Below are 228,032 nucleotides of genomic sequence, written 5' to 3'. Positions count from 1 at the left end.
TGACCAACCCCCGACGCCTGAGCGAGCAAATCTCGGTGGCACCGCGTTACGCCCCGCTCCCGTCGGCGCCTACCCGGCCGGTGCCTCGGCATATGGCGCTGAGCAGATGCTGGGCGACGTGTGGGAATGGACCAGTTCGCCGCTGCGTCCCTGGCCGGGTTTCGTGCCGATGATCTACGAGCGCTACTCCCAGCCCTTCTTCGACGGCGACTACCGGGTGCTGCGCGGCGGCTCGTGGGCGGTCGAACAGTCCATCCTGCGTCCCAGCTTCCGCAATTGGGACCATCCCTACCGTCGGCAGATCTTCTCGGGTGTCCGGTTGGCCTGGGACGCCTGATGTGTCGTCATCTGGGCTGGCTCGGTGCACCGGTCAGCGTCTCTTCCCTGGTCCTGGACCCGCCGCAGGGTCTGCGGGTGCAGTCGTACGCGCCGCGCCGGCAGAAACACGGGCTGATGAACGCCGACGGTTGGGGCGTGGGCTTCTTCTCGGATCTCCCGGACCCCACGCCGCGACGCTGGCGCAGTCCGGCGCCGCTGTGGGGGGACGCCTCGTTCGACTCGGTGGCGCCGGTGCTGCGAAGTCACTGCGTGGTAGCGGCGGTGCGCTCGGCGACCGTCGGCATGCCGCTCGAAGCCAGCGCGACCGCGCCGTTCACCGATGGGCAATGGCTGTTGTCGCACAACGGAATTGTCGACCGCGCGGTATTGCCACTCTCGGCGAACGCCGAATCCGTCTGTGACAGTGCGGTTCTGGCCGCGGCCATCTTCGACCGCGGTCTGGACGCGCTGGGGGACACGATCATCGAGGTCGGCTCGACGGACCCGCTGGCCAGGCTGAACATCATGGCGGCCAACGGTTCCCGGCTGCTAGCCACGGCCTGGGGAGACACCTTGTCGATCCTGCGCCGTGCCGACGGCGTGGTGCTGGCCAGCGAACCCTACGATGACGACCCGGACTGGGAAGACATCCCCGACCGGCATCTGGTGGAAGTGACCGGTGACCAAATCGTGTTGACTGCGTTGAACCGCTCGAAAGGATTCTGATGACGCTCACGCTGTCCAACCACCTGGCCGAAGACTCGGCGTTGCACGCGCTGCGGCGCGACGTCTTCGTCGGCCTGCAGCAGCAACCGAAGTCGTTGCCGCCCAAGTGGTTCTACGATGCGACGGGCAGCGACCTGTTCGAACAGATCACCAGGCTGCCGGAGTATTACCCGACGCGCGCCGAGGCCGAGATTCTGCGTGCCCGCTCCGCCGAGATCGCGTCGGCCAGCCAGGCCGACACCCTGGTCGAACTTGGCAGCGGGACATCGGAGAAGACCCGGCTGCTGCTCGACGCGCTGCGCGACCGGGCGTCACTGCGCAGCTTCGTTCCGTTCGACGTCGACGCCAGTGTGCTGTCGGCGGCCGCCAGAGCCATCCAGGGCGAGTACCCGGGCATCGAAATCAGGGCTGTCTGCGGGGATTTCGAGGAACACCTGGCCGAAATTCCGGGGGGTGGGCGCCGACTCTTCGTGTTTCTGGGCTCGACGATCGGGAACCTGACGCCGGAGCCTCGCGCCGACTTCCTCGCGGCACTATCCGCGGTGATGCAGCCGGGGGACAGTCTGCTGCTGGGCACCGATCTGGTGAAGGACACCGGTCGGCTGGTGCGGGCCTACGACGATGCGGCCGGGGTGACGGCGCGATTCAACCTCAATGTGCTCTCCGTGATCAATCGGCAGCTTGACGCGGATTTCGACGTCGACTCCTTTGAACACGTCGCGCGCTGGAACAGCGACGAGGAGCGCATCGAGATGTGGTTGCGCTCCACCAGGCCCCAGCAGGTGCGTGTCGATGCGCTGGACCTGACCGTCGACTTTGGCGCCGGCGAGGAGATGATCACCGAGGTCTCCTGCAAATTCCGGCCGGATGCGGTGAGTGACGAACTGTCCGCGGCCGGCTTGCGCCGGATTCGTTGGTGGACCGACGAGGCGGGTGATTTCGGATTGTCGCTGGCCGCCAAGTGAGCCACCCTCACGCGCTGGCCGAACGGTGGCGCGCGGCCCGGCCGCCGGTTGCCGGCCTGCATCTGGACAGCGCGGCCTGCTCGCGGCAGAGCCTGGCGGCACTGGACGCGGCGGCCCGGCATGCGCTGCACGAATCCGAGGTCGGCGGGTACGTGGCGGCCGAGGCGGCGGGCGCGGTGCTGGACGCGGGACGCGCTGCCGTAGCGAAGCTTTGCGGCCTGACCGATGCCGAGGTCGTCTACACCACCGGCTCGTTGAATGCCCTCGATGTGCTGTTGGGCAGTTGGCCGCGGGATCGTCGCAAGCTGGCCTGCCTGCCTGGTGAATACGGACCCAACCTGGCGGTGATGGAGGCGCACGGATTCGAGGTGCGTCAGCTTCCGGCTCTGGACGACGGCCGGCTGGCGATCGATGACGCGGCCTTCGAGCTGGAAGACAACCCGCCCGACCTGGTGCACCTGACACCGGTGGCCAGCCACCGCGGCATCGTGCAGCCGCTGTCGATGATGGCCGAACTGTGCCGCGAGCTCGGTGTGCCGTTGGTGGTGGACGCCGCACAGGCGCTAGGACAGATTGACTGTGCGGTGGGTGCCGACGTCACGTACTCCTCGTCGCGTAAATGGATGGCGGGGCCGCGCGGTGTCGGCGTGCTGGTGATCCGCCCCGAACTGATGCAACGGCTGACGCCGCGGGCGCCCCTGGGTTTCGGTGAGGCGAATGTTGCTGCCCGAGTGGGATTTTCGGTAGCGGTGGGCGAGCACCTGGCGTGCGGGCCGGAGCTCATCCGGGCCCGGCTGGCCGAATTGGGGGCGATCGCCCGCAGGCTGCTGGCCGATGTCGACGGCTGGGCGGTGGTCGAGGAGGCCGAAGAGCCAAGCGCGATAACCACATTGGCGCCCACCGACGGCGTGGACCCGCAAGGGGTGCGGGATTGGTTGTTTGCCGAGCGCCGGATCCTGACCACCTACGGCGGAGTGCAACGTGCCCCGATGGAGATGACGGGCCCGGTACTGCGGATCTCCCCGCATGTCGACACCTCGACTGAGGATCTCGAGACGTTCGCCGAGGCGCTCATCGAGGCGACAGCTGCTACCGCGCAGACGTAACTCAAACCGGAGACCTTGCTCCGCCTGCGGTACGAAATTTTTCGTACTAACCGCGTGCATATTGGTCACGCGCGGAGTAGCTTTTGCCTTCGAACGCATACGGGTTGTTAAGGGTGGGCACCTGACACTTGTGCGATTCGCCACTTCGGCGATCGATCCAGTGATGAAGGGTGCTCTCTCTATGAGTTTTGCTGTGCTGCCGCCTGAAATTAATTCGCTCAGGCTCTTCACCGGCGCGGGGCCCGGCCCGATGCTCGAGGCGGCCACCGCCTGGGACGGTCTGGCCGCCGAACTGAGCTCGGCCGCACAGTCTTTCACGTCGGTCACGGCCGGTCTGGTCGGTCAGGCCTGGCAGGGTCCGGCGGCTGCGGCGATGTCGACGGCGGCGCTGCCGTATGCCGGGTGGTTGAGTGCGGCGGCTGCGCAGGCTTCGGGTGCAGCGGCCCAGGCCAAGGCAGTGGTCAGTGTGTTCGAGTCGGCTGTGGCGGCGACGGTTCACCCAATAGCCGTATCGGCCAACCGTTCTGGCTTCGTGCGGCTGGTGTTGTCGAACCTGTTCGGACAGAATGCGCCGGCCATCGCCGCGGCTGAGGCCGTTTACGAGGAGATGTGGGCGCAGGACGTGGCCGCGATGGTCGGTTACTACAGCGGCGCATCTGTCGCGGTCTCCGCGCTGGCCCCGTTCACCGAACCGCTGAAGGCGATCGCGGGTCTGCCGGCCCAGCTGGCCGCAGGTTCGGCGACGGCCGCGGCCGCGCCGGCCGCCGCAGTCCGGACACTGCAGCTGTCCCTCGGCTGGGCCAACAACGGTGCCAACAACATCGGCTTCGGGAATCTCGGGTCCGGCAATATCGGCAACGGGAACTTCGGCCTCGCCAATTTCGGGTCCGGAAATCTCGGCGACTGGAACATCGGCTGGGGCAACCTGGGCGGATCCAATATCGGTCTCGGAAACTTCGGTGTCGGCAACCAGGGGCTGTCGAACACCGGCAACTTCAATATCGGCTTGGGCAACACTGGAAACAACAACATCGGCATCGGTCTAACCGGGAACAACCAATTCGGCATCAACCTGAATTCCGGCACCGGAAACTTCGGCTTGTTCAACTCCGGCACCGGAAACATCGGCTTTTTCAACTCAGGCAACGGAAACTACGGTCTGTTCAACTCCGGCAGTTTGAACACGGGTATCGCCAACTCCGGTATCGCCAACACTGGACTCTTCAACCCGGGATCCTTCAACACCGGGGCTTTCAACCCCGGTGTCGCGAACACCGGTACCTACAACGCCGGCAGCTTCAACACCGGCGACTTCAACCCGGGTTCGTACAACACGGGCAGTTTCAACATCGGCAACACCAACACCGGCTACTCCAACTGGGGGAACGTCAACACCGGTGCCTTCAATGCCGGAAACATGAACAACGGCATCGGCTGGACGGGCGATCGACAGGGCGGCGTCTACTTCGCCGTCACCACCCCCGACATCAACCTGCCGCCGGTGGACATCTCCTCGATCCTGGTCGGCGCGTTCAACACACCGCAGATCAGCATCCCGCCCATCACCATCCCGCCGTTCACGACGCCGGCGAACATCAGGATCTTCCCGTTCGACCTGCCGACCATCGACATCCCGCCGATCAACATCGGCCCCTTCACCTCGCCGGCGGATGTCCTGGTCTCGGCGTTCAGCCTGCCCCAGATCACCGTCCCGCCGATCAACGTCGGGGCCTTCTCATCACCCGCAACTGCACTGCTGAGTGCGTTCAACCTGCCGGGCATCACCATTCCGCCGATCACCATTCCGGCCTACACGACACCGTCGACCATCAACATCGGCAGCTTCGGCCTGCCGCAGATCGGTCTTCCGTCGATCACCATTCCGGCGTACACGACGCCGGCGAACGTCAGTATCGGTAACTTCAGCCTGCCGTCGATCGGCCTTCCCGCGATCACCATTCCGGCATACACGACGCCGGCGAACATAAATATCGGAACGTTTGGCCTTCCGTCGATCGGCATTCCGTCGATCACCGTGCCGGCTTACCAAACCCCTGCGCTGAATGTGGGTAGTTTCAGCACTCCGCAATTGACCACGCCGACCATATCGGTCCCGTCGATCCAGACTCCCACCATCACGATTCCCAAGTTCCAGACGCCACTGGTCGAGATCACCCCGTGGAGCCTGCCCACGATCACCGTTCCGCAGATCAACTTCCCCGCCATTCAATTCCCGAATATTTCTGTTCCGGGGGGCGGGCAAACGCTGATTTCCCTCGATACCGGCAATATTCTGGCGCCGAACTACGACATCAAGCTGGGCTCGTTCAACATCAATGCGATCTCGCTGGGCTTCAGCCAAGCGGGCTACATCCAGCAGTTCAACTTCCCCAGCATCCAGATCGGGGCGATGACCCTGCCGACGCTGACCATCAGCAACAACGGTGGACCCTACGTGTTCCCGTCCTTGACGCTCTCCGGCTTCGACGTCCCTCAGGTCACGATTCCGCCGATCGGCATCAACAACTTCACACTTCCCTCGGTCGGCTGGCCGCAGTTCTCCACGCCCGCACTGAACATCCCGTCCGTCAACCTCGGTTCGTTCAACCTGCCGCAGGTCGGCTGGCCGCAGTTCAGCACGCCGGCGCTGACTATTCCCCCGATCAACCTCGGTTCCTTCGACCTGCCGCAGGTCGGCTGGCCGGAGTTCAGCACGCCGGCGTTGACCATCCCCCCGATCGAACTCGGGTCCTTCAACCTGCCCCCGATCAGTTGGCCGCAGTTCCAGACACCGGGCCTGACTATCCCGCCGATCGGCATCGGGCAGTTCCTGCTTCCGCAACTCACCTCGTCGGCGTTCTCGCTGCCGGAGATCGTGATTCCGCCCATCGCGCTCGGTGCGTTCAACCTGCCGCAGGTCATCTCGTCCGCGTTCAACCTGCCGACCATCGGGATTCCGCCGATTCACATCGGCGAGTTCACGCTGCCGCAGATCGATTTCCCGGGCTTCGTCACGCCGCCGCTGGTCATTCCGCCGCTCGGGATCGGCGCCTTCAACCTGCCGGATGTCTACGTCCCGAGCATCTTCCTGCCCAGCCAGAAGCTCTTCGAATTCCAGATTCCGCCGACGCCGGGCTACGCCAACACGACCGACGCGATCATCACGACGTCGGGCTTCTTCAACACCGGCGGCGGCAACAACTCCGGCTTCTTCAACAACGGCAGCGGCGTCTCCGGCCTCTTCAGCGGTAACCCGTTGGGACTCATCGGCGCGTCCGGCTACAACGTGTTCGGCGAAGGTTCCTCGGGGATCTCGATTCTGGGCAGCGGCGTGTCGGGCATCGGGAACATCGGTACCCTGCCGGCCAACGTGAGCAGCTTCGTGTCCGGCCTGCAGAGCATCGGTTCCAACCTCGCCGGGATCTTCCTGCAGAACTACTGATCGGCCTTGTGCGCGCTCAGTAGATAAGCGGGCATCATCACGCGGCCCTTCTCGTCAACCGGGTGCGGCGGCGGCGGCATGTCTGGAATCTGCGGCATGGTTCCATGGATCGCGGCCGGCCGGATCTCGTCGACCTGCCAGTACTTGGAGACAGCGGTGCGAAGTTCCTGCTCGTCGACCTCATTGGGCCGGTAGGGGGCCTCGGCGGGGAAGGCGCCCTTGGCGAACACCAAGGCGTAGTAACCGGCGCCGGGGGCGGCCGCCCGATGAATCGCCTGTAGGTAGGCGTCGCGATCCTCGACCGGTAGGGAGTGGAACAGGGTGCTGTCGATCACCGTGCCGAATCGGCCGTCATACCCCGAGAATTTTGTGATGTCTTCCACCACGAAAGTGGCAGTGGTGAGGCCGCGCTCTCGTGCGGCCTTCGTTGCTTCGGAAATGGCGGTGGGCGAATTGTCCATGCCGACAACGGTGTAACCCGCGGCGGCCAGCGCCAGCGATAACTCGGCGACCCCGCATCCGGCGTCGAGTACCTCACCCTGGACCTTGCCGGCGGCGATCAGTGCGGCCAGATCGGGCTGCGGCTCGCCGATATTCCACGGCGGCGGTGCTTGGAAGACCTTCTCCTGGTACGCGTCGTCCCAGTCCATTACCTGATCCGTCATGGTTTACAACGTACGCGCGTCGCATACTGGGACCTATGCCGCAGCTGCCGCCGGCCCGCTACCTGCTCCGCGCCAAGGACTTCGCCGACGCCCGCTACGCCGAGCCGATCACGGTGGATGACCTGGCCGCGGCCGCGGGCCTGTCCCGTTCGCACTTCAGCCGGATGTTCACCCGCACCTTCGGTGAATCGCCGCGCGCATACCTGCAGACCCGCCGGCTGGAGCGGGCGGCGGCGTTGCTGCGCTACACCGATCGCTCTGTCGCCGATATCGCCGTGATGGTCGGGTTGCGCAGTGTCGGTTCGTTCACAACGACTTTCGCCCGCGTTTACGGACTGCCGCCGGCCGCCTTTCGGGCCAGCCTCCCGCCTGCGTCGGTGCATGCGCGGGTACCCAGCTGCATCCTCGCCCGTGACACCCGCCCACCCGCAGACAGCCGCGTCAAGACAGCACACGGGGAGAAGACGAACGGCTCGGCCGGGTCGTAGCGTTGGGGCCATGCTCAAGATTGCCAGCGCCCACCTCTGGGTGCATGACCAGGAAGTCGCCCTGAAGTACTGGACCGAGAAGGTGGGTATGGAAGTGCGGCAGGATGTTTCACTGCCGGGCCTGGATTTCCGCTGGCTCACCGTCGGCCCTCCCGGCCAGGACGACGTGTCGATCGTGCTGATGGCGATTCCGGGCGAGCCGGTGATGGACGCGGCCACCCACAAGCAGGTCGCCGAAGTGATGGCGAAGGGCTTCGCCGGCACGGTGTTCCTCACCACCGAGGACTGCGCGGCCACCTACGCCGAAATGAAGTCGCGCGGAGTGGAATTCACCGAAGAGCCGCACGAGATGCCCTACGGCATCGACTGCGGGTTCCGCGACCCGTCCGGCAACAGCGTGCGCTTGACCCAATTGGCCGAGATCGGCTAGCCGGGCCTGACTGGCCACGTGTGGACCGGTTCGTTGGCGTGCATGTGTTCGCAGTAGCGGCGCAGCATCTCGGCGAGGGCCCGGGGCCGGGTCATGCCGGCCTCCTCCAGGGCGCCGACGGTGGCTACCTGCCAGCTGGCGCCATTGCGCCCGGTCCTGGCCCGGCCCTCGATGACGCCGAGGAAGCGGTCGCGGACTTCGACATCGACACCCCACCGCCGCAAGCCCTCGTGGGCCATCGGCAAGAGCGTGTCCAACACCAGTTTCCCGGCGCCCACCTCGCCCACACCTGGCCAGTGCAGCCGCGCATCGATTCCTTGTTGAGCGGCATCCAGGAAATTGCGATGTGCCACCGGGAAACTCATCTGCGACCAGACCGGCTCTTCGGCTTCCGACATGGTCCGCAGCATCCCGTAGTAAAAGGCCGAATTCGCCAGCATGTCAACGACACTCGGCCCGGCCGGCAGTACCCGGTTCTCCAGGCGCAGCTGGGGGCGGCCGTTGGAGACGTCGTACACCGGCCGGTTCCACCGGTACACGGTGCCGTTGTGCAGGCGCAGTTCGGCGAGCCGCGGCGTGCGTCCCGCCGTCAGTTCCGCGACGGGATCCTCGTCTGACAGTTCCGGCAGCAACGACGGGAAATACCGGATGTTCTCCTTGAACAGGTCGACGGCCGAGGTGATCCAGCGTTCGCCGAACCAGACCCGGGGCCGCACTCCCTGAGTTTTCAGCTCTTCGGGACGGGTGTCGGTGGACTGGGCGAACAACTCGATGCGGGTTTCCGCCCACAGGTGGTGGCCGAAGAAATACGGCGAGTTCGCGGCCAGCGCCAGTTGCGGGCCGGCCAGCGCCTGCGCGGCGTTCCAGTTGGCGGCGAAGTCGTCGGGAGCCACCTGTAGGTGCAATTGCATGCTGGTGCAAGCTGATTCGGGTGCGATCGAGGCGGCCTGCCAGCTCAGCGGCTCGGGGCCGGCGATGTTGATGGGGATATCCTCGCCGCGGCCCTCCAAGATCGACTCGTTCAGGGCCGCATACCGGTTCGACTCACTCATCCAGCCCTCGGACAGATGCTTGGGCATCAGGGTGGGCAGGATGCCGATCATGACGATGTGGGAACCGCTGGCGTTGGCCTTGAGTTCGGCGTCGTTGAGGCTGGCCCGTACGTCTTTCTCCAGGTCCAGGGTGGTGTGACCGGGTAGCGGGCGGGGCGGCACGTTGAATTCGATGTTGTAAGCGCCTAATTCGGTCTGATATGCGGGATCGCCGATGGCATCCAGCACGTATCGGTTCGACATCGCCGGCTGGTATTCGGCGTCAACCAGGTTGCATTCGATTTCCATGCCGGTGAGCGGGTGCTCCGAATCGAAGCTGGTCCGCGCGAGCATCGTTTCGAAGACGTCGAGACACACCCGCACTTTGCGCCGGTACTCCCGCCGATGTGCGCGGTCATACGTGGTGCGCTTGACCTCTTCGCCCACCTGACCGATGGAACAGGTTTCCCGGGCCGCGCGCAACCCGGCCCGCCACTGCGCGATCATGTACCTGCAGTGTCCAACGTCACCCTAGGAGAGGCCGAGTTGGCCGAGTCGCCGGAATTCATCGCCGCCATCGACCAGGGCACCACCAGTACCCGCTGCATGATCTTCGATCACGACGGCGCCGAGGTGGCCCGTCATCAGCTCGAGCACGACCAGATCCTGCCGCGGGCCGGTTGGGTGGAGCACAACCCGGTCGAGATCTGGGAGCGCACCGCGTCTGTGTTGATGTCCGTGCTGAACGCGAGCAACATATCTCCGAAAGAGATTGCCGCACTTGGGATCACAAACCAGCGCGAGACGACGCTGGTATGGAATCGCAAGACCGGAAGACCCTATTACAACGCGATCGTCTGGCAGGACACCCGCACCGATCGCATCGCGTCGGCGCTGGACCGGGACGGCCGCGGCGACGTGATCCGCCAGAAGGCGGGTCTGCCGCCGGCGACGTACTTCTCGGGCGGCAAGTTGCAGTGGATTCTGGAGAATGTCGACGGGGTTCGCGAGGCCGCGGAAAAGGGTGAGGCACTGTTCGGCACCGCCGATACCTGGGTGTTGTGGAATCTGACCGGGGGGCCGCGCGGCGGCGTGCACGTCACCGACGTGACCAACGCCAGCCGGACCATGCTGATGAACCTGGAAACGCTGGACTGGGACGACGAGTTGCTGTCGTTCTTCGGCATTCCCCGGGAGATGTTGCCCAAGATCGAGTCGTCATCGCCGGTGCAGCCCTATGGTGTCACGTCCGAGACGGGTCCCATCGGCGGCGAGGTGCCGATCACCGGTGTCCTGGGTGACCAGCACGCGGCGATGGTCGGCCAGGTGTGTCTGGACACCGGCGAGGCCAAGAACACCTACGGCACCGGCAACTTCCTGCTGCTGAATACCGGTGAGAAGATCGTGCGGTCGCAGAACGGGCTGCTCACCACGGTGTGTTACCAGTTCGGGGACGCCAAGCCCGTGTACGCGCTGGAGGGCTCGATCGCGGTGACGGGCTCTGCGGTGCAGTGGCTGCGCGATCAGCTGGGCATCATCAGCGGCGCCTCGCAGAGCGAGTCGCTGGCCCGGCAGGTCGCCGACAACGGCGGGGTGTATTTCGTGCCGGCGTTCTCCGGGTTGTTCGCGCCCTACTGGCGATCCGACGCCCGCGGGGCGATCGTCGGGCTGTCCCGGTTCAACACCAACGCTCATCTGGCTCGCGCGACGCTGGAGGCGATCTGCTACCAGAGCCGCGACGTGGTGGACGCCATGGAGGCCGATTCCGGCGTGCGCCTCGAGATCTTGAAGGTCGACGGCGGTATCACCGGCAACGATCTGTGCATGCAGATCCAGGCTGACGTGCTGGGTGTGGACGTGGTCCGGCCGGTGGTGGCCGAGACCACCGCGCTCGGTGCCGCCTATGCGGCCGGGCTGGCGGTGGGTTTCTGGGCCGACCCGTCCGAATTGCGGGCCAACTGGCGCGAGGACAAACGCTGGACGCCGAATTGGGACGACGAACAGCGGGCCGCGGGATACGCGGGCTGGCGCAAGGCGGTGCAGCGGACCCTGGACTGGGTCGACGTGTCCTGATATCCAGCCCGCGAGCGTGCGCAGATGTACATCGACGCGCCGGTGCAGCCGGCATTCTGTGCACGCTCGCGGCCGGAGGCGCCTCAGTCCTCGCCGAGGATGCCGTAGATCTCCCGACGTGCGTTGTTGAGCACGTCAACGATGCGTTGCTGCTGCTCAGCGCTGGCCGCGTGGGCCGACTGCCCGACGGCGCCGAAGAGCTGGCGGGCGGCGGAGCGGAGATTCATGTGCCCCGGATCCACGCCTTCGGCGATCTCGTCCCACGGCGGGGTCTCGACCTTCGACGCCGCGGCGCGACCGTCCTCGGTCAGCTCGAACAGCTTCTTGCTGCCGTCGGTTTCGCTCGCAGTGATCAGGCCCTCGTCGTCCAGCAACTGCAGGGTCGGGTAGACCGAACCGGGGCTTGGCTTCCAGATCCCGTTGCTGCGTTCGGCGATCTGCTGGATCATCTCGTACCCGTGCATCGGCCGCTCGTTGAGCAGCACCAGGATCGCGGCTCGCACGTCACCGCGCCGGCCGCGCCCGCCCCGGCGTCCGCCGCGGCCACCAGGACCGAAACCGAAGCCCGGGCCGAAGCCGGGGCCGAAGCTTGGGCCGAAGCCGGGGCCGAAGCCCATCGGTCCGCCGTGCTCGCCGGCCTGCTCACGCAGGTTCTCGATGAATTCCCGCCGGGCCTGTCGCCGGGCGCCCGGGCCGAAGCCAAAACCGGGCCGTGGGCCGAACGGCCCGCTTGGAGGGGTGAAAAGGGTGTTCATGTGTGTAGTCCTCTTGGTCAGTGGGGGCGCCGACGATCAGCGCTCCGGTGTATCACTACGTATCACGATATATCGCTAACTATCGGATGGCAACCCTGGTGCGCGATGGATCGTTTGCACACCCCGAACGCCGGGTAGCACCTCACGGGTGAACGGCAATAACCGCGACCGGACCCTGACCGGCCCCGGCAGCGCCACCGATCCCACTGACGACGACGGCGACAAGGCTCGGGCGCGGGTCAACTGGGTGTTGGCGCTGCTGACCGTGCCGGGTGCCGCGATCGTGATGCTTTTCGCGCTCGGGGCCGTGATGAGCACCGACTCCTGCACGCAGAATCGCTGCCCGACCCTCGGTGGTGGAATCAGTTTCGACGTCTTCTTCTACGGTCCGCCGCTGGTGGCCATGTTGGTAATCGTCGCCTCGGTCTTCACCGCGAAGCGGCATGGCGGCATCGCCGTTCCCCTGTTCGGGCTGGCGTTGCTGGTGACCGACGTGGCCATCCTGGCCGCCTCCGTCGCGCAGTACTAAGTACTAAGTCGGTAAGGAGAAGCCGCCCGCGTCCGTGTTCTGCTGGGGTTGCGGCGCTGCAGGTTGCGCGGAAGCGGGCTGCCATCCCTGCGGCGGCTGCTGCTGGGGCCAACCCTGCTGCTGTTGGGGCCAGCCCTGCTGCTGGGGCCAGCCCGGCGTCGCTGCCGGGCGCAGCCGAGCCAGTTCCCGGCGGTGTCGCTCGGCGAGTACCGCGGCCAGAATCAACTGCGGCGGAACGCCCGGCGGAGGCGGCGGCGCGATCCGCGACACCACATCACTGGCTATTCGGTAGGCCATCTGATCGCGCAGCGCCGGGTCGAGCTGATGTGCCCGCGAGAGGAATTGGCGGGCCACCTCGGCCTGGCCGGTGGTCAGCCCGGAGAGCTGCAACGATGCCGCCCACCCGGCCAGTGCCGGGGGCATGGCGGGCGGCGGACTGATCCGGGGACCGCGTTCGCTGACCACGACGGTGCCGGCGAACATGTCGCCGACCCGCTTGGCCTTCGGGGAGAGCACGCTGCAGATCACCGCGGGGCTCCCGAGCAGCATCCAGATCTCCACCACGGCGGCCAGGGCGCGGAACAGTGCCTGACGGAATCGTTCCGGGCCGCCGTCGTCGGAGACGACCCGCAGACCCATCACGATCTTGCCCACCGAGCGACCCCGCGTCGCCGTCTCGATGATCACCGGATAGCCGACCATCGCCAGCACCGTGAAAATAATCAGGAAGGCGACGGTCAGTGCCTCGTCGAATTGCGAGAGGGAGGCCGCCCACAGCATCACTCCCAGGATGTAAGCGATGAAGACGACGGTGAGGTCGATGATCGCGCTGATTGCGCGAACCGGTAGCTGAGCTATCTGGACGTCGAGCACCACGGCGTCCCCGGTCACCACCTCCGACATACCTCGAAACGCTACAGGCTGGGTAGGCTGCCCAAGTGGACGTCGACGCGTTCCTGCTCACCCATCGAGGCACCTGGGACCGGCTCGACCAGTTGATCAAGAAGCGCCGTTCGCTGACCGGTGCCGAGATCGATGAACTCGTCGAGCTGTATCAGCGGGTCTCCACCCATCTGTCGATCCTGCGGTCGGCGTCGTCGGATTCGCTGATCACCGGCCGGCTGTCCAGTCTGGTGGCGCGGGCCCGGTCGGCGGTGACCGGCGCCCACGCTCCGCTGACGAGCACCTTCGTCCGCTTCTGGACGGTGTCCTTTCCGGTGGTTGCCTACCGGTCCTGGCGGTGGTGGTCGGCGACGGCGGCGGCGTTCTTCGCGGTGGTCGTGGTCATGGCGTTCTGGGTGGCCGGCAGTCCCGAGGTGCAGTCGGTCGTCGGCACGCCGGCGGACATCGACCAACTCATCAACCACGACGTGGAGTCCTATTACAGCGAGCACCCCGCCGCGGCGTTCGCCCTGCAGGTATGGGTGAACAACTCGTGGGTGGCTGCCAAGTGCATCGCGATGTCAGTGGTACTAGGCGTCCCGATACCGTTCGTGCTGTTCCAGAACGCCGCCAACGTGGGCGTCATCGCCGGCCTGATGTTCCCGGCCGGCAAGGGCGGCTTGCTGCTGGGTTTGCTGCTGCCGCACGGGCTGCTGGAGCTGACGGCGGTGTTCCTGGCCGCCGCGGTCGGCATGCGGCTGGGGTGGTCGGTGATCTCCCCCGGGGATCGACCGCGCGGGCAGGTCCTGGCCGAGGAGGGGCGCGGCGTGGTCTCGGTTGCTGTGGGGCTGGTCGGCGTGCTGCTGGTGTCGGGGCTGATCGAAGCGATGGTGACGCCCTCGCCGTTGCCGACATTCGCCCGTATCGCGATCGGCGTCCTCGCCGAGCTGGCGTTCCTTTCTTACATCGTCTACTTCGGCCGCCGCGGCGTCGCAGCCGGCGAGACCGGCGATATCGAAGACGCGCCGGACTACGTCCCCACCTCCTAGCCACCCAGCCTGCGCCGCTGCGGCGTCGTGAAATTCACACTGGGCGAACAACTTTAGAGCTGCCCGGTCGCCTTCATCGCCAGGTAGCGGTCGGCAAGGCTCGGCGCCAGTTCGGTTGGTGGTGCGTCGACCACTTCCACCCCGCTGCGCCGCAACCGCGACGCGATCGCTCGCCGCTCGTTGCGTGACCGCTCGGCCGCGGCCGCGTCGTACACCGCGGCCGCGTCACTACGTCCAGCGGCGAGTTCGTCGACGCGTGGGTCGGACACGGCGGCAACCAGCACGTGGTGTTTGGCCGATAACTGCGGCAGCATCGGCAGCAACCCTTCGTCGAGGGCGGTCGAGTTCAGGTCGGTGAGCAACACCACCAGCGACCGCCGTCGGGTCCGCCGCAGAATCGCGGCAACCATTGCCCGCCAATCGGATTCGACCAAAGCCGGTTGGAGCGGGGCCATCGCGTCGACCAGTTGGGCAAGCAGTTCGGTGCGCGAGGCACCGAAGACTGCGGCCCGGCTGACCCGGTCGTGGGCGAGGAAGTCGACGTGGTCACCGGCGCGAGATGCCAACGCCGCCAACAGGAGTGCGGCATCCATCGCCCAGTCCAGCCGGGGCCAGCCGGCGGGGTCGGCGGCCGTGGGATCGATACCGACGCGTCCGGCCGCCATCCGTCCGGTGTCCAGCACGATCACCACGCGTCGGTCCCGCTCGGGCCGCCAGGTGCGGACCATGACGTCGCTGCGCCGGGCGCTGGCCCGCCAGTCGATCGAGCGGACGTCATCGCCGACCACATACTCACGCAGCGAATCGAATTCGGTGCCCTGCCCCCGGATCAGCGTCGGCAGGAGTCCGTCGATCTCCCGCAGCTTCGCCAGCCGCGACGGCAGGTGCTTGCGGGACAGGAACGGCGGCAGCACCCGCACGTGGCCGGGTATCGGCTGCGAACTCTGCCGGCCCGCGAAACCCAGCGGCCCGATCGAGCGAGCCGTCACCACCGCGGCGCGCTGGTCGCCGCGCCGGACCGGCCGTAGTTGCGTGTGCACCTGCTGGCTCAGCCCGGACGCGATGACCACCCGGTGCGTCCGAGGCTCGCCCCGGGCACTGGGCGGCCAGGCATCGCGCACCTGACCGCGAAACCGGCGCCGGCCGTCGTTGTGGATCAGCAGACCCGCGTCCACCGGCTGACCCAATCGGGCCGAACCGTTCGGCGACCGGACGAAGCGAAGCCGACGGGTACTGGCAGCCAGCACCACGTCGATGGTGACCACGGCCGCCAACATCGCCAGCAGGATCACGAAAGCCTTTGCCGGCCAGGGTGATACCGCAATCGGCAGGACGCCGATGAGGGCGAGCAGTCCGGTACGGCCGGTGAGGATCACTAGCGTGGCACCGGGACCGAGGCCAGGATGCCGTCCAGGACACCGTCGGGGGTGGCGCCTTCGAGCTCGGCCTCCGGACGCAGCATGATCCGGTGTCGCAGCGTCGGGCGGGCCATGGCCTTGACGTCGTCAGGGGTCACGTAGTTACGTCCTGACAGCCAGGCCCATGACCGGGCGGTGCCGAGCAGCGCGGTGGCCCCGCGCGGTGACACTCCGAGCTGCAGGGCGGGGGACGACCGGGTGGCCCCGACGATGTCGACGATGTAACCCAGTACCTCGTCGGCGATCAGCACCTGGCGTACCGCCTCGCGTCCGGCCGCCAGCTCGGCGGGCCCGGCCACGGGCTTGATCGAGGACAGGTCGCGCGGATCGAAACCGTGCGCGTGCCGGCTGAGGATGGCGATCTCGGCATCCCGCGGCGGCAGTGTGACGTTGAGCTTGAGCAGGAAACGGTCGAGCTGGGCCTCGGGCAGTTGATAGGTGCCCTCGTACTCGATCGGGTTCTGGGTGGCGGCGACGATGAACGGATCGGGCAGCGGTTTCGGCTCGCCGTCCACGCTGACCTGCCGCTCCTCCATCGCTTCGAGCAGCGCCGCCTGTGTCTTGGGTGGCGTGCGGTTGATCTCGTCGGCCAGTAGCAGATTGGTGAACACCGGACCCGGCCGGAAGGCGAACTCGGCGGTGTGGGTGTCGTAGACCAGGGAGCCGGTGACGTCACCGGGCATCAGGTCAGGGGTGAACTGGACCCGCTTGAACTCGAGCTGCAACGCGGCGGCCATGGCTCGGACCATCAGCGTCTTGGCCACGCCGGGAACGCCTTCCAGCAGGACGTGGCCGCGGCACAGCAAGGCGATCACCAGGCCGCTGACGACGCCTTCCTGCCCGACAACGGCTTTGCCGATCTCGGCGCGCAATCCCAGCAATGCCTCACGGGCGGAATCCGGTTCTGTCACGAGTGGGTGACCTGCCTTTCGATGTCGTCGAGCGCACGGGCTAGGTGGAGAAGGTCGGAATCATTGGCCGGTGGGGGACCGAACAAGTGGTACTGGACGAAGTCCGGATCGGCGCCACTGCGCTGTGCCACCGTCAGCACCACCGCCGGTGGTGCCGCGTTGGGCCCCAAGCCAAGTCGGGGGACCAGGCGTTGCAGCGTCGCCGTGCGCAGCGCTTCCGCGGCGCGGTCGCGGGCCCGCCGCGAGCGGTAGAGGCGACCGCGGCCCTCCACTGTCTCAGAAGCGCGAACCACGACGGGCAGTTCCTCGGCGACCAGAGGGCCGATGCGGCGCCCTTTCCACAACGCGACCAGAATCACCACCAGCCAGAGCTGCCAGACCATCCAGGTCACGTTGTCCGGGATCAGATCCATCAGCGATCCGGGCTCTGAGGTGTGCCCCTCGACGCGTTGCGGCGCATACCAGATGAGCCGGGACCGCGTGCCCGCGAGATTCATCGCCAGAGCGGCGTTGCCCTCTTCCAGAAGACCTTCGTTCTGCATGAAGTGGCTGGTGCCGACGACGGTGACGGTGCGGCTTCCGTCGCGGTAGCTGACCAGGGCCCCGCCGTAACAGCTGACCAGGTCCAGATCGCCTTTGGCGCGGTAGGCATCACTCGGTCCGAGATTCACCACACCAGCGCGATTGGCTTCGCGCAGTGGGCAATTCGGCTCGGTATCCAGGTTGCTGGCAGCGCCGACACGTAGCCGCGGCGTGAGAGCCGCGCGGGTGCGCGAGGTGGGATCGACCAGCAACAGATCACCGGGAGCCTCGGACAGCTTGTCCAGCAACGAATTATCGGTCAGGTACTGCGACTGCGCCACCAACAGCAGGGTGTCCGCCCGGGCCGCGCGCTGGACCTCGGCGACGGTGTTGGCGACCACGATCTCGACGCCGGCCTCGCCGAGCAGTGTCACCAGAGCATGCGCGCCGGCCGGGCTGGTGGCCTCGGGGTCCATCGTGCCGCCGGGCCGCGGCGCCGTGAGGTACGTGGTGATCGACGCGACGATGATCAGTGCCGCCAGCGTGAGCAACACCCCGCGCCAGGGGCGTCGTTGCTGCATGGTGCCGGTCGGCGCACCGGGACGGGTGGACGTCACCGGACCTTCGCCCAGGAGTCGGGTGCCGCGGTTTGCGCGGTGACAGCAGAAGTGGCGGACCTTGACCGCAGATGGTCGTCGAGGTCGGCGATCATCTCGTAGGCGGCTTGGGTTCCCGGGCGCTCGCCGTAGGTGACATCGTTGAAAGCCGTTGCGGCTTGCGATAATTCCCCTACCAGATGGGGTAGTGCTTCGCCGGCGTCGTGGGCCAGCTCGTTGGCGGTGCGGCCGGGAACCTGGGTCAGAACGTTCGTCTCCTCCAATTCGCGAGCCACCGCACGCAACCGATGTCGGATCGCAGCAGCCCAATTGCCCTCGGCGGCAAAGGCTTCCGCGGTCGCGCGATGCTGCGCGGCGGTCAGCTGGCCGGCGCCGAACAGTTCGTAGTCGCCGCCGCGCCTGGTGCGCATGGTGCGCCGCGCGATACGGATCGCGACGAAGATCGCGATGGCCACCAGAATCACGAGCACGGTGACCGTGAACCATCCGCCCGATATGTGCGAGGTTTTCAGCACCAGCTTGAACAGGAATTCATTGATCTTGTCGATGATCTCGTCGGTCAATGACGGCCTGGGATAGATCGGCTTGTTCAACTCGCGCTGCGCAGCATCGTGCGCGGCATCGCGGTCGATGTCGATGGCGGGCACTGTGCTCCTCAGTAAGGCCGGGTAAGCCAGAGGTTGTCGGTGGACTCCACGGCGGCCGGCCCACCGGCCGCACCCGTCTGCAGCACCAGGTCGAACGCCTCCGCGCGGATGCGCCGGTCGGTGTACAGCAGGACAACGACGCCGGCGACGAACGGCGTGGTGACGATCTGGCTGATACCTCCTCCGATGGACGACAACGCGGTGCCGACCAGCAGCGTGGTGGTGCTCGACGCGCCCATCAGCAGCACTTGACCGACGATGCTGAAGGGTGCCGAGATCGCCCCCCCGACGATGCCGACCACCATGGCCGCCAGCACACGTATGCCCAGGACCCGCCAAAAGCCGTTGCGCACCAGGCGGAATGATCTCGTGATGGCGTCGAATACCGGGAGCCGCTCCAGCACAATCAGGACCGGCGCGAACAGCAGCACCGTATAGGCGTAGGCCAGCAGCGCGACCACCAACAACAGCAGCGGGAAACCGAGCAGTACCGCTACACCGGCGTTGGCGGCCACACCTACGCCGATCAGGATCACCACCACCAACCCGATGATGACGGCCAATCCGACGGCCTCCAGCAGCGCCAGGCCGAGCAGGGCCAGGAGCCGGCCGCGGACCTTGGCCCATGCTTCGGCGATGGTGATCGGCGAGCCGAAGACCGCGCGCCCGACGATGACGGTGAGCATCCCGCTCAGCAGCATGCTGCCCAGCCAGCTGACCAGGGCGCTGCCGCCCAGCGATGCCGTCCATGCCCCGACGGCTCCGAGGCTGGGCTCGGACTTGTTGCTCTGCAATGAATTTGCCGCCGCGAGTGGACCGACGGTCGCCAGCAGCGAGATGACCTGCATGACGACCACGACCATGGCGGTGATGCCGAGGGTCGGTTTCGGGTTGGCCCGGATGTAGCCGACGGCGCCGTTGAAGATGTCGCTCAGAGTGAGCGGCCGCAGCGGGATGATGCCGGGTTTGTTCGCGCCCGGGATGAGGGGCGGGCCGTAGCCGGGAGGCGTCGGGCCGTAACCCGGGGGCGGGCCGTAACCCGGGGGCGGGCCGTAGCCGGGGGGTTGGCTGTAGCCCGGGGGTTGGCCGTAGCCCGCGGGCTGCCCGTAGCCCGGAGGTGGGCCGTAGCCGGGAGGTGGGCCGTAGCCGGCGGGCTGCCCGTAGCCGGGAGGTTGGCCGTAGCCGGGAGGCGGGCCGTAGCCCGGGGACGGGCCGTACCCGCCGGGCACGGCGTATGCGGGAGGCGGTCCGTATGCCGGGGGCGGCTGGTATGCCGGCGGCGGCTGGTACGCGGGGGGCGGCTCGTATGCCGGGGTCGGCTCTTGGCCGGCGGATCCCGGTGACGTGTCATCCGGGTATTCAGGCGGCAGCGTGCTCACCGTAGGCGGCGGCTGTCGTCGGTTGTCATGGGGTACATCCTGTCGGCGGTTGGTGCATTTCTCAATGTAGGTCCCCGCGGCAACGCGTAGCGTCTCTGGAATGGCGGAACTCAAATCCCGGCTGCGGGCCGACCTGACCGACTCGATGAAGGCGCAGGACAAGCTGCGCACCGCGACGTTGCGCATGCTGTTGGCCGCAATTCAGACCGAAGAGGTTTCGGGCAAGGAGGCTAAGGAGCTCTCCGACGACGAGGTTCTCAAAGTGCTGGCCAAGGAGTCCCGCAAGCGCGGTGAAGCCGCCGAGATCTACACGCAGAACGGTCGTGGCGAGCTCGCCGCCAACGAGCATGCCGAGGCGCGCATCATCGACGAGTACCTGCCGACACCGCTGACCGATGCCGAGGTGGTCGACGTCGTCGAAACCGCGATCGCCCAGGTTGCCGAGACACTCGGCCACGCGCCCTCGATGAAGGAGATGGGCCTGGTGATGAAGGTCGCGACCGGGATCGCCGAGGGGAAGGCCGACGGCTCGCGGCTGTCCGCGGCGGTCAAAGACCGGCTCTGACCTGGGGTCACGTCGCCCTCTTGACACGATCGAGCCCTGTCATCAAGTTGCCTCATGTCAAGATGCGCGCGAAGGGTTGTTGGTTGCCTCACGTGAACGTGCGCGCTTGGTGAGTGGAGTCGGGACGCCGGCTGGGGCTTTGCTGGTGGTCAGGGTGAAGAGTTGGTTGGTCAACGCCTGGATCTGGCGTTGGGTGGCGGCTGGGTTGATCAGTGAGTAGGTCCGCTTGAGCGCCACGATGCGGTCCAGGGTCATACTCGGGTGGTCGGTCGCCCGGTGAAACGGGGTGGTGGCCGTGTCGTGTTTTCTGGATACCTTGGCGCCTTTGCGGACTTTGGATACCAATTTCTGCTGGGGGTGGAAGTAGTTGGTCAGCTGTGACTGCAGTCGCCAGATCTCGTTGAGTAGCAGGAGTTCTGACGCTGTGTCGTAGCGGTAGTAGCCGACCACGGTGCGGACCACCACCCAGTTCTTCTGCTCGACGTGGCAGCCGTCGTTCTTGTTGCCCGGCCGTGACCGGGTGAAGGTGATTCGCCGGTCTTGGCACCATGCCAAGAGGTCGTCGTTGATGAATTCCGATCCGTTATCGCAGTCCACGCCGAGGATCGGGAACGGCATCGCGGCGGCGATCTGATTGAGGGCGGCCAGGATGTGTTTGGCCGTCCTGTCCGGTAGCGAGCGGCTTTCGGTCCAGCCGGTGGCGATATCGGTGACCGTCAACGTGAACGCATGGCCTCCACCCCGATTGCCGCCGTCATGGAAGACCGTGTCGATCTCGACGAAGCCGGGCACAGCGTCATCCCATTGGGCCCAGGTGCGCACCGGGATCTGACTTCGGATCAGCGACCCCGGCTTGGTGCCCACGCGTCCTTTGATCTTGTATCTGGCCCGTTCATCGGCCAGGCGGCGATCGATGGTGGCCGCCGACATCGATACCAGCAGTGCCGCCGTCTCGTCACTGATGACCAGCTCCCGGAAGTGGCGCAGCACGGCTACCAGCTCGGTGAGCATGGGTGCGAGCCGTTTGCCGGCGGGCATGCCCAGCACCGTCCAGCAGATCGTCAGCGCAGCAATCACATCCTCGCCGTATTTCACGGGCCGCGGACTTCGTGCAGACATGATCCTGGGGGCCAGCGCGGCTTTAAGTGCCTTGCGGGCATGGCTGCGATGCCAGCCCGTGTTGGCGCACAACTCGTCAAGAATCCGGGTCTTACCGCGCTTACCGGCCTGCTGATAACGAGTCGCCGCTGATTGGGTCACCGCCCTGCGCTCTGCCAATGTCAACCCCATCAACCGGGCCTACCGAACTCATTGCTGACCCGACCAGGCAGGCGCGCCGTCCACGCGCGCATTCTCGATGAGGCAACGAATCACCCTTTCGCGCGCATTTCTGACGAGTCAACGCGGTCAGGGGTAGAGGCTATAATCGAAAGTATGTTCGATAGACTGCCGTTCCTCGCACCCGGGATGTGTCATCTCCCAGGACATCGGTGACAGTTCTGTGTCAGGACATCGGTGACAGTTCGGGCTGTGTTGGTGGTGACATTTCTGCCTCAGGGTTCGGGTGGTGGCTGTTAATGAACCGATCGATCCTCTGGTCCGGCTTGCTATCTCGCAGTGGCCCGATGACGCGCCCCGCGGGGCGGTTTCGACGTTCTGCGCCGAGTACGGCATCTCCCGCAAGTCGTTCTACGAGTTGCGTAAACGCGCCAGGGCCGACGGGCCGGCCGCAGTACTTGAACCCAGGACGAGACGACCTAAGTCGAGCCCATCGAAGTTGAGCGATGCGATCAAGGAGCAGGCTGTGGCCGTGCGTGCCGCACTGGAGGCCTCCGGCCTGGATCACGGGCCGATCAGTGTGCACGAAAAGATGCGCGCGATGGGCCTACAACCGGTGCCTTCCACGGCATCGCTGGCGCGCATCTTCCGTGAGGCTGGCGTGGCTCGTCTGGAGCCGAAGAAGAAGCCCCGCTCGGCATGGCGGCGGTTCGTCTATCCGGCGCCGAATGCGTGCTGGCAACTCGACGCGACCGAGTACGTGCTGAGCGGCGGACGAAAGTGCGTAATCTTCCAGCTCATCGACGACCACTCCCGCTACGCGGTCGCTTCCCACGTCGCATTCAGCGAGACCGCCACGGACGCGATCGCAGTGGTGGACAAGGCCATCGCCGCCCACGGAGTGCCCCAACGACTGCTGTCGGACAACGGGCTCGCGCTTAACCCCTCGCGGCGTGGATACCTGGGCCAGCTCGTAGAACACCTCGCAAGCCTGGGCGTGGCGGCGATGACCGGCAAGCCCTACAAACCGACCACCCAGGGCAAGAACGAACGCTTCCATCAGACCTTGTTCCGCTACTTGGACAAGCAGCCTCTCGCGAGCACGCTGGCCGAGTTGCAGACCCAAATCGACGCCTTCGACGACATCTACAACAACGAGCGCCCCCACCAAGGGCTGCCTGGCCGCATCACACCCCGCGCGGCCTGGGAGGCCACCGAGAAGGCGCAGGCTCCCCGCCCCAAACCCGACCAGCCCTTCTTCGTCCAAGCTGCACTTAAGCGGCACCGGCCTGCACCCGCACCCAAAGACCTGCCCGCCGGCACCAGCGTCAGGACACTGACCACCGCCGGAACATTCATGCTCGCGGGGGTCCAGTACAAGGTCGATGGACGACGCGGCTTTGACCAGGTCCTGGTCGTCACCAACGGCGACAAGATCATCGTCGCCGACCTGGACGGCGAAGTCCTCATCGAGCACACAAGACCCGCACCCGGGGTGACTTACGTCGGCAACGGACGACCCCGCGGCCCACACCCCAAAAACGACGACAAAACGTCACCGAAGTCCTGACACACCAACTGGCACCGATGTCCTGACACAGAACTGTCACCGATGTCCTGAGACATCACACTCGCACCCGGGATGGAAGGGTATGACGGCTACCTGGAGGTGGTGGCCCACCGCAGGGCACTTCTAGAAAAGACCGAAGACTCGGTGGGCTGGATGACGCGGATCGGTGCGGCGGCGCGGGTGGTCAATCAGGCCCAGGCCGCGGAGTTGGTGGGGATCGGGCAGTTGTTCTCCCACCGCTCGGTGGCGGGCTCTGAGAGGGGTCAGTGGGCGATCGACACGTTCAAGGCGGTGGCCGGGGAGGTGGCCGCGGGGCTGAAGATCAGCCAGGGCCGCGCGGAGACCAAGCTGCATTATGCCCGGGCGATGCGCGAGCGCCTACCGCAGGTCGCGGCGGTGTTGTGTGCCGGGGACATCGACCTGGAGGCGTTCGCCACGATCGTGTTCCGCACCGATCTGATCGAGGACCCCCAGGTGCTGGCGGCGGTGGACGACAAGATCGCCGCGCGGGTGACACGCTGGCCCTCGTTGAGCCGGGGGCGGCTGTCGCAGAAGATCGACCAGATCGTCGCCAACGCCGACGCCGATGCCGTCCGGCGGCGCACAGAGGCCCAGGCTGATCGGGAGGTGTGGATCAGCCAGGAGCTCAACGGGTTGTGCCAGGTGGAGGGACGCCTGCGCAGCACCGATGCCAAAGCCCTCGATGCGCGGATCTCGGCGTTGGCGGCCACGGTCTGCCCCCACGATCCGCGCACGGTGGCTCAGCGCCGCGCTGATGCCATGGGGGCGCTGGCCGCCGATGCCACCCGGCTGGGCTGTGAATGCGGCCGGCCCGATTGCACCGCCGCCGGGCGCAAGCCCGCCTCGCCGGTGGTGATCCATGTGGTCGCCGAACAAGCCACCCTCAATGGCCACAGCGACAGCCCCGGGTGTGTGCTGGGCACCGAAGACCTCATCACCCCCGAACTGTTGGCCGAGTTGGCGTTGACCGCCCGCCAGGTGCCGTTGATCCACCCCGGCTACGCCGCCCCCGAACCCCACTACCACCCCTCACCAGCGCTCGCCGATTTCGTGCGGGCCCGGGACCTGACCTGTCGCTGGCCGGGCTGCGATGTGCCGGCCACGCACTGCGACGTCGACCACACCACCCCCTACGCCTCCGGTGGGCCCACCCACGCCGGCAACCTCAAGTGCTACTGCCGTACGCATCATTTGATGAAAACGTTCTGGGGCTGGACCGAGAAACAACTCGCCGACGGCACCTTGATCCTGACCTCCCCGGCCGGGGACACCCACGTCACCACCCCCGGCAGCGCCTTGCTGTTTCCCAGCCTGTGCCACGCGGTGGGCGGGATGCCCGCCCCCGAAGCCCAAACCCCACCGGCGGATTACTGCGCCGAACGCACCGCGATGATGCCCACCCGCCGGCGCACCCGCACCCAAGCCCGCGCCGCCCGCGTCACCGCCGAACGCCGCGCCAACCACCAAGCCCGCATCACCGCCACCGGCCCACCCGACGACGAACCCCCACCCTTTTAGCTGGGCGGCCGGGCACCGGTTCACGCAGAGGCGACGGCGAATAAACGCCACTCGCCGGGCACACCATTGAGCTGGTGCACGCCGCGGTCGGCGAACTCGAGTCCCGACCCGATCACCAGGTCACGCAGCGTGCTCGACACCACCACCTCATCGGCTCCGGCCAGCGCACTGACCCGCGCGCCGATATGCACCGCGATCCCACCGAGGTCCGCACCGCGCACCTCGCACTCACCGGTATGCAACCCCGCGCGCACCTGGATGCCCAACGCCCGCACCGCATCACGAATGGCCACCGCGCACCGGATCGCCCGCTGCGGACCGTCGAACATCGCGAGGAACCCGTCGCCCGTGCTGTTGACCTCGCGTCCCCGAAACCGACTGAGTTGTGCTCGGACAACCGCGTCGTGCGCGTCGAGCAGTGCATGCCAGTTGCGGTCGCCCATCTCCGCAGCGCGCCGCGTGGAGTCCACGATGTCGGTGAACAACACCGTGGCGAGCACCCGGTCATCGGCCACTTCGGGCTGCTGACCAGTGAGGAACTCAGCGATCTCCTGAAAGGACTCGCGCCATGGCTCGACGAAGTGCAACAGGTTGTGATCTGGCACCTCAACATATTTCGCACCAGGTATGTGCTCGGCGATGAATCTGCCCTTCACAGGCGGGATGGTCACGCCGTCGGCGTGGTGGATGACAATGGTGGGCACGCGGATGGTCGGAAGGACCGCCCGCACGTCCAATTCGGTAACCAGAGGGAACATGAGGGCGACGGTCCTCGGGCTGGCCGCGAGGCGTTCGTGTCGGGCCCAGGTTGCCCGGATCTCCTCGTTCCATGGCATGTCCGGATTATTCAGATGCGGAATGATGCCGCTGCCCCACATGCGGGCTAGCGCGGGGGGGGGGGGGGGGGGGCTTTGTCTCGAGCGAATGCGGTGCCCCTCGCATCCGCATAACCGTCCAGCACGACCAGCGCGGCGGTACGCGACGGATATGTCGCCGCGAACAGCGCAGCCGGTGCGAACGCGAAGTTCGACGCGACCAGGACCGCGTCGCGACACCCCAGGTCGTCCAACACTGCTGCGACGCTGTCGGTCCACTGCTCCAACGTCGGCAGCGCGCCCGGCTCGACCGGATCAGACGCTCCGGTACCCGGCTGATCGAAGAAGATCAGGCGACCGAGCGATGTCATCGCCTCGATCCATCCTCGAAGTGACGGCAGCTCAGGTTGGTGCTCGCAGCAAGTGAACCAGTTCGGAATCATCACCATGTCTCGCGGACCTTCCCGCGACGCGCGATAGGCGACGCGCAGATCCCCGTTCAGCGCGTAGCGCGTCTCCGAGAACATTGCGGAAGTGTAATTCCCGGGACTGCGCGTCGGCCGACGTTAACGCCAGTCAAAGCCATGTCACGCCGTTTGGGCTGCGGTCTGCCGGGTACCCGTCAGGCATGGCACGGTTCGGTTATACCTTGATGACGGAGCAAGCGGGTCCGAAACAGCTTGTGCGCGATGCTGTTTCGGCAGAGCAGCGCGGCTTTGACTTCGAGGTCTGCAGCGACCATTTCTCGCCGTGGCTGACTTCGCAGGGCCATGCGCCCAACGCCTGGGCGGTCCTGGGAGCGGTCGCGCACGCAACCGAACGGGTTGATCTGTACTCCTACGTGACCTGCCCCACGATGCGCTACCACCCCGCGATAGTCGCCCAGCAGGCGGCCACCGTGCAGATCCTGGCCGACGGCAGGTTCACGCTCGGCCTGGGCAGCGGTGAGAACCTGAACGAGCACGTGGTGGGCAAGGGGTGGCCCACGGTGGAACGCCGCCAGGACATGCTGCGCGAAGCCATCAAGATCATCCGCGAGTTGTTCGGCGGCGAGTTGGTGGACTGGCGGGGCGACTATTTCCAGGTCGATTCCGCGCGCCTCTGGGACGTGCCGGATGTGCCGCCCGGCATCGGTGTGGCAATGGCCGGCGACAGGGGAGTGGAAAAGTTCGGCAAACTGGCCGATCACCTGATCGCGGTGGAGCCCGACCAGGAATTGGTCGATGCCTGGCGCACCGCGCGCCAGAGCGGCGGCTGGCCCGGCGCGGGCCGGGTGGTGGGGCAGCTGCCGGTGTGCTGGGATCCCGACCGCGACGCGGCGATCGCCCGTGCGCATGATCAGTTCCGCTGGTTCGCCGGCGGTTGGACGGTCAACGCCGACCTGCCGACGCCCGCGGGATTCGCCGGAGCGACGCAATTCGTGCGGCCCGACGATGTCGCCGACAGCATTCCCTGCGGGCCGGACCTGGACGCGATCGTCGAAGCCGCGAAGTCCTACTGGGAAGCCGGGTTCACCGATATCGCCCTGATTCAGATCGGCGGCGAATCCCAGGAGCAATTCCTGAAGGAAGCCGCCGAACCACTACTGGATGCGCTACGCAGCGCCTCCAGTTGAGTCTCCGTCACATTTGGGGCCACGTTTGGGCGACCCGCGCGGGGGTAGTACCTGAACAGCACCCGACGACCGCCGGAATGATGCGGCGACACAAGGAGTTTGGCTGATGAATGATCCCGCAGCGAGTAAGACCGCGGCGCTGGTGAAAGGCTTGGGAGTCGCCAGCCTAGGCCTCGGTCTATCCGAGATCCTGGCGCCCGGAAAGATAGCCGCGCTGGCCGGCGTGGACGAGACCGCGCGATCGCGCACCGTGATCCGCGCCCTGGGCATGCGCGAATGTGGGCACGGCGCAGCATTACTGGCCGGCCCCGACCAACTGGTGTGGACGCGCGTAGCGGGCGACGTTCTTGACGTCGCCTGTCTTGCAGCGGGTGTCATGCGTCGTGGACCCGGCCGGCGTCGGCGCGGCATCATTACCGCCGCCGCGCTCACGGCGATCGGCGGGGCCGACCTCTACGCCGCGTTGCGGACCTCCCGCGGCGACTCCGCCCGCCATTCGGGTGGTCAGCGGCACCGCACGCTGCGCGCCGCCGTCACCGTAAACCGCAGTCCGGAATACGTTTACGGCTTCTGGCGCAATCTGGAAAACCTGCCCGACTTCATGTATCACTTGCAGTCGGTCACCACCGCCGAAGACGGACAGTCACATTGGATCGCCAACTCGCCGGTCGGGCAGTCCGTGCAGTGGGACGCGCAGATCGTCGAGGACCTGCCCGGTAAGCGGATCGCCTGGCAATCGTTGCCGGGCTCGGGAATTGAGAACAGCGGGTGCGTCGAGTTCACGCCCGACCACCGGAGCAAAGGCACCGAAGTGCGCGTCACGATGGCCTATCAGATGCCCGGCGGTGCGCTGGGCAAGGCGGCGGCCACGCTGCTGGGCGAATCGCCGGAGCAGCAGGTCAACGACGACCTCCGGCGTTTCAAGCAGATCATGGAGACGGGTCAGGTGCTGCGCTCGGACGGATCCCCGGACGGCACAGCCGCCCGTCGACAGCTCCACCAGCAGTCGGCGCAACCCTCAGGCAAGGTGGTGCAACGATGAAGGCTACAGTTTGGGCCGGACGCAATAGCGTTGAGGTGCAATCGGTTCCGGATCCGAAAATCCTCAACGACCGGGACGCCATCGTGCGGGTCACGTCGACCGCGATCTGCGGTTCGGATCTGCACATCTACGACGGCTACATCCCCACCGTCAAACACGGCGACATCCTCGGACACGAATTCATGGGCGAGGTGGTCGAAGTCGGCAAAGGCGTCGACAACCTCGCCGTCGGCGACCGCGTGGTGGTGCCGTTCCCCATCGCATGCGGGGCATGTTCGGCATGTGACCGCGACCTGTACTCGCTCTGCGAAAACTCCAACCCCAACGCGGGAATCGCCGAGAAATTGATGGGCCACTCCCCGGCGGGACTGTTCGGCTACTCCCACATGTTGGGCGGATTCGCCGGTGGGCAAGCAGAATACGCGCGGGTCCCGTTCGCCGACATCGGCCCGCTGAAAGTCGCGGACGACCTGACCGACGACCAGGCACTGTTTCTCTCCGACATCCTGCCGACGGGCTACATGGGTGCCGAGATGTGCGACATCAGACCCGGCGACGTCGTAGCCGTGTGGGGCGCCGGTCCCGTCGGCCTGTTCGCGGCGGTGAGTGCGAACCTGCTCGGTGCGTCGCAGGTGATCGTCATCGACCAGGTGCAGTATCGACTGGACCTGGCCGAGCGACTGGGCGCGACGCCGCTGAACTTCGCGGAAACGTCGGTGCTGGAAGAGTTGCGCGAAATGACGGCCGGACGCGGCCCCGATCACTGTATCGACGCGGTGGGCATGGAAGCCCGCAACGGGTCAACAGTGGTAGACGTCTACGACCGCGTGAAACAAGCCACGAGGCTGGAAACCGAACGGCCACATGCACTTCGGGAAGCGGCGATGAGTTGTCGCAACGGCGGCACCATTTCGATCGTCGGCGTCTACGGCGGCATGATGGACAAGTTCCCGATCGGCGCGGTGATGAACCGCTCGTTGACCATCAAGACCGGACAGTGCCACGTGCAGCGCTACATGCGGCCTCTGCTCGAGCGGATCCGCAACGGCGAGATCGATCCGACGGCGATCATCAGCCACCATATGCCGCTGAACCAGGCGCCACAGGGATACGAGATTTTCAAACACAAGCAGGACAACTGCACAAAAGTCGTTCTGAATCCGTAAGGAGCTGATACCGATGACCATGGAAGGCAAAAGAATTGCCATCTTGGCGGCCGACGGCGTAGAGAAGATTGAACTCGAGCAACCGCGCGATGCACTGCAACAGGCCGGCGCGCAGATTGACATAGTGTCGTTGAAAGACGGCGAAATCCAAGCTCGCAATCACGATCTCGAACCCGCTGGAACGATCAAAGTCGACCGCACGGTGTCGGATGCTTCCCCCGCGGATTATGACGGACTGGTGCTGCCCGGTGGCACCGTCAACCCGGACAAGTTGCGCGCGGACGAGTCCGCTGTCTCATTCGTACGAGACTTCGTGGACTCCGGAAAGCCCGTTGCCGCAATATGTCATGGCCCGTGGACTCTGGTGGAAGCGGGCGTGGTCGCCGGACGCAAACTGACGTCGTATCCGAGCATCCGCACCGATCTTCGCAACGCAGGAGCACGCGTGGTCGACGAGGAAGTAGTGGTCGACGGTAACCTCATCACCAGTCGCTCGCCAAGGGACTTATCAGCCTTTTGTTCAACGATTCTGCAGCAATTCGCACAGGCGTCTGCAGGTTCGTCCAGTTAACGACAAACTCCTGAAATCGGTTTCAAAGCACCATTTCGGGGGCATCAAAACGCCGAGCCGTGATCGCCACGGCATGATCCTCCGACGGGTCGAGAAAGGCTTGCCGTGACGACCACTTACCCAGCGCCAGTCGAATCACCAGTCGCCGAAAGGGTTTATCAGCCCCAATACGACTCCTACCTGCTCGTCGACACGATGCGGCGCACCGGCCTGATTCCGCAGCGGCGGGTGCTCGACTTGTGCACGGGATCGGGATTCATCGCAATCGCGGCGGCCGAAATGGGCTGTGCCAGTGTGACTGCCTATGACATCTGCCCGTCCGCCGTCAGCTATTCCCGCGGCAATGCCGCCGGTGCCGGCGTGGATGTCGATGTGCGACAGGGATCTTGGGTAAAGGCCCTGGACCATGCCCCCTACGACGTCGTGGTCTCCAATCCGCCGTACGTGCCGACTCCGCCACTCGATGATACCGGCGCGATCGCGTCGATCGCGGGCCCGTCCCGGGCATACAACGCCGGCCCGGACGGCCGGCTGGTGCTGGACCCGTTGTGCGGGTCGGCGTCGAAGCTGCTGGCCGACGGCGGGTCGCTGTTGCTGGTGCACTCGGCTCTCGCAGGTGTCGAACAGACGTTGCAGTCCTTGAGGGAGACCGGGCTTACGGCCGATGTCGTTGCATCACAGCTGATCCCGTTCGGACCGGTATTGACGGCGCGCGCACAATGGCTGGAGGAAACCGGTCGCATCGGGCGCGGTTGCCGGAGGGAGCAGATCGTGGTGATTCGGGCAGACAAACCGTGAGTACGACTCGCGTGCAGGTGATACCGAACGGGCCGGTGCTGGTCTCCGGCCCGGCGCGGATCGAGACACCTGGCGGCGACGTGGTGGAATCCGACCGTTTCATGGTGGCGGTGTGCACGTGCCGGCGCAGCCAGGACTACCCGCTGTGCGACACCAGTCACCGCAGATGTCGCGGTCCCAAGGTCGAGCGCCTACTCAACGCGGAACGCTGACTTAACACGGAACGCTGACCCACGCGGAACGCTGACCCAAGGCCGCAGAACTCAGAGCGGCCGCCGCAGCGACGACCTTCCCTGCTGCCAGGACGTCATCAGCACGTCGGCCAGCCGGTCTTCGACCGCCGCGTGTGCGCGAATGCCGAACACCACATCGCTGTCCAGATGAGGCTCACGGGCCAGCAGGTCACCGACCACGTCGATCCGGACCACGTGCTCGTGTACCGCGTCCGCCTCCACGTGCTCGCGGTAGAAGTTCGCGCAGGCCGCCGGCGCCTGCATCCGCTGCAACGCGTCGACCATGCGCCGCGACCCGGGCGGTGAGGTGATCTCGGTGGACGCGAAGTGCCCCACCGCGGCGCCACGCAACCGCCGGTGCAGCCCGAACAGCGACATCAGGTTCACCGCCGCCAGTGCTTCGGCCGGCACCGCGTCCAGATACGCCAGGTAGGTCGAGTCCAGTTCCGCGGCGTGCAACAGGTCGGCGAACAGCTGCTGGTGCATGTGTGGACCCCGCCCGGCGCCGTATTCGTCGAACTCGATCGCGACGAACGCCGCCTTGGCGGTGCCGAGCAGGCGGGGGATCGCGAATGCATGCGGGTCGCCCTCTTTGAGGTGATAGAGCGAACGGTGCACGAAGTATTCGCGCATCTGCTCCCAGGTCCCGCTGTCTCGCAGGTACCAGGACGGCCCGGTGCCTTCGCGCGGTTCGATCGCGAGCGCGTCCATCTCGGCCGCGGCCGTGTGGTCGGCATCGATGGGTCCCACGTCGCGGCGCACCCCGGCCAGGAAGACGCGCTCCAATTCCGCTCGCAGCCGCAGCAGGGCCGGATTCCACTCCCACTCGGGATCCACCGACGCAAAGCCGCGGTAGTGCAGTTCGTAGCACATGTACAGCGCCAGTTGCAGGTCCAGGCCATAGGGATCGGAATCTCGCACCGACGCGCCGATGCCCGATGGCTCCCGCGAGGCCGGAGTCGTCAGGATGCGGCGTACAGCCGTCGAAAGGGGACCGTGTGCCGCCGGCAGGGCCGGTTCAACGGTGATCGACGTTTGAGTCACCACGGTGTTTTACCCCCCTCGCCGTCAGGCAAACGAAAGACGATGTCAATGGTGGTGCCATCAGGGCGGTTCTCGATGTCCATCGTCTCGCTCATCACCCGCATCAGCGGCAGGCCGCGCCCGCCGTTACCGGGGTCGACGGCCGGCGGCTTCCACGATCCGGAGTCGGCGATTTGCGCGTGAATCGCCCCCTCACCCAACTCCATGTCGAGGCGCATGTTGCCGAGTTCGTGGCCCTCGTACGCATGCTCGACGCAGTTGGTGCATGCCTCGCTGATCACCAGCACAATGTCGGCCGCAAGCAACTCCGGGACGTCGGCGGCCTGCAGCCAGGCAGTCAGCGCCCGCCGGATAGGCGCCAGGTTCTCCGCGGTGGCCACGGTGTCGATGTGCAGCGGAGCCAGCGGATGCCGGTACACAACCATCGCGACGTCGTCGTCGTAACCTCCAGCCGGCGCCAACTGGTCCAGTACCGCATCCGCGACGGCGCTGATGGGCAGTCCGACGGTGTCGGTCAGAACGTCGGCGACCCGGGCGAGTCCGTCGTCGATCGACTCGTGCCGCCGCTCCACCAGGCCGTCGGTGAACCACATCAGCATCGAACCCGGCGTCAACAGCTCGGCTGACTGCGGTCGAGTCTCATTGCGCCGCACGGCAAGCGGCACCGAACTGGCATCGGTGAGCAGCAACGTCGCGGTGGGCGTCCCCGCCTCTGTCTTGACCAGTACGGCCGGCATGTGACCGGCGTTGCTGTATTCGAGCACGCCGGATTCGGTGTCGATGATCGCCAGGAACACGGTCGTGCAGTACGCGTCCGGAATCAGCGACGCGGCGGCGTCGAGTTGTTCGAGCAGCACGGCCGGCTTCGCCCCGGTGAGCAGCAGGGCCCGCGCGGAACTGCGCAACTGGCCCATGATCGCCGCCGCCGGCAACCCCCGGCCCACGCAGTCGCCGACTACGACGCCGATCCTGGTCTCGTCGATCGGCAATACGTCGTACCAGTCACCGCCGATCTCCAACGGCGGGACCGCGGGCTCGTACCGCACCGCGAAACCCGGGGGCGGCTGCATCGGCGGCAGCATCGCCCGCTGCAGCGTCAGCGACGTCACCCGAGCGGCCTCGAACTGCCGCACGTGCTGGATGGCCAGACTCAGATGGCCGATCAGCATCGTCACCAGCAGCTTGTCCTCGGCGCTCACCCAGCGTGGCGAAGCGAGTTCCAGCCACAAAGCCACGTCCCCGGCGCCGGACAGCATGGCGACCAGACCCCGGGCCTTGCCGGGCGACTCTGGCCACTCGACGGTCTTGGCGGTCAGGGGCAGCTGGTGGCGGGCGTCCTGGAAGATCCCGCGCAGTTCGGCAGCCATTGTGCGCCAATTTGATTCGGGCGGATCGCCGGCGACCACGACGGTCGGTTCGCCGTCTCCGGACGGCCACATCACCGCGACCACCCGGCGCACGTCGACCGCGGCGCGGCTCTCCTCCAGGGTGATCTCCAGCACCTCGGCCACGCTCTTGGCCACACTCACCGAGGTGGCCAGGCGCATGACCGCGCTTTCCCGGGCGGCGAACGCCCGCCGCGCGGTGACGTCGCGGATCGTGCCGACGTATACGTCCGGACCGCCGTCGGGCCCGCGAACCGCGTTGATGCTGACCGCCACCCAGGCCAGGTGGCCGTCCTGGTGACGGACCGGAATCTCGTATTCGGCACTGCCCTGTTCGCGGACCCGCTGCTGCTCGGCGTAGGTGCCTTCTCGGTCCACCAGCCACGGCTGCGGCCACGTGTACGGCAAGCCGTCTTCGCCGTATCCGAGAATGTCGGCGAAGGCGTTGTTGACCTCGAGCACCGCACCGTGCTCGTCGGCGACGAAGAATCCCTCCTGCAACGAGTTCACCAGCGCCGTGCGGAACCTGTCCCGGTCGGCCAGGTCTTCGGCGCGGGCCCGTTCCTGCGCGTATCGCCTTGTGCCGTCGATGAATCCGCGGGTCGCGACGTCCAGCGGCGCCAAGGTCTGTAGCACGAATTCCAGTGCCGTGCCGCGGTCGACCGGCGCTGTCCTCGAGAGGTCGTCGAGCAGCCAGAATGTGTTCTCGATGATGTCGAGCATGCTGATCTGTTCCTGCAGAGCCCGGCGCCCGAGCTCGTGTCCGACCGTCAGGCTGTCCTCGTTGCGCGTCTCGAGATAGCCGAGCAGCGCGGCCCGGTATTGATCGTGGAACTCATCGGTGTACGTCATGTCGAGATACCCCGGTGACGGGCGGCCAGCACCATGGCGTCGTCGGTTTCCTTGGCGTGCTTGGCCAATACCTGTTCGGCGATGTCGACAGCCGACGCGGCGAAGTCGAGGTGATCCAGGTAGTCCTCGGAGATGCCGTCGCTGGTGATCAGCAGCAGGTCACCGGTGCGCATCGAAACAACCTGCGCCGGACGGGTTTCCGGGATCCGGTAACCGACGATGCCGCCTACCAGCCGGGCGCTGGACCGGACCTGGACGCCGCCGACACTCTTGGCCACCAGGTTGGCCCGGACGTTGCCGATCCCGGTCCAGCTCAGCTTGCTCGTCTCAAAATCGATGCGGGCCAGCGACATTGCGGCACCCCGGGTGCCGGTCAGCACTCGGTGACTGAGCGCAACCAGCACCTCGAGCCGCTCCTTCCGGGCGTTCGCGAGTGCCTCTACGCCCGCGACCGCGGCGCCGGCCGCGGCGGGTCCGTGCCCCAGACCGTCCAGCACACCGAACAATGCGGCCGCGCCGTCGACATCCACCGCGACAGCCTGGTCGCCGCACAGTTGCTCACCCGGACGGGGGCGACTCGCCGTCGCCCACTCGATCGGACCGAACCGACCCGCCGACCGGGCGCGGTCAGGCACGGGCCGGAACCCATTTCCACATCTCGATGACCGTTCCGCGCCCCAGCGAAGACTCGACGATCAAGCGATCCATCAACCGCCGCGCTCCCGGCAGTCCCATGCCCAGGCCGCGCCCGGTGGTGTAGCCGTCTTCCATCGCGCGGTCGATGTCGGCGATGCCGGGACCTTCGTCCTGGGCCCGCACCACCAGCGCCTTGCGTCCCTCCCGATCGGCGACGGCGACGCGGACCTCGCCGTGGCCGGCATAGCTGGTGATGTTGCGGGCGATCTCGGAGATCGCGGTGGCGATCATCGTGACGTCGGTCAGGGAGAACCCTAGATCGAGGGCGAGTTGATGACCGGCTTTGCGGGCGGCGACGATGTCGTCGGAGGTGTTGATGGCGACCACGGTCTCACCCGCCACCGTCGCGCCCGATCGTCGATCTGCCCAGCCCTAGCCCCAGCCCCAATTGCCTGTTGAGCAGCGCTATGCCCTCTTCGAGGTCGAGCGCGGTGCTCATGTCGTCGAAAGCCAGCCCGAGTTGCACCATGGCGAACGCCACTTCCGGCTGCAGACCCACGATCACCGTGGTCGCCCCACGCAACCGGGTCATGTGCGCAATCGTCCGCAGTGACCGGGCCGCGAACGAATCCATCACGTCGATGGCGGTCACGTCGACGACGATGCCCTGCGCGCGGAACCGGCTGACCCGCTCCATCAGGTCTTCGCGCAGCCGCTCGGTGTCGGAGTCGGTCAGGGCGGCCTGGACGGTCGCGATCAAGATCGCGCCCTGCTTGAGGATCGGTACGGGCATGGGCCGGATGCCGACTTACTCGCCGGTGCGGGTGACTTCGTAACCGAGCAGCCGCTCGGCCTCTTCGATGCCACCCTGCAGGTCGCCGACGGCGTTCATCTTCGACAGGTCCAGCCCGATGGTCACCAGGGTCAGCGCGATCTCGGAGGACAGGCCGGTGATGATGACGCTCGCGCCCATCAGTCCCGAGGCGTCGACCGTCTGCACCAGGTGGTTGGCCACCGTGGAGTCGATGGTGGGCACACCGGTGATGTCGATGACGACCACCTTGGCGCGGTTGGCGCGGATGGCGCGCAGCAGTTGCTCGGTGACCTGCCGGGCACGCTGACTGTCCAGCACACCGATGATCGGCAGAATCAGCAGCTGTTCGCGCACCTGCAGCACCGGCGTGGACAGCTCGCGGATGGCCTCCTGCTGCTGGCGGATGATGCGTTCGCGTTCCTGCACGAAGCTGACGCCCACGGTGTTGGCGATGCGGTTGGCCGCCGGCTCGTAAGCGTCCAGCACCCGGTTGAGCATGTCGAATTCGGCCTGGTACTTCTCGAACAGCGAGCGCGCCAGCACGTCGCGCAGCAGCAGCACGATGCCGAGCACCTCGTCGGTCTCCACACCCCGCGGGATGATGCGCTCGGAGAGGTCGCGCGCATAGTCCTGCAGCGCCTCGACGCTGCCGGTCTCGAGCACCTCCACGTAGTTGTCGTAGACGGCGGTCGCCTCGGAGAAGATCTCCTCCGGCGTCATCGCGGTCAACAGTTCCGCCTCGGTGATCCGGCGGGCCCATTCTTCGCGCAGCGCGGTCCGGTTCCGCCGGAGGTGCTGCACCAGCTGCGGCAGCAAACCTTCGGAGGAGACGCTGTTACCGGTGCTGCTGGATTCTGACGGCGAATCTGACATGTGCCCCTCCAACCCCTCCGGGCCCTCCGGGGGCCGCTAAGGGGAGAGTAGCTTGAGCGAAGACGCAGGACGTGTTGAGGTCTTCTACTTCTTACGGTACGCACGGCAGGTTAGGCTTGCAGCACACTTGCCACTCGTGAGGCCCGGACTGAAGGATCGCCAGTTGTCAGCTCCTGATTCGATCACCGCCACGGTCGCAGACCATGACGGAATCGTCGTGCTCAGCATCGGCGGTGAAATTGACCTGGTCACGGCGCCGGCCCTGGAAGAAGCTATCGGTGGCGTGGTGGTGGACCATCCGGAAGCGTTGATCATCGATCTGTCCGGAGTGGAGTTCCTCGGGTCGGTGGGATTGAAAATCCTGGCGGCGACGTACGAGAAGCTCGGCGATTCCGCTCAGTTCGGCGTGGTGGCGCGCGGACCAGCGACCAGACGGCCGATTCACCTGACCGGCCTGGACAAGACATTTCCGTTGTATCCGGCGTTGGACGACGCCCTGACCGGTGTGCGGGAAGGCAAGCTCAGCCGGTAGCCGGGGCCTGCGCGGATCACGTTTCCGTCACAATGCAGGTCACGATCCCTTAAGAAACTCCGGCGTTCTCTAAGAGTTTCGGGTCAGCGCCGCTCCTATTGCGATTGTCTGCCGCTGAATTTGCCACTCGAGTTTCATGCGTCACAACATTTTCGCCATTCGCCCGCGGCATTCGTTTCATGGCCGGAAACAGCGTCGGCTGAACCGTTTTCGATTTCGCTACCTTGGATTTCAGGGGATCGGGACCCCATCGATCGGTTCACTCATTCGGAGGAACAAACATCATGAAATTCAGCAGTATCGTCGCTCGCCGCCGCATTGCCGGTATCAGCGCCGGTTGTCTGCTCGGGGGACTCGCCTTGGGTATCGCCGGCGCGCCGTCGGCCGCTGCGGCCCCCGACTGCAGCCCCGAAGGCGTTAACTCCACCGTCATGTCGGCGCGGGGGGCGGCCGAGCAGTACCTCGCCGGCCACCCGGGCGCCAACCAGGTGGTCACCGCGGCGTACGGGCAGCCGCGCGGGGAAGCCGCCGCCAACCTTCGCGGCTACTTCACCTCGCACCCCAACGAGTACTACGACCTGCGGGGGATCCTGGCGCCGATCGGCGACACCGAACGTCAGTGCAACGTGTCGGCGCTGCCGCAGAACCTGGAGTCGGCCTACCAGGAATTCATGGCCGGCTGATTTTCCGGTCACGACGCAACGACCCGCCACAACGGAGTGGCGGGTCGTTCCGTATCTGCCAGGTGCAATGATCACGAAATGGATGTCGATCATCCGGAACGGGATCAGCAGTGGGATCACCGCGAGCGGGGAGAAACAGAACTCGAACGGCTTGACCGCAACTGGGCAAGCCTGCTGCAGGAATTACGGGTGGTGCAGACCGGTGTCCAGCTGCTCACCGGCTTTCTGCTGACGTTGCCGTTCCAGGCCCGCTTCGAGGTGCTGGGGAAGGACATGCGGATCGTGTACCTGGCGACGGTCGGATGCTCGGTGGCCGCCACCGTCTTCTTGATCGCACCGGTGGGCCTGCACCGCCTGCTGTTCCGCCGGCATCGCATCGCGGTCCTGGTGTCGGCGGCGCACCGCTGTGCCTACGGCGGACTGCTGCTGCTGGGCCTCGCGCTGACCGGCGTAACGGTGCTGATCTTCGACTCGGTGGCCGGCGTTGCGGCCGGGCTCATCGCCGGTGCGTGTGCGCTGGCGCTGTTCGCGGTCTCGTGGCTGTTTGTGCCGCTGCTGCTACGAACCCGCGGCCGGCAGGTGTGAGCCCTCGTTGAGCGGGTTATCCACCGTTCAGCCGACGCGACGTCGGGGACAGCGGAGGACTTCGATGCGGCTGCGCCGCAGTGTTTTAACCAAGCCGGGCGTCACGCGCAAACGCCGTGGCAAGGGTTTCGCGTATTACGGCCCCGACGGGGAGCGATTGACCGATGCCGACGCGTTGCAGCGGATCAAGGACCTGGTCATCCCGCCGGCGTGGAAGAAGGTGTGGATCGCGCCGTACGCCAACGGACATATTCAGGCCGTCGGCACCGACGCGGCGGGCCGTCGCCAGTACCTCTACCACCAGAGATGGCAGGAGGAACGGGCGGAAGAGAAATTCGATCGGGTGCTGGAGCTGTCCAAGGAGCTGCCGGGCTGGCGCGAGCGGATCGCCCGCGACCTGGCGGGGCGGGGCCTGACCCGCGACCGCGTTCTCGCGCTGGGCCTGCACCTGCTTGACCTGGGCTATTTCCGTGCCGGTGGCGAGCAGTACGCCGAAGAGAACGAGTCGTACGGACTGGCCACCCTGCTATGTGAGCATGTGACGCTGCGCCGCGATGCGGTGGCCTTCGACTATCCCGCCAAGAGCGGGGTGCAGCGCCAGTATGAGATCGAGAATGCCGAGGTGGTGCGGGCAGTGCGGGCGCTGTTGCGCCGGACCGACTGCAGCGCCGGCCGATTCTTGGTGTGGCGCAACGGTTCCGAATGGGTCGACGTGCACAGCGACGACCTCAACGCCCGGTTCAAGGAGTTGGTCGGCTCCGACTACAGCGTGAAGGATCTGCGGACGTGGCACGGCACCGTGCTGGCCGCGACGGCCTTCGCCGATGCCGACCCGGCGGTGTCACAGCGGGTCGCCAAGCGAGTCGAGGCGGCGGTGATGCGGGAGGTCTCCGAGGAGTTGGGCAACACACCCGCGGTAGCTCGCAGTTCCTACGTGGATCCTCGGGTGGTCAGCGGTTACCGCGAGGGTGTCACCATCGCTGCGGCGGTGCGGCGCGCGGCGCGCGCTGATCGCCCCGACGTCGCGCAAGGCGTGCTGGAGAAGGCCACCCGGGAGATGATTCGCCGAATTGCCAAGGGCGACAGGAAGACCCGGTCATCGGACCTGGCCAAAACGGCCTAGTCCAACGAATTTCGCTTTCCGGATCTTATCCAGAAAGCGAATCGGGCCGAGACCGAAAGTCAGCCGTGGAGCGCGGGTCGGAATATTATGGTCCCGGTGTGCGCAGATTCGCGGCGAAAGAGGGGTCGCCGGTGGCCACTGGTGGGGAGATTTCGCTACCTGGCCCGTGAGGACCGCTGGGAGTGGTCGGAAGAGGTGGCACGGATGCACGGCTACGAGCCGGGTTCCGTGCAGCCGACATCCCAGTTGCTGATCAAACACAAGCACCCCGACGACAAACCGACAGTTCCTGAGCTCATCGAGCAGGTGCGCCGGCACGGCGCCCCGTTCAGCAGCAGACATCGAATCGTCGACACCCGCGGCGAAACGCATGTGGTTGTTGTGGTGGGGGACCGGTTCGGCGGCCCGGACGGGCGACTGCTGGGCATCGGTGGGTTCTACATCGACATCACCGATCAGTTCGATGCTGACCTGCAGAAGCACCTGAGTGAGGCGTTGCTGGCCGTCGATTCGAGGCGCGCGGTGATCAATCAGGCGATGGGAATCCTCATGCTTCGCTACGGGGTCAACGCCGAGTCGGCGTTCGACCTGCTGGTGAAGCTGTCGCAGGAGTCGAATGTCAAGCTGCGCGACATCGCCGAGCGGGTCGTGGACGAGATCACCGCTCAGGACGTCGTGCACGACAACGCGGCCGACCGGGTCGACCGGCTACTCCGTACCCGCGAGGGTTTGTAGCGCCCTCACTGTTGCAGCGTGGCGTGCGGGCTCTGGCCGTAGGTCTTGCGATACAGGGCCGCGAACCGGCCCGTGTGGGCGAAGCTCCATCGGTGGGCGACTTCGCTGACGGTAGTGGTGGACCGGTCACTGTTGATCAGTTCCTGATGCGCGCGGTGCAGTCGCACCCGGCGCAGGTACTCGGTGGGTGTGGTGTCCAGGTGCTGCCGGAACAGATACTGCACCGCGCGGGAGGTCATCCGCAGCGCGTCGGCGACGTCGTTGACCCCGATGCCGTCTCCGGCGTGCCGGTGAACGAAGGAAATCGCGCCTTTCAAGGTCGGTGGCACCGACGGATTGCGTAGCAGGTCCTGCCCGTCGCTCATGTTGGAGGAAAAACACTCGAGCAACGCGGCGCCGAGCAGGTGAGCTGCCGCGTTGACGACTAGTGGCTGGCGAGCGGTCTCGGCATAGGAATAGCTCGCGATGACGTAATCCAGCGCCTGGGTCCAGGTGTGGGAGACCGCCATCGAGCGGGGGCGGCAACTGGTGAAGCGGATCTGTTGGGGCAGCGGCCCAGTCTTGTCCGCCGCGACCTGGGTAAGGTGCCGCAGATCCATCCGCACGACATGAAACCGCGCCGTATTCGCCTGGATGGCGCACGGCAGACCGTCGGCGGCGATCGCCGGAGTGTCCATCCTGGTGCCTGGGTCGCCGGCCAGCGTCAGCGAGCCGGCGCGGGGATGGACCACCACCACTGCATCGGTGCTGCGGATTTCGCAACCCACCCGGCCCTCGATCAGCACCTCGTCAATGGTGACCGCCTCGGACTCGAAGCGTTGGTGGGTGACCGACGAGCCATTGGTCAGACTGGTAGCCCGCCACCCCGGGTGATAGGCCTCGGCGAAGAAGCGTTTCGCCGCATCGGAGTCGGCGGTGTGGAACTTCGCGTACCGGACCGCCTCCGGCGCGCGACTCTCCGACCGGTCTTCGGTGTCTACCTGATAGGGCGCTGTGGTCATGGTTTCTTTGTCCTAGGCTATGGCGCTGACTTTGGCGTGACTCGCCTGGTGATAGATGCTCAAAGCGTCTTGGGCGATGCGGTCCCAGGTGAAACGTGACATCACCCGGGAGCGACCGGCCGAACCCATGCTCTGACGCTGAAAACGCTGCTGCTGCATCGTTTTCAATGCTCCGGCCAGTTCGTGCGGCTTGGTCGGGGACACCAGCAGGCCGGTGACGTTCCCGACGACAGTGTCCATCAAAGCCCCGACGGCCGTTCCGACGACGACCCGTCCGGCGGCCATGGCCTGCAACGCCGAGGTGGCGCGCGGCGCCAGCCGGGGAGTGCAGGCCACCACGTCGGCGGACCAGAGCAGCGGCGGAATATCCTCGGAGGCAACGCAACCCGCGAAGTGGACGCGGCTGCTCACGCCCAATTCGGTGGCCATGCGCTTGAGCTTGGTCCGCTCGCGCTTGTTGCGGGCATCATTGACGGACGTCTCCGCGATCACGAGTTCACTGTCCGGCACGTGCGGTAGTACTTGGATGGTCTTGTCGAATCCATTGCAGGGCTGCAGGTTCGGCGCAACCTGCACTATCCGGTGGGTACCGTTGTCCAGCCAGGTGGGATCGGTGCAGGCGTAGCGTTCGACGTCGATCCCGGTCGACAGGACAGAGGTACGGGCCCGATTGCGGCGCAATCTTGTGATCACATCGAGTTCCGCGCTGCTGCCGGCCGTCACCCAGGCGGCGCCGCGGATCAGCAGCGGTTCGAGGCGAGCCCGTTCGGAATCTGCGGACCGTCCGTTGCGCGCGCCGGAAATTGTTGCGGCCAGGCCGTAGAAGCTCTGCACGGTGATCAAGTGATTGCGGCGGGCCGCCAGTTGTGCGGCCAGTCCGCCCAGCCATCCGAAGCTGTGCACGACGTCCGGCGGTTCGCTGGACCACTGACGGTACAACGTGGCGGCCCAGTCGCCGACGAACGGCAGCACCTTTGCCGGGGAAACCGGCGCGAGCGCACCGACGCCGTCACGAGGGTGGCTCGTCACGGTGTGGCCATGGGCGGCCAGCGCCGCGCTGAGTCTTCCGAAATCGTTCTCTAATTCATCTCCGACGAGATCCTGGTTGCCAGCGCAGACGTCGTCGCCCCAGACAATGGCGATCCTCACGCATGGTTGGGTTACCGGGTCGCGCACCAGGCAAACGGCTTGGAGCAAGCGATTCGCTTACTGGACAGGGCGTGCGGGGGTCGGATCTGCCGGAAATTAGGCGTTGATTAGCCGTTATCAGGCAGGACCTCCAATAACAGCAGCGATCCGCCGACACCTCCGTCTGGGTCGGGAAACGACGTGCACCGCACCCCAACGCGAGTCGGACGGCCGCGCCTGTTGACTGCCTCCACCACCGTCTGGCCTGCACTGTCGGGATCGACGAACGCATTACCGATCAGCGGCCGCACGTCGTCAATCGGCAGCCGAAATCAAGCGCGGTCAACGCATCAGCGTGTTCGACACCCCAGCAGGTCCACGCGGGAGATGGGCGCGTCCTTCACAAGGTCGTTGCGGCCGAATATGACGGCCCGGCGCAGCTCTTGTGGAACAGGTAGCGACCGTTGACCCGCTCGAGCGGCTCTGGCGGCTAGCGTTGCCGAATAATTCGAACACTACCCGCGGGCTTCGAGCCGATTTTCGGAACCCACCAGCGCCCACACCGTTTTGCCGGATGATGTCGGCGTGCTGCCCCAGGCGCGGCACAAGACCGAGACGATGGCCAGGCCGGAAACGATGTCGGCGCCGCTGCCGGCGTCTTCGTGCCTGCCCGCCGGTCGATGACTACCATCCTCGACGGCGACCGTCACGGTGTCTTGGCAGGTTTCCACTATCAAGACCGGTGCGCTGTCGGTGTGTTCCAGCACGTTCTCGATGAAAACCGTCGCGACGGTGCTGGCCACCGGTATCAGCCGGTCACATGACCAGGCGGTGAGCCATCCGTCGATCATGGCGCGGGCCAGGCGGATGCCGGCCCGGCTGCGCGGCAGCTCAGCACGTCCCCGGCGACGGCTGTGCCAGCTGACGACGTCAGCGGCAAGCAGGGCGGCGTGGCAGGTCGGGTGTACCGGCACGTATCGGGCCACGCCACAGCGGGCGATGGCCCGGCGGTCACGAATGTCACTGGCTACCAACATGATCGCTACATCCGGCCAGATGTTGACGTGCCAGCGCGCGCTGGTGAACACTGACCAGGCCGACGGGGACGGCACGGCCAGCCGGTCCACGTCGACAATCACCGCCTGGGGCTCGTCCAGCGCCGCGTTGATCACGCTGTCACGCAGACTCCGGTAGGTTGAGCTGTCCAGCACGCCGTCGGCACGCAGGACGGCTGAGTCGCCATGGCGATCCGTGGCGATGACGATGGAGCGACCACAGCTAGTCACCGACGGCGCCCGAGTGGGTAGGCACACCGCCGCGTCGCTCGCTCAGTACGGCCAGCGCCTGTTCTGTCTCATCGGCGAACTGCGTGTAGCGCCGATGCATCGGACCGTGACCTGCCGCCATGGCGAAACGGTGTTCCAGGTTGAGCGCCGTGTCGGGGTCCGGGTCGGTCTCGTCGATCTCACGCTGCGGCAACTCGCCGAGTATCGTTCCGACGTCTGCCGCGGTGACCTGATAATCCAGTAGCCCGGCGTTGGCCGCAGTGGCCGGCAGTGTGGGAAACAGGGCATCTGCTGGCTTCGGCAAATGTAGTGCGATGAGGAACGTATATGGCAGATCCGTCGACAGCCCGGCCGCCAACTGGGTCAGCGCTTCGACGCCTCCTGCGGAAGCGCTGATCGCGACCACGCCGGCGAGGTCATTGCCTCCGTTGCTCACATGCATTGCCTCTGTCGTACCCACCTGAAACGAGCAAAAACTCGGCGGAGAGAACCGTTTGGTGAATCACGACAAGGGTATTCGGCTCGCCATGCCCGCGGCTAGTGCTGAAACGTCATTAATCAGGCGACGCCCGACGGCGATGTCGGCGGGCCGGGGCTCTGGGCCCGCTCCGACGCTCCCGCGGTGCACGTCGGACGCAATGCAGTGCTTCCGCGCCGCGCTGGTCCGCAGGGCATCGCGGCCAGGGCAACCGAAGCCATGACGTCGCTGGCGGAACGATTCGTTCCCGACCGCGTCAAAAACCCCGTCCGGCAGATCATTTCGCCGACCGGAAAGGCGGTTTGAGCAGGGATCAACCGGGCACTCTGGCTGCGGAGACATCGTAGGAGGTGGCAGCTGTGCCGAATTCGTCCATCAAGAACGAGAAGCTTTACGAGGACTTGCGCAAGAAGGGCGACTCGAAGGAGAAGGCCGCGCGGATCTCGAATGCGGCCGCTGGACAGGGTAAGTCCAAGGTCGCGCGCAAGGGCGGCAAGTCCGGATCGTATGCGGACTGGACCGTTCCGGAGCTGAAGAAGCGGGCCAAAGAGCTGGGGATGTCCGGGTATTCGAGTCTGACGAAGGACAAACTGGTTCAAAAGCTCCGGAACCACTGATCAGTCCGGAGGTTCGTCCTCCGATCCGTGCACCGGAGCCTCTGCACGCTCGGTCGCGTTGCCGGGCACGTCCTGCTCCCGGCGTTCGTCGGTAACGTTCTGCTGGAGTTCGTCGACCACGTCTTCGAGGTCCTGGTCACGGCGGAGTCCACGACTCGGTTGCGGGTCCATGGTGCTGGGAGATACCCGCATTCGCCGGATTTACTCGGTGAGGCCCAGCCGTCCGGCCAACACCAGGAAAGCCGCCGCGAAATCGTTGTCCGCCGTTTCGGCAGCGATGCGATCCCAGTCCAGTTGCTCCCGGATGGCGCGCGCGGCCGGAATCAGTTTGGCGAAATCGCAGTAGTGCTCGGTGAGGGCGCGGAGTTTCTGGATGAACACCGTGGTGGGCGGCAGCACCGGGATCAGGAGGGCCAGCACCACACGCTGCTCGGCACAGTCCAGCGCATCCGCAGTCACCGTCACGCCGTTGACCCGGTGCAGGACATCGACGACCGTCTCGCCGAAGTGGGCCTTGAACAGCCAGTCCTCCGGCGGACGTTCGATTCGGAATCCGGCTTTGCCGAGGGTGGTGGCCGCCGCCGGCACGTCCGCCTCGGCCACCACGATGTCGACGTCATGGGTCGGTTCGGGGGCGCCGTATGCCCACAGTGCGTAGCTGCCCGCGAGCGCGAACGGGGGGCCGTGCTCTTTGAGCGCCGACACCGCGCCGCGCAGCGCTTCTCGAAGTTCGCGGGGCTCGGGAGGCGAATTCATGGTTGCTACGGCATACCCGGCGGTGGCCGTTGGCAACCTGATGCCGGGTTGTGCTGTCGCTCAACCGTTTAGTCGGTATCCAAACGGGAAATTATATTCATTATGTCAGCCGCAGCGTCGCACACCTACGACCAGGTTGCCGTAGTCATTCCAGCGCACAACGAACGGGAGCGTCTCCCGCACTGTCTGTCCGCGGTAGTGACCGCCGCGCTGTGTGTTTCCATCCCGGTCACCATCGTCGTGGTGCTCGACGCCAGCGAGGACGAGAGCGCCGAACTGGCCGGTCAATACGGAACCGATGTGCATTTTGTTCGCGTCGAATCCCGCAATGTGGGTGCGGCGCGGGCCGCGGGGTTCGATTTCGCCCGCGAGATCTGCGGGCCGGATGCGAATAGTTGGTACGCCACCACCGATGCGGACAGCACGGTGAACCCGGATTGGCTGGTGCGGCAGCTGGACTGCGCAGCGGACATGTTCCTGGGCCTGGTCCGGGTCACTGACTGGCAACAGCATCGCAGCGAAGTAGTAGACCGGTACGAGGACGCTTACGACGCACGCGTCGACGATGACCACGACCATGTTCATGGCGCCAACATGGCTTTCAGCTCACGGGCGTATTGGCGCGTCGGTGGTTTCCGGGCCTTGACCTCCGGTGAAGATGTTGACTTGGTAGCGCGGTTCGAGCATGCTGGCTACCGAATTTGCCGAGACACCGCACGATCGGTTATTACTTCGGCACGAATCCAGGCTCGGGCGCCACGCGGATTTGCTGATCATTTGAGCACGCTTTCTGAAAGCGCGACGGGGGATGTCGCATGACCGCGGGATTAGTTCAACACTGGCTGGAATCGGGGCGATTGGAACTGCCATTGCCGGCGGCGGGATACACCGCGGAACGCCTGCAGCAGCTGACACGATTGGCCCAGGACGACATCGCGGCGGCCCGTATCGCCGAGGCCCACGTCGACGCCGTGGCCATCCTGCACGAATTGGGCGGCAAGCCGCCCGAGCCGACCCAGCTGTGGGGGGTGTGGGCGGCCGAAGCGTCCGATGCGAAATTGATCGCCACCAGCGTGTCCGGTGACGAGTTCCTGCTCAACGGCACCAAGGTGTGGTGTTCGGGCGCCGGCTTCTGCACGAACGCCCTGGTCTCGGCGCAGCTGGAGGACGGCGAGCGGGGGTTGTTCGCCGTCACCCTCACCGACGCCGGCGTGAAGCCGCTGCCCAGCACCTGGTGGAACCCGGGCATGGCGGGCAGCGACACCCGCTCGGTGCAGTTCAACAATGTGCAAGCGATCCTGGTCGGTGAGCCCGGGGACTACCTGAACCGTGCCGGCTTCTGGCACGGCGCGATCGGGGTCGCCGCCTGCTGGCTGGGCGGCGCCCGCCGGGTAGCCGACCCGCTGTACCGCTGCGCCCGCAGCGAATCGGCCGACGCCTACGCCCTCGCCCACCTCGGGGCCGTAGATGCCGCGCTCGCCGCCGGTGACGCGATGCTGGCCGCGGCGGCGGCGCAGATCGACGCGGACCCGTTCGACCGCGCCGGCACCGCTCAGCTGCTGGCCCGACGCGTGCGTGCAGTCGTTGAACACGCGGTCGACGAAGCGATCACCCGCACCGGACGCGCGCTCGGGCCCGGCCCGCTGTGCCAGGATGGCCGGCACGCACAGCGAGTGGCCGACCTGACCATCTACATACGGCAGAGTCACGCCGAGCGCGACCTTGCCGAGCTCGGCCGGCTGGCCGGCCGGCCCAGCCGTTGAGGGCGCCGCCGCCGACCAACGGGCCGCGGTTCGCGGCCAAACCCCTGGACGGCGGCGGGACCCCGGTGCGCCAGTGGTTGGGCGCGCGCCGGCCACCCCCACTGGACCTGACCGGGTGCAGCTCCCTGATCGTCGTTGGGGCACACCCCGACGACGAGACCTTGGGCCTGGGTGCGACTGTCGCCCAACTCGTCGCCGCGGGCGTCGCCGTCCGGGTCGTCTCCGTCAGTGACGGCGGGGCCGCGCACCCAGCGGCGTCGGTGTCCGAGCGAGTTCGGCTCGAAGGAGCCCGCCGAGACGAGTTGCTCAATGCCGCAGCGATTTTGGGTGTCGATGCGCCGCTGACGCTCGGGTTGCCGGACGGGCGGTTGGCCGAACACGAGGATCATCTCACCGGGTTGCTCGGCGAGATTCTGCAGGACTGCGCGCCCGCGTCGTGGTGCGCGGCGACCTGGCGTGGTGACGGTCATCCCGACCACGAGGCAGTGGGACGCGCAGCAGCGACCGCGTGCGAACGCGCCGGCCGCACCCTGCTGGAGTATCCGGTGTGGATGTGGCATTGGGCGGTTCCCGGGGACCCGGACGTGCCCTGGGACCGGGCTTTCTCGGTGCCGGTCGAGCAGTGGGCGGTGGAACGCAAAAGCAAAGCAGCACAATGCTTCCCGAGTCAGTTCGACGGACCGGATCCGGTACTGCCACCGTTCACACTGCAGCGGCTACTTGCGGTGGGGGAGGTGGTTTTCCGGTGACCGCGCGGCTGCCCGACGCCTACTTCGACCGGATCTACGCGGACGCGGACGACCCGTGGGAGTTGTCGACGCGCTGGTACGAAGAGCGCAAGTACGCGATCGCGTTGGCGCTGCTGCCCGGCCGGCGCTATCGGCATGCTTTCGAGCCGGGTTGCTCGATCGGGACGCTGACCGAACGGTTGGTGCAGCGCTGCGATCAGGTAACCGCCGTCGACGTGGCCGACGTCGCCATCCGCGCGGCTGATGCGCGACTCCGGGAGAGCGGGCGCCGCGACCGCGTCACGCTGTCGCAGGGATCCCTGGACGAACCCTGGCCGGCCGGCCCGTTCGACCTGCTGGTGCTGAGCGAGGTCGCCTATTACCTGGCGGCGGACACCCTGGCCGAAGTCCTGCGACGGGAATGTCCCCGACTGCTGCCCGGCGCCATAGTCATCGCCGCCCATTGGCGGCACCCGGTGGCCGACTATCCGCTCACCGGGGACGCTGCCCACGCCGTCATCGCCGATACGCCCGGACTGGCACCGCTGGGCCGGTACCGCGACGACGACGTCGTCATCGACGTTTTCGACACCGGCGACGGCCGCTCGGTGGCGGCGCGGGAGCAGCTGCCCGGCGTGCAGGAGCAGATGTGCGGATAGCGACCTTCAACATCCTGCACGGCCGCACGGTCGGTGACGGGGTCGATCCGCAGCGCCTGCGGGACTGTGTGCGCCGACTCGATCCCGACATCCTGGCGTTGCAGGAGGTCGATTTCGACCAGCCGCGCTCCGGTCGGGCCGATCTGACCGCGGCCGCGGCCGAGGCGATGGGCGCGGTGGAGCACAGGTTTGTGGCCGCCATTTCGGGAACGCCGGGGGCGACCTGGATGGCCGCCACCGGGCGGGAACAACCCGGGACCGCGGCCTACGGCATCGCGTTGCTGTCGCGGTTCCCGGCGACCAGCTGGCAGGTGGTGCGGCTACCCCGCATCCCGATGCGCTTCCCGATGTACCTGCCCGGGCCCAACAAGGTGATGATCGTCGACGAGGAGCCGCGAGCCGCGGTGATCGCCCGGCTGCAGACGCCGCTGGGGCTGATGACGGTGGCCAACACCCACCTGTCTTTCGTGCCGGCGTGGAATGTGCGCCAGCTGCGCCGGCTGGTCCGCGACCTGCGCGGCCTGCCCGGGCCGCGGCTGCTGGTCGGTGACCTCAACCTCACGCCGGCCCCCGTGCACCGCTGGACACGTATGCGTCCGCTGGCTGCCGCGGCGACGTTTCCCGCCGACGCGCCGACTCGTCAGCTCGACCACATCGTCACCGACGACAAGGAGTTGCGCGCCGGCGCGACGGTCGCCGATCTGATGCCGATCTCGGATCACCGGCCACTGGTGGCCGACCTGCACAGGTGAGTCAGTCCTGCTGGCTGCGCGCCTCCGCGCCCGTCATCCCGGCGTCGAAGTCGTCGTCGGCGGCCGTGCGCCCCACGTAGTCGCCGTCGTCCTCGCGCCCTTCGCGGGAATTGGCGACGTGCTCGTCGCCCTCCACATCTTCTTCGCTCTTTTCCTTGCCACCGGTCATCACGGCCTCCTTTAGTCTGCGGGTGTCTGCGTGGTCTTGGTGTGCGTCAAGGCAGGCAGTGCGCCGCCTCCACCAGTTCGGCGCTCATGTTGCGCTCCATCATCTTCAGCGCGGCCGCACCGAGTTCCTCGTCGATGTGGGCGACAGCGTCGGGCGGCACCACCACCTCGTAGTGGCGCAGATAACCGTCCAGTGCGCTGTAGAGGATGCACTGCTCGGTGACCTGGCCGGCCAGCACCAGACGCTGCGTCTTCAAGCGATCGAGCAGATAGTCCAGAGCCGTGGAGTAGAAGACGCTGTGACGGACCTTGGTCAGGACGTAGGTGTCGTCCGGCGGCACCAGCGGCTTGACCAGTTCGGGCCGCTTGCCGTTCAGGGCGCTGGAAATGATCGATTGGCGGTCGGCGGTGAAGTTGCCGTGGTTGTCGTTGACGTAGATCAGGTCGACGCCGTCGTGGTCGCGGGCGTCGTTGATCAGCCCGACCAAAGGATCGATGATGCCTGCGGCGTTGTCGGCCAGCGGTTCGGCGTCGGGATGGTCGTAATCGTTGAACATGTCGATGATCAACACGGCGGTATCACTCACCGTCGCCTTGTACCCGCAATCCAGAAACTCAACAGCGTGGTGCGTCACGCCGGGGACCCGCCGCCCAAAATTGGCCGGTGCGGAAACTGTATCCGTAGGATATAGTATCTCTAACAAGTTTTCCGTCGGGACTGGGAGTGAGCATGGTTTACATCGGGACAGACGCGCTCGTGCACGGGCCGGCCACGACCAGCGAGGCAGGCGAGCGGGCCGTGAGCGTGCCCGGATTGGTGGCCGCCGGGACCTGGGCGGTCGGCCTGGTCATCGGCCTCGCGGCGATGGCTGTGGGTCACGAGCTGCTGGCCGGGGTGTCCTTGGTGGTGGCCATCATGTCGCCCTGGCTGGGGTTGGCCTGGGTGGCGTGCAACCAGCGTGCCGACATGCGTCGGCAGCGTGCGCTGGCGCACCAGGCGGTGCTGTACCCCGGCAGCTGGCCGGCGTTGCAACTCACCGCGCCCTGACGCATAGCACATCTGAGAAATCTTCCTGCGGAAGGGGTGTGGGCCGCTTCGGAATGGGGTACTGCCTGTGCCAACGGGCGACCACGCGGTGGACGGCCCGGCCCTCCGCAGGAAGGAACTGCCATGACGACCGTCAGCGACTACGACGCACGCCGCGTGACCGACACCGACGCCTCGGACCGGTCCACGCTCCGTGAGTTGGGACCCATGCCGAAGCTGGCCACGACGGTCGTCGACGACGACCCGAACGACTCGCTGTTCTTCGAGCTGCCGGGCGCGGACCTGTCCAGCGAGGAACTGTCGGTCGTGGTGATCCCCCAGCGGTCTGACGAGTTCACCTGCTCGAGTTGCTTCCTGGTGCAGCACCGCAACCGGTTGCGCGACACCAGCGGTGGACGGCAGATCTGCGCCGACTGCGTGTGAGGCTTCGCTCTCGTCGCGGCGAGGAGGACAATCGCTGCGCGTGAGCCCGCCACCCGGACTGCCTGCGCCACGCGGGTTCCGCAGCGCTTATGCCGCGGCCTACGCCCTGGCCTACCTGGTCGGCGGCGAGCGTCGCATGATGCGATTGATCCGGCGCTACGGGCCGATCATGACGATGCCGATCCTCAGCCTGGGTGACGTGGCGATCGTCTCGGACCCGGGCCTGGCCAAGGAGGTATTCACCGCGCCGACGGATGTGTTGCTCGGGGGCGAAGGAGTGGGCCCGGCGGCGGCCATCTACGGGTCCGGATCGATGTTCGTGCAGGAGGAACCGGAGCATCTGCGCCGGCGCCGGCTGCTGACGCCCCCCTTGCATGGCGCCGCGCTGAACACTTACGTGCCGGTCATCGAGGCGTCGACCCGGGCCGCGATGCGGGAGTGGCCCGTGGACCGTCCCTTCGAGATGCTGCAGGCTGCCCGGTCGCTGATGCTGGACGTGATCGTGCGGGTCATCTTCGGGGTCGAGGACCCCGCCGAAGTGCGGCGGCTGGGCCGGCCGTTCGAACATCTGCTGAACCTCGGGGTATCCGAGCAGTTGACCGTGCGCTACGCGCTTCGTGGCCTCGGCACGTTGCGGGTGTGGCCGGGCCGGGCGCGGGCCAATCGCGGAATCGACGACGTCGTCCTGCCGCTCATCGCCGAGCGCCGCAACGACCCCGGCTTGGCCGACCGGCGCGACATACTGGCCGTGCTCATGTGCGCCCGCGGCGAAGACGGAAAAGCGTTGTCCGACGACGAGATCCGCGACGATCTCATCACCCTGATGCTGGCCGGGCATGAAACCACCGCGACCACGCTGGCGTGGGTGTTCGATCTGTTGCTGCGCCATCCCGACGCGCTGCGTCGGGTGCGGGACGAGGCGGTGGGTGGCGGCGAGGAGTTCACGACGGCGGTCATCGATGAGACGTTGCGGATACGCCCGCCCGCACCGTTGACCTCCCGGGTGGCGGCGCAGCCATTCCGGTTGGGCGGCCACCTGGTTGCCGCCGGGACCCGGATCGTGGTGCACATCATCGCAATCAACCGCAGTCCGGACGTATACGAGCATCCCCGGAAATTCCGGCCGGAGCGATTTCTCGGCGTCCGGCCGCAGACCTATGCCTGGCTTCCGTTCGGCGGCGGGGTGAAACGCTGCCTCGGCGCCGCTTTCTCAATGCGCGAATTGATCACCGTGCTGCACGTGTTGCTGCGCGAGGGGGAATTCAGCGCCGAGGATTCCCGGCCGGAGCGTGTGGTGCGACGGTCCATCATGCTCGCGCCACGTCGTGGAACGCGGGTGCGCTTCCGGCCGCTCCAAGAATTCGTATAGAACCCGCCAAGGGGCGGCCACCAGGATGCTGGTCATGACCACCAGCCTTGCGAGGGAAGCGGTAGCGGATGCGGCGCCCGAGCCGGCCACCAGCTGCTACGCCTCGGCGGCCCTGGTACTCAGCGTCGTCGGAGCGGTGCTGTTGGGTGTTTTCTGCGCGATCGCCGCGCTGAGGCAGCCGGAAACCCACCCGCGCGGCAGGCGCGAGGCGATCGCTGCACTGGTGATCTCGGCGGCCTGGGTGGTCGTGGCAGTGGCGGTGATGCGCGGATCTTTGATGTAGATCTGTAACAGTGCGTTGTGATTGGGCGCACAAATCCCGGGGTACACGGAAGTTGGATCTGCCAATTAGACAGCGTTCAACAGAAGGGGCGCGACGTGATCATCCTGGGAATTATTTTGCTGCTGATCGGCTATTTCGCCGGTATCCCGATTCTCTACACAATCGGCGGCATTCTCGTGCTCGTCGGTGTAATTCTGTGGATTCTGGGTGCGGTTGGGCGCCCGGTCGGAGGCCGAAGAGTCTGGTTCTAGCGCACTCAGCTGCGCCCTGAACTAGTTGCGTCGGACCGGAACCGTGGAAACGCGGTTTCGGTCCGACGCATTTTGGTCGGTACAGAATTGACAGGTACAGAAATGAGTCGGGGTGGCGGGATTCGAACCCACGGCCTCTTCGTCCCGAACGAAGCGCGCTACCAAGCTGCGCCACACCCCGCTTGAAGCCTCGACAGCGTATCGCACCGGACCAGCCACCTCCCAAACGGCAGGTCGGCGGCTCAGTCCCAGCGGCAGGAGCGTTCGAATTCCACCAGTGCCCGGGCGGCGTGGCCGGGATCGAGTCCTTGAGCGGCGACCCAGTTTTCATCGAAGTAGGTGTCGGCATAGCGATCACCGCTGTCAGCCAGCAGCGTGACCACCGAACCCTGGCGGCCCGCGGCCACCATCTCGGCCAGCAGGCCGAACGCCCCCCAGAGATTGGTGCCCGTCGACGGGCCCACCCGGCGGCCCAGGACGGCGCTGACGTGACGAGCGGCGGCGATCGAAGCCGCGTCGGGCACCGACACCATCCGGTCGACCAGCGACGGCAGGAACGACGGTTCCACCCGGGGCCGGCCGATGCCCTCGATCCGCGACGACGCTCCGGTCACGACGTCGGCCCGGTTCTCGACGTAGGCCGGGAAGAAGGCCGAGTTCTCCGGGTCGACGACGCACAACCGGGTCGCGTGCCGCCGGTATCTGATGTAGCGGCCGATCGTGGCGCTGGTTCCCCCGGTGCCGGCGCCCACCACGATCCAGGTGGGTATGGGGTGCGACTCGAGGGCCATCTGCAGGTAGATCGATTCGGCGATGTTGTTGTTGCCGCGCCAGTCGGTCGCGCTTTCGGCGTTGGTGAACTGGTCCAGATAGTGGCCACCAGTCTCTGCGGCCACGCGCGCCGCCTCGGCGTAGACCTCGCTGGACTTCTGTACGAAATGGCAACGGCCGCCCTGTGATTCGATCAATGCGATCTTTGCCGCGCTGGTGGCGGCCGGCATCACCGCCACGAACGGCAGACCCAGCATCGCCGCGAAGTAGGCCTCCGACACCGCGGTGGAACCCGAGGAGGCCTCGACCACGGTGGTGCCCTCGCCGATCCACCCGTTGCACAGCGCGTAGAGGAACAGGGAGCGGGCGAGCCGGTGCTTGAGGCTTCCGGTGATATGGGTCGTCTCGTCCTTGAGATAGAGCTCCACTCCGGCGTCACCACCCCATTGAGCCGGCAACGGGTAGCGCAGCAGATGTGTGTCGGCGCTGCGACGGGCATCCGCCTCGATCAACCGGATCGCATTGTCGGTCCAGCTCCGGGAGAGACTGCGAACCGCGATGCGGGTCTGGGTCAACGCACGGACACGGTCGGCTGCGAGCGCCCCAGGTTGCTGGTCGAGTCCCGGCCACCCATCGGGGTGGCGATCAGCGTCAGCAAGGTGGCCTCGGGCCGGCAGCAGAACCGCACCGGTGCGAACGGTGAGGTACCGATCCCGGCGGAGACGTGCAGCCGGGTGTTGGAGCCCCATTGGGAGGCGCCCTTGGCCCGGGAGCGGTCCAGGCCGCAGTTGGTGACCAGGGCGCCGTAGAACGGCAGGCACAGCTGGCCGCCGTGGGTGTGGCCGGCCATGATCAGCTGGTATCCATCGGCGGCGAAGCGGTCCAGCACCCGCGGCTCCGGTGAGTGCACCAGGCCCAGCCGCAGGTTGGCGGCCGGGCTGGCCGGCCCCGCGATCGTCTCGTAGCGGTCCCGGTCGATGTGCGGGTCGTCCACGCCCGCCGCGGCGATGTGCAGGCCCGCCACCTCGAACTCGCGCCGGTTGTGGGTGAGGTCCTGCCACCCGCGCTCGGTGAATGCCGCCCGCAGATCCTGCCAGGGCAGCGGCTCGCCCTTGATCCGGTGATCGGGGTTGGTCAGGTAGTTCATCGGGTTCTTCAGGCGCGGCCCGAAGTAGTCGTTGCTGCCGAAGACGAAGACACCTGGCCGGGACAGCAGGTCGCCCAGGGCCTGGACAACCGCGGGCACGGCCTTGGGGTGGGCCAGGTTGTCGCCGGTGTTGACCACCAGGTCGGGCTCCCAGCTGGCCAGCTCGCGCAGCCAGGCCTGCTTGCGCCGCTGATTGGGCGTCATGTGCAGGTCACTGATGTGCAGCACCCGCAGCGGGGTGGAACCCGGGCTCAGCACCGGCATGGTGATCTCGCGGAGCACGAAGGCGTTGCGCTCGACGAACGCGGCGTAGCCGATCCCGGCCACCGCTGAGCCGAGCGCTGCGGCGCCGGTCCTTAACACGACGGGAAGTACCCCGCGATGTACGTCAGCCATGCCAGGCAGTTTACTGCCGGGAGCCGACTCGACGCGCGGTTCTCGGCGTGATCAGCGGCTACGGCGGAGGGGGCGCCGGTGGCGGCGGCGCCAACAGCGGAATGGTGATCGGCGGCAGGCCAGGAATCTCGACAACCTGCGATCCGACGACCTCCGGCGGCAGCCCGCCCTCCGGCGGCGGCGGCGGTGGCGGCGGGATGCCGTTGCTGATCTGAATCGTCACGATCGAGCCGGGAATCGTCTGGCCGGTGGGCGAGGTTCCGACCACCTCGCCGTACTTCGCGCTGCTGTTGACCGAGTTGGGCTGGTCGGCGACCTGGAAGCCGGCGTCCCGCAGGCGCTGACGAGCCTGGTCGACGTCCAGGCCGGCCACGCTGGGCACCCGCCCGGCGGGTGAACCGTCCATGTAGCGGGGGTCGGTGGGCGGCAGATGCACTTCACCGAAGTTGTTGGCGATCGGCTGCAGCGCCGTGAACCAGGTGCGCGCGGGCTCGTTACCGCCATACAGGTCCCCGCTGCCGCAGTGCCGCAGCGGCGCCGAGCACAGGTCGGTGGGCGAGGGCGAGTCGTCGTAGATGTAGTTGGCTGCCGCATACCGGTTGGTGAAGCCGATGAAACCGGAGGATCGGTGAGCCTCGGTGGTGCCGGTCTTGCCGGACATCGGCAGCGTCCAGCCCGCAGCACCGGCGGATCCGGCCGCCGTGCCGCTGCCCACGGCGTCCTTGCTCATCGCGTTGGCGAGGGTGTTGGCCAGCCCTTCCGGAACCACCTGCTCGCAGGTCTCGGTGGTGACCGACACCTCGTTGCCGTTGCGGTCGATCAGCTTGTCGATCGGGTTCGGCGGGCACCACATGCCGCCGGAGGACAGCGTGGCCACGACGTTCGACAGTTCCAGCGCGTTGACCTCAATGGGTCCGAGGGTGAACGAGCCGATGTTCTGGCGCTTGACGAAGTCGGCCAGGCTCTCGTTGCTGTCGGGGTTGTAGTCGCGCGCGGTGCCGGGGTTGGCGTAGGACCGCAGGCCGAGCTTGATGGCCATGTCCACCGTCCGCGACACCCCGACCTGCGAGATCAGCTTGGCGAACGCGGTGTTGGGCGAGGTGGCTAGCGCGTCCGTCACGCTCATGCTGCCGCGGTAGTTACCGGCGTTGACCACGCACCAGGTGTCCTTCGGGCAACCCTTGGCGCCACCGCTGCCCAGGCCCTTGCCCTGGAACCGGGGCGGGACGTCGAGCTGGGCGTTGATGCCCATGCCCATGTCCAGCGCCGCGGCGGTGGTGAAGATCTTGAAGATGGACCCGGCGCCGTCGCCGACCAGGGAGAACGGCTGCGGCCGCATGGTCTCGCCGGCTTCGGTGTCCAGGCCGTACTTCCGGTTGCTGGCCATCGCCACCACTTTGTGCGACGTCTTGCCGGGCAGGATCACGCTCATCACGCTCGAGATGCCGCTGAGCGTCGGCGGGGCGAACCTGTCGATGGCCGTCTTCACCGGAATCTGCACGTCGGGATCCAGCGTGGTGCGGATCAGGTAGCCGCCGCGGGCCACCTGCTCCTTACTGATGCCGGCGCGCGACAGGTACTCCTGCACGTAGTCGCAGAAGAAGGCGCGGTCGCCGGCCGCGATGCAGCCGCGCGGCAGTTCGTTGGGCTGCGGCAGGATCCCGAGCGGCTGGGTCTTGGCCGCGCGCAGTGCCTCGGCCTCCGCGGGGATGTTCTCGATCATCGTGTCCAGCACCAGGTTGCGCCGGGCCAGCGCGCCTTCGGGGTTGGTGTAGGGGTTGAGTGCGCTGGTCGACTGCACCATCCCGGCCAGCAGAGCTGCCTGCTGCCAGTTCAGGTCGATGGCGTTCACACCGAAGTAGGTCTGTGCGGCGTCCTGGATGCCGAACGAGTTGTTGCCGAACGAGACCAGGTTCAGATAGCGGGTGAGGATCTCCGGCTTGGTGAAGGTCTTGTCCAGCGTGAGCGCCATCCGGATCTCACGCAGCTTGCGCGCCGGAGTGGTCTCGACGGCCGCGCGCTTCTCGGCGTCGGTCTGGGCCGTGACCAGCAGCTGATAGTTCTTGATGTACTGCTGCTCGATGGTCGAACCGCCGCGGGTTTCCACATCGCCGGACGCGTAGCCGGCCAGGCCGGTCAACGTGCCTTTCCAGTCCACCCCGTTGTGATCGGCGAACCGCTTGTCCTCGATCGACACGATCGCGAGCTTCATGGTGTTGGCGATCTTGTCCGACGGCACCTCGAAGCGGCGCTGCGAGTACAGCCACGCGATCGTGTTGCCTTTCGCGTCGACCATCGTCGACACCGCGGGCACCTGTCCCTCGAGGAGTTGGGCCGAGCCGTTGGCGACGACCTCGGAAGCCCGGTTGGACATCAGGCCGACGCCACCGGCGAGCGGGAACATCAGCGCGGTGGCCACCACACTGGCAAGCAGACAGAAGCCTGCGAGCTTCAGCAGCGTGAGGGCTACCGGGGGACGCTCGGACATGCGTACTACAGTAGCGACCCCTCGTCACGCCCCCGCGCCGTGCGGCTGGGAAAAAAATTCTTTAGCAGCTGTTGAACAGGTCCGCTACCCCTGGGAACTGTGAATCTGCTGCGACAGTACTGGTCAGAGGCCCAAAACGACAGAGGCGGCGCCTGTTTTGCCCGGCCGGTCGACGGAAGACGGCACGAACGTCCCAGAAAAAGCGTTATCGGACTGTTGCGCAATTGCGGTGTCAACCCCTAACTTAGATACGCAGTGAGATTCAGGTAACACCGATGTGCACGTTGTGGCTGGAATCGCATCTCGGCTGGTACCCGAAGAGGGCGGTCGCAGGCGGCGGCCGGAAGGAAGGGATCAGCTCGTGTCAGGAACACGCCCGGGCGCACGAAGGACCAACCTCACGTCCACAGGTAACCTGCTCCGCAGCGTCGAGGCTGAAGAGCGGATCACCTGGGTGTCGCAGGCGTTGTGCCGGGCCACGGACCCCGACGAGCTGTTCGTCCGCGGAGCAGCCCAGCGCAAAGCGGCAGTCATCTGCCGGCACTGCCCTGTAATGCAGGAATGCGGCGCCGACGCATTGGACAACAAGGTCGAGTTCGGCGTCTGGGGCGGTATGACCGAGCGCCAGCGCCGCGCGCTGCTGAAGCAACACCCCGAGGTCGTGTCCTGGGGTGACTACTTCGACAAGCGCAAGCGCCGCAACATCATCTGACGCGCCGCAGATCCATCTGAGACCCACTGACCCCTGCGTGGCGCGGGGGGCGTACGTCATTACTTTTCTGTTACAGCTTAGCTGGACATCACTTTCGCTTTCGCGCGTTTACGCTGGTCAGCGGGTATTTTTGCGCCCCGGCCCGGGTGCCGTCGGCTGACCCCCGTTGAATCGACGTCAAATAACGGCCGGTTTGGGTGGCATCGCCGCTGGTCGTCGCGCCTTTACAGAGATGCCCACCGGCGTAACCCGGCGGCCACCGACACCCACCCGCTCGCAGCATCCGGAGTGGTCCGGAGCGGCGGTGGGACGGTTGCGCGGAGACGCCTTCTATCATTACTTTTCTATTACAGCTTAGTGCAACAAAGTATCTATAGCGCCGTATCGACGCAGGTCAGAGGGGTTTTTGGGACTGCAGGTACAGATGTTGTTCGAGGTCGCCGTTGAATGGGCGTCAAATAACCGGTTGGCGCGACGGTATCGCCGCAGGTCAACGACCGATCACGCCGACGTGATCTGATCAGCCAGGGCGCGCAGCGCTTCGAGGTCGGAGACGTCGAACGGCAGCGAAGGCACTCCGATCACCGGCACGTGCGGGTGAGCCCCGGTGAACCGGGACAGCAGCCGGATCTCTCGCTTGGCCGTCTGACCGCGATCGGCATGGATGTGCAGCACGGCCGCCGCCAGTGACGTGGCTTCTGAACTTTCGGCCTCGAGCTTCTCGGTGGCGTCGATAGCCCGCTCGACCGGCAGCGAGCACAGCAGCGGGTGGGTGCGGTTCAAGACCAGCCCGGCCAGCGGCATCCCTTCCTGGGACAGCCGGTCGACGAAGAAGGCCGCCTCGCGCAACGCGTCGGGTTCCGCGGCCGAGACGACCACGAACTGGGTGCCGCGCCGCTTCAGCAGCGCGTAGGTGCGGTCGGCCTTCTCCCGGAAACCGCCGAACGTCGCGTCCAGCGATTGAACGAACGCCGCGGCATCACCCAGCATCTGCGAGCCCAGGATCGTCGACATCGCCTTCATGGCCAGGCCCATCGCGCCGGTCACCAGCCTTCCGATGCCGCGGCCGGGGGCCAGCAGCAACCGCCACAGCCGGCTGTCCATGAAGCTGCCCAGGCGTTTGGGTGCGTCCAGGAAGTCCAGTGCGTTGCGGGACGGCGGGGTGTCGACAACGACCAGGTCCCATCGGTCCTGTGCCAGCAGCTGGCCCAGCTTCTCCATGGCCATGTATTCCTGCGTGCCGGCCAAGGAAGTCGCGACCGTCTGATAGAACTGGTTGTCCAAAATCGATTGTGCCCGATCGGATCCCGAGTACTGGACCACCATCTCGTCGAACGTGCGGCGCATGTCGAGCATCATCGCGTGCAGCTCGCCGGGCACCTCCGGCGCCAGTGGGACGCGTTGCGGCGTGTTGCCAAGGTCGTTGACTCCCAATGCTTGTGCGAGTCGCTTGGCCGGATCGATCGTCAAAACCACTACGGTGCGCCCATATTCGGCCGCGCGCAGTGCGATCGCCGCGGCGGTAGTGGTCTTGCCGACACCGCCCGCTCCGCAGCACACCACCACGCGGTTGCTCGTGTCGGCCAGAATCGACGCCATGTCAAGGGTTTCCGGCTTGTGTGGCTGTGTCATGTTCACCGAACTCCCTGTTGCGCAAGTACTTCCGAAAGTTCGTAGAGGCTGCCCAGGTCGACCCCGTCGGAGATCGTCGGCAGTTCGAGTCTCGGCACCTGCAGCGACTCGAGCTGCTGCGCGGTCTCCGAGCGGGCGCTGATCCGGGTGGCGTGCTCGATGGTCTCGGTCAGCAGCCCCGCGAAATCGGTGTCTTCGAGCTCGATCCCGGCCGTCGCCAACCCCGCACGCACGGCGTCCGCGTCGACCACGCCCTCGGCGGCCTTCGCCAGGTCGTCGTTGTCCAGATAGGCCGGGATATTGCGGTTCACGATGACGCTGCCGATCGGCAGTTCCATTTCCGCGAGCTCCTCGATGGCCTCCAGGGTCTCCTGCACCGGCAGCGCTTCCAGCAGCGTCACCAGGTGAATGGCCGTCTGGTCGGAGTGCAGCAGCTTGACCACGCCTTCGGCCTGCGAATGCACCGGTCCGCCCTTGGCCAGATCCGACACCGCCTTGGTGACGTCGAGGAAGCGGGCGATGCGGCCGGTCGGCGGAGCGTCGACGACGATCGCGTCGTAGACGGGCGTCTTGGCGCCCTTGTTCATGCGGATCACCGTCTCCTTGATCTTGCCGGTGAGCAGCACGTCGCGCAGGCCGGGCGCGATGGTGGTGGCGAATTCGATCGCGCCGATTCGGCGCATCGCCCGGCCGGCGATGCCCAGGTTGTAGAACATGTCGAGGTATTCCAGGAAGGCGGCCTCGATGTCGATGGCCAGCGCATTGACCTGGCCGCCGCGTTCTGCGGTCGCGATCTTGAGCTCCTGGTAGGGCAGCGGCGGGACGTCGAACAATTGCGCAATCCCTTGGCGCCCTTCGACTTCCACCAGCAGAACCTTGCGTCCGCCGGCCGCCAGGGTCAGCGCCAGGGCCGCCGCGATGGTCGACTTGCCGGTACCGCCCTTGCCGGTCACGAAATGGAGACGGGCCTTCGACAACCGCGAGGGCCACCCGACGGAGCTACCGCCGCTCGATGTGTTTGCCACCATCGCATGCTAGCCGCTGCTGTTTTGCCCGATAAGCTCGCGACCATGACCCAACCCACCACATGGGAGTACGCGACGATTCCGCTGCTCACCCACGCCACCAAGCAGATCCTCGACCAGTGGGGCGCCGACGGCTGGGAGCTGGTGGCGGTGTTGCCCGGTCCCACCGGAGAGCAGCACGTCGCGTACCTCAAGCGGCCCAAGTGAGCGCGAAGGAGCGGCTCGCGGAACAAGGCATCACGCTTCCGCAGGTGGTCGCTCCGGTGGCGGCCTACGTTCCGGCGGTGCGCACCGGCAACCTGGTCTACACCGCGGGTCAGCTGCCGTTCGTCGACGGCAAGCTACCAGTTACCGGCAAGGTCGGTGCCGACGTCGCTCCTGACGCGGGCAAGGCGCTGGCACGGGTGTGCGCCCTCAACGCCCTGGCTGCCATCGATTCACTGGTGGACCTGAACTCGGTGACCCGGGTGGTCAAGGTGGTGGGGTTCGTCGCCTCCGCGCCGGGCTTCCATGGTCAGCCGGGGGTCATCAACGGGGCCTCGGAACTGCTGGCTGAGGTGTTCGGCGACAACGGAAAGCACGCGCGCTCGGCGGTCGGGGTGGCAGAGCTGCCGCTGGGTGCCCCGGTCGAGGTCGAACTGATCGTGGAGGTCGGGTAACGGCCGTGGCTGGGACAGCGCTCGCCCATCCCGCCTACGCCCAACTGCGGGCGGTCACCGACACTGCCTCGGTGTTGCTGTGCGACAACCCCGGTCTCATGACGCTGGAGGGCACCAATACCTGGGTGCTACGGGGTCCCCGCAGTGACGAGTTGGTGGTCGTGGATCCGGGACCCGACGACGATGAGCACCTCGCGCGGGTCGCCGAGCTGGGCCGTATCGTCCTGGTGCTGATCAGTCACCGGCACGGGGACCACACCGACGGCATCGACAAGCTGGTCGACCGGACCGGGGCGACGGTGCGCTCGGCGGGCAGCGGGTTCCTGCGCGGGCTCGGCGGTGAGCTGGTCGACGGCGAAGTGATCGACGCCGCCGGCCTGAAGATCACCGTGATGTCCACGCCCGGCCACACCGCCGACTCGTTGTCGTTCGTGCTCGAGGACGCGGTGCTGACCGCCGACACCGTGCTGGGGCGCGGCACGACCGTGATGGACAAGGAAGACGGCAACCTGACCGCCTACCTGGAATCGCTGCGGCGGCTGCGCGGGCTGGGACAGCGCGTGGTGCTGCCCGGACATGGACCGGAACTGCCTGATCTGGACGCGGTCGCGCGCGGATATCTGGCGCACCGCAGCGAGCGGCTGGAGCAGGTGCGGTCGGCGCTGCGCGAGCTGGGTGAGGACGCCAGCGCCCGTCAGGTCGTCGAGCACGTCTACACCGACGTCGACGAGAAGCTTTGGGACGCGGCGGAATGGTCGGTGCAGGTGCAGCTGGACTACCTGCGGGCGTAGCAGCGCGCGCGCTTACCTCGCTCGGGGTGGGATGCTCGCTCGGTCGCGCCCGCGCAGCGCGCGGGCTTACCTCGCTCGGGGTGGGATGCTCGCTCGGTCGCGCCCGCGCTGCGCGCGCGCTTACCTCGCTCGGCGCGCGAGCCGCTCGGAGTCCGAGATCAGTACGCTCTTACCCTCCAGCCGAATCCAGCCGCGGTGTGCGAAGTCGGCCAGCGCCTTGTTGACCGTCTCCCGGGAGGCGCCTACCAGCTGGGCGATCTCCTCCTGGGTCAGGTCGTGGGTGACCCGCATGGCGCCACCCTCCTGGGTACCGAAGCGCTGAGCGAGCTGCAGCAGCTGCTTGGCCACCCGGCCGGGCACGTCGGTGAAGATCAGGTCGGCAAGGTTGTTGTTGGTGCGCCGCAGGCGGCGGGCCAGCACGCGCAAGAGCTGCTCGGCGATCTCCGGGCGGTCGGCGATCCACGCCCGCAGCGCGTCGCGGTCCATCGAGACCGCGCGCACCTCGGTGATCGTCGTCGCGCTGGACGTCCGCGGTCCCGGGTCAAAGATCGACAGCTCGCCGAACATGTCCGACGGGCCCATGATCGTGAGCAGGTTCTCCCGCCCATCCGGTGAACGGCGACCGATCTTCACCTTGCCCGCGACGATGATGTAGAGCCGGTCACCCGGTTCACCCTCAGCGAATACGGTGTGTCCACGGGGGAAGTCGACGGGCTGCAACTGCTTGGTCAGTGCCGCGACTGCGCTGGGCTCAACACCTTGGAAGATTCCGGCCCTTGCCAGGATCTCGTCCACGTTGCCTCTTCTTGCCTCTTCAGTTTCTAACGAAGTAGATACGGGCTGGCCAACCTGTGACGGCCGACACGAGTCTAAAGGTAGGCCAAACGGTGCGGCCTGCCAACGCTACACACGATTAACGTGTCGAGTCACCGTAAATTGCGTACTGCTGCGATACCGCCCTTCCCAACCAGCCCCGATGCGGGTGGGCAGGCCCGATTCGATACGTCCGACCATATCGGCAGCAAAGAAAGTCTCGACGTGATGCCGGCCGTTGAGCGCCCGGGGCTGTGGCGCGGCTTCAAGTCCGAGGGCCTGACGGCGGTGCAGCAACTCCAGCGCTTCCGGCATCCCCTCGCGGGCCAGCGTGCGCACGTCAACGGCCTCGGCGTGGTTGAGGAAATCGGCGACGTCGGAGGCGGTCACGGTGTCATCGGCGAGCGACTTTTCCAGCCGCCCGAGACCCAGCGTCGCCAGCATCAGCAACGCGGGTATGCAGGCCACCAGCAACCACAACACAAAACGAGTAAACATGGCCAAGGTCTCAGCGAGATCACGAAATCAGTACTCTGTCGTAGGTGTCAGCGGCTAAGTCGTCCCCGGTCAAGGAAAAGGGGGTGCAGAAAGCGGTCGCCAAGCGCTTCGCCAATGAGACCCGCACCGGATTGGTGCGACGGGCGCGCCGAATGAATCGGACGCTGGCGCAGGCATTTCCGCACGTCTACTGCGAGTTGGACTTCACCACGCCGCTCGAACTCGCCGTCGCGACCATCCTTTCCGCCCAGAGCACCGACAAGCGCGTGAATCTGACGACGCCGCCGCTGTTCGTGAAGTACCGGACGGCACTGGATTATGCGCAGGCCGATCGCGACGAGCTGGAGGCCCTGATCCGCCCGACCGGCTTCTTCCGCAACAAGGCCAACTCGCTGATCGGGCTGGGTCAGGCACTCGTCGAGCGCTTCGACGGTGAGGTGCCGAACACCATGGAAGAGCTGGTGACGCTGCCCGGCGTCGGCCGCAAGACCGCCAACGTCATCCTCGGCAACGCCTTCGACATCCCCGGTATCACCGTCGACACCCATTTTGGCCGGCTGGTGCGCCGGTGGCGGTGGACCGCCGAAGAAGACCCCGTCAAGGTGGAGCACGCCGTCGGCGAGCTGATCGAACGCAAAGAATGGACCCTGCTCAGCCACCGGGTGATCTTCCACGGCCGCCGGGTCTGCCACTCCCGCAAACCGGCCTGCGGGGTGTGCGTGCTGGCCAAGGACTGTCCGTCCTACGGACTGGGGCCGACTGACCCGTTGCTGGCCGCTCCACTTGTCCAGGGCCCGGAGACCGACCACCTGTTGGCCCTGGCCGGGTTGTAATAGCTCCCGGCATGAAGGGGCTCTCCAGTGCTGCCCGCTGGACCATCGCGGTCGTGGCGGTGGTGGCCGCGCTGGTGGTGGCACTGGTCGCGCAACTGCGCGACGACGGGTCCTCGCCGACTACTTCCCCGGGGCCCGTCGGGCGCGGACATCGGGATGCCGACACGGTCGAAGCGCTGGCCGGTCCGCGGCAACGGGCGGACCTGGCGCCTTGTCCGGCGCCGTCGGCGGGGTCGGGCGTCCCCGTCCTGCAGGGTGTGGTGGTCGAGTGCGCCGCCGACGGTGCCGCGGTCGATGTGGCGAAAGCACTGGCCGGACGGCGGGTCGTCCTGAACCTGTGGGCGTACTGGTGTGGGCCTTGCGCTGCCGAACTGCCGGCGATGGCCGAGTATCAACGTCGGGCGGGTTCCGGCGTGATGGTGGTGACGGTGCATCAGGATGAGAACGAGACGGCTGCCCTGCTGCGGTTGGCCGAACTGGGCGTTCATCTGCCGACGCTGCAGGACGGCCGCCGGCAGGTGGCGGCCGCGCTGCGGGTGGCAAACGTGATGCCCGCGACGGTGGTGCTGCGGCCGGACGGTAGCGTTGCGCAGACCCTGCCGCGGGCATTCGGCAGCGCCGACGAGATTGCGGCCGCGGTCGGGGAGTGAGGCGGGGTGAGCGAATCAGATGAGGTGCCGGTGACAGTTGCGGGTACCGCGCGCGAGCGGGGGACGGTCGCGCTCACCCCTGATGCCGGCCCGGCCTGGTTGCGGCCGCTGATCGCCAACGTCGACCAGATTCCCGATGCATACCGGCGCCGGCTGCCGGCCGACGTGCTGGCGATGGTGACGGCGGCCAAGTCGCTCGGCCGGGGCGGGCGGGACGCCGCCGTCCTGGTGCTGTTCTCCGGACCGGAGTCGGCCGACGGAAGCGTCCCCGACGACGCCGACCTGCTGTTGACCGTGCGCGCCTCCACCCTGCGTCACCACGCCGGCCAGGCCGCGTTCCCGGGCGGCGCATCCGACCCCGGCGACGACGGACCGGTCGCCACGGCCTTGCGGGAAGCCCGCGAAGAGACCGGCATCGACGTCGGCAGACTGCACCCGCTGGTCACCATGGAACGCACCTTCATCGCTCCGTCGCGCTTCCACGTCGTCCCGGTACTGGCCTACTCGCCCGACCCCGGCCCGGTGACGGTCGTCAACGACGCCGAAACGGCGATCGTGGCTAGGGTTCCGGTGCGGGCCTTCATCAACCCGGAAAATCGGCTGATGGTCTATCGGGGCACCTTGGGACGCCGCTGGGCGGGACCGGCGTTTCTACTGAACCAGATGCTGGTGTGGGGCTTCACTGGCCAGGTGATCTCTGCGGTCCTCGACGTTGCGGGCTGGGCGCAGCCCTGGGATACCGGCGACATCCGCGAGTTGGACGACGCGATGGTGCTGGTCGGCGACTCGGACGGGTTGAGGGGTGGGTCGCGATGAATTCGATGACGCCCTCGCAATGGCTGGACATCGCCGTCCTGGCGGTCGCGTTCATCGCCGCGATCTCGGGCTGGCGTTCCGGCGCCCTGGGCTCGGTGCTCTCGTTCGCCGGGGTGGTGCTGGGCGCGGTGGCCGGCGTGTTGCTGGCGCCACACATCGTCAGCCACATCACGGCTCCGCGGGCCAAGTTGTTTGCTGCGCTGTTCCTGATCCTGGCGCTGGTGGTGGTCGGCGAGGTGGCCGGCGTGGTGTTGGGGCGGGCGGTGCGCGGCGCCATCCGCAACCGGCCGGTCCGCACCATCGACTCGGTCATCGGCGTCGGTGTGCAGCTGATGGTGGTACTGACCGCGGCCTGGTTGTTGGCGACGCCGTTGACCCAATCGAAGGACCAGCCGGAACTGGCCGCCGCGGTCCGGGGTTCCCGCGTGCTTGCCGAGGTCAACGAGGTCGCTCCGACCTGGCTGAAGACGGTGCCGAAACGGCTTTCGGCGCTGCTGAACACCTCCGGCCTGCCCGCTGTGCTGGAGCCCTTCAGCCGTACCCCGGTGATTCCGGTCGCCTCGCCGGATCCTGCGCTGGCCAACAATCCGGTGGTGGCGGCCGCCGCACCGAGCGTGGTCAAGGTACGCAGCCTGGCGCCGAGCTGTCAGAAGGTCCTCGAAGGCACCGGCTTCGTGATCTCACCCGAGCGGGTGATGACGAACGCGCACGTGGTCGCCGGCTCCAGCAGCGTCTCCTTGCAGGCCAACGGCAAGAATTACGACGCCACCGTGGTGTCCTACGACCCGCAGGTGGACATCGCGATCCTGGCTGTGCCGGGATTGCCGTCGGCGCCGCTGGTGTTCGACGACTCCCCCGCCAAGACCGGCACCGACGTGGTGGTGCTCGGCTATCCGGGCGGCGGCAATTTCACCGCCACGCCGGCGCGGATCCGGGAGGTCATCAAGCTCAGTGGGCCGGATATCTACCGCAGCCCGCAGCAGGTCACCCGCGACGTCTACACCATCCGGGCCAACGTGGAACAGGGAGATTCCGGCGGGCCGCTGATCGACCTCGACGGCCGCGTGCTCGGCGTGGTGTTCGGCGCGGCCGTCGATGACGCGGACACCGGCTTCGTGCTGACGGCCGAGGAGGTGGCCGGTCAGCTCTCCAAGATCGGCGCCACCGCGCCGGTGAGCACCGGATCCTGCGTCAGCTGACCACCTTCTGCAAGAAGCGGGTCAGGTGCCGGTTGATCTCCGCGGGCATCTCTTCGTGGCTGAAGTGCCCTGCCCCGGCGATGGAGACGTAGCGGCCGTGCGGGGCGTAGCGCTGGGTGCGTTCGACCGGGGCGGCCAGTACGTAGGGATCGGCGTCGCCGCGGATGTGCAGCATGGGCACCCCCAGTTGCGCGGTGGTGGACTTGATGAACCGGTGGCCTTCACCGCGTAGCTGGCTGCGCACCGCCCAACGCTGGTACTCCAGCGCGCAGTGCGCGGCGCCGGGGATCTGGATGGCCTGGCGCAGATACCGGATCGTCTGCGAATAATCCTCGGAGGCAACCCATTTGGGGCCGCTGCGGCTGCGGACGAGGCGTTCGATCTCGGCGCCGTTGTGTCTGGTCAGGAGTCGCTCCGGCAACAACGGCGCCTGATACCGCAACAGCGTCGGCAGCAGGGCGCGCCCCTGATCCCGGCGGGTGAGCGTGGATCGCCGCAACGCCGCCGGATGCGGCGAACTGATGACGGCGATGCCGCGCACCAGTCGCGAATGCAGCAGTGCGGTGGCCCAGCAGGCCAGCCCGCCGTCCGCGTGCCCGATCAATGTCGCCGACGAATGTCCAAGTGCGCGAATCAATCCGGCGGTATCGCCGGCCAGTGTCCAACCGTCGTAACCACGGGGCGGTTTGTCGCTACCGCCGTAGCCGCGCAGGTCGACGGCGACCACCCGCGCGCCGGTCAGCGCACGCAACTGGTGGCGCCACGACCACCAGAACGATCCGAACCCGTGCAGCAGCATGACCAGCGGCCGACCGGTGGCTGCGCCGTTGGGGGTGTCGGCGTTCGCTTCGACGACGTGGAACCGGATGCCGTTGGCGTGCACATCCAGATGGCGCCAAGGCCCGTCGATGCGGACGATCGACGGATCTGGAGCCGGCATTTACCAGCCCGAGGGATCGGCGGGAGCGTTGTTCTCCGGCTTCTCGTGTTTGCCGTGGTGTTCGGTCAGTTGTTTAGGGCCGGCCGGCGTCTTGTCGTGGCCTGGGGCGAACGCGGTGCGCGCCTCCTTGACGGATTCGATGGTCTTCTGCGGTCCGCGGATCCGGCGGACCTTGAGGAAGCCGAACAGCGCCAGCGCGACGGTGACGACGACCATGATGGCGAAGACGATGAGGAATGCGGCCCAGCGCCACAGCCAGTTGTCCAGCAGCTCGGCGAGGAAAAAGAAGAAGAAGAACGTCGAGTAGAACAGCACCACCAGCGCGGAGATGAAGAAGACACTGCCCGTCAGGCCCTTCTTGACGTCGCGGGTGATTTCCGCGCGGGCCAACTCGACCTCGGCGCGCACGAGGGTCGACATCTGGGCCGTGACGTCTTTGATCAGGTCGCCGACCGACGGCTCCCCGGCTCTGGCGTGCGGGTCGGTCAACGGGATCGTGGTCAGCGTGCTCGGCACGCCGTTCTTGCGATCGGGTTTGCTCACAGACGGTCCTCTCCGTTTCGCGCTGGTCGGTGTCCCTGTGGGCTGCGCAGCGCGCGTCGTCGCGGTTTATGTTGCCATGCGGCCCGATACCGGACGAGGCCAGTCGAGGCCAGCCGGGGGCCGTCGCAGTGCGGCGGACTGGACGTGTTGATCCTCTACACTGGCCCACTGGTCTGAGATCTCTCACTCCAATCTTTGACAACCGAACGGGGTATCACTTTGCAGAAGGCGCGATGCGGCTTGAAATCCGCCTTGGGGTCGGGTTCCGCCGCGGCCGTCCTGGCCGTTCTCCTGGGCCTTCTGTTCCTGCCGGCTAACACCGCTTCCGCGGACGACAAGATCGCGCTGGGCGGCGGATCGGGCATCGTCGTCAACACCGGCACGCTGTGCACGCTGACCACGATCGGCCACGACAAGTTCGGCGACCTCATCGGATTCACCTCCGCGCACTGTGGTGGCCCCGGTGCGCCCGTCGCCGCCGAGGGCGCCGAGAACCATGGGCAGGTCGGCACGATGGTGGCCGGTAACGACGGGCTGGACTACGCCGTGATCAAATTCGATCCGGCCAAGGTGACCCCGGTGAACAACGTCAACGGCTTCGCCATCAACGGCATCGGCCCCGATCCGGTTTTCGGTCAGGTCGCCTGCAAGCAGGGCCGCACCACCGGCAACTCGTGCGGAGTCACCTGGGGTCCGGGCCAGGACCCGGGCAGCATCCTGATGCAGGTCTGCGGCGGCCCGGGCGACTCCGGGGCTCCGGTGACGGTGGACAACATGCTGGTCGGGATGATCCACGGCGCCTTCAGCGACAGCCTGCCCAGTTGCGTCACCAAATACATCCCGTTGCACACACCGGCGGTGGTGATGTCGATCAACACCGACCTGGACGACATCGTCGCCAAGAACCGCCCGGGCTCCGGGTTCGTCCCGATCGGCTGAGTTACTTCGCTTCGCGTATCGCGTCGAACACGTTGGGGTCCAACAGTGTTGACGTGTCACCGAGGTCGCGGTTCTCGGCGACATCGCGCAGCAACCGGCGCATGATCTTGCCGCTGCGGGTCTTCGGCAACTCCGGCACGATGTGCACTTCGCGCGGCTTGGCGATGGGCGAGATCTCGTGGGCCACCTCGGCGCGCAACTCCTCGACGGTGCCCTCGCTCACCTCGTAGTTGGAGCGCAGCACGACGAACGCGCAGATGGCCTGGCCGGTGGTGTCGTCGGTTACCCCCACCACCGCGGCCTCTGCCACGCCGCGGTGCCCGACGAGTGCCGACTCCACCTCCGCGGTGGAGATGCGGTGCCCGGAAATGTTCATCACGTCGTCGATGCGGCCCAGCACCCAGATCGCGCCGTCCGGATCGAACCGGGCACCGTCGCCGGCGAAGTAATAACCCTTGTCGGCGAACTTGGACCAATAGGTCTTGCGGTAGCGCTCCGGGTCGCCCCAGATGCCGCGCAGCATCGACGGCCACGGCTGGTCGAGCACCAGGTAACCGGTGACGTGGGTTTCCCCCTCCGCGTCCGGCGGCAACGGGTCGCCATGGTCGTCGACGATCTTTGCGGAGATGCCGGGCAGCGGGGTCATGGCCGAACCCGGTTTGACCTCGCTGACACCGGGCAAAGGGGAGATCATCGCCGAGCCGGTTTCGGTCTGCCACCAGGTGTCCACCACCGGCACCCTGCCGCCGCCGATCACGTCGCGGTACCACCGCCACGCTTCGGGGTTGATGATCTCGCCGACCGAACCGAGCAGTCGGATACTGGACAGGTCGTGGGCGTCGGGGATGTCGCGGCCCCACTTCATGAAGGTTCTGATCAGCGTTGGCGCGGTGTAATAGATTGTCACGCCGTACTTTTCGATGATCTCGAAGTGCCGGTGCTCGCTGGGGGTGTTGGGCGTGCCCTCGTACAGCACTTCGGTGATGCCGTTGGACAGCGGACCGTAGACCCCGTAGGTGTGCCCGGTGACCCAGCCGATGTCGGCGGTGCACCAGAACACGTCGCTGTCCGGCTTGACGTCGAAAATGGCGTGCATCGTGTACGCGCACTGGGTCAGGTAACCGCCGCTGGTGTGCACGATGCCCTTGGGCTTGCCGGTGGTGCCCGAGGTGTACAGCAGATACAGCGGCTGCTCGGCGTCGAACGCCTCGGCGGTGTGCTCGGGCGAAGCGTTGTCCACAACGTCGTGCCACCAAAGGTCGCGGTTGTCGTCCCAGGCGACGTCGATTCCGGTGCGGCGCACCACCAGAACATGTTCGACGGGACTGTCGTCGACCGAGACGGCTTCGTCGGCGGCCTCCTTCAACGGTGCCGGCTTGCCCCGGCGGAACTGCCCGTCGGCGGTGATGAGCAACTTGGCCTGTGCGTCGGCGATCCGCGTCCGCAGGGCGTGCGCGGTGAAGCCGCCGAACACGACGCTGTGCATGATGCCCAACCGCGCGCAGGCCAGCATCGCGATCACCGCCTCGGGGATCAGCGGCAGGTAGATGGCGACGCGGTCACCGGCGACCAGGCCCAGTTCGGTGAGCGCGTTGGCCGCTTTGCACACTTCCTGCTGCAGTTGCGCGTAGGTCAGGGTGCGACGGTGGTCCTGCGGTTCGCCTTCCCAGTGGATGGCGACCCGGTCACCGTTGCCGGCCTCCACGTGCCGGTCCACGCAGTTGTAGGCGACGTTGAGCTTGCCGCCGACGAACCACCTGGCGAACGGCGCGTCCGACCAGTCCAGCACCTCGCTGTACGGCGTCGCCCAGGACAGCCGGTCGGCCTGCGCGGCCCAGAACGCCAGCCTGTCTTCTTCGGCCTGTTCGTACAGCTCCGGCCGGGCGTTGGCCTGTTCGGCGAACTGCGTCGGAGGTGGGTAAGCCGTGGGGTGTCCCTCTTCGGTCGCGGTCACGGGTGTGAGCGTAACTCCGCGACGCGGCGGAAACCTGTGGGCTTCGATTCGTCACCGGGCGTCCATCTGCCGGACAATTCGGGGCATGGTACCCGCACTTCGGTTAGTGGCTGTTCTGTCCGCCGCGGCAAGCTTCACCGCCCCGCCCGCCTGGGCTGCTCCGCCCGACCCCGCGCCCTGCCCGGCCGAGCAGGTCACGGTGACCGCCGCCGGGCCCGAAGCGGCGGTCGGCCACCGCGCGGTGACGCTGATCTTCGCGGCGGCTCCCGGTGCCCCGCCCTGCACGCTCACCGGTTACCCCAAGGTCGAATCCGGCAGTGGCGGGCCACCCATCACGGCGCAGCCCACTCTGCGTGGATACATGGGAGGCCTGCCCAGCGGCGTCGATTCGCTGCCCACCGTCACGGTCTCACCGTCGCAGCGCGCGGAGGCGGTGGTGGAGGGCATGTCGGTCAATGCCAGCGGCGACCCGTGCCCCAACTACACCGAGCTGAGCGTCACTCCTCCCGGCGGGACCGAGCCCGTCATCGTGGCGGCGGCGATCGACAGCTGCAAGTTGCAGGTACACCCGGTCACCCAGGTAGTCATCGAGCCGGTGCCGCCGTCGTAGGCCGGCGACACGCCCTAGGGTCGCTGGTGTGCGTCGGATGATGCGGGCGGTGCCGGCGGCCTGCCTGGTGGCCTCCGTGGTGGCCGCGTGTTTGGCCGGGTGTGGCGGTGGAATGCTCACGCCCGATGCGGTGGTGGTCAACGGCGCTGAGCCGCCCAACCCGCTGATCCCGACCGGCACCAACGACAGCAACGGCGGCCGCATCCTCGACCGGTTGTTCGCCGGCCTGGTGTCGTACGACGCGGCAGGGCGGCCCTCGCCGGAAGTCGCGCAATCGATCGACACCGCCGACAACATCAACTACCGGATCGTCCTCAAACCCGGCTGGAAGTTCACCGACGGCTCCGCGGTGACCGCCCACTCGTTCGTCGACGCCTGGAATTACGGGGCTCTGGGCGCCAATGCCCAACTGCAGCAGCAATTCTTCAGCCCGATCGAAGGATTCGACGCGTTGTCGCAGGCCCCGGGCGACGGCAGGCCGACCACCATGTCCGGGCTGCGCGTGGTGAGCGACCTCGAGTTCACCGTGCGATTGCGGGCACCGACCATCGACTTCATGCTGAGCCTGGGGCATAACGCGTTCTATCCGTTGCCTGCCTCGGCGTTTCGCGATATGGCGGCGTTCGGCCGCCATCCGGTGGGCGACGGTCCCTACAAGTTGGATGACCATCCCGACGAACCGGCATGGGAACACAACGTCAAGATCGACCTCGCGACCAACCCCGACTACCACGGCAACCGCATGCCCCGGAACAAGGGCCTGCGATTCGAGTTCTACGCCAACCTGGACACCGCATACGCCGACCTGCTCTCGGGCAATCTCGATGTGCTGGATACGATTCCGTCCAGCGCGCTGACCATCTATCAGCGCGACCTGGGCGGCAATGCCGTGAAGGGCCCGGTGGCCGTCAGTCAATCGCTCGATACTCCGCTGCGGCTCCCGCATTTCGGCGGCGAAGAGGGCAGACTGCGCCGGCTGGCGATATCGGCAGCCATCAACCGTCCGCAGATCTGCCAACAGATTTTCAACGGAACACGCAGTCCGGCACGCGATTTCACTGCGAGCTCATTGCCGGGCTTCGATCCGAATATCCCCGGCAGTGACGCGCTGGACTTCAACCCACAACGGGCGCAACAACTATGGGCGCAAGCAAATGCGATATCGCCATGGAGCGGCAGATACGCCATCGCCTACAATGCCGACAGTGGCCATCAGGAGTGGGTGGACGCGGTGGCCAACAGCATCAAGAACGTGCTGGGTATCGACGCGGTCGGGGCGCCGCAGCCGACCTTCGCAGGGTTCCGCACCCAGATCACCAACCGCACCATCGACTCCGCGTTTCGCGCCGGCTGGATCGGCGACTTTCCCTCGATGATCGAGTTCCTGGCCCCGCTCTACGCCACCGGGGCCGGATCCAACGACGTCGGCTACTCCAGCCGGGAATTCGACGCCGCCCTGCAGGCCGCCGAGGCCGCGCCAGATCTGCACCAGGCGGACGTGCTGGCCAATGTGGCGCAACGAATCCTGTTGCGCGACATGCCCGCCGTCCCATTGTGGTACTACATCAGTGTCATCGGATGGTCGAGCCAGGTCAGTAACGTCAAGCCCACCTGGAACGGGCTGCCCGACTACGAGAACATCGTGAAGGGCTGAGCATGGGCTGGTACGTGCTGCGCCGGATCGCCGTCATGATCCCGGTCTTCCTGGGCGCAACGCTGTTGATCTACGGCATGGTGTTTCTGTTGCCCGGCGACCCGGTGGCCGCGATCGCCGGCGATCGGCCGCTGAGCCCGGAGGTGGCCGCGCAGTTGCGCGCCCGGTACCACCTCGACGATCCGTTCCTGGTGCAGTACCTGCGCTACCTGGGTGGACTGGTGCACGGCGACCTGGGCCGGGCCTATTCCGGCCTGCCGGTCAGTGCCGTTCTGGCGCATGCCTTTCCGGTGACGATTCGGCTGGCGCTGATCGCGCTGGTGGTGGAGGGCGTGTTGGGCATCGGGTTCGGAGTGATCGCCGGACTGCGTCAGGGCGGCATCTTCGACGCCACGGTGCTGGTCACCGGGCTGGTCATCATCGCCATCCCGATCTTCGTGCTGGGCTTCCTGGCGCAGTTCGTGTTCGGCGTCCGACTGGGCTGGGCGCCGGTCACGGTCGGCGGCCGGGCCACCTTCGGGCGGTTGCTGCTACCCGGAATCGTGTTGGGGCTGGTGTCATTCGCATACGTGGTGCGATTGACGCGGTCCGCGGTCGCCGCCAACGCGCATGCCGACTACGTGCGGACCGCCACCGCCAAGGGGCTGTCCCGGCCGCGGGTGGTGACGGTCCACATCCTGCGCAATTCGCTGATCCCCGTCGTCACTTTTCTCGGCGCCGATCTCGGGGCACTGATGGGCGGAGCGATCGTGACCGAGGGGATTTTCAACATTCACGGCGTCGGCGGCGTGCTGTACCAGGCCGTCACCCGTCAGGAGGCGCCCACCGTCGTGTCGATCGTGACCGTGCTGGTGCTGATCTACCTGATCAGCAATCTGCTGGTGGACCTGCTCTACGCGGCGCTGGACCCCCGGATCCGCTATGTATAGACGCCCCAAGTTCTGCATCGCCGCCGCGCTTATCGTGTTGATCCTGCTGGTTGCCGCATTTCCGGCGTTGTTCACCGGCGTCGACCCCAGCTACGCCGATCCGGCCCAGAGTCTGCTGCCCCCGTCGGCGGCGCATTGGTTCGGTACCGACCTGCAGGGCCACGACATCTACGCGCGCACCGTTCACGGTGCACGGGCATCCGTCACCGTCGGGTTGGGCGCGACGCTGATCGTGCTCGTCGTCGGTGGGACGCTGGGCGCGCTGGCCGGCTTCTACGGCGGCTGGGTCGACGCGTTGGTATCCCGGGTCACCGACGTATTCTTCGCATTGCCGTTGCTGCTGGCCGCGATTGTGCTGATGCAGGTCATGCACCACCGCACGGTGTGGACGGTGGTCGCGATACTCGCCCTGTTCGGCTGGCCACAGGTGGCACGCATCGCTCGCAGCTCGGTGCTCGAAGTGCGTGGGAAAGATTACGTGCTTGCGGCTGAAGCGTTGGGCCTGAGTCGTTTTCGAACGCTGCTCCGGCATGTGGTGCCCAATGCGATCGGGCCGGTGATCGCCGTGTCCACGATCGCACTCGGTGTCTTCATCGTCACCGAGGCGACTCTGTCGTATCTCGGCGTCGGGTTGCCGACGTCGGTGGTGTCCTGGGGTGGCGACATCAACGTGGCGCAGATGCGACTGCGAGCCGGCTCGGCCATCCTGTTTTATCCCGCTGGGGCCCTGGCGATCACGGTGCTGGCGTTCATGATGATGGGCGACGCGCTGCGCGATGGACTGGATCCGGCGTCGAGGGCGTGGCGCGCATGACGGAGCAGGTACTGCTGTCGGTCGAGGGCCTGCAGGTCCGGTTCGGTAGCGATGAACCGGTGGTCCGCGGCGTGGACCTCAGGGTCAGTCGCGGTCAGACCGTCGCCGTCGTCGGCGAATCAGGTTCCGGGAAATCCACCACCGCCGCCGCGATCCTGGGACTGTTGTCGCCCGGGGGGCGAATCACCGGCGGCCGCATCACGTTCGACGGCACCGACATCACCAGCGCCGGCCGGCGGCTGATGCGGTCCATCCGGGGACGCGAAATCGGTTACGTGCCACAGGATCCGATGACCAACCTCAATCCGGTGTGGAAGGTCGGCTTCCAGGTACGGGAGGCGTTGCGGGTCAACACCGACGGCCGCGATGCGCGACGGCGCGCGGTGCAGTTGCTCGCCGACGCCGGCATGCCGGACCCGGCCAAGCAGGCCGGGCGATACCCACACCAGCTTTCCGGCGGAATGTGTCAGCGCGCGCTGATCGCCATCGGGCTGGCGGGACGGCCCCGGTTGCTGATCGCCGACGAGCCGACCTCGGCACTGGACGTCACCGTGCAACGGCAGGTCCTCGACCACCTGCAGCGGCTCACCGATGAACTGGATACCGCGTTGCTGCTGATCACCCACGATCTGGCACTGGCCGCCGAGCGGGCCGAGCAGGTCGTCGTCATTCACCGTGGGCAGGTGGTGGAATCCGGTGCCGCCCAGTCAATTCTGCGTGACCCGGCCCACGAGTACACCCAGCGGCTGGTGGCCGCTGCGCCGTCTGTGACCGCGCGCGACAAACGCGCCACCGAAATCCGCGAGCGGGTGGCCGCCGAGGCGGCCGAACAGGCGGGCGCACAGGATGACATCGTGGTGGTGTCGGAGTTGACCAAGACCTATCCGGAGACCGGGGGTCTACCGTGGCGCCGGGCCGAATTCCTTGCGGTTGAGGCGGTTTCGTTTAAGGTCCGGCGCGCCAGCACGCTGGCGATCGTCGGTGAGTCCGGCTCCGGGAAATCGACGGTGGCGCGGATGGTGCTCGGCTTGCTGCAACCGACTTCGGGCAGCGTTGTGTTCGACGGGACCGACGTCGCCGCGGTGCGCAAAACGCTGGCGTTTCGTCGTCGCATCCAGCCGGTGTTCCAGAACCCGTACAGCAGTCTGGATCCGATGTACCCGGTGTTTCGCGCCATCGAGGAACCGCTGCGCATTCATCGGGTGGGTGACCGACGGCAGCGCGAGCAGACGGTACGTGAGCTGCTCGAGCAGGTGGCGTTGCCGTCGTCGGTGTTCGATCGGCTGCCCCGCGAACTCTCCGGGGGTCAGCGGCAGCGGGTCGCGATCGCGCGGGCGCTTGCGCTGCGACCCGATGTCCTGGTCTGCGATGAGGCGGTGTCGGCGCTCGACGTCCTGGTGCAGGCACAGATCCTCGACCTGCTGGGTGAGTTGCAGGCCAACCTGGGGCTCACCTACCTGTTCATCAGCCACGATCTGGCGGTGGTCCGTCAGATCTCCGATGACGTGTTGGTGATGCGGGGCGGCCGGGTGGTGGAACACGCGCCCACCGAAGCGGTGTTCACCAGCCCCTCCCACGAGTACACCCGGCTGCTGCTGGAGGCCATTCCCGGGGCCTCGGCCGGGCCCCGATAGGTTGGCAACCTGTGACTGACCCGCTGGCTCCGCTGATGGATCTGCCCGGCGTCGCCGAGGCGAGCGACCGGGCCCGCGAGGCGCTGGGCCGTGCCCACCGGCATCGCGCCAACCTGCGCGGCTGGCCCGTGACGGCGGCAGAGGCATCTCTGCGGGCAGCGCGGGCATCCTCGGTGCTGGACGGCGGCCCGGTACGGCTGGAGGACGTCGCGGATGCCGAGGGCGTGAGCGACCCGGTGTTCGGTGGTGCGCTCCGGGTGGCCCAGGCCCTGGAAGGCGGTGGCGGAGCCCTTGTCGCGGTGTGGCAGAAGGCCCCGTTGCAGGCGCTGGCCCGGTTGCACATGCTCGCCGCCGCCGACCTGGTCGACGATGAACGGCTGGGCCGGCCGCGCACCGATGCCGACATCGGGCGGCGGCTGGAATTGCTCGCCGAGGTGGTCAGCCGGCCGACTCAGGCGTCGGCTCCGGTGGTTGCTGCGGTGGCGCACGGCGAATTGTTGACATTGCGGCCTTTCGGCAGCGCCGACGGCGTGGTGGCCCGCGGCGTGTCGCGTCTGGTCACCATCGCCACTGGGCTGGACCCGCACGGGCTCGGGGTGCCGGAGGTGAATTGGATGCGCCAGCCGGCCGCGTACCGCGACGCGGCGTCGAAGTTCGCCTCGGGTACTGCCGACGGTGTGGCGAGTTGGCTGGTGCTGTGTTGCCGCGCGATGCGGTCGGGCGCGCAGGAGGCGCTGGAGATTGCGGAGTCGGTGCCCCGGCGGTAGCTGGCGGATCGCCGGAAAAGCGGTGCGGATATGCAAAGCGGGCGGCGATCCGAATTTATCGAATCGCCGCCCGCCAACACGGTTCTCGGTTACCAAGCGTGCATTTCTGGGCTGCGTGGGTGGCCTCGGCGCGTTTGCGACACTTCCTGCTGCGACCCCACCCAAAGGGCCGTCGGGACAGTCCATTCTTCGCAATTACGCAGGCCCGCAACACTTTTGCCATATCAGTGGCTATGACTCCGCGTGGGTACCGGGAATCGTGCTGGGTGCCCGGGTTGGGAGATCGAACCTTCTCTTCCGGATCGACCTTGGCCTCACCAGGCTGCCGTGATTCCTTTGTACTACTAGACCCCAGGCACAGCAAGGGCTAACCGTGTCAAAGTTGTGCAACGCAAATTAATTGCGCGCACTAAGTATTTGCTGGAGAGCTGGCTGCTAGAAAGCGAAGCGGCGCAGTAAGGCATACGTCACCGCGCCCGCCGCCGCCGCGGTGACACCGACCGCAGCGGTCGTCGCGATCGCGGCCCCGGAGGGTGCGGGGATCCGGTCCCGAAGCGATACCGGCCGCGAGAACGACAGCACCGGCCAGCCCCGCTCGATGGCTTCCCTGCGCAGTCCTCGATCGGGATTGACGACTGACGGGTGACCCACGGACTCCAGCATCGGGAGATCGGTGATCGAGTCCGAATACGCGTAGCAGTGTTCGAGCGGGTAACCCTCGCGGGCGGCCAACTCGCGAATCGCCTGCACCTTGCCTTCGCCGTAGCAGTAGAACCCGACCTCGCCGGTGTACTTGCCGTCCTCCACCACCATCCGGGTCGCCATCGCGTGGGTGGCGCCGAGCGCGCGGGCGATGGGCCCGACGATTTCCTCGCCCGACGCGGACACCACGACGACGTCACGCCCGCACAGCTTGTGTGCGGCGATCAGATCGGCGGCCTCGGCGAACACCAGCGGGGTGACGATGTCGTGCAGTGTCTCGGCGACGATCGACTTCACCTGCGCGACGTCCCAGCCCGTGCACATGTTGGCCAAGTGGGTGCGCATCCGATCCATCTGGTCATGATCGGCGCCGGAAAGCAGGAAGATGAACTGGGCGTAGCTCGACTTCAGCACCGCGCGCCGGTTAAGCAGACCCTGCGCGAAGAAGGGTTTGCTGAACGCCAGGGTGCTGGACTTGGCGATGATGGTCTTGTCCAAGTCGAAGAAGGCAGCGGTGCGGGCACTCGGCGGCGCCGGCTCCGATGTTTGCGGCGAGATTTGCTGCGGCGCGGCCTCGTCGGGGGCGGTCACCAGTCCAGCATAGGGCGGCGAACCCGTGCGACCGCGATGCTGGGCCCAAAGTGGACGGCCGAATACGCCTGTTGTCTTTCTGCCCACCGCATTTACACGGCTCAAGCCCTCATTTCCTTGCGCGGAGTACTTGCGTGAATCCCGGCTGGCATGTGTATAGTAAGCATTACTCGGCCTTGAGCCGAGGGTGTATCAGCCCGACCCCCCGGGGCTGATACACGACGACCTCCGCCTCCTCCCCCCCTGGCGGGGGTCGTCCCTTTTCTGGGGTAAAAATCCTCCTCGCCCGGCGCGAAATCCCGCGACGCATGCGTTGCGGGAGTGAACGTTGTTCCAGAACGCATCGGCGCCCAGCGAACGAATTGGTGCACAGACCGGTCTTTCTCCACAGATCCCGCTTTGGCACTGGTGTCCAATACTTGCCGCGCCGCACCGTGGAGTCGTGAAACAAGTTTTTCCCGCCGGCAGCCGCTCCGAGCCCATCGCGTCGGGGGTGCTGGCGATCCTCGAGCAGCAACACCTGCGCGAAGAAATCGACCGCATCGCAGCGGCCGTCGGGGTGCGGGTTGTGCATGCCGGTGGGCGAGGTTCGGTGAGCAGAAAGTCGTGGTCAGCGGCTGCGGCAGTGGTACTCGATCAGAAGGCGGCGCAGCGGTGCGGCCAGGCCGCGCTGCCGCGGCGCGCCCATGTGAGCGTGTTGTCCAATTGCGATGCCGACGCCGCGGCGTGGGCGGCCGCGGTGGCTGTAGGTGCCGAGCGGGTGCTGAAGTTGCCGCAACAGGAGCACGAGCTGGTGGGCGAACTCGCCGAAGCCGCGGAGTCGGCGCGCGACGGCAGCCGTCACGGCGAGGGCGTGGCCGTCATCGGAGGGTGCGGTGGTGCCGGTGCCTCGCTGCTGGCCGCCGCCCTCGCTCAGACCGCGGGCGATGCGCTGCTGCTCGACCTCGACCCGTGGGGTGGTGGCATAGATCTGATGGTGGGAGGGGAGTCCACTCCCGGATTGCGGTGGCCTGACCTGGCGATTGCGGGTGGACGGCTGAGTTGGCCGGCGATCCGCGAGGCACTGCCGCGGCAACACGGAGTAAGCGTGCTGTCGGGTACTCGGCACTGCTACGAGCTGGAACCCGCTCCGGTGGCCGCGATCGTGGAGGCGGGCCGCCGGGGCGGCGTCACTGTGGTCTGCGATCTCCCGCGGCGGCTGACCGAGGCAGCGCAGGCCGCCTTGGACAGTGTCGACCTGGTGGTCCTGGTCAGCCGGTGCGATGTTCGGGCCTGCGCGGCGACAACGGCACTGGTACCGGTGCTGCGCGCGATCAATCCCAACCTCGGACTGGTCGTCCGCGGACCTGCGCCGGGGGGACTGCGGGCGGCCGAGATAGCCGACATCGCGGGCGCGCCCCTGCTGGCGTCGATGCGTGCCGAGCCCGGGTTGTCCGATCAGCTCGAGCGCCGCGGCCTGCGATTGGGGCGCAGATCCGCGCTGGCCGCGGCAGCTCGCTCGGTCCTCACGGTGTTGCCGAGCAGACGAAGGGCTTCCATCGGGAGCGCGGCATGAACGGATCGCTGATCGAACGCGTGAGGGAGCGGCTGGCTGCCGAACCGGGGCCGCTGAGGCCCAGCGTGGTCGCCGCGGCGATCCGCGCCGAATCCGGCGGGATACTCGGCGACACCGAGGTGTTGGCCAATCTTCGGTTATTGCAGACCGAACTGACCGGCGCCGGCATCCTCGAACCGTTGCTGCGCGCGGAGGACACCACCGACGTGCTGGTGACGGCACCGGACAAAATATGGATAGATAATCGAAAGGGTTTGCAGCGCAGCCATATTCGATTTGCCGATGAGGCTGCGGTGCGACGACTGGCGCAACGGCTGGCGTTGGCCGCCGGCCGGCGGCTCGACGATGCCCAGCCGTGGGTGGACGGACAGCTGACCGGGATCGGAGCCGGTGATTTCGCGGTGCGGTTGCATGCCGTCCTGCCGCCGGTGGCGGCCGGGGGAACGTGCGTGTCATTGCGGGTGCTGCGGCCGGCCACCCAGGACCTGGCGGCGCTGACGGCCGCGGGCACCGTCGCTCCCCGGGCCGCGGAACTGCTGTCCGACGTCATCGCCGCGCGGCTGTCATTGCTGGTGTGCGGCGGGACTGGCGCCGGCAAGACGACGTTGCTGGCGGCCATCCTGGGCGCCGTTTCGCCGACCGAGCGAATCGTCTGCGTCGAGGACGCCGCCGAGCTGGCTCCCCAACATCCCCACCTGATCAAGCTCGTCGCGCGGTGCGCCAACGTCGAGGGTGCCGGCGAGGTCACGGTGCGCCAACTGGTCCGTCAGGCGTTGCGGATGCGTCCCGACCGGATCGTCGTCGGAGAAGTCCGCGGAGCCGAGGTGGTCGATCTGTTGGCCGCACTCAACACCGGGCACGAAGGGGGAGCCGGCACGGTGCACGCCAACAGCCCGGGCGAGGTTCCCGCCCGGCTCGAGGCGCTCGGCGCCCTGGGTGGACTCGACCGCGGCGCGTTACACAGCCAGCTCGCGGCCGCGGTCTTATCTGTAGGCGGTTAAGGGGTGTTTCTGGTTGTGTCCCATGATGTCGTTGAGGGTGGTTTCCTTCGTGGGGGACAGTGTTATCTGTGGGTCGTATCTGATGGTGGCGGTGTTGTTGAGATTCGTTGGCGTTGCTGGTGGATGGGGCGATGTGAGTAGTGCGTCCTGGGGTCGGTGGGTGGGGTGTGGGGATGGGGCCGCTCAAGCTTCGGCGGGAAGGCGCGGTGCTTTTATTGGAATCCGGCGAGGGTGATGTGAAGGGCGTGTTGTAGTTGGGTGTGCAGTGGCGGGGTGGTGGTGTTGAGCCAGTGTTGGAGCACGATTTGTGCAGTGCTCAGGGCTGTGTGGATGAGCAGTGTGGGGCGGATGTCGGTGGTGGGGTCGGTGTTCATGCGGGTTGCGACCATGGTGGTGAGTTGGCGGGTTTGGTTGTCGCTGAGCAGTGTTGAGCTGTTGAGTAGGTGTGGTGCGGTCTGCAGGGCTTGTTTCCACTGTTGGGAGTGTCGGTTGGCTGTTTCGCCGAGGTGATCGGCGAGGAGGTGGATGAGGGAGGTGGCCGCTGTTTCGGTGTGTGGGCGGGTGTTGTAGGTGGTGGTGATGTGGGCGATGGCTTGTTGGATCGGTGCGGTGAGTAGGTGTTCTTTGTTGGGGGCGTGGCGGTAGTAGGTGCTGATGGAGATGCCGGCGGTGGCGGCGATGTCGTCGGTGGTGACTGCGGAGTAGCCGTGTTGGGCGAAGAGTTGGTGTGCGGTGGCGTGGATGTGGGTGAGTAGTTCGGTGCGGCGTCGGTCTCTGAGGGTGGGGGGTGTGGGGTTGGCGGTGGTCATGGTCGGTCCCGGTGGGTGTGCCTAGGTTTGGGCGGGAGCGGGTTTGTGGCGCAGTGGGTTTCGTTGTGGCCACCAGCTGATTTCGCGGAGCAGGGTGGCGATGGCGGGCACGGTGAGGGTGCGCACGACGAAGGTGTCCAGGAGTAGGCCGCAGCCGATGATGAGTCCGGCTTGGATCATGATTGCTATCGAGCCGATCATGAGGCCGAACATGCTGGCGGCGAAGATGAGTCCGGCGGAGGTGATGACGGAGCCGGTGTTGGCGATGGTGCGGAGCACGCCGACGCGGATGTTGCGGGTGGATTCTTCGCGGAGTCGTGAGATGAGCAGCATGTTGTAGTCGGCGCCGACGGCGACCAGGATGATGAACGCCAGAAGTGGTACGGGCCAGGCAATTTCATTGCCGAGGCCGTATTGGAATACCAGGGTGCCGATTCCTAGTGATGCCCCGTAGTTGAGGATGACGGTGCCTAGTAGGTAGAGCGGTGCGACCAGGGCGCGGAGTAGGACGATCAGGATGAGGCCGACGACGAGCAGGGTGGCGATGGCCATCAGACGGAAGTCGGCGGAGAGCAGGCGTTGGATGTCTGCGTTGACGGCGGGGAATCCGGCGATGGCGATGGTGGTATTGGCCAGTGAGGTGTTGGGGCGTGCTGCGTCGGCGACTTCGGTGAGTCGGCGGGCCAGGGTCATCGCGTCGCTGCTGTAGGGGTCGTAGCTGGATTCGATGGCGTAGCGGGCGGTTTTGCCGTCGCCGGACAGGAAGTGTTTGGCGACGTCGGCGAATTGTTGGTTGTCGAAGACGTCGTTCGGGAGGTAGAAGCCGCTGGCGGTGTCTGTTCCGGTTGCTGAGCGTGCTGATTGTTGGAGTTGGGCGGCGATTTTTCCCATGCCGGAGAGCGTTTCGAGGTTGCTGTCGACGAGGGTGTGGACGCCGGTGGCCAGGGCGTGGGCACCGGATGCGAGTTGGTGGACGCCGGTTTGGAGCTGTCCGATGTTGGCGGCGAGGTCGCCGGAGCCTGCGGCGCCTAAGGCGTTGTCCAGGGTGGTGATGAGCCGGGTCACTTCGGCGAGGGTGCCGCCGCCGGCGTTGGTGTCCGGCTGATAGAGGTCGGCGAGGGTGGTGAGGTGGTCGAAGAATCCGTTGTCGCGCAACGTGATGAGTAGTTGGGCTTGGTCGTGCAGTTGGGTGCATTCGGTGGCGGCGGCGCAGGCGGGCCAGCTGCTGATCGCGGCGATGAGGGGTTCGAGAGTGGCGATGGCGGTTTGGGCTTGTTCGGCTTGGTGGTGTAGTGCGGGTCCAGAGGCGATCGCGTGCTCGACGGTCGGGGCGGTAGTGGAAAGCTCTTGCAGCAGCGACCGCAAACGCTGGGTTTGGATGCCCGCGGTTTGGGCTTTGCCTAAGAGCCCGATCAGCGGGGTCAGCGCGGTGCCCAGGCTGGTGTCGAGTTGGGTGAGCCCGTCGGCGAGCTGGTCGGCGCCGTTGGCGAGTCGGCCCAGATCGCTGCGGCGGGATTGGCCGTCGTTGACCGCGCCGGCGAGCCGGTCGCCGATTTGGCCGTTCTGCCAGGACAGTTGGGCTTGTTCGAGGCGGTTACCGCCGGGGCGGGTAACTCCGGAGACTTTGGTGACACCGGGTAGTTGTGCGATGCGGGAGGCCATTTCGTCGAGGTCGGCCAGTCCTCGGCTGGTGCGCATGTCGGTGGGTGATTGCACGACCAGGAACTCGGTGATCACGGTGTCTTTGCGGAAGTGGCGATCCAGCAGTCGATACCCTTCGTTGCTGGCTGAGGTGGTGGTTTGGCCGTGGCGGTCGTCGTAGCTGATGCGCATGGTGGTCGCCACCGCGCAGAGCGCTAGGACGAAGATCAGGCTGGCTGCCAGCAGCGGCATGGGGCGTCGTACGACGGCCACCGCGATCTGGTTCCAGTAGCGGCGGGTCCGGTCGGTGTTGGGTTCACCGATCCCGCGGCGGGCGGCCAGCGTGAGTACGGGGGGAAACAGGGTGACCGTGGCCGCGAACCCGATGACCACGGCGATGGCGCAGGCCGGGCCGAGTGCGGCGAAGACACTCAGTTCGGCGAAGGTCATGGACAGAAATGCCAGCGCGACGGTGGCGGCGGAGGCCGCGATGACACGGCCGATGGTGGCGGTGGCGTGGATGACCGCGGCCTGGGCGGGCACGTGTTGGCGGCGCTGTTCGTGGTAGCGGCTGATTAGGAACACCGAGTAGTCGGTACCGGCGCCCAGCAGGATCACCGTCATGAACGCAATGGTGAATTGAGAAACCGGCATGCCGGCTTCACCGAGTCCGGAGAGCACACCGCGCCCGACCGCGAGGCTGACACCGATGACCAGCAGCGGCAGCATCGCGGTGAACACCGACCGATAGATCAGCAGCAAGATCATCGCGATCAGCCCGGCGGTGGCCACCGAGATGAGGATCAGATCTTGTTCAGCGGAGTCGATTTGATCGCTGAAGGTGGCCGGCGGGCCGGTGACACGCACGGTGGTCGGCGAGTGCCCGAAAACCTCGGCGACGATCCCGCGTACCGCCCGCACCGATTCCGCGGCACTGGGATCACCGAGGGTTCCGGCCACCCCCACCGGCACATACCATGCTTTGCCGTCCGCGCTGAGGGCTTGCGCTGCGGTGACCGGGTCGGCCAAGAGGTCTTGGACCTGCTGGACGTGGCTGGTGTCGGCCCGTAACCGCTGGATCAGCGCGTCATAGCGCTGCCGGACCGGCGGGGTCAGCCCGCTGGGATCCTCCATCGCGACGAAGATCGTGGTCTTGGAGCCTTGTTCACCGAACGCCGAGCCCATCCGGTCCACGGTCTGCAGCGACGGCGCACCGGGCGGTATCAGATGCACCGACTGGTGCTTGACGACCGTTTCCAGTTGCGGGAAAAGGATCGCCAGCACCACCGCGGCGACGATCCAGGCTCCGATCACCAACGTTGTATGCCGGATCGCGAAGCCCGACAGCCGCGCCAGGCGCTCACTGTAGGTGTCGCGGCCCCGCGCCGCCGCCGCGGCGTCACGCTGCTCCTCGGGGCGGCTCAACGTCGCCATGCCCGCATCGCCCCAGCCCTTGATTACCATCCCGGCCCCCCGGCGGCATTAAGAAAACTGTCGGTATCGCAACAGTACTCTCGGTATCTTCGTGCGGCATCTGGCGAATCGCAACACCCCCGATTGCCGATCGCCGCCTGCCCGCGCGGTCACGCCACTGCCCCCCGCCAGCGGCAGTCGCGACTGCGCTCAGTCCGACATCTCCCGGTTCATCAATTCGTCGTCGAGATAGGAACACGACCGCGGCGGATAGTGGCGGGGACGCACGCGATCGCCCGTGGTCGCGACCCGGGCGTGCCCGAGCTTGGCCAGGTCGTGGCGGACGTGGCGGACCTCCTCGACGAGCGCCACGCCGGGCAGCAGCCGCTTGGCCGCCCGCGCCACCGCTGCGCCGGTGCGCCCGGTAGCTGTTGCAAGCCGCCGTTTCGGCGACGTCGCCGCCGTCGGGCCCTGGATTTGGCGCCGGATGAGTTCCCGGCGTTGTAAGTGATTCACCATGGCCTTACCCCCTCGGTGTTGGCCTGCGCGGCGATGCCAGTACTAATGGTATCTCTCCGATACTAACAGTATCGTTTCGGAGAGCGCCAGTCCCGTAGCGGTGCGGGTCCGCGGTATCGGCGTCAACGCCCAGCGGTGAGGATTACGGTGAACAGGTGGAGTCGGGTGCAGAGGAACGCGTGGTCGATGACGACGACGAGGTGGATCCACGCCTGGCGCGGTCACGGACCCGGCTGCTCGACGCCGCGGCCAAGCTGCTCAGTGCCGGCGGTGTCGAAGCTGTCACCATCGAGGCAGTGACCAAGGCCTCCAAGGTGGCAAGGACCACCCTGTACCGCCACTTCACCAGCTCCACCCACCTGCTGGCCGCCACCTTCGAGCGGCTGCTGCCCCAGGTCAGCCCGCCGCCGGCGCAAGGCCCGCTGCGCGAACAGCTCATCGAGCTGCTGAACCGGCAAGCGGTCCTGTTTCAGGAGGCACCGTTGCACGCCACCACGCTGGCCTGGGTCGCCCTGGGGCCAACACCGCAGCGCCCCGACGAGGTCCGTGACCGCTACGCCCTGCGCGCCCGCGTCGTGGCCCACTATCGGCAGCCTTTCGCCGAGCTGTTGCAAAGCCCTGCCGCCGCCGAACTCGACGACTTCGATGTTGACCTCGCCATGTGCCAACTCGTCGGCCCGATCGCCTTCGCCCGCCTGACCGGCCTGCGCGCCATCAACCGCGAGGACTGCGAACACCTCATCGACGACTTTCTCAACGCCCACGCCCGCACCCGATAACGCCGGCCGGTTCGACGCCGTCGGCAACCAGGGACTCACCGCTGCACCGCCCACCGTTGTGGTACGAAGGTCGCGTCCTAAAGCCGGTGTAAAAGGGGCCGGGCGTAGGTTCTGCTTCGAGACCGCCAAGTCATCGAAGGAAAGGACCTACGCCCGTGCCTGCACGAGTATCGCCGACCGATCGTGTTCGCGCCAAGATCGACGAGTTGTTCGCCTCGGATCGTGAGTTGCCCGAGATCCTGGAGGAGGTGGCACGGCTGGGTGCGCAGTTGCTGATGCAGGCCGCGTTGGAGGCCGAGATTACCGAGTTCTTGGGCCGTGAGCGCTACCAACGCAGCGCCACCGCAGCAGACGCGCAGCCCGGTGCGCGTAACGGTTATCGGGCTGCGACGGTCAAGACCACTGCCGGTCCGATCACCCTGGAGCGGCCCAAGCTGCGCGGCACGACCGCCGCGTTCGCCTCACGGCTGTTCGGCAAGCACGTCACCAAGACCAACGCGCTGGAATCGCTGGTGATCGCTTCGTTCGTGCGCGGGCTGTCGGTGCGCGATGTCGAAGCCACCCTCGCCGATGCGCTGGGTGATCAGGCCGCGATCTCGAAATCGACTGTCTCCCAGATATGTCAAGCCATCAAGACCGAGTACGACACCTGGGCGCGGCGCCCGCTCGGCGATGTGGTGCTCGATTACCTGTTCCTGGATGCCTCCTTCTTCCGGATGCATCCCGGCTCACCAGCCGAGCCGATCCTGGCCGCGTGGGGCATCACCACCGCCGGCAAGCCCATCTTCGTGGGCCTGGCCCCCGGAGTGGCGGAGTCCACCGACGCCTGGGCGGGTTTCCTGACCGATCTCACCGAGCGGGGGCTGGGGTGTCCGCTGCTGGTCGTCTCCGACGGCGCGGCCGGCCTGATCGCGGCGATCGAGCAGATCTTCCCGACCGCGCTGCGTCAACGCTGCCTGATTCACCGAGTCCGCAACGTGCTGGCCAAGATTCCCGCCGGGATGCAGGCCGAGATCCGCGACGGCTACTGGGCCTGCTTCGACACCGCCGAGGCCACCACCGAGGCCGGCCCCAACCTCGTCGAACTCATCGACGCCCGACTGGACGTGTTCGCGGCCCGCTACGCACCCACCTACCCCGCGGCGATGAAGATCCTGCTCACCGACCGCGCGGGCCTGACCGCTTACCTGCGGTTCCCGCCCGAACATCAGCACCGTATTCGGCATTCGAACTTCATCGAACGCACCTTCGGTGAAACCCGCCGCCGCACAAAGGTTATCGGTCGCTTCCCCGGCGAAACCAGCTGTGTCAGCATCGCCTGGGCCGTACTGGACCGCGCATCTCGCGGCTGGCGCGGACTCGCCATGACCCCGGCCGGGGTACGCCAGCTCCAAGACCTACGCCGCAGCCTGCTGCACCCACCCCGACAACTACGGCCCCAGCACGCCCCAGACTCCGCGAGCAGCACCACCGAAGCCATCAGCGCAACGGCGTAACATCACCCACCGAAGCCAGAAGCTCCGAAGGACCATTTACACCGGATTACGGACGCCACCTGGTACGAACGGTAGCGTAGGGATACTGCTCGTAGCGGGGGGTCGGTATGGGTGACTGTCGGGCCGGTGGAACACGATCACCGTCGAGAGCGGGTTGCCCGGGGCGGGCTCGCGGATCCGGCGCCGAGATGTCATGACCGCGGCGCAGCCTGCCGCTGACGCACCCCACGCGAGTGCGATCCTGGATGCGACCCTGCATGCGGCGACCCGCGGGGGCTATAGCGCGGTACAGATGCGTGCGGTGGCTGATGTCGCCGGCATTGGTGTGGGGACGCTGTACCGGTATTTCCCGTCCAAACCGCACCTGCTGGTCGCGGTGTTGCGTCGCGAATTCGACCGACTGGCCGCCGAGTGCGCGTGGCACCACCACGACATCACGCCTGCCCGGCGGGTCGCCGCCCTGACCTCACGACTGCACGCCGAATGGCAGCTCGACCCGAAACTGACCGAAGCCACCACCCGCGCCCTGGTGGTCGCTGATGCCACCGCAGCGCCCACCGTCACCCAAGCCGCCGACATCCTGCACCAGCTTTTCGCCCGCGCCCTGGGCGGCAACACCGTCACCGAGCGCCACCACGACCTCGCCGGACTGATCACCGATGTGTGGCTGGCCAACCTCACCGCGTTCAGTGGCCACCGGCTCTCGGCCGGCCAAGCACGTGAGCGCATCGACCGGGGCACCGGACTGCTGCTGCGCCACGCCTTCGGGCCAGTCGACCGCTGAGCGGCGCGTCCAATTGCCCGCTTAGGTGGCCGAGTCCCGTCGTTCCAGTTCGCCTTGCAGGACCGCGATGATCTGGTCGCGTTCACGCAGTTGGGTGCGCAGTCGCGCGATGTGGGTGTCTTTGGCGGTCAGTCGGTTGCGCAGTGCGGCGACGATGCTGGACTCGCCCGGCTCCGGTGCGGGCGGCGGGCCCTCGCCGACCGCCCTCAGCGTGCGGTGCGCCTCGATCTGGGCCAGCAGCTCGGGACGGTTGTGGATGCTTTTGCGGGTCACTCCGGCGCGGCGGGCGACGCTGCTGATGGTGATGTCGGCCTTCTCGCGGCGCAGGCTTTGCAGTGCTTTGCGGGCTCGGGTGTCGACGGAGTCCCGTCTTTTCTGGGTGTGGGCGGCCAGAGCGTTCAGCGATGCTTGTGTGGCGGTCACGGGCGTTGCCGCGGGTCGGCTTTGTGCAGGGCCGAGTCGTGGGCGCCGCGGGTGGCGATCGGCGTCAACGGCAGCCGCTTGTGGGTGCCGGCGCCGCTGATCCAGGCCGCGGTGTCGGACTGTTCGGCGGCCAGCCGGTCCAGGATGGCTTCCAGGGAGTGTAGCTCGCGCAGCCGGGCGGCGATCCAGACGTTGTCGTCGGTCAGTTCCCGGCCGGTGCGGGTGCGGTATTGATCACGGCGCAGCTCGATCAGCGCCAAGGTTCTGGCATGCTGATCAGCCAACTCGGCCCGGTGGGTGACATCAGTTGCGAAATGCCCACAACTCAAACACGCGTTCCCCCTGTCGCACGATTTCAACGGCGGCAGGAGACACACTCCGTTGGGCAGCACCCGGTCGGTGCGGGCCGACAGTTGAGTCATATCCAGGATGTCAGCGGGGCTGATCGCGATCTCGACGCCGTGGGCGCCGATCTTCTTGTGCTTGAGAAACTCTGCTTCCGCGGTGGCGGACAGGGTCGCGGCATAGCGCATCGTCATCTCCGGGCTCTTGTGCCCCAGATAGCGCTGCACGACATGGATGGGGACCCCGTCGTTGAGCAGCTCGGTGGCCCGGGTGTGGCGCAGCCGGTGGGTTTGACTGAACCGTAACGGATTTCCCGCCGCATCGGTCAGGCCGTGCAGGTCGTCGAGTTTGACCAGCGACTGGGAATAGGTGGCGTATGGGCGGGGCCGCTGGCCGTTGAGGTTGCTTTTGGTGCCGATGAACAAGTACTTGGGTGTCAGGTGCGGAAACCTCGCCTTCAGCCAGCGGTGTTGTTCGGCAATGACGTTGACCACCGCTTGCTCGACCAGGATGGTCGGCTCCACCCCGTCGACTTTGGTCTGCTGGTAACGCAGCTTGGCGACGAATGCATCAGGGTCAGCGTTGTCGACGTCGGGCGACGTTCCCGGGATGGGTTGCAGCGGCTGGTGGTCGAGCATCAGGATTTCAGAGGCCCGCCGCCCGGTGAGGGCCTGCAGCAGCCAGATCCGGGCGGCCTGGGGATCACCGAGGCCTTTGACCAGCGAGACGCTGCCATCGGGATGGGTCAGCCCGACCAGGGCGGTGCGGTCGGCGGCCAGCACGTCGAGGTAGGCCAGCATGCGTTGCAGTTCGGCGGTGGAGTACCAGGTCAGCTCGCGGGGCCGGTGGGCGCGGCGGGTGCGGAAAGCTGGGCCCCACAACCGTGTGTGTGCCGCACTCAGTTGCGCCCAGCGCGGTTCGCCGGTGGCCGCGGCCGCCTCGGGGCCGTGGTCGACCATGAACGTGTAGAACACCTGGGTCTGAGACTGGGTAGCGTCAATGGCGGCCTGGGACAGGGGTTTGTCCGGCTTGGCCCCTGCGGCAGGTGATTTGAGGTATTCGGTGAATTCGGTGAACATCAGCCGCAGCTGGGCGGGATCCTCGGTGAGTACGGGGTCGGTGGCGCCGCGGGCGGCCAGAAACGGTCCGAGGTGTCGCGCGGTGTCGCGGCAGCGTTCCACCGCTGAAGACCACCGCAGCAGCTCGGCGTCTAGACAGGTCCGTAGCCAGAACCGGACCCCTTCGCGCAGCCAGGCCGGGGTGATCGCGGCAAGGTTCAGGGTCAGGTCGTGTCGGGGCTCGTGTTCGCGTTGCGGAATGCGGGGATCGGCCTGCAGGTCCCAGATGTCGTGCGCCCACCAGGCGGTGTCGGTGCAGCGCACCGACAGATACAGGTGCAGATGCTCCACCAAGTGAGTGATGTTGCGTCGGGCACCGGCAGAGGGCAGCCGGGCGTTGCGTTTCTCGAAGACCAGCATCGCCGCCCGCACGATCGCGGCGGACTCCAGGTCGGTGATGCTGGCCGGTGGGCGGCGGCGTTGGCCGCGGTATTCGGTGGCCGCGGCGCTCAACGCCTGGCCGGCCCAGCGCAGCAGCGACGGTTCGATCTTGCGCAGGCCTTCGTGGTGACAACACCACACCCACCAGGCGATCTCGTCGGCGAACCGTGGCGGCACCGCGGCGGGGGTGAAGTCGTGCTCGGCGCGGCCGCGGTGTTCACGCAGGTAGTACCGGTTACGCAGGAACACGGTATCGGCGGGTGCGGCGTCGATCTGATAGACCGGGCGCCGCCAGGCCTCGGGCACGGCCGACCACTGCGCCTGCCACGACGGACTGGATTGGCGGGCAACAGGTGTGGGGTCGTCACGGCTGGGCATCGGTGAGCCCTTTCCAGCCGGCCACATAGTTGCGCCAGTGCGCCAGGCTGCGCATCTCGGCGTCCTCGGTGACCCACCCGTAGGTCGACAGGGTGGTCTGGACGTCGGCGTGCCCGAGGCGGCGCATCACCACGTGCGCGGGCACCCCGGCCAGCAACAGGGCGGTGGCGTGGGTGTGTCTCATCCAGTGCGGAGTCCACTCCGGCGGCAACTGCGGGTGAGCACCTTTGATGCCGCGGACCTTCTCATAGATCGTCTCCATCCGCATCGGTGAGAACTGCTCTCCCCGAGCAAGATTGACGAACACAAAATGGGTGCTCAGATCGGGGACCGTCACGTCGGCAGCCATCGCGACGAGCTGCCACACATACTCCGAATACAGCGCTTCCAGATCATCACCGATATAGAGCCGCCGCGTCCCGGTCTTGGCCCGCACCCCGTGCGGATGGTCCTGGCGGTCGACGACATCGAGGAACGGGGTCCCGCCGGCGCCGATGTGAAAGTCGTGATGGCGCAGACATAACGCCTCACCGGGACGCATCCCCGTCTCCGCGAGCACCGCGAAATACAAGCGGTTACGCACCGCGGCCGGCCCACCCGACCACCCGCCGTCGCCGGTCTGGACCGAGCAGCCATCCAGAATCGCGTTGACCTGCTCAGGCGTGAGAACCGGGGTGGCGCTGCGGCCGGGGCTGCGCAGGCCATAGATCGGGCGATCCCCCTGACGCTGCGGTCCGACCCCGTCGAGGAACCCCACGTAGCGGCGGTAGCGCCGCGCCGAGCCGCGGGAGGTGAACAACCGCTGGTAGGGCAGATCGGCGCCGTGTGCGTCGGCGTGATATCGATACATCGACAACACCGCCGCCGCCCGCGGCTGCAGTGATGACGCCGCCAGCTTCTGGGCCGGTGGTCCGATCCTGGCTGCGCCGGGCAGATCCCCGGTGCGCAGATACCGCAGGAACTGCCCGAACAGTCTGGTGGGAAAGTCATCCCAGGCATGCCCGGTGTGCTCGAGGACGGTGAACCACTCGGCGATCCCCGCCGCATACGCCCGCACCGTGTTCGGCGAACCGCCGCCATCGCGCAGGAACCGCAGATACTGCGCGGCCGCAGGGATCGGCAGATGGTCGGCACCGACCACGGTGTGGGTGTCGGGCTCGCCGTCGCTGAAACTCACCCGCTGAACTCGCGCCACTAGTCAGTCCCCGACCCAGACAGACCTTCAGCCCCGCCGCCGCCGGCCCACCGGAAACCTCACCACATTGGAGTGCGTGCCGGTCATCGCCACCACCGATGCCGGCTCCTCGACCACCCGCGCAGTGTTGGCCGGCGGCCCGGTGCGCTGACCAACGGCGAAGTCCTCCAACATGTCCTGCGGCCAGATCAGGCCGTACGGGGCCAACATCACCGGCGACGTCGCCGAGAACGCCATCTCCAACCACTTACTGAGCAGCCGCGGACGCTCCACCTCGCGGTCTTTCCAGCCCGGCTCGACCCGGCCCCACGTGGTGTCGGTCTCGGTGTTCGTGCGGGTGTAAAGCTGGCGCCGCAATGCCTCAAACCGCTCGTCGCTCAACAGCTTCGAGGTATGCAGATGCTTGAGCAACGCCCCCAGTGAAATCCCCCAGCGGGCCTTGACCGGCAACAACTCCGCCAACGACGGTGCACGCGAGACCTCATCGGCCAGCACCGCCGCCGGCGCCAAGAACTCCGAAGCGAACGCTGAGGCCTGCTCTTCCCGCTCCTCGTTGACCGATCCCGCGGCATGCAACACCAGATGCCCCACCTCATGCGACAGCGTCCACCGAGTCCGCTCCCACGAACTCGACTGCCGCACCACAATCAACGGCCTGGTGTTGAACTCACCGACCCGCACCGAATACCCCAGATGCTTATCGAGCTTGCCGGTGGAATCCTCATCGCCGAGGATGCGCCGCGACGACGACGTCAACAGCCGGCGCATCACAATCGCCACCCCGTTGCGTTCAATCTCATGCGTCAGATAACCGATCGGCGCATCCGGGTCCAACCCCCACGCCTTGCGGACCTCCGCAGCCGCCTGATCCACCGGTGTCTCACTGTCGAGCACCGGTACCCGCACCGGCGGCAACTTCACCCGAGTGTGCAACTCGTCGAGGAACTCACCTGCCAACGCCGCGAACTGCGCCAGATACTCCCGCTCGGTCGCCGTAATCGACCGCGGCGCCCGGAACAGCAGATCCCGGGGATGCACGCGCGAGGTCGGCACCGTGGTGAAGAACTTCGCCGGGAACCTCAACACCGCCACCAAGCGCTCAAAGTCCTCGGCCGACAATGTGGTCGTCGCCGAACGTTCCACCCGGTTGAGCCGAGAATGCTTCCAGCCCAACGATTCCATCACTGCGGTCACGGTCATCGCCCGGATCACCCGGGCCTGGTTGACCCGTAACCCGTACACATCCACGGTCGTGTTCATCGCAGCCCCGATTCAATAACGACCCCGCGACAAGTTGTGCGTCGCCCCCCACTGCGACGACCCGCTAGGCCGGTTCTGGCTGGTCGGGGTCGTCGGTACCCGAGGCCGCCGATGGTGGAGCCCATTCGCCGAAGTCGTCGGTGGGCACGATCGGAGCCGGGGGTGGGCCCAACAATAGCGGCGACTCGGTGACCGGTGGCAACGGTGTGGACGCCAAAATCTGTACCCGAGAAGCGTTGTCGATATCGATCACCGCCGCCAACTCCGCTTCTGCCAGGCCATACCCGTCCTTGGTCGGCCACCACAACGCGGCGATGTCCGGCTTGCCCATCGGGGTGGATGTCGGCGCCGGGAACAACCGCGTCTGCGCACCCTCGTCGAGGGTCATCTGCTCCCCAGGAGCCGCCGCCGTCGCCGCCATGGGATGCTGACCGCCGCCGGGGGTGATGACCATGCGGACCCGCTCGCCGTGCAGCACCCGCGACGGCCAGCGCCGCAGCCGGAAATCCATCCCGCGTGAATCGGACAGCTGAACCGAGAGCCCACTGCCGCACGAGCTCAGCAGCGTGTCGCCCGGCATCGGGCCGCGCAACTCGCGCTCCCGCAACACCAACAATCGCACGTTCGCGCAGAACGCCAACCCGTGGACATCCCGCGGATCCTCGAACCACGGCTTGTACATCGCGGCGACCTTCGGGATCACCCTCTCCAAGTCGTAGCGCAACGTCGCGCAGGACGGCCGATGATCGGCAACGATCCGATCCAGCCACCTTTGTAGGTTCATGAGGCGAATTTCGCACACTAAAGCAGTCTGCGCAAGTAACACGCCCAACTGTTACTCCGCCCATTAATGTGCAACTTCCCACCACCATAGGATACATGTATCTCACGATAAATAATCAGATCAACGCGCATATATTGCTAGCCATAGACCAGGTAATTACAGATAAGGCGTGCAGGTGCTACTCCACATGACCCGGGATCGGGCCGGACGGCGACGACTCGACGAGATCGCGTTGTTGCGCCGATCCGAAGGCGGGCTGGTCCGGGCGATCACGGCGTGGCATGCGGACCGAGGCGGCACAGAAGCCGCCGCGGAGTTGGACGCGATCGTGCGAACCCGGATGCCTACGTGACGGGCCCGCAGCTTTCGGCGCTGCTGCTGTCGTTGGCGCTGCTGGTGTCACCGGCGTCACCGCGGGTCCGGCTGGTTCCCGCGGCACCGGCTCGGCGACTGGTGGTCGGCGCGCGGGCACTCGGCTGGCTCTGCGCGGGTGCCTGCGCGGTGGCGTCTTTGCTGCTGCCGTGGACGACGGTCGTGTCGGGCGCCCTGGCAGGCACCGTCGTGGCCGTTCGGTACCGCCGGCGCATCCGCGGTCGGCGTGGCGCCGAAGAAGGCCGGGCGCTGGAAGCGGGCCTCGATGTGCTGGTCGGTGAACTGCGGGTGGGTGCCCATCCGGTCCATGCGTTCGACGTGGCCGCCGATGAGACTGCCGGTGCGGTAGCTGCGGGTATGCGAGCGGTCGCGGCGCGGGCCCGGTTGGGTGCCGACGTCGCGGCTGGCCTGCGTACCGCGGCGGGATCATCGGTGCTGCCGCAGCACTGGGAACGGCTGGCGGTGTGCTGGCAGCTGGCCACCGACCACGGCCTGGCGGTCGCCACGCTGATGCGGGCTGCGCAGCGCGATATTGCTGAGCGGCAACGCTTCTCGGCGACGGTCGGGTCAGGTTTGGCGGGTGCCCGTGCGACCGCGGTCATCCTCGCGGGGTTGCCGTTGCTGGGGTTGTTGCTCGGGCAGCTGATCGGCGCGCGGCCGGTGCGCTTCCTGTTCGGTGGCTACGCGGGCGGGTGCTTCCTGATGGCGGGCGTGGCGCTGACCTGCGTCGGACTGTGGTGGTCGGACCGCATCACCGATCGCGCGGCCGCGGCATGAGTGTCGCGGCGGCGTTGCTGGCGGTGGCACTGCTGATCGGCGCAGGCCCGTCGGTGGTCCGCGCTCGTGCCGGACTGCAGGTGCGGTCGTTCCCTCCCCGCCGACAGGGTCAGCGCGGTCCGGACCCCCTGGGGGTGGCATCGAGCCTCGATGTGCTTGCGGTGTGCCTGCGAGCGGGCATGGCCGTCGCGACTGCCGCGTCGGCGACCGCGACGTCGGCGCCGCCGCGGTTGGCGTCGGTGTTGCGGCGCGCCGCCGATTTGCTGGCGCTGGGTGCCGACTCCTCCGTCGCGTGGTCGGCGCCGGTGAACCTGCGCTCCGCCGATGGGCAACTCGATGGGCTGCTGCGGCTGGCACGTCGATCGTCGACATCGGGCGCCGCTCTCGCCGATGGTGTGGCCGAGCTTGCGGCGCAGTCTCGTCACGGTGCCGCGGCGGCGGCCGCGGCGGCCGCTGAACGGGCCGGGGTACTGATCGCGGGTCCGCTGGGGGTGTGTTTTCTGCCGGCTTTCGTGTGCCTCGGCATCGTTCCGGTGGTGGCCGGACTGGCCGGTGATGTTCTGCAGTCGGGGTTGATATGAGGAAGGAATATGTTGATGCGCAGCACTTTTCGAGTAATCCTGGCACGGCTGACGATGCTGGCGAGCGACGAGTCCGGCATGTCGACGGTCGAATACGCTATCGGCACTGTTGCGGCCGCCGCCTTCGGAGCGATCCTGTACACCGTCGTGACCGGAGACTCGGTGGTGTCCGCGCTCAACCACATCATCGGGCGCGCGTTGAGCACCAAGGTCTGACCGGCAGTGCGGGCTCGAGCACCGTCGAGGCGGCCCTGGCGATCGCTGCCGTGGTGGTGGTGCTCGTGCTGTGCCTGGCCGGGGTTACCGCCGTGTCCATGCAGGTGCGCTGCATCGACGCCGCACGTGAAGCGGCCCGGCTGGCGGCGCGCGGCGACCAGCGCAACGCCGTGGCAACGGCGCGACGGATCGCACCACCGGGCGCGCAGGTCCAGCTGGAAGATGACGGCGGCTATCTGGTCGCTACCGTCAGGGCCCGTTCAAAGCTGTTGCCTGCTTTGGACATTGCTGCCAGAGCGGTGTCGGCCGAGGAGCCGGGATGATCGCGGCGCGGCCACGGTGGTCGCCGCTGCCGCGGTCGCTGTATTGCTGTTCGTCACGGCAGCGGGGGTCTACCTCGGCTCGGTGGTGGCGGCACGTCATCGGGCGCAGGCGGCGGCCGATCTCGGTGCCTTGGCCGGAGCCGCCGCACTGCCGCAAGGAGTTTCGGTGGCCTGTGCGCGCGCGACGTCGGTGGTCCGCCAGATGCGGGTCCGTGCCGTCGAGTGCGTGGTGCAGGACCTCGACGTAGTTGTCAGCGTCGAGGTGGCCGTGCCTGCGGTGGGCGTGGCACGGGCTGCTGCGCGGGCAGGGCCGGTCGATGGGCCTCAGCGAAACGGCCCGGGGACTCGCCGAACAGGGCGAGGCTGACCGGGCGGGATCAGCCGGGGTCGTCTGCGGTCGACAGTCCCGCCGCAGCCACTTCGTCCTCGGTGGGCAGCCGCAGTGAGATCAGCCCGGCGAAGGTTTCGGGTTCCAGTTCCACCCGGTTGACGGTGACGTGTACCGGCACCCAGTCGGTGTCATTCCCAGGCAGCCGCAGCACCCGACTGGTCGCGCCGTCGGCGAATTCCTCTGTCATGGAGTGCAATATGGCTTCGTCATCGGGATGGACCCGCTGCTGGCCCTCATTCCCGCGCCAGTCGTAGAAAGAGCACGGCTCATCCAGCCACTTCAGCAGGGTCCAGTTCTTGAGGTCGACGAGCGCACGATGCACACCTGCCTGCGCCAGGCCGTTGAGTATCCGCTGCGCCAGGTCGTCGGCGACGACCGGTGGGCCTTTGCGTTCGGCGCGCCAGTTCATCGCGCGGGCCACCAGGTGGTCACGGCCGTCGGATCCCGGCTCCAGCGCGCTGCGGGCGGTGAAGCCGATCCGGATGGGATTCCCTTCCCAATCAGTGAGATCCCATGTGCTGCAAAGCGTCTGGCCCGGCTCTGCTCTGACCGCCATGGCCAGGACTTTGGTTTCGTTGGGGTTGAGTTCCCGGGACGGCAGGTCCTCGGCGAAGGCTCTCCCGTAGGTCACCTCGGCCTCGGCGTTCTTGCCGCTGTTGGCCAGCGACTCGGGGGTATCGGTGGCCACCCCGCAGGTCAGATCCCACTTCAGCGGGCCCACGATGGGTCGTTCGGGCGGTTCCTCGTCAATCGGTCCGGTCCACACATGCACGCCGTGCATCCGGCCGTCCGACATCATCACCGGTTCGGTGCGGATGACGCGGTCACTTTTCGGGGTGATGCTGGTCAGCGCCTGACCGGTCTGCACCGACTCGGCAATCGCCGTCTTGACGGCCGAGAGATTCGGGCTGCGGCGCAGGAAGTTGGTGATCGGGACGAGGTTCTTGAGTTGCCGTCCCTGCGCTACGACGGCGGGTTCGTCCCCCAGCGTCTCCACGAGCAACCAGTCGTGGCTCATAGGGTGCAGCTTAGGCGATCACCTGTTGCCTCGTTGACAGGGCAGGGTGTGGTGCGCGGCACCTTCGCCACGGGTGCGCGGGCGCGGAATCCGACGGAATGTCCTTGTGACCAAGGCGGATACGGTCCGCGATCCTCGGCTACTGACCATCGGTTCCGATCTGCCCGAGCAACTGACCGCCGGGTCCGCCGAGTCCGCCAGTCCCCGTCGACCCGGGACCGACACCGCCGTTGCCGCCGTTACCGCCGTTGCCGATGAGTTGGGCGCCGCCGCCGTTACCGCCGTGGTAGCCGACAAAACCGATGGTCGGCACGTTGCCGCCGGGACCCCCGTTGCCACCATTGCCGATCAGGCCCGCGTTACCGCCATTGCCCCCCGAGCCGCCGTCGGCCTGGTTGCCGTCACCACTGGCTCCACCTGCTCCACCGTTTCCGTACAGCGTGCCCGCGTTTCCGCCGTCGCCCCCGGCGCCACCGAACAATCCCACTCCTCCGATGCCGCCGGCACCGCCACCGCCGACGTATCGCGCGACGCCGCCCGTTCCCCCCGCGCCGCCGTGTTGGCCCACTCCGCCGGCACCGCCGCTGCCGCCGGGACCAATCAGAATCCCGCCGGTACCACCCGCGCCGCCGTTGCCGCCGAGGGGCCCGCCGGGAGTGCCGCCACCGGCACCACCGCTGCCCCCGGCGCCGAACAGCCCGACGGCATTCCCGCCTGCTCCACCGGCGCCCCCGTTGCCGAATGCTGAACTGGCACCTTGGCCGCCGGCGCCGCCCACCCCGGAAACCCGGCCACCGTCTCCACCAACGCCACCGTTGCCGGCGCTGCCGGTGGTCGCGGCGCCGCCGCCCCCGCCGACGCCGCCGTCGCCGAACAGCCCGGCGTTGCCGCCGGAGCCTCCCGTACCACCGGGGCCGCCGCCGCCGGCGAAGCCGCCCAGGCCGCCCGCGCCGCCGTTGCCGGACAGCAGCCCTCCGATCCCGCCCGTTCCACCATGGCCGCCCGTGGTGCCCTGACCGCCCGAACCGCCGACCCCGCCGTCCCCGAAGAACCCGCCGGCCCCGCCCGCGCCGCCATGGCCGCCACCAGGCGTTCCATTGCCACCGTTGCCGCCGGTACCGCCGTTGGCGAAGAATCCGCCCGGCCCGCCGGCCCCGCCGTCTCCGCCGGCCAACTGGCCGTTGCCGCGGCCGCCGGTACCGCCGGCGCCCCCGGCGCCGAACAGCCCACTGGCACCACCGGTGCCGCCTACTCCGACGGCAACCGAGCCTCCGAAGCCGCTGGTTCCGCCGCCGGTGCCGCCGGCGCCGCCCTGACCGAACAACAGTCCGCCGGCGCCGCCGTTGCCCCCTATCCCCGCGACTCCGGCCAGGGCCGCGCCGCCCGCTCCGCCCGCGCCGCCGGTTCCGAATAGTCCGGCGGCGCCGCCCTTTCCGCCGTTCTGGCTATAACCGCCGGAACCGCCGGCCCCGCCGTTGCCGAACAGCAGCCCGCCGTCCCCGCCGTTGCGGCCGCTTCCCGGCGCGGCGTTGGCTCCGTTACCGATCAGTGGGCGGTTCAGCAACGTCTGAGTTGGCGCGTTGATCACGTCCAGGGCGGCCTGAAGTGGTGAAGCGCCGGCCGCCTCGGCGGCGGAATACGACGTCGCGGCGGACCCTAAAGTCTGCGCAAACCGGTCATGGAGCGCCGACAGGTGGGCGCCTATCGCCTGATACTCCCGGGCATGCGTGCCGAACAGGGCCGCGACGGCTGTCGACACCTCATCCTGGGCCGCCGCCAGAATCGAAGCGGTGTGGGTGGCGGCGACGGTGTTGGCGGCGCCGATCCTGGCTCCGATGTCGCCGAGATCCGCTGCGGCGGTGAGCAGTAGGTCAGAAGTGGCAATGAGATACGACATGTCTGCCTTCCCGGGTGGCGGGGCGGGTGAGCTTGCGGCGAAACGTTGACGGCGGCGTCAAATCCCTTGTCCGAGCGGGGTTTGCGCGTACAGCCGGATGGTGAGCCACCGCCAGTTGAGCGGTGTAGTAGGTATTTCGGGTGTGGGCAGCACATGTATCCACGGCTGCTCGATTTGTCATACCGTCAGACGGATTTCGGCAGAAATTTTTTCGTGAAATGGCCCACTTGCGTGTTGCGTTCCCGACTCGAAGCCGGGTACGTTGCTGCTGCATTCGCGTTTTGGCTGTGCGACCTCGGATGCTGTGCGATCTCGGATTCTGTTGCCGACCGCACGAGGCAAATCCGTGGAGGTCGACCGTCGAGGGGTCGGTCGCCGTCCATCGGATTGCGCAATGTAATCCGTGTTCTGAATCACCCTAATCGTCTTCCATCGCTGATCGGGCAGCGTGGAATGCGTTGTATCGCAAGGTGTCTCGGCACCCCTGCCGCCCAGGCTCGGAGGCCCAGGAGGTGACCGGCCGGAATCGGACGTTTTTGCGGCCGGACTGCCATTGCCGAAGCGGCGTTGGTTCATTGGTTTAGGCCATTCAAAATTGCTGACGTTTGCTTTCTCCGTGCAAATTAGCAAACGCCAACGCCGGCCACGACCGCCGGAAACGGCAATTCAACATTTATTTCACAATCCCTCAAACTTTTTGTCTGCCAAGGGAGTCCACTGCGATACGCAGCGTCTGCCGCGATTGATCACGGCGGTGCGCCCGCGAATTCAATGGCAGGAATGAGTCCGTCCGGCTATTTCGACCCGGGACCGAAAGATTTCGTTTATGAGCCGATGCTGCCGGCGCCGGCTGCCAATCCGTCGCTGCCGCCGGCACCAACGCCGCGCTGCACGACGCCCCTGCCGTTCGCGCCGTTCGCGGCGTTCGCGCCGTTGGCACCGTTCGCGCCGTTCGTCAGACCGGCGCCCCGGATCCCGTCGAGCCAGACGCCGTTGCGCGCACCGGTGCTGGACCGGTCGTTCACGCCTTCGGCGTCGACCAGCCGGCTCAGCAGTCCGCCGGAAGCGCCGGCTTTGGCGGTACTGCCCGACCAGCCGACGGCAGGTTCGCTCAGCGGCGCCGTGCGAAGCAGAATGCCGCCGCTGCCGCAGTTCCCGCTGGGCGTAACACTTTCGGTCGACGAGCCAGTGCCCGGCCCTTTAGGCGCTGCACCGCCCACCGGCCCGGCCGCCGTGCGCGTTCGTGGGCTTGCGGCACCGCCGCGGACTCCGCCGGGTTCGTACGGAACCCCGCTGGGGGCGGCGGGTGGCGCGCTGACCGCCTTGACTGTTTCACCGGTGCCGAGCGCCGGGGCGTCCGGTGCGGCATTGGTCAATTGACGGAGCTGGGAGGCATTGGCGGATTCGGCTGAGGCGTAAGTGTCCGCGTCGGCGTTGAGTGCTTGTACGAAATCGCCGTGGAATCGTGCCACCTCAGCGCTGAGCTTCTGGTAGCCCTGGGCATGTCCCGAAAAGAATGCCGCGACGGCGGCCGATACCTGATCGCTGGCAGCGGCCGAGACGGCCAATGTCGGTGCCGCCGCGGCTGCATTGGAAGCATTGAGTGTCGAACCGATGCCGGCAAGATTGCGAGCCGCTGCCATCAAGCGGTCGGGCGCCGCGTTGACAAACGACATGACACCTCCCAATCGGTCTACGACGACAGACTCGGCCAGTGTCTGTAATCCGTCGCTGTGGAGCGACGGATATGAGCACCGTAGCGCCTTTTCCGGGAAATGAAACCACAAAATTTCCGGGAATTTTCCACCGGCCCCTCGGCGGTGGGTCAGGCCGCTCCGTCCAGGCCATCGTCGCTGGTCAACCGCCCCGTCGCCGCGCGCACCCGTCCCGGCGCCCGACGGTGACCAACGGCACGCGAACTGCCTCGCTCGACTCGATCGGGTGACAGTGCCACCGAGCGGATCAGCAGTCGGCGGGTTAGCTAGGACAACCCGTCCGGTGCATCCCGGCCGATGAGATCGCCGCCGAGGCCGCCACGTCCGGCGGTTCCGTTGACGACGCCGGTGCCGCCATTGCCGCCGTTGCCACCGCCGCCGATCCACCCGGCGTTTCCACCGGCTCCGCCGGTGCCCCCGTTGCCGGTCGGCAGATTGTTGGTACCGCCCGCGCCCCCGGCGCCGCCGAGGCCCAACAGCAGGCCACCGATTCCGCCCTGCCCTCCGGCGCCACCGGTCGCGTAGGAGCCGAATCCGCCGGCGCCGCCGGCGCCCCCGCCACCGATGAAACCGGACGCGCCGCCGAGGCCGCCGGCGCCGCCGGCCCCCTGGCCACTGTTGCCACCGGCCCCGCCGGCGCCGCCACTGCCGAACAGTTGCGCGCCGTGGCCACCGGTTCCACCGGCACCTCCTGGTCTCAGGTCCGCCCCTTGTGTCGAGCCGCCGGCGCCGCCGATCCCGCCGTCGCCGAACAGCAGACCGGCGCTGCCGCCGTGGCCGCCGGCACCACCGTCCAGGCTGTCGCCAAACCCGCCCATTCCGCCGGCGCCACCGGCGCCGCCCAACAGATTCGCGTCACCACCGGGTCCGCCGGCGCCGCCGGTCTGTGCGCCGTAACCGCCGTCGCCGCCGGCTCCGCCGCCGGCCAGCGGGCCGAAGACCCCACCGGTTCCGCCGGACCCACCGGTGCCTCCGGCGGATGTGCCGACTCCGGCGCCGCCGACCCCGCCCCGCCCGCCGGCGCCGAACAGCCCGCCCGCGCCGCCGGCGCCACCGGCCCCGCCGGGCCCGGTGAACCCGCCACCGCCCATTCCGCCGACCCCGCCATCGCCGAAGATCCAGCCGCCGGCACCGCCGGAACCACCTGTCCCGCCGGTGCCGGTCGGCTTGCCGGGGCCGCCCGCGCCCCCGGTGCCCAGCAGCCCCGCATTGCCGCCATTGCCGCCGCTAGGGATGCTGCCGTACTCGGCCGGCGTGCCGGCGCCGCCGTCGCCGAGTAGCCATCCGCCATCGGTGCCGGCGGGATGAACGTCCGGAGCCCCGGGCACTCCATTGCCGATCAGCGGGCGTCCAGTCAGGGCCCTGAATGGCAAGTTGACCACGTTCTGCGCAATCTGCTGGGTGAGGTGCGCCTGGTCGGTGGGGATCGGCGCGTTAGCGCCGTCGAGACCGATCAACGAACCGCCGACCCCGCCTACGCCGAGGTTTCCGCCCGTGCCGCCATTGCCGCCGTTGCCGATCAGGACCGCGTTGCCGCCGGTTCCGCCGATGGCGAAGCCTCCGGCCCCGGCTGCACCGCCAGCACCACCGCTGCCGAACACCTGGCCGCCCGTACCACCATGCCCGCCCGCGCCGCCGTGGCCGCCGGCGCCGAAATGACTGCTGCTGCTGTATCCGCCGGCCCCACCGACGCCGCCGAAGCCAACCGAACCGGCGTTGCCCCCGGCTCCGCCGGTGCCGCCGTTGCCGATCATGCTGAAGCCGCCGTCTCCGCCGGCACCTCCGTTGGAGAACAGCTGGCCCGCGTTGCCACCGGCGCCTCCGTCACCGCCGGAGCCGGATTGGCCGGCGCCGCCCTGTCCGCCGGCGCCACCGTTGCCGAAGACGGGGCCGCCGTTGCCGCCGGCGCCCCCGGCTCCGCCCGAAACGTCGCCGTAGCCGCCCGCGCCGCCGGCCCCGCCGTTGCCGGCGTCGAGGCCTCCGCTACCGCCCGCGCCACCGATTCCACCGGTGCTGCCGGACCCGCCGACACCGCCGCTTCCGCCGCCGCCTGCCATCAGCCCGGAGAGCTGTCCGCCGGCGCCGCCCGCACCGCCTGCACCTCCGGCGCTGCCATAGCCACCCGTCCCGCCGGTGCCCCCGCTGCCGAACAGCCCACCGGCCCCGCCGGCTCCACCGGCGCCGCCGTCCCCGCCCGTCGCCGTACCGCCCGCCCCACCGGCCCCGCCGTTGCCCCACAGGTAACCGCCCGTACCGCCGGCGCCGCCAGCGCCGCCGGCTCCGTTCGAGAGAGCGGCGCCCGCGGCGCCCGCGCCCCCGAACCCGATCAGGCCGGCGGCGCCGCCGTTACCACCTTGCTGTCCAGTGCCGGCCGCACCCGAACCACCGGCCCCGCCGCTGCCCAGCAGCCACCCGCCGTCGCCGCCATTGAGCCCGCTGCCGGGGGCGGCGTTGGCGCCGTTGCCGATCAGGGGCCGCCCGGTGGCTGCATGGACCGGCGCGTTGACGACGTCCAGCACCGACTGCAACGGCGAGACGTTCGCCGCTTCGGCCCTTGCGTAGGTGGTCGCGGTGGAATTGAGGGTCTGCACAAACTGGTCGTGGAAGGCCATCATCCGCGCGCTGAGCCCTTGGTAGGCCTGCCCGTGTCCGGAGAACAGCGCGGCCAGGGCCGCCGAGATCTCATCGGCACCCGCGGCCAGCACCGAAGTTGTTGCGGACGCCGCCGCGGCATTTGCCGAGAGCAGCGACGATCCGATGCGCGACGCGTCGGTTGCTGCTGCTGCCACTGCTTCTGTGCTGGCTGATACGAACGACATCGCTTGGATCCCCTTGCGCCGACGGAGCCGGTACTGCGGCTACCACCGTCGCGCAGCAGGGGTGCTCGCAGCTTCGGTCAGAAGGCGGGTTCGGGGTATGAACTTTTCTCCCCCGATCGGGGGAGGACGACCTATCCGGCGGAACCGAGCGCGTCCAGCACCAGCCGCAGCACCCGCACCGCACCCGCCTTGTCCAACGGATCGTTTCCGTTGCCGCACTTGGGCGACTGCACACACGAGGGGCATCCGTTCGGGCATTCGCAGGCTTGGATCGCCGCGGCGGTGGCGCCCAGCCAGGTGACGGCCCGATGAAAACCGCGTTCGGCGAACCCCGCTCCGCCCGGATGGCCGTCGTAGACGAAGACCGTCGGCAGGCCGTCGGGACCGACTGCGGTGGACAGCCCGCCGATGTCGCCACGGTCGCAGCTGGCCACCAACGGGAGCAGGCCGATGGCCGCGTGCTCGGCGGCATGCAGGGACCCGGGCACCCGCAACAGCTCAATGCCGTTGCCCTCCAATGCATCCGGATCGATGGTGTACATCACTGCCATGGTCGGAAGTGAGTGCTGCGGCATGCTGAGCTCGACGAAGTCGATCACTTCACCGTTGCCCCGCCGGCGCAGGTATCCCACCACCTGGTGGGTGACGGTCACCGGGACCAGGCCCAGCGTGACCGGCCCGAACACCGAACGCTCACCCTGCCCGGTCACCGCGATGTCGGTGATCTCCCGTGCGAAGGTGGCGTAGCCGGGATCCTCGGCATGGACGAACGCGATGCCCTCCTCGAGATCGAGAGAGTCGACGACGTAGCTCTCACCCTGGTGCAGGTACACCGCGCCCGGATGGATGGAGGCCGGTGCCTGCCCGACGCCGGTGCTGCCCAGCAGGCGTCCGGTGTCCGATTCCACGATCATGATCTGGCCCCCGATGGAGCCCCGGATATCAACCGCCCCATGGGGTTCCATCCCCGGTGCCGGAAAGTACCTGCTGCCCCGCCGTTTCAGCAGGCCGTCGTCGACCAGACCCTCGGCGACCTCCACCGCGTCCAGCGACCGCACCTCGGCCTCGTCCAGCGGCAGTTCGGTTGCCGCGCAGAGCAGTTGCGGCCCGAGAATGTATGGGTTGCGCGGGTCGATGACGACGCGCTCGACCGGCTTGTCCAGCAGCGCGGACGGGTGGTGCACGAGGTAGGTGTCCAACGGGTCGTCGCGGGCGATGAGCACGACCAGTGCGCCCTGACCGCGCCGCCCCGATCGCCCGGCCTGCTGCCAGAACGATGCGACCGTTCCGGGAAACCCGGCCAGCACCACCGCGTCCAGGCCCGCGATGTCGACTCCGAGCTCCAGTGCGTTGGTGGTGGCCACCCCACGCAACCGGCCTTCGGCCAGCGCGTTCTCCAGCGCCTTGCGGTCCTCGGCGAGGTATCCGGCGCGATAGGACGCCACCGTCGGAACCAGCTGGGGGGCAGTGTCACTCAGGCGCGCCTGGGCGCCCAGCGCGGTCAGCTCCGCCGCGCGCCGGGACCGCACGAAGGTCAGTGTCTGGGCGCCCTCGACGATCAGGTCGGCCATCACCCGGGACGCCTCTGCGCCCGCCGACCGCCGGACCGGAGCGCCGTTCTCGCCTATCAGGTCGGTCAACAGGGCCGGCTCCCACAACGCGACCGTGCGGGCCCCCTGCGGGGAGCCGTCCTCGGTGACTTCGCTCACCGGCTGGCCGATCAGCTCGGTCGCCGTGGTGCCGGGGGAATCTGTTGTGGCGCTGGCGAAGACCACCGTCGGGTAGGACGAATAGCGCGCGCACAGTCGCAGCAGGCGGCGCAGCACCATCGCTACGTTCGACCCGAAAACCCCTCGGTAGTAATGACATTCGTCGACAACCACAAACCGCAGGCCACGCAGCAACACCGCCCAACGGGCGTGGTTGCGCAGGATCGACAGGTGGATCATGTCGGGGTTGGAGAAGATCCAGCGGGAGCGCTCGCGGGCGAAGCGCCGCACTTCGGTGGGACTGTCGCCGTCATATGCGGTGGGCGCGACGTCGTTCAGGGCGGCGGCGGTGACCAGTACCTGCGCCGCGCGCAATTGATCGTGGCCCAGTGCCTTGGTGGGCGACAGATAGAGCACCCGGGCCCGCGGATCACCGGCCAGCGCGTTGAGCACCGGCAGCTGGTAGGCCAGCGACTTCCCCGACGCCGTGCCGGTGCTGACCACCACGTGACGTCCGGCGTGCGCCAGTTCGGCCGCCTGGACCTGATGCGACCACGGCGCCGCGATTCCCCGGTCGGTGAATGCGCGCACCACCTCGGGCCGGGCCCACGCCGGCCAGCCTTGCGGATTGCCGGGCCGGGGCGGCAGTTCGGCGGTGTGGCGCAGCGGCCGCTCGTCGGTCGCGGTACCGGCAAGCGCGGCGGCTAGCAGCTCACTGCCGAAACTCGCCATCAGCTACCTTTCTGGGCCCCGGCGCGGCCTGGCGCGGCCCCCGGTGATGACGCTGACGTAAATTGACCGGCCATTCGGCGGTCTGTCTGGGCCTAGAGACTGTCGCCGACGCGTTGAACATGGTTGACTGAGTGCGGTCGCAGCTTCTGTGTTCGTGTAAAACTTTCGCAGGATCGACGTTGCGGTCGCGGTTCCTGCGAGGTTATCTGTCGGGTGAAGTTCCGGCGAGTCCGCGAAGGTATGGCGGTCGCGGCTGGCCCGGGGCATCGAAAGGCGGCGCCCCGCACCCAGAAAGAAAAGGAAAGATCGAGAGATGCCACAGGGAACTGTGAAGTGGTTCAACGCGGAGAAGGGCTTTGGCTTCATCGCCCCCGAAGATGGATCCGCGGATGTGTTTGTCCACTACACGGAGATCCAGGGGACGGGCTTCCGCACCCTCGAAGAAAACCAGAAGGTCGAGTTCGAGATCGGCCACAGCCCTAAGGGCCCCCAGGCCACCGGAGTCCGCTCGCTCTGATTCGAGCAGATTCCCAAACGGAACCCCCGGACCCGTCCGGGGGTTTTCGTTTCTGGTGAGCCGGTACCGGCCCGCCGCGCCGACGCGGAGCGGCGGCGGGTCCGCTCGCTGGCCTACTGTCTGTGGCGTGAGCCAGCTTTCCTTCTTCGCCGCGGAGTCAGTCCCGCCCGCGGTCGGGGACTTGTGTGGGCTGCTGGCGGCGCCGGGTCAGATCGTGCTGGTGGGTGCCGGCGCCAGGCTGTCGGTGGTTGTCGACGAATCCTGGCGTGCTTCGGCCCTGGCCGAGATGATCCGGGAGGCCGGCCTGGTCCCGGAGATCGCCCGGACCGATGAAGACCATCCGTTGGTGCGGACAGCGGCGGACCCATCTTTGCGCAGCATCGCCACCGAATGGACGCGGGGCGCGGTTAAGACGGTTCCACCGCGCTGGTTGCCGGGGCCGAGAGAGCTGCGGGCCTGGACCCTGGCGGCAGGCAGCCCCGAGGCCGACCGTTACCTGCTCGGGCTGGACCCGCACGCGCCGGACACCCATTCGCCGCTGGCATCGGCTCTGATGCGGGTCGGGATCGCCCCCACTTTGATCGGTACCCGCGGGGCCCGCCCAGCGCTCCGAATAAGTGGTCGGCGGAGGCTATCGCGGCTGGTAGAGAACGTGGGAGAGGCCCCTGACGGGCCCGGTGCGGCAGCGCAGTGGCCCCGGATTTGAGGGCGCGCCGCGACCCTCACCCCGGCGGGCCGGTTTGCGCGGGCCCGCCCAATGGTGCGAAATTGTCAGTTGCCCGCGGGGCAAGGCACGGCGGCGTACCCATGGATGACCGGAAATCCGGAATATCGGGGAACCGCCCTGTCATTGTTTCTGCGAGACGGTTCCGCCCAGGGACCGACACCGGAGATGGAGTGTAGGCGCAGTTGGTTGACCGGGCCCCCAAGAGGGCTAGCAGCGGCAGAAACGGCAGCACCCGGCGACTCGTGATCGTGGAGTCGCCCACAAAAGCGCGCAAACTCGCTGGTTACCTGGGTTCCAATTACATCGTCGAGTCGTCCCGTGGCCACATCCGCGACCTGCCGCGCGCCGCTGCCGACGTGCCCGCGAAGTTCAAATCCGAGCCGTGGGCGCGGCTCGGTGTGAACGTCGACGCCGACTTCGAACCGCTCTACATCATCAGTCCGGAGAAGAAGAGCACCGTCACCGAGCTCAAAGGCCTGCTCAAGGACGTCGACGAGCTCTATCTGGCGACGGATGGTGACCGCGAGGGCGAGGCGATCGCCTGGCACCTGATGGAGACGCTGAAGCCGCGTGTCCCGGTCAAGCGGATGGTGTTCCACGAGATCACCGAACCGGCCATCCTGGAGGCCGCCGAGAACCCCCGCGACCTGGACATCGACCTGGTCGACGCGCAGGAGACCCGCCGCATCCTGGACCGGCTGTACGGCTACGAGGTCAGCCCGGTGCTCTGGAAGAAGGTCGCGCCCAAGTTGTCGGCGGGCCGGGTCCAATCGGTCGCCACCCGCATCATCGTGCAGCGCGAACGCGACCGGATGGCCTTCCGCAGCGCCTCCTACTGGGACATCCTGGCCAGACTGGACGCGAGCGTGTCCGACCCCCAGGCCCAGCCGCCGACGTTCGCCGCGCGCCTGACCAACGTCGATGGCCTGCGGGTGGCCACCGGTCGTGACTTCGACTCGCTCGGGACGCTGCGCAAGGCCGACGAAGTGGTCGTGCTCGACGAGGCCGGTGCGACCGCCCTGGCCACCAACCTGCAGGGTGCGCAGCTCAGCGTCGCCTCCGCCGACGAGAAGCCCTACACCCGCCGTCCGTACCCGCCGTTCATGACCTCGACGCTGCAGCAGGAGGCCGGCCGCAAGCTGCGGTTCTCCTCCGAACGCACCATGAGCATCGCGCAGCGGCTCTACGAGAACGGCTACATCACTTATATGCGTACCGACTCGACGACGCTGTCGCAGTCGGCCATCAGCGCCGCGCGCAACCAGGCCCGCCAGCTCTACGGCGAGGAGTACGTGTCGCCGTCGCCGCGGCAGTACACCCGCAAGGTGAAGAACGCCCAGGAGGCGCACGAGGCCATCCGGCCGGCCGGCGAGACGTTCGCGACCCCGGACGCGGTGCGCCGCGAGCTGGACGGCGACGAGTTCCGGCTCTACGAGCTGATCTGGCAGCGCACGGTGGCCTCGCAGATGGCCGATGCCCGCGGCACCACGCTGAGTCTGCGCATCGAAGGCCGCGCCGGCGAGCAGCAGGTGGTGTTCTCCGCGTCCGGGCGCACCCTGACCTTCCCGGGCTTCCTCAAGGCGTACGTGGAAACGGTCGACGAACTCGCCGGGGGCGAGGCCGACGACGCCGAGCGCCGGCTGCCCAACCTGTCGCCGGGGCAGCGGCTGGCCGCCATCGAGCTGACTCCGGACGGGCACTCCACCAACCCGCCGGCCCGCTACACCGAGGCCTCGCTGGTCAAGGCGCTCGAGGAGCTGGGCATCGGCCGGCCGTCCACGTACTCCTCGATCATCAAGACCATCCAGGACCGCGGCTACGTGTACAAGAAGGGCAGCGCCCTGGTGCCGTCCTGGGTCGCCTTCGCGGTGATCGGGTTGCTGGAACAGCATTTCGGCCGGCTGGTCGACTACGACTTCACCGCGGCGATGGAGGACGAACTCGACGCCATCGCCTCCGGCAATGAGCGACGCACCAACTGGCTCAACAACTTCTATTTCGGCGGCGACCACGGGGTGCCCGATTCGGTGGCCCGTTCCGGCGGCCTGAAGAAACTGGTCGGCGTCAACCTGGAAGGCATCGACGCCCGAGAAGTCAACTCCATCAAGGTTTTTGACGACGCCGAAGGCCGTCCCGTCTACGTGCGCGTCGGCAAGAACGGGCCGTATCTGGAACGCACGGTGACCGGTGACGACGGTGAACCGACTCCGCAGCGGGCCAACCTCAACGACTCACTCACCCCCGACGAGCTGACTCTCGAAGTGGCAGAAGAGCTTTTCGCCACTCCGCAGGAGGGGCGGGTGCTGGGCGTGGACCCGCAGACCGGCCACGAGATCGTCGCCAAGGACGGCCGCTACGGACCGTACGTGACCGAGGTGCTGCCGAAAACCGACGGCGACGACGGCGGTGCCGGGTCCGCCGCGAAGAAGGGCAAGAAGCCCACCGGGCCCAAGCCCCGCACCGGTTCGCTGTTGCGCACCATGGATCTTCAGACGGTGACCCTCGAGGACGCGCTGAAGCTGCTGTCGCTGCCGCGGGTGGTCGGGGTGGACCCCGCCTCCAACGAAGAGATCACCGCCCAGAACGGGCGCTACGGCCCATACCTCAAGCGAGGCACCGACTCTCGTTCCCTGGCGACCGAGGATCAGATGTTCACCATCACCCTCGACGAAGCACTCAAGATCTACTCCGAGCCCAAACGCTCCGGGCGTCAGGCCGCTTCGGCGCCGCCGCTGCGCGAGTTGGGCAACGACCCGGCGTCCGGCAAACCGATGGTGATCAAGGACGGTCGCTTCGGGCCGTATGTCACCGACGGAGAAACCAACGCGAGCCTGCGAAAGGGCGACGACGTCCTGTCCATCACCGACGAGCGGGCCGCCGAGTTGCTGGCCGACCGCCGCGCCCGCGGCCCGGTGAAGCGGACGGCGAAGAAGACCGCGCGCAAGGCGCCCGCCAAGAAGGCGCCGGCCAAGAAGGCCGCCAAGCGGAGCTAGCGGCGCACTTCGCTGGAGACTTCCGGCGAGTCGCAGGCACTCTCCGGTTCGGCCAGCTTCAACGGACGCGCCAGCTGGGTGGGCGCGGCGCGGCCACGCAGAAACACGACCTCGCCGACGTCCCAGCACAGTGCCTCGGCGTCCAGCGCGCCACTGACCGCGATCGCCGAGGCCAGCACGTGGCCCGCCTCGAGCTTGGCCAGCTCGGTGAGCCGGGCGGCCTCGTTGACCGGGTCGCCGATGACGGTGTACTCGAAGCGCGCCTGCGCCCCGATGTGGCCGGCGATGGCGCGGCCCGCCGAGACACCGATGCCGAACTCCGCGGATCCCAGCACGGGGATCAGCTCGTCGTGCAGCTCGCGGGCGGCGGCCAGCGCGGCACCGGCGCCATCGGGGTGCTCGATCGGGGCGCCGAAGATCGCCAGCGCGGCGTCACCCTGGAACTTGTTGACGAACCCGCCGTGCCGGCCGACGGTGTCGACCACGACGCGGAAGAACTCGTTGAGCAGGTGAACCACCTCGACGGGCGGGCGGGAAGCGGCCAGCTGGGTGGAACCGACCAGGTCCACGAACAGGACCGCGACGTCGCGTTCCTGCCCGCCCAGCTCGGTACCCCGCTCGAGCGCCCGCCGGGCCACGTCCTCGCCCACGTAGCGGCCGAACAGGTCACGCAGCCGCTGCCGTTCGGACAGGTCGCGCACCATGTCGTTGAAGCCGGACTGCAGCAGGCCCAGTTCGCTGGCGTCGTAGATCTGCATGTGCGCGTTGTAATTGCCGCGCTGCACCTCCGAGAGCGCCCAGCGGAGCTGGCGCAGCGGGTCGGCGATGGACATCGACACCAGCAGCGTGCTGGCGGCTCCGATGCCCAGTGCCGCCAGCGCCAGCAGCAGGATCGGGTTGAACAGCTTCTCCGGCGAGGCGTGCAGCAGCGCGATCTTGTCCGAAACCACCGCCAGGACGATCGCCAGCAGCGGGACGGCGGTCGACAACACCCAGGTCAGCATCAGCCGCAGGATGACGCCGGGTGCCCGCACGCTCTCGGGTACGCCGCTGCGCAGCGCGGCCACCGCGACGGGACGCAGCACCCGTTCGGACTGCAGGTAGCCGATGATCGCGGTCGCGGTGGCGCCCAGCGCGGTCGCGACCACCACCACCGGTGCGGCCTGGCGGGCCACCGACCAACTGGCCATGATGAAGACCACGCTGCCGACGGCCCAGGAGGCCGCGCTGGTCAAGGTGCGGTAGAACGGCATGCGCAACGCGCGGGTGCGGGCCAGCTCGGTGGTGGACGGATCCGCCTCGACCAGCAGATTGTCGCGGCGTTGCCACCGGAAAACGGGTACCAGCAGCTTCAAATTCCAAGCGAACCCCGCGAAGAACAGGAAGACCACCGAGCTGATGAAGATGGCGACGTTCAGCCGCGGCAGGTCGCCCAGCTCGATCCGGTCGTGCGGCGGCAGACCGTAGCGCAGGAAGCCCAGGACGAACAAGCCGCCGATGATGTCGGCCTGCAACATGCTGAGGGAGAAAACCGGCCACGGAGTGCGCACCACCCACCTGGCGAATGCGCTGATTCGCCGCGGGAGGGTTGCTGCCATGGTCACGCACCCACCGTATCGGTCAGCGGGGACTCGCCGGAAACTAAAAGTGTCCCCGCCAGGTCGTCCGACGTGGGCGAAAGATGCCGAAAGATCACGGATTTGTCGCAAAACGGATGCTGATCGGTCTCTGTCGGGGGTCCTCACTACTGTTGCCGTTGATGACCGGGGTGTTTACGCGGCTGGTAGGCCAGCAGGCGGTGGAAGCCGAGCTGCTCGCCGCCGCCAGGTCCGCACGTGGTGATAACCCTCACAGCTCCCATCCCGATGGACATATGACACATGCCTGGCTGATCACCGGTCCGCCCGGTTCCGGCCGTTCGGTGGCCGCACTGTGCTTCGCGGCGGCGCTGCAGTGCACGTCAGAAGACGAGCCGGGGTGCGGGAGCTGCCGCGCCTGCACAACGACGATGGCGGGCACCCACGCCGACGTCAGGCGGGTCATTCCCGAAGGCCTGTCCATCGGTGTCGACGAGATGCGCGGCATCGTTCAGGTTGCGTCGCGGCGCCCCACCACCGGGCGCCACCAGATCGTGGTGATCGAGGACGCCGACCGGCTGACCGAGGGCGCCGGCAACGCCCTGCTGAAGGTCGTCGAGGAACCGCCGCCGTCGACGGTCTTCCTGCTGTGCGCGCCGTCGGTGGATCCCGAGGACATCGCGATCACCTTGCGGTCCCGGTGCCGGCACGTGGCACTGGTGACACCACCCACCGAGGCGATTGCCCGGGTGCTGATCGACGGCGACGGACTCGACGCCGAGGCCGCCGGCTGGGCCGCGTCCGTCAGCGGCGGGCACGTCGGGCGGGCGCGCCGGCTGGCCACCGACCCGGAGGCCCGGCAGCGACGTCAGCAGGCGCTGGAGCTGGTCCGTGACGCCGCGCGCCCGGCCCGCGCGTACACCGCCGCCGAGGAGCTGGTGGCGGCGGCCGAAGCCGAGGCGGTGGCGCTCACCGCCGGGCGCGCCGAGGTCGAGACGGAGGAACTGCGCACCGCGCTGGGAGCGGGTGGCACCGGCAAGGGCGCTGCAGGGGCGATGCGCGGCGCCGCCGGTGCGATCAAGGACCTGGAAAAACGGCAGAAATCCCGCCAGACCAGGGCCTCGCGCGACGCCCTGGACCGGGCGCTGATCGACCTGGCCACGTATTTCCGGGACGCGCTGGTGGTCTCGGCGAACGCCGGTCACGTCCGGGCGAACCACCCCGACATGGCCGAGCGGGTGGCGTCGCTGGCCGGGCACGCCGCCCCCGAGCGGCTGCTGCGCTGCATAGAGGCCGTGCTGGAATGCCGTGAAGCCTTGGCGATCAACGTCAAGCCCAAGTTCGCTGTGGACGCCATGGTTGCCACCATCGGTCAGCAACTGCGTTAGACTCGTGCCGCCCGCGAGGGCACGGCCGCCTTAGCTCAGTCGGTAGAGCGATTCACTCGTAATGAATAGGTCAGGAGTTCGATTCTCCTAGGCGGCTCCACGGCTCGACCTCCCACGCCGGATTCCTCAAAATGCCGGATGCACCTGTGGCTCCCGTCCATAATCAGGAGTCGTTCCGACGGGTTAGGGGGAGGAAACCGAATGTCGCAGCTGGTCGTGGCGCCAGGGTTGCTGACGACGGCGACAGCGGGCGTCGCAGGTATCGGTTCGAGCCTCGAGGCAGCGCGGCTCGCCGCCGCTACGCCGACCACAGCGCTCGCTTCGGCGGCCGCTGACGAGATATCTGAGGCGGTGGCCGCACTCTTCTCGGGGTTCGGCCAGCAGTACCAGGCGCTGGGCGCGCAGACGAGCGCACTGCTGCAGCAGTTCGGACAGTCGATACAGGCGGCGGCAGCCTCCTATGCCGCCGCCGAGGCGTCGAACTCGTCGCTGTTGGCCGGCACCGGCATCGACCGGGTAAACAACTTCATCGCTCGCCAATTCGCGATCTACGACTTCAGCGACCCGCGCGGCTGGGCGGCACTGATTCTGGATTACACCTGGGGAGCACCGGGCACGGCGTTGGGGTACGGCGTGCAGATCGTCAACGAGTTCACGCCGAATTCCAATTACGACGCCGCGCTGAGCGCGGTCGCCGGTGCGCACGTTTACCGGGGCGGCATCGGACTCACCGGCTACGCCACCACGTTCGGCAACGTCACCAGCCATCTGGGCTACAGCCCGAAGGCGGTGGACCTCATGCTCAACCATGAGGCACTGCACGTCTGGCAGAACAGGTTGTTCGGCCCCTTCTTCTCGGCCAGCTACTACGCCTGGACGGTCGGTGGAACCGCCGTCGGAACCGGGTACTGGTTGTTGCACCCCGAAGAGGACTTGTCGCGACTGATCATGACGGCGGCCTACTACGACAATCCTTGGGAGACATGGGCTTACCGCAACGACCATGCCTGGCCGCCGCCCGGGGCGACCCCCGCGCTGCTCTGGCCCTCCTAGGCGAACTCGGGTCGGCGTTTGTTGAGGAACGCGTCGATGCCCTCCTGGCCGTCGGCGCTGCCGGCGCATGCCGCGATCATCCGGCCTTCGATCTCCATCTGTTCTTCCAGGCCGTTGCTGAAACTCATCAGCAGCAGCTTTCGCACCGATGAACTGGAAAGCCTTGCCGCAGTGCTCATCTGGACGGTCAGTGCTTCGGCGCGCTCGGCCAGCGTGTCGTCGGGCACGACCTCGGTGACCAGTCCCCACTGCGCCGCATCAGCGGCCGAAAGCCGCCGGTTGGTCAACATCAGCTCCTGCGCGCGCCGCACGCCCACCAGTCGCGGCAGGTAGTACGAGGAACTGCCGTCGGGGCTCAGCCCCGCTTTGGTGTAGGCCATCGTGAAGGATGCCGATTCGGCGGCCACCACGAGATCGCCGATGAGCGCGAGACTGAATCCGGCCCCGGCCGCCGCGCCGTTGACCGCGACGATCAAGACGGCATCCATGCGGGCGAACGTCGAGATCGCCCGGTGCAGGTCGTCGGCGAGGCCCTTCACGAAGCGGCCCGCGCCCAGCGGCGAGCGCGCCATCGCCTGCAAATCGCCGCCGGCGCAGAAGAACCGGCCCTTCCCGGTGAGCAGCACGACCTTCGTCTCGGCGACATCGCACCGGCTCGCCGCATCCATCAACTCGCGGGCCAGCACGTCGTTGATGCTGTTCGCCGCGTCCGGCCGGTTGAGTGCAATTCGGGTCACAGGCCCGTCTTGGGCGAAGTCGAGGGTCTCGTAGCGGGTCATGCCTGGGATGCTAGCCACCCCCGAACTGGTCAGCCGTCCGGTCCGGGCAAGCCGGCCGCGCCGAAGATGACGCCCTTGGCGCCGCCGGGCCCACCGGTCCCGCCGGACGGGACGCCGAACGGTGGGCTGGGCACCCCGCCCGCCCCACCGTTGCCGCCGGTCCCGAGGACCTTGGCCGATCCGCCGGCCCCTCCGTTCCCGCCGTTGCCGCCGTTTCCGCCGACTCCGCCGATTCCCCCCGCGCCGCCACCGCCGGCATTGCCGCCGGTGCCGATCCAGCCGGCGTCACCGCCCTGCCCGCCGGCGCCGCCGTCGCCGCCGACGCCGGCTGCGATACCCGCGGCCTCGCCGCCCTGGCCGCCAAAGCCGCCCACCCCGCCGTTGCCGTACAACAGGCCCGCGGCGCCCCCGGCACCGCCCGCGCCGCCGTTGCCGCCCACCCCGCTCACGCCCGCCGGGCCGCCCAATCCGCCGGCGCCGCCGTTGCCGCCGCCGCCGAACAGGAAGCCGCCCTGACCGCCCGCGCCGCCACCGCCGCCGGTCGCGCTCGCTGCGCCGATCGCCCCGGCGCCGCCGGCGCCGCCGAAGCCGATCACCCGGGCAACCCCGCCGGCGCCGCCGGCACCACCGCCCAGCCCACCGGATCCGCCCAGGCCGCCGTTGCCCAACAGCCATCCGCCGGCACCCCCGGCCCCGCCGCCGCTCCCGCTACCGCCGCTGCCACCCGCACCGCCGTTACCGATCAATCCGGCCTCTCCACCCGCGCCGCCGGCCTGACCCGCCCCGCCGGCCGCGCCGTTGCCGCCGTTGCCGATCAGCAGGCCGCCGGCCCCGCCGGCACCGCCCGGTGTGGTCGCATGGGCGCCGTTTCCGATCAGCGGGCGCCCCAGCAACGCCTCGGTCGGCGCGTTGATGAGGTTCAGCACCGGCTGCAAGGGCCCGGCGTTGGTGGCCTCGGCGGCCGCATAGGCTCCCGCGCCCGAGCTCAGCAGCTGCGCAAACCGCTGCTGAAACGCCTCGGTCTGAGCGCTCAACGCCTGATACTGCCGCGCGTGCGCGGAGAACAGCGCCGCCACCGCCGCCGACACCTCGTCGGCACCGGCGGCCAGCACGCCCGAGGTGGGCAGCGCGGCGGCCGCGTTGGCGGCGCGCAGCGCCGCTTCGATGCCCGCCAGATCCGTTGCCGCCGAAGCCATCAGCTCCGGAACCGCAACAAGGTTCGACAACGCTGCCCTCCCGCTCGGACTGATCGACAATCAGCGTATCGGGATCGCAGGTCAGAACGTTTCATGTGCGGCCTAGAGCGGCGCCAGAAATCCCACCGGTCCAGAGGCAAGGCAGAGCGAGAGTGCGGCGGTCGTGGCCCGGACCGTGATGGCGTCCCCCGCGCCCGGCAGCCGGGCGTAGACGCGGTTGAGTCCCGGGTGCACCGGCACCTTGACGTCGGGGCCTTCGGACAGGGCCAGCACCATCGAGCCGTCGCTGTTTCCCAGATAGTTCAATTCGACGGTCCAGTCGGCGGGCAACAACGGCCCGTCCAGAATCAGCCGGGCCGGCTGATCGGGCTGGGCGAAGTAGCCGCACTGCGGTACGGGTCCCGGTGTGATGGTCCGCACCCAGGTCACCCGCGCGTCGACCAGCTGGCCCTTGCTGTCGAGCATCCGCAATCGTGTTGTGGCCGAAGTGAATTCAGGCCTGTTCGGCAGCAACGCGAACATATGGCTGGCCAGATTCTCCGGCCAGGCGACCCGCTGCAGCACCAGTGGGTCGACTTCCTGGTCCAGCATCGGGGTGTCGGCGGTGCCCAGCCCGGCTTCGGCGTTCTTCAGGTAGGGCTCGGCCGGGTTGTCCCGCCACGACGTCAGGAACGTCGCCGTCGAGTACAGGCTGCTGGCCAGAAACAACAGCGCCACAACACTTGTCACCGCGGTACGCCACCGGGAGGTGTCCAGCCAGCCGGACGATTCCCGGTTGGGCGCCGTGAACGCGATCGCGGCCAATAGCGCCAGCACGAACACCAAGTCGGGGAAATACCGCAGCGTCTGTGCGAGCTCCAGCGCGGTGAATCGCGACGACCGCATCAGATAGATCGGCACCTGGCACGCGACCGCGTAACCGGCCGCGGTGAGCCACACCAATCCGATGCGCCGCTTGCGAACCAGCGAAACAGCAAGCACCGCAACCAGAATCAGCCAGCCGAGCAGCATCACCGCGGGCGGCGGCGTGGCCCAGGGCGAAGCCGGCGCCCAGCGCGCCCAGTCCCACGGGCCGCCGGCCAGGCCCGGCACGATGCCGTGGGTGACCGACCGGCGCAACAGCGCCCACGTCATCGCCAGGTCCGAACTCCAGCGTCGCTGGTTCACCACCGTCAGATACAGCGCCACCCAGCAGGCGGTCAGCGCCAGCGATGTCACCCACAACCGGACGCCGCCGCGCCACGCCGTCCGCAAGGCACCGGCACCGGACACGTGACACATCAGCGCCACCACCGCGAACGCGACGAACGGGATCACCGCCGCCTTCTCGAAGAACAACAGCCCGACGAGATAGGCCAGCACACCGGTCGCCGCATAACGCTGGTTTCCGGTACGGACCAGCAGCACGGCGTCGCCGCACACCCAGGCGAGCGCCGCCAGCATCGGCAGCGAGTTCAGGGCCGCCGACCACCAGGCGAACCCCGGTACCCCCAACGGGGTGAACAGCGCGAACGTCAGCGGGATCAGCAGCACCGGCCGCCACCCCAGGATCACGTACAACGCCCGCAACAGCACCAGCGACGCGAGTAACTGCAGCACCACCAGGCTGACCGCCGGCCACGTCCAGACCAGCGGCGCCAGCCGGATGATCACCCCGGCCACCAGGAAGGCGCCCGGCATCACGTGCCCGTCGTGGTCGTCGAACAGGTACGACGGCGAGAGCAGGCCCTGAGTGCCCGCCCGGCCGATGAGAATCAGATCGTCCCAATAGAAATAGCCACGGAACGCCAACACGGCACGAACGCCCAGCTGCGCGATGATCAGCGCGGCTGCCACCGCGGCGACTCTGTATGGTGGGCCGGTGCGAGCACTGGTCACCGGGGCAGCCGGTTTCATCGGGTCGACGCTAGTCGACCGTCTCCTGGCCGACGGGCACACGGTGGTCGGCCTGGACAACTTCGCCACCGGCCGGGCGACCAACCTCGAGCACCTGGCCGACAACCCCGAACACGCCTTCGTCGAGGCCGACATCGTGACGTCGGACCTGGACGACATCCTCGGCGAGCACAAGCCGGAGGTGGTGTTTCACCTGGCCGCCCAGATCGACGTCCGGCACTCGGTGGCCAACCCGCAGTTCGACGCCTCGGTCAATGTGATCGGCACCATCCGGCTGGCCGAAGCGGCCCAGCGTGCCGGAGTGCGCAAGGTGGTGCACACCTCGTCGGGCGGATCCATCTACGGCGTGCCGCCGCAGTACCCGACGCCCGAAACGGTGCCGACCGACCCGTTCTCGCCGTATGCCGCTGGGAAGGTGTCCGGGGAGATCTACCTGAACACCTTCCGGCACCTCTACGACCTGGACTGCTCGCACATCGCGCCCGCCAACGTCTACGGGCCGCGCCAGGACCCGCACGGTGAGGCCGGGGTGGTCGCGATCTTCGCCCAGGCCCTGTTGGAAGGCAGGCCGACCAAAGTCTTCGGCGACGGCTCCAACACGCGCGACTACGTGTTCGTCGACGATGTCGTGGACGCCTTCGTCAAGGCGTCCGGTGATGCCGGGGGCGGGCAGCGTTTCAACGTCGGCACCGGTATCGAGACTTCGGACCGTCAGCTGCACACCGCCGTCGCGGCCGCGGTCGGTGGCCCCGACGACCCGGAGTTCCACCCGCCGCGGCTGGGCGACCTGAAGCGGTCATGTCTCGACATCGGTTTGGCGGCAGAGGTTTTGGGCTGGCGGCCGCAGGTGCAACTGGACGAGGGTGTGCGCCGTACCGTGGAGTATTTCCGGCACCACAAGCACGCCTAGCTTTCGGGTGCTTGTGCTCCCTCGATCGCGATGGCACGGGCCAGCCGGGCGTAGCGCAACTCCAGGTCCTTGAAGCGCATGTAGGTGCTGAGCGTGGTGAAGCTGAACGCCATGATCAGCCCGTAGAGCATGAGGTCGGTGCCGCGCCGCACGCCGAACCAGTGCGCCACCAGCGTGGTGTCGTCCGGTCGCAGCACCGCGTAGACGCCGAGCAGCACGAACAGAACATAGCCCACCTTCACCCAGGCCCGCGCCCGCGCGCTGCGCCGTGACCGCAGCAGGAACACCAACAGAGCGATGATCGATCCGATCAGCAGCACCTGGATCCAGTTCATTCTCCGGTCCTTTTCATCTGCGCATTCTCCCTCGCAGGAATCCGTCGAAGATGATGTTGACGCCGTTGAGCAACGGCTGTCCCTTCGACTTCGAGTATTCGGTGTAGAGCACCTCGACCGGCACTTCGGCTACCCGCCAATGGTTTTCGGCGATCATCATGACGATCTCGGTGGCGTGACTCATGCCGCTCATGGTGATGTTCATGCCGTCGGCGACGGTCTTATTGAACACCCGCAGGCCGTTGTTGGTGTCGGTCAGACCGAGCCTGCGACCGCGGCGGCTCAGCCGCGCGGCCGTCTGCAGCACCATGCGCTTGAGGAATGGCGGCCGGTTGGCGACCTGCTGGCCGAATCGGGTGCCGATCACGATGTCGACGTCGCCCTGGTTCAGCCGGTCGATCATCCTGGTCACGTCTTTGACGCGGTGCTGGCCGTCGGCGTCGAAGGTGGCGAACACCTTGGCGCCCGGCTGGTTTCGCGCATACTCGACGCCGGTCTGGATCGCCGCCCCCTGGCCCAGGTTGATGGGATGACGTACCAGGAACGCACCGGCCTGACGTGCGATGTCGCCGGTGCCGTCCGCGCTGCCGTCGTCCACGCACACGACATGCTCGAAGACGGTTCGCAGTTCGGCGACGACCTCGCCGATGACGGTGGCTTCGTTGAAGGCGGGGACGATGATCCAGGCGTCGGAGTAATCCATTTTCAGGGCCATTTCATGGCCAAATTACACGCGTTCGCCGCGTCCGAGCGCGACCAGATGGACGGCGATTCCCACCATCGGACCGCAGAGCAGACCGATGACGGTGCGGGTCTCCAACGCGAGCGGCAGCGCCAGCAGCAGCCCGGAGGCCACGGTGGCGCTGACCCACCCCAGCGAGTACGCCCGGTGCAACGCGGCGGCCACCGATGCCGCACCGGTGAGCGTCAGCAGAGCGATGGCCACCGCGGCGGCCGTCAACCAGGCCAGCAACGCGCTGCTGGCCTGATACTGCGAGCCGAACGCGAAGCGCAACAACCAGGGACCGATCAGACCGGCGAGCAGCACCCCTATCCCGCCGATGCCGGCGATGAGCAGGGCGGGCGAGATCAGGGCCCGCAGCCGGTGGCTGCGCTCATCGACGAAATGCGCGATCAGGTTGCCCTGCATGGCGGTCAGCGGGACCAGCAACGGCGCCCGGGTCAGGGTCACCGCGAGGATCACGACACCGCCCTGGGCGCCCAGCTCGGTGGACGTCAGCTTCAGCAGGACCGGAAACCCCATGACGAGGATGGCGCTGGCCCCCGCCGCGGTGATCGAGTGGGCCGCACCACGCAGGAACGTCGCGGTGCTGCCGGGCGTCAGCACACGTGCCGCTGCACGAGTTGCCGGCGAGGTGGCCAGGATGATCAGCCAGGCCACCGACCCCGCGACCGTCGCCCACAGGAACCCGACCAGTCCCCAGCTGAGGACGAAGGTCGCGGTGGCGACCGCCACCCGGATCACGGCGTCGGTCACCATCAGCGCGCCGTACTGGCCCCACCGGTTGACACCGGCCAGGATGCCCAGCAGCGTCGCGTGCAGGCAGAACCCCGCCAGTCCGACGCTGAGCAGCGCGACCGACAGCCAGCGATCCTCGACGAAGACCCGTCCGCTCCACAGCGCCGCGCTGCCCGCGATCAGGACGGCCGAGGCCAGCCCGACCAGGCCGGCGACCCGCAGCGGATGGGTGCGGGCGCCATCCGGGAGCACGTCCAGATACTGCATCGCGCGAACTTCCCGGGTCGTTTCCTGAAGCAGGCCGTTCGCGGCGCCGGTGACCAGGCCGAACGCACCCCAGAAAACGCCGAAGATGCTGAAGCCGCCGGGCGCCAGATTGCGCGCGGCCAGATAGATCACCGCATAGCCGCACAGCGCGGTCACCGCGGTTGCGGTGCCGACCCGGGCGACGCTGCCGCGCGCGATCGGCCCCACCGATGCTCCGGTGGCTCCCGGGGTGCCCGCGCCGTCCGTCACCGTGGCGACACTATCGGACCGGGAGTTCAGTGCCCTTCGGCCTGGAACCGCTCCACCGACCGCTGCACCTCGGCCTCGGCCTCGTCCCGGCCGACCCAGTCGGCGGCCTTGACGAACTTGCCCGGCTCGTTGTCCTTGTAGTGCTCGAAGAAGTGCTTGATGTCGTCCAGCTCGTACTGGGGGACGTCGGTGATGTCCTGGACGTGGTCCCACCGGTGGTCACCGGCCGGCACGCACAGCACCTTGTCGTCGCCGCCCTTCTCGTCGACCATCCGGAACATCGCCACCGGCCGCACCTCGATCAGCACGCCGGGGAACACCGGTTGGGGCAGCAGCACCAGCGCGTCCAGCGGGTCCCCGTCCTCACCGAGCGTGTCCTCGATGAAGCCGTAGTCGGCCGGGTAGGCCATCGGGGTGTGGAGGTAGCGGTCCAGGCGCACGCGACCGGTCTCGTGATCGATCTCGTACTTGTTGCGCTGGCCCTTGGGGATTTCGATGGTCACGTCGAATTGCACGGGTACACAGTAGTCGAGCAGGTGCCGCGGCACCGCCTGGCGGCTGATTCGGCAGAATGGGACACGAAAAGCAGAGCTACGACGCAATCACCGAGGAATTGATGGGCCCCAAACGCTGGCGCAAGTCCACCCACGTGCTGGTTGGGCTGGTGGTGCTCGCGTTCGTCGCGGCCGTCGTGGCGGCCGCCGTGCTCTTCACCACCGGCGGGCACGGTGCCGGCGGGGCGCGGTCTCCGGTTCCGCCGCCGCGGCCGCCGACGGTCAAGGCGGGGGTGAGTCCCGTCGCCGACAATGCTCAAGCACCCAGCGCCGGCGGAGTGACAGCAGCGCTGGCCCCCGCCGTCGCCGATCCCAACCTGGGCAGGCTGGGCGGCCGGATCACCGACGCGATGACCGGCAAGGAACTGTGGCGGCAGCTCGACGACCTCCCGATGGTGCCGGCGTCGACGAATAAGGTGCTGACCGCGGCGGCGGCCCTGCTCACCCTGGACCGGCAGGCCCGGATCAGCACCCGGGTGGTCGCGGCGGGTCAGGCCGCCCAGGGGCCGGTGGTGCTGGTCGGCGCCGGCGACCCGACCCTGTCGGCGGCCCCACCCGGGGTGGAGACCTGGTACCGCGGTGCGGCGCGCATCAGTGACCTGGTCGAACAGGTGCACCGCAGCGGCATGACCCCGACGGCCGTGCAGGTGGACACCTCGGCGTTCAGCGGTCCCGGGTTGGCACCCGGCTGGGACCCGGCCGACATCGACAACGGCGACGTGGCGCCCATCGAGTCCGCGATGATCGACGCCGGACGGATCCAGCCCACCACCGTCAACTCCAGACGTTCCAAGACCCCGGCACTGGACGCCGGACGTCAGCTGGCCATCGCCCTGGGCCTCGACCCTGCGCAGGTGACGATCGGGTCGGCGCCGGCCGGCGCGCGCCAGCTCGCGGTGGTGCAATCGGCGCCGCTGATCCAGCGGCTTTCGCAGATGATGAACGCCTCGGACAACGTGATGGCCGAGTGCATCGGCCGTGAGGTGGCCGCCGCGATCAACCGGCCGCAGAGCTTCACCGGCGCGGTCGACGCCGTCACCAGCCGGCTGAACACCGCCCATGTCGACACCGGCGGCGCCGCCCTGGTTGACTCCAGCGGCTTGTCGGTCAACGACCGCTTGACCGCCCGGACCCTGGACGGGGTGATGCAGGCCGCCGCCGGACCGGATCAACCGTCGTTGCGGGCGCTGCTGGATCTGTTGCCGATCGCCGGCGGCAGCGGCACCCTCGGCGAACGCTTCCTGGACCGCTCCACCACTCAGGGCCCGGCCGGTTGGCTGCGGGCCAAGACCGGCTCTCTGACGGCGGTGAACTCGCTGGTGGGGGTGCTCAACGACGCCAGCGGGCGGGTCCTCACCTTCGCCTTCATCTCCAACGACGCCGGACCCAACGGCCGCAACGCGATGGATGCGCTGGCCACCAAGTTGTGGTTCTGCGGGTGCGCGACGTGACCCCTTCCTCTTCCTCGTCCGGCCTTTCGATGGGCAACGCCGTCGACTGGCGGTTCGCCGCCACGGTTGGGGAGAAGCTGGCCCGCGGGGGTCCGGTCACCTCCGATTACACCCGGCGACAGGCGATGGAGGAGTTGAGCCGGGCGGCCGAGCAGGCCGAGCCGCCGGTTCGCGAGGTCACCGGTCTGATCACCGCCGACGCGGTGCCGCCGGCCCGCATCGTGGACCGGCGGGAATGGATCCGGGCGGCCGCGGAGTCGATGCGTGCCATGACCAACGGTGCCGAGAAACCGCACAGCTTTGTCACCGGCCGTCTCACCGGCGCCCAGACGGGCGCCGTGCTGGCCTTCGTCTCGTCCGGCATTCTCGGGCAGTACGACCCGTTCACCAGCCCCGACTCCGGCACCCTGCTCCTGGTGTATCCCAATGTCATCGGCGTGGAGCGCCAACTGAAGGTCGACCCGTCGGATTTCCGGCTGTGGGTGTGCCTGCACGAAGTGACCCACCGCGTGCAGTTCACCGCCAACCCGTGGATTGCCGGCCACATGTCGAGTTCGCTGAGCCTGTTGACCCAGGAGCCCACCGAAGACATCCGCGAAGTGGCCGGCCGGCTCGCTGAGTTCGTCCGCAATCGGGGACGCGACGAGTCTCACCCGGAAGGGATCCTGGGCCTGGTGCGCGCCGTGCAGTCCGAGCCGCAACGCCAGGCCCTGGATCAACTGCTGGTCCTCGGCACCCTGCTGGAAGGCCACGCCGAACACGTGATGGACGCCGTCGGGCCGGTGGTGGTGCCGTCAGTGGCAGCGATCCGCCGCAAATTCGACGAACGTCGCCTGCGTAAGCAACCGCCGTTGCAGCGGCTGGTGCGGGCACTGCTGGGTTTCGAAGCCAAACTCAGTCAGTACACCCGCGGCAAGGCGTTCGTCGACCACGTGGTGGACCGGGTCGGGATGAAGCGGTTCAACGCAATCTGGACGGGTCCCGAGACGTTGCCCAAGCCCACCGAGATCGAACACCCGCAGCGATGGATCGACCGGGTGCTGTAGCCCAACTGCGCAGGGCGGTAAGCGAATTCGCGCAGAACTATCTCGAGGGCACCGATCCCTGGTGCGTGGCGCTGTCCGGCGGCCCGGATTCGTTGGCGCTGACCGTGATTGCGGCGGGACTGCGGCCCACCACCGCGTTGATCGTCGACCACGGCCTGCAGGCGGATTCCGCGCTGGTTGCCGAAACCGCACGCACACAGGCGATTTCGCTGGGCTGTCAGGATGCCAAGGTGCTGCGCGTACAGGTGGGCGGCCCCGCTCTCAAAGGCGGCCCGGAAGCCGCCGCCCGCGCCGCCCGGTACGCCGCGCTGGAGGACCACCGGGACGGGCCGGTGCTGTTGGCGCACACGCTCGACGACCAGGCCGAGACGGTGTTGCTGGGGCTCGGACGTGGTTCGGGTGCGCGGTCAATGGCCGGCATGCGCCCCTACGATCCGCCGTGGTGTCGGCCGCTGCTGGGGATACGGCGGGCGGTGACTCACGGCGCCTGCGCCGAACTCGGCCTGACCCCCTGGCAGGACCCGCACAACACGGATCGCCGGTTCACCCGGGCCAGGTTGCGCAGCGAAGTGCTGCCGCTGCTGGAGGACGTGCTGGGCGGCGGTGTCGCCAAGGCGCTGGCGCGCACCGCGACGGCGTTGCGCGAGGACACCGACCTGATCGACGCGCTCGCTGCCGACGCGCTGCCTGTCGTCTCGACCGGCGCCGGACTGGACACCGCGGCGCTGGCCGCGCTGCCTGCCCCGGTGCGCCGACGGGTGATCCGCGGCTGGCTGCTGGCCGGCGGCGCGATCGGATTGACCGACAAGCAGATCCGCGGGGTGGACACACTGGTCACCGCGTGGCGCGGCCAGGGCGGGGTCGCGGTGGGGTCCAGGCTGCGCGGTCAGCGCCTGTTCGCGGGCCGGTGCGACGGCGTACTTACGTTGCGCCAGCAGGCAATTTGACGCCTACGTTGGTTCTTCTCAGGTAAGCGTGGCACGCTGTGCACGTGACGGCGGAGCTGTACCCGGGGGACATCAAGTCGGTACTGCTCACCCAGGAGCAGATTCAGGGCCGCATCACCGAGCTCGGTCACCAGATCGGTGAGGACTACCGGGATCTGGCCGCCACGACCGGCCAGGACCTGTTGTTGATCACCGTCCTCAAGGGCGCGGTGCTTTTTGTGACGGATCTGGCCCGCGCAATTCCGCTGCCCACCCAGTTCGAGTTCATGGCCGTGAGCTCCTACGGCTCGTCGACATCCTCTTCGGGTGTGGTTCGCATCCTCAAGGACCTCGACCGGGATATTCACGACCGCGACGTGCTGATCGTGGAAGACGTCGTCGACTCCGGGCTGACCCTGTCCTGGTTGTTGCGCAACCTGACCAGCCGTCACCCGCGGTCGCTGCGGGTGTGCACGCTGTTGCGCAAGCCCGAGGCGGTGGGCGCCAACGTCGACATCACCTACGTGGGCTTCGACATCCCCAACGATTTCGTGGTCGGCTACGGCCTGGACTACGACGAGCGTTACCGCGACCTGTCCTACATCGGGACGCTGGATCCGCGGGTTTATCAGTAACTAGTTCAGCTCCCACACCGCGGTCACCGAGAAGCTGACCGTCTGCTGACCGGGTTCGAGTGGCGCCATCGCCGCGCGCGGCGCCGGTTGTGGGCCCGGAGCCGGCTGGGTCCCGCCCGACTCCGAAATGGACAGCACCTTGCCCAGGCTGAGGCCGGACAGCTGGGCGTACTGCTGGGCCCGGTTCTTCGCGTCGTCGAAGGCCCGCGCCCGCGCGTCCTTGACCAGCTGCGAGTCGTCGGCGATCGAGTAGTTGACGCTGTTTATCCGGGTGGCGTCGCCACCCGTGCTTACGACCACGGCCAGCAGCTTCGACGCGGCATCCGTCGGGTGGATCTTGATCTCGATTCCGTTGTCAGCGCGGTAGCCGGCGATGGTGGCGGTTCCGGCCGGCTCGGGCGTGGCGTACTGCGGCTGCAGACTGACGTTCGTGGTGCGGATGTCCTTGCGGTCCAGGCCGGCTCCGACCAGCGCGTTGATCACCGCTTGCTGGCGCTCATTGGTCTGGTTCATCGCCGTCGTGACGTCTGCCGCGGTGAATTCGATGGCGACGTTCGCGGTCAAGGTGTCCGGGACGCCCTGCACCTGCCCCGATCCGACGACGGTCACTTGACGCGGGTTGGTCGAGGGGGACGGTGCCGCGTTGTGTGAGTCGCAGGCCGACAACACGAGGAGAGCCATGCCGGCGGCGGCTGCGGCCATCAAGCTGCGGGGGCGGATTGCGATCGGCATGCCTGGCACCTTAGCCGCCGGATAGCGACGACAGGGCCAGCAAATCAGCAGGCCGATTAGCTATCGCATGCACATTTCAGGTCTCGGTCAAGGCGATTTTCAACAATTCGGCATACCGGGGGGCGGTGTGCTGCGCATTTCACGCAAGCTCGGATGGCTCACCGTCGTCGTTCGCCTATCGAATGATCCCGCGGGTGCTGACGGCTCCTGATTTACCTGGCGATTCTTTGACGTGACGGCGATCGGGAATCAGCGCGGCACTGCAAATGGGGCCCCTCTTCGCACCATCCGGTCTATGGCTTGAACCCTTGGTGCGCAGTGTTTTTGATCACACTGGTGGCCCCGAAGGCTGTGCTGGCCGGACGGCCTGGTACCGGTGCTGTTACCGCAATTCCTGCACCGCGGCAGCCAAATAATCATCATTCATATGATTCTCTAATCATATTTGAAACAAATATGATTCATAGCAATATCGATTGTCTCCTGCGTTTATCGGAAAGCAAATGAATAATTGCTAACTCGGCAATGAACAGGCCGTAGGAAGCCTGTTGCTGTTTACGCCTCGCTGCTTAACGTGAGCTCAGATCCGCTAACGCGTCCGATGACGACGAAGTCATTGGGCGCGCGTCGCTGTCGAAGTACATCGCAATCAGGGAGGAACCTCATGTCGCTCGTCTACGCAGAGCCCGACACACTGGCCGGTGCAGCGGGGGAGTTGCAGGCCATCAACGCGAGCATGCGCGCCGGCAATTCGGCTGCCGCGGGCCCGACCACTGCCATCGCTCCGGCCGCATCCGACCTGGTTTCGCTGCTGACCGCCACGCAGTTCGCCAATCACGCGAACCTCTACCAGCAGATCAGCGCTCACGCGGTGGCGGTTCAGGAGCAGTTGGCGACCACGCTGGGGTTGTCCGCCGCCTCTTACGGGATCACCGAAGGCGCCAACGCCGCCACCATCGGTTAGGGAAAAAGGTTCATGATTGATTTCGCAGCTCTGCCGCCGGAGATCAATTCGGCGCTGATGTATGCCGGCGCGGGTTCGGGACCGATGTTGGCCGCCGCTGCCGCTTGGGACGCGCTGGCCGGCGAATTGCAGGCCGTTGCGGCCTCGTACGGAGCGGTAGTCGTCAGCCTGACCGACGGGCCCTGGCAGGGGCCGTCCGCCGCGTCCATGGCGGCCGCCGCCACGCCACAGATCGCGTGGCTCAACGGAGCCGCCGAGCAGGCCGCGCAAGCGGGCTCGCAGGCCGCCGCCGCGGCGAGCGCCTATGAGGCTGCCTTCCTGGCAACCGTGCCCCCGCCGGTCGTCGAGGCCAACCGGGCGCTGCAGGCCGTGCTGTTGGCGACCAACTTCTTGGGCCAGAACACCGCGGCCATCGCGGCCACGGAGGCGCAGTACCTGGAAATGTGGGCACAGGACGCAGCTGCGATGTACGGGTATTCGGGTGCATCGGCGGCTGCGACGCAATTGCCGCCGCTGACCCCGCAGTACGTCGCCACCAGCCTGTCCGGCCTGGGCTCCCAGGTCAACGCGCAGTTCAATGCCCTCAACTCGGCCGCCGCGGCAGCGGGATTGCACGAAATCCCGAAGGCTCTCAGCCAGCTGGCCGGCGTGACGAATACCCCACCCTGGCTCGCCAACCCGCAGGCGGCGCTGGGTCTGACCGGGCACACCTGGAACGCCACCGGTGACGGGATCGTCCTCAACGGGATGGTGGGTGACGTGGTGGAGGGCCTCACCGGATCGGCGACGGTAGATGCCAGCACCGCCTTCGACACCTACATCCGAATGGTTTCGCCCTTCCGTCTGACCTCCACCGCGATGAAAGACATCGACGGCCTCTTTCACAGTGCGTTCCCCGCGGCTTCGAAGGCCGCTGAGGGCGCCGCCAAGGCGGCCGAGGGCGCGGCGGCGGCCATTGCGCCCACCTTCGGCAGTGGCCTGGGCAACGCACTGGGCGGAATTGCCGGCGCGGCCGGCAACGCGGCCAAGGTCGGCGCGGTCTCGGTTCCGGCCAGCTGGGTCAGCACGCCTGCCGCCAACCCGATCACGGTGGCGCTCAACGGCGTCGGCGGTGCAGCGGCGGCCGAGCCCGCTACGGCCGCGTTCGGCGGTCTGCCGATGGCGCCGGGCGCCGGCACGGGCCGCAGCGTGGCCAACTTCGCCACCCCGCGTTACGGATTCAAGCCGACCGTGGTGGTGCAGCCTCCATCCGGGGGATAGCGGCCTGGCCCGTGACGGGTGAGTCGGGGCGAGCCGCTACGGCGTGACCAGAATCTTGCAGTGCCGTTCCGGATCTGCGAGATCGTCGAAGGCCGCCCCGACGCCCGCCAGGTCGACCTCGCCGGTGATCATCGGCGCGACATCGATCCGGCCCTCGGCGATCGCGCGCAACGATTCAGCGAACTCCTCGGGGGTGTAGGCGTTGACGAACTGCAGGTTGATCTCCTTGGCGATGCCGAAGAACGGATGCACGGTGTCGGGTTGCATGCACACGCCCGCGATGACCAGTCGGGTGCCGTTGCGCGCCCGCTGCATGATGTCGTCGATGATGCCGGGCACGCCGACCGCCTCGAAGACCACTCGCGCCTTGACGGTGTCGAACGGTGACGCCTGCGCCGGGTCCATCGTCTGGTGAGCGCCCATTTTCGCTGCCAGCTCACGGCGCTTCGGTGAGAAGTCCGATGCCACAATCGTTTCGACGCCGCGTACCCGCAGTGCCGCGATGATGGCGATGCCGATCGGCCCACAGCCGATCACCAGTGCCGTCTCGCCCGCCTCGATCTTGGACTTGTTCACGGCATGCAGCCCCACCGCCATCGGTTCGGCCAGAGCGGCGTGCCTGGGGTCGAGGCCGTTAGGGATGGGGAGTAACAGCGGAGCCGAGAGCAGCATCCGCTCGGCATAGCCGCCGAGGGTGGTGTTGCTGAAGACGATCGGTTCAACACCCTTGTCGGACAACACCACTGGGAGGGACGTGACCAGTGTGCCGGGCGGGTGGGTCTCGGTATCGGGTCCGGCCTCGAGCACCTCGGCGCTGAACTCGTGGCCCATGAACACGTCTTGGTTGAGGTCGATGTCCATGCCGCCGCGGCCCCTGGCCAGCTGATTGCTCAGCGACACGACGTCGGCGCCGTGTGCGGCGAAATGCAGGTCTGAGCCGCAGATTCCGCAACACCGCACCGCGACCAGCACCTGTCCCGGTCCCGGCACCGGGTCCGGCACGTCGTCCCGGTACACCATCCGTCCGTTGCGCAACACCGACGCCCGCATCAATTGGCCGCCTTGTCGTGTTCGGCCACGTGCTGGGTGATCGCCTGCACGACGGCCTGACCGGCCCGCCCGATCAACTCCTCGCGCTTGTCCTTGGCCCATTCGTGCGAGGCGCGGGGCGCTTCGAGCTGGCTCTTGAAGTGCGGAATCACCTTGCGGGCGAAAAGATCATACGAGTGGAAGGTCGCCTGTGGCGACGCCCAGTCATGACCGAGCAACAGCAGGGTGCCGAAGCCGCCCGAGCGATCCAACAGGTCTTCGATGTGAGCGATCGCATCCTCGGGGGTTCCGATACAGCAATTGCCCTTGGCCGCATAGTCTTCGACGAACTCGCGTGGGGACTGCGCGCCCTCGACGGTGTTGGACAGTGGCACGAAGCCCGCGGCCCCGAAGTACTTCGCGAAGTCCATCAACCCGTAAGTGCAGTCTTCGATCGCCTGATCGCGCGTGTCGGCGATGTGCATGATGCTCAGGACGCGCCAGTCAGTGCGGTCCGGCTCTGCTCGGCCTGCCTTCGCGGCCTGCTCGCACACCACATCCCAGGTGTTCTCCAAAGCCGCAAATCCGCCGGGCACCGACATCGACAGCGACAGCAGCGAGGTGCCCAGCGCGCCGGCCAGTCGCGGGCCGGACGGCGAGATCATTGCGGCGGTGGATATCTCGGGATACGGCCAGGTGTAGGGGCGGATGTGTAACTGGGCATCGCGCAGCGTGAACCATTCGGTGTGACGGTCGATGCGTTCCTCGGGTGCGGCGCGGAACAGCGCCAGAATCGCCTCCAGGGATTCCTGCATCATGCGGCGCTGGTCGACCGGGTCGATGCCCATCATGTAGGCGTCGGACGGCAGCGCGCCCGGTCCGGTGCCGAACATGACACGGCCCCGGGTCAGGTGATCCAACAGCACCCAGCGGTCGGCCACCATCAGCGGATGGTGGTACGGCAGCGAGACCACCCCGGTGCCCAAGCGGATGTGTTTGGTGCGTTCGGCGGCGGCTGCGATGAAAACCTCCGGGCAGGAGATCAATTCGTAGCCGCCGGAATGGTGTTCGCCGAACCACGCCTCGTCGTAGCCCAGGCGGTCCAGCGCCACGACCCGTTCCATGTCGTACTCCAGCGCCACTGTCGGCGATTGCCCGGTCGGATGAAACGGCGTGATGAAGACGCCGAATCGCATTGGTGCACTTACCATTCCACTCCTTTGAGGAATTCCAGCAGGGCAGAGTTAACTTCACCGGGCCGTTCCTGTTGCAGCCAGTGCCCGGCACCGTCGATCATGAGTTCGCGGTAGGGTCCGCTGACGACTTCCCCGGCACGGTCGCTGCGAGTGAATGCCAGCACGGGATCGGCGGTGCCGCCGATGAACAGGCACGGCACCGTGATCTTGGCGCCGTCGAGCTCCGGCGTCGTCTCCCAGTTGCGATCCATGTTGCGGTACCAGTTGAGGCCGCCGGTGAAGCCGGTGCGGGTGAATTCCCGTACGTAGTTGTCGATTTCGTCCTGGCTGATCCAGTCGGGCAGCCCGTCGGGTTCCGGGAGCCGGTCGATGAAACCTTCCGGTCCCGGTGCCACCATCCGCAACGCCGCGTCCTGGTCACCGGTCAACTGCAGACTGCCCATCATCCGGCGCATCACCCGGGCGGGATCGCCGTTGAGCTCGGCGTCGGCGACGCCGGGTTCCTGGAAATACAAGATGTAGAAGAAGTTTTCGCCGAAGGTACGCCGCAGGGCAACGGTGACGGGTCGCTTCGCCCGGGGTACCGGGGGAACGCTCAACGCCGCCACCGCGGCCACGCGATCGGGATGCAGCAGACCCGCGTTCCACACCACCATGGCGCCCCAGTCGTGACCGACCCAGGCCGCGCGCTCGGCGCCGACGTCGTCAAGCAGGCCCACGATGTCAGCCGTCAACTGATGAATGTCGTAGGCCTCGATCGCCTCCGGACACGACGAACCGCCGTAACCGCGCTGATCCGGTGCGATCACGTGGTAGCCCGCATCGGCGAGCACCGGGATCTGGTGTCGCCAGGAGTAGGCCAGTTCCGGGAAGCCGTGGCACAGCACCACGACCGGCGCCCCGCGGTCGCCGGCTTCGACCACTCGCAACCGCACGCCGTTGGTGTCAACTAACCGTTCGGTTGATGCGCCCATCGTCACACCAAATCACAACACCACCGGCGTGAGAAGGGGCCGTCGGTGGTTATCGGCGCCGTGGCCGCGCATCATGGCCTCATGCGGCTGGACCACGTAGTGCTCTGGACAAAGAATCCCGCCACGGCGATGGATTTCTACACCAGGGTGGTCGGCCTGGCGCCGGTCCGGTTCGACGAATTCCGGGCCGGCGAAGCGCCTTTCCCCAGCGTGCGGGTGTGCGGCGACTCCATCATCGACCTGCTGCCGGCCGAGGGGGCCGCCGGCACCGAGGCCATGACAAAGGTCGAGGGCAGTGCGGGTCACCCGGTCAACCACGTCTGCCTGGCAATGACCAAGGATGAGTACGACGCGCTGGACCGACGCCTGCAGGCCGAGGGTGTGGACACCAGCGCGCGGCTGAACCACAGCTTCGGAGCGCTGGGCTGGGCGCCGCAGGGCTATTACTTCCCCGACCCGGACGGCAACGTGGTCGAGGCCCGCTACTATGAGTAGCCGCCCCGCGACTGGTGACCCCGCCCGGCGAACGTGAAGCTGGCCGCACGCTCGGCCCTCATTGTCAAGTGGTCAGTGCAACATGGCCTAGGCGGCTTGGTGGAGTAGGACGTAAAGGCGCTGGGCGGGGGTGTCGAGGTTGAGGGTGGGGCGGGGTCGGCGATTGAGGGTGTCTTGGATGTGTTTGAGGTCAGCTTTGGTGTAGCCGCTGAGGTCGCTGCCTTTTTGGAACCAAAACCGTAGGAGGCGGTTGGTGTTTTCGTTGCTGCCGCGCTGCCAGGGTGAGTGGGGGTTACAGAAATAGACCGGGGTCCCCAGCTGTAGCTGAATGTCGCGCCAGTTGGCCATTTCGCTGCCTCGGTCCCAGGTGATCGAGCGCCGCAGATGCTCGGGCAATTCTTTCATCGCCTCGATCATTGCGGTGGCGACGGTTTCGGCGCTGCGATCGCCAAGCAGGTGCAGCAAGATAGTGAATCGGGTGCTGCGCTCGACGAGGGTTCCGATAGCGCTGTTGTTGGGCCCCACAATCAGGTCGCCTTCCCAATGACCAGGCACCGCACGGTCGGCGACCTCGGCAGGGCGGTCGCTGATGGTGAATTCCTCACCGCTGCTGTAGACCCCACGGCTGGTGTTGCGACCGCGCGGTTTGCGGCTGGCTCGTTTGGTGGACAGGCATTTGTTGAGGTCAGCGCGCAAACTGCCACGGGTCTGCACATACAAGCATTGGTAGATGGTCTCGTGGCTCACCCTGGCCAGCTTGTCACCAGGATGATCACGAGCCAACACCTCAGCGATGAGCTTGGGGCTCCAACCTTGCTCCATCCAAGCCTCGATGGCCGCGCACAGTGGATGATCAACCAGTTTGAATCCCTTGGGCCGGCGCGCTCGTTCAGCAGCTCGAGCATGCGCCATCAACGCGTGATAATCCCCATCAGGCAAGCTGTTCCGCTCGAACTCACGACCGATCGTAGAGCGATGGCGCCCCAGACGCTGTCCGATCTGAGCAGCGCAGAGCCCTGCATCACGCAACCGCATGATCTCGATGCGTTCCTCGCCGCAGATCCTGCGACCCGGACCTCCCGGCCGCCTTGACCAATCACCTGGGTTTGCTAAACCGCAAGCATTCCTACCGCCATTGACGAGCTGCATCGCCCCAGCATCACGCCACCAAATCCACGCACGCGTTGTCGACACGCCCATCGCCTTGGCGGCACGGTGCACCGGCACACCGCCGCACACCCGATCAAAGAACTCCCGACGCACCCACTTCGAATGCGGATATCCACTCGGCATCGCAACCCCTAAATCCACGGATGTTGCACTGACCGTATGAATCCACCGCCACGAACGTGTAGCTGGTCGCACGTTCGGCGATGGTCGGGAACTCGCGATCGTTGACCAAATCGTTGACCATGAGGCATCGGCGACCCGCTCTGCCGGAGCTACCACTCGCCACTGGCAACACGGTGACGACCCGCTGCGCTCCGGCTCTGCCGGAGCTTGCGATCGCCACTGGCGGTAACCTGGACATTTCCAGCTGCGTTTATCGGAAGGACCTGGCCCCCTCGGCCGATGATTGATGAACCGTAGAAACGTGATACGCACCGTTACGGCCGTCGCCGTGCTGGTGCTGCTCGGCTGGTCGTTTTTTTACTTCAGCGATGACACCCGCGGTTACAAACCCGTCGACACCTCGGTGGCGATGACCCAGATCAACAGCGACAACGTCAAGAGCGCGCAGATCGACGACCGCGAACAGCAGCTGCGGTTGACCCTGAAGAAGGGCAACAACGACACCGAGAACTCCGACAAGGTCATCACCAAGTACCCAACGGGTTACGGTGTCGACCTCTTCAACGCGCTGACCGCGAAGAACGCCAAGGTCAGCACCGTCGTCAACGAAGGCAGCCTGATCGGCGAACTGCTGGTCTACGTGCTGCCGTTGTTGCTGCTGGTCGGCCTCTTCGTGATGTTCTCCCGGATGCAGGGCGGCGCCCGGATGGGCTTCGGCTTCGGCAAATCGCGCGCCAAACAGTTGTCCAAGGACATGCCCAAGACCACCTTCGCCGACGTCGCCGGCGTCGACGAAGCGGTCGAGGAGCTCTACGAGATCAAGGACTTCCTGCAGAACCCGTCCCGGTACCAGGCCCTCGGCGCCAAGATCCCCAAGGGCGTGCTGCTCTACGGCCCGCCCGGGACCGGCAAGACGCTGCTGGCCCGCGCCGTGGCCGGGGAAGCCGGTGTGCCCTTCTTCACCATCTCCGGCTCCGACTTCGTCGAGATGTTCGTCGGCGTCGGCGCATCGCGCGTCCGGGACCTTTTCGAGCAGGCAAAACAAAACAGCCCGTGCATCATCTTCGTCGACGAGATCGACGCGGTCGGCCGCCAGCGGGGCGCTGGCCTGGGCGGTGGTCACGATGAGCGCGAACAGACCCTCAACCAGCTGCTGGTCGAGATGGACGGCTTCGGTGACCGCGCCGGCGTCATCCTGATCGCGGCCACCAACCGGCCCGACATCCTGGACCCGGCGCTGCTTCGGCCGGGCCGCTTCGACCGCCAGATCCCGGTGACGAACCCGGACCTGGCCGGCCGTCGCGCCGTCCTGCGGGTGCACTCCAAAGGCAAGCCGATCGGACCGGACGCCGACCTGGACGGCCTGGCCAAGCGGACCGTCGGCATGACCGGCGCCGACCTGGCCAACGTCATCAACGAGGCGGCGCTGCTGACCGCCCGGGAAAACGGCACCGTCATCACCGGCCCGGCGCTGGAAGAGGCGGTGGACCGGGTCATCGGCGGTCCCCGCCGCAAGGGCCGCATCATCAGCGAGCACGAGAAGAAGATCACCGCCTACCACGAGGGCGGACACACCCTGGCGGCCTGGGCGATGCCGGACATCGACCCGGTCTACAAGGTGACGATCCTGGCCCGGGGCCGCACCGGCGGACACGCCGTCGCGGTGCCGGAAGAGGACAAGGGTCTGCGGACCCGGTCGGAGATGATCGCCCAGCTGGTCTTCGCGATGGGTGGGCGCGCGGCCGAGGAACTGGTGTTCCGCGAGCCGACCACCGGCGCGGTCTCCGACATCGAGCAGGCCACCAAGGTCGCCCGGGCGATGGTTACCGAATACGGCATGAGCGCTCGCCTCGGCGCGGTGAAGTACGGCACCGAACACGGCGACCCGTTCCTGGGCCGCACCATGGGCACCCAGCCGGACTACTCGCACGAGGTCGCCCGCGAGATCGACGAAGAGGTGCGCAAGCTCATCGAGGCCGCGCACACCGAAGCGTGGGAGATCCTCACCGAATACCGCGACGTGCTGGACACCTTGGCCGGCGAGTTGCTGGAAAAGGAAACGCTGCACCGGCCCGAGCTGGAGGCGATTTTCGGCGACGTCGAGAAGCGCCCGCGGCTGACCATGTTCGACGACTTCGGTGGCCGCATCCCCTCGGACAAGCCGCCGATCAAGACGCCCGGCGAGCTGGCGATCGAGCGCGGGGAGCCGTGGCCGCAACCGGTGCCGGAGCCGGCGTTCAAGGTGGCTATCGCGCGCGCCAGCAAGGCGGCCGAGGAGGCCCAGGCGGACAAGGCCAACGGCGACGGTAACGGAGCCAACGGTTCGCACGTCACCACCCAGCCCGACTACGGGGCCCCGGCCGGTTGGCATGCACCCGGATGGCCGCCACCGTCGTCCAGCCGGCCACAACCCGCGCCCGGTTACCCCAGCCCGGAAGAGTCTGACGCCGAGGAGCCTTCCGGTCAGCTGGACAAGGATGTGACTCGGTCCAATCCACCGGCCCATGGCTGAGTATCGGAGGATTCGATGACCCAGCTGGAATCCAGGGAGACCGGAGCCAGGCCGTTCGATCAGGCCCGCGCCGAGGCGGCGGTCCGCGAATTGCTGATTGCGCTCGGCGAAGATCCGGACCGCCACGGTCTGCGCGACACCCCGGCTCGCGTGGTGCGTGCCTACAAAGAGATCTTCGCCGGGCTCTACACCGAGCCCACCTCGGTGCTCAACGCGATGTTCGACGAGAACCACGATGAGTTGGTGCTCGTCAAAGGAATACCGATGTACTCCACCTGCGAGCATCATCTCGTCGCCTTCCACGGGGTGGCCCACGTCGGTTACATCCCCGGTGTGGACGGCAGGGTGACCGGCCTGTCGAAAATCGCTCGGCTGGTCGACCTCTACGCCAAGCGTCCGCAGGTGCAGGAGCGGCTCACCAGCCAGATCGCGGATGCCCTGGTGCAGAAGCTGGATCCGCGCGGGGTCATCGTGGTGATCGAGGCCGAGCACCTGTGCATGGCGATGCGCGGTGTCCGCAAGCCCGGCGCCACCACGACGACGTCGGCGGTGCGCGGTCAGTTCAAGTCCGACGCCGCCTCCCGGGCGGAAGCGCTCGATCTCATTCTGCGTAAGTGAGTTCGGCACCCGTGCAGGTGATAGGGGTGCTCAACGTCACTGACGACTCGTTCTCCGACGGCGGGCGCTACCTCGATCCCGACGGTGCCGTCGAACATGGTTTGGCCTTGGCCGCCGAAGGTGCCGACATCATCGACGTCGGGGGAGAGTCGACGCGGCCCGGCGCGACACGGGTGGACCCCGACGTGGAAACCGCACGCATCGTCCCCGTTGTGAAAAACCTTGCGGCACAAGGAATAACCGTCAGTATCGACACCATGCACGCGCGGGTGGCGCAGGCGGCGCTGGCGAACGGTGCGCAAATCGTCAACGACGTGTCCGGCGGGCGCGCCGATCCGGCCATGGCCCCACTGCTGGCCGAGGCCGGGGTGCCATGGGTGTTGATGCACTGGCGGCCGGTATCGGCCGACCATCCACACCGGGTTCCGGACTACCGGGACGTGGTGGCCGACGTCCGTGCCGACCTGCTGGCCAGTGTGGACGACGCCGTGGCGGCGGGCGTCGATCCGGCCAACCTCGTGATCGACCCCGGCCTGGGTTTCGCCAAGACGGGACAACACAATTGGGCCCTGTTGCACGGCCTGCCGAAGTTAATGGCGACCGGGCTTCCGGTGTTGTTGGGTGCCTCCCGCAAGCGCTTCCTCGGCGCTTTGCTGGCCGGGCCCGACGGCACGCCGCGACCGGCCGACGGCCGCGAAACGGCGACGGCGGTGATCTCCGCACTGGCGGTGTTGCACGGTGTCTGGGGTGTGCGGGTGCACGACGTGCGCGCGTCGGTAGACGCCCGCAAAGTCGTCGAAGCGTGGCAGGGCGCGGAAGGGGCGGTAACCGGTGGCTGACCGAATCGAGTTGCGCGGCCTGAAGATTCGCGGCCGCCACGGCGTATTCGAACACGAGCGGCGCGACGGTCAGGACTTCGTCGTCGACATCACGGTCTGGATAGACCTGGCCCGTGCTGCGGCCAGCGACGAGCTGGCCGACACCTACGATTACGGCGCGCTGGCGCAGTTGGCCGCCGACATCGTCGGCGGAACGGCGCGGAATCTGATCGAAACGGTCGGGGCCGACATCGCCGACCGGGTGATCGCCGACGAGCGGGTCCACGCGGTTGAAGTGACGGTGCACAAGCCGCAGGCGCCCATCTCCCAGACTTTCGACGACGTGGCCGTGGTGACCAGGCGGTCCCGCCGTGGTGGTCGCGGATCGGTGATCCCGGCGGGCTCGGTGATATGACCCGCGTGGTGCTGTCCATCGGCTCCAACCTGGGTGATCGCCTGGCCAACCTGCAATCGGCCGTCGACGGGCTCGGTGCTGCGGTCCGCGCGGTGTCATCGGTCTACGAGACGGACCCCTGGGGCGGCGTGGAGCAGGAACCGTTCCTCAATGCCGTGTTGATCGCCGAGGACCCCGACCGCGATGCGCATGCCTGGTTGCGCCGGGCTCACGAGATCGAGCAGGCCGCCGGGCGGGTGCGTGAGTTGCGCTGGGGTCCGCGCACCTTGGACGTCGACCTGGTCGCCTGTTACGGAACGCGGGGTCAGATCACCGTCGATGACCCAGAGCTGACGCTGCCGCACCCGAGGGCCCATGTGCGGGCATTCGTGCTGGTGCCGTGGCTGGACGTGGAACCGACCGCGGAGCTCTCCCGGCCGGTGCGCGAGCTGCTCGCCGATCTGGCCGACGACGCCGCAGGCGTGCGCCCGACCTCGCTGGCGCTGGAGACCTGATGGGCCCGACCCGCAAACGTGACCTGACGGGGGTGGTGCTCGGCGCCGCGTTCGTGGGCTACCTGCTGATCACCGTGTTGTACCGGTACTTTCCGCCGATCACCGTGTGGAGTGGGGTTTCGTTGCTGGTGGTCGCCGTCGCGGAGGCGCTGTGGGCGCGCACCGTGCGCGCCAAGATCAACGACGGCGAGATCGGCGATGCACCAGGCTGGCTGCACCCGCTCGCGGTGGCGCGCAGCCTGATGGTCGCCAAGGCGTCGGCCTGGGTAGGCGCGGTGATGCTGGGTTGGTGGGTGGGGGTGCTGGTGTATTTCCTGCCGCGCCGGTCATGGATGCGAGCCGCCGCCGAGGACACCGGCGGCGCCGTCGTGGCGGCGCTCAGCGCGCTGGCTCTGGTCATCGCGGCGATGTGGTTACAGCATTGCTGCAAGTCACCTCCGCAGGATTCCGGTGAACCCGGCGAAGGGGCCGAGACCTGACCACCTGGGCCGCCTGGCAACTCACGCCGAGAATCGCCGGACTGGCGCGACACGCCAAGTGACCTCGCCCGGGTACAGTCAGGGGCCATGACCGTTCTGTCCCGCGGCGCCCGGGTCCGGCGCGGCGGCCGCAGGCCGGGGTGGGTGCTCTTGACGACGTTGCTGGTCCTGGCAATCGCGGCCAGCTCCGCGCTGGTTTTCACCGATCGGGTGGAACTTCTCAAGCTCGCTGTGATCCTGGCGTTGTGGGCCGCCGTGGCCGGCGCCTTCGTGTCGGTGCTGTACCGCCGCCAGGCCGAGGCCGACCAGGCGCGCGCCCGGGACATGAAACTGGTGTACGACCTGCAACTGGACCGCGAAATCTCGGCACGCCGCGAGTACGAGCTGACGGTGGAGTCGCAACTGCGCCGCGAACTGGCCTCGGAGATACGGGCTCAAGCGGCCGACGAGATCGCGGCGCTGCGGGCGGAACTGTCCGCGCTGCGGACCAACCTGGAGATCCTGTTCGATACCGACCTCGAACACCGTCCGGCCCTCGAGACTTTGAACAGGGAAGCGGCGCGGGCGTTGACCGATCGGTCGGCCAGCGCCGCCACGAACGGTGACAGCCCGCCCGCCGACTGGGTGGCCAGCGATCGGGTCACCGCCGTCCGTCAGGAGGAGCCGGAGGAAGAGCCCGCCGGCGAAGAGGAAGCCGCGATCATCGACGTTCCCGAGGAACCGTTGCTGCCACCTAGGCAACCCGCCAGCGTCCGTGAGTACCCCCCGCCGCCGCAGCCCGGGCCCTTCCAGCCACGGCACCGGCCACCGCCACCTCCGCAATTCCAGCCTCAGCCGCAGTACCAGCCGGCGCCGCCACCCCAACCGCAGCCTCAACCCCAACCACAGCCCCAACCCCAACCACAGCCCCAACCGGCGGCCTGGCAACCGGCCCCGGCCGAGGGGCAGTGGTTGCCACCGGGCGCGCCGGGCAGCCACTGGGCACCTGCCCAGGCTCCGGCAGCCCCGCCCCGCGCGGAGTCGGAAGGACGCCGGCGACGCTACCGGGACGACGCCGACGAACCGGACGCCAACGCGGTCGGAGCAACTCCGGACGAGCCCGGGCCCCAATACGGTGGCCGCCGTTCGCGCTCCAGGCATTCGGCGGAGTACCGGGATTTCGGTGTCGGAAATCTCGCCCGGCCCCGCGACTCGCAACCCGAGGAGGCTCCGGAGCCACCGCCGGCACCCGCGCCGCCGCGGCTCGCCCCGGCCCCGCCGGCTCCCCGGCATCGCAGCGCCGAGGAACCGGTCGAGAACGAATCCGACCCACAAAGCGGTGGTCACTCGGCCGCCGACCTGTTGGCGAGGTTCCAGGTGCAGCCGAGCGGAGGCGGCCGGCGACGCCGGCGTGACGGCTGACACGCTGTGCTCGCTGGGACGGATCGACTAGAGTCGTAGTGACCGTCCGGTACCCCAACAGCGGGACTGGAACGTACGAAGGAAATCTGTGAGGTCGTCTGCGATGGAGCAGTTCGACGGACTGCGCCCGGCCAGGCTGAAGGTGGGAATCATCTCGGCCGGCCGCGTCGGCTCCGCGTTGGGGGTCGCACTGGAGCGCGCCGACCACGTGGTGGTGGCGTGCAGCGCCATTTCCCAGGCCTCCCTGCAGCGGGCGCAGCGCCGGCTGCCCGATACGCCGGTCCTGTCTCCGCCGGACGTTGCTGCCGGCGCGGAGCTGTTGTTGCTGGCGGTCACCGACAGCGAACTGCCCGGCCTGGTGGCCGGTTTGGCCGCCACCTCCGCTGTTCGGCCGGGCACCATCGTGGTGCACACCTCCGGCGCCAACGGGATCGGAATCCTGGAGCCACTGACCCGTCAGGGCTGCATTCCGGTGGCGATTCACCCGGCCATGACCTTCACCGGCTCCGACGAAGACATCGCCCGGCTGCCGGACACCTGCTTCGGGGTGACGGCGGCCGACGAAGTCGGGTACGCGATCGGGCAGTCGTTGGTACTGGAGATGGGCGGCGAGCCGTTCTTCGTGCGTGAAGACGCCCGGGTGCTGTACCACGCCGCGCTGGCCCATGCGTCCAACCATCTGGTGACCGTGCTGGCCGATGCGCTGGAGGCGTTGCGGGCCGCCCTGACCGGCGACGAACTGCTGGGACAACAGCGGGTCGACAATCAACCGGGCGGTATCGCCGAACGCATCGTCGGGCCGCTGGCACGCGCGGCGCTGGAGAACACGTTGCAGCGCGGTCAGGCCGCGCTCACCGGCCCGGTCGCCCGCGGCGACGCCGCCGCCGTGGCCGGACACTTGAGCGCACTCGGGGACGCCGACCCGGAGCTCGCCCACGCGTACCGGGTGAACGCGCTGCGGACCGCGCAGCGTGCACACGCCCCCGACGATGTCGTCGAGGTACTGGTCCGGTGATCGGCAACAGGAAGCCGCCTGCCTACAAACCGGGCGAACTCAACGTGTTTTCGGCGCCGGCCGACGTCAGCGACGTCACCCGCGCGCTGCGGCACACCGGCCGGCGAATCATGTTGGTGCCCACCATGGGAGCGCTGCACGAAGGTCACCTGACGCTGGTGCGTGCCGCCAAGCGGGTGCCGGGTTCGGTGGTGGTCGTGTCGATCTTCGTCAACCCGTTGCAGTTCGGTGCGGGTGAGGATCTCGACGCCTACCCGCGCACCCTTGACCAGGATGTGGAACTCCTGCGCGGTGAGGGTGTGGATATCGTTTTCGCACCTTCGGCCGCGGGCATGTATCCCAACGGACTGCGTACCACCGTGCAGCCGGGACCGCTGGCTGCCGAACTCGAAGGTAGCGTGCGCCCAACGCATTTCGCCGGTGTGCTGACGGTGGTTCTCAAGCTGCTGCAGATTGTCCGGCCGGACCGGGCGTTCTTCGGCGAGAAGGACTATCAGCAGCTGGTGCTGATCCGGCAGATGGTCACTGACCTGAACGTCGCCGTGCAGGTGGTGGGCGTGCCGACGGTACGGGAACGTGACGGGCTGGCGATGTCGTCCCGCAACCGCTACCTGGACCCGGCGCAACGCGAAGCGGCCGTGGCACTTTCGGCGGCACTGAGCGCGGGCGCGCACGCCGCTACCTATGGTGTCCAGGCTGCGCTGGACGCGGCCGACGCGGTGCTGCAGTCCACCCCCGAATTGGTGGTCGACTACCTGCAGCTGCGTGACACCGAGCTGGGTCCGGCGCCCACCAACGGATCCGGCCGGCTGTTGATCGCGGCTCGGCTCGGCACCACCAGACTGCTGGACAACGTGGCAATCCAAATCGGCAATCTCGCCGGCACCACCAGTGGGCCGGACGCTCAATCACATTGGAGGAATTGATGTTACGGACAATGTTGAAGTCGAAGATCCACCGCGCCACCGTAACCCAGGCCGACCTGCACTACGTCGGATCGGTGACCATCGACGCCGACCTGATGGACGCCGCCGACCTGCTCGAGGGTGAACAGGTCACCATCGTCGACATCGACAACGGTGCCCGGCTGGTCACTTACGCCATCACGGGCGAGCGCGGTACCGGTGTAATCGGAATCAACGGCGCCGCAGCACATCTCGTTCACCCCGGTGATCTGGTGATCCTGATCGCTTACGGCACCATGGAAAACGCCGAGGCGCGCTCGTACCAGCCGCGGATCGTGTTCGTCGACGCCGACAACAGACAGATCGACCTGGGCAGCGATCCGGCCTACGTGCCCGACGGCGTTGACGAGTTGTTGGACCCGCGGATCGGCGCGCGGTAACCGTGCTGCTGGCGATCGATGTCCGCAACACCCACACGGTCGTCGGTCTGATATCCGGCGCCAAAGACAACGCGAAAGTTGTTCAGCAGTGGCGGATCCGCACCGAGTCCGAAGTCACTGCGGACGAACTGGCACTCACCATCGACGGTCTCATCGGTGAGGATGCCGAGCGGCTCACCGGCGCCGCCGGTTTGTCCACCGTGCCGTCGGTGCTGCACGAGGTGCGGATCATGCTGGACCAGTACTGGCCGTCCGTGCCGCATGTGCTGATCGAGCCCGGCGTGCGCACCGGCATCCCGCTGCTGGTCGACAACCCGAAAGAGGTGGGCGCCGACCGGATCGTCAACTGCCTGGCGGCCTTTCACAAGTTCGGCAGGGCAGCCATCGTGGTCGACTTCGGGTCGTCGATCTGTGTTGATGTGGTGTCGGCCAAGGGAGAGTTTCTCGGTGGCGCGATCGCGCCTGGCGTGCAGGTGTCCTCGGATGCCGCAGCGGCGCGCTCGGCCGCGCTGCGCCGGGTTGAACTGGCCAGGCCCCGATCCGTGGTGGGCAAGAACACCGTGGAGTGCATGCAGGCCGGCGCCGTATTCGGCTTTGCCGGGTTGGTCGACGGCCTGGTGGGCCGCATCCGCGACGACGTCACCGGGTTCTCCGCCGATGACGACGTCGCCGTGGTGGCCACCGGGCACACCGCGCCACTGTTGCTGCCCGAACTCCACACGGTGGAGCACTACGACCAGCATCTGACGCTGCACGGGCTGCAGCTGGTTTTCGAGCGAAACCGCGACGCCCAGCGCGGCCGGCTCAAGACCGCGCGCTGAGCGTCGGCGCGATCTCATTTAAGCTGGCACGTCGTGAGTGCCGCCGATCGAGACCCCGACAGAGATCCCCCAGGGGACCTTCCCGAGCAATTCCGGATCCGTCGGGACAAGCGCGCCCGCCTGTTGGCAGAAGGTCACGACCCGTACCCGGTGGCGATCCAGCGGACGCACACGCTGGCCGAGGTTCGCGCGGCCCATCCCGACCTGCCTACCGACACCGCGACCGATGACGTCGTCGGTGTCGCGGGCCGGGTGGTGTTCGCCCGCAATACCGGGAAACTGTGCTTTGCGACACTGCAGGACGGAGACGGCACCCAGCTGCAGGCGATGATCAGCCTCGACAAGGTGGGTCAGGAATCGCTGGACGCGTGGAAGGCCGACGTCGATCTCGGCGACATCGTCTTCGTGCACGGACAGGTGATCAGTTCACGCCGAGGCGAACTGTCCGTCCTCACCGATTCCTGGCAGATGGCCGCCAAGTCGCTGCGGCCGCTGCCCGTCGCCCATAAGGAAATGAGCGAGGAGGCGCGGGTACGGCAGCGTTATGTCGACCTGATCGTCCGCCCGCAGGCGCGTTCGGTGGCCCGGCAGCGGATCGCTGTAATACGCGCTATCAGAAATGCACTGGAACGCCGCGGGTTCCTGGAGGTGGAAACTCCCATCTTGCAGACGCTGGCCGGCGGGGCCGCCGCACGGCCGTTCATCACCCATTCCAATGCGCTCGACATAGACCTTTACCTGCGGATAGCGCCGGAACTGTTCCTCAAGCGCTGCATCGTCGGTGGTTTCGACAAGGTCTTCGAACTAAATCGGGTCTTCCGAAACGAAGGAACCGATTCGACGCATTCCCCGGAATTCTCCATGTTGGAGACCTACCAGACGTACGGGACCTATGACGATTCGGCAGTCGTCACAAGGCAGCTTATTCAAGAGGTCGCCGATGAGGCGATCGGGACCAGACAACTTCCGATGCCTGACGGCAGTGTCTACGACATCGACGGAGAATGGGCAACTCTGCAGATGTATTCCTCGCTGTCCAAAGCTCTGGGCGAAGAGATCACACCCGAGACGCCGGTGGAACGGTTACGCGAGATCGCGGCTTCACTCGACGTGGAGATTCCCGACAACCGTGGCTTTGGTCACGGCAAACTTGTCGAGGAACTATGGGAGCACACGGTGGGCAACACACTGACCGCGCCCACTTTCGTCAGGGATTTCCCCGTGGAGACAACGCCATTGACCCGCCACCACCGCAGCATCCCCGGCGTGACCGAGAAGTGGGACCTATACGTGCGCGGAATGGAGCTGGCCACCGGGTACTCGGAATTAAACGATCCGGTAGTGCAACGTGAGAGATTTGCCGATCAGGCCCGCGCCGCAGCCGCCGGTGATGACGAGGCCATGCAACTCGACGAAGATTTTCTGGATGCCCTGGAGTTCGGGATGCCGCCCTGCACCGGAACGGGAATGGGTATCGATCGGTTGTTGATGTGTTTGACCGGGCTGTCAATTAGGGAGACTGTTTTGTTCCCGATTGTTCGTCCACACTCCAACTGAACTGCGCAAAGTTGCGTCTAGATTGAGTATTTTCCGTTCTTATGGCAGATTAGGTCAGTGGGGAGTCTATCCAAACTGGATCTGTAACTGCACAGGAAGAAACGCGAGGGTAAGCCAATGGCGAAGAAAGTGACCGTCACCTTGGTCGATGATTTCGACGGTGCCGGCTCCGCCGACGAAACGGTCGAATTCGGGCTTGACGGGGTGACCTATGAGATCGACCTTTCAAGTAAGAATGCAACCAAGCTGCGCAATGACCTGAAGCAGTGGGTTGCGGCCGGCCGTCGAGTGGGCGGTAGGCGGCGCGGGCGTTCCGGTTCGGGCCGCGGCCGCGGCGCGATCGACCGCGAGCAGAGCGCCGCGATCCGCGAATGGGCACGGCGTAACGGGCACAACGTGTCGACCCGTGGACGTATCCCGGCCGACGTCATCGACGCGTTCCACGCCGCCACCTAGGAACACGCTTCCCGGCGCCCAGGCTGACAAGCCTGGGCGCCGGACTCGTCTTTTCGCTAGTGGCGAACTGATCTGCGCCCGACGCGGGAAACGCATTGGGGCTTTTCCTCGTTGAACTCCTTGTTGAACCGGGTTGAACCAGGCACTTATGGGCATCGCTTAGCACTGCGAGGTATGAAGCCTGGCAGGCCGACCATTACAGTGGACGGCAGGTGCGCGGTGCCGGGCCCTGAGTCGACAAAAGGTCGGCGAAGGCCGGCAAACGCCTTTCCGAGACGGAGCACCTAATGGTGAGGGAGAGCAGGTAACCGACGATGTTCGAGAGATTTACCGACCGTGCCCGCAGGGTCGTCGTCCTGGCGCAAGAAGAGGCCCGGATGCTCAACCACAATTACATCGGCACCGAGCACATCCTCCTGGGTCTGATCCACGAGGGCGAAGGTGTCGCGGCCAAGTCGCTGGAGTCACTGGGAATCTCGCTGGAAGGCGTGCGCAGCCAGGTCGAGGAGATCATCGGCCAGGGCCAGCAGGCGCCGTCCGGGCACATCCCGTTCACTCCGCGGGCCAAGAAGGTCCTCGAACTGAGCCTGCGTGAAGCGCTGCAGCTCGGCCACAACTACATCGGCACCGAGCACATCCTGCTGGGCCTGATCCGCGAGGGTGAGGGCGTAGCGGCTCAGGTGCTGGTCAAGTTGGGCGCTGAGCTGACCCGGGTGCGCCAGCAGGTTATCCAGCTGCTGAGCGGCTACCAGGGCAAGGAGGCCGCCGAAGCCGGCACCGGTGGCCGGGGCGGCGAATCCGGCAGCCCGTCCACGTCTCTGGTGCTCGACCAGTTCGGCCGTAACCTGACCGCGGCCGCCATGGAGGGCAAGCTCGACCCGGTCATCGGCCGCGAGAAGGAAATCGAGCGGGTCATGCAGGTGCTGTCCCGGCGCACCAAGAACAACCCGGTGCTGATCGGCGAGCCCGGCGTCGGTAAGACCGCCGTCGTGGAGGGTCTGGCGCAGGCCATCGTGCACGGCGAGGTTCCCGAGACGCTCAAGGACAAGCAGCTCTACACCCTCGACCTGGGATCGCTCGTCGCAGGCTCCCGCTACCGCGGTGACTTCGAGGAACGCCTGAAGAAGGTGCTCAAGGAGATCAACACCCGCGGCGACATCATCCTGTTCATCGACGAGCTGCACACGCTCGTGGGTGCCGGTGCCGCCGAGGGCGCCATCGACGCGGCCAGCATCCTCAAGCCCAAGCTGGCCCGCGGCGAGCTGCAGACCATCGGCGCCACCACTCTCGACGAGTACCGCAAGTACATCGAGAAGGACGCCGCGCTGGAACGCCGCTTCCAGCCGGTGCAGGTCGGCGAGCCGACGGTGGCACACACCATCGAAATCCTCAAGGGCCTGCGTGACCGCTACGAGGCACACCACCGGGTGTCCATCACCGACGGCGCGCTGGTGGCCGCGGCCACCCTGGCCGACCGCTACATCAACGACCGGTTCCTGCCGGACAAGGCGATCGACCTGATCGACGAGGCCGGCGCCCGGATGCGGATCCGCCGGATGACCGCTCCGCCAGACCTGCGCGAGTTCGACGAGAAGATCGCCGATGCGCGCCGGGAGAAGGAATCGGCGATCGACGCCCAGGACTTCGAAAAGGCCGCCAGCCTCCGGGACCGGGAGAAGCAACTGGTCGCCCAACGCGCCGAGCGCGAAAAGCAGTGGCGCTCAGGCGACATGGACGTGGTCGCTGAGGTGGACGACAACGAGATCGCTGAGGTGCTGGGCAACTGGACCGGCATCCCGGTGTTCAAGCTCACCGAGGCCGAGACCACACGTCTGCTGCGCATGGAGGACGAGCTGCACAAGCGGATCATCGGCCAGGTGGATGCGGTCAAGGCCGTGTCCAAGGCGATCCGCCGTACCCGCGCCGGGCTGAAAGACCCGAAGCGCCCCTCGGGCTCGTTCATCTTCGCCGGCCCGTCCGGCGTCGGCAAGACCGAGCTGTCGAAGGCGCTGGCGAACTTCCTGTTCGGCGACGACGACGCGCTCATCCAGATCGACATGGGCGAGTTCCACGACCGCTTCACCGCGTCGCGGCTGTTCGGTGCCCCTCCGGGCTACGTCGGCTACGAAGAGGGCGGTCAGCTCACCGAGAAGGTGCGGCGCAAGCCGTTCTCGGTGGTGTTGTTCGACGAGATCGAGAAGGCGCACCAGGAGATCTACAACAGCCTGTTGCAGGTTCTCGAGGACGGCCGGCTCACCGACGGTCAGGGGCGCACGGTCGACTTCAAGAACACCGTGCTGATCTTCACGTCCAACCTGGGCACGTCCGACATCTCCAAGCCGGTGGGTCTGGGCTTCACCCAGGGCGGCGGTGCGAATGACTACGAGCGGATGAAGCAGAAGGTCAACGACGAGCTGAAGAAGCACTTCCGCCCGGAGTTCCTGAACCGGATCGACGACATCATCGTCTTCCACCAGTTGACCAAGGACGAGATCATCCAGATGGTCGACCTGATGATCGAGCGTGTCGGCAAGCAGCTCAAGACCAAAGACATGGCGATGGAGCTCACCGACAAGGCCAAGGCACTGCTCGCCAAGCGCGGCTTCGACCCGGTGCTGGGTGCCCGTCCGTTGCGACGCACCATCCAGCGCGAGATCGAGGACCAGCTGTCGGAGAAGATCCTCTTCGAGGAAGTCGGTCCGGGACAGGTGGTCACGGTCGACGTCGACAACTGGGACGGTGAGAGCAGCGGTGAGGACGCGGTGTTCACCTTCACCGGTACGCGCAAGCCGCCGGCCGAGCCGGACCTGGCCAAGGCCGGCGCGGGTGGTCCTGGCACCTCGGGCTAAGGCGGGCATAGACTGCCAATGCTGACGGGCACCGGAATCTGGTGAAATTCCAGAACGGTCGCGCCACTGTCGAGAGTCAGACCCGGCGCCCGTCGCAACCCGGAGGCATCCAAGCGGGACGCGAGATCCCAGAAGGAGTTGATCGTGGCGAGTTCTGAGACGACGCGGGTCGGAGCGGTTGACCTGTCGGCAGCCAATGCTGCGCTGTGGTTGGCGGCGACCGCTGTCCTGGCACTGCTGGCAATTTATTTCGTCGGTATCGACCAGGGTGCCGTCTCGTTGTTCGGCAGCGACACCCACGTGCACGAGTTCTTCCACGACGCAAGGCATCTGCTCGGCTTCCCCTGCCACTGACCCGCTTCTGAAACGACACCGTGGAGAAGCGACTGATAGCGCGCGGTGCGCTGGCGGGTGCGGTCGGTGCCGTGCTGGCGTTCGTGTTCGGTCGGCTGTTCGCCGAGCCGGTCATCGGCCGCGCCATCGAGTTCGAAGAAGCCCGCATCGAAGCCGCCCACGCGCAGGGTGTGCACGAGCACGGCGCGGAGCTGTTCTCCCGCAGTGTCCAGGGAAACGCCGGTTTGGGTTTCGGCGTGCTGATCTTCGGGATCGCCATGGGCGCGTTGTTCGCGGTGGTGTTCTGCGTCTACTACCCACGATCGGGACGTGTTGCGCCGCAGTCGCTTTCACTTCGGTTGGCAGCGGCGGCGTTCATCGCGGTGTATTTGGTTCCATTTCTGAAGTACCCGCCCAACCCGCCCGCGGTCGGCCAGGCCGACACGATCGGATCGCGCACCCTGTGGTTTGTGGTGATGGTGCTGGCCTCTATTGGCCTGGCCATCGGCGCGGTCTGGCTGGCCCGGCACCTGGTGGCGCGCTTCGGTGCGTTCAACGCCAGGCTGCTCGCGGCCGGTGCCTACGTGGCCGCGGCGGTGGCCGTCGCGCTGGCGTTGCCGGGCGTGGCCGAGGTGCCACCGGGTTTTCCCGCCGAGGACCTGTACGAATTCAGGCTGGTGTCGCTCGGTACCCAGTTGGTGTTGTGGACGGGCCTGGGACTGGTGTTCGCGGTGCTGGCCGGTCGGCTCCTGGGTGAGGGAACCAGGGCGCAGAGCGTAGGGGTGTGACCCGGCCCGACGCCCGGCTGACGCTGATTTCGCACGCGATGACGGATGCGATGTCGGCGGGGCGCTTCCCAGTCGACGAACCGCTCAGCGAGATCGGTCGCCGTCAGGCCGGTGCCCTGCACACCGACGATCGGGCCCTCGCCGGACCCGAACGGCGGACGCGGGAAACCGCGGAACTGCTGGGCCTGCGAGCCACCGCCGAGCCCCGGTTGGCCGACCTGGATTGCGGGCAGTGGCGCGGCGAAGAGCTGCAGAACATTCCGCAGGCCGGCCTGCGAGACTGGCTCACCGATCCGGCGGCGGCGCCGCACGGTGGTGAGTCGATCGTGGAACTGATCGAGCGGGTCGCCGGCTGGATGAACCAACTGCACGACGTGGTTCGGACGGTGGCCGTGACTCACCCGGCGGTCGTCCGGGCGGCGGTCCTGGTGGCCCTGGACGCACCACCAAAATCGTTCTGGCGCATCGACGTTGCTCCGGTGAGCCACACCGTCCTGCACCGCCGGGGCGGAGCCTGGACGCTGCGGATCTAGCCGGCGCGACTCAGCGGGGCGCCACCAGGGCGAAGACCTGCTGGGCGACCTTGAGCATCCAGCTGGTCACCGTCGGGCCGTGGTCGTGCGGCCAGTTCAACTGGAAGCTGACCACCCACGGCTGCCCGGTCTTGTCGACGGCATACCAGCTGAACGTCAGATCTCCGGGCAGCCCACCGGCTTTCGCGCCGATGTACGGCCACACGTTGGGATCCAAGCGGATGCCGGCTACCGCGGACAGGATCTGCCGCACCGGTGCGGCCGCGCCCACGGCATCGGACTGCAGTGCCACATGAACGCGGCAGATGTCCTCGGCGTTGCCGTACCACTCGGCGCCGTAGGCCGAGGCGGGCGTGTGCGCGCGAAATGGATCAGGTTGGTACTCAGTCGAATTCGCCTGCTCCAGTAAAGCGGCCCGTTCCTGCTGAGACGCGTTCTTCCACCGCTCACGCACGTCGGGTTGTCCCCAGCCGATCGAGAACAACTCGTACATGGTGGGGAAGGGTGTCATGCTGGCCGGATCGTGGTGCCCGGCGGTGGCCAGGGCCTGCTCGATGGCGCGGGTTCCCACCCGCCCGATCAGCATGTCAGTGGCCATGTTGTCGCTGGTGGCGATCATCTTCTCGGCGGCCTTGCGCACCGAAACATGATCGCCGACAGCCAGTTCCAGGCCGGAGGATCCGACGGCCTTGCCCTTGGCGGTCACCGTCAACTGGTCGTCCCAAGAGACCGTGCCGTTCTTGACCGCCGTCGCGACGGCGTGCAGCACGTACAGCTTGAAAATCGATGCCAGCGGCAAGGGTTGGGCGGTGTTGGCGCCGGCCACCCGGTCGCATTGCCCGTTGTCGACCTTGGCCACCTGATAGGAGTAGCGGGCGCCGGTCTTGCTCAGCACGGCATCCACGTCCGACCAGGTGTTGATCGGCGGTGGCGGTTGAGTGTCGACTTCGAACCGGTCGACCTCGCCGGTATCGCCGGTGTGGATCCGGATGTCCTGGCGTGCGCCGTAGGAGGAGATCAATTGCAGCGTCGCCACGTTCGCCCCGAGGAATACGGAGTCCAGGGTGAACGGCCGATCCCACCACAGGCTTTCCATGGTGGCTTCGACGGATTCGACTTTGTCGGCTGTGGCCAGGGTGCGTACTCCGTCCGGGCCGATCGGCCACTCGGAGTTCAGCATGTCCATGGTCTGCTGAGCCCGCAGACCCGGCGGAGTGCTGGTGTCGATCCGGTGCCCCACATTCGCCGCATTCGCCGACGGAGTCGGTGACGAGGAGCACCCGGGAGTGAGCGTCACCACCAAAGCGGCCGCGGCGCTCAGCGCCAGCGCCCGGCGCGCCGGCGGGCGCCGCCTACTCAGCCTCGGTGTTCCCGGCAACGTTGAGCACAACCTCGAACTCCAGCAGGGACGCGCCGCTGGCCACGGGATTGGCGCGCTCACCCGCGTGGGCTTCTTTCGCGGGACCGTTCGCCCAGGCCTGGAACGCTTCATCAGACTCCCAATGTGTCACCACAAAGTAGCGGTCTTCACCTTTGACCGGACGCAGCAGCTGAAAGCCGAGGAAGCCGGGCTGGTTATCCACCGCGTGCGCGCGATGCGCGAAGCGTTTTTCCAGTTCGGGGCCAGCGCCGGCGGGCACCGAGATTGCATTGATCTTCACCACTGGCATGTGGCTAGGCTACCGTGCCGAACATGGCCGCCGATCTGCTGACCCATCGCGGCGGGACAGGCAGGCCGCTGGTTCTGGTGCACGGACTGATGGGACGGGGCACTACCTGGCCACGACAGTTGCCCTGGCTCACCCGTCTGGGCGCGGTCTATACCTACGACGCTCCCTGGCACCGGGGCCGTGACGTCGAGGACCCCTACCCGATCAGCACCGAACGCTTCGTCGCCGACCTCGGCGACGCGGTCGGCGCGCTGAACGGTCCGGTCGTTCTCATCGGGCATTCGATGGGTGGCCTGCATTCCTGGTGTCTGAGCGCCGAACGGCCGGAGCTGGTGAGCGCGCTGGTGGTGGAGGACATGGCGCCGGATTTCGTCGGGCGGACCACCGGTCCGTGGGAGCCGTGGCTGCACGCGCTGCCGGTCGAATTTCATTCCGCCGAAAGGGTATTCGCCGAGTTCGGGCCGGTCGCCGGGCAGTACTTTCTGGAGGCGTTCGACCGCACCGACACCGGCTGGCGGCTGCACGGGCAACCCTCGAGATGGATTGAGATTGCCGCGGAGTGGGGCACCCGGGACTACTGGGCGCAATGGCGCGCCGTGCGCGCGCCGGCACTGCTGATCGAGGCGGGCAACACCGTCACACCGCCCGGACAGATGCGTGAGATGGCGCAAAGAGACGATCCGACAACGTATTTAACGGTCCCCGAAGCCGGTCATCTGGTGCACGACGATGCACCTGAGGTATACCGGCATGCCGTTGAGTCCTTCCTCGCTTCGGCCCCGGGGGCATAGTTGCGGCGCGCCAGTGATTGGCGAATCGGTTTACGTGAATCCGGCATGGGTATCATCGAGCGGTGGCTGTTGCCGGCAAGCGCAGGGGAGTGGTTCCGCTCGCGCTCGAAACGCAGGATCGGAGCTGGACGTTCCTGACCAACCACGCTCATGTCTTGTTGTGCATCTCGACGGGCGAGGAGTTGACCGCGCGCGAACTGGCGCTGCGAGTCGGCATCACCGAGCGGTCGGTGCAGGCCATTCTGACCGACCTCACCGCCGAGGGTTACCTGATCAAGTCGAAGGTCGGTCGCCGCAACGTCTACGAAGTCAATCCGGACGGCAGGCTTCGGCACCCGCTCGAAGCCAATCACACCGTCGGCGAATTAGTCGCCGCGTTGTCCTGACCTCCTGTTAGGGATTGCACTGCGGGCAGTAGCTCGGTTCGGCTGTGCCGGAGCGGATATCCTCGCTGCGGTGCTCACATGCGGGGCACCCCAGGATGTCGGCCGCGACGAGTGTGGTCGGCGAGCCACATACTCGGCACGGTAATCCTTCGCGCACCGCGACCCTCCCGAATCCGGGCGACAGACAGGCCGGACATCGCGTGGCCAGTCGGCCGGCGAGTCGATTCGCCAGGGCCGCCAGGACTTCCCGGCGACCGGGGTTGTGGTGTGCCCGCAGGTCGGGTTCGAGCAGGGCGCGCCGGTCGTCGGCCGCGGCAACCGCGTTGTCGACGATCTCGACGAGAGCGAACGCATCGGTCAGTCCTTTGCGGAACACCCGCGTTTCCCCGTCGACGGTGGCTTTGACCACCGCTCCCTGCTCGGGGAATCCGAAGCGGTGCGCGGCGTCGGCCGCTTCGTGGCCGCTTTCGACCAGTTTCGGCAGGCCCGGAGTCCGGGGGATGTTGACGCCTTCCACGACTCGAATGCCCCGGGAGTCGTCGATGAACACCAGGATTTCCTGGTGCACGGCCAGCATGCCGTACCACGTGTCGTAGCTGGCCTCGCTGGCCACTCCGTAGGGCACTCTGGCCGTGCTCATGGCCAACCGGGCCTTCGCCGACGCCGCTGCCACTGGTGCGAGCGTCCTATTGATTTCGCCGGCAAAGGTGCCGAACTGGTCGGTGTCGATGCCCGGCGGGGCGATCACCCGGGCGCCGATCTCTGCGGCGAATGCCGGCGCCACCTGGCGCTCCTTGCCGTGCATGGTGCCCATGGCGATCACCCTCCCGGCGTAAGAGTTAACGGGTGCGTTCATGAGAGAGCCAGCCGGGCCGCCAGGCCCGGCGGAATCCGCCGGGCCTGGCGGCCCGCGATTCTTAGACGACCCGCAGCAACGGTGTCTCGTTGTCGGAAACCTGTCCGATGGTCCCGCAGACCTGGACCCGGCCGTCCGCACGATCGAGCAGGGCGGCGACGATTGCGCACCGTCCGCTGTCGACGGCCTTGGCGACCAGCGGCGATTTGTGCAGCAGCGACACCCCGACGTGCGCCACGTGAGCTGCCGTCAGATCGTCGGCGGTATTGATGCCGGCGTCTTTGCGGGCCAACGAGGAAACCGCCTGTTCGACGACGGCACGGGTGGCGCCGTCGGGGAAGTTGGCGTTGTTCCAGGCATCGAGGGCCGTCTGCATGGCGCTGGAGTCCGAGTGGCCGAGGATGACGACCAACGGCGTCTTGAGAGTGCCGACGGCGTACTCAAGGGTGGCCAGCACGCCAGTGTCGATGACGTGTCCCCAGTTGCTGATGTCGATGATCGAGCCCCAGCTCTGACCGAACACCACCTGGCTCGGCACGTCGGAGTCCGCGGAGCGGAACACGACCGCGGCGGGCGGCTGTCCGTTGGCGACGCTGTGCTGCTTCCGCAAGGTGTTGTAGAAGTGCTGATTTCCGGCTTGCAGGCTCTGCCAGGCGGAAGTGGGGTTGGACATTATCGTTACCTTTCTGTGGTTGGTTTCAGCTGAAGTACTCGGGCCGGCTGACGTAGGTGTCGGTCACGAACATGACCCCCGGCGAACCCTCGAGCAGCCGTCGCAGTCCAGCGACCAGCGCCTCTGACTTGGTGTCCGGCACGACGGTAATGAGCATTTCGAGTGCCGCTTGCTGGTTGAAGAGCAGCCGGCCCTGGTGATAGCCGTGATGCCCGAGCCCCGAGACGCCCGAGACACTGGTGAACCCGGTGGCGCCTGCGCTGTGGAATTGGTCGCGGACTGCGGACGCGTGGTCGCCGCCCACCACCACTTCGATTTTCGTCATTTTTGTCAGGCCATTCAGTGGCATGGCGATACCTCCTCAGTTGCGTTGTGCTTTTCGACTCCCGATTCCCAGCTCCGCCAGCCATTGCGAGTCCAGCGCTGCCAGTCGTCTCCTGGCTTTTCGCGGGCCGCGAGGGCTACCCAGTCGTTTCCGAACAGATGTTGCAGGACGGGGTTGCGGTCGACGATCGTGTCGATTCGCTCGAGCGGGGCTTGGACGACGGTCAGCAGGCGCATCGGCTCGTGCCCGAACGTCTGACCGTCGGTGACCGATTGGCGAGGTAGTCCCAGCTGCAGGTCACCGCCGTGGCCGGCGAGTACGCCCACTCCGGCCACCACGTTGTGGACCGTCTTGGTTCCCGCTCCGAACAGCTCCGGCGCAACTGTCGAGAAGTAGTACTGACAGCTGATCCATTGGGCCACGACCATGGGCGCGGTCAGGATGGTCTCCAACGCGCTGCCGTCCGGGTCGACGTCGGCTTCGTAGGAGTGCAGGAAGGTCCGTCGCCGCAGGTCGAGTCCGCTGCTCAGGTCGCGGGGCCCCACGATGAAGGCAGCGTTGCCGGCCAGCCCCCACTCGGGAAAGACCTGAGCCCAGTCGGCGGAGCGGTTGGCGACGTGCCGCGTTGCCCGGGCCGGGTCCGGACGGGCCGGACCTCCGGGCAGCACGGCGCAGCGCTCGGCGGCCAACTCGGCACCGGCCACCTCGAGATCGGTGATCAGCCTGCGCATGTCGGCGACATGGCTCGCCGGGACCAGATGCTCGTCCAGGACAGCGACCCGGTCCGTGGCCGTGTCGTGCAGAGCGGCGACGAACCAGGTGTCGTCGGGAATCGAGATCCCCATGTCGTGCAACTCCGCACGGACGTCGGCGTTGTTGAGGATGGCGACCGCGGTTCGCGCGTTGGGCCCACCCGGTTGCCCGCCACACGCCCCGCAGTCCAGCGCCGCCTGGTACGGGTTGTTCTCGGTAGTGCTGCCATGTCCACACATCACCACCAGCCGGGCGAACCCGCTGGTGAGGCCCATGGTGGTGAGCGCCACCTGAGCGTAGAGGGCCCGCTGTGCCAGATCGACGCTCTCGTTGACGGAGAGGACGGTAGGTGCCGGCGGGGCCAGCCGGTCGCGCAGGCGCCGGCGCAGGGTGCCGCTGGCTTTCGGGCTCAGCGTCTTTGCGGCGGCCCAAGGACCGGCGGCCCAGCCAGAGGCCTCGGCCAGCGTGAACGGTGCCAGCAGTGCCTGCTTCGCGGTGTTGAAGGCTGCCTCGGCGCCGGCCATGACTGCGCTGCCGTCCCGTCGCCGCTTGGCCGCACGCACACCTTCAGGTGCCGGGCTTTCGCGGACTTCATGCTGGGGACGAATCAGAACCGGGCACAGCTCGTTGGGCGCCCCGCCGACCAGGTCGGTGAACCGGATGGCGACCGCGAAAAACCCGGCGAAGCCGAGGGTTTCGTATCCGCCCTTGGATTCGATGTGCCGGCGCAGACCTTCCGACCGAGCGTCGATGCAGCACACGAGTTGGGTGTGTGGCCGCCCGTGGGACTCCTGGGCAGTGCTGCCGGTCAGAGACTTCAGCAGCGCGTCCCGGTAGTGCGCCTCGTAGGCCTGTTGCCAAACCACCGGCCGGGCCGTGACCGGAAGAGCCGCCAATATCCTTGCGGCAGAGGCTAAGTCATCATCGCTCAACTGGTCGAGACCCCAGAGCCGCGCGAGATCCGCTGCCCGCTCCCCCGCCGAGGGGATGGCTGGGCGGTTGCCGGCGTCGACATCGCCGGTCGACTCAGTAGCGTTGCCGGGCAGCAACAATGCTTCGTAGGTCAGACGCAGGGCCAGGTAGTCGAGAAGGTCCGCGCCGACCATCCGCTCGGCATACCAACGGACGTACGCTGCCCAGCCGGGAAGCCGGGTCAGATGCGCTTGCAGGTAGGTGATGCGTTCGTCGTCGGTGACGCCCAGCTGCCGCAGGGCTTTCAACGCAGCGTCGTCGGCTCGTTCGGGCACTTCACGCAGGGCGGCGCGTACTTTTCGTCCCAACTTGTGATCCCCTGCGGCCAGAGTCCGCCAGGCGTGGAAGAAGCCCCGTTCGCGCGCGGGCATCGGCCAACCCGCCGCGGGTGACCCGAAGAATGCCGTACTCCATTTGGCGGCTTGTGCGTCCACCTCTTCGGCCACCTGCGGTGCGAGCTGTTCACTGCGCATCTTGTTGCGGCGCAACGGCTTCGCTCCGACGCGGCCGTTGAGCAGGTCGTCGCGCAACAACTCGGCAGGTGTCACCTCCCGGGCGCCCAGCTGGATGGGTTCTCCGTCCAGCAGGTTCGGGTAACGCAGCCGCAGTGTCGATTCAAGGTCGGCGTCGGTGATCCGCCCGCGGTGGTAGAGGTCGCGGTAGGCGGTCTCATCCAGCAGTCCTGCGACGCCGTAGAGGTCCCCGGCGCGCAGCACCGCCTGCTCGAAGGGCATGCCTTCCAGTCCGGCCAGCGGGTTGACGGCGATGAAGGTCTCCAGCGGGTAGTGGGTGGGAACCACCCGCGCGGCCAGATTCACCTCGCTGCGCAGCTGGGCACGCAACGCGTCGATCGAGACGTGTTCAGCGACGGTGGTCATCGGAGCGCTCCTGTCAGTTGTGCAGTCAAGTGGGTCGGAGTGGGGATCTGCTGTGGGCGTACTGCTGAGACATGCCCTGCTACAAGCGCTTTGGTGTAGAGGGCACGCTGCAGACGGCCCATCCAGCCATCCGGGGGAGCTTGGCGCAGCAGGGCCAGTGCGCCGAGCACGACCGCCGCTGCGGCGATGCCCAACGAAGACGCCGATGGCACGGCGACCGGCGGCAGATCGGGCGAAAGGAAACCGGTCACCAGGTTGACCAGGGCCAGGTAGCCGACGCCCGCGCCGAGCAGTGCCACGCCCGCGGCGAAGACCGCTGGCCAGTGGGGAGATCGAGCCAGCCAGCCCATCAGTGCCGCCGCGGCGGTGGCCCAGGTGAAGATCACCAACGCTTCCGCCGAGCCGTGCTCCGCCGTGTGCAACGGCATCACCGCGCCGGCTGCGTAGAGTGCGGCCGCGGGCAGCAGCATCGCGGAGACGAGTACCGCTGCACGTCGGGTGCGGCTCAGCGGCGGCGCAGGCGGGCGAGCGGCCTTCTGGCGCCGCTTGGCGATCGCCGACCCCGAGGACAAGAAGAGCGTGGCCTTGTAGAAGCCGTGCCCGACCAAGTGGAAGACCGCCGCGGCAGACAGGCCCAAGCCGCAGGTCAAGGTCATGAAGCCCATTTGGGCCATCGTCGAATATGCCAACGAGCCCTTGATGTCTGACTTGGTGAGCATCACCAGGGCCCCGTAGACCATGCTCAACATGCCGGCGGCGAACGCAATCCCCATGGCCAGAGCCGATCCGCTGACGATCGGGCTCAATCGCACCAGCAGCACACCCCCGGCGTTGACCACACCGGCGTGCAGTAAGGCCGACACCGGGGTGGGTGCCGCGAGGGTGACAGGCAACCAGCGGTGGAACGGAATCTGCGCGGACCGGGACAGGGCAGCCACCACGATCAGTACCGCGGCGATCAGCATCGTCGGTGACGCGTCTCTGATGACGGTCAACTCGGACAGGCTTCGATTGCCCCACTGCATGGTCACCAGCGCGACCGCTGACCACAGTGCGAGATCGCCCAGCGCGAATGCGGTCGCGGTACGTCGCACACCGTCGCGGGCAGCCGGCAATTCCCAGTAAGTCGCAAGAAGCAGGCACAACGCTGTCCCGGCCATGGTCCAGCAGAGCGCCAAGCCGATCAGAGTGCCCGAAATCATCAGCCCCGCGGACGCCGCGGTGAGCAGTCCGGTCCCGGCGGTGAACCAGCCCGACCGCTTGTCACACGCGAGATAACGCAGGGCGAACAACTGCACAACCGTGCTGACCCCGAAGACCAGCACCAACAGCAGGGCGCTGAGCCGGTCGGCGCCCACCTCGGCGATCGTCGCGCCCTGACCGGTGCGCAGGGTGGCCCGCACCGGACCGTGCAGCAGCACTTCGACGGCTGTCAGGCAGGAGGCGGCGAAGCCGGCACCGGCGGCCGCGACACCCAGGCGGCCCACGAGTACGGGGCGCCGGGAGCCGGCCAGTAGCGCAAGAAGCGAGGCGAGCAGGGGCGTGGACAAGGCGGCGAGAAGGACGGCGCTCGTGTACATGCGATGCAGATTACGCGAGATAAATTACGTCTGTCAAATATCACGAAATAAACTTCATATAACAGTGTGGCGGCTACCCTTCGCCCGCCAACGCGAACCGCCCATCCGCCGTCTGAGTGACCAGGCCGTCGATCAGCAGCGAGTACAGCGCGCGGTCGCGCTGGGCGGTGTCGGTCAGCCACGCCACGTCCAGCTGTGCCCGGGTGACCGGAGAGTTGTTGTCGCGCAATACATCCAGCAATCGGCCGCGAACCTGGCGGTCGGTGCCGGCGTAAGCCTGGGTGCGCCGCGCCGGAGCGTCACCGGCGGGGAAACCCGCGTCGCGCCACGCGCATTTTTCCAGCGGACACAAGCCGCACTTGGGTGCGCGCGCCGTGCACACCGTCGCGCCCAGCTCCATCAGCGCAATCGAAAAAGTGGGCGCGACATCGTCATTCGGGAGCAGGGCGGCGACGTCGGCGTGATCGCGGGTGGCCGACGGGTTGCCCGCGTCGGCCCGCCCGTGGATAGCGCGGGCCACCACGCGCCGAACATTAATGTCCACCACCGGAACTCGTTGCCGGTAGGCGAAGCACGCCACCGCCCGAGCGGTGTAACTGCCGATGCCAGGCAGGGTCAGCAGCGTGTCGACGTCGTCGGGCACGACGTCGCCGTGCTCGCGGGCGATCACGACGGCGCACTCGTGCAGGCGCTTGGCCCGCCGCGGATAACCCAACTTGCCCCAGGCGCGCAGCACATCGGCGGCACTGGCCGCCGCCGTCGCCGACGGTGTCGGCCAGCGGCGCACCCACTCCGTCCAGATCGGCAGCACCCGGGACACCGGCGTCTGCTGCAGCATGAACTCGCTGACCAGGATCTGCCAGGCACTGACTCCGGGCTCGCGCCAGGGCAGGTCCCGGCTCGACCGCTCATACCAGGCGACAAGATTGGTGGCCGGTATGTGTACTGGGCCGATCACGGGCTGTTCCGGCAGAATGGCTGGCATGCCCAACAGCAACCCGATAAGCGCCTGGAAAGCACTCAAAGAGGGTAACGAGCGATTCGTCGCCGGCAAGCCCGCCCACCCCAGCCAGAGCGTCGACCACCGAGCCAGTCTGGCCGGCGGCCAGACGCCGACCGCCGTCATCTTCGGGTGTGCGGACAGCCGGGTCGCCGCCGAGCTGATCTTCGATCAGGGCCTCGGCGACGTGTTCGTGGTGCGTACTGCCGGACAGGCAATCGATTCGGCGGTCCTGGGCTCCATCGAGTACGCCGTCGTGGTGCTCAACGTCCCGCTGATCGTGGTGCTCGGCCACAACAGCTGCGGCGCGGTGAAGGCGACCATCGACGCCCTGGACGACGGCGCGATACCCGGCGGTTTCGTGCGCGACGTCGTGGAACGGGTGGTCCCGTCGGTGCTGGCCGGCCGGCGTGACGGCCTGACCCGCGTCGACGAGTTCGAGGAACGGCATGTCAGCGAGACGCTGAAGCAGCTCGTCGCACGTTCCTCTGCCATCGCGGAGCGGGTGGACGGCGGCACGCTGGCGCTTGCCGGCGTGACCTACCAGCTCGCCGAGGGCAAGGCGGAGCTGGTTGACCACATCGGCGATATCGGCGAGCAGGCGCCGCAGGAACAGGCCGTCTAGCAAGCCCTTTACACTCGGTCCGTCCAGCTAACCCCGCGACACGCCGAGCCGGGTCAGGCAAAGATGCGTGACCTGGCCCTACCGTGGAAATGTGCTGGATCTGGAACCGCGTGGCCCGCTACCTACCGAGATCTACTGGCGGCGCAGGGGACTAGCCCTGGGCATCGCGGTTGTGGTGGTCGGGATTGCTGTCGCCATCGTCATCGCTTTCGTCAGTAGCAACGCCGGGGCCAAACCCGCTGACAAGCCCGCCTCCGCTCAGAGCCATCCGGGCTCCAATGCGCCGCAGGCGCCTGCGACGCAGCAGCCGGCCGGGCAGACCGAGGCTCCCGCGCCGGGCGCGACTCCCGGCGTGGTGAACCCGGAAGCGGCCACACCCACCGCCGCGGTGCAGCCGCCGCCGGTGCTCAAGGACGGCGACGACTGCCCCGACGCCACGCTGGCCGTCAAGGGGCTGACCAACTCACCCCAGTACTACATCGGCGACCAGCCGAAATTCACCATGGTGGTGACCAACATCGGCCTGGTTTCCTGCAAGCGCGACGTCGGCGCCGCGGTGCTGGCGGCCTACGTGTACTCGCTGGACAACAAGCGGCTGTGGTCCAACCTGGACTGCGCGCCGTCCAACGAGACGCTGGTCAAGACCTTCACTCCGGGCGAGCAGGTCACCACCGCGGTGACCTGGACGGGTATGGGTTCGGCGCCGAAGTGCCCGCTGCCACGGCCGGCGATCGGACCGGGCACCTACAACCTGGTCGTCCAGCTGGGCAACCTGCGCTCGCAGCCGCTGCCCTTCGTGCTGAACCAGCCGCCGCAGCCGCCCGGCCCGGCGCCCGCCCCGGGACCGGCCCTCGCGCCGCCGCCGGAGGCGCCGCCCGCGCAGGGTGGCTAGTGGTCGGTAAGCGTCGACTCGGCCAGCTGGGACAGGCCCTCGCGCACATGGCGGGCCCACATGGCGCCGATGCCGTCGACGGATTGCAGGTCGTTGGCGCTGGCCGCCAGTAGCCCCTGCAACGTGCCGAACGCGCGCACCAGCAGGTCGACATGGGCGAACTGCAGCCGGGGAATGCCGGCCATCGCGCGGTAGCCACGCGGGCTCAACGCCGAATCCTGCGCTTCGGCGGTAGTCGGGTACCCGAACACCTTGGCCAGGGAGGTGAAATCGAGCAGCTCGGTGTCGGACAGGCCGTCCAGGTCGTTCAGCGTGTCGACGATCTGCGCCTTGGACGGCGGCTCCGGATTGGCGTGATAATCGCGCACGACCAACTCCCGGGCTATGTCGTTGCCGCCCAGCAGCTCCTCCTGCTGAAGCCGCAGCTGCCGGCCGTCGGTACCCAGTTCGACGGCGTCGTAGTCGATCGCCAGGCCGATGCGGCGGACCAGCTCGAGGCGCTGCACCACCGTCATCACATCCCGCAGCGTGACGAAGTCTTCGATCTCGGCCCGCGACAGCTGGCGGCTGACCTCGTCGAGCCGGGTCTTGTAGCGCTCCAGCGTCGCGATGGCCTGATTCGCGCGCGACAGGATGGTTGCGGAGTCGGTCAGCACATGGCGTTCGCCGCCGACGTAGACGGTCACGATGTTCATCGAGTGACTGACCGAGATCACCGGGTAGCCGGTCTGAATGGCGGCGCGCTCGGCCGAGCGGTGCCGGGTGCCGGATTCGTCGGTAGGTATCGACGGGTCCGGCACCAACTGCACGTTGGCGCGGACGATCCGGCTGCCGTCCGTCGACAGCACCACCGCGCCGTCCATCTTCGACAGCTCGCGCAACCGGGTCGGCGCGTAGCGGACGTCGAGCGGAAAACCGCCGTCGCAGATGGCTTCCACGTTCTCGTCGTGGCCGAGCACGATCAGGGCACCGGTGCGGCCGCGCAGGATGCGTTCCAGGCCGTCGCGCAGCCCGGTGCCCGGAGCCAAACGGGCGACGGCCTCACGCAGGGTCGTACGTGTCACAGCCAGCATTCTGCTATGGCTGCCCGGGCGAGGGGAGCCCTACCGGGGGCTGTCGAGTGGATGCAACCCCACTTCGGCGGCGCTGCGGTGCTCGGCGATGCCGATCAGGTGCTGCAGGGCCTCGACGATGGTGGACGCGCTCAGGGCGCGCAGACCCGCCGGGATGGTCTTGCAACCCGGCGGGACCAGCGCGATGGTGAAGCCCTGGCGCGCGGCTTCGGCCAACCGCCGGTCCATGCCGTGCACCCGGCGCAGATCGCCGGCCAGACCGACCTCGCCGATCATCACGGCGGTGGTGGGCAACGCCAGGTTGGCGTAGGCCGAGGCCAGCGCGGTCGCCACCGCCAGATCCGATGAGGGGTCGGTCAACCGCATACCGCCCACGGTGGACAGGTAGATGTCGTTGACGGAAAGGCGCAGCTGCGCGTGCTTCTCCAGCACCGCGGTGATCATCGCGGCCCGGGAGTGGTCGATGCCGCTCACGGCCCGCCGCGGCGAGCCGCCGTTCGGGGTGGCCAGCAGCGCCTGCACCTCGCCGATCAACGGCCGCTTGCCGTCCAGGGTCACCGTGATCGCGGTCCCCGGGGCCGGATTGGGCCGCTGGTCGAGGAACAGGTTCGACGGATCGGCGACCCCTTCGATGCCGCTGTCGTGCAGGAGGAAACATCCCACCTCGTCAGCGGCGCCGAACCGGTTCTTGATGCCGCGGACCATCCGCAGCGCGCCGTTGCGGTCGCCTTCGAAATGCAACACCACGTCGACCAGGTGCTCGAGAGAGCGCGGGCCGGCGATGGCCCCGTCCTTGGTGACGTGCCCGACGAGGATCATCGCGACACCGTTGGCCTTGGCGGCCGCGGTCAGAGCGGCCGTGACGGCGCGCACCTGGGTGACGCCGCCGGCGACGCCGTCCGCCTCGGTGGTGGACATCGTCTGCACCGAGTCGACGATCACCAGCGCCGGTCGCACGGTGTCGATGTGCCCCAGCACCGTGTGCAGGTCAGATTCGGCGGCCAGATACACCTCGTCGAAGGCGGTGCCGCCGCAGCCGATCCGGTCGGCCCGCAGCCGCACCTGGCCGGCGGACTCTTCGCCGGAGATATACAGCGCGCGCCGTCCCCGCTGCGCCCAGCAGTGGGCGACCTCGAGCAGCAGCGTCGACTTGCCCACGCCGGGATCGCCCGCCAGCAGCGTCACCGAGCCGGGAACCACGCCGCCGCCCAGCACGCGGTCGAGTTCGTCCACCCCGGTGGATCGGTGTCTGCTCTTAGTCGCCTCGACCGCGCTGATCGGGACGGCCGGCGCACCGGACGGCACCGAGCGCTTGCCGTTGCCGACAGCGGCCAGTACGGCCACTTCCTCGACGGTCCCCCAGCTGCCACAGTCCAGGCAGCGCCCGACCCACTTGGCGCTTACGTGGCGGCATTCCGAGCACCGGTACTGCGATCGCGCATTGGCCACCCCGTGAAGGTAACGGGACGGGGTGACAGTTCCCGGGAGGAACGCCGACGGCCCGGTCAGGGGTGGGTTGCGCCCTCGTGCATCTGAGGCATGCCGGCCGAAATCGGCACCTGCACGCTGGCCTCGCCGGCCTTCTCGAACTTGAAGGTGAACTTGTAGGTCAGGCCGTTGGTGATCGGCTTGGACAGGTTGACGGTCGCCTTGGCCGCGCCGTTGCCCTCGGCGGGTCCCGGCGCCACAACCTGTCCCTCCGGCGTGCCGACGATCAGCATCTTGCCGGCCGGCAGCTTGGCGTCACCGGACACCGTCACGTTGCCGATGTCGCTGGTGATGCCGGTCAGCCGGTCGTTGACGTCAGGTGAGTTGTTGATCGCCACCAGCACCAGATCCACCGATTTGCCGGGCTGCAGGAAGTCGCCGGTCGGCTGGGCAGCCTGGATGCGGATGTCGCGCAGTGCGACGTTGTTGATGGTGACCCGGTTGCCGTTGACGGCGGGCTCCTGGGCGGCCGTCTGGGAGATCTGGCCGGTTCCACAACCACTGAGCGCGACCACGGCCAGCGCGACAGCGGCCAACCACGCGGCCAGCTTTGCCGGGCGGAACGGCAGGCGGATGTTCGAGTGGTTCACGCAATGCCTCCTGGGTCGGCCCCGTCGCATTTCAGGCGCAATTCAACTATGCAGAGTAGTAGCACGGTACCGCTGACGGTAGCGGCGGGATGCCCGGTGTCGACCCGCTGACCGTTCGGGTGGCCTCGTCCGGGCCCGTGCGGACGCGCCCGCAGGTGCGCCTCGGGGCGGCCCCACTGCACGTCAAAGGCCGCCTGTCAACCCCTAAATTGCGTGCAGCGTGCCCCTGACCTGCACCGTTGATCTACACACTGTTAGGCGGCGTGTTAGAATGAACTAACGAAAGGGGCTCGAATCATATGATCTTCAAGGTCGGTGACACCGTCGTCTACCCACACCACGGTGCTGCGTTAGTCGAGGCGATCGAAACTCGGACCATCAAAGGGGAACCAAAAGAGTATCTCGTCTTGAAAGTTGCGCAGGGTGACCTGACCGTTCGAGTACCCGCCGACAACGCCGAATACGTCGGCGTCCGCGACGTCGTGGGCCAGGAAGGCCTGGACAAGGTTTTCCAGGTGCTGCGCGCTCCGCACACCGAAGAGCCCACCAACTGGTCGCGTCGTTACAAGGCCAACCTGGAGAAGCTCGCCTCCGGCGACGTGAACAAGGTGGCCGAGGTCGTGCGTGACCTGTGGCGTCGTGACCAGGAGCGCGGCCTGTCCGCCGGCGAAAAGCGGATGCTGGCCAAGGCCCGGCAGATTCTGGTCGGCGAGTTGGCGCTGGCCGAGAGCACCGACGAGGCCAAGGCCGACATCATCCTGGACGAGGTCCTGGCCGCCGCCTCCTGAACGGAAATGTAGTCGCGGTCGTACCGGCCGCGGGGTCTGGGCGCCGGCTGGCTGCGGGCGTACCCAAGGCGTTTTATCAACTCGAAGGACAGTCGCTGGTCGAGCGGGCCGTTGAAGGTCTGCGTGCCTCTGGCGTGGTCGACACCGTCGTGGTTGCGGTCCCTCCGGATCGCACCGACGAGGCCAAACTGATCCTGGGGCATCTCGCCACCATCGTGGCCGGCGGAGCCAGCCGCACCGATTCCGTGCGGCTGGCTTTGGCGGCTCTGATGGACCCAGGGGCCGACTCAAGGGACGCCTCGGGGCCAGAGTTCGTGCTGGTGCACGACGCGGCCCGGGCGCTGACGCCACCGTCGCTGATCGTGCGCGTGGTGGACGCGCTGCGGGACGGCCACGGCGCGGTGGTGCCGGGTTTGCGGCTCTCCGACACCGTCAAGGCCGTCGACGCCAACGGAGTGGTCCTGGGCACGCCCGATCGCGCGGGCCTGCGCGCGGTGCAGACACCGCAGGGATTCGCCACCGACGTGCTGCTGCGTGCCTTCCAGCAAGCATCCGCGGATGCCGGCGATTTCACCGATGACGCATCCCTCGTCGAGCACATGGGTGGGCAGGTGCAGGTGGTCGACGGCGACCCGCTCGCCTTCAAGATCACCACTCAGCTCGACCTGATGCTGGCCAAGGCTATAGTGCGCCAGTGATGCAGATGCCGCGCGTCGGTATGGGCGTGGACGTGCACCCGATCGAACCCGGGCGGCCCTGTTGGCTGGTGGGTCTGCTGTTCCCCAGCGCGGACGGCTGCTCGGGGCACTCCGACGGCGACGTCGGCATCCATGCGCTGTGCGACGCAGTGCTTTCCGCCGCCGGCCTGGGCGACATCGGCGGCGTGTTCGGTGTCGACGACCCGCGCTGGAAGGGCGTCAGCGGTGCCGAGATGCTGCGCCACGCCGTCGAACTGCTCACCGAGAACGGCTTCATGGTCGGCAACGCGGCAGTGCAGGTGATCGGTAACCGGCCGAAGATCAGCTGGCGCCGCTACGAGGCCCAGGCGGTGCTCTCCCGGCTGCTCAACGCACCGGTGTCGGTGGCCGCCACCACCACCGACGGGCTCGGCCTCACCGGCCGCGGCGAAGGCCTGGCCGCGATCGCGACGGCGCTGGTCATTCCGCTCCGATAAACACCGGCCGCCGGGAGGCTGCGGGCGCAGGCAGTAAGCTGGCACGTCGTGACCGATCGTGCCCAATTGCGGCTTCATGACACGGCGACGGGAGCCGTGCGTGATTTCGTGCCGCTGCGCGCCGGGCACGTCTCCATCTACCAGTGCGGCGCCACCCCGCAGGGACTGCCGCACATCGGCCATGTCCGCAGCGGCGTGGCCTTCGACATCCTGCGGCGCTGGCTGACGGCCCGCGGGTACGACGTGGCGTTCATCCGCAACATCACGGACATCGACGACAAGATCCTGAACAAAGCCGCCGCGGCCGGGCGGCCCTGGTGGGAATGGGCCGCCACCCACGAGCGGGCGTTCACCGCGGCGTACGACGCACTCGACGTCCTGCCGCCATCGGCAGAGCCGCGGGCCACCGGGCACATCACCCAGATGGTCGAATTAATGGAACGGCTGATTGAAACGGGTCACGCCTACCCGGCGAAGGGTGACGTGTACTTCGACGTGCTCAGCTACCCGGACTACGGCCAGCTGTCCGGTCACCGGATCGACGATGTGCATCAGGGCGAGGGTGTGGCCACCGGCAAGCGCGACCAGCGCGACTTCACCCTGTGGAAGGGCGAAAAGCCCGGCGAGCCGTCGTGGCCGTCGCCCTGGGGACGCGGGCGACCCGGCTGGCACATCGAATGTTCGGCGATGGCCCGCACCTACCTGGGCCCGGAATTCGACATCCATTGCGGCGGAATGGATCTGATCTTTCCGCACCATGAGAACGAGATCGCCCAGAGCCGGGCGGCCGGGGACGGGTTCGCCCGCTTCTGGCTGCACAACGGCTGGGTGACCATGGGCGGCGAGAAGATGAGCAAGTCGCTGGGCAACGTGGTGTCCATCCCGTCGATGCTGCAGCGGGTGCGGCCCGCCGAGCTGCGTTACTACCTCGGCAGTGCCCACTACCGGTCGATGCTCGAGTACACCGAGACCGCGCTGCAGGATGCGGTCAAAGCGTATGTGGGCGTGGAGGAATTCCTGCACCGCGTGCGCAGCCGGGTGGGTGCCGTCTGTCCCGGTGAGTGGACCCCCCGATTCGCCGCCGCGCTCGACGACGACCTCGCGGTCCCGATGGCGCTGGCCGAGATTCACCACACGCGCGCCGACGGCAACCGCGCCCTGGACGCCGGCGACCACGACGGTGCCTTGCAGAGCGCGTCCGCCATCCGCGCCATGATGGGGATCCTGGGTTGCGACCCGCTCGACGAGCGCTGGGAGACCCGCGACGAGACGTCAGCCGCTCTCGCGGCGGTCGACGTGCTGGTCCAAGCCGAACTGGGGAATCGGAAGAAGGCACGCGAGGAGCGCAACTGGGCGCTGGCCGACGAGATCCGCGACCGGCTCAAACAGGCCGGCATCGAGGTCACCGATACCGCCGACGGGCCACAGTGGACGCTGGGCGGTGACGGCAAGTAGATGGCCGGTAACTCACAGCGCCGGGGCGCGATCCGCAAGGCCGGCTCCAAGAAGGGGCCGACCGTCGGCTCCGGTGGCCAGCGCCGTCGCGGCCTGGAAGGCCGTGGCCCGACACCGCCGGCGCACATGCGCCCCAATCACCCGGCGGCCAGACGGGCTAAACCTCAACAGCAGCGGTCGACCAAGCCGGTGGACGAGGCCGAGACGGTGCTCGGCCGCAACCCGGTGGTGGAATGCCTGCGCGCCGGGGTTCCGGCGACCGCGCTCTACGTCGCGCTCGGTGTCGAGGCTGACGAGCGGGTGACCGAGTCCGTGGCACGCGCCGCCGACAAGGGGATCGCGATTCTCGAGGTGCCCCGCAGCGATCTCGACCGGATGACGGCCAACCACCTGCATCAGGGCATCGCGTTGCAGGTTCCGCCCTATGAGTACGCCCATCCCGACGACCTGGTTGCCAGCGCCCTGGAGAATCCGCCGGCGTTGCTGGTCGCCTTGGACAATATTTCTGACCCGCGCAACCTCGGGGCGATCGTGCGGTCGGTGGCTGCGCTGGGCGGGCACGGCGTGGTGATACCGCAACGGCGATCAGCCTCGGTGACGGCGGTCGCGTGGCGCACCAGCGCCGGGGCAGCTGCCCGGATCCCGGTAGCGAGGGCCACCAATCTGACTCGGACACTGAAGGATTGGGCCGATCGCGGCTTACGGGTGGTCGGACTGGACGCGGGTGGCGGCACAGTGCTGGACGACCTGGACGGCACCGACCCGATGGTCGTCGTCGTGGGCTCGGAAGGCAAAGGCCTGTCCCGCTTGGTGCGGCAGAACTGCGACGAGGTGGTCTCCATCCCGATGGCCGGGCAGGCCGAGTCGCTTAATGCGGCGGTGGCGGCGGGAGTGGTGCTCGCCGAAATCGCGCGGCAGCGCAGGAGCTGAGCGGCGCTACCGCGCGCCTCTGTGTCTGAGACCGGCCGTCCCGGCCGTCAAAACCAGGGACCTGCCTGGTTCGGAATCGGGGGACATTCGTGGCAGTCCGTCGTCCTGGGCCCCGCACAAGTCCCAACCGATGACGCCGATTCTGTGAGAACTCACAGGAATCGTTTCGGCATAGTGAACTCAAAGATTTTCACCGGTAGTCCCGGCACCCCGTCAGACCGCTGTGTCAGCCCTATTTCCGCAGGTCGTGATTTAAATTCCGCCCAGTTGTTTAACGCATGCTGAACAAAAGTTTGCAAGGGGTGAATTGTTGGCGTTATCCGTTTCTGTGTCTTCTCTTTGGATCTACTGTCTTTCGCATGGGGTGGCCCAAAAACGATGGACCAGAGACAGCTAGCGGTGTATTATCGCGCGCTTTCCGGTGTCAACTTGAGCGCTAGCCGGTAGCCGCCGTCACCGTCCGACGGCACTACACGGACAACCCATCTGGGTGTTGAGCCCCAATCCCACACAACCGCCGGAGGAACTCTCATGTCTTTTGTACGCACACTGCCCGAGCACTTGACGGCCGCCGCAAGCACCCTGCAGTCCCTGGGTGCGGCGATGAACGTGGGCAGCGCAGCCGCTGCCGGACCCATCACCGGGGTGATTCCCGCGGCCATCGACGAGGTGTCGATCCTTACTGCCGCCCAGTTCGCCACGCACGGCCAGCGGTTCCAGGAACTGAGCGCGCAGGCGTCCAGGATCCAGGCGATGATCGCGGCCAACCTGGCCACTAACGGGGCAAGCTACGCCGAGACCGAGGCGGCCAACGCCGCGTTGGCCCACTGAGCGGCCTGAGGCGATAGAGGAGTCATAACAATGGTGGACTACGGAATGCTGCCGCCCGAGATCAACTCAGCGCGGATCTACGCCGGGCCCGGGGCGGCTTCGCTGGTGAGCGCGGCGGTCGCGTGGAACAACGTGGCCGCAGACTTTGCGGCCGCGGCCTCGGGGCACCGCTCGGTGATCGAAACCCTGACGAGCGGGCCGTGGCTAGGTCCGGCCTCGGCAAAGCTGGTTTCGGCTGTCTCACCCTTCATCGCCTGGCTGAGCAGCAGCTCGGAACAGGCCACTGAGACCGCGTCGCAGGCGGCCGCCGCAGCGGCTGCCTACGAGAGGGCGTTCGCAGGCAGCGTCCCGCCGCCGCTGATCACGGCCAACCGCGCCATGCTGCAGCAGTTGGTGGCCACGAATCTCCTCGGCCAGAACAGTTCGGCGATCTCGATGCTGGAGGCCCAGTACGGCGAGTTCTGGGCGCAAGATTCGGGAGCCATGTACAACTACGCGGGCAGTGCGGCAGCGGCAACTCAGTTGTCCCCGCTGGCGGCACCGGCCGATGCGGTGGACCCGATGGGGGTCTACGACCAAGCCTGGTCGGCGGTCAAGAACTTGGGTTCGGGCGTGCAGAAGCCGATCAACGACCTGACCGCGTCGATCAACCCGAGGGTCAGCGATGTGGTGAAGACCCTGTCCACGCCGCTCAACGGCCAGGGCCCGGCGATCGACGCCTGGATCGCGGCCAACACCCCGCTCGACGACATCGTGCCGCTCTACAGCAAGTACATCTCGCCCTACATCAACTCAGTCGCGGCTCTAACCCAGTCGACGCAGACGATCGGGCAGAACACCAGCGGTTTCACGGGCCTCGCCGGCATTGCGAACACGCTGAACAAGGATGCCGCGGCTGCCGCGAAGGCGGCCGCCTCGGCGGCTGCGCCTGCGGCGGCAGCGGCTGCGTCCGGGGCTGGGCAGGCCGCGAGCAACCTGGGCGCTGGTCTCGGTGGCGTAGCCGGCAGCCTGGGCAAAGCCCTGCCTATCGGGGGCCTGTCGGTGCCGGCGAACTGGGTGCCATGGCACGCCACCACCAATCCGGGCATCGCCAGCGCAATTCCGGCGGCGGCCGAAACCGGCAACAGCTTTCCGATGGCGCCACCGATGGGGTCTTTCGTCAACGGGGGTTATGGGCGCAACTTGCCGCAATACGGCTTCAAGCCCTCGGTCATGGCAAAGCCGCCGGCCGCCGGCTGACCGGCCCGATCACCGCAACGGGGATAACACGCGATGGTCGACTACGGGGTTTTGCCGCCCGAGATCAACTCTGGGCGTATTTACGCTGGTCCGGGGGCCGGTCCCTTATTGGCTGCGGCAGCGGCATGGAGTGGCCTGGCCGGCGACTTCGAGGCCGCCGCGGCGGGACATCGGTCCGTGATCACCGAGCTCACCAACGGTCCGTGGCTGGGGCCCGCGTCGGAGTCTCTGCTGTCGGCGGTGACGCCGTTCATCGCCTGGTTGGACAGCGGTGCTCAGGAAGCCGGACAGGCCGCCAGCCAGGCGTTCGCGGCCGCGGCGGCCTTCGACACGGCGTTCATGGCGTCGATTCCGCCGCCGGTGATCGCGGCCAACCGCGCGCTGCTGGCAGCGCTGGTCGCGACCAACTTTCTTGGGATCAACACTCCGGCGATCGCGGCCACCGAGGCTCTTTACATGGAGTTCTGGGCTCAGGACGCGGCAGCGATGTACAACTACGCCGGCAGCTCGGCGGCGGCAACTCAGCTGAATGAGTTGCCCCAGCCCGCCGATGCGACGGATCCGCTGAATGTGGTCGACCAGGCCATCGGAGCGTTCAAGGGTGCCGGCCAAGCTGTTCAGGCCCAACTGAACAGCATCGGATCACAGGTGATGCCACGCATCGGCGACGTGCTGCACACGCTCTCTTCTCCGCTGAATGGTCAGTTCAACGCGATCGACCAGTGGATTGTCGCTAACACGCCGTTGGACGACCTGGTACCGCTCTACAGCAAGTACATCTCGCCCTACCTGAACTCGGTGGCGTACGAGCTGCAAAGCACGCTATTCCTTGGCGACGAAATGGCCGGCTTCGCCAAGCTCGGCACTTTTGCCAATGATGTAGCTCCGGTGTTCCCGAAGGTCGAGGCGGCCGCGGAGGGCGCGGCCGCGGCGTTGCCCAAGTTGTCGAGCAGCGTCGGTGGAGTGGCGGGGGGGCTGGGTAACTCGGTTCCGATCGGGAAGTTGTCGGTGCCCGTGAGTTGGACCTCGGCGACCGCCCCGGCCGGCCAGGGAGTGACGGCGATTGGCAACGCCACCTCGATTTCGGCAGCGGCAGAAGGGGCCGTCGGCAGCAATATGCCGGTGGCACCGCCGTTCGGGCAGTTCGTCAATGCCGGCAACGGCCGCCGGACGCCCGCGTACGGGCACCGGCTGACGTTCATGACGAGGCCGCCGGCGGCCGGGTAGTACGGCCAGCAGACGCAAAATCGCATGAGAAGCTGCGCATTCATGCGATTTTGCGTCTGCTCGCGCCCGAAGGCCTAGGCGCCCGAAAGCGGGTCCCGGCTAGACGCCGAAGACCTGGACGCTCGCCCACAGCGCGAGCACCGCCACCACTAGCGCGGCAGGCACGGTGCACAAGCCGAGCCGGGTGTATTCGCCGGCTCCGGCCTGCACCTGGTACTGGCGCAGTACCCGTCGCCACAACAGGTTGGACAGGGAACCGACGTAGGTGAGGTTGGGGCCGATGTTGACCCCGATCAGCACCGCCAGCACGGCCGCGGGTCCGCTGGCCGCGACCAGCGGCACCAGCACCAGCGTGGCGGGCAGGTTGTTGACGACGTTGGCCAGCACGGCGGCCAGCGCCGCGATGCCCAGCAGCGCGGCCAAACCGGATCCCTGCGGCACCAGCGCCGACATCTTGGCGGTCATCCCGTTGAGCATGACGGCTTGCACGACGATGCCCAGCGCGAGGACGAACACCAGGAACGGGATGTTCACGGATGCGACGATCTCGCCGACCGTGGTGCGGCGGTGCCGCAGGCTGCGCACCGCGAGTACCGAAGCACCGGCCAGCGCTGCCCAGGCCGGTGCGATGTCCAACCACTCGGCGACGGCGAATCCCGCGAGCGTCAGCACCACCACGGCAAGGACGAAGACCGGCGGTCGCGGCGGGGGCGTGGAATGTTCGGGATCGGGCTGAGTGCGCAGATCCCGGGCGAAGAAGAGGCGGAAGACCAGGTAGACGGTGGCGATGGCGCTGAGCCAGGGCAGCGCCATCAGCAGGGTGAACTTGGTGAAGGAAATGTTGGCGCCGCGGTAGACGAGCAGGTTCGTCAGGTTCGACACCGGGAGCAACAGCGACGCGGTGTTCGCCAGGTGAGCGGTGGCATACGCGTACGGCGGCGCCGGGGTCCGCAGCTGGCGCACGGTGGCCAGCACCACCGGGGTCAACAGCACCACGGTGGCATCGAGGCTGAGCACCGCGGTGATGGTGGCGGAGATGACGAACACCTGGCGAAGTAATCCGTGGGACCCGGAGCTGGCCCGCGCCATTGCCGCGCCGGCGGCCTCGAACAGGCCCTCGTCGTCACACAGTTTGGCCAGCATCAGCACGGCGCCCAGAAAGGCGACAACCCGGGCCAGTCCGGACACCTCGGCCCAGGCCTGATGCGGCGAGATCGCGCCGACGGCGATCAGCACGGCCGCCGCCGGGACCGCCGCCGCGGCCTCCGGCCAGCCCCTGGGGCGTGCAACCGCGAAGCCGAGGACGACCGCCAGCAACACCAGCGAAAGGATCAGCAGCAACGTCTATGCCCAGGGGTCTTCGCGCCGAAAGACCGTGGGCAGCTGCAGGTCCACCCCGTCCCGCGTGGCCAGCTCGTCCAGCATCTGCATCGAGACGTTCAAGTCGTCGCCCGCAAAAGGCAAGGCCCGCAACGGCTCTGTCAGCGGACGAAAGAAGTCGTCCCAGTGGATGCCGACGACGCGGCGCGCGCCCACGGCCCGCACCGTCTGATCCCAGTATTCGGTGATGTAGGACCGCGGCTGCAGACCGAGTTGCCCGACACTGAGATAAGCGACATCGGCACTCATGCCGTCCAGGGCACCCGGGACATAACCGGCGCTGCCCTGAATGAGCACCCGCCGGCCCGACGGCCGGTGCTGGATCAGCGCCGACCATGACTCGCCGCAGCGGTAGGCCGACGCCTTCACCGGCGGTCGCACCGGAGCGCTGATCACGCCGGGGAACCGGTCGGGCGGGCAATGGTGCGACTCGATCAGCGTTACGTCGTAGGCGCCCAACGTCATTGGCACACCGGACACCGCGACGACGATCCGCTCGGCCGGGAGACCATATCCGCGACCCAGGTTGGCCGCCGATTCACCGCCGACCAGCCTGGCCCCGGTGCGGTCGGCCACCAGGGCGGAGTCCAGCGCGTGGTCGATATGGGTGTGCACGGGAATGACCGCGGCCAGCCGCGATACCTTCGCCCGCGCCAGGCATCCGTCGACGCGGGCCGGTGACGGCGCCACCTTCCCGGCCGCCACCGCCGCCAGACCGGGGCGGGAGAAATAGCCGTCGGTCATCAAGGCCGAGGTGCCGTCGTCGACCAGTAGCGTGGCAACCCCCATCCAGGTCACCCACAGCGGTGAATCTTGTTCTGCCGATGGCACATTGAATCGGTGGGCATGCTGGGCAAGGTCGGGACGCCCGAGTTTGAGTCGCATCAGCAGAATGATCCGATCTCGACCCCGGCGGTGCGGAGCTGCTCGTGCACCGCCGCCGCAATCTGCACGGCGCCGGGCGAATCGCCATGTACGCAAACCGATTCCGCCGCCACCCGCAACACCGTCCCGTCGGTCGCGGTCACCTCGCCCGCATTGACCATGTTCACCACCCGGTGCGCGATGACCGTCGGGTCATCAAGCACCGCACCGGGTTCCCGGCGGGGGACCAGTGTGCCGTTCGGTTGGTAGGCGCGGTCGGCGAACACCTCGGCGACCGTGCGCAAGCCGCGGCGGTCGGCTTCGTCGAAGAACGCCGAACCCGCCATGCCCAGCACCGGCAACGAAGCATCCACCGTCGCAACCGCTTCGGCGACCGCAGCCGCCTGGTCGCGATGCGAGACTATCGAGTTGTACAGCGCCCCATGGGGTTTGACGTAGGCTACCGCCGAGCCGGCGGCCTGCGCGATGGCCTGCAGGGCGCCGATCTGGAAGACCACGTCGGCCAGCAGGTCCTCGGCGGAGACGTCGATGAATCGCCGGCCGAACCCGGCCAGGTCGTGGTAGCTCACCTGTGCGCCGATCCGCACCCCGCGCTCGGCGGCCGACCGGCACACCCGCAGCAGCCCGGCCGGGTCGCCGGCATGAAAACCGCACGCCACATTGGCGCTGCTGACGATCCCGAGCATGGCGTCGTCGTCGCCCAGTTGCCAGACACCGAATCCTTCGCCCAGGTCGGCGTTGAGGTCAATGCGGGCCACCTCGCCAGCTTAGAAGGCCGGACCGCTTACAGCTTGGCGACCTTGGTGGCGATCTGGTTGGCGATGTCGGTCGCGGAGGGACCACTGACGGTGTACGCGCAGGTGACGACGTCGATGGCGAGGTTGTTGCGGACGGTCAGGGCGCGCTGGCAGCTCCAGCCGTCCCCGCCCTCCTGGACCTGCGAGCTGGTCAGCATGCCGTTGTCGCTGGTCACATCACCCACCGACCAGACGGTGGCCGGTTGGTTGGGGCTGGTGTCGTTGAACCGGCGGTTGGCGCACGACTTCCAGCTCTGCACCGAGGAGTTGTAGAAGTTGCTGGCGTCCTGGGCATTCGGGAAGGCGACCACGGCCTGGATCGCGTAGTGCTTACGCTTCTTGGAGTCGTCGATGCTGTCGTCGAGACGCTGCCCCCGCATCGACGTCCACCCGGTGCCCTCGTAGACCTTGCCCTGCGCCGCGCCGTCGACGGCCAGGCAGTTCTTGTCGTCGACGTTCTTGCTCCAGTCCCACATCACCTTGGCCTGGAACCAGACCTTCATCGACGTGGCGCCGAGCGCGCTGTTGATCTGGCTGGCGTCCAGCATCAGGTCGTCAAGCGCGCTCACCGGTATCGGCGTCTGGTTGGCCAAGCCGGCCTTCTCCCCGGCGACAGCGCTGCCGTCGACGACGTCGGTGCAACCGGCCAGCAGCATGCACGCACCGGCCAGCACCGCGATCTGCAAGCGCACTGGTTTCCCCCCAATCCCGCGCCCCTGTTCGCGAGCGTTCGACCAGCTTAAATGCTGTTCAGCGGCGTCGCCCGAGTAACCAGCAAAACAGGTAGATGAGGAAGGAGATGCTGGCTACGAACACCGACACCGGAACACCCGGCGCCAGCGACAACACGATGCCGCCGACGGCGGCGAACTCGGCGAACAACACCGAGGTGGCGATCGCCGCGGCCGGCGCGCTGACCACCCGGGCGGCCGCGGCCGCCGGAGTGATCAGCAACGACATCACCAGTAGCGCGCCGACGATCTGGACGGCCTGCGCGGCGACCACACCTACCAGTGCGGCGAACACGATGCCCAGCACGCGCACCGGCACGCCGCGGGCGGCCGCGACGTCCGGATCGACCGTGGCGAACAGCAGCGGGCGGTAGCAGACGCCCAGCACCACCATGACCAACGCACACACCACCGTCAGCATGAGCAGCCCGGAGTAACCGACCCCGACGATCTGGCCGGTGAGCAGCGCGAAGCTGGTCCCGGTTCGGCCCGGATAGAGGTGGATGAACAGCACCGCCAGACCCAGGCCGAAGGCCAGCACCACGCCGATCACCGAGTCCCGCTCCCGGGCGCGCTGACCCAGGATGCCGAATAAGGCCGCCGCCAGCGCACTGCCCACCAGTGCGCCGACGCCCACGTCGAAACCCGCCAGTAGCGCGAACGCCGCTCCGGTCAAAGACAATTCGGCCGAGCCGTGCACGGCGAACGACATCTGCCGCATCACGATGAACGGTCCGATCAGTCCTGCCACCAGACCGAGCAGGACCCCCGCGAGCAGGGCCTGCTGCACGAAGTCATGCCGGAGCAGGTGCGCGGTCAGGTCGAATGCGAACAGGCGGTCCAGCAACTCGGTCAGGCGCTCGTTCATCAGACCTGCCCGTCCGGTGCGCCTTCCGGAGCGCCTAGGACGAAGTAGCGATCTTTGACCTTGACCACCTCGATGTCAGCCCGGTACAGCGCGGACAGCGTCTGTGCGGTCATGACCTGCTCGACGGTGCCGATGCGGAAGCGTCCGTCGACCAGGTACAGCACCCGGTCCACGTACGGCAGCATCGGATTGAGCTCGTGGGTGACCACGATGACGGCCGTCCCGGCGTCATGCCGACGGCGGTTGATCAGCTCCGCGACCAGTTTCGCGTTGGCCGGGTCCAGGGTGAGCAGGGGTTCGTCGGCCAGCATCAACGCCGGGTCGCTGGCCAGCGCCTGCGCGATGCGCACCCGCTGCAGCTCGCCGCCGGACATCAGCCCGACCCGGATGCCGGCCAGCCGTTCACCGTTGACCTGGTGCAGGGCCAGTCGCACGGCGTCACGTCGGCGGGCCCGGTCCGGGGCGCGGAGCGGCAACGCGCCCCACCGATGCCCGTCCACGCCGAGACCGACTAGGTCGCGTCCGCGCAGCATCACCTCGCGGTCGATCGGATGATGTTGCGGCACATAGCCGACGGGGCCGTTCACCTTGGCCGTGCCGGCGCTCAGCGGCTGTTGCCCGAGCAACACCTTCAGCAGCGAGGTCTTGCCGGTTCCGTTGGGTCCCAGCACCGCGACGAACTCACCGGCCGCCACCGACAGATCGAGGTGGTCCCAGAGCACCCGGTCACCGAAGGCAAGCCGGGCGCCGGTCAGCGCAACAACGGGGCTCACGATCGGTCAGCTGCCCGACTGCAGCGCGGTCGCCAGCTGGGTGACCGTATTGCGCTGCCACGTCAGGTAATCGGATCCGGACGGCAGGGTCTCGGACACCTCGGTCACCGGCACGCCGGCGTGGCGGGCGGCGGCCTGCAGGTCGACGGTCGCGGCGGTGGCGGTCTGCGGATTGACCAACAGCGCCACCACCTGCCGCTGGTTGATCAAGTCCAGGACGGATGCCATGTCGGCCGGAGCGGGATCGGCGTCGTTCTCGTTGGCCACCTCGAACCCGACGGGGGTGCGGTTGATCAGTCCCGCGGCGGTCAGCAGGTAGTGCACGACGGGCTCGGTCGCGATGACACCGGCGGACGGGTGTGCGGTGGCTATCTCGCGCTCGGCGTCGGCGATCGCGTCGGCGCCGCGGCCGAACTGAGCGGCGTTGGCGTGATAGTCCGCTGAATTGGGCGGGTCGATCATCGCCAGCCGCTCCGCGATGGTGATGGCCACCGCCTTGGCGACATTGAGGTTGTAGAACACGTGCTCGTCGGGTGCTTCGTTCACCGGCCCCAGAAATGAGTAGGCGTCGATGGCGTGGATTCCGGGGTGCCCGGCCAGCACCCGGTCGACCCAGGGGTCGTATCCGCCGCCGTTGTAGACCACCAGGTCGGCGTCGGCCAGCGCCGCCGCGTCGGCGGGGGAGGCCTGGTAGGAGTGCGGATCGGTGTCGGCGCCGGTCAGGATGGACTTGACGGCGATGTGACCGCCGGCAACGGCGTGCGCCACGCTGCCCCACACGTCGGTGGAGGACACCACGGCGACCGCTCCCGGGTGCTGTGCGCCGCCGGTCGCGCAACCTGTCAGTGCGGCGCAGCAGGCCAGGCAGACCGCAAGCCACATCCGCACGTCGCATCCTCTCGCTGGGCCGGTTGGCCGACCCATAATACTAATGAAAATCGTTTCCATTAGAAAGTCGGTCGATGCGGCCGCGGGGATCCGCTGTAGCGTCACCGAACGTGAGTCCCACACCGCGCAGGCGGGCGACTCTGGCGTCGTTGGCAGCCGAGCTCAAAGTGTCGCGCACCACGATCTCGAACGCCTTCAACCGGCCGGATCAGCTCTCGCCAGAACTCCGTGACCGGGTGTTCGCGACGGCCAAGCGGCTGGGCTACGCGGGACCCGACCCGGTGGCGCGTTCCCTGCGCACCCGCAAGGCCGGCGCGGTCGGTCTGGTGATGACCGAACCGCTGACCTACTCCTTCAGCGACCCGGCCGCACGCGATTTCGTTGCGGGAGTGGCGCAGTCGTGTGAGGAGCTGGGACAGGGACTGCTGCTGGTGGCGGTGGGTCCCAACCGCAGCATCGAGGACGGCACGTCGGCCGTGCTGGGGGCCGGGGTGGACGGGTTCGTGGTCTATTCGGTGCGCGACGACGACCCGTATCTGCAGGTGGTCCTGCAGCGGCGGTTACCGGTGGTGGTGGTCGATCAACCGGTGGACCTGCCGGGGGTGTCCCGGGTGGGCATCGACGACCGGGCGGCGATGCGCGAGCTGGCCGAGTACGTGCTGGGGTTGGGGCACCGGGAGATCGGGTTGCTGACCATGCGGCTGGGCCGGGACCGGCGGCAGGGCCTGGTGGACCCCGAACGGCTGAACTCGCCGACCTTCGACGTGCAGCGCGAACGCATCATCGGTGTCTGGGAGGCGATGACGGCCGCCGGCGTGAATCCCGACTCGCTGACCGTGGTGGAGAGCTACGAGCACCTGCCGACCTCCGGCGGCGACGCCGCCAAGGTGGCCCTGGAAGCGAATCCCCGCATCACCGCGCTGATGTGCACGGCCGACATCCTGGCCCTGTCGGCTATGGATTACCTTCGCGCACATGGCATTTACGTGCCCGGGCAACTGACGGTCACCGGGTTCGACGGTGTCGAGGACGCGCTGAGCCGCGGCCTGACCACGGTCGCGCAGCCGAGCCTGCAGAAGGGCCGCCGGGCGGGTGAACTGGTGCTCAAGCCGCCGCGGTCCGGGCTGCCCGCGGTCGAACTGCTCCCCACCGAACTGATCCGGGGGCGTACCTCGGGGCCGCCCGCCTAGCCGAACTGTCGCGACCAGTCCCCCCCTCAAGCGGGAGGTGCCCCCGGCGACCGGCCTAGCAGTTCTCGTGGTCGCCGATCAACAGGCGCACGGCCAGGTCCAGCCGCTTGCTCACGTCGGTGGCCGAGGCGCGACGGGTGAGCCAGGCCAGCAGGTTGGACAGCCACACGTCCGAGATCACCCGGGCGATGTGGTACTGGTCCTCGGTCGGCTCGCCGTCGCTCATGGCGCGCGCGAACATGCTGTCGATCAGCTTCTCCACCTGATCCACCTCGCTGGCCGCCGACGCGTCGGCGAAAACGTACGCGCGCGTCATCGCCTCGGTCAGCAGCGGATTGCGCTGCATCGCGCGGTTGAGCTTGCCCACCATGAAGCTCAGTCGCTCGAACGGCGTGCCGCCCGCCATCGCGGAACGGTCGGTCTTGGCGTCGATGCGGCTGAACTCGCGGCCCAGCGCCGACACCAGCAGGTGCACCTTCGACGGGAAGTAGCGGTAGAGCGTCCCGACCGCCACGTCGGCACGGTCCGCCACCGCACGCATCTGCACGGCCTCGTAACCGCCCTTCGATGCAATCGCCATGGTGGCGTCCAGGATTCGCTTGCGGCGCTCGCGTTGTGCTTCCGAGCCCAGCTCGGACTCAGCCAGTACGGCCATGTTCACAACCTCGCGCGGTTGGCCGTCGGGCGACATGTGGCAGGCAGCTCCTCGTGCGGGCGATTCGATCGCAAACGATACGCATTCTTCGCGGAAATCTCCCACCTCCCTAACGCCGGGCCAACGTCGTGTACTGGCCTGATGACCACCGACTTGACGGTCGATCGGTTCCACTATTAGAACACGTTCTAGTGTAGAGAAAAGATATCTTGGTATGTGAATTTGATGACGCGGAGGACTGCTGGTGGTAGCGACCGTCACCGATGAACAGTTCGCGGCACGCGAGCTGGTGCGCGACTGGGCCCGCAGCGCCGTGTCGGGGGAGACAGCGAGCCTGGCCGTCCGCGCTGTGGAGCAGGGTGACCCGCAAGCGTGGCGCCCGGTGTTTGCCGGAATTGCCGACCTCGGGCTTTTCGGAGTCGCGGTCGACGAGGACGCCGGCGGCGCCGGCGGCAGCATCAGCGACCTGTGCGCCATGGTCGAAGAGGCCGCCAAGGCGCTGGTGCCGGGGCCGGTCGCCACGACGGCGCTGGCCACCCTGGTCGTCACCGATCCCGGGGTGCTGGACGCGCTGATGTCCGGTGAACGCTTCGCCGGGCTGGCGCTCGAGGGCGGCGTTTCCCTGGACGGACAGGCGGCGTCCGGTTCAATTCCTTTTGCGCTCGGCGCCGCGGCCGGCGGGATGTTGCTGGCGCCCGCCGGCGATTCGTGGGTGCTCATCGATCTGGACGCCGACGGGGTGGCGCTCGAACCGTTGGAGGCCGCGGACTTCTCCCGGCCGCTGGCACGGGTGGAGCTGACGTCGGTGGCGGCCACGGTGGTGGAGGCTCCCGGCCTGCGCGACCTGGCCGCGACCCTGCTGGCCGCCGAAGCCGCCGGGGTGACCCGGTACGCGCTGGAAACCGCCGTCGCCTACGCGAAGGTGCGCGAGCAGTTCGGCAAGCCGATCGGCAGTTTCCAGGCGATCAAGCACATCTGCGCGGAGATGCTGTGCCGCGCCGAGCAGGCCGAGGTGGCCGCCAGTGATGCGGCCAGGGCGGCCTCCGAATCGGATTCGTCGCAGTTCGCCATCGCCGCGGCGGCTGCCGCGAGCATCGGGATCGCCGCGGCCAAGGCCAACGTCAAAGACTGCATTCAGGTGCTCGGCGGAATCGGCTGCACCTGGGAACACGACGCGCATCTCTACCTGCGCCGCGCCCACAGCATCAGCCGATTCCTGGGCGGACTGGAACACTGGCTGCGCCGGGTCGCCGCGCTGACCCAGGAAGGCGTGCGGCGCAAACTGTCCATCGACCTGACTGAGGTCGAGGGCCAGCGCCCCGAGATCGCCGCGGCCGTCGCCGAGGTGGCCGCGCTGCCGGCGGAGAAGCGACAGGTGGCCCTGGCCGAGGCCGGGCTGCAGGCGCCGCACTGGCCGGCGCCGTACGGGCGTGGGGCGGGGCCGGCCGAGCAGTTGCTGATCGACGAGGAGATGGCGGCAGCCGGAGTCGAGCGGCCGGACCTGGTGATCGGGTGGTGGGCGGCGCCGACCATCCTCGAGCACGGCACGCCCGAACAGATCGAGCGGTTCGTGCCCGCGACGCTGCGTGGTGACTTCCTGTGGTGTCAGCTGTTTTCCGAGCCGGGCGCCGGGTCAGACCTGGCGTCGCTGCGCACCAAAGCCGTGCGCGGAGACGGTGGCTGGCTGCTCACCGGGCAGAAGGTCTGGACGTCGGCCGCGCAGAAGGCCGCCTGGGGGGTGTGCCTGGCCCGGACGGACCCGGAGGTGCCGAAACACAAAGGCATCACCTACTTTCTGGTCGACATGAAGGCGCCGGGGATCGAGATCCGGCCGCTGCGCGAGATCACCGGTGACTCGCTTTTCAACGAGGTCTTCCTGGACAACGTGTTCGTGCCCGACGAGATGGTGGTCGGTTCGGTCAATGACGGCTGGCGGCTGGCCCGCACCACACTGGCGAACGAGCGGATCGCGATGGCCAGCGGAACCGCCTTGGGTAATCCCATGGAAGAGCTGCTACGGGTACTGGCCGGGCTGGATCTCGATGCGGCGCAACAGGATCGGCTGGCCAGGTTGATTCTGCTGGCGCAGGCCGGCGCACTGCTGGACCAGCGCATCGCCATGCTGGCCGTCGGTGGCAAGGACCCCGGTGCGCAGTCCAGCGTGCGGAAGTTGATCGGGGTGCGCTACCGGCAGGAGCTAGCCGAATTCACCATGGACGTGTCAGATGGCGGCGGGCTGGTGCGCAACCGCGCGGTGTTCGACTTCTTGAATACGCGGTGTTTGACGATCGCCGGAGGAACCGAGCAGATCTTGCTCACCGTGGCTGCGGAGCGGTTGTTGGGGTTGCCGCGGTAGATCGGCTTCACCGCGAGATGGCCGCTACGGCCGTAGTTCGGCGTCCAGTCGCAGCCGTGATGGCAATCTCGGCGAATCAAGCGAAGTTCGTCTGCGCGCAGGTACTGGGCGAGGTGAGGTTGACGCCCGAGTAGACCACCTGCATGTGGGTGCACACGAAGACCATCACGTTGGTCATCGGCTGGCCCGTCGACCAGCTCGTCGAGTCGATGACGCCAGTGGTCTGGTACTTGTCCGGCGGTCCCTCGCCGAAGTAGACGGTGGTGATCACGTCGCCCCCGCCGGTCTTCATCACCCGCTCGAACTGGCTGGTCGCGTGGGCATCCAGATAGGCCACCCGGCTGTTGGATCGGATCTCGGTGGTCTGGCGCGCCCACAAGCCAGGCGGGAAACCCGCCGGTCCATCGGGCGTCATCAAGTTTGCCCCCGCGACGAAGTCGCAGCTGCCGTTGCCGTGGCAGTCGACGAAGCTGTGCGTCTGGATCTGGGTTGCGTCATCCACCGGGAAGAGCGTGGTCGCGGTATTGCTGGCGGCCAAAGCCATTGGAGCGGGCGTCAACCCCACCAGCAGCCCACCCAGCGCCAGACCCGGTAACAGCCGCTTCATCCTGCTCCCCTTCCCGCCGATCGCCAAGCAGAACCTATCCCCGCGACTACTCGTCGTAGGTCACTTCTACCGAATCAGATTCCGGGTGAGATTGACAGGCCAGAATTAGCCCGTCGTCGAGGTCCTGCTGTTCGAGCACGTCGTTGACCTCCATGCTCACTTTGCCGCTGCGCAAGGTGCAGGCGCAGGCGCCGCAGTGGCCCTCCCGGCACGAGAACGGCGCGTCCAGGCCCTGGGCCAGCAGGACGTCGAGCAGCTTGGCGCTGCGCGGCCAGGACACGGTGTGGGTTTCGCCATCGAGTTCCACCACCGCGGTCGCCGGTGCCTCGTCGCCGTCGTCCTCGATCTTGACGGCCGCGAACGGATCCGACTCCAGGGACTTGAACACCTCGATGTGCACCTGTTGCGCAGGAACTTTCAGCGCTTCCAGGGCCAGGCGTGCCGCCTCCATGAAGGGGCCGGGCCCGCAGATGAAGGCCGGCCGGCTGGTGAACGGGGCGGCCAGCGACGCGAGCGCGGCCGCGCTCGGCAGTCCCTGCAGCGACTCCAGCCAGTGCACCACCGTGAGCCGGTCGGGGTATTTGGTGGCCAGCTCGCGCAGCGCGTCCCGGAAGATGACCGAGCGGTCGTCGCGGTTGGCGTAGACGAGCGTCACCTGACCGCTGCCCTGCGACAGCGCCGATTTGCAGATGGACATGATCGGGGTGATCCCGCTGCCTGCGGCGAGCAGCAGGAAGTCGTCGTCCAGCGTCTTGGGCACGAAAGTGCCCGAGGGGGCCAGCACGTGGATGCGCATGCCCTTGTGGGCGTGGTCGCACAGCCAGTTGGACGCGTAACCGTCGACGGTCCGCTTGACGGTCACCGTCAGCGCGTCGTCGGTGAACGGCGAACTGCACAGGGAGTAGCAGCGGGCCACCGAGCCGGTGCGGTCGCTGGGCACCCGCAGCGTCAGGAACTGACCGGGCGCGTAACGCAGCCGCTCGGCCGGCACGGGTGCATCGCTGGGTGCCTCGAACACCAACGACCGCGCGTCGTCGGTTTCGGCGACAACCTCGGCGATCTGCAGCTCCAAAACATGGTCGCCCAGGGGCTCGTCGGGCGCTCGGTCCAGATCCGCCTCGGTCAAGGCGCTTCCTCTCTTCGGTATCAACTAGAACATGTTATAGAAAACCCGATTCGCATCTCTACCAGCCGCAGGAATACCCTGCTCGACACAAATCGGAACGTGTTCTAGTCTTTCTGTAAGTCAGCACTCCCAGGAGGCATACGTCAGTGACCACTATTCAACAGCGTGATGCGCAGACGGTCCTAGCTGCCATCGATGATCTGCTGCCGCGGATCCGGGAGCGCGCTCAGGCCACCGAAGACCGCCGTCGCCTGCTCGACGAGACCGTTGCGGAACTGGATGAGGTCGGCTTCTTCACCCTGCTGCAGCCCGAGCAGTGGGGCGGCTTGCAGTGCGACCCGGCCCTGTTCTACGAGGCGGTGCGCCGGCTGGCCAGCGCGTGTGGTTCCACCGGTTGGGTGAGTTCGATCCTCGGTGTGCACAACTGGCACCTCGCGCTGTTCGACCAGCAGGCCCAGGAAGAGGTCTGGGGTGAGGACTCCCGGACCCGGATCTCCTCGTCCTACGCCCCGATGGGCGCCGGCGTCGTGGTCGACGGCGGCTACCTGGTCAACGGGTCGTGGAACTGGTCGTCCGGCTGCGACCACGCCACCTGGGCCTTCCTCGGCGGACCGGTCATCAAGGACGGGCGCCCCGTCGACTTCGGCAGCTTCCTGATCCCGATCAGCGATTACCGCATCGACGACGTGTGGCACGTGGTCGGGCTGAAGGGCACCGGCAGCAACACCGTCGTCGTCAAGGACGTCTTCGTGCCCCGGCACCGGTTCCTGTCCTACAAGGCGATGAACGACGGCACCGCCGGCGGATATCAGACCAACACCGCGCCGGTCTACAAAATGCCTTGGGGCACAATGCATCCCACCACCATCTCGGCACCGATCGTGGGCATGGCCTACGGCGCCTACCAGGCGCACGTGGAGCACCAGGGCAAGCGGGTGCGCGCCGCGTTCGCCGGCGAGAAGGCCAAGGACGACCCGTTCGCCAAGGTCCGCATCGCCGAGGCGGCCAGCGACATCGACGCGGCCTGGCGGCAGCTGAGCGGCAACGTCTCCGACGAGTTCGCGCTGTTGTCGGCCGGCAAGGAGATCCCGTTCGAGCTGCGCGCCCGGGCCCGCCGCGACCAGGTACGCGCCACCGGCCGCGCGATCGCGTCGATCGACCGGCTGTTTGAGGCATCCGGCGCCACCGCACTGGCCAGCGACGCTCCGGTGCAACGCTTTTGGCGTGACGCGCACGCCGGTCGGGTGCACGCCGCAAACGACCCCGAGCGGGCCTACGTCATCTTCGGGAACAACGAGTTCGGGCTGCCGCCCGGCGACACGATGGTATGACCGCCACAGCAGAAGTCACCTTCGAATCCACTTCGCGCACTGCGGAAGTCGACGTCGACGGACCGCTGAAACTGCACTATCACGAGGCGGGCGTCGGTAACGACCAGACGGTGGTGCTGCTGCACGGCGGCGGCCCCGGCGCGTCGAGCTGGTCCAATTTCTCGCGCAACATCGCGGTCCTGGCGCAGCAGTTCCACGTGCTGGCCGTCGACCAGCCGGGCTACGGGCATTCCGACAAGCGCGCCGAGCACGGGCAGTTCAATCGGTACGCGGCCCGGGCGCTCAAGGGTCTGTTCGACCAGTTGGAGCTGGGACGCGTTCCGCTGGTGGGCAATTCACTTGGCGGCGGCACCGCGGTGCGCTTCGCGCTGGACTACCCGGACCGGGCCGGCAAGCTGGTCCTGATGGGGCCGGGCGGTCTGAGTGTCAACCTGTTCGCGCCCGACCCCACCGAGGGTGTCAAGCGGCTGGGCAAGTTCTCCATGGATCCCACCCGCGAGAACCTCGAGGCATTCCTGCGCGTCATGGTGTACGACCAGAAGCTGATCACCCCCGAGTTGATCGACCAGCGCTTCGAGCTGGCCAGCACGCCGGAGTCGCTGCAGGCGACCCGGGCGATGGGAATGTCGTTCTCCGGGGCCGACTTCGAGCTCGGCATGATGTGGCGCGAGGTGTACAAGCTGCGCCAGCCGGTGCTGCTGATCTGGGGCCGCGAAGACCGGGTCAACCCGCTGGACGGCGCCCTGGTGGCGCTGAAAACCATTCCGCGGGCTCAGTTGCACGTGTTCGGGCAGTGCGGGCACTGGGCTCAGGTGGAGAAGTTCGACGAGTTCAACAAACTGACCATCGATTTCTTAGGAGGTGCGAGATGAGCATCCGGTCACTGGGCTATCTGCGCATCGAGGCCACCGACATGGCCGCCTGGCGCGACTACGGCCTGAAGGTGCTCGGCATGGTCGAGGGTAAAGGCACGGTCGAAGGTGCGCTCTACCTTCGAATGGATGACTTTCCGGCCCGGCTGGTGATCGTCCCCGGCGAGCAGGACCGGCTGGCCGAAGCCGGCTGGGAATGCGCCAATGCCGCAGGGCTGCAAGAGATCCGGAACCGGCTCGAGGTGGAGGGCACGCCGTACAAGGAGGCCACCGCCGCCGAACTGGCCGAACGCCGGGTCGACGAGATGATCCTGTTCAACGACCCGTCCGGCAACCCGCTGGCCGTCTTCCACGGCGCCGCGCTGGAACACCGTCGCGTGGTCAGCCCGTACGGGCACAAGTTCGTCACCGAGGAGCAGGGCCTGGGTCACGTCGTGCTGACCACCCGCGACGACGCCGAAGCGCTGCACTTCTACCGGGACGTGCTCGGCTTCAAGCTGCGCGACTCGATGCGGATGCCACCGCAGGTGGTCGGCCGGCCGGCCGACGGGGCGCCGGCCTGGCTGCGCTTCTTCGGCTGCAACCCCCGGCACCATTCGCTGGCCTTCCTGCCGATGCCGACGCCGTCGGGCATCGTGCACCTGATGGTCGAAGTGGAGAACTCCGATGACGTCGGCCTGTGCCTGGACCGGGCGCTGCGTCGCAAGGTGCCGATGTCGGCCACCCTGGGCCGGCACGTCAACGACCTGATGCTGTCCTTCTACATGAAGACGCCGAGCGGCTTCGACGTCGAATTCGGTTGTGAGGGCAGGAAAGTCCAGGACGACGACTGGGTTGCGCGGGAAAGCACCGCGGTGAGCTTGTGGGGTCACGACTTCAGCGTCGGCATGCGTGGCTAGCCTCCAGGAATGATCAGGAATGACTGCTGCGCCGATTGACCCGCGCGCGTTCCGCTCCGTGCTTGGTCAGTTCTGCACCGGGATCACCATCATCACCACCGTGCACGACGATGTGCCGATCGGCTTCGCCTGCCAATCGTTCGCCGCGCTGTCGCTGGACCCACCCCTGGTGTTGTTCTGCCCCACCAAGGTGTCGCGGTCCTGGCAGGCCATCGAGGCCAGCGGACGGTTCTGCGTCAACGTGCTCACCGAGGCGCAAAAGCATGTCTCGGCCCGCTTCGGATCCAGAGAGCCCGACAAGTTCGCCGGAATCGATTGGCACACTTCGGAACTCGGATCGCCGATCATCGACGGGTCGCTGGCCTACATCGACTGCACGGTGGCGTCGGTGCACGACGGCGGTGACCACTTCGTGGTTTTCGGCGCGGTGAATTCGCTGTCCGAGGTGCCTCAGATCAAGCCGCGCCCGCTGCTGTTCTACCGCGGTTCCTATACCGGAATCGAGCCGGACAAGACGACGCCGGCGCAATGGCGAGACGACCTGGAAGCGTTTCTGACCACGACCACGGACGACACCTGGCTTTAGCCGGCGCCTGTCAATCGGCTTTACACGAGGGCCGAATTTTCATTCGTCGGTTGAATTTGTCGATTACAAACGGCTGCGATTCAGTTTGCTGAAGCTGTTCCAATTCCGCTGTGACGGGGTTAACATCTGGGCCATCGCGCTCCGCTTACAGATAAGGGTATGAAATGTCGATTGAAGCAACCGAATCCCGGGTCTCCGACCTCCGAAAGCGGGAGGCGGCGCAGGAGGCCTGGCAATGGATCGTCGACCTCAAAGAACGAGCGAAGTCCGATAGCGCGGGAGCCGAGGCGGAACTCGACGCAATCTTCCGCAAGGGCACCCCGCCGGGAGATCTGGACGGACCGACCGACGGCATCCTGGTCATGACCACCACCAATCAGGTCGTCGACGCCGCGGCCCGCTTCGTCACCAGCCTGTGGATGCCGTGGCAGGGCAAGCGTTTCGATCTGGCCGCCGGCACCGGCGACAACCGGATGACCTCCAACGCCAAGCTGCCGTCAAAGCTGCTGTGGCCGCTGTACAAGATGAAGGACGCCGCCGACGGCAAGCTCGCCTTCGACTTCAAGACCTATCAGGACGCCGGCAAACTGGACCCGGACGTCCAGGTCATGGTCATCGACTACTCCGACGTGAAGGAGAACCCTTACGTCATCATCCGCAGCATCCGCGACGAACTGGTCGAGGTGGTGCCCGGCACGTATCTGGGCAAGATCCTGTTCCGCCTGCCGCGGGACCACTACGAGATGATCGGTTTCTTCGCGCTGCGCACCTGAGTGGCAACAACAAAAGCCGGCCGCGGTGATCACGATCTCCCCGGCCGGCTTTTTGGTGCCCGGGTTACTCAGGCGTGGTCGTCGCCTTCCAGGGACGGGTCATAACCGGGCAGCCCGAGCTCCTCGCGCATCAACTCGGCCGTCCGCTCGGCGAACATCGAGATGGTCAGGAACGGGTTGACGCCGATGGCGCGCGGGATCACCGACGCGTCGCACACGTAGAGCCCGTCGTAGGTGCCGCCGTCCGGCCTGAACACCCGACCGGCATGGTCGACCACGCCCGCGTCGACGTTGTCGGCAGTGGTGCACCCGCCCATCGGGTGCGCGGTGATCAGATGCTTGCCCAGGAACCGCTTGTCCCAGCGTGGGTTCTTGATGTACGTGCCGCCGATGGCCTCGACGGCCGGCCGCATGACCGCGTCCACGTCCTTGTAGACGAGCTCGGTCGGTGCACCGGGCCAGTCGATCCGCACGGTGCCGTTCTTGCGCAGCACCAGCTCGCCGTCGGAGTTGTCGTGCACCATGATCAGGAAGCCGAGCGAGTGGTTCATCGCGCCGTCGGTGTTGAACGTGATGTCGCGGCGCCACCGGTCGAGCTTGACCTTGCGATAGTCGCGGTAGCTGGTCGCGGCCAGGCCCATCAGCCCGAAGCGGAAGCTGTCGATCAGCGCGCGGGGCAACGACAGATCCTGGACCGTGAACCTTTTGCGCAGGTCGGACTGGTCGGCGCCGAAGCGCATCGCGGCGGTGATGCTGGGCCCGCAGGCCAGCAGCGAGCGTGGTGGGCCGTCGGTGGTGGCCCAGGTCTGGGTGTCGGTCTGCATGTCGGTGTTGTAGGCGATGCCGAAGTTGTCGCCGTTGCCGCTGAAGTTCTTGCCAAGCCGGGTGGACAGCTGCAGCCCGGCCTTGCCGGAGCGCAGCATGATCCCGTTGGAGCCGATGGTTCCCGCGGACACCACCACCTGCCGGGCGATGACGGCGGTGTCCTTGCTGTTCTTGCCGTCGGTGCGACGGGTGACGACGCGCCACCGGCCGTCGTCGGTCGGTTCGACGTGCTGTGCCTCGATGCCGGCGAACAGCTCGACACCGAAGTGCGCCGCCATCGGCAGGTAGTTGGTCATCAGGGTGTTCTTCGAGCCGGTGTTGTCGCCGGTTCCGTCACCGCCGTGGTTGGGGCAGCGCCGGCGTTGCACCCCGTATTTGGTGACGCGGTCCTCGGTGCTGACGGTGAGGTTGAGCAGCTGTAGCTGGGCTCCGGCGTTCTTGGCGATCTGGGTGAAGGCGTCGACGCGACGCAGCGGCACGTTCTCCGCGTAGGGCACCGCGCCGAGCATGCGCCGCGCCCGTCCGTAGTACTCCTCGAGGCCGCCGACCCCCTCGCGCTCCTGCTCCACCAGCCGTTGAAACTCTTTGGGCCACGACGCGAGGAACACCTCGCGGTCCGGCACGATCGCCACGTTGAAGTTGATGAGCGAGGTGCCGCCCAGTCCGTTCGCGTGAATGACGTCAATGGTCTTGAAGCGTTCGAGTTCGATCAGTCCCAGCGGGTTGAGCGGTGAACGCAGTTCGGCTGCCGCAGCTTTCTCGGTCTCCGGGAAGGTGCCGGTCGGATGCTCGGAGCCGCGCTCGAAGACGGCGATGCGCAGTTTCCCCCCGGCCCGTGCATTAGCCACCCCGAGGCGCGCGGCGGTGATGGCGCCGCCGTAACCGGAGCCCAGGATCACCACGTCGTACTCGCTGCGCAGCGCGTCCGCGGATGTGGCCAGAGAAGCGGCGGGATTCAGGGCCGTTGGGGAGGGCGATTCCACCATGACGGCAACCTCCAATGTCGGGGACCGGTAAATGTAGCGCAGCCTAAACCCGCGGCGGCAGCTATACCATGGTTCGCCTGAAATTGGCCGAGAATCTTTTCAAAGTTGACGCGACAGGCCTGAACGACGATTTATGGAGAGCGCGTAAAACAACTTTACATTTGAAAATCGACGCGATATGTCAACGCGTTTGACATGGATTTGTATTGCGCAGAAGAAATAACGATTAGGACTCGCTTTAATAACGCGCGGTGTTGTACTGTGCGAACTCACTAACAACGTCAGTTAGACCCAAACCTTCTTTTGATCCCCGGGGAACCGTCATGTCTTTTTGTTCTGCCCACCCGGCTGCGGCCGGCCCGCGGAAGGACGTGGCCTGGTGAATCCGGTGATCGAGGCTCCCCCGCCGACGGTCACGTCGGCCGCGCCTGCCACACCCCGCCGCAGAGCTCCACGGGTTGTCCGCGCCGGTCGTCGCGCCGTGCGCAAGGCGGACGGATCGCTGCAGACGCTCGGCCGGTTCTTCGAGCTGGCGGTGCGCTCGGCCCTGTACCTGATCACCGATCTGTTCCGGCTACGTCACCCGTGGCGGGACACGCTGCACCAGGCGGCTTTCATTGTCAGCGTCACCGCGATTCCCGCGCTGCTGATCTCCATTCCGTTCGGAGTCATCGTTGCGGTGCAGGTGGGCAGCGTAATTCAGCAGGTTGGCGCGACGTCGATATCGGGCGCGGCCGGCGGTCTCGGAGTGATCCGGCAGGCCGCGCCGATCGTTGCCGCGCTGCTGTTGGGAGGGGCGGCCGGTGCGGCGGTCACCACCGACCTGGGCGCGCGCAGCATCCGGGACGAGGTCGATGCGCTGCGGGTGATGGGCATCGACCCGGTGCAGCGCCTGGTCACCCCGCGACTGGCGGCGATGATCCTGGTGGCACCGCTGCTGTGCGTCTTCATCATCTTCATGGGGCTGTCGGCCGGATACGTGATCAATGTCGGCTTCCAGTCCGGCACGCCGGGCAGTTACATCGCCTCGTTCGGATCTTTCGCCACCACAGCCGATCTCGTCGTTGCCCTGCTGAAGACCTGGCTCTTCGGCGTGATCGTGACGCTCATCTCCTGTCAACGGGGGCTGGAGGCCCGGGGTGGCCCGCGCGGCGTGGCTGACGCGGTCAACGCCGCCGTCGTGTTGGGCGTGGTCGCTGTCTTCCTGCTCAATCTGGTGATCACCGAACTCGTCACCACACTCATGCCGACGAAGGTGGGCTGATGGCCGGGTATGTGGCCAGGCCGGCCACTTACCGGCCGGGTGGAATCGCGGCGGCGCTGCGGCTGCCGTTGGGCGCGGCCAACCGGGGCCTCTCGCTGTTCGAACGTCTCGGGCACCAGGCCAGCTTTCTGATCCTGGCGCTCGGCGCGATACCCCGGACCGTCACCCGCTACCGGCGCCACACCGGGGCGATCCTCGTCGACATGATCTGGGGCAACGGATCATTGATCGTCGGCGGCGGGACGGTGGGGGTGCTGGTGTTCATGGGCGCCGCGATCGGCGCGTCGGTCGGCATCGAGGGCTATGCCGCCCTGGACATGGTCGGGATGGGCCCGCTGACCGGATTCATCTCCGCCTACGCCAACACCAGGGAGATGGCTCCGATGATCGCGGCGATCGGGTTCGGCGCGCAGGCGGGCACCCGGATGACCGCCGAGATCGGTTCCATGCGGATCTCCGAGGAGATCGATGCCCTTGAGGTGCAGGGTATTTCGTCGATTCCCTATGTGGTGACGCCGCGGGTGGTCGCCGGTGTCATCACGATCATTCCGCTCTATCTGATGTCACTGGTGCTGAGTTACCTGTTCTGCTCCCTGGTGGTCAATGTGGTGCACCATCAGTCATCAGGTACCTACTACCACTACTTCGACGCGTTCATCCAACCGTCCGACGTGATGCTCTCGGTGGTCAAGGCGGCGATCTTCGTGTTGCTGATCGTGGGAATCCATTGCTACGAGGGTTATTACGCGGCCGGTGGTCCCGAGGGCGTTGGTCAGGCCTCGGGCCGCGCGATCCGGGCCAGCCTGATCTCGGTGGTCGTCGCCGACATGGTGCTGACGCTGGTGTTCTGGGGCAACAATCCGGGCCTGCGGTTGTCGGGGTAGCACATGACGATTAGAGACCTGGTCGCGAGACGGGCGACCGCAACCACCTTGAGGATCCGCGGCCTGGCCGTTGCCGTGGTGCTGGCGCTGATCGGCACCGTGCTCTACCAGACCGCCCAGGGGACCTACGACGACACATTCAAGCTCACCGTGATCGCCAACACCATCGGTGAGGGCCTGGCCCCCGGCGCCGAGGTCAAGTTTCACGGCCTGGCCATCGGCTCGGTGAAGGAACTGGAATCGGTCGGCTACAACAGACAACGGATGACGGTGCTGCTCGACCCGCGGCAGGCCGGGGCGCTTACCACCGATACCAAGGCCAGGTTCACCTCGTCGAATGTATTCGGAACGGCGGCAGTGGAACTCGTCAGCGACGGCAACGGCCCTCCGCTGCGGTCGAATCAAACGCTGGTGATGAGCGCCGACGTGCAGGCGGCGTCGATCACCGGGCTGCTGCGTCAGGGTCAGAAACTGAGCCGCAGCTTCGACAACCCGGAGTTCGAGCACGTCATCGAGGTGCTGCGCCGGCACGCTGACATCGTCGAGCCGTTGGCCAGGGCCGGATCGGACCTGGCGAAGATCATCGCCGACACCAACACCATGCCTGTCGCCCAGTCGCTTTCGGTGCTGGCATCGTTCGTGACCGGTCTGGGCGACGCGCTGCCGGTGGTCGGACTGAGCACCAACCTGGTGGACGGGCTGACCCCACTCGTGGGACCCGGCGGTATCGAGCGAACCAACCTGGTCTTCCAGCAGACCGGGCAGCTGCTGGTCGATGTCGGTCAGCTCGCCGGACAGAACAGCACGTGGATCGTGCAGATGGTCAACGCGATCATGAACGTCGGAGTGCCGGCGTCGTTCGCCGCCGGCAGCCTGGCGCCCGCTTACGACCGGCTGTCCAGCCTGGTCGATCGTGCGGACGGGGCCCTGACGGTGGTCGACGGTCAGGTACGGTTGCGCACCGAAGTGTCTCTGGACGGGGGTCCGCGCCCATGAGAAAGCTGGCCAGGCCGGTGTTTTGGCTGACGGTGTTCACCGCGGTCGCCATCGTGTGCGCGGTCCTGCTTGTTACCGCGTTGCGGAGTCCGGTCGACGGTCCGGTCTCGCACTACTCGGCGACGTTCACCGACGTGTCCGGGCTGGACGTGGGCAACGACGTCCGCATCTCCGGAGTGCAGGTCGGCAAGGTCGAGGGCATCCGGCTCGAAGGCCGCACTGCCAGGGTCGAGTTCAGTGCCCTAAACGAACATCCGTTGTACCGCAACACCATCGCGGCCGTGCGCTACCAGAACCTGCTGGGGCAGCGCTACGTGGAACTGGTGCAGACCTCCTCCGCCAGTGGCCGGGCCGGCCAGCGACTGCCCGGCGGATCGATGATCCCCCTGGGTCAGACGGTGCCGTCATTCGATATCACCAAGCTGTTCAACGGGTTCCGGCCGGTGTTCCAGACGTTGGACGCGGCTCAGCTCAACCAGTTCGGCGAGAACCTGCTGCGGTTGATCCAGGGCGACGACACCGGGATCGGGCCGGTGCTGCGCGATCTCGACACCATCTCCAAGTACGCCGTCAACCGGCAGGCCGTCATCACCCTGTTGCTGCACAACCTCAGTGACCTGTCCCGGGATCTCGGCGGCAAGTCGCAGCAACTGTTCAACCTCATCAACGCGCTCAACGACGCGCTGGCGACTTTCACGTCGAAGGCCGAGGAGTTCCGCACCTCGATCGATATTGAACTGCCGATGATGCGCAGCCTGGTCCGGGTGCTGCAAACCGCCGAACGCGGCTTCGACGCTTCGACATCACCGCTGTACGGAATGGCCACGCGGCTGTTCCCGCAGACACCCACGGTGATCGCCGGATTGTCGCTGACTCCCACCCTGATCCAGGGTTTGCGCGACTCGCTGGTCGATGACGAACGGCCGGCGTTCACCTGCTCCAACGGCGAGTTGCAGCTGCCCGGTGTCGGTGAAGTGTCGTTCGCCCAACAGGGTCTGGTGGTGTGCCGATGATCGGCGTGCGGAACCGCCGCGTGCTCGACGATCGCGGCGAGGCGGTACGCAACCGCCGTCTCGGCATCGTGGGTGTGTTCGCCATCGTGGTCGCATTGGTCACCACCGGGCTGGCTTACGTCAATCCGGCAGACCAGGCCGGCTACACCGCGCACTCGGCCACGTCCGGCGGTGTGCGCGTCGGTGACGAGATCCGCGTCGCCGGAGTGCCGGTGGGCAAGGTGACCGGCGTGCGGTTGAGCCGGACGCTCGTCGAGATGACGTTCGACGTCGACCGCTCGGTCGCCATCGGGTCCGATACGACGCTGGACATCCGGCTGCTGACCCCCCTCGGCGGTCATTACATCGCTCTCGATCCGCAGGGCAGTGTTCCGTTGGGTCACAACGTCATTCCGCCGCAGCGCGTCAAGACGCCGTTCGAGGGCAACGACATCATCCAGTCGGTGACCCCATTCCTGCGAGACGTCAACGGCCAGGTCATTCACGACACCTTCACCGAACTGGCCAACGCGACCAACAAATATCCCAACGCTCTACGCGAGATCCTGCAGTCCGCCAACGAGCTGACCGGCTCGCTGAGCAAGATGAGCGGTGACTTCCACCGCGGCGTCGATTTCGTCAACGACGCCGCCGGCGCGTTCGCGTCCGGACGCGGGCAACTCACTGCCCTGATCGAGCAGTTCGCGTTAGTAGGCCAGCGTTATACCTCGAAGTCCGTCGACATCATCGAGTTCTTCACGCTCCTAGGCGAATTGACCCGCATCATCGACCGGGTCATGGTGTTCTACAACCGTGAGTTGGCCCCTTCGGTCAACGGCATCGATGACATCGTCACCGCACTGGTGGCGCACCCGGAGCGGGTGGGCAAGGCCACCGAGGGATTGACCCAGATCGTCAATGTGTTGCTGCCGATGTTGCAGGGGCACGGTGTCGTCGTAGACCAGAGCAACCGGGTGGTCCGCGCCCCCGCTGTCTGTCTGCCCAACATGGTGAAGCAGTGCTGATATGAGGAAGAGATCCACCTGGATAGGTGTGGGGGTGTTCGCCGCGGTTGCCGGAATCGTCGCCGTCGCGGTCACCGGCGCCAAAGTGATGGCGCCGGAAACCAGGGCACTGTGTGCCGAATTCAGCGACGCGGTAGGGCTTTACCCGGGGAACAAGGTGCAGTTGCTGGGCATCGACGTGGGGTCGGTGACCGCGATCGCGAACAAGCCCGACTACGTGCAGGTGGACTTCACCGTCCCCGGCGACCTCGAGTTGCCGGCCGATGTCGGGGCCCTCACCTACTCGCAGTCGATCGTCGCCGACCGGCACGTCGAGCTCACCAAGCCCTACGCCGGCGGCCCCAAGTTCTCCGGCGCCCAGTGCATCAAGCTGCAATCCACCAAGACGCCGATCAGCGTCAGTCAAACCTTCTCTGCCGTCGACAAACTCGCGGGCGCCATCCTGGGTGACGGTCCGGATCCCGCGAAAGCGCCCGGCGCGCAGGCAATCAACCAGAGCCTGGCCGCGTTGAGCCGCTCCCTGGAGGGCACCGGCCCGGAGACCAACCAGACGTTGCGGGATCTGGTCACCCTGGTGGGCGACCCCAACCATGCCGATACCGAATACCGGCAACTGCTGGCCAACAGTGAGATTCTCACCTCCGACCTGCTCGCGCACTGGGACACCTTCACCACCGTGCTGCAGACCCTGCCCGAGAGCCTGCGCATGATCGAGGGCCTGTCGAACGGGTTCGGTTCCGCGCTGGCCCATCTCGGGCACGCGTTACCCCTGCTGGTCGATGCGCTGAACCGGTTCGGGCCCAGGGCGTACAACAACATCGGCGACAAGCTGGTTCCCTGGCTCAGGGACGTTCTGACCGCCTATACCCCGCAGATCGTCGGCTTCATCAACGCACTGCCGCCGGTCACCAATTGGATTGCGTCGCAGTATCAACCGGCTTGGGGCTCACACCATGTCACGTACCTCCCGCCGCAGGTGTCGATGTCACCGTCGCAGGCCGACACGATCTGCAGCGTGTTGCGGCAGCGCAACGTGCCGGGCGCCGAGGCGGCCTGCGCTCCCGGCGCGAACTCCGACGCGGTCACCCTGGGGCTGACCGACCTCCTGCTCGGGGCGGCGTCATGATGCGGCGTTGGCTGGTCGCGGCATGGGTGGCCTGTGCGTGCCTGGTGTCGGGCTGCTCACTCGACCCGGCCCGGCTGCCGGTGCCGGGCGCCTATGTTCCGATCGGCAAGTACAGCATCAAGATTGAATTCTCCAGCGTGCTGAATCTCCCGGCGAGGGCGAAGGTGGACCTCGGCGGTGTCCAGGTCGGTGTGCTGGACCGGGTCCAGTTGGTGGGCAGCACGGCGGTCGCCTACGTGGACGTCAACGACAGCGTCAAGCTCCCCCAGAACACCCGGGCCGAGCTGCGGCAGGCAACCGTGTTGGGCGACATCTACATTGCGCTGTTGCCGGCGGAGAATCCGGCGCCTTCCCACTTGCACGACGGCGACACGATACCGCTGCGCAACACCGTCCCCGCCGACAATGTCGAGGACATCCTGCGCTCGGTGTCGACCCTGGTGTCCGGCGGGTCACTGAGCACGCTGGAAGAATCGGTCGCCAATTTCAACAACGCCTTTTCCAAGGACCCCGCCGAGCTGGACCGGATGCGCCAGAAGCTGGCCGGAATGCTGCGCGACCTGGCCGCCAACCAGGACAAGATCGACGAAATCCTCACCAGCACAGAGCGGGTCAGCAACGGATTGCTGGCTGAAACCGGGGCGTTCGACCGCCTGATCAACGAGGGGCCGGTGCGGCTGCGGGCGATGTCCGCGGTGTTGCCCAGCATCGTCCAATTGCTGGTGTGTGCACAGGACCTGGGACGCTACGGCGGGGAGCTTCTCGTGCCCAACACACCTGACCTGCTGCAGATGCTCTCCTACATCACACCGACGGTGAAGACCATCGCGTCGGCCGACACCACCCTGCCGGCGATGGCCGACAAGATGATCGCGCTGATCCGCGACAAGCTGATCCCCTTCTACAGCAACGGTGGTCCGCGGCTCAGCGTGTCGGTCAGCCCCGCAACGCGGGCGGACGAGGCGATTGCGGCGATGCGGACAATGGGGATGCTGCCATGAAATTCAATGCCGGGATCACCGTAGTGATTATCGTGGTCGCCACGCTGCTGGGCGCGGGGTATCTGACATTCGGAGTGCTGAAGGTGGAGCCGACCGCTCAGCCCACCCGGCTTACGCTGCTGCTGGACAACTCCGGTGGGTTGATGCCGACTTCGCAGGTGACCATGCGGGGCATCCGGGTGGGCAAGGTGAGCGGGATCCGCACCACCCCGGGCGGATTGAAGGTGTCGATCGACCTCGACCGTGGACATTCGATTCCCGCGGACAGCGCGATAAGCATCCAGAACCTCTCACTGGTGGGCGAACAGTACATCGACTTCACGCCGAAACACATTGCGCCGCCCTATTTCAGCGACGGCACCGTGATTCCGGCCGAGCGGGTGGCACCCGCCGTCACCGTGAGTGATCTGCTCAACAAGGCCAATGCGCTGCTCTCGGTGCTCAACCCGACCTACGTCAACAACATCGTTGGCACGGTGTCGCAGGTGTTCTCGGGCAACGACGCTGCCATCGACTCGCTTGCCGCCACCGCCGGTGGGGCAGCCAGGATCGAACGTGACAACAAGCAGGTACTTGCCGCACTCTTCGGCAACCTCGCGACGCTGACCACCGACATCAGCGATCAGGACGTCGGCGGAGTGCTCAGCAGAAGCGGCGAGCGGCTGCCCAGTTCAATCTTGGCGCTGGCCAGGCTGACTCGCGAGGTCGACGCGTATGCCCACACCGGCGAGGGCGTGTTCGCCCCCGGAGCCCCGGTCCCCACTCTGGTGGCCAATCTCAAGCAGTACCTCGACATGTTGTCGGGGCCGCTGAGCACCTTCGCGGCGGCACTGGAGCCGGCGACCGCGCCACTGCGCGGATTCAAGGTCGACGCAGGGCACTTCGTCGACGTGTGGGAATCAACTTTCAGCGATGCAGGCGGAGTTCGCGTGCAGGTGAACGTCCCGGAAGGACACCGATGAGTGACACGTTGATTGACGAGGCTGAGATGGTCGACGAGGTGGCTGAGGCCCGGGAGGGCTCTGAGAGCACCGAGAGCACCGAGCCGGCCGAGGCGACCGAGCCGGCCGAGACCACCGAGACCGCTGCGGAGACTGCGCCTAATCGCCTGCGCGGCAAGCGATCCTGGGTGGTGGTGCTGGCTCTGCTGGCGGTCGTCGCGGGCGGATGGTTCGGGTTCGACAAGTACCGGACCGTGACCGGTGAACTGGCCGCCGTGCGGCGGGCCGACTCGGATCGCGACGCCGCAGCAAAGCTTGCCAAGGACTACGCACTGAAGTCGCTGACCTACACGTTCGAGGATCCCGACGCGTTCTTCCGCTCGGTCGAAGAGGGCGTGTCGCAGACGCTCAAGGACAAGTACGTCAATGCCACCGAACTGCTCAAGGGCATCATGATGCAGGCGCAGGTCACCTCCTCGGGTGAAGTGCTGGCCACCGATGCGGTCGCCCAGCCCGGGCAGGTGTATCAGGTGGTGGTGTCGGCTGCGCAGACCACCCGAAACCTGCAGAACCCCAAGTCGCGCGTGTCGCTCATCCTGCTGCAGGTCACCGTCAACAAGGTGGGCTCCGGGTGGCAGGTCTCCGACATCGGCCCAAAGACGGGCACACACACCAGCGCCGACCCGATCGGCCCGCTGGACCCGGGGCCGCCGCCGGGCCGATGAGGTTTGGCGGTCGCGTTTGCGGAAATGCTTGCAGGTGTGGCGAGCCAGTCTTCTGCGGCGGTCGCCGACTATCTGAACGCGCAGATCGATCACATAGTCGCCGGCTCCGTCGGGCTGCGCAACGGCGAGGATCCCATTCACGACACTCGGGTGGCGATCCGGCGGCTGCGCAGCACGGTGCGGGTGTTCGCGAAAGTCCTGGACGGTACCGGCGACCTGGATGACGACCTGAAGTGGTTCGCCGGGTTACTCGGCGAGGTCCGCGACTGCCAGGTGCAGCGGCGCCGCTTTACCGCCGCGATCGACGATCTGCCCCGCGAGCTGGTGCTGGGCCCGGTCAAGTCGCGTATTCGCAATGACCTTCGCGCCGTGGAGCTGCCGGCACGCCGGCGGGTCAGCGAGGAGATGGAGTCGGACCGCTACCAGGCTCTGATGGCGGTCTTGCAGGAATGGCGGATACGGCCTCCCGTCGTCCGGGGGTGTCGCGCAAAGCGTTGTGCAAGCAGGCTTCCCGGGCCGCCCGCAAGGCCGATCGGCGGTTGGCCGCGGCGCTTGACGACGGTTCCGCAGCCATGTTGCATCGGGCCCGCAAGGCCTCGAAGCGCGCTCGCTACGCCGCCGAATTGAGAAAGCCTCTAGACCGCGGCGCGAAGCGAACCGTCAAGCAATACAAGCAGATCCAGACTGTCCTGGGCGATCATCAGGACGCGGTGGTGGCCACCGAAGTGCTGCGGCGGATGGCGGTGGCAGCGGGAACGACGCCCGGGGAGAACGGATTCACATTCGGCTTGCTTTATGCGCGCGAGCAGGAGATTGCGGAGTGGTGCCGCGAGGACGTGCGCGAGCGCGGGTGAGGCTCATCCGTCTCTTCTGCATCTGCAGGCCTTGGCATGACATCGTCTGGAACGTGATATCCCCGGCGATATCACTGCGACGGTCGAGTGGTGGCTGCGGCACGCGGCGCACATCGCCGGGGCAGGTGATATCGCCGGCGATATCCACTTCGTGGAGGACTTGTGCCTGGGCTTCCCGGTGCCAGTGTGACTGATGGGACCCGGATGCGTGGCCGTCGAAGTGACTGGTGACGCGGGCGCTATCGTGCTACCAAGTTCGGCGTGAACCGGTACACGTTCCGCGCCGAATGGTGCCCGGACTTCGGCGAGTATCGCGGCAAGTGCCTCGAGTTTCCTTTCATTACCCAACGCGCGCCCAAGGCCCAGCAAGCAGTTGCGTTGGTGGCCAAGGCAGTCGAACGGCACCTCAAGACGCTGCATGAGGAAGGCACGGAAGCGCCACCTGCGCTCACCGAGCGCGACTACAGCGGAACCGTCATCGTGAGAACGTCGCGGGCCTTACACACCCAGCTCGCCATTGAAGCGGTCGAGCAAGGAGTTTCGATGAATCACTGGGTGGTGCAACAGCTTTCAGGCCGCCAGGCGAAGCCTAGTTTCGGCGAACTCTTCTTCGACTGACGGCCCTTTGCTGTGGTCTCAGGTGCGCGCCCCGCGGTAGTGGTCGGTCTCGCCATAGGACTCTTCGCGGTTGACGACCTCGTCCCGGGTCTGGGACTGTTCGGCGTTCTCGAGCCGGGTGTTCGGGTCGATCGTGTCGGCGCGCTTCCACTGCTCGTCCAGCTGCTCGCGCGAGGTGGCGGCCTCGTTCTGGTGCGCCGCCGCGCGATCCTGCAGCCGGGCGGCCTCGGCGGCCTTGGCCTCCGCCTCAGCCTGGGCGGCGCGGGCCCGCGCGGCCGTCTCCTCGGCCAGCGCCTCGCGGCGCTCGACCCGGGCGGTCTCCAGTCTGGCCTGCTCGCGGATCTCCTCGGCCTGCTCAATCTGCCGACGCCGTCTTGCCCTGCTGGACACGACGACCAATGCGACGATCACCGCGATGACGACGAGGGCGGCGATCACGATCAGGACGATATTGCCGGTACTCATGGTGAGCTCCATTGCTAGGGGATGGCCGTCTGGAGCGGATCCCCATATTCGACAAAAATAAAACAAGCCCTGAGCAGTGCTACATAAAGTCGAGTGCCTCGACGGTCGCGGTACCGCCCTCGTGTGACGGCCGGTTCGCGCCACCGATCACGTAGATGGTGTGGCCCACCGTCGCCACCGCCTCACCGTGGCGCGCGGTCGGCATCGGGGGCAGCGTCGACCATTTGCCGTCGGCGATGTCGTAGGCCTCAACCACGGCCAGCACCTGTGTCGGCTCCTCGCCACCGACCGCCACGACCCGCCCGTCGATGAACGTGGCGCCGTAACTTCCGCGCGGGGTCGGCATGTCGACCAGCTTGGTCCAGGCACCCGATTGCGGGTCGAACCGCTCGAACGCCGCGGAATTCTTGTCGGCCGACAGGAACCGGCCGCCGACACTGTAGACGTAGGTGCCGTCGGATACCGCGGCCAGGTGCTCGCGTGGCGTCGGCATGTTGGCGGCGTCTGTCCAGGAATTGCCGTCGAAGACCTCGGTTTGGGGCACGAGTTTCTTGGCATTCTGGCCGCCGACGACGACGAGTTTGTCACCGACCACCGCCGCCGCGGGGGCGGCCCGAGCGTGGGTCAGGGCGGGTAATTCAACCCAGCTGCTGCCACGCAGCGCGAAGACCTTGTTTGAGGCCTCGGCGAGGTTGTCGGTCGTACCTCCGAGCACAACCACCTCGTTGCGGTAGGTGGCCGCCGCCGCGTGATGCAGTGGCACCGGCAATGGCGGCCCGGTCTCCCACACCCCGCTGCGTGGGTCGTAGCTTTCGACCGTGGCGAGAACGGCGCCGTTGTAGAGGCCGCTGATCACCCAGATCTTGTCGCCCTGCACCGTCCACGCCATCATCAACCGCGGGCTCTTCGCGTCGGGCAGCGTGCGCCATTGCGCCGCGGGCTGAGTCTTGCGGGCCGGCAGCGTCAGGGCTTCGGCCGAGGAGATCACCTGCTGATCGGCGGGTCCGGTCGACCCGCCGATCGCGTACACCGTCTTGTCCACGGCGGCGATCGCCATGCCGTGTCGCGCTGTCGCCATGTCGGGCAAGCTGTCCCAGCTTTTCGCCATCAAGTCCAGCACCGACACGCTCTTGAGCACTTCACCGCCCGACAAGCCGCCGGCTACGACCAGGCGGCCGTCGGCGATCGCCACGCCGAGATCGCTGCGCGGCCGCGGCAGCGGCGGCAACGTCGTCCAGGTTTTTGCGTCCGGGTCGTAAGCCTCAACCGCGGCCGAGTCGGTGCTTCCGCTGGCTCCGCCGACCACGTACACCAACTTGCCATTGGTCGCCGCGCCCAGCATCTCTCGCGGCGTCGGCAGCGGAGCGCCGAGGGTCCAGGAATTGCCGTCGAAGACCTCGGTCGTGTTCAGCAACGCACCGTTGGCATCCACACCGCCGGTGACAATGATGCGGTCACCGACCACCGCCGCCGCAGCAGCCGCCCGCGGTTGCAACAGGTGTGGCAACTCCACCCAATGGCTGTTCACCACGCGCCAAACCTGATCGGTCGCAACGGGTTTGGCGCCCGCGGTCTTCCAGCCGCCGAGCACGACGGGGTTGCCTTGCCAGGTCACCGCGCTGGCGCGCTGAACCGGAACGGGTAGGTCGTCGCCGCCTTTCCATTCATCGATGGCGGGGTCATAACCCTCATGCCGTCCGGTGACACTGCCGTCGCTGGCTACGCCGCCGAAGATCCAGATGGTGCCGTCCGCATTCGTGGTCGCGGCCGCGTCTCGTGCGATGCGGGCGTTGGTGATCGGCTTCCACTTCACCGGCGCCTGCGTCGGCGCTTGGCTGCTCGCGCTTGTGCTCTTGTTGTCCTTGGACACCGCGAGGAAGACGCCGCCGGCCACCAACAGCAGCACGACCAGGACCGCCGCCCCGATCAGCAGGAGGTTCCTCTTGTTGGCCACCTTGGCGGGTGTGGGCGGCGGTGCCGCCGGTGCCGGCGGAACGTGCGCTTGCGTATGGGTGCCGTGCGCGTCGCGCAGGATCCGCGCGGCCTCGGCAGGGTTTTCCGCAACGGCGGGCTCCGGTGCCGGCGGTGGAATCGACCGGCTGATCGCGGACGTGGGGCCTTCCCGGATTTCGTCGCGGCGCGGCGGCGGGATCTGCCGCGTCACGCCGGTCGGCGGCGGCGTAGTCACCGAGACGCCCGGCGCCGCAACCGACGTCCGACCGGTGTTGTCGCCCATGGTGGTGATGGCCATCGCGTCCGGCTTCAACCCGCTGGCGCGCTGCGCGGCCTGCAGCTCGCGGCCGAACGCCTCGGCCGATGCCGGCCGCTGCTCCGGGTCCACCGACATCGCATGCTCGATTGCCGAGCACACGGCATCAGGAATCCCGTCCGGACGCATGTCGGGTACCCCGGTCGAGCTGATCCGCAGATATTGGGCGATCAGGTCCTCGCCTTTGCGGCGCTCATGGGCGGCGTTCCCGGCGATCAGCGCAAAGATGGTGGCGCCCAGCGAGTAGATATCGGCGACCACGGTGGCGGGGTTGCCGGTCATCACTTCGGGTGCGGTGTAGTCGATCGTCCCGGAGAAGAACCCGGTCGCCGTCTCGTAACCGCCGTCGATGTGGGCGATGCCGAAGTCGCTCAGTTGCGGCTCGCCGTAATCGTTGATGAGCACGTTGGCCGGCTTGATGTCGCGGTGCAGCGTGCCGTTGCGATGAGCGGTCTCCAGCGCGCCACAAAGTTTCACCCCGATCCGCAATGCTTCGGGCCAGGGGATGGGTCCCTCGTGACGCAGTCGGACCGCAAGGGAATCCGCGGCGTGATACGGCATCACGATGTAAGGCCGGTTGTTGACCGTCATCCCGACACGCAGGATGTGGGTGATGTTCGGGTGCCCGGAGAGCCCGCCCATCGCGTAGCCCTCACGCAGGAATCGCTCCCTGCTCTCCTCGTCGAAGTGCGAAGGCAACACCTTCACCGCGACATTTCGTCCCAGCGCCGTTTCGTAGCAGCGATAGATCACGCCGGCGCCGCCGCGGCCGACCTGTCGCGCGTCCTCGAATCCGGCCGCGCTGAGTTCTTCGGCGATGCCGCTTGAAACTGGGGTGCCGTCGGTTTCCTCAGGCATGTCTTCGATGCTTCCCCTCCGGAGCGATGATTGTTTCGCGAGGTCAACAGTAGCGAACCCGACCCTGTGTAGTCGCTATTCAGGCCAGAATGGCTTCATGGCAGTGGATCTGAACGCTTACTTCGACCGCATCGGTTACGACGGCGCCACCGCGCCGACCCTGGATGTGCTGCAGGCCCTGGTGACCGCGCACACCCGCACCATTCCGTTCGAGAACCTCGACCCCTTCATGGGCGTCCCGGTCGACGATCTGAGCGTGGAGGCGTTGACCGACAAGCTGGTTCGCCGCCGCCGCGGCGGATACTGCTACGAGCAGAACGGCTTGATGGGTTATGTGTTGGCAGAACTCGGTTTTCAGGTTCGCCGGTTCGGGGGCCGCGTGGTCTGGATGAATCCGCCGGGCGCGCCGGTTCCCGCCCAGACGCACACCCTGCTGGCGGTGACCTTCCCCGACTCCGACGGGCCGTATCTGGTCGACGTGGGTTTCGGCGGACAGACGCCCACCTCGCCACTGCGCCTGGCGATCGGGGGCGTGCAGCAGACGACGCATGAGCCGTACCGGCTGGACGATCGCGGCGACGGGTTGGTCTTGCAGGCCCAGGTCCGTGACCAGTGGCAGCCGCTGTATGAGTTCACCACGTTGACCCGCCCGCAGATCGATCTGACGGTGGGAAGTTGGTACGTCTCGACGCACCCGTCGTCGCATTTCGTGACCGGTCTGATGGTGGCCGCGGTCACCGACGACGCCCGGCTGAACCTGGCCGGACGCGTCCTGACGGTTCACCGCGCCGACGGCAGCGAGAAGATAGTGCTGGACGACGCGGCCACCGTGGTGAGCACCCTGCGCGAGCGGTTCGGCATCGATGTGCCGGACCCCGCCGGGCTCGAGGGCCGGGTGGCCGCCCTACTGGCTCGGCAGCCAGGATCCGAGTCGGTCTAAGGCCGCCTCGATATCGCTCGTCGGTCCGGCGAACGACAGCCGAACGTAGGAGCTGCCCCGTGCCGGATCGAAATCGATGCCCGGCGCGATCGCAACGCCGGTCTCGTCCAGCAGCTTTGAGCAGAACGTCAATGAGTCGGTGGTGAAGTCGGAGACGTCGGCGTAGACGTAGAACGCGCCGTCGGTGGGTGCCAGCCGCTCGACACCGATTCGGCGCAATCCGTCCAGCAGCATCGAACGGTTGACGGAGTAGTGCTGCAGGTTGGCGTCGGCCTCGGCGGTCGACTCGGGGCTGAACGCCGACACCGCGGCGATCTGCGACAGCACCGGTGGACAGATCGTGAAATTACCGGTGAGGCAATCCACCGCGCGGCGCAGTTCGGTGGGCACCACCAGCCAGCCGAGCCGCCACCCCGTCATCGCGAAATACTTGGAAAAACTGTTGACGATCACCGCATTTCGCGATGTCTGCCAGGCGCAGCTGGTCTGCGGCGCACCCTGGTAAACCAGGCCGTGGTAGACCTCATCGCTGATCAGCCGCAACCCGGACTCGTCACACCACGAGGCGATCGCGGCCAACTCTTCCGGCGGGATGACGGTGCCGGTGGGATTGGCCGGACTTGCGACGATGACACCCTGGACCGGGGGATCCAGTTCGGCGAGCAGCTGCGCGGTGGGCTGGAACCGGGTTTCCGGCCCACAGGGGATTTCCACCACCTCACATCCCAACGCCGACAGGATGTTTCGGTAACACGGGTAACCGGGACTGGCCATTGCCACCCGGTCGCCGACGTCGAAACAGGCTAGGAACGCGAGTAGGAACCCGCCCGAGGAGCCCGTGGTGACCACCACCGCATCGGGCTCCACGGAGATGCCGTGCTGGCGCTGGTAGTCCGCGGCGATCGCCGCACGCAGCTCCGGGATGCCGAGTGCCACCGTGTAGCCCAACTGGTTGAGGTGCAGTGCGGCCGCGGCGGCGGCGCGCACCGGTTCCGGGGCGCCCACGCTCGGCTGACCGGCGGACAGGTTCACCAGGTCGCCGTGGGTGCGCTGACGCTCGGCCGCCGCCAGCCACACGTCCATGACGTAGAACGGTGGAATGCCGGCACGCCGGGCGACACGCTCGCTCATTGTGTCGAGATTACTTCGGATTCCAGTCTGTTCAGTAGCTGGCGGGGCGAATCAAGCAACTGGGCACTGCCGTGCGCCCGTTTGAAATACAGATGCATGTCGTGCTCCCAGGTGATCGCGATGCCACCGTGCAACTGGATACCCTCGGCCGTAACGAGATTCAGCGCTTCGGTAGCCGCCAGCCGCGCGGTCGCGGCGATGGCGGGACCCGGTGCGGCGCAGGCTTCGTCGACGACGGCGCGGGCCGCTGAGACCACGACGTAGAGGTCGGCCATCCGGTGCTTGAGCGCCTGGAAGCTGCCGATGGGACGGCCGAATTGCACGCGGCTCTTGGCGTACTCGACGGTGAGGTCCAGGCAGCGCTCCGCGGCGCCGATCTGTTCGGCGGCCAACAGGATTGCCGCGATGTCGGCCAGCCCCGGATCCTGGGGGGGCGGGCCCAGCGGCTTGGTGTCTTCGGGCTCGAGTTTGGCCAGCCTGCGGGTGAGATCCATCGTCGTCATGGGTTGAGCGCTGAACCGGGTCCATCGGGTGAGCTGACCGTCGGCGGCGGCGACCACGACGTCGGCGATGTCGCCGTTGACCACGTAATCAGGGTCCAGCACCAGGGCCCCGATGGAACTGCCCTCGGCCAGAGCGGCCAGCGCGTCCGCGTCGGGTTCGGTGCCGGCGAGCAATGCCAGTTCGGCGAGCGTGGTGCCCAGCAGGGGAGAGGGCACCAATGCGCGTCCGAGTTCCTGCAAAACGGTTGCGGCATCGGCCAGTTCACCCCCGGCCCCGCCCAATTCCTCGGGGACCACCAGCGCCGCCGCGCCGACCTGCTCGCACAACAGTTGCCACAGTGACTCGTCGTATCCGCGCTCGGACTCGATCGCGGCGCGCACCGCTGCCGGTCCGGCGTGCTTGGCCACCAGAGCTGCCACGGTTTCGCGCAGCATCTCCCGTTCGTCGGAGGTGGTCATGTCAGCGCCTCCAATACTCGACGTCGGTGCGATTCCGTTGTGCCCCAGGCGGATCGCAGTGCCTGCACCCGCAGCAGCAACAGCGACAGATCGTGCTCCTGGGTGAAGCCGATGGCGCCGTGGGTCTGCAGTGCCGAGCGCGCCGCCAGCAGTGCGGCCTCACCCGCGGCGACCTTGGCCGCACTGACATCGCGCGGTTGCAGTGTCACGGCGGCGCCGTACACCAGCGGCCGGGCCAGTTCGATCGCGATGTGGACGTCGGCAAGCTTGTGCTTGATCGCCTGGTACGAGCCGATCACCCGGCCGAACTGCGTGCGTTGTTTCGCGTAGTCGACGCTGCCGGACAGCAGTGCCCCGGCCGCGCCGATCAGTTGGGCCGCGGTGGCCAAGGCGCCGAATTCGTAGGCTTTTTCGGTATCCGCTGACCACGAGTCGCCGGTGGCGCTGACGTCGTAGAGGTGGCGACCGGGGTCGACGGAGTCGTGACGGTCGCCGGATGTCCCTTCGGTCACGCTGCCCTCGCCGGCCAGCAGCACCAGTCCGGCGCTGTCCGCATCGACGGCGCGCGGCACGTCCGGCGGCAGCGCGACGGTGGCAATCAGTTCACCGGACGCCAGGTCGGCGCTCCGTTGATCATCTGCGAGCAGAATCGGGGCCACGGCAATGGATTCGGTGACCGGGCCCGGCACACACCAGTGCCCGAGTCGCTCCATCGCGACGACCAGATCGACCGGGGAGGCGTCGATACCGTCGTAGGTCTCCGGAACGATCAGTGCGGTGACACCGAGGTTAGTTAGTTGCTCCCACACTTTGCGGCCGGGTGCGGTGTCGCCCGCGGACCAGGCGCGCACGGCGGCCGGGAGATCGGCGGCGCCCAGGGCGGCGTCGATGCTGGCCGCGAAATCGCGTTGCTGTTCGTCGATTGCGAATTCCATCAGCGCTTCTCCCGGGGTAGACCGAGCAGTCGTTCGGAGATGATGTTGCGCTGAATCTCGTTGGTGCCGGCGTAGATCGGGCCGCCGAGCGCAAACAGCAGGCCTTCGGTCCACGGTCCGGCGAGCTCGCCGTCGGCGCCACGGATATCGAGGGCGGTTTGGTGCAACTCGACGTCCAGGTCTGACCAGAACACCTTGGTGACCGAGGATTCCGCGCCTAGTTCCCCGCCGTGTGCCAGGCGGGTGACGGTTTCGAAGGTCTGCAGCCGGTAGGCCTGTGCCTTGATCCAGCCGTCGGCCACGCGGTCGGCGAACTCCGGCGGTGAGCCGCTGTCCTTCCAGAGTCGCACCAGTCGCTCGGCCGCGGCCAGGAATCGGGCCGGGCTGCGCAGCGACATGCCACGCTCGTTGCTCGAGGTGCTCATGGCGGCACGCCAGCCGTCGTTGGGAGTGCCGATGACGTCGTGGTCGGGCACGAAGACGTCGTCGAAAAAGATCTCGCCGAAGCCGGTGTCGCCACCGAGTTGGACGATGGGACGCACCGTGATGCCCTCGGCCTTCAGGTCGAACATGAAGTAGGTCAACCCGTTGTGTCGCTGGGCAGAGACGTCGGAGCGGAACAGCCCGAATCCCATGTCGGCGAACGGCGCCCGTGAACTCCAGATCTTCTGCCCATTGAGCAGCCAGCCGCCGTCGGTCCTGGTGGCGGTGGAACGCAGCGATGCCAGATCGCTGCCGGACTCCGGTTCCGACCAGGCCTGCGCCCAGATCTGTTCGCCGCTGGCCATTTTCAGCAGAATTCGGTCCAGCTGTTCTTCGGTGCCGTGCGCGAACAGCGTGGGCGCCAGCATGGAGGTGCCGTTGGCGCTGGCCCGGCCGGGCGCGCCGGCGCGGAAGTATTCCTCCTCGTAGACCACCCAGTGCAGCAGCGGCGCGTCGCGACCACCGTACTTCTGCGGCCAGTTGATCACCGACAGGCCGGCGTCGAACAGCACCTTGTCCCAAACCCGGTGCTGCGCGAAACCTTCCGCGTTGTCGTAGGACTTCGTCGGGATGTGCTCGCGATTGGTCGCGAGAAAGTCGCGCACCTCGGCCTGAAAGGCCAGCGTTTCCTCGTCGAGTTCTAGATCCATCTCGGGTCCAATCTCAGGCCCTTTCTCGCAGTTGTGGTTTGACCACCTTGCCGCCGGCATTGCGCGGCAACGCGTCGACGAACCGCACCGAACGCGGTGCCTTGAAGTTCGCCAAATGTTCACGGGTGTAGGCGATTACCGATGCCTCGTCCAGGGCGGCGCCGGGCCGGGCGACCACGAACGCTCGCCCGACCTCACCGAGTCGGGGGTCTGGCACACCGATCACCGCGGCGTCGGCGACGCCGTCCATCCGGGCCAGTACCTGTTCGATCTCGGCGGGGTAGACGTTGAACCCGCCGCAGATGTACATGTCCTTGAGTCGGTCGGTGATGCGCAGGTTGCCGGAATCGTCGACGACGCCGATGTCGCCGGTGTGCAGCCAGCCGTCGGAATCTATTGCCGCAGCGGTCGCCTCGGGATCGTCGAGATAGCCCAACATGACGTTGGGTCCGCGCAGGAGCACTTCGCCTGTTTCGCCCCCTGTTTCGGAGATGCGCAGTTCGAAGCCGGCGAACGGGCGCCCGCAGGTGGTCGCGACCGTCACCGCGTCGTCCTCGGCGCGGCACATGGTGCCCATGCCGTTGGCCTCGGTCAGCCCGTAGGCGGTCAGCACGATGTCTATGTCGAGCTCGGTTTGCATGCGCTCCACCAGCACCACCGGCACCGTGGCCGCGCCGGTGACCGCGAACCGCAGCGAACTCAGGTCGTACTCGCCGCGGGCGGGGTGATCGAGCAGGGTCTGATAGATGGTGGGCGGCCCGGGCAACACCGTGATGCGGTGGTGCTCAATGGCTTGCAGGGCCCGTAGCGGGTCGAAGGTCAGGTGCGGAATCAGCGTCGCACCGGTCTGCAGGCAGGCCAGGATGCCGGCCTTGTAGCCGAAGTTGTGGAAGAACGGGTTGATGCAGAGGTAGCGGTCGGCGCTGGTTATCTTGCCGTTGGCGGCCCAGGACGCCGACGCCGCCAGCGACTGCCGGTGCGCGCACAACACGCCTTTGCTGCGGCCGGTGGTGCCGGAGGTGAACAAGATGTCGCTGACGTCGTCGGGGTCGACCGCGGATGCGCGGGCGTCGACGGCGTCGAGGTCGGTACCGCGGGCCATGAACTCGTCCCAGGTTCCGTCGTCCGCGTCGATCGGGATCCGCACGATGTGCCGCAGTGCCGGCAGCGCCTCGCGGTCCAGGTCTGCGACCCGGTCGGCGCCGAGGAACACACCCGCCGCGAACAGCACCGGCGCCCCGGTGCGCGCGATGATGTCGGATGCCTCGGTGGCGGTGTAACGCGTGTTCAGCGGCACCATAGCCGCGCCGGCGTGATGGATGGCCAGGCACGCCACCACCCAGTGCCAGGTGTTGGGCGACCAGATTGCCACCCGGTCCTTCGGTTGCACGCCGAGGGCGATCAGCGCGGCCGCCGCCCGGCGCACCTCGTCACGCAGCGCGGCGGCGGTGAAGCTGCGGTCGTCGGTGATCAGCGCGTCGTGGTCAGGGAGTTCGCGCGCGAAACGATCCAGCGCCGCGGGAATTGTGCGGGGATCGACGGACACCGCAGACGCTCCTTCTCAACCGGCCGCAGGCGGGCTGACCTCGCCGGGCTAACAAAGCAAGTGCTTGGTAGGTTAGCCTACAGGTTATGCAGGACGTCGAAGAGTTCCGGGCGGAGGTCCGCCAATGGCTGGCCGACAATCTGGTCGGTGAGTTCGCGGCTTTGAAGGGTCTCGGTGGGCCGGGACGGGAGCACGAGGCGTTCGAAGAGCGCCGGGCGTGGAATCAGCATCTGGCGAAGGCGGGGCTCACCTGCCTGGGCTGGCCGGTCGAGCATGGCGGCCGCGGGCTTTCGACGGCACACCGGGTCGCGTTCTACGAGGAGTACGCCCTTGCCGACGCCCCGGACAAGGTCAACCACTTCGGTGAAGAGTTGCTCGGTCCGACGCTGATCGCGTACGGGACTCCGGAGCAGCAACAGCGCTTCCTGCCGCGGATCCTCGACGTGACCGAGCTGTGGTGCCAGGGCTATTCCGAACCCGGCGCCGGCAGCGACCTGGCCAACGTCTCGACCACCGCCGAACTCGACGGCGACCAGTGGGTGATCAACGGCCAGAAGGTATGGACGTCGCTGGCTCACCTGTCCCAGTGGTGCTTTGTCGTCGCGCGCACCGAGAAGGGCTCCAAGCGGCACGCGGGGTTGTCGTATCTTCTTGTGCCACTGGATCAACCCGGTGTCCAGGTGCGCCCGATCATCCAGATCACCGGCACGGCCGAGTTCAACGAGGTGTTCTTCGACGACGCCCGCACCGACGCGTCGATGGTGGTCGGTCAGCCCGGTGACGGATGGCGGGTCGCGATGGGGACGCTGACCTTCGAGCGCGGCGTCTCGACGCTGGGACAGCAGATCGTCTACGCCCGTGAACTTTCCAACCTGGCCCAGCTCGCCCAGCGCACCGGCGCGACCGACGACCCGTTCATCCGTGAGCGACTGACGCGGGCCTGGACGGGGTTGCGGGCCATGCGTTCCTACGCGCTGGCGACCATGGACGTCGAGCGACCCGGTCAGGACAATGTGTCGAAGTTGTTGTGGGCCAACTGGCATCGCTCGCTGGGTGAGTTGGCCATGGACGTGATCGGCAAGCCGGGACTGGCGCTGGCCGACGGCGAGTTCGACGAATGGCAGCGGCTGTACCTGTTCACCCGCGCCGACACCATCTACGGCGGGTCCAACGAGATTCAGCGCAACATCATCGCCGAGCGGGTGCTCGGTCTGCCCAGGGAGGTCAAAGGGTGAGTTTGTCCGAAGTACCGGAAGAGATTGCCGGACACGGGCTTCTGCAGGGCAAGGTGGTGGTGGTGACCGCGGCCGCCGGCACCGGCATCGGCTCGGCCACTGCGCGCCGTGCGCTGGCGGAAGGCGCCGACGTGCTGATCTCCGATCACCACGAGCGCAGGCTGGGCGAGACCGCTTCGGAGCTGGCGGGTCTGGGCCTGGGCCGGGTGGAGCACGTGGTGTGCGATGTGACGTCCACGGCGCAGGTCGACGCGCTGATTTCGTCGTGCACTGCCCGGCTCGGACGGCTCGACGTCCTGGTCAACAACGCCGGGCTGGGAGGTCAGACGCCGGTGGCGGACATGACCGACGAGGAATGGGACCGCGTGCTGGACGTCTCGCTGACGTCGGTGTTCCGGGCCACCCGGGCGGCGCTGCGGTACTTCCGCGACGCGCCGCACGGCGGTGTGATCGTCAACAACGCCAGCGTGCTGGGCTGGCGCGCCCAGCACTCGCAGTCGCACTATGCGGCCGCGAAAGCCGGCGTGATGGCCTTGACCCGTTGCAGCGCAATCGAAGCCGCCGAGTACGGGGTGCGGATCAACGCGGTATCGCCCAGCCTCGCGCGGCACAAGTTCCTGGACAAGACCACTTCGGCCGAGTTGCTGGATCGGCTGGAGGCGCAGGAGGCGTTCGGACGTGCCGCCGAACCATGGGAGGTAGCCGCCACGATTGCGTTCCTGGCCAGCGACTACTCGAGTTACCTCACCGGAGAGGTGATCTCGGTATCCAACCAGCACGCGTGAGGCTGGGGGCCAACTTCCGCGCATTTTTACCTTCGGGTGCGCCTTAGACTGAAGAGGCAGCTCACACGGCGGTTCGTCTCGTCGACGCCGTCCACACCCGGGGGAATCGATGCGCAGTATCTTGGTGCCGACAGGAATCGGCCAGTGACCTACAGGCCGGATCCGCACCCGTGGGCAAACCCGCCGAATCCCGCAGACGGCAACACCCAGGCCGCCTGGCTACCTCCTGCACCGAACCCGCCCTCGTGGCCTGTTGCGCAGCCGAATGTTGCCTTCGCGCCAGGCCCGCCTCCGCAGGGCCCGCCTCCGCCAAGCCCGCCTCCGCAGGGCCCGCCTCCGCCAGGCCCGCCTCCGCAGGGCCCGCCCGCGTGGCCGGCAGGACCTCCGATGCCCGGGCAATTCGGCCCGCCGCCCGTGCCCGGGCAGCGGAACCGCAAGCCGCTCATCATCGCCTTGTCTGCGATTGCGACCGTGATACTCGTGGTCGTGGTGCTCGTCGTCGCGCTGGCCACCACCAGCGACAGCGGATCGGGTAAAGCCGGTGATGCCGTCAAGGAATACCTGGATGCGCTGGCGCGGGGAGACGCCGCCGCGGCGTTGAGTTACAGCAGCGACCAACCGGGATCCGACCAATTCCTGACGGACGACATCCTCAAGAAGCAGATTGCGCGCTGGCCGATCAGCGGAGTCAAGATCCTCAGCGACGATTCGGAGCACAGTTTGGGCTTTGCCCGCGTACACGTAGTGGCGAAGTTCGGTGAGAACACCTCAGACGTCACGATGTCGGTCAAGAAGTCCGGGAAGTCCTGGAAGCTTGAGCACGCCGCGGCAAAGATCGAACCGCTCGGCACCGTGGAAAACGATGCGCTCAAGACCTTGCTGTTCTTCGGCACTCCGGTGGGCACCGCGCCGGTGTATGTGTTCCCGGGCTATATCGACGCGTCGAGCAACAACGCGAACCTGGCGGTCAAGCAGAAGAAACCGTATCTGCTGGACGGGCTTTCGGTGACGGGCGGCTACTTCAACGACTTCGACTTCACGCTCAGCGACGCAGGGCAGTCGGCGACGATGTCGGCGATAACAGCGGCTCTGTCCGAGTGCACGAAGTCCCCGCAACTGGCGCCGCCCAATTGCCCTCAGCGGGACCGTGATTCAGACGTTGTGGACGGCACCGTCGTCTGGGGGCCGCCGGACACCAGTGGGCTCAAGCTCAGCTTCTTCGATCCCTATCACCTCGAGGCGCGTTACAGCGGCGACGTGTTGTTCCCGCTCACGGCCAAGACCAAATCGGGTGGCGACAAGGCCGGCGTCGTCCGGACCTTCATGAGCGTCAGATCCGATGTGTCGCAGGATCCGCCGCAGGTGTCCGTGCGCTGAGGTGCTATCCAGCCGCGAGTGAATGATGCTCGCCGGGCGACGACCGTGGCGAGATCTGGCTCAACCCGCAGACCGCCGTAAAGCTACAGGTTCTTCAACAACAGGGTGAGGCCGAATAGGCCAGAGGTAAGAGAACCTGTGTTGAAGGCACCGGAAGTTGTTCCGCTAACGGTGAAGGCCGGCAGTGGCGGGAAGGTGGTCGGAACGCCGGTGTTAAAGAAGCCCGACACAGCGCCGTTCGCGAGTGAACCGCCGCTGGCCTTATTCATGAAACCGGACACATTACCCGCCCCTGCGCCGCTGACTGAGTTGTTGAAGCCGGAGACATTGAGACCGGTGTTGCCGAAGCCCGAATTCGTGGCGCCGCTGTCGGTCGTGGTTCCGAACCCATTGTTTGTGTTGCCGGAATTCCAGAAACCGGTATTGAAGCTGCCTGAATTGCCATCGAAGGTGTTTGTATTGCCCGAGTTGTAAGCGCCCGTGTTGAAGCTTCCCGCGTTGCCGAAGCCGGTATTCTCGCTGCCCGAGTTGGTAAAGCCAGTGTTGAAGGAGCCCGAGTTCCCGAAGCCGAAGTTTCCTGTGCCGGTGTTGCCGATGCCGATGTTGCCCAGGCCGGAGTTGCCGATGCCGATGCCCTGAAGTTTCCCGAAGGCGGGATCGGAGGGCGCGTGGAAGCCTGAGCTGAAGAGGCCGACATTGCCGTCACCGGAGTTGAAGAAGCCGATGTTGTTGGTGCCCGAATTGAACAACCCGATGTTGCCGGTGCCGGAGTTCAGCCCCTCGAAGTGGAACGTTTGGGTCACACCGTCGTAGTACGCCCCCCCGACACCGACCAGCTTGTTGCCGGTGAGCCCGAAACCGACGTTTCCATTACCAGTGTTGCCGGCCCCTACGTTGAGGTCGCCGTGGTTGCCGATCCCGAAGTTCCCGTTACCGAAGTTGCCGAGGCCGAAGTTGGCCCCCGGGTTGGAACTGCTTGTGGTATTTCCGCGGTTTCCGAAGCCGATGTTGTCGTTGCCGAAGTTTCCGCTGCCCCAGTTGCCTCTACCCGCGCCCCCGGCAGCGAAGCCCCTGTTCCCGCTGCCGATGTTCGAGTTGCCGATGTTGCCGCCGCCGAAGTTGCCGTCACCCTTGTTGCCGTTGCCGACGTTGTTGTTGCCGGTGTTGCCGTTGCCGACGTTCAGGCCGCCACCTTTGTTGCCGATGCCGAAGTTCGGGTCCCCGGGGGCCGCCGGCGCGGCCCCGCCGGCCCCGCCCAACAGCCCTCCAATGCCGGGCAGACCTTGCAGGGTCTGCTGCCACGACGACAGCTGAGCGGCAACCGTCGATGCCCCACCGTGGTAGCCGACCATCGCGGCCACATCGGTCGCCCAGAATTCCTCGTAGGCGGCTTCTGCTGCGGCAATGAAGGGCGCGTTGAATCCGAAGACATTGGTGCGGACCGCCTGCACGAAGGCCTGCCGATTGGCCGCGATGACCTCTGGGTGAACGGTCGCGGCCTTGGCCGCCTCGAATATGCTGGCCACCGATTTCGCACCAGACGAGGCGGTGGTAGCGCGGACGGAAGCGGCCCGCAGGAAATCGGCGTACGGACGCGCTGCCCGCGCCATAGCCTGGGCCGCCGGCCCTTGCCAGGCTTGGCCGGCCAGGTTTGTGGTCACCGAGGAGAACGAGTCCGCAGCCGAGCCTAATTCTTCGGCAAGGCCCGACCAGGCTGCCGAGGCCTCGAGCATGGGCCCTGACCCAGCGCCGAGAAACATCCGCAAAGAGTTGATCTCTGGTGGAAGAACCGAAAAGTTCACCGCTTTGACCTCCATTAACCCCGTCACCCATGACGGCGCTTACCCGACGCGACAGACGATACGACGACGCTGTTCGACGTGCGTCGTTTTGCGGAAAGTTTCGTGGTTTCTCCGTGGAGTGCGGGTTTCGGTATTGCGCGAAGCAAACAGCATGCCCAGATAGCCCGCGACAGTGCTGCGTTGGATGAATTCATGTCAGACGACATCCTCAAATAGCAGATCGCGCGCTGGCCTATCAGCGGGGTCCGGATCCCGGCGACGACTCAGAACAAATTATCGGCTTTGCCCTTGTAGATTTCATGGCGAAAATCAGCGACGTGAAACCGCTCGGCTCGGCGAAAACAATGCGCTCAGGCCTTCGCTTTTCTTCGGCCGCCCTGTGCGCACCCGCGCCGGTTTGTGTGCTTCCGCGTTATCTCGACGAATTGAGCAACAACACGAACTTTGCGGTGAAGCAGAAGCAACCGCATTTGATCGAGGACTCTCGGCGTGGGGCGTAATTCAACGACTTCGACGTCACGCTCAGTGATTCCCGCAGCCGGCGACGATGTCAGCGATCACGGCGGCGCTGCCCGCCTCGTGAAGTCCACCAATCGGCCTCGCCTAATTGCCCTGAGCGCTTCGCCTCGCTTCGCTTCGCCTCGCCTCGCCTCGCCTCGCCGAGCGTGAACCTCACGACAGCCAATTGGCGTGTCGCGTCGTGGATTTCACAGTCGGCAGGTCTGGATGGCTAGCCCAGCAGCCGGCCGAGGCTGAAGATTCCGGACAGGTTGGCACCGAAGTTGAGCAGGCCGGAGTTGAAGCCGCTGAAGACGCCGTCCAGCGGATCGGGGCTCGCGGGGGTGGGCAGGCCGAAGTTGAAGAAGCCCGAGCCGCGACCGTTGACCTCCGGCGAACCGCTGGCGCTGTTCCCGATGCCGGACAGGAAACCGCTTCCGGGACCGCTGGCGGAGTTGAAGAATCCCGACGTGCCCTCGCCTGCGTTGAAGAAGCCGGAGCCGGTGGCGCCGCTGTCGGTGGTCGCGCCGAAACCGGTGTTCTCGCCACCGGCGTTCCAGAGCCCGGTATTCGAGTCACCCGAGTTTCCGGTTCCGGTATTGGCCAAGCCCGAGTTGTCCCACCCTGTGTTCCAGCTGCCCGCGTTCCCGAAGCCGGTGTTGACGCTGCCACCGTTCGCGAACCCGGTGTTCACGCTGCCTCCGTTGCCGAACCCGGTGTTGCCCTGCGCCGCATTGAACAGCCCGAGGTTGCCGGCGCCGGAATTGCCCAGGCCCAGGTTGTTGAGGCTGCCGGGCGCAAAAGGGTTTGAGCCGGAACTGAAGAGGCCGAGGTTGCCGTCGCCGGAGTTGAAGAAGCCGATATTGTTGGTGCCGGAGTTGAACAGGCCGATGTTGCCACTGCCGGAATTCAGTCCACTGAAGACGAACTGTCCGGTGGAGCGGTCGAGGTAGGCGTTGCCGAAGCCGAGCAGGTTGTCGCCGGTGAGGCCGAAACCGATGTTGTTGTTGCCGGTGTTGCCGCCACCCAGGTTTCGGTCCCCGCTGTTGCCCAGGCCGAAGTTGCGGTTGCCGCTGTTGCCGAAGCCGATGTTGTTGTCGCCATCGCCGGCGAAGCGAAACCCGTTGCCCAGGCCGCTGTTTCCAAAGCCGATGTTGTTCTGGCCGAAGTTACCGCCGCCGATGTTGCCATCGCCGACGTTGCCGCTGCCGATGTTCTTGCTGCCGTTGTTTCCGCCGCCCAGGTTGGAGCTGCCGAGGTTGCCGTTGCCGACATTGCCACCCCCGACATTGCCGCCGCCGAGGTTCGCGTTGCCGATATTGCCGAGGCCCAGATTCGGCAGCGTGTTGATAAGTTGTTGCAGCCCAGCCGGAATCGGGATCAGATCGACGACCGCTGCCGACGCGCCGGTGTGGTAGCCGGTCATCGCCGAGACGTCGGCGGCCCACATCTCCTCGTAAATGCTTTCGGCAGCCGCGATCGCCGGCGCGTTGAGCCCCAGGAAATTCGAGCGCACCAGTTGCACGAACGCATTCCGATTGGCCTCCACTGCGAGCGGGTGGATCGTGGCCGCTCGGGCCGTCTCGAAAGTGCTTGCCACAGCTTTGGCTTGGCTGGAGGCAAGCAGCGCCTTCGCCGACGCGGCATCGAGAAACCCGGCGTACGGTGCCGCGGCCGCACTCATGGCTGCGGCAGCCGGGCCTTGCCACGCCTGACCGGCCAGTCCGGAGGTGACCGCTGAAAAAGACTCGGCGGCCGTCGCCAACTCATCGGCCAGACCGGCCCACGCGGTCGCTGCTTCGAGCATCGGGGCCGAGCCGGCACCGATGAACATCCGCAACGAATTGACCTCAGGCGGCAGCACCGCAAAGTTCGACACACGTCCCCCAGATTGATTCGCGGCGGCCCCCCATGACCGCTGTCGCGCAAGCTCCCCCAGACACTACGGTGACTGTGGCTATGCCACATGGCATTTCAGAAAACTTTTGTTTGGCTAATTAATTGGCGCAGGTGGCAAGGGGTTGGCGAGACTGCTCAGGGCGGTGGAACGCAGACTCCCAGTGCTCCCAGTGCTGTCGACAAGTCCAGGTTCGTCAACAGATGCTCTTGCAGCGATGCTGCGGCAGGCATGCGCCGATCATGGCCGGGCCGTCAGCTAGGTGACCCGCGATTTTGTCTGTGGGGATAGCGCTAGCGCAAATTGACGCAGCGATGGTCCGACCAACACTGTCGGTCGGACCATCGCCGTGGCACGCGAAGTTGCAGTCCTCGGCTCGCGACGACGTCGCTTACCCGAACGGGGAAGTCGAGTCAGAGCCCGCGAACTGTCTAGCTGTCGAGTGCCTTCTGGAGGTTGAACACGGCCGAGAAGAAGGTGTTGGCGTTCAACAAGCCTGAGCCAACACCGGCCAAGACTCCGGACGGGAAGCCCTGAACCGCAGCCGTAACGCCCTGGTTGAAGAAGCCCGACATCAAACCGTTCAAGATAATGCCAGCCGCGGGGTTGTTGGCGCCGCTGGCGCTGTTGAAGAAGCCCGACAGTCCGCCGGCGACAGATACCCCCGCCGGGTTGGTGGCGCCGACGGCCGTGTTGTTGAAGCCCGAGATATTGCCGTTCACACCCAGCGGTGGTAACGCCCCGACCGCTCCGCTCGCCGAGTTGTTGAAGCCTGAGACATTGTTGCCGACGGTATTGAACCCGGAGTGCGTAAGGCCGGAGTCGGTGCTGATATTGAAGCCCGTATTCACATTGCCCGAGTTGAAGAGGCCGGTGTTGACGTTGCCGGCGTTGAAGAAACCGGTATTCAGGTTGCCGGCATTCCCAAAGCCAGTGTTGCCAAACCCGGAGTTCCCGAAGCCCGTATTTCCTGGTTGTGGGTTTGTCGGGCCGAGCAAGCTGTTGAGGATGCTGCCGCCGGAATTGCCGCCGCCGGTGTTCAAGTCGCCCGAGTTCCCGAAGCCGGTGTTCAACGTACCGGAGTCCCCAAAGCCGAAGTTTCCGCTGCCGGTGTTACCGATGCCAATGTTGCCGAAGCCGGAGTTTCCAATGCCGAGGCCCTGGAGCTTGCCGAAGTCGGGATTGAGAGAACCACCCGCGTGGGCGCCCGAGCCGAAGATGCCGAGGTTTCCGTCACCGGAGTTGAAGAAGCCGATGTTGCCGTGGCCCGAGTTCCCGAAGCCGATGTTGCCGTTGGCGAATGGGTTGTCGAAGTGGAACGCGCCGGCAACCGTGTCGTAGTACGCACCGCCGACACCGACCAATTTATTGCCGGTGAGTCCGAAGCCGATGTTGTTATCACCGGTGTTGCCACCGCCAATGTTGTTGTTGCCGGTGTTGCCCGCTCCGAAGTTGCCATTGCCGGCGTTACCGAAGCCCACGCTGCCGCGTGTGCTAGTCGTGCCGCCGGCATTTCCGAAGCCGACATTGTTGACGCCGTTGTTTCCTAGGCCGAAGTTGTTGGTGCCTTTGTTTCCGAGGCCGATGTTGCTGGTGCCGGTGTTGCCGCTGCCGAAGTTGCCGCTGCCGCTGTTGCCGTTACCGATGTTGCCGCCACCGGTGCCGCTGTTGTTGCCGCTACCGATATTGCCGCCACCCTTGTTGCCGAGGCCCAGGTTGGGGTCGCCGGGGGCGGCCGTCGCGGCTGCGGCAGGTGCGCCGCCGAGAAGCTGCCCGAGACCCGGCAGGTTCTGAACGGTCTGAGCCCATGACGACAGCTGCGCCGCAACCGTCGATGCTCCACCGTGGTAGCCGACCATGGCGGCTACGTCGGTCGCCCAGAATTCCTCGTAGGCAGCCTCAGCGGCGGCGATGAACGGCGCGTTGAATCCGAAGATATTGGTGCGGACGGCCTGCACGAAGGCTTGCCGATTGGCCGCGATGACCTCCGGATGAACGGTCGCGGCCTTGGCCGCCTCGAATATGCTGGCCACCGATTTCGCACCAGACGAGGCGGTCGTAGCGCGGACGGACGCGGCCCGCAGGAAGTCGGCGTACGGACGCGCTGCCCGCGCCATTGCCTGGGCCGCCGGCCCCTGCCAGGCTTGCCCGGCCAGGTTCGTGGTCACCGAGGAGAAAGAGTCTGCAGCCGAGCCCAATTCTTCGGCTAGGCCCGACCAGGCCGCAGAGGCCTCGAGCATGGGCGCTGACCCAGCGCCGAGAAACATCCGCAAAGAGTTGATCTCTGGGGGAAGAACCGAAAAGTTCACCGCGCTGACCTCCATTAACCCCGCCATGTGTGACGGCGCCTTACCCGACGCGACAGACGATACGACGCCTCTGTTGAACATGTGTCGTTTTTGCTGAAAGTTTTGCGATTTCTCTGGGAGTGCGCGTTCCGCGAGTTCAGGCGCTGTCCTGCAGTTGGCCGGCGGATCGCAAAGCGCCAGCTCGGGAGGGGGACGGCGCCAAATGAATTCAAAGCCTCTGCAGCAGTTGGGTGAGGCTGAAGCGGTCGCCAGTGTTGTTAATGCCCGAATTGGTGGTGCCCCTCTTCGTGAGGCATACCTGGTGTTGACGTCATCCGAGTTTCACAAGTCTGTATTGACCTAACCGGTGTCCCGCGGCGCGTGTCCAGCTGCCCGAGTTCCCGCCGCCCGTTAATGACCTGGCTTGTGTTGCGACCCCGGTATTGTCCGCACCTGCGTTATCGAATTCGCTGTTCCCGATGCCGACGTCCATTCGCGGGCGACCACCATTGGCCGAGCAAGCGCTTGGTTGATACCCTGATCACGTGGAGCGTGTGGCCGGTCAGGCTAATAGTCGTCGAGACGAGTTATTGGGACTCGCCGCGGTGATGTTCGCCGAACGCGGCTTACGCGCAACGACCGTGCGCGACATCGCCGACGGTGCCGGCATCCTGTCTGGCAGTCTCTACCACCACTTCGCTTCCAAAGAGGAGATGGTCGACGAGTTGCTGCGCGAGTTCCTGGACTGGCTGTTCGCGCGCTACCGGGAGATCGTCGACAGCGAACCGAACCCCCTCGAGCGACTCAAGGGCCTCTTCATGGCGTCGTTCGAGGCCATCGAGCACCGGCACGCCCAAGTCGTCATCTATCAGGATGAGGCCCAACGACTCTCGACGCAGGCCCGATTCTCCTACATCGACGAACGCAACAAGCAGCAGCGCAGGATGTGGCACGACCTGCTGAACCAGGGCGTCGAGGAGGGTTACTTCCAGCCCGACTTGGACGTCGACCTGGTGTATCGCTTCATCCGTGACACCACGTGGGTTTCGGTGCGCTGGTATCAACCCGGCGGACCGCTTACCGCACAGCAGGTCGGTCAGAAATATCTCGCCATTGTTCTTGGCGGAATCGCGAAAGAAGGAGTCTGAACATGGCTGGGTTTTCCGAGGCGTACGTCATTGACGCCGTGCGTACCGCGGTTGGCAAGCGTGGCGGCGGGTTGGCCGGAATTCATCCGGTCGACCTCGGCGCCCTCGGGTGGCGCGGACTGCTGGACCGGGTGGACGTGGACCCGGCGGCTGTCGACGATGTGATAGCCGGGTGCGTCGACGCGATCGGCGGGCAGGCCGGCAACATCGCCCGCCTGTCCTGGCTGGCCGCCGGTTATCCGGAAGAGGTGCCGGGTGTCACCGTCGACCGGCAATGCGGGTCCAGTCAGCAGGCCATTTCCTTTGGCGCGCAAGCGGTCATGTCGGGTACCGCGGATCTGATCGTGGCGGGCGGCATGCAGAACATGAGCCAGATCCCGATCTCGTCGGCGATGACCGTCGGCGAACAGTTCGGATTTACCTCTCCCACAAACGAATCCAAGCAGTGGCTACACCGGTACGGCGACCAGGAGATCTCCCAGTTCCGCGGCTCGGAGCTGATTGCCGAGAAGTGGAACCTGTCGCGTGAGGAGATGGAGCAGTACTCGCTGACCAGCCACGAGCGGGCGTTCGCGGCGATCCGGGGCGGCAACTTCGACAACGAGATCCTCAGCGTCGAAACCGAAACCGGCCCGTTCCGGGTGGACGAAGGCCCGCGGGAGTCGTCGCTGGAGAAGATGGCCGGATTGAAGACGCTGGTCGAGGGCGGCCGGTTGACCGCGGCGATGGCTAGCCAGATTTCTGACGGCGCCTCCGCGGTGTTGCTCGCGTCCGAGCAGGGCGTCAAAGACCACGGTCTGACGCCGCGCGCCCGCATCCACCACATCAGTACCCGCGGCGCCGATCCGGTGTTCATGCTGACCGGGCCCATCCCGGCTACCCGGTACGCGCTGGAGAAGACGGGACTGTCCATCGACGACATCGACACCGTCGAGATCAACGAGGCATTTGCGCCGGTCGTGATGGCCTGGCTCAAGGAGATCAAGGCCGACCCGGAGAAGGTCAATCCCAACGGCGGCGCGATCGCACTCGGGCACCCGCTGGGCGCCACTGGCGCGAAGTTGTTCACCACCATGCTGAATACCTTGGAGCGCATCGGCGGTCGTTACGGGCTGCAGACGATGTGTGAGGGCGGCGGCACCGCGAACGTGACCATCATCGAGCGGCTCTAGTTCTGCTCTTGGTCCGCCGAGCGTGACTCTCCCGACGCGTCGTCGGCGTGTCCCGTCGTGCGATTCACTCTCGGCGGGGGTGGGGATGGCGGACGGCAGCACTCGCGCTGAGGTGACAGCATCCGCGGATGGACTGGCCGTTTCTCGGCGTCGAAGCACTGGCCGCGGGGGCCATTCCCGAGCGTGTCATGCGGATGCTCTACGAGCCCATCTATCCAGGGGTATACGGCCCCGCCGGTATTGAGCTGACGGCAGATCAGCGGGCGCGGGCCGCATGGTTGTGGTCACGGCGGCGCGGGGTGGTTGCCGGCAACTCGGCCGCAGCTCTGCTCGGCGTTAAGTGGGTCAGCCCGTCACTGGATGCCGAGTTGGTGAGTAGCAACCGAAAACCTCCGGCGCGCATCGTCGTTCACGCCGATACCTTGTTGCCACACGAAGTGCTGACCGTCGACGGGATCGCGGTGACCACCCCGGCGCGCACGGCTTTCGACATCGGCCGGCGGACCGCTGATCGGTTACGCGCCGTACAGCGCCTCGACGCTCTGGTAAATGCGACCGATCTCAAGTTCGCTGATGTCGAGGCCGTCGTTGCCGGACATCGCGGCGCGCGCGGGTTGGTCCGGCTTCGCCGGATATTGCCGTTGGTCGACGGAGGCGCCGAATCACCGCAGGAGACGCGGACCCGATTGGCGTTGATCGACGCGGGGTTACCGAAACCACAGACGCAGATCCGGGTGCATGGCGACTGCGGGGACTTCGTGGCTCGAATCGACATGGGCTACAAGGAGTTGCGCGTCGGCATCGAATACGACGGCCCCCAGCACTGGACGGATTCGGAGCAACGGGACCGCGATATCGACCGGTACTCCGCGCTGCGGGACCTGCGGTGGACGATCGTCAGGGTGAGCAACGACCTGCTCCGCTACCGGGAGGCGACGTTCATCGCTCGGGTCGTCGCGGCAATGGAGGCTGCCGGATGGCGCTGGTGACCCCGCGAGTGTGAACCTCACGACGCTGAATCGGCGTGTCGCGTAGTGAGATTCACGCTCGGCGGGAAAGAGAAGCGCCGTCAGGCGTCGTAGTCGACCGAGACGAACGGCGTCGTCGGGTGCGACTGACAGGTCAGGATGTAACCCGCGTCCAGTTCGGCCTGCCCCAGCGCGAAGTTGTGGTCCATCTCGACGTCGCCTTCGATGAGCTTCGCCCGGCAAGTGCCACACGCGCCGCCCATACAGGCGTACGGCGCATCGTCGCGAACCTGCAGAGCGCCCTCGAGGATGGAGTCGCCTGGGGTCAGGTCGTAGGTCCACTGCTTGCCGGACAACTTGAACGTCACCGTCGCGCTTTCGTAGGAATGCTCTGCGGCAGAACCGGTTTCGAAACCGTGGAAGAGCTCCAGGTGGATGCGCTCCGAGTCCACGCGGTGCTCCAGCAGCGACTCGCGCACCGCGGTCGTCATCTCCATCGGGCCGCAGATGAACCACTCATCGACATGGTCCGGCTGCAGGTCGCCGGTCAGCCACAGGTTGAGTTTGTCGCGGTCGATCCGGCCGCGCAGTTCCGGAGCGTGCAACGACTCGCCCGACAGCACGTGCAGGACTTCCAGCCGGTCGGCGTAGCGCGACTCCAACCGGTCGAGCTCAGCGCGGAACATCGTCGACTCCCTGGTGCGGTTGCCGTAGATGAGCGTGAACCGGCTCTCCGTTTCGATCTCCAAGGTCGTCGCCAGGATCGACAGCACCGGCGTGATGCCGCTACCGGCCACCAGGCCGACGTAGTGCTTGCGGTTCAGCGGATGCAGCGGCGTGCCGAACCGACCCGTCGGGGTCATCAGCTCGAGCACGTCACCGGCCTGCAGCTGCTCGGCCACATACGTCGAAAAAGCGCCGCCCGGAATGTGTTTGACGGCAATGCGCAACTGCGCGCGCGTCGCCGGGGCGCAGATCGAGTAGTTGCGACGCACACCTTCGCCGCTCACTACGGTGACGTGCTGGCCTGGTTCGAACCGGAACGCGTCCTGCAGGTCCTCG

222 protein-coding genes, 2 tRNA genes and 4 pseudogenes (2 of these 228 running past the window's edge) are annotated in these 228,032 nt (G+C 67.1%); 132 read left to right on the top strand and 96 right to left on the bottom strand.

Annotated features, from left to right (window positions below; genetic code table 11):
* The 6 genes and pseudogenes from egtB to C0J29_RS28770 form a co-directional block, all read left to right on the top strand.
* Positions 1-337, top strand: the 3' portion of a protein-coding gene (gene egtB, locus C0J29_RS28790; RefSeq protein ID WP_242460572.1) for an ergothioneine biosynthesis protein EgtB. The gene continues 938 nt to the left of window position 1, outside the view; only the last 337 of its 1,275 coding nucleotides appear in the window; its start codon lies off the left edge, out of view; the stop codon is at positions 335-337.
* A complete protein-coding gene (gene egtC / locus C0J29_RS28785; RefSeq protein ID WP_120794300.1) occupies positions 337-1,044 on the top strand; it encodes an ergothioneine biosynthesis protein EgtC in 708 nt (235 codons plus the stop codon). Before egtB ends, egtC begins: the two co-directional genes overlap by 1 nt.
* Positions 1,044-2,009 (top strand): L-histidine N(alpha)-methyltransferase, encoded by a 966-nt coding sequence (gene egtD / locus C0J29_RS28780; RefSeq protein ID WP_065045779.1) that lies wholly within the window; start codon positions 1,044-1,046, stop codon positions 2,007-2,009. The genes egtC and egtD overlap by 1 nt, the downstream gene beginning before the upstream one ends.
* On the top strand, positions 2,006-3,115 hold the full coding sequence (egtE, locus tag C0J29_RS28775; protein WP_242460571.1) for an ergothioneine biosynthesis PLP-dependent enzyme EgtE: 1,110 nt from the start codon (positions 2,006-2,008) through the stop codon (positions 3,113-3,115). Before egtD ends, egtE begins: the two co-directional genes overlap by 4 nt.
* 181 nt (positions 3,116-3,296) lie before the next feature.
* Positions 3,297-3,777, top strand: a pseudogene (locus C0J29_RS35015) (PPE family protein); the annotation flags it as partial.
* 344 nt (positions 3,778-4,121) lie between these two features.
* Positions 4,122-6,557 carry a pentapeptide repeat-containing protein gene (locus C0J29_RS28770; protein ID WP_371872508.1) on the top strand — a complete coding sequence of 812 codons (2,436 nt, stop codon included), beginning with the start codon at positions 4,122-4,124 and terminating at the stop codon, positions 6,555-6,557.
* Here C0J29_RS28770 and C0J29_RS28765 read toward each other — a convergent pair.
* Positions 6,551-7,222 carry a class I SAM-dependent methyltransferase gene (locus C0J29_RS28765; protein WP_120794297.1) on the bottom strand — a complete coding sequence of 224 codons (672 nt, stop codon included), beginning with the start codon at positions 7,220-7,222 and terminating at the stop codon, positions 6,551-6,553. The two genes, C0J29_RS28770 and C0J29_RS28765, sit on opposite strands and share 7 nt — an antisense overlap.
* Positions 7,223-7,257: 35 nt before the next feature.
* On the opposite strand from C0J29_RS28765, the gene C0J29_RS28760 reads away from it, so the two are divergent.
* The gene (locus C0J29_RS28760) at positions 7,258-7,710 is read left to right on the top strand and encodes a helix-turn-helix transcriptional regulator (protein WP_065045782.1); all 453 of its coding nucleotides are present in this window, start codon (positions 7,258-7,260) and stop codon (positions 7,708-7,710) included.
* A gap of 10 nt (positions 7,711-7,720) precedes the next feature.
* The gene (locus C0J29_RS28755; RefSeq protein ID WP_065165801.1) at positions 7,721-8,140 is read left to right on the top strand and encodes a VOC family protein; all 420 of its coding nucleotides are present in this window, start codon (positions 7,721-7,723) and stop codon (positions 8,138-8,140) included.
* Here the strand turns inward: C0J29_RS28755 and C0J29_RS28750 are convergent.
* Entirely contained in the window at positions 8,137-9,618 is a 1,482-nt protein-coding gene (locus C0J29_RS28750) for a glutamate-cysteine ligase family protein (protein WP_065045805.1), read from the bottom strand. The two genes, C0J29_RS28755 and C0J29_RS28750, sit on opposite strands and share 4 nt — an antisense overlap.
* Before the next feature lie 69 nt (positions 9,619-9,687).
* Here C0J29_RS28750 and glpK point away from each other — a divergent pair, with 69 nt between their 5' ends.
* Positions 9,688-11,244: a glycerol kinase GlpK gene (glpK, locus tag C0J29_RS28745; protein ID WP_162951581.1), complete on the top strand. Its 1,557-nt coding sequence runs from the start codon at positions 9,688-9,690 to the stop codon at positions 11,242-11,244.
* An 83-nt stretch (positions 11,245-11,327) separates the two neighbouring features.
* On the opposite strand, the gene C0J29_RS28740 is transcribed toward glpK, so the two are convergent.
* Positions 11,328-11,999, bottom strand: a complete 672-nt coding sequence (locus tag C0J29_RS28740) for a PadR family transcriptional regulator (protein WP_120794295.1) — start codon at positions 11,997-11,999, stop codon at positions 11,328-11,330.
* A 148-nt stretch (positions 12,000-12,147) separates the two neighbouring features.
* On the opposite strand from C0J29_RS28740, the gene C0J29_RS28735 reads away from it, so the two are divergent.
* A complete protein-coding gene (locus C0J29_RS28735; protein ID WP_082978114.1) occupies positions 12,148-12,528 on the top strand; it encodes a hypothetical protein in 381 nt (126 codons plus the stop codon).
* Positions 12,529-12,531: 3 nt separating this feature from the next.
* On the opposite strand, the gene C0J29_RS28730 is transcribed toward C0J29_RS28735, so the two are convergent.
* Positions 12,532-13,431 carry an RDD family protein gene (locus tag C0J29_RS28730; protein WP_120794294.1) on the bottom strand — a complete coding sequence of 300 codons (900 nt, stop codon included), beginning with the start codon at positions 13,429-13,431 and terminating at the stop codon, positions 12,532-12,534.
* A 35-nt stretch (positions 13,432-13,466) separates the two neighbouring features.
* On the opposite strand from C0J29_RS28730, the gene C0J29_RS28725 reads away from it, so the two are divergent.
* Entirely contained in the window at positions 13,467-14,459 is a 993-nt protein-coding gene (locus C0J29_RS28725) for a stage II sporulation protein M (protein WP_120794293.1), read from the top strand.
* Between the two features lie 53 nt (positions 14,460-14,512).
* Here the strand turns inward: C0J29_RS28725 and C0J29_RS28720 are convergent, their stop codons facing one another.
* From C0J29_RS28720 to C0J29_RS28700, 5 genes are read right to left on the bottom strand one after another with little or no spacing between them, the layout of a single operon-like run.
* Positions 14,513-15,835, bottom strand: a complete 1,323-nt coding sequence (locus tag C0J29_RS28720; protein ID WP_120794292.1) for a DUF58 domain-containing protein — start codon at positions 15,833-15,835, stop codon at positions 14,513-14,515.
* Positions 15,835-16,788, bottom strand: coding sequence for an AAA family ATPase (locus C0J29_RS28715; RefSeq protein WP_065045788.1), 954 nt, complete (start codon positions 16,786-16,788; stop codon positions 15,835-15,837). The genes C0J29_RS28720 and C0J29_RS28715 overlap by 1 nt, the downstream gene beginning before the upstream one ends.
* On the bottom strand, positions 16,785-17,942 hold the full coding sequence (locus tag C0J29_RS28710) for a DUF4350 domain-containing protein (protein ID WP_371872507.1): 1,158 nt from the start codon (positions 17,940-17,942) through the stop codon (positions 16,785-16,787). The genes C0J29_RS28715 and C0J29_RS28710 overlap by 4 nt, the downstream gene beginning before the upstream one ends.
* The gene (locus tag C0J29_RS28705; protein WP_120794291.1) at positions 17,924-18,574 is read right to left on the bottom strand and encodes a DUF4129 domain-containing protein; all 651 of its coding nucleotides are present in this window, start codon (positions 18,572-18,574) and stop codon (positions 17,924-17,926) included. The genes C0J29_RS28710 and C0J29_RS28705 overlap by 19 nt, the downstream gene beginning before the upstream one ends.
* A gap of 8 nt (positions 18,575-18,582) precedes the next feature.
* The gene (locus C0J29_RS28700; RefSeq protein ID WP_443094023.1) at positions 18,583-19,803 is read right to left on the bottom strand and encodes a DUF7847 domain-containing protein; all 1,221 of its coding nucleotides are present in this window, start codon (positions 19,801-19,803) and stop codon (positions 18,583-18,585) included.
* 250 nt (positions 19,804-20,053) lie between these two features.
* Between C0J29_RS28700 and C0J29_RS28695 the strand changes: the two genes are divergently transcribed.
* Positions 20,054-20,518: a GatB/YqeY domain-containing protein gene (locus C0J29_RS28695; RefSeq protein WP_055578195.1), complete on the top strand. Its 465-nt coding sequence runs from the start codon at positions 20,054-20,056 to the stop codon at positions 20,516-20,518.
* A 57-nt stretch (positions 20,519-20,575) separates the two neighbouring features.
* On the opposite strand, the gene C0J29_RS28690 is transcribed toward C0J29_RS28695, so the two are convergent.
* Complete coding sequence (locus C0J29_RS28690; protein WP_120791988.1) at positions 20,576-21,808, bottom strand: DDE-type integrase/transposase/recombinase; 1,233 nt, start codon at positions 21,806-21,808, stop codon at positions 20,576-20,578.
* Between the two features lie 274 nt (positions 21,809-22,082).
* Here C0J29_RS28690 and C0J29_RS28680 point away from each other — a divergent pair, with 274 nt between their 5' ends.
* On the top strand, positions 22,083-23,366 hold the full coding sequence (locus C0J29_RS28680; protein WP_120794290.1) for a DDE-type integrase/transposase/recombinase: 1,284 nt from the start codon (positions 22,083-22,085) through the stop codon (positions 23,364-23,366).
* 72 nt (positions 23,367-23,438) lie between these two features.
* Positions 23,439-24,905, top strand: a complete 1,467-nt coding sequence (locus C0J29_RS28675) for an HNH endonuclease signature motif containing protein (protein ID WP_120794289.1) — start codon at positions 23,439-23,441, stop codon at positions 24,903-24,905.
* A gap of 20 nt (positions 24,906-24,925) precedes the next feature.
* Here the strand turns inward: C0J29_RS28675 and C0J29_RS34890 are convergent.
* Positions 24,926-26,247: pseudogene (locus C0J29_RS34890) on the bottom strand (adenylate/guanylate cyclase domain-containing protein).
* A gap of 101 nt (positions 26,248-26,348) precedes the next feature.
* Here C0J29_RS34890 and C0J29_RS28665 point away from each other — a divergent pair.
* The 6 genes from C0J29_RS28665 to C0J29_RS28640 all read left to right on the top strand — a co-directional run bounded on the left by C0J29_RS28665 (position 26,349) and on the right by C0J29_RS28640 (position 31,124).
* Complete coding sequence (locus tag C0J29_RS28665) at positions 26,349-27,335, top strand: LLM class F420-dependent oxidoreductase (RefSeq protein ID WP_065048115.1); 987 nt, start codon at positions 26,349-26,351, stop codon at positions 27,333-27,335.
* 106 nt (positions 27,336-27,441) lie between these two features.
* The gene (locus C0J29_RS28660) at positions 27,442-28,377 is read left to right on the top strand and encodes an SRPBCC family protein (RefSeq protein ID WP_120794288.1); all 936 of its coding nucleotides are present in this window, start codon (positions 27,442-27,444) and stop codon (positions 28,375-28,377) included.
* Positions 28,374-29,543: a zinc-dependent alcohol dehydrogenase gene (locus tag C0J29_RS28655; RefSeq protein WP_120794287.1), complete on the top strand. Its 1,170-nt coding sequence runs from the start codon at positions 28,374-28,376 to the stop codon at positions 29,541-29,543. The genes C0J29_RS28660 and C0J29_RS28655 overlap by 4 nt, the downstream gene beginning before the upstream one ends.
* 19 nt (positions 29,544-29,562) lie before the next feature.
* Positions 29,563-30,114 (top strand): type 1 glutamine amidotransferase domain-containing protein, encoded by a 552-nt coding sequence (locus tag C0J29_RS28650; RefSeq protein ID WP_065048128.1) that lies wholly within the window; start codon positions 29,563-29,565, stop codon positions 30,112-30,114.
* Between the two features lie 105 nt (positions 30,115-30,219).
* Positions 30,220-30,912, top strand: coding sequence for a HemK2/MTQ2 family protein methyltransferase (locus tag C0J29_RS28645; protein ID WP_065048109.1), 693 nt, complete (start codon positions 30,220-30,222; stop codon positions 30,910-30,912).
* Positions 30,909-31,124, top strand: coding sequence for a CDGSH iron-sulfur domain-containing protein (locus tag C0J29_RS28640; protein WP_082978271.1), 216 nt, complete (start codon positions 30,909-30,911; stop codon positions 31,122-31,124). Before C0J29_RS28645 ends, C0J29_RS28640 begins: the two co-directional genes overlap by 4 nt.
* Before the next feature lie 51 nt (positions 31,125-31,175).
* Here C0J29_RS28640 and C0J29_RS28635 read toward each other — a convergent pair whose 3' ends face one another.
* From C0J29_RS28635 to C0J29_RS28610, 6 genes are read right to left on the bottom strand one after another with little or no spacing between them, the layout of a single operon-like run.
* A complete protein-coding gene (locus tag C0J29_RS28635; RefSeq protein WP_065048124.1) occupies positions 31,176-32,189 on the bottom strand; it encodes an iron-containing redox enzyme family protein in 1,014 nt (337 codons plus the stop codon).
* On the bottom strand, positions 32,186-34,426 hold the full coding sequence (locus C0J29_RS28630; protein WP_120794285.1) for a SpoIIE family protein phosphatase: 2,241 nt from the start codon (positions 34,424-34,426) through the stop codon (positions 32,186-32,188). Before C0J29_RS28630 ends, C0J29_RS28635 begins: the two co-directional genes overlap by 4 nt.
* Positions 34,423-35,022, bottom strand: coding sequence for a SpoIIE family protein phosphatase (locus C0J29_RS28625; RefSeq protein ID WP_065165899.1), 600 nt, complete (start codon positions 35,020-35,022; stop codon positions 34,423-34,425). Before C0J29_RS28625 ends, C0J29_RS28630 begins: the two co-directional genes overlap by 4 nt.
* A 31-nt stretch (positions 35,023-35,053) precedes the next feature.
* A complete protein-coding gene (locus C0J29_RS28620) occupies positions 35,054-35,464 on the bottom strand; it encodes an anti-sigma regulatory factor (protein ID WP_065048105.1) in 411 nt (136 codons plus the stop codon).
* Positions 35,454-35,855, bottom strand: a complete 402-nt coding sequence (locus C0J29_RS28615) for an STAS domain-containing protein (RefSeq protein ID WP_120794284.1) — start codon at positions 35,853-35,855, stop codon at positions 35,454-35,456. Before C0J29_RS28615 ends, C0J29_RS28620 begins: the two co-directional genes overlap by 11 nt.
* Before the next feature lie 15 nt (positions 35,856-35,870).
* Positions 35,871-36,749, bottom strand: coding sequence for an STAS domain-containing protein (locus C0J29_RS28610; RefSeq protein ID WP_065048101.1), 879 nt, complete (start codon positions 36,747-36,749; stop codon positions 35,871-35,873).
* A 163-nt stretch (positions 36,750-36,912) separates the two neighbouring features.
* Between C0J29_RS28610 and C0J29_RS28605 the strand changes: the two genes are divergently transcribed.
* The 5 genes from C0J29_RS28605 to C0J29_RS28585 all read left to right on the top strand — a co-directional run bounded on the left by C0J29_RS28605 (position 36,913) and on the right by C0J29_RS28585 (position 40,407).
* Positions 36,913-37,281, top strand: coding sequence for an STAS domain-containing protein (locus C0J29_RS28605; RefSeq protein WP_065048099.1), 369 nt, complete (start codon positions 36,913-36,915; stop codon positions 37,279-37,281).
* A 284-nt stretch (positions 37,282-37,565) separates the two neighbouring features.
* Positions 37,566-37,964, top strand: coding sequence for a heme-binding protein (locus C0J29_RS28600; RefSeq protein WP_065048097.1), 399 nt, complete (start codon positions 37,566-37,568; stop codon positions 37,962-37,964).
* A 78-nt stretch (positions 37,965-38,042) separates the two neighbouring features.
* Entirely contained in the window at positions 38,043-38,549 is a 507-nt protein-coding gene (locus C0J29_RS28595) for a DUF6328 family protein (protein WP_065165893.1), read from the top strand.
* 64 nt (positions 38,550-38,613) lie between these two features.
* Positions 38,614-39,672 (top strand): DNA topoisomerase IB, encoded by a 1,059-nt coding sequence (locus C0J29_RS28590; protein WP_120794283.1) that lies wholly within the window; start codon positions 38,614-38,616, stop codon positions 39,670-39,672.
* A gap of 141 nt (positions 39,673-39,813) precedes the next feature.
* Complete coding sequence (locus tag C0J29_RS28585; protein ID WP_120794282.1) at positions 39,814-40,407, top strand: PAS and ANTAR domain-containing protein; 594 nt, start codon at positions 39,814-39,816, stop codon at positions 40,405-40,407.
* 5 nt (positions 40,408-40,412) lie between these two features.
* Here C0J29_RS28585 and C0J29_RS28580 read toward each other — a convergent pair whose 3' ends face one another.
* The 4 genes from C0J29_RS28580 to C0J29_RS28560 all read right to left on the bottom strand — a co-directional run bounded on the left by C0J29_RS28580 (position 40,413) and on the right by C0J29_RS28560 (position 44,264).
* Positions 40,413-41,408: a helix-turn-helix transcriptional regulator gene (locus C0J29_RS28580; protein ID WP_120794281.1), complete on the bottom strand. Its 996-nt coding sequence runs from the start codon at positions 41,406-41,408 to the stop codon at positions 40,413-40,415.
* Between the two features lie 12 nt (positions 41,409-41,420).
* Positions 41,421-42,557: a glycosyltransferase gene (locus C0J29_RS28575; RefSeq protein ID WP_120794280.1), complete on the bottom strand. Its 1,137-nt coding sequence runs from the start codon at positions 42,555-42,557 to the stop codon at positions 41,421-41,423.
* 494 nt (positions 42,558-43,051) lie between these two features.
* Complete coding sequence (locus C0J29_RS28565; RefSeq protein WP_197748231.1) at positions 43,052-43,822, bottom strand: STAS domain-containing protein; 771 nt, start codon at positions 43,820-43,822, stop codon at positions 43,052-43,054.
* Positions 43,815-44,264: a chemotaxis protein CheB gene (locus tag C0J29_RS28560; RefSeq protein WP_120794278.1), complete on the bottom strand. Its 450-nt coding sequence runs from the start codon at positions 44,262-44,264 to the stop codon at positions 43,815-43,817. Before C0J29_RS28560 ends, C0J29_RS28565 begins: the two co-directional genes overlap by 8 nt.
* Before the next feature lie 395 nt (positions 44,265-44,659).
* On the opposite strand from C0J29_RS28560, the gene C0J29_RS28555 reads away from it, so the two are divergent.
* Positions 44,660-44,917, top strand: coding sequence for a DUF7218 family protein (locus C0J29_RS28555; protein WP_120794277.1), 258 nt, complete (start codon positions 44,660-44,662; stop codon positions 44,915-44,917).
* On the opposite strand, the gene C0J29_RS33025 is transcribed toward C0J29_RS28555, so the two are convergent.
* On the bottom strand, positions 44,918-45,109 hold the full coding sequence (locus C0J29_RS33025; protein ID WP_133449933.1) for a hypothetical protein: 192 nt from the start codon (positions 45,107-45,109) through the stop codon (positions 44,918-44,920).
* A 9-nt stretch (positions 45,110-45,118) separates the two neighbouring features.
* Positions 45,119-45,673 (bottom strand): nucleotidyltransferase family protein, encoded by a 555-nt coding sequence (locus C0J29_RS28550; RefSeq protein ID WP_120794276.1) that lies wholly within the window; start codon positions 45,671-45,673, stop codon positions 45,119-45,121.
* 102 nt (positions 45,674-45,775) lie between these two features.
* Between C0J29_RS28550 and C0J29_RS28545 the strand changes: the two genes are divergently transcribed.
* The 5 genes from C0J29_RS28545 to C0J29_RS28525 are packed head-to-tail and all read left to right on the top strand — an operon-like array spanning position 45,776 to position 49,575.
* A complete protein-coding gene (locus tag C0J29_RS28545; protein WP_120794275.1) occupies positions 45,776-46,492 on the top strand; it encodes a glycosyltransferase family 2 protein in 717 nt (238 codons plus the stop codon).
* Positions 46,489-47,436: an acyl-CoA dehydrogenase family protein gene (locus C0J29_RS28540; protein WP_065046061.1), complete on the top strand. Its 948-nt coding sequence runs from the start codon at positions 46,489-46,491 to the stop codon at positions 47,434-47,436. The genes C0J29_RS28545 and C0J29_RS28540 overlap by 4 nt, the downstream gene beginning before the upstream one ends.
* Positions 47,433-48,185: a PIG-L deacetylase family protein gene (locus tag C0J29_RS28535; protein ID WP_120794274.1), complete on the top strand. Its 753-nt coding sequence runs from the start codon at positions 47,433-47,435 to the stop codon at positions 48,183-48,185. The genes C0J29_RS28540 and C0J29_RS28535 overlap by 4 nt, the downstream gene beginning before the upstream one ends.
* Positions 48,182-48,823, top strand: a complete 642-nt coding sequence (locus tag C0J29_RS28530) for an SAM-dependent methyltransferase (RefSeq protein ID WP_242460568.1) — start codon at positions 48,182-48,184, stop codon at positions 48,821-48,823. The genes C0J29_RS28535 and C0J29_RS28530 overlap by 4 nt, the downstream gene beginning before the upstream one ends.
* Complete coding sequence (locus C0J29_RS28525) at positions 48,814-49,575, top strand: endonuclease/exonuclease/phosphatase family protein (protein ID WP_065165280.1); 762 nt, start codon at positions 48,814-48,816, stop codon at positions 49,573-49,575. The genes C0J29_RS28530 and C0J29_RS28525 overlap by 10 nt, the downstream gene beginning before the upstream one ends.
* A 1-nt stretch (position 49,576) precedes the next feature.
* On the opposite strand, the gene C0J29_RS33020 is transcribed toward C0J29_RS28525, so the two are convergent.
* Entirely contained in the window at positions 49,577-49,744 is a 168-nt protein-coding gene (locus C0J29_RS33020; RefSeq protein WP_162951580.1) for a hypothetical protein, read from the bottom strand.
* Between the two features lie 46 nt (positions 49,745-49,790).
* Positions 49,791-50,330, bottom strand: a complete 540-nt coding sequence (locus C0J29_RS28520) for a cysteine hydrolase family protein (protein WP_065046074.1) — start codon at positions 50,328-50,330, stop codon at positions 49,791-49,793.
* 143 nt (positions 50,331-50,473) lie between these two features.
* On the opposite strand from C0J29_RS28520, the gene C0J29_RS34075 reads away from it, so the two are divergent.
* The 5 genes from C0J29_RS34075 (at position 50,474) to C0J29_RS28495 (ending at position 53,117) form a co-directional block, all read left to right on the top strand.
* Positions 50,474-50,791 (top strand): hypothetical protein, encoded by a 318-nt coding sequence (locus C0J29_RS34075; RefSeq protein ID WP_174814874.1) that lies wholly within the window; start codon positions 50,474-50,476, stop codon positions 50,789-50,791.
* 123 nt (positions 50,792-50,914) lie between these two features.
* A complete protein-coding gene (locus C0J29_RS28510) occupies positions 50,915-51,214 on the top strand; it encodes a DUF4193 domain-containing protein (RefSeq protein ID WP_065046066.1) in 300 nt (99 codons plus the stop codon).
* Positions 51,117-52,583, top strand: a complete 1,467-nt coding sequence (locus tag C0J29_RS28505; RefSeq protein WP_371872506.1) for a cytochrome P450 — start codon at positions 51,117-51,119, stop codon at positions 52,581-52,583. Before C0J29_RS28510 ends, C0J29_RS28505 begins: the two co-directional genes overlap by 98 nt.
* A 34-nt stretch (positions 52,584-52,617) precedes the next feature.
* The gene (locus tag C0J29_RS28500; RefSeq protein ID WP_120795021.1) at positions 52,618-52,866 is read left to right on the top strand and encodes a hypothetical protein; all 249 of its coding nucleotides are present in this window, start codon (positions 52,618-52,620) and stop codon (positions 52,864-52,866) included.
* 95 nt (positions 52,867-52,961) lie between these two features.
* Positions 52,962-53,117 (top strand): hypothetical protein, encoded by a 156-nt coding sequence (locus C0J29_RS28495; protein ID WP_120794271.1) that lies wholly within the window; start codon positions 52,962-52,964, stop codon positions 53,115-53,117.
* Positions 53,118-53,224: 107 nt separating this feature from the next.
* Here C0J29_RS28495 and C0J29_RS28490 read toward each other — a convergent pair.
* The 4 genes from C0J29_RS28490 to ponA2 all read right to left on the bottom strand — a co-directional run bounded on the left by C0J29_RS28490 (position 53,225) and on the right by ponA2 (position 57,919).
* A tRNA-Pro gene (locus C0J29_RS28490) sits at positions 53,225-53,298 on the bottom strand.
* Between the two features lie 61 nt (positions 53,299-53,359).
* Positions 53,360-54,463: an L-cysteine desulfhydrase Cds1 gene (cds1, locus tag C0J29_RS28485; RefSeq protein ID WP_197748230.1), complete on the bottom strand. Its 1,104-nt coding sequence runs from the start codon at positions 54,461-54,463 to the stop codon at positions 53,360-53,362.
* A complete protein-coding gene (locus tag C0J29_RS28480; RefSeq protein WP_065046069.1) occupies positions 54,460-55,431 on the bottom strand; it encodes a metallophosphoesterase in 972 nt (323 codons plus the stop codon). The genes cds1 and C0J29_RS28480 overlap by 4 nt, the downstream gene beginning before the upstream one ends.
* A 58-nt stretch (positions 55,432-55,489) precedes the next feature.
* Positions 55,490-57,919: a transglycosylase/D,D-transpeptidase PonA2 gene (gene ponA2, locus C0J29_RS28475; protein ID WP_120794270.1), complete on the bottom strand. Its 2,430-nt coding sequence runs from the start codon at positions 57,917-57,919 to the stop codon at positions 55,490-55,492.
* Positions 57,920-58,280: 361 nt separating this feature from the next.
* Here ponA2 and C0J29_RS28470 point away from each other — a divergent pair, with 361 nt between their 5' ends.
* The gene (locus C0J29_RS28470; RefSeq protein ID WP_065046071.1) at positions 58,281-58,631 is read left to right on the top strand and encodes a WhiB family transcriptional regulator; all 351 of its coding nucleotides are present in this window, start codon (positions 58,281-58,283) and stop codon (positions 58,629-58,631) included.
* A 501-nt stretch (positions 58,632-59,132) separates the two neighbouring features.
* Here C0J29_RS28470 and bagB read toward each other — a convergent pair.
* Together bagB and bagA are read right to left on the bottom strand one after the other, a co-directional pair.
* On the bottom strand, positions 59,133-60,263 hold the full coding sequence (gene bagB / locus C0J29_RS28465; RefSeq protein WP_120794269.1) for an ATPase BagB: 1,131 nt from the start codon (positions 60,261-60,263) through the stop codon (positions 59,133-59,135).
* 2 nt (positions 60,264-60,265) lie between these two features.
* Positions 60,266-61,291: an ATPase BagA gene (gene bagA, locus C0J29_RS28460; RefSeq protein WP_120794268.1), complete on the bottom strand. Its 1,026-nt coding sequence runs from the start codon at positions 61,289-61,291 to the stop codon at positions 60,266-60,268.
* A 42-nt stretch (positions 61,292-61,333) separates the two neighbouring features.
* Between bagA and sp36 the strand changes: the two genes are divergently transcribed.
* The 3 genes from sp36 to C0J29_RS28445 are packed head-to-tail and all read left to right on the top strand — an operon-like array spanning position 61,334 to position 62,738.
* A complete protein-coding gene (gene sp36 / locus C0J29_RS28455; protein ID WP_120794267.1) occupies positions 61,334-61,495 on the top strand; it encodes a Sp36 family protein in 162 nt (53 codons plus the stop codon).
* Positions 61,492-61,947, top strand: coding sequence for a RidA family protein (locus C0J29_RS28450; protein WP_065044294.1), 456 nt, complete (start codon positions 61,492-61,494; stop codon positions 61,945-61,947). The genes sp36 and C0J29_RS28450 overlap by 4 nt, the downstream gene beginning before the upstream one ends.
* A 5-nt stretch (positions 61,948-61,952) precedes the next feature.
* A complete protein-coding gene (locus C0J29_RS28445) occupies positions 61,953-62,738 on the top strand; it encodes an MBL fold metallo-hydrolase (protein WP_065163574.1) in 786 nt (261 codons plus the stop codon).
* A 120-nt stretch (positions 62,739-62,858) separates the two neighbouring features.
* Here the strand turns inward: C0J29_RS28445 and crp are convergent, their stop codons facing one another.
* Both crp and C0J29_RS28435 read right to left on the bottom strand, forming a co-directional pair.
* Entirely contained in the window at positions 62,859-63,533 is a 675-nt protein-coding gene (gene crp, locus C0J29_RS28440; protein WP_036362963.1) for a cAMP-activated global transcriptional regulator CRP, read from the bottom strand.
* Between the two features lie 108 nt (positions 63,534-63,641).
* Positions 63,642-64,049, bottom strand: coding sequence for a hypothetical protein (locus C0J29_RS28435; RefSeq protein ID WP_065044296.1), 408 nt, complete (start codon positions 64,047-64,049; stop codon positions 63,642-63,644).
* Positions 64,050-64,201: 152 nt separating this feature from the next.
* Here C0J29_RS28435 and nth point away from each other — a divergent pair, with 152 nt between their 5' ends.
* From nth to marP, 4 genes are read left to right on the top strand one after another with little or no spacing between them, the layout of a single operon-like run.
* Positions 64,202-64,882, top strand: coding sequence for an endonuclease III (nth, locus tag C0J29_RS28430; protein ID WP_120795019.1), 681 nt, complete (start codon positions 64,202-64,204; stop codon positions 64,880-64,882).
* Between the two features lie 11 nt (positions 64,883-64,893).
* Positions 64,894-65,532: a TlpA disulfide reductase family protein gene (locus C0J29_RS28425; protein ID WP_120794266.1), complete on the top strand. Its 639-nt coding sequence runs from the start codon at positions 64,894-64,896 to the stop codon at positions 65,530-65,532.
* A 6-nt stretch (positions 65,533-65,538) separates the two neighbouring features.
* Positions 65,539-66,348 carry an NUDIX hydrolase gene (locus C0J29_RS28420; RefSeq protein ID WP_120794265.1) on the top strand — a complete coding sequence of 270 codons (810 nt, stop codon included), beginning with the start codon at positions 65,539-65,541 and terminating at the stop codon, positions 66,346-66,348.
* A 5-nt stretch (positions 66,349-66,353) separates the two neighbouring features.
* Complete coding sequence (gene marP, locus C0J29_RS28415; protein WP_120795018.1) at positions 66,354-67,547, top strand: acid resistance serine protease MarP; 1,194 nt, start codon at positions 66,354-66,356, stop codon at positions 67,545-67,547.
* Here the strand turns inward: marP and C0J29_RS28410 are convergent.
* The gene (locus C0J29_RS28410; RefSeq protein WP_120794264.1) at positions 67,540-68,487 is read right to left on the bottom strand and encodes an alpha/beta fold hydrolase; all 948 of its coding nucleotides are present in this window, start codon (positions 68,485-68,487) and stop codon (positions 67,540-67,542) included. The two genes, marP and C0J29_RS28410, sit on opposite strands and share 8 nt — an antisense overlap.
* A complete protein-coding gene (locus C0J29_RS28405; protein ID WP_065044300.1) occupies positions 68,488-69,030 on the bottom strand; it encodes a phage holin family protein in 543 nt (180 codons plus the stop codon).
* Between the two features lie 252 nt (positions 69,031-69,282).
* Between C0J29_RS28405 and C0J29_RS28400 the strand changes: the two genes are divergently transcribed.
* Positions 69,283-69,969, top strand: coding sequence for a S1 family peptidase (locus C0J29_RS28400; protein WP_065044307.1), 687 nt, complete (start codon positions 69,283-69,285; stop codon positions 69,967-69,969).
* 1 nt (position 69,970) lies between these two features.
* On the opposite strand, the gene acs is transcribed toward C0J29_RS28400, so the two are convergent.
* Positions 69,971-71,923, bottom strand: a complete 1,953-nt coding sequence (gene acs / locus C0J29_RS28395) for an acetate--CoA ligase (RefSeq protein WP_120794263.1) — start codon at positions 71,921-71,923, stop codon at positions 69,971-69,973.
* Between the two features lie 85 nt (positions 71,924-72,008).
* Between acs and C0J29_RS28390 the strand changes: the two genes are divergently transcribed.
* Genes C0J29_RS28390 through C0J29_RS28365 form a run of 6 tightly spaced genes read left to right on the top strand, consistent with a single transcriptional unit; the run spans position 72,009 to position 78,331 of the window.
* Positions 72,009-72,533 carry a DUF4232 domain-containing protein gene (locus C0J29_RS28390; RefSeq protein ID WP_120794262.1) on the top strand — a complete coding sequence of 175 codons (525 nt, stop codon included), beginning with the start codon at positions 72,009-72,011 and terminating at the stop codon, positions 72,531-72,533.
* 28 nt (positions 72,534-72,561) lie between these two features.
* Complete coding sequence (locus C0J29_RS28385; protein WP_371872471.1) at positions 72,562-74,187, top strand: peptide ABC transporter substrate-binding protein; 1,626 nt, start codon at positions 72,562-72,564, stop codon at positions 74,185-74,187.
* Positions 74,188-74,189: 2 nt separating this feature from the next.
* A complete protein-coding gene (locus tag C0J29_RS28380) occupies positions 74,190-75,116 on the top strand; it encodes an ABC transporter permease (protein WP_065044303.1) in 927 nt (308 codons plus the stop codon).
* Positions 75,109-75,930 carry an ABC transporter permease gene (locus C0J29_RS28375; RefSeq protein WP_120794260.1) on the top strand — a complete coding sequence of 274 codons (822 nt, stop codon included), beginning with the start codon at positions 75,109-75,111 and terminating at the stop codon, positions 75,928-75,930. The genes C0J29_RS28380 and C0J29_RS28375 overlap by 8 nt, the downstream gene beginning before the upstream one ends.
* Complete coding sequence (locus C0J29_RS28370) at positions 75,927-77,564, top strand: dipeptide ABC transporter ATP-binding protein (RefSeq protein ID WP_120795017.1); 1,638 nt, start codon at positions 75,927-75,929, stop codon at positions 77,562-77,564. Before C0J29_RS28375 ends, C0J29_RS28370 begins: the two co-directional genes overlap by 4 nt.
* A 35-nt stretch (positions 77,565-77,599) precedes the next feature.
* Positions 77,600-78,331 (top strand): oxidoreductase, encoded by a 732-nt coding sequence (locus tag C0J29_RS28365; protein WP_065042907.1) that lies wholly within the window; start codon positions 77,600-77,602, stop codon positions 78,329-78,331.
* A 435-nt stretch (positions 78,332-78,766) separates the two neighbouring features.
* Here C0J29_RS28365 and C0J29_RS28355 read toward each other — a convergent pair whose 3' ends face one another.
* Positions 78,767-79,624 (bottom strand): HAD-IB family hydrolase, encoded by an 858-nt coding sequence (locus C0J29_RS28355; RefSeq protein ID WP_065042905.1) that lies wholly within the window; start codon positions 79,622-79,624, stop codon positions 78,767-78,769.
* A 481-nt stretch (positions 79,625-80,105) separates the two neighbouring features.
* Between C0J29_RS28355 and ssd the strand changes: the two genes are divergently transcribed.
* Both ssd and C0J29_RS28345 read left to right on the top strand, forming a co-directional pair.
* The gene (ssd, locus tag C0J29_RS28350; RefSeq protein ID WP_242460682.1) at positions 80,106-81,179 is read left to right on the top strand and encodes a septum site-determining protein Ssd; all 1,074 of its coding nucleotides are present in this window, start codon (positions 80,106-80,108) and stop codon (positions 81,177-81,179) included.
* Positions 81,176-82,162 (top strand): annotated as a pseudogene (locus C0J29_RS28345) (TadA family conjugal transfer-associated ATPase); the annotation flags it as partial. The gene ssd and the pseudogene C0J29_RS28345, both read left to right, overlap by 4 nt.
* Before the next feature lie 230 nt (positions 82,163-82,392).
* Here the strand turns inward: C0J29_RS28345 and C0J29_RS28340 are convergent.
* The 3 genes from C0J29_RS28340 to C0J29_RS28330 all read right to left on the bottom strand — a co-directional run bounded on the left by C0J29_RS28340 (position 82,393) and on the right by C0J29_RS28330 (position 86,562).
* Entirely contained in the window at positions 82,393-82,989 is a 597-nt protein-coding gene (locus C0J29_RS28340; protein ID WP_065119148.1) for a TetR/AcrR family transcriptional regulator, read from the bottom strand.
* Between the two features lie 21 nt (positions 82,990-83,010).
* A complete protein-coding gene (locus C0J29_RS28335; RefSeq protein WP_081282177.1) occupies positions 83,011-86,094 on the bottom strand; it encodes an MMPL/RND family transporter in 3,084 nt (1,027 codons plus the stop codon).
* A 159-nt stretch (positions 86,095-86,253) separates the two neighbouring features.
* Entirely contained in the window at positions 86,254-86,562 is a 309-nt protein-coding gene (locus tag C0J29_RS28330; protein WP_065035912.1) for a hypothetical protein, read from the bottom strand.
* A gap of 155 nt (positions 86,563-86,717) precedes the next feature.
* On the opposite strand from C0J29_RS28330, the gene C0J29_RS28325 reads away from it, so the two are divergent.
* The 3 genes from C0J29_RS28325 (at position 86,718) to C0J29_RS28315 (ending at position 89,621) form a co-directional block, all read left to right on the top strand.
* A complete protein-coding gene (locus C0J29_RS28325; protein WP_065035913.1) occupies positions 86,718-87,341 on the top strand; it encodes a TetR/AcrR family transcriptional regulator in 624 nt (207 codons plus the stop codon).
* A gap of 155 nt (positions 87,342-87,496) precedes the next feature.
* Positions 87,497-88,837 carry an IS256 family transposase gene (locus C0J29_RS28320; protein WP_120794258.1) on the top strand — a complete coding sequence of 447 codons (1,341 nt, stop codon included), beginning with the start codon at positions 87,497-87,499 and terminating at the stop codon, positions 88,835-88,837.
* 193 nt (positions 88,838-89,030) lie between these two features.
* Complete coding sequence (locus C0J29_RS28315) at positions 89,031-89,621, top strand: TetR family transcriptional regulator (protein ID WP_065035914.1); 591 nt, start codon at positions 89,031-89,033, stop codon at positions 89,619-89,621.
* Between the two features lie 21 nt (positions 89,622-89,642).
* On the opposite strand, the gene C0J29_RS28310 is transcribed toward C0J29_RS28315, so the two are convergent.
* From C0J29_RS28310 to C0J29_RS28290, 5 genes are all read right to left on the bottom strand, one after another.
* Positions 89,643-90,044: a hypothetical protein gene (locus C0J29_RS28310; protein ID WP_065035915.1), complete on the bottom strand. Its 402-nt coding sequence runs from the start codon at positions 90,042-90,044 to the stop codon at positions 89,643-89,645.
* On the bottom strand, positions 90,041-92,266 hold the full coding sequence (locus tag C0J29_RS28305) for a tyrosine-type recombinase/integrase (protein ID WP_065035916.1): 2,226 nt from the start codon (positions 92,264-92,266) through the stop codon (positions 90,041-90,043). Before C0J29_RS28305 ends, C0J29_RS28310 begins: the two co-directional genes overlap by 4 nt.
* Positions 92,253-93,461, bottom strand: coding sequence for a tyrosine-type recombinase/integrase (locus C0J29_RS28300; protein ID WP_065035917.1), 1,209 nt, complete (start codon positions 93,459-93,461; stop codon positions 92,253-92,255). The genes C0J29_RS28305 and C0J29_RS28300 overlap by 14 nt, the downstream gene beginning before the upstream one ends.
* 27 nt (positions 93,462-93,488) lie before the next feature.
* On the bottom strand, positions 93,489-94,721 hold the full coding sequence (locus tag C0J29_RS34565; RefSeq protein WP_065035918.1) for an ImmA/IrrE family metallo-endopeptidase: 1,233 nt from the start codon (positions 94,719-94,721) through the stop codon (positions 93,489-93,491).
* Positions 94,722-94,785: 64 nt separating this feature from the next.
* A complete protein-coding gene (locus C0J29_RS28290; protein ID WP_065035919.1) occupies positions 94,786-95,505 on the bottom strand; it encodes a hypothetical protein in 720 nt (239 codons plus the stop codon).
* Between the two features lie 187 nt (positions 95,506-95,692).
* Here C0J29_RS28290 and C0J29_RS28285 point away from each other — a divergent pair, with 187 nt between their 5' ends.
* The 6 genes from C0J29_RS28285 to C0J29_RS28260 are packed head-to-tail and all read left to right on the top strand — an operon-like array spanning position 95,693 to position 98,141.
* Positions 95,693-95,857, top strand: coding sequence for a conjugal transfer protein TrbB (locus C0J29_RS28285; RefSeq protein WP_371872470.1), 165 nt, complete (start codon positions 95,693-95,695; stop codon positions 95,855-95,857).
* Entirely contained in the window at positions 95,854-96,654 is an 801-nt protein-coding gene (locus C0J29_RS28280) for a type II secretion system F family protein (protein ID WP_120794257.1), read from the top strand. Before C0J29_RS28285 ends, C0J29_RS28280 begins: the two co-directional genes overlap by 4 nt.
* On the top strand, positions 96,651-97,235 hold the full coding sequence (locus C0J29_RS28275) for a type II secretion system F family protein (protein ID WP_120795015.1): 585 nt from the start codon (positions 96,651-96,653) through the stop codon (positions 97,233-97,235). Before C0J29_RS28280 ends, C0J29_RS28275 begins: the two co-directional genes overlap by 4 nt.
* 9 nt (positions 97,236-97,244) lie before the next feature.
* Positions 97,245-97,451: a DUF4244 domain-containing protein gene (locus tag C0J29_RS28270; RefSeq protein ID WP_120794256.1), complete on the top strand. Its 207-nt coding sequence runs from the start codon at positions 97,245-97,247 to the stop codon at positions 97,449-97,451.
* Positions 97,448-97,774, top strand: a complete 327-nt coding sequence (locus C0J29_RS28265) for a TadE family type IV pilus minor pilin (RefSeq protein ID WP_082978063.1) — start codon at positions 97,448-97,450, stop codon at positions 97,772-97,774. The genes C0J29_RS28270 and C0J29_RS28265 overlap by 4 nt, the downstream gene beginning before the upstream one ends.
* A 16-nt stretch (positions 97,775-97,790) precedes the next feature.
* Complete coding sequence (locus C0J29_RS28260) at positions 97,791-98,141, top strand: Rv3654c family TadE-like protein (RefSeq protein WP_065045432.1); 351 nt, start codon at positions 97,791-97,793, stop codon at positions 98,139-98,141.
* A 10-nt stretch (positions 98,142-98,151) separates the two neighbouring features.
* Here the strand turns inward: C0J29_RS28260 and C0J29_RS28255 are convergent, their stop codons facing one another.
* The 5 genes from C0J29_RS28255 to C0J29_RS28235 all read right to left on the bottom strand — a co-directional run bounded on the left by C0J29_RS28255 (position 98,152) and on the right by C0J29_RS28235 (position 108,055).
* Positions 98,152-99,183 (bottom strand): PAS domain-containing protein, encoded by a 1,032-nt coding sequence (locus C0J29_RS28255; RefSeq protein WP_120794254.1) that lies wholly within the window; start codon positions 99,181-99,183, stop codon positions 98,152-98,154.
* Positions 99,184-99,322: 139 nt separating this feature from the next.
* Positions 99,323-101,080, bottom strand: a complete 1,758-nt coding sequence (locus C0J29_RS28250) for a PE family protein (protein ID WP_120794253.1) — start codon at positions 101,078-101,080, stop codon at positions 99,323-99,325.
* Positions 101,081-101,904: 824 nt separating this feature from the next.
* Complete coding sequence (locus C0J29_RS34560; protein ID WP_120794252.1) at positions 101,905-102,756, bottom strand: PE family protein; 852 nt, start codon at positions 102,754-102,756, stop codon at positions 101,905-101,907.
* 305 nt (positions 102,757-103,061) lie between these two features.
* On the bottom strand, positions 103,062-105,614 hold the full coding sequence (locus C0J29_RS28240) for a PE family protein (RefSeq protein ID WP_120794251.1): 2,553 nt from the start codon (positions 105,612-105,614) through the stop codon (positions 103,062-103,064).
* Between the two features lie 131 nt (positions 105,615-105,745).
* Positions 105,746-108,055, bottom strand: a complete 2,310-nt coding sequence (locus C0J29_RS28235; RefSeq protein WP_120794250.1) for a DEAD/DEAH box helicase — start codon at positions 108,053-108,055, stop codon at positions 105,746-105,748.
* Between the two features lie 313 nt (positions 108,056-108,368).
* Here C0J29_RS28235 and cspA point away from each other — a divergent pair, with 313 nt between their 5' ends.
* The 3 genes from cspA (at position 108,369) to topA (ending at position 112,292) form a co-directional block, all read left to right on the top strand.
* Positions 108,369-108,572 carry a cold shock protein CspA gene (cspA, locus tag C0J29_RS28230; protein ID WP_003419650.1) on the top strand — a complete coding sequence of 68 codons (204 nt, stop codon included), beginning with the start codon at positions 108,369-108,371 and terminating at the stop codon, positions 108,570-108,572.
* Positions 108,573-108,699: 127 nt separating this feature from the next.
* Complete coding sequence (locus tag C0J29_RS28225) at positions 108,700-109,278, top strand: hypothetical protein (protein WP_065043627.1); 579 nt, start codon at positions 108,700-108,702, stop codon at positions 109,276-109,278.
* 203 nt (positions 109,279-109,481) lie between these two features.
* Entirely contained in the window at positions 109,482-112,292 is a 2,811-nt protein-coding gene (gene topA / locus C0J29_RS28220) for a type I DNA topoisomerase (RefSeq protein ID WP_065043628.1), read from the top strand.
* Here topA and C0J29_RS28215 read toward each other — a convergent pair.
* A complete protein-coding gene (locus tag C0J29_RS28215; RefSeq protein ID WP_065043629.1) occupies positions 112,289-113,890 on the bottom strand; it encodes an adenylate/guanylate cyclase domain-containing protein in 1,602 nt (533 codons plus the stop codon). The genes topA and C0J29_RS28215 overlap by 4 nt on opposite strands.
* 161 nt (positions 113,891-114,051) lie before the next feature.
* Between C0J29_RS28215 and C0J29_RS28210 the strand changes: the two genes are divergently transcribed.
* From C0J29_RS28210 to C0J29_RS28200, 3 genes are all read left to right on the top strand, one after another.
* On the top strand, positions 114,052-115,257 hold the full coding sequence (locus C0J29_RS28210) for a DNA polymerase III subunit delta' (protein WP_120794249.1): 1,206 nt from the start codon (positions 114,052-114,054) through the stop codon (positions 115,255-115,257).
* Between the two features lie 24 nt (positions 115,258-115,281).
* Positions 115,282-115,357: transfer RNA gene (locus C0J29_RS28205), tRNA-Thr, on the top strand.
* Positions 115,358-115,458: 101 nt separating this feature from the next.
* Positions 115,459-116,310, top strand: coding sequence for a PE family protein (locus C0J29_RS28200; protein WP_120794248.1), 852 nt, complete (start codon positions 115,459-115,461; stop codon positions 116,308-116,310).
* On the opposite strand, the gene C0J29_RS28195 is transcribed toward C0J29_RS28200, so the two are convergent.
* From C0J29_RS28195 to C0J29_RS28185, 3 genes and pseudogenes are all read right to left on the bottom strand, one after another.
* On the bottom strand, positions 116,307-117,089 hold the full coding sequence (locus C0J29_RS28195; protein WP_065043744.1) for an enoyl-CoA hydratase/isomerase family protein: 783 nt from the start codon (positions 117,087-117,089) through the stop codon (positions 116,307-116,309). The two genes, C0J29_RS28200 and C0J29_RS28195, sit on opposite strands and share 4 nt — an antisense overlap.
* Before the next feature lie 32 nt (positions 117,090-117,121).
* Positions 117,122-118,315: pseudogene (locus C0J29_RS28190) on the bottom strand (PE family protein); the annotation flags it as partial.
* Between the two features lie 72 nt (positions 118,316-118,387).
* Complete coding sequence (locus C0J29_RS28185; RefSeq protein WP_120794246.1) at positions 118,388-120,181, bottom strand: hypothetical protein; 1,794 nt, start codon at positions 120,179-120,181, stop codon at positions 118,388-118,390.
* Between C0J29_RS28185 and C0J29_RS28180 the strand changes: the two genes are divergently transcribed.
* Complete coding sequence (locus C0J29_RS28180) at positions 120,147-121,091, top strand: NAD-dependent epimerase/dehydratase family protein (RefSeq protein WP_065043415.1); 945 nt, start codon at positions 120,147-120,149, stop codon at positions 121,089-121,091. The two genes, C0J29_RS28185 and C0J29_RS28180, sit on opposite strands and share 35 nt — an antisense overlap.
* Here the strand turns inward: C0J29_RS28180 and C0J29_RS28175 are convergent.
* From C0J29_RS28175 to C0J29_RS28160, 4 genes are read right to left on the bottom strand one after another with little or no spacing between them, the layout of a single operon-like run.
* Positions 121,088-121,426 (bottom strand): DUF2304 domain-containing protein, encoded by a 339-nt coding sequence (locus C0J29_RS28175; protein ID WP_120794245.1) that lies wholly within the window; start codon positions 121,424-121,426, stop codon positions 121,088-121,090. The two genes, C0J29_RS28180 and C0J29_RS28175, sit on opposite strands and share 4 nt — an antisense overlap.
* A gap of 13 nt (positions 121,427-121,439) precedes the next feature.
* Entirely contained in the window at positions 121,440-122,141 is a 702-nt protein-coding gene (locus C0J29_RS28170; protein WP_120794244.1) for a glycosyltransferase family 2 protein, read from the bottom strand.
* A gap of 12 nt (positions 122,142-122,153) precedes the next feature.
* On the bottom strand, positions 122,154-123,452 hold the full coding sequence (locus C0J29_RS28165) for a hypothetical protein (RefSeq protein ID WP_174814920.1): 1,299 nt from the start codon (positions 123,450-123,452) through the stop codon (positions 122,154-122,156).
* On the bottom strand, positions 123,449-123,937 hold the full coding sequence (locus C0J29_RS28160) for an inorganic diphosphatase (RefSeq protein ID WP_120795014.1): 489 nt from the start codon (positions 123,935-123,937) through the stop codon (positions 123,449-123,451). The genes C0J29_RS28165 and C0J29_RS28160 overlap by 4 nt, the downstream gene beginning before the upstream one ends.
* A 101-nt stretch (positions 123,938-124,038) precedes the next feature.
* Here C0J29_RS28160 and dacB point away from each other — a divergent pair, with 101 nt between their 5' ends.
* From dacB to hpt, 4 genes are read left to right on the top strand one after another with little or no spacing between them, the layout of a single operon-like run.
* Positions 124,039-125,427 carry a D-alanyl-D-alanine carboxypeptidase/D-alanyl-D-alanine endopeptidase gene (gene dacB, locus C0J29_RS28155; protein ID WP_120795013.1) on the top strand — a complete coding sequence of 463 codons (1,389 nt, stop codon included), beginning with the start codon at positions 124,039-124,041 and terminating at the stop codon, positions 125,425-125,427.
* 29 nt (positions 125,428-125,456) lie between these two features.
* Complete coding sequence (locus tag C0J29_RS28150; protein WP_120794242.1) at positions 125,457-126,473, top strand: zinc-dependent metalloprotease; 1,017 nt, start codon at positions 125,457-125,459, stop codon at positions 126,471-126,473.
* Positions 126,452-127,420, top strand: coding sequence for a tRNA lysidine(34) synthetase TilS (tilS, locus tag C0J29_RS28145; RefSeq protein WP_120794241.1), 969 nt, complete (start codon positions 126,452-126,454; stop codon positions 127,418-127,420). Before C0J29_RS28150 ends, tilS begins: the two co-directional genes overlap by 22 nt.
* Positions 127,421-127,458: 38 nt before the next feature.
* Positions 127,459-128,034: a hypoxanthine phosphoribosyltransferase gene (gene hpt / locus C0J29_RS28140; RefSeq protein ID WP_065043404.1), complete on the top strand. Its 576-nt coding sequence runs from the start codon at positions 127,459-127,461 to the stop codon at positions 128,032-128,034.
* Here hpt and C0J29_RS28135 read toward each other — a convergent pair whose 3' ends face one another.
* Complete coding sequence (locus C0J29_RS28135; protein ID WP_120794240.1) at positions 128,035-128,766, bottom strand: SIMPL domain-containing protein; 732 nt, start codon at positions 128,764-128,766, stop codon at positions 128,035-128,037.
* 664 nt (positions 128,767-129,430) lie between these two features.
* On the opposite strand from C0J29_RS28135, the gene C0J29_RS28130 reads away from it, so the two are divergent.
* Positions 129,431-129,730, top strand: coding sequence for a PE family protein (locus tag C0J29_RS28130; protein WP_065043402.1), 300 nt, complete (start codon positions 129,431-129,433; stop codon positions 129,728-129,730).
* Between the two features lie 12 nt (positions 129,731-129,742).
* Positions 129,743-130,990, top strand: a complete 1,248-nt coding sequence (locus C0J29_RS28125) for a PPE family protein (protein ID WP_065165495.1) — start codon at positions 129,743-129,745, stop codon at positions 130,988-130,990.
* Between the two features lie 36 nt (positions 130,991-131,026).
* Here C0J29_RS28125 and C0J29_RS28120 read toward each other — a convergent pair whose 3' ends face one another.
* Genes C0J29_RS28120 through C0J29_RS28110 form a run of 3 tightly spaced genes read right to left on the bottom strand, consistent with a single transcriptional unit; the run spans position 131,027 to position 134,189 of the window.
* Complete coding sequence (locus C0J29_RS28120; protein WP_065165494.1) at positions 131,027-132,040, bottom strand: zinc-binding dehydrogenase; 1,014 nt, start codon at positions 132,038-132,040, stop codon at positions 131,027-131,029.
* On the bottom strand, positions 132,040-133,230 hold the full coding sequence (locus tag C0J29_RS28115; RefSeq protein ID WP_120794239.1) for an LLM class flavin-dependent oxidoreductase: 1,191 nt from the start codon (positions 133,228-133,230) through the stop codon (positions 132,040-132,042). The genes C0J29_RS28120 and C0J29_RS28115 overlap by 1 nt, the downstream gene beginning before the upstream one ends.
* Positions 133,224-134,189 (bottom strand): alpha/beta fold hydrolase, encoded by a 966-nt coding sequence (locus C0J29_RS28110; RefSeq protein WP_120795011.1) that lies wholly within the window; start codon positions 134,187-134,189, stop codon positions 133,224-133,226. The genes C0J29_RS28115 and C0J29_RS28110 overlap by 7 nt, the downstream gene beginning before the upstream one ends.
* Positions 134,190-134,270: 81 nt before the next feature.
* Between C0J29_RS28110 and C0J29_RS28105 the strand changes: the two genes are divergently transcribed.
* Positions 134,271-134,684, top strand: a complete 414-nt coding sequence (locus C0J29_RS28105) for a VOC family protein (protein WP_065043398.1) — start codon at positions 134,271-134,273, stop codon at positions 134,682-134,684.
* Positions 134,685-134,771: 87 nt separating this feature from the next.
* Here the strand turns inward: C0J29_RS28105 and C0J29_RS28100 are convergent, their stop codons facing one another.
* Positions 134,772-135,977, bottom strand: coding sequence for an IS30 family transposase (locus C0J29_RS28100; RefSeq protein WP_065048717.1), 1,206 nt, complete (start codon positions 135,975-135,977; stop codon positions 134,772-134,774).
* A 286-nt stretch (positions 135,978-136,263) separates the two neighbouring features.
* Between C0J29_RS28100 and ftsH the strand changes: the two genes are divergently transcribed.
* The 17 genes from ftsH to C0J29_RS28015 all read left to right on the top strand — a co-directional run bounded on the left by ftsH (position 136,264) and on the right by C0J29_RS28015 (position 152,411).
* Positions 136,264-138,489, top strand: coding sequence for an ATP-dependent zinc metalloprotease FtsH (ftsH, locus tag C0J29_RS28095; RefSeq protein WP_120794238.1), 2,226 nt, complete (start codon positions 136,264-136,266; stop codon positions 138,487-138,489).
* Between the two features lie 15 nt (positions 138,490-138,504).
* Positions 138,505-139,107, top strand: a complete 603-nt coding sequence (folE, locus tag C0J29_RS28090) for a GTP cyclohydrolase I FolE (RefSeq protein ID WP_065043396.1) — start codon at positions 138,505-138,507, stop codon at positions 139,105-139,107.
* Positions 139,104-139,946: a dihydropteroate synthase gene (gene folP, locus C0J29_RS28085; protein WP_120794237.1), complete on the top strand. Its 843-nt coding sequence runs from the start codon at positions 139,104-139,106 to the stop codon at positions 139,944-139,946. Before folE ends, folP begins: the two co-directional genes overlap by 4 nt.
* Positions 139,939-140,340 carry a dihydroneopterin aldolase gene (gene folB / locus C0J29_RS28080; RefSeq protein ID WP_120794236.1) on the top strand — a complete coding sequence of 134 codons (402 nt, stop codon included), beginning with the start codon at positions 139,939-139,941 and terminating at the stop codon, positions 140,338-140,340. Before folP ends, folB begins: the two co-directional genes overlap by 8 nt.
* On the top strand, positions 140,337-140,834 hold the full coding sequence (gene folK / locus C0J29_RS28075; RefSeq protein ID WP_120794235.1) for a 2-amino-4-hydroxy-6-hydroxymethyldihydropteridine diphosphokinase: 498 nt from the start codon (positions 140,337-140,339) through the stop codon (positions 140,832-140,834). Before folB ends, folK begins: the two co-directional genes overlap by 4 nt.
* Positions 140,834-141,313 carry a DUF3180 domain-containing protein gene (locus C0J29_RS28070; protein WP_120794234.1) on the top strand — a complete coding sequence of 160 codons (480 nt, stop codon included), beginning with the start codon at positions 140,834-140,836 and terminating at the stop codon, positions 141,311-141,313. Before folK ends, C0J29_RS28070 begins: the two co-directional genes overlap by 1 nt.
* A gap of 87 nt (positions 141,314-141,400) precedes the next feature.
* Positions 141,401-142,714, top strand: coding sequence for a DUF6779 domain-containing protein (locus tag C0J29_RS28065; RefSeq protein WP_120794233.1), 1,314 nt, complete (start codon positions 141,401-141,403; stop codon positions 142,712-142,714).
* 103 nt (positions 142,715-142,817) lie between these two features.
* A complete protein-coding gene (locus tag C0J29_RS28060; RefSeq protein WP_120794232.1) occupies positions 142,818-143,729 on the top strand; it encodes a Rossmann-like and DUF2520 domain-containing protein in 912 nt (303 codons plus the stop codon).
* A complete protein-coding gene (gene panC / locus C0J29_RS28055; RefSeq protein ID WP_120795010.1) occupies positions 143,729-144,655 on the top strand; it encodes a pantoate--beta-alanine ligase in 927 nt (308 codons plus the stop codon). The genes C0J29_RS28060 and panC overlap by 1 nt, the downstream gene beginning before the upstream one ends.
* The gene (panD, locus tag C0J29_RS28050) at positions 144,655-145,074 is read left to right on the top strand and encodes an aspartate 1-decarboxylase (protein WP_065043390.1); all 420 of its coding nucleotides are present in this window, start codon (positions 144,655-144,657) and stop codon (positions 145,072-145,074) included. Before panC ends, panD begins: the two co-directional genes overlap by 1 nt.
* Positions 145,075-145,076: 2 nt before the next feature.
* Positions 145,077-145,895, top strand: coding sequence for a type III pantothenate kinase (locus tag C0J29_RS28045; RefSeq protein WP_065043389.1), 819 nt, complete (start codon positions 145,077-145,079; stop codon positions 145,893-145,895).
* Between the two features lie 33 nt (positions 145,896-145,928).
* Positions 145,929-147,452: a lysine--tRNA ligase gene (gene lysS, locus C0J29_RS28040; protein WP_120794231.1), complete on the top strand. Its 1,524-nt coding sequence runs from the start codon at positions 145,929-145,931 to the stop codon at positions 147,450-147,452.
* 117 nt (positions 147,453-147,569) lie between these two features.
* Positions 147,570-147,908: a histone-like nucleoid-structuring protein Lsr2 gene (gene lsr2 / locus C0J29_RS28035; RefSeq protein ID WP_055577626.1), complete on the top strand. Its 339-nt coding sequence runs from the start codon at positions 147,570-147,572 to the stop codon at positions 147,906-147,908.
* A gap of 314 nt (positions 147,909-148,222) precedes the next feature.
* Positions 148,223-150,757 (top strand): ATP-dependent protease ATP-binding subunit ClpC, encoded by a 2,535-nt coding sequence (gene clpC1, locus C0J29_RS28030; RefSeq protein WP_065043387.1) that lies wholly within the window; start codon positions 148,223-148,225, stop codon positions 150,755-150,757.
* 144 nt (positions 150,758-150,901) lie between these two features.
* Positions 150,902-151,111: a CbtB domain-containing protein gene (locus C0J29_RS28025; RefSeq protein WP_120794230.1), complete on the top strand. Its 210-nt coding sequence runs from the start codon at positions 150,902-150,904 to the stop codon at positions 151,109-151,111.
* A gap of 20 nt (positions 151,112-151,131) precedes the next feature.
* Positions 151,132-151,878, top strand: a complete 747-nt coding sequence (locus C0J29_RS28020) for a CbtA family protein (RefSeq protein WP_120794229.1) — start codon at positions 151,132-151,134, stop codon at positions 151,876-151,878.
* Positions 151,875-152,411: a histidine phosphatase family protein gene (locus C0J29_RS28015; RefSeq protein ID WP_276322674.1), complete on the top strand. Its 537-nt coding sequence runs from the start codon at positions 151,875-151,877 to the stop codon at positions 152,409-152,411. Before C0J29_RS28020 ends, C0J29_RS28015 begins: the two co-directional genes overlap by 4 nt.
* Before the next feature lie 10 nt (positions 152,412-152,421).
* Here the strand turns inward: C0J29_RS28015 and C0J29_RS28010 are convergent, their stop codons facing one another.
* Positions 152,422-153,789 carry a serine hydrolase gene (locus C0J29_RS28010; protein WP_162951578.1) on the bottom strand — a complete coding sequence of 456 codons (1,368 nt, stop codon included), beginning with the start codon at positions 153,787-153,789 and terminating at the stop codon, positions 152,422-152,424.
* A complete protein-coding gene (gene mhuD / locus C0J29_RS28005; protein ID WP_065047412.1) occupies positions 153,764-154,081 on the bottom strand; it encodes a mycobilin-forming heme oxygenase MhuD in 318 nt (105 codons plus the stop codon). Before mhuD ends, C0J29_RS28010 begins: the two co-directional genes overlap by 26 nt.
* Positions 154,082-154,095: 14 nt before the next feature.
* Between mhuD and C0J29_RS28000 the strand changes: the two genes are divergently transcribed.
* Both C0J29_RS28000 and C0J29_RS27995 read left to right on the top strand, forming a co-directional pair.
* The gene (locus tag C0J29_RS28000) at positions 154,096-154,872 is read left to right on the top strand and encodes an alpha/beta fold hydrolase (RefSeq protein ID WP_120794227.1); all 777 of its coding nucleotides are present in this window, start codon (positions 154,096-154,098) and stop codon (positions 154,870-154,872) included.
* Between the two features lie 62 nt (positions 154,873-154,934).
* Positions 154,935-155,258, top strand: a complete 324-nt coding sequence (locus C0J29_RS27995) for a helix-turn-helix transcriptional regulator (RefSeq protein WP_065047414.1) — start codon at positions 154,935-154,937, stop codon at positions 155,256-155,258.
* 7 nt (positions 155,259-155,265) lie between these two features.
* Here C0J29_RS27995 and C0J29_RS27990 read toward each other — a convergent pair whose 3' ends face one another.
* The 6 genes from C0J29_RS27990 to C0J29_RS27965 all read right to left on the bottom strand — a co-directional run bounded on the left by C0J29_RS27990 (position 155,266) and on the right by C0J29_RS27965 (position 162,280).
* Positions 155,266-156,114 (bottom strand): DUF6671 family protein, encoded by an 849-nt coding sequence (locus C0J29_RS27990; RefSeq protein ID WP_162951577.1) that lies wholly within the window; start codon positions 156,112-156,114, stop codon positions 155,266-155,268.
* A gap of 61 nt (positions 156,115-156,175) precedes the next feature.
* The gene (locus C0J29_RS27985; RefSeq protein ID WP_120794225.1) at positions 156,176-156,787 is read right to left on the bottom strand and encodes a carbonic anhydrase; all 612 of its coding nucleotides are present in this window, start codon (positions 156,785-156,787) and stop codon (positions 156,176-156,178) included.
* Between the two features lie 25 nt (positions 156,788-156,812).
* Positions 156,813-157,112 carry a P-II family nitrogen regulator gene (locus C0J29_RS27980; protein WP_231513242.1) on the bottom strand — a complete coding sequence of 100 codons (300 nt, stop codon included), beginning with the start codon at positions 157,110-157,112 and terminating at the stop codon, positions 156,813-156,815.
* Between the two features lie 14 nt (positions 157,113-157,126).
* Positions 157,127-159,715: a DUF2309 domain-containing protein gene (locus C0J29_RS27975; protein ID WP_120794224.1), complete on the bottom strand. Its 2,589-nt coding sequence runs from the start codon at positions 159,713-159,715 to the stop codon at positions 157,127-157,129.
* Positions 159,712-161,295 carry a proton-conducting transporter transmembrane domain-containing protein gene (locus tag C0J29_RS27970; RefSeq protein WP_120794223.1) on the bottom strand — a complete coding sequence of 528 codons (1,584 nt, stop codon included), beginning with the start codon at positions 161,293-161,295 and terminating at the stop codon, positions 159,712-159,714. The genes C0J29_RS27975 and C0J29_RS27970 overlap by 4 nt, the downstream gene beginning before the upstream one ends.
* Before the next feature lie 73 nt (positions 161,296-161,368).
* Positions 161,369-162,280: an HhH-GPD family protein gene (locus tag C0J29_RS27965; RefSeq protein WP_120794222.1), complete on the bottom strand. Its 912-nt coding sequence runs from the start codon at positions 162,278-162,280 to the stop codon at positions 161,369-161,371.
* On the opposite strand from C0J29_RS27965, the gene C0J29_RS27960 reads away from it, so the two are divergent.
* Entirely contained in the window at positions 162,279-162,920 is a 642-nt protein-coding gene (locus C0J29_RS27960) for a carbonic anhydrase (RefSeq protein WP_065047426.1), read from the top strand. The two genes, C0J29_RS27965 and C0J29_RS27960, sit on opposite strands and share 2 nt — an antisense overlap.
* A 91-nt stretch (positions 162,921-163,011) precedes the next feature.
* Positions 163,012-163,812, top strand: a complete 801-nt coding sequence (locus tag C0J29_RS27955) for a hypothetical protein (protein WP_120795009.1) — start codon at positions 163,012-163,014, stop codon at positions 163,810-163,812.
* Here the strand turns inward: C0J29_RS27955 and disA are convergent.
* Genes disA through C0J29_RS27940 form a run of 3 tightly spaced genes read right to left on the bottom strand, consistent with a single transcriptional unit; the run spans position 163,809 to position 166,963 of the window.
* Positions 163,809-164,885 (bottom strand): DNA integrity scanning diadenylate cyclase DisA, encoded by a 1,077-nt coding sequence (disA, locus tag C0J29_RS27950; protein ID WP_120794221.1) that lies wholly within the window; start codon positions 164,883-164,885, stop codon positions 163,809-163,811. The two genes, C0J29_RS27955 and disA, sit on opposite strands and share 4 nt — an antisense overlap.
* A gap of 30 nt (positions 164,886-164,915) precedes the next feature.
* A complete protein-coding gene (gene radA, locus C0J29_RS27945; protein ID WP_120794220.1) occupies positions 164,916-166,334 on the bottom strand; it encodes a DNA repair protein RadA in 1,419 nt (472 codons plus the stop codon).
* 56 nt (positions 166,335-166,390) lie between these two features.
* On the bottom strand, positions 166,391-166,963 hold the full coding sequence (locus tag C0J29_RS27940; protein WP_065047432.1) for a copper chaperone PCu(A)C domain-containing protein: 573 nt from the start codon (positions 166,961-166,963) through the stop codon (positions 166,391-166,393).
* 299 nt (positions 166,964-167,262) lie between these two features.
* Between C0J29_RS27940 and carD the strand changes: the two genes are divergently transcribed.
* The 8 genes from carD (at position 167,263) to C0J29_RS27900 (ending at position 174,607) form a co-directional block, all read left to right on the top strand.
* Positions 167,263-167,751, top strand: coding sequence for an RNA polymerase-binding transcription factor CarD (gene carD / locus C0J29_RS27935; RefSeq protein ID WP_065047434.1), 489 nt, complete (start codon positions 167,263-167,265; stop codon positions 167,749-167,751).
* The gene (gene ispD / locus C0J29_RS27930; protein WP_120794219.1) at positions 167,748-168,449 is read left to right on the top strand and encodes a 2-C-methyl-D-erythritol 4-phosphate cytidylyltransferase; all 702 of its coding nucleotides are present in this window, start codon (positions 167,748-167,750) and stop codon (positions 168,447-168,449) included. The genes carD and ispD overlap by 4 nt, the downstream gene beginning before the upstream one ends.
* Entirely contained in the window at positions 168,446-168,925 is a 480-nt protein-coding gene (gene ispF, locus C0J29_RS27925) for a 2-C-methyl-D-erythritol 2,4-cyclodiphosphate synthase (RefSeq protein ID WP_120794218.1), read from the top strand. The genes ispD and ispF overlap by 4 nt, the downstream gene beginning before the upstream one ends.
* Before the next feature lie 48 nt (positions 168,926-168,973).
* Positions 168,974-170,380, top strand: a complete 1,407-nt coding sequence (cysS, locus tag C0J29_RS27920; RefSeq protein WP_120794217.1) for a cysteine--tRNA ligase — start codon at positions 168,974-168,976, stop codon at positions 170,378-170,380.
* Complete coding sequence (rlmB, locus tag C0J29_RS27915; protein ID WP_120794216.1) at positions 170,381-171,310, top strand: 23S rRNA (guanosine(2251)-2'-O)-methyltransferase RlmB; 930 nt, start codon at positions 170,381-170,383, stop codon at positions 171,308-171,310.
* 531 nt (positions 171,311-171,841) lie between these two features.
* Entirely contained in the window at positions 171,842-172,141 is a 300-nt protein-coding gene (locus C0J29_RS27910) for a PE family protein (protein ID WP_065161591.1), read from the top strand.
* Between the two features lie 30 nt (positions 172,142-172,171).
* Positions 172,172-173,380, top strand: coding sequence for a PPE family protein (locus C0J29_RS27905; protein WP_065047448.1), 1,209 nt, complete (start codon positions 172,172-172,174; stop codon positions 173,378-173,380).
* Between the two features lie 33 nt (positions 173,381-173,413).
* A complete protein-coding gene (locus C0J29_RS27900) occupies positions 173,414-174,607 on the top strand; it encodes a PPE family protein (protein ID WP_120794215.1) in 1,194 nt (397 codons plus the stop codon).
* 99 nt (positions 174,608-174,706) lie between these two features.
* Here the strand turns inward: C0J29_RS27900 and C0J29_RS27895 are convergent, their stop codons facing one another.
* The 7 genes from C0J29_RS27895 to C0J29_RS27865 form a co-directional block, all read right to left on the bottom strand.
* The gene (locus tag C0J29_RS27895) at positions 174,707-175,948 is read right to left on the bottom strand and encodes an SLC13 family permease (protein WP_065161589.1); all 1,242 of its coding nucleotides are present in this window, start codon (positions 175,946-175,948) and stop codon (positions 174,707-174,709) included.
* A gap of 3 nt (positions 175,949-175,951) precedes the next feature.
* Positions 175,952-176,872, bottom strand: coding sequence for an MBL fold metallo-hydrolase (locus C0J29_RS27890; RefSeq protein ID WP_120794214.1), 921 nt, complete (start codon positions 176,870-176,872; stop codon positions 175,952-175,954).
* A complete protein-coding gene (locus tag C0J29_RS27885) occupies positions 176,872-177,630 on the bottom strand; it encodes a LamB/YcsF family protein (RefSeq protein WP_120794213.1) in 759 nt (252 codons plus the stop codon). The genes C0J29_RS27890 and C0J29_RS27885 overlap by 1 nt, the downstream gene beginning before the upstream one ends.
* 26 nt (positions 177,631-177,656) lie before the next feature.
* Positions 177,657-178,325 carry a sensor domain-containing protein gene (locus C0J29_RS27880; RefSeq protein ID WP_120795008.1) on the bottom strand — a complete coding sequence of 223 codons (669 nt, stop codon included), beginning with the start codon at positions 178,323-178,325 and terminating at the stop codon, positions 177,657-177,659.
* Between the two features lie 94 nt (positions 178,326-178,419).
* Positions 178,420-179,268 (bottom strand): metal ABC transporter permease, encoded by an 849-nt coding sequence (locus C0J29_RS27875; RefSeq protein ID WP_120794212.1) that lies wholly within the window; start codon positions 179,266-179,268, stop codon positions 178,420-178,422.
* Positions 179,268-180,041: a metal ABC transporter ATP-binding protein gene (locus C0J29_RS27870; RefSeq protein ID WP_242460565.1), complete on the bottom strand. Its 774-nt coding sequence runs from the start codon at positions 180,039-180,041 to the stop codon at positions 179,268-179,270. Before C0J29_RS27870 ends, C0J29_RS27875 begins: the two co-directional genes overlap by 1 nt.
* A 6-nt stretch (positions 180,042-180,047) precedes the next feature.
* Positions 180,048-180,923 (bottom strand): metal ABC transporter solute-binding protein, Zn/Mn family, encoded by an 876-nt coding sequence (locus tag C0J29_RS27865; protein WP_120794210.1) that lies wholly within the window; start codon positions 180,921-180,923, stop codon positions 180,048-180,050.
* A gap of 116 nt (positions 180,924-181,039) precedes the next feature.
* On the opposite strand from C0J29_RS27865, the gene C0J29_RS27860 reads away from it, so the two are divergent.
* A complete protein-coding gene (locus C0J29_RS27860; protein ID WP_065161582.1) occupies positions 181,040-182,119 on the top strand; it encodes an Rv3575c family transcriptional regulator in 1,080 nt (359 codons plus the stop codon).
* A 55-nt stretch (positions 182,120-182,174) separates the two neighbouring features.
* On the opposite strand, the gene kstR is transcribed toward C0J29_RS27860, so the two are convergent.
* Positions 182,175-182,774, bottom strand: coding sequence for a cholesterol catabolism transcriptional regulator KstR (kstR, locus tag C0J29_RS27855; protein WP_055577694.1), 600 nt, complete (start codon positions 182,772-182,774; stop codon positions 182,175-182,177).
* Positions 182,775-183,018: 244 nt separating this feature from the next.
* Between kstR and C0J29_RS27850 the strand changes: the two genes are divergently transcribed.
* On the top strand, positions 183,019-185,130 hold the full coding sequence (locus C0J29_RS27850) for an acyl-CoA dehydrogenase family protein (RefSeq protein WP_065047467.1): 2,112 nt from the start codon (positions 183,019-183,021) through the stop codon (positions 185,128-185,130).
* 76 nt (positions 185,131-185,206) lie between these two features.
* Here the strand turns inward: C0J29_RS27850 and C0J29_RS27845 are convergent, their stop codons facing one another.
* Both C0J29_RS27845 and C0J29_RS27840 read right to left on the bottom strand, forming a co-directional pair.
* Complete coding sequence (locus C0J29_RS27845; RefSeq protein ID WP_065047469.1) at positions 185,207-185,737, bottom strand: hypothetical protein; 531 nt, start codon at positions 185,735-185,737, stop codon at positions 185,207-185,209.
* A 46-nt stretch (positions 185,738-185,783) separates the two neighbouring features.
* Positions 185,784-186,863 (bottom strand): ferredoxin--NADP reductase, encoded by a 1,080-nt coding sequence (locus C0J29_RS27840; protein ID WP_065047471.1) that lies wholly within the window; start codon positions 186,861-186,863, stop codon positions 185,784-185,786.
* A 146-nt stretch (positions 186,864-187,009) separates the two neighbouring features.
* Here C0J29_RS27840 and hsaA point away from each other — a divergent pair, with 146 nt between their 5' ends.
* From hsaA to C0J29_RS27815, 5 genes are all read left to right on the top strand, one after another.
* Positions 187,010-188,194, top strand: coding sequence for a 3-hydroxy-9,10-secoandrosta-1,3,5(10)-triene-9,17-dione monooxygenase oxygenase subunit (hsaA, locus tag C0J29_RS27835; RefSeq protein ID WP_065047473.1), 1,185 nt, complete (start codon positions 187,010-187,012; stop codon positions 188,192-188,194).
* Positions 188,191-189,066, top strand: a complete 876-nt coding sequence (gene hsaD, locus C0J29_RS27830) for a 4,5:9,10-diseco-3-hydroxy-5,9,17-trioxoandrosta-1(10),2-diene-4-oate hydrolase (protein ID WP_065047475.1) — start codon at positions 188,191-188,193, stop codon at positions 189,064-189,066. The genes hsaA and hsaD overlap by 4 nt, the downstream gene beginning before the upstream one ends.
* The gene (hsaC, locus tag C0J29_RS27825) at positions 189,063-189,965 is read left to right on the top strand and encodes an iron-dependent extradiol dioxygenase HsaC (RefSeq protein ID WP_065047477.1); all 903 of its coding nucleotides are present in this window, start codon (positions 189,063-189,065) and stop codon (positions 189,963-189,965) included. The genes hsaD and hsaC overlap by 4 nt, the downstream gene beginning before the upstream one ends.
* A 19-nt stretch (positions 189,966-189,984) precedes the next feature.
* The gene (hsaB, locus tag C0J29_RS27820) at positions 189,985-190,551 is read left to right on the top strand and encodes a 3-hydroxy-9,10-secoandrosta-1,3,5(10)-triene-9,17-dione monooxygenase reductase subunit (RefSeq protein ID WP_065047479.1); all 567 of its coding nucleotides are present in this window, start codon (positions 189,985-189,987) and stop codon (positions 190,549-190,551) included.
* 164 nt (positions 190,552-190,715) lie between these two features.
* Positions 190,716-191,324 carry a hypothetical protein gene (locus C0J29_RS27815; protein ID WP_065163920.1) on the top strand — a complete coding sequence of 203 codons (609 nt, stop codon included), beginning with the start codon at positions 190,716-190,718 and terminating at the stop codon, positions 191,322-191,324.
* A gap of 68 nt (positions 191,325-191,392) precedes the next feature.
* On the opposite strand, the gene C0J29_RS27810 is transcribed toward C0J29_RS27815, so the two are convergent.
* The gene (locus C0J29_RS27810; RefSeq protein WP_120794209.1) at positions 191,393-193,135 is read right to left on the bottom strand and encodes a GMC oxidoreductase; all 1,743 of its coding nucleotides are present in this window, start codon (positions 193,133-193,135) and stop codon (positions 191,393-191,395) included.
* A 376-nt stretch (positions 193,136-193,511) separates the two neighbouring features.
* Here C0J29_RS27810 and C0J29_RS27805 point away from each other — a divergent pair, with 376 nt between their 5' ends.
* The 12 genes from C0J29_RS27805 (at position 193,512) to C0J29_RS27750 (ending at position 203,561) form a co-directional block, all read left to right on the top strand.
* Positions 193,512-194,399, top strand: coding sequence for an MlaE family ABC transporter permease (locus C0J29_RS27805; protein WP_120795007.1), 888 nt, complete (start codon positions 193,512-193,514; stop codon positions 194,397-194,399).
* Complete coding sequence (locus C0J29_RS27800) at positions 194,399-195,283, top strand: MlaE family ABC transporter permease (RefSeq protein ID WP_120794208.1); 885 nt, start codon at positions 194,399-194,401, stop codon at positions 195,281-195,283. The genes C0J29_RS27805 and C0J29_RS27800 overlap by 1 nt, the downstream gene beginning before the upstream one ends.
* A gap of 3 nt (positions 195,284-195,286) precedes the next feature.
* Positions 195,287-196,279 carry an MlaD family protein gene (locus C0J29_RS27795; RefSeq protein ID WP_065047486.1) on the top strand — a complete coding sequence of 331 codons (993 nt, stop codon included), beginning with the start codon at positions 195,287-195,289 and terminating at the stop codon, positions 196,277-196,279.
* On the top strand, positions 196,276-197,292 hold the full coding sequence (locus tag C0J29_RS27790; protein WP_120794207.1) for an MlaD family protein: 1,017 nt from the start codon (positions 196,276-196,278) through the stop codon (positions 197,290-197,292). The genes C0J29_RS27795 and C0J29_RS27790 overlap by 4 nt, the downstream gene beginning before the upstream one ends.
* Positions 197,289-198,296: an MlaD family protein gene (locus C0J29_RS27785; RefSeq protein ID WP_120795006.1), complete on the top strand. Its 1,008-nt coding sequence runs from the start codon at positions 197,289-197,291 to the stop codon at positions 198,294-198,296. Before C0J29_RS27790 ends, C0J29_RS27785 begins: the two co-directional genes overlap by 4 nt.
* Position 198,297: 1 nt before the next feature.
* Positions 198,298-199,422: an MlaD family protein gene (locus C0J29_RS27780; protein ID WP_120794206.1), complete on the top strand. Its 1,125-nt coding sequence runs from the start codon at positions 198,298-198,300 to the stop codon at positions 199,420-199,422.
* Positions 199,419-200,423 carry an MlaD family protein gene (locus C0J29_RS27775; protein ID WP_120794205.1) on the top strand — a complete coding sequence of 335 codons (1,005 nt, stop codon included), beginning with the start codon at positions 199,419-199,421 and terminating at the stop codon, positions 200,421-200,423. Before C0J29_RS27780 ends, C0J29_RS27775 begins: the two co-directional genes overlap by 4 nt.
* Complete coding sequence (locus C0J29_RS27770; RefSeq protein ID WP_120794204.1) at positions 200,420-201,385, top strand: MlaD family protein; 966 nt, start codon at positions 200,420-200,422, stop codon at positions 201,383-201,385. Before C0J29_RS27775 ends, C0J29_RS27770 begins: the two co-directional genes overlap by 4 nt.
* Positions 201,382-202,089 carry a hypothetical protein gene (locus C0J29_RS27765; protein WP_120794203.1) on the top strand — a complete coding sequence of 236 codons (708 nt, stop codon included), beginning with the start codon at positions 201,382-201,384 and terminating at the stop codon, positions 202,087-202,089. Before C0J29_RS27770 ends, C0J29_RS27765 begins: the two co-directional genes overlap by 4 nt.
* A 36-nt stretch (positions 202,090-202,125) precedes the next feature.
* Positions 202,126-202,716, top strand: a complete 591-nt coding sequence (locus C0J29_RS34690; RefSeq protein WP_162951576.1) for a CHAD domain-containing protein — start codon at positions 202,126-202,128, stop codon at positions 202,714-202,716.
* Positions 202,629-202,943 carry a CHAD domain-containing protein gene (locus C0J29_RS34885; protein WP_371872469.1) on the top strand — a complete coding sequence of 105 codons (315 nt, stop codon included), beginning with the start codon at positions 202,629-202,631 and terminating at the stop codon, positions 202,941-202,943. The genes C0J29_RS34690 and C0J29_RS34885 overlap by 88 nt, the downstream gene beginning before the upstream one ends.
* 261 nt (positions 202,944-203,204) lie before the next feature.
* Positions 203,205-203,561, top strand: a complete 357-nt coding sequence (locus tag C0J29_RS27750) for a toxin-antitoxin system HicB family antitoxin (RefSeq protein WP_120794200.1) — start codon at positions 203,205-203,207, stop codon at positions 203,559-203,561.
* Positions 203,562-203,579: 18 nt separating this feature from the next.
* Here the strand turns inward: C0J29_RS27750 and C0J29_RS27745 are convergent, their stop codons facing one another.
* Together C0J29_RS27745 and C0J29_RS27740 are read right to left on the bottom strand one after the other, a co-directional pair.
* Positions 203,580-204,026 carry a hypothetical protein gene (locus tag C0J29_RS27745; protein WP_065163954.1) on the bottom strand — a complete coding sequence of 149 codons (447 nt, stop codon included), beginning with the start codon at positions 204,024-204,026 and terminating at the stop codon, positions 203,580-203,582.
* Positions 204,027-204,105: 79 nt separating this feature from the next.
* Positions 204,106-207,153 (bottom strand): serine/threonine-protein kinase, encoded by a 3,048-nt coding sequence (locus tag C0J29_RS27740; RefSeq protein ID WP_065163930.1) that lies wholly within the window; start codon positions 207,151-207,153, stop codon positions 204,106-204,108.
* Between the two features lie 97 nt (positions 207,154-207,250).
* On the opposite strand from C0J29_RS27740, the gene C0J29_RS27735 reads away from it, so the two are divergent.
* Complete coding sequence (locus C0J29_RS27735) at positions 207,251-208,093, top strand: arylamine N-acetyltransferase family protein (protein ID WP_120794199.1); 843 nt, start codon at positions 207,251-207,253, stop codon at positions 208,091-208,093.
* Here C0J29_RS27735 and C0J29_RS27730 read toward each other — a convergent pair.
* Genes C0J29_RS27730 through fadD3 form a run of 5 tightly spaced genes read right to left on the bottom strand, consistent with a single transcriptional unit; the run spans position 208,058 to position 213,800 of the window.
* A complete protein-coding gene (locus tag C0J29_RS27730; RefSeq protein ID WP_120794198.1) occupies positions 208,058-209,224 on the bottom strand; it encodes a pyridoxal phosphate-dependent aminotransferase in 1,167 nt (388 codons plus the stop codon). The two genes, C0J29_RS27735 and C0J29_RS27730, sit on opposite strands and share 36 nt — an antisense overlap.
* The gene (ipdE2, locus tag C0J29_RS27725; protein ID WP_120794197.1) at positions 209,221-210,186 is read right to left on the bottom strand and encodes an acyl-CoA dehydrogenase IpdE2; all 966 of its coding nucleotides are present in this window, start codon (positions 210,184-210,186) and stop codon (positions 209,221-209,223) included. Before ipdE2 ends, C0J29_RS27730 begins: the two co-directional genes overlap by 4 nt.
* Entirely contained in the window at positions 210,183-211,121 is a 939-nt protein-coding gene (locus C0J29_RS27720) for an acyl-CoA dehydrogenase family protein (protein ID WP_120794196.1), read from the bottom strand. Before C0J29_RS27720 ends, ipdE2 begins: the two co-directional genes overlap by 4 nt.
* Entirely contained in the window at positions 211,121-212,254 is a 1,134-nt protein-coding gene (locus tag C0J29_RS27715) for an acyl-CoA dehydrogenase family protein (protein WP_120794195.1), read from the bottom strand. Before C0J29_RS27715 ends, C0J29_RS27720 begins: the two co-directional genes overlap by 1 nt.
* A 13-nt stretch (positions 212,255-212,267) precedes the next feature.
* Entirely contained in the window at positions 212,268-213,800 is a 1,533-nt protein-coding gene (gene fadD3, locus C0J29_RS27710; RefSeq protein ID WP_120794194.1) for a 3-((3aS,4S,7aS)-7a-methyl-1,5-dioxo-octahydro-1H-inden-4-yl)propanoate--CoA ligase FadD3, read from the bottom strand.
* An 86-nt stretch (positions 213,801-213,886) separates the two neighbouring features.
* On the opposite strand from fadD3, the gene ipdE1 reads away from it, so the two are divergent.
* From ipdE1 to C0J29_RS27690, 4 genes are all read left to right on the top strand, one after another.
* Positions 213,887-215,035: an acyl-CoA dehydrogenase IpdE1 gene (gene ipdE1 / locus C0J29_RS27705; RefSeq protein ID WP_120794193.1), complete on the top strand. Its 1,149-nt coding sequence runs from the start codon at positions 213,887-213,889 to the stop codon at positions 215,033-215,035.
* Positions 215,032-215,820 carry a (5R,7aS)-5-hydroxy-7a-methyl-1-oxo-2,3,5,6,7,7a-hexahydro-1H-indene-carboxyl-CoA reductase gene (gene ipdF, locus C0J29_RS27700; RefSeq protein ID WP_120794192.1) on the top strand — a complete coding sequence of 263 codons (789 nt, stop codon included), beginning with the start codon at positions 215,032-215,034 and terminating at the stop codon, positions 215,818-215,820. Before ipdE1 ends, ipdF begins: the two co-directional genes overlap by 4 nt.
* A 265-nt stretch (positions 215,821-216,085) precedes the next feature.
* Positions 216,086-216,295, top strand: coding sequence for a pentapeptide repeat-containing protein (locus C0J29_RS34880; protein WP_120794191.1), 210 nt, complete (start codon positions 216,086-216,088; stop codon positions 216,293-216,295).
* Positions 216,208-217,197, top strand: a complete 990-nt coding sequence (locus C0J29_RS27690; RefSeq protein WP_242460563.1) for a hypothetical protein — start codon at positions 216,208-216,210, stop codon at positions 217,195-217,197. Before C0J29_RS34880 ends, C0J29_RS27690 begins: the two co-directional genes overlap by 88 nt.
* Positions 217,198-217,280: 83 nt before the next feature.
* Here C0J29_RS27690 and C0J29_RS27685 read toward each other — a convergent pair whose 3' ends face one another.
* The 3 genes from C0J29_RS27685 to C0J29_RS27670 form a co-directional block, all read right to left on the bottom strand.
* The gene (locus tag C0J29_RS27685; RefSeq protein ID WP_120794189.1) at positions 217,281-219,014 is read right to left on the bottom strand and encodes a PPE family protein; all 1,734 of its coding nucleotides are present in this window, start codon (positions 219,012-219,014) and stop codon (positions 217,281-217,283) included.
* A gap of 715 nt (positions 219,015-219,729) precedes the next feature.
* The gene (locus C0J29_RS27675) at positions 219,730-221,376 is read right to left on the bottom strand and encodes a PPE family protein (RefSeq protein WP_065163938.1); all 1,647 of its coding nucleotides are present in this window, start codon (positions 221,374-221,376) and stop codon (positions 219,730-219,732) included.
* A gap of 449 nt (positions 221,377-221,825) precedes the next feature.
* Positions 221,826-223,730, bottom strand: coding sequence for a PPE family protein (locus C0J29_RS27670; protein WP_240743985.1), 1,905 nt, complete (start codon positions 223,728-223,730; stop codon positions 221,826-221,828).
* Between the two features lie 497 nt (positions 223,731-224,227).
* On the opposite strand from C0J29_RS27670, the gene kstR2 reads away from it, so the two are divergent.
* The 3 genes from kstR2 (at position 224,228) to C0J29_RS27655 (ending at position 226,991) form a co-directional block, all read left to right on the top strand.
* Entirely contained in the window at positions 224,228-224,830 is a 603-nt protein-coding gene (gene kstR2, locus C0J29_RS27665) for a TetR family transcriptional regulator KstR2 (RefSeq protein ID WP_120794187.1), read from the top strand.
* A gap of 2 nt (positions 224,831-224,832) precedes the next feature.
* Complete coding sequence (gene fadA6 / locus C0J29_RS27660) at positions 224,833-226,002, top strand: steroid 3-ketoacyl-CoA thiolase FadA6 (RefSeq protein ID WP_065047523.1); 1,170 nt, start codon at positions 224,833-224,835, stop codon at positions 226,000-226,002.
* 128 nt (positions 226,003-226,130) lie between these two features.
* Positions 226,131-226,991, top strand: a complete 861-nt coding sequence (locus tag C0J29_RS27655; protein ID WP_120794186.1) for a DUF559 domain-containing protein — start codon at positions 226,131-226,133, stop codon at positions 226,989-226,991.
* Positions 226,992-227,071: 80 nt separating this feature from the next.
* On the opposite strand, the gene C0J29_RS27650 is transcribed toward C0J29_RS27655, so the two are convergent.
* On the bottom strand, positions 227,072-228,032 hold the 3' end of the coding sequence (locus tag C0J29_RS27650; RefSeq protein ID WP_120794185.1) for a fatty acid desaturase. Its footprint extends 1,049 nt past the window's final position; only the last 961 of its 2,010 coding nucleotides appear in the window; its start codon lies beyond the right edge, outside the window; the stop codon is at positions 227,072-227,074.

This window comes from Mycobacterium paragordonae (assembly GCF_003614435.1).
Lineage (GTDB): Bacteria > Actinomycetota > Actinomycetes > Mycobacteriales > Mycobacteriaceae > Mycobacterium > Mycobacterium paragordonae.
This window is presented reverse-complemented; position numbering and strand designations above follow the sequence as displayed.

What these genes read in the sequence shown, in the direction of transcription:
- egtC (WP_120794300.1), top strand. Translation starts at nt 337, where the DNA reads ATGTGTCGTCATCTGGGCTGGCTCGGTGCACCGGTCAGCGTCTCTTCC.
- egtD (WP_065045779.1), top strand. Translation starts at nt 1,044, where the DNA reads ATGACGCTCACGCTGTCCAACCACCTGGCCGAAGACTCGGCGTTGCAC.
- C0J29_RS28765 (WP_120794297.1), bottom strand. Translation starts at nt 7,222, where the DNA reads ATGACGGATCAGGTAATGGACTGGGACGACGCGTACCAGGAGAAGGTC.
- C0J29_RS28760 (WP_065045782.1), top strand. Translation starts at nt 7,258, where the DNA reads ATGCCGCAGCTGCCGCCGGCCCGCTACCTGCTCCGCGCCAAGGACTTC.
- C0J29_RS28755 (WP_065165801.1), top strand. Translation starts at nt 7,721, where the DNA reads ATGCTCAAGATTGCCAGCGCCCACCTCTGGGTGCATGACCAGGAAGTC.
- C0J29_RS28740 (WP_120794295.1), bottom strand. Translation starts at nt 11,999, where the DNA reads ATGAACACCCTTTTCACCCCTCCAAGCGGGCCGTTCGGCCCACGGCCC.
- C0J29_RS28730 (WP_120794294.1), bottom strand. Translation starts at nt 13,431, where the DNA reads ATGTCGGAGGTGGTGACCGGGGACGCCGTGGTGCTCGACGTCCAGATA.
- C0J29_RS28695 (WP_055578195.1), top strand. Translation starts at nt 20,054, where the DNA reads ATGGCGGAACTCAAATCCCGGCTGCGGGCCGACCTGACCGACTCGATG.
- C0J29_RS28690 (WP_120791988.1), bottom strand. Translation starts at nt 21,808, where the DNA reads ATGGGGTTGACATTGGCAGAGCGCAGGGCGGTGACCCAATCAGCGGCG.
- C0J29_RS28675 (WP_120794289.1), top strand. Translation starts at nt 23,439, where the DNA reads ATGGAAGGGTATGACGGCTACCTGGAGGTGGTGGCCCACCGCAGGGCA.
- C0J29_RS28665 (WP_065048115.1), top strand. Translation starts at nt 26,349, where the DNA reads ATGGCACGGTTCGGTTATACCTTGATGACGGAGCAAGCGGGTCCGAAA.
- C0J29_RS28660 (WP_120794288.1), top strand. Translation starts at nt 27,442, where the DNA reads ATGAATGATCCCGCAGCGAGTAAGACCGCGGCGCTGGTGAAAGGCTTG.
- C0J29_RS28655 (WP_120794287.1), top strand. Translation starts at nt 28,374, where the DNA reads ATGAAGGCTACAGTTTGGGCCGGACGCAATAGCGTTGAGGTGCAATCG.
- C0J29_RS28650 (WP_065048128.1), top strand. Translation starts at nt 29,563, where the DNA reads ATGGAAGGCAAAAGAATTGCCATCTTGGCGGCCGACGGCGTAGAGAAG.
- C0J29_RS28630 (WP_120794285.1), bottom strand. Translation starts at nt 34,426, where the DNA reads ATGACGTACACCGATGAGTTCCACGATCAATACCGGGCCGCGCTGCTC.
- C0J29_RS28615 (WP_120794284.1), bottom strand. Translation starts at nt 35,855, where the DNA reads ATGCCCGTACCGATCCTCAAGCAGGGCGCGATCTTGATCGCGACCGTC.
- C0J29_RS28610 (WP_065048101.1), bottom strand. Translation starts at nt 36,749, where the DNA reads ATGTCAGATTCGCCGTCAGAATCCAGCAGCACCGGTAACAGCGTCTCC.
- C0J29_RS28600 (WP_065048097.1), top strand. Translation starts at nt 37,566, where the DNA reads ATGAAATTCAGCAGTATCGTCGCTCGCCGCCGCATTGCCGGTATCAGC.
- C0J29_RS28595 (WP_065165893.1), top strand. Translation starts at nt 38,043, where the DNA reads ATGGATGTCGATCATCCGGAACGGGATCAGCAGTGGGATCACCGCGAG.
- C0J29_RS28590 (WP_120794283.1), top strand. Translation starts at nt 38,614, where the DNA reads ATGCGGCTGCGCCGCAGTGTTTTAACCAAGCCGGGCGTCACGCGCAAA.
- C0J29_RS28580 (WP_120794281.1), bottom strand. Translation starts at nt 41,408, where the DNA reads ATGACCACAGCGCCCTATCAGGTAGACACCGAAGACCGGTCGGAGAGT.
- C0J29_RS28560 (WP_120794278.1), bottom strand. Translation starts at nt 44,264, where the DNA reads ATGCATGTGAGCAACGGAGGCAATGACCTCGCCGGCGTGGTCGCGATC.
- C0J29_RS33025 (WP_133449933.1), bottom strand. Translation starts at nt 45,109, where the DNA reads ATGCGGGTATCTCCCAGCACCATGGACCCGCAACCGAGTCGTGGACTC.
- C0J29_RS28550 (WP_120794276.1), bottom strand. Translation starts at nt 45,673, where the DNA reads ATGAATTCGCCTCCCGAGCCCCGCGAACTTCGAGAAGCGCTGCGCGGC.
- C0J29_RS28545 (WP_120794275.1), top strand. Translation starts at nt 45,776, where the DNA reads ATGTCAGCCGCAGCGTCGCACACCTACGACCAGGTTGCCGTAGTCATT.
- C0J29_RS28540 (WP_065046061.1), top strand. Translation starts at nt 46,489, where the DNA reads ATGACCGCGGGATTAGTTCAACACTGGCTGGAATCGGGGCGATTGGAA.
- C0J29_RS33020 (WP_162951580.1), bottom strand. Translation starts at nt 49,744, where the DNA reads ATGACCGGTGGCAAGGAAAAGAGCGAAGAAGATGTGGAGGGCGACGAG.
- C0J29_RS34075 (WP_174814874.1), top strand. Translation starts at nt 50,474, where the DNA reads ATGGTTTACATCGGGACAGACGCGCTCGTGCACGGGCCGGCCACGACC.
- C0J29_RS28510 (WP_065046066.1), top strand. Translation starts at nt 50,915, where the DNA reads ATGACGACCGTCAGCGACTACGACGCACGCCGCGTGACCGACACCGAC.
- C0J29_RS28500 (WP_120795021.1), top strand. Translation starts at nt 52,618, where the DNA reads ATGACCACCAGCCTTGCGAGGGAAGCGGTAGCGGATGCGGCGCCCGAG.
- C0J29_RS28480 (WP_065046069.1), bottom strand. Translation starts at nt 55,431, where the DNA reads ATGGCTGACGTACATCGCGGGGTACTTCCCGTCGTGTTAAGGACCGGC.
- ponA2 (WP_120794270.1), bottom strand. Translation starts at nt 57,919, where the DNA reads ATGTCCGAGCGTCCCCCGGTAGCCCTCACGCTGCTGAAGCTCGCAGGC.
- bagB (WP_120794269.1), bottom strand. Translation starts at nt 60,263, where the DNA reads ATGACACAGCCACACAAGCCGGAAACCCTTGACATGGCGTCGATTCTG.
- bagA (WP_120794268.1), bottom strand. Translation starts at nt 61,291, where the DNA reads ATGGTGGCAAACACATCGAGCGGCGGTAGCTCCGTCGGGTGGCCCTCG.
- sp36 (WP_120794267.1), top strand. Translation starts at nt 61,334, where the DNA reads ATGACCCAACCCACCACATGGGAGTACGCGACGATTCCGCTGCTCACC.
- C0J29_RS28435 (WP_065044296.1), bottom strand. Translation starts at nt 64,049, where the DNA reads ATGTTTACTCGTTTTGTGTTGTGGTTGCTGGTGGCCTGCATACCCGCG.
- nth (WP_120795019.1), top strand. Translation starts at nt 64,202, where the DNA reads ATGAATCGGACGCTGGCGCAGGCATTTCCGCACGTCTACTGCGAGTTG.
- C0J29_RS28425 (WP_120794266.1), top strand. Translation starts at nt 64,894, where the DNA reads ATGAAGGGGCTCTCCAGTGCTGCCCGCTGGACCATCGCGGTCGTGGCG.
- marP (WP_120795018.1), top strand. Translation starts at nt 66,354, where the DNA reads ATGACGCCCTCGCAATGGCTGGACATCGCCGTCCTGGCGGTCGCGTTC.
- C0J29_RS28410 (WP_120794264.1), bottom strand. Translation starts at nt 68,487, where the DNA reads ATGCCGGCTCCAGATCCGTCGATCGTCCGCATCGACGGGCCTTGGCGC.
- C0J29_RS28390 (WP_120794262.1), top strand. Translation starts at nt 72,009, where the DNA reads ATGGTACCCGCACTTCGGTTAGTGGCTGTTCTGTCCGCCGCGGCAAGC.
- C0J29_RS28380 (WP_065044303.1), top strand. Translation starts at nt 74,190, where the DNA reads ATGGGCTGGTACGTGCTGCGCCGGATCGCCGTCATGATCCCGGTCTTC.
- C0J29_RS28375 (WP_120794260.1), top strand. Translation starts at nt 75,109, where the DNA reads ATGTATAGACGCCCCAAGTTCTGCATCGCCGCCGCGCTTATCGTGTTG.
- C0J29_RS28370 (WP_120795017.1), top strand. Translation starts at nt 75,927, where the DNA reads ATGACGGAGCAGGTACTGCTGTCGGTCGAGGGCCTGCAGGTCCGGTTC.
- C0J29_RS28365 (WP_065042907.1), top strand. Translation starts at nt 77,600, where the DNA reads ATGGATCTGCCCGGCGTCGCCGAGGCGAGCGACCGGGCCCGCGAGGCG.
- C0J29_RS28340 (WP_065119148.1), bottom strand. Translation starts at nt 82,989, where the DNA reads ATGACCACCGCCAACCCCACACCCCCCACCCTCAGAGACCGACGCCGC.
- C0J29_RS28335 (WP_081282177.1), bottom strand. Translation starts at nt 86,094, where the DNA reads ATGGTAATCAAGGGCTGGGGCGATGCGGGCATGGCGACGTTGAGCCGC.
- C0J29_RS28330 (WP_065035912.1), bottom strand. Translation starts at nt 86,562, where the DNA reads ATGGTGAATCACTTACAACGCCGGGAACTCATCCGGCGCCAAATCCAG.
- C0J29_RS28315 (WP_065035914.1), top strand. Translation starts at nt 89,031, where the DNA reads ATGACCGCGGCGCAGCCTGCCGCTGACGCACCCCACGCGAGTGCGATC.
- C0J29_RS28305 (WP_065035916.1), bottom strand. Translation starts at nt 92,266, where the DNA reads ATGCCCAGCCGTGACGACCCCACACCTGTTGCCCGCCAATCCAGTCCG.
- C0J29_RS34565 (WP_065035918.1), bottom strand. Translation starts at nt 94,721, where the DNA reads ATGAACACGACCGTGGATGTGTACGGGTTACGGGTCAACCAGGCCCGG.
- C0J29_RS28290 (WP_065035919.1), bottom strand. Translation starts at nt 95,505, where the DNA reads ATGAACCTACAAAGGTGGCTGGATCGGATCGTTGCCGATCATCGGCCG.
- C0J29_RS28285 (WP_371872470.1), top strand. Translation starts at nt 95,693, where the DNA reads ATGACCCGGGATCGGGCCGGACGGCGACGACTCGACGAGATCGCGTTG.
- C0J29_RS28275 (WP_120795015.1), top strand. Translation starts at nt 96,651, where the DNA reads ATGAGTGTCGCGGCGGCGTTGCTGGCGGTGGCACTGCTGATCGGCGCA.
- C0J29_RS28270 (WP_120794256.1), top strand. Translation starts at nt 97,245, where the DNA reads ATGTTGATGCGCAGCACTTTTCGAGTAATCCTGGCACGGCTGACGATG.
- C0J29_RS28255 (WP_120794254.1), bottom strand. Translation starts at nt 99,183, where the DNA reads ATGAGCCACGACTGGTTGCTCGTGGAGACGCTGGGGGACGAACCCGCC.
- C0J29_RS28250 (WP_120794253.1), bottom strand. Translation starts at nt 101,080, where the DNA reads ATGTCGTATCTCATTGCCACTTCTGACCTACTGCTCACCGCCGCAGCG.
- C0J29_RS34560 (WP_120794252.1), bottom strand. Translation starts at nt 102,756, where the DNA reads ATGTCGTTTGTCAACGCGGCGCCCGACCGCTTGATGGCAGCGGCTCGC.
- C0J29_RS28240 (WP_120794251.1), bottom strand. Translation starts at nt 105,614, where the DNA reads ATGTCGTTCGTATCAGCCAGCACAGAAGCAGTGGCAGCAGCAGCAACC.
- C0J29_RS28235 (WP_120794250.1), bottom strand. Translation starts at nt 108,055, where the DNA reads ATGGCGAGTTTCGGCAGTGAGCTGCTAGCCGCCGCGCTTGCCGGTACC.
- cspA (WP_003419650.1), top strand. Translation starts at nt 108,369, where the DNA reads ATGCCACAGGGAACTGTGAAGTGGTTCAACGCGGAGAAGGGCTTTGGC.
- C0J29_RS28215 (WP_065043629.1), bottom strand. Translation starts at nt 113,890, where the DNA reads ATGGCAGCAACCCTCCCGCGGCGAATCAGCGCATTCGCCAGGTGGGTG.
- C0J29_RS28210 (WP_120794249.1), top strand. Translation starts at nt 114,052, where the DNA reads ATGACCGGGGTGTTTACGCGGCTGGTAGGCCAGCAGGCGGTGGAAGCC.
- C0J29_RS28200 (WP_120794248.1), top strand. Translation starts at nt 115,459, where the DNA reads ATGTCGCAGCTGGTCGTGGCGCCAGGGTTGCTGACGACGGCGACAGCG.
- C0J29_RS28195 (WP_065043744.1), bottom strand. Translation starts at nt 117,089, where the DNA reads ATGACCCGCTACGAGACCCTCGACTTCGCCCAAGACGGGCCTGTGACC.
- C0J29_RS28185 (WP_120794246.1), bottom strand. Translation starts at nt 120,181, where the DNA reads ATGAAACCGGCTGCCCCGGTGACCAGTGCTCGCACCGGCCCACCATAC.
- C0J29_RS28175 (WP_120794245.1), bottom strand. Translation starts at nt 121,426, where the DNA reads ATGAACTGGATCCAGGTGCTGCTGATCGGATCGATCATCGCTCTGTTG.
- C0J29_RS28170 (WP_120794244.1), bottom strand. Translation starts at nt 122,141, where the DNA reads ATGGCCCTGAAAATGGATTACTCCGACGCCTGGATCATCGTCCCCGCC.
- dacB (WP_120795013.1), top strand. Translation starts at nt 124,039, where the DNA reads ATGGGCCCCAAACGCTGGCGCAAGTCCACCCACGTGCTGGTTGGGCTG.
- C0J29_RS28150 (WP_120794242.1), top strand. Translation starts at nt 125,457, where the DNA reads ATGGGCAACGCCGTCGACTGGCGGTTCGCCGCCACGGTTGGGGAGAAG.
- tilS (WP_120794241.1), top strand. Translation starts at nt 126,452, where the DNA reads ATGGATCGACCGGGTGCTGTAGCCCAACTGCGCAGGGCGGTAAGCGAA.
- C0J29_RS28135 (WP_120794240.1), bottom strand. Translation starts at nt 128,766, where the DNA reads ATGCCGATCGCAATCCGCCCCCGCAGCTTGATGGCCGCAGCCGCCGCC.
- C0J29_RS28130 (WP_065043402.1), top strand. Translation starts at nt 129,431, where the DNA reads ATGTCGCTCGTCTACGCAGAGCCCGACACACTGGCCGGTGCAGCGGGG.
- C0J29_RS28125 (WP_065165495.1), top strand. Translation starts at nt 129,743, where the DNA reads ATGATTGATTTCGCAGCTCTGCCGCCGGAGATCAATTCGGCGCTGATG.
- C0J29_RS28120 (WP_065165494.1), bottom strand. Translation starts at nt 132,040, where the DNA reads ATGCGGGCGTCGGTGTTGCGCAACGGACGGATGGTGTACCGGGACGAC.
- C0J29_RS28115 (WP_120794239.1), bottom strand. Translation starts at nt 133,230, where the DNA reads ATGGTAAGTGCACCAATGCGATTCGGCGTCTTCATCACGCCGTTTCAT.
- C0J29_RS28110 (WP_120795011.1), bottom strand. Translation starts at nt 134,189, where the DNA reads ATGGGCGCATCAACCGAACGGTTAGTTGACACCAACGGCGTGCGGTTG.
- C0J29_RS28105 (WP_065043398.1), top strand. Translation starts at nt 134,271, where the DNA reads ATGCGGCTGGACCACGTAGTGCTCTGGACAAAGAATCCCGCCACGGCG.
- C0J29_RS28100 (WP_065048717.1), bottom strand. Translation starts at nt 135,977, where the DNA reads ATGCCGAGTGGATATCCGCATTCGAAGTGGGTGCGTCGGGAGTTCTTT.
- ftsH (WP_120794238.1), top strand. Translation starts at nt 136,264, where the DNA reads ATGAACCGTAGAAACGTGATACGCACCGTTACGGCCGTCGCCGTGCTG.
- folE (WP_065043396.1), top strand. Translation starts at nt 138,505, where the DNA reads ATGACCCAGCTGGAATCCAGGGAGACCGGAGCCAGGCCGTTCGATCAG.
- folK (WP_120794235.1), top strand. Translation starts at nt 140,337, where the DNA reads ATGACCCGCGTGGTGCTGTCCATCGGCTCCAACCTGGGTGATCGCCTG.
- C0J29_RS28070 (WP_120794234.1), top strand. Translation starts at nt 140,834, where the DNA reads ATGGGCCCGACCCGCAAACGTGACCTGACGGGGGTGGTGCTCGGCGCC.
- C0J29_RS28065 (WP_120794233.1), top strand. Translation starts at nt 141,401, where the DNA reads ATGACCGTTCTGTCCCGCGGCGCCCGGGTCCGGCGCGGCGGCCGCAGG.
- C0J29_RS28060 (WP_120794232.1), top strand. Translation starts at nt 142,818, where the DNA reads ATGGAGCAGTTCGACGGACTGCGCCCGGCCAGGCTGAAGGTGGGAATC.
- panD (WP_065043390.1), top strand. Translation starts at nt 144,655, where the DNA reads ATGTTACGGACAATGTTGAAGTCGAAGATCCACCGCGCCACCGTAACC.
- lsr2 (WP_055577626.1), top strand. Translation starts at nt 147,570, where the DNA reads ATGGCGAAGAAAGTGACCGTCACCTTGGTCGATGATTTCGACGGTGCC.
- clpC1 (WP_065043387.1), top strand. Translation starts at nt 148,223, where the DNA reads ATGTTCGAGAGATTTACCGACCGTGCCCGCAGGGTCGTCGTCCTGGCG.
- mhuD (WP_065047412.1), bottom strand. Translation starts at nt 154,081, where the DNA reads ATGCCAGTGGTGAAGATCAATGCAATCTCGGTGCCCGCCGGCGCTGGC.
- C0J29_RS27990 (WP_162951577.1), bottom strand. Translation starts at nt 156,114, where the DNA reads ATGAACGCACCCGTTAACTCTTACGCCGGGAGGGTGATCGCCATGGGC.
- C0J29_RS27985 (WP_120794225.1), bottom strand. Translation starts at nt 156,787, where the DNA reads ATGTCCAACCCCACTTCCGCCTGGCAGAGCCTGCAAGCCGGAAATCAG.
- C0J29_RS27980 (WP_231513242.1), bottom strand. Translation starts at nt 157,112, where the DNA reads ATGACGAAAATCGAAGTGGTGGTGGGCGGCGACCACGCGTCCGCAGTC.
- C0J29_RS27975 (WP_120794224.1), bottom strand. Translation starts at nt 159,715, where the DNA reads ATGACCACCGTCGCTGAACACGTCTCGATCGACGCGTTGCGTGCCCAG.
- C0J29_RS27970 (WP_120794223.1), bottom strand. Translation starts at nt 161,295, where the DNA reads ATGTACACGAGCGCCGTCCTTCTCGCCGCCTTGTCCACGCCCCTGCTC.
- C0J29_RS27960 (WP_065047426.1), top strand. Translation starts at nt 162,279, where the DNA reads ATGCCCAACAGCAACCCGATAAGCGCCTGGAAAGCACTCAAAGAGGGT.
- C0J29_RS27965 (WP_120794222.1), bottom strand. Translation starts at nt 162,280, where the DNA reads ATGCCAGCCATTCTGCCGGAACAGCCCGTGATCGGCCCAGTACACATA.
- disA (WP_120794221.1), bottom strand. Translation starts at nt 164,885, where the DNA reads ATGCTGGCTGTGACACGTACGACCCTGCGTGAGGCCGTCGCCCGTTTG.
- carD (WP_065047434.1), top strand. Translation starts at nt 167,263, where the DNA reads ATGATCTTCAAGGTCGGTGACACCGTCGTCTACCCACACCACGGTGCT.
- rlmB (WP_120794216.1), top strand. Translation starts at nt 170,381, where the DNA reads ATGGCCGGTAACTCACAGCGCCGGGGCGCGATCCGCAAGGCCGGCTCC.
- C0J29_RS27910 (WP_065161591.1), top strand. Translation starts at nt 171,842, where the DNA reads ATGTCTTTTGTACGCACACTGCCCGAGCACTTGACGGCCGCCGCAAGC.
- C0J29_RS27905 (WP_065047448.1), top strand. Translation starts at nt 172,172, where the DNA reads ATGGTGGACTACGGAATGCTGCCGCCCGAGATCAACTCAGCGCGGATC.
- C0J29_RS27900 (WP_120794215.1), top strand. Translation starts at nt 173,414, where the DNA reads ATGGTCGACTACGGGGTTTTGCCGCCCGAGATCAACTCTGGGCGTATT.
- C0J29_RS27890 (WP_120794214.1), bottom strand. Translation starts at nt 176,872, where the DNA reads ATGCGACTCAAACTCGGGCGTCCCGACCTTGCCCAGCATGCCCACCGA.
- C0J29_RS27880 (WP_120795008.1), bottom strand. Translation starts at nt 178,325, where the DNA reads ATGCTGCTGGCCGGTTGCACCGACGTCGTCGACGGCAGCGCTGTCGCC.
- C0J29_RS27875 (WP_120794212.1), bottom strand. Translation starts at nt 179,268, where the DNA reads ATGAACGAGCGCCTGACCGAGTTGCTGGACCGCCTGTTCGCATTCGAC.
- C0J29_RS27865 (WP_120794210.1), bottom strand. Translation starts at nt 180,923, where the DNA reads ATGTGGCTTGCGGTCTGCCTGGCCTGCTGCGCCGCACTGACAGGTTGC.
- kstR (WP_055577694.1), bottom strand. Translation starts at nt 182,774, where the DNA reads ATGGCCGTACTGGCTGAGTCCGAGCTGGGCTCGGAAGCACAACGCGAG.
- C0J29_RS27845 (WP_065047469.1), bottom strand. Translation starts at nt 185,737, where the DNA reads ATGAAGCGGCTGTTACCGGGTCTGGCGCTGGGTGGGCTGCTGGTGGGG.
- hsaD (WP_065047475.1), top strand. Translation starts at nt 188,191, where the DNA reads ATGACCGCCACAGCAGAAGTCACCTTCGAATCCACTTCGCGCACTGCG.
- hsaC (WP_065047477.1), top strand. Translation starts at nt 189,063, where the DNA reads ATGAGCATCCGGTCACTGGGCTATCTGCGCATCGAGGCCACCGACATG.
- hsaB (WP_065047479.1), top strand. Translation starts at nt 189,985, where the DNA reads ATGACTGCTGCGCCGATTGACCCGCGCGCGTTCCGCTCCGTGCTTGGT.
- C0J29_RS27815 (WP_065163920.1), top strand. Translation starts at nt 190,716, where the DNA reads ATGTCGATTGAAGCAACCGAATCCCGGGTCTCCGACCTCCGAAAGCGG.
- C0J29_RS27810 (WP_120794209.1), bottom strand. Translation starts at nt 193,135, where the DNA reads ATGGTGGAATCGCCCTCCCCAACGGCCCTGAATCCCGCCGCTTCTCTG.
- C0J29_RS27800 (WP_120794208.1), top strand. Translation starts at nt 194,399, where the DNA reads ATGGCCGGGTATGTGGCCAGGCCGGCCACTTACCGGCCGGGTGGAATC.
- C0J29_RS27795 (WP_065047486.1), top strand. Translation starts at nt 195,287, where the DNA reads ATGACGATTAGAGACCTGGTCGCGAGACGGGCGACCGCAACCACCTTG.
- C0J29_RS27790 (WP_120794207.1), top strand. Translation starts at nt 196,276, where the DNA reads ATGAGAAAGCTGGCCAGGCCGGTGTTTTGGCTGACGGTGTTCACCGCG.
- C0J29_RS27785 (WP_120795006.1), top strand. Translation starts at nt 197,289, where the DNA reads ATGATCGGCGTGCGGAACCGCCGCGTGCTCGACGATCGCGGCGAGGCG.
- C0J29_RS27780 (WP_120794206.1), top strand. Translation starts at nt 198,298, where the DNA reads ATGAGGAAGAGATCCACCTGGATAGGTGTGGGGGTGTTCGCCGCGGTT.
- C0J29_RS27775 (WP_120794205.1), top strand. Translation starts at nt 199,419, where the DNA reads ATGATGCGGCGTTGGCTGGTCGCGGCATGGGTGGCCTGTGCGTGCCTG.
- C0J29_RS27770 (WP_120794204.1), top strand. Translation starts at nt 200,420, where the DNA reads ATGAAATTCAATGCCGGGATCACCGTAGTGATTATCGTGGTCGCCACG.
- C0J29_RS27765 (WP_120794203.1), top strand. Translation starts at nt 201,382, where the DNA reads ATGAGTGACACGTTGATTGACGAGGCTGAGATGGTCGACGAGGTGGCT.
- C0J29_RS27745 (WP_065163954.1), bottom strand. Translation starts at nt 204,026, where the DNA reads ATGAGTACCGGCAATATCGTCCTGATCGTGATCGCCGCCCTCGTCGTC.
- C0J29_RS27740 (WP_065163930.1), bottom strand. Translation starts at nt 207,153, where the DNA reads ATGCCTGAGGAAACCGACGGCACCCCAGTTTCAAGCGGCATCGCCGAA.
- C0J29_RS27735 (WP_120794199.1), top strand. Translation starts at nt 207,251, where the DNA reads ATGGCAGTGGATCTGAACGCTTACTTCGACCGCATCGGTTACGACGGC.
- C0J29_RS27730 (WP_120794198.1), bottom strand. Translation starts at nt 209,224, where the DNA reads ATGAGCGAGCGTGTCGCCCGGCGTGCCGGCATTCCACCGTTCTACGTC.
- ipdE2 (WP_120794197.1), bottom strand. Translation starts at nt 210,186, where the DNA reads ATGACCACCTCCGACGAACGGGAGATGCTGCGCGAAACCGTGGCAGCT.
- C0J29_RS27720 (WP_120794196.1), bottom strand. Translation starts at nt 211,121, where the DNA reads ATGGAATTCGCAATCGACGAACAGCAACGCGATTTCGCGGCCAGCATC.
- C0J29_RS27715 (WP_120794195.1), bottom strand. Translation starts at nt 212,254, where the DNA reads ATGGATCTAGAACTCGACGAGGAAACGCTGGCCTTTCAGGCCGAGGTG.
- ipdE1 (WP_120794193.1), top strand. Translation starts at nt 213,887, where the DNA reads ATGCAGGACGTCGAAGAGTTCCGGGCGGAGGTCCGCCAATGGCTGGCC.
- C0J29_RS34880 (WP_120794191.1), top strand. Translation starts at nt 216,086, where the DNA reads ATGTTGCCTTCGCGCCAGGCCCGCCTCCGCAGGGCCCGCCTCCGCCAA.
- C0J29_RS27690 (WP_242460563.1), top strand. Translation starts at nt 216,208, where the DNA reads ATGCCCGGGCAATTCGGCCCGCCGCCCGTGCCCGGGCAGCGGAACCGC.
- C0J29_RS27685 (WP_120794189.1), bottom strand. Translation starts at nt 219,014, where the DNA reads ATGGAGGTCAAAGCGGTGAACTTTTCGGTTCTTCCACCAGAGATCAAC.
- C0J29_RS27670 (WP_240743985.1), bottom strand. Translation starts at nt 223,730, where the DNA reads ATGGCGGGGTTAATGGAGGTCAGCGCGGTGAACTTTTCGGTTCTTCCC.
- fadA6 (WP_065047523.1), top strand. Translation starts at nt 224,833, where the DNA reads ATGGCTGGGTTTTCCGAGGCGTACGTCATTGACGCCGTGCGTACCGCG.
- C0J29_RS27655 (WP_120794186.1), top strand. Translation starts at nt 226,131, where the DNA reads ATGGACTGGCCGTTTCTCGGCGTCGAAGCACTGGCCGCGGGGGCCATT.